We start from the raw sequence: 225,813 nt of genomic DNA, 5'->3' as shown, positions 1-225,813 counted from the left end.
ACGAACTCCACCGTCACCAACACATTCGTCCGCAACACCGGTGACGACGGTCTGGCGATGTGGGCGGAGAACGTACCGAACGTGAAGAACAAGTTCACGTTCAACACCGTGATCCTGCCGATTCTCGCCAACAACATCGTGACGTACGGCGGCAGGGACATCACCCTCTCCGACAACGTCATGTCCGACACGATCACCAACGGAGGCGGACTGCATGTCGCCAATCGCTATCCCGGGGTGAATTCGGGTCAGGGCACGGCGGTCTCCGGTACGACGACCGCTGCCCGCAACACGCTGATCCGCACCGGGAACAACGACTTCAACTGGCGGTTCGGGGTCGGTGCGATCTGGTTCAGCGGACTCAACGAACCCATCAACGCCACCATCAACATCACCGACACCGAAATTCTGGACAGCTCGTACGCCGCGATCCATCTCATCGAGGGCGCGAGCAACGGACTGCACTTCGACCATGTCAGGATCGACGGCGCGGGTACGTACGCGCTGCAGATCCAGGCGCCGGGTACGGCCACGTTCAACGATGTCGTCGCCACGCACATCGCCCAGTCGAACCCGATCCACAACTGTGTCGGCAGCGGCTTCCAGATCACCCGGGTGGGCAGCACGAACTCCGGCTGGTACGCCGATCCGCCGGCCTGCACCGGCACCTGGCCGGACCCGGTGTGGACCAACGGCGGGGTGCCCGGCGGCGGCACGGACCCGACGGACCCGCCGACGGACCCGCCGACCGATCCGCCCACCGATCCCGGCAACCTCGCCCTGGGCCGTCCGGTCACCGAGTCGGGCCACGCCGACGTCTACGGGGCGGGCAACGCCGTGGACGGCAATGCGAACAGCTACTGGGAGAGCGCCAACAACGCCTTCCCGCAGACCCTCACCGTCGACCTGGGTGCCCCCAAGGCCGTCAAACGGCTGGTCCTCAAGCTGCCGCCGGCGGCGGCGTGGGCGACCCGCACGCAGACGCTGAGCGTGTCGGGCAGCGCCGACAACTCCTCGTACAGCTCGCTCAAGGCTTCGGCCGGCTACACCTTCGACCCGGCCTCCGGCAATGCGGTCACGGTCACCCTGCCCGGCACCTCGGCGCGCTATCTGCGGCTGACGTTCACCGCGAACACGGGCTGGCCCGCGGGCCAGCTCTCGGAACTGGAGGCCTACACCACCTGACGAATGCGACGGGTTGCGGGACGGGCCCTGCCCGTCCCGCACCTGCGCGGTCCGACGGCAGCCTCAGCCCTCGGACCGGCCGGATGCCCCGGCACTCGCGTACACGTGGCTCGCAAATTCGGCGATCTGTGCGTCACTCAGGTTCTTCGCGAGATCAGCCTCCGTGATCATGCCGACCAGGCGGTGACCGCTCCGGACGTCGATCACCGGCAGCCGCTTGATCTGATGCTGCTCCATGGTCGTCAGGACCTCGGCGGCATCCGCTTCGGCATCGATCCAGTGCACCTTGGCATTGAGGGATCCGGCCTGTACGGACGCGGGGTCGACGCCCTCCGCGCAGCACTTGACGACGATGTCACGATCGGTGATCAAGCCCGTGAGCCTGTTGTTGTCGCCGCAGATCGGCAGGCAGCCGACGCCCAGATCGCGCATCATCTTCGCCACCTCGAACAGCGACTGATGCGCCCCGACACACTGCACCCCACCGGTCATGATGTCTCGCGCGAGCAGCTTCTCAGCCATGATTGCCTCCCGTCCTGGACCGCGTTGTACCTCCGTCATCGACCACAACACGAATGGCCCGACACCGCTCCCCGGATGTGCCGGCGAGGTCGCGGATCCCTCAGCACGGACGGTCACGGCTCCATGTGGCTGAATCCCACTTCGAAGTGCTCGACCGAGGCGATCCGCTGGCCTTCCCTGTGCGCGACCTCCTCGCGAAGCTGGGTGGCCCGGTCCTCGCTGGCCTGCATGGCCTGCTCGTCGCCCCACAGGGTCAGCGACACAGCTTTCCCGGAGGCCCGATCGACGAGGTAGAACACGCCCCGAAAGCCGGCAGCCTCGTGCATGTCTTGGAGCATCGCTTCCCAGTTCGCGGTCAGGTCTCCCTCCGCAGGAACCGGTGAACCCTGGTAGGTGCTCAGCCTCGCAAACATCGCTGCCACCTTTCCTGACAGACTGCCGGTCGGAAGACAGGCAGCTTCAGGACCAGCGTGCTCCGGCGGGCTGCACGCCGCACGCCGAACAGCCGTTCTCTCCGTCCACCGGGCCGGTGGGGGCCGCTCGCCACGGTACGAGGCGTGCACCGGCCGGCAGCCCGGTGCACGAAGGCGCGCGTCTCGCAAGGCCGGTACCTGCGCCGGGCGCGAGACCGAAATCGGCTCGTGCCCGGCTCGGCCTTCCGCACGGACGCCGCTCGCACCGGGATCGCCCCGGCCCGTGCTCACGACAGGAAGTCGCGCGCGATCCCCTCCGCCACCCGTTCCAGCAGCGGTCCCGCCTGGGCCATGCACACCGCGGGGTCCGGCTCCAGCTCGGTGAGGGCGTACGCGCGCCGGATGCCCGCTCTGCCGAGCGCCTCCGGAGGCAGCGCCAGACGGCCGCAGACCGCCACCACCTCAAGCCCCGCCGCGCGGGCCGCCGCGGCGACGCCCGCCGGGGCCTTGCCGTGCAGGGTCTGTCGGTCGAGGGAGCCCTCGCCCGTGATCACGAGCGTGGCGCGGGCCAGCGCCGGTGCGAAGCCCAGGACGTCGAGCATGACCTCGATGCCGGGGCGGAACCGGGCGCCGAGAGCGACCAGCGCCCCGTAGCCGATGCCGCCCGCCGCACCCGCTCCGGGCAGCGTCGCCTGCTCCGGTCCGAGGAGGGACGCATAGTGCGCGAGTGCCGCGTCGAGGACCGCGATGTCCTCCTCGGTCGCACCCTTCTGCCGCCCGTAGACCTCCGGGGCGCCCTTCGGGCCGGTCAGCGGGTTGTCCACGTCGCTGGCGAGGACGAGGTCCACATCGGCAAGCCGCGGGTCGAGGCCCGACAGGTCCGCCTCGGCCAGATCCACGAGGCCGCCGCCACCGGGGCCGACGGGCTTGCCGTCCGCGTCCAGGAACCGGGCGCCGAGCGCGGTCAGCATGCCCGCGCCCCCATCGGTCGTGGCGCTGCCGCCGACCCCGAACACAAGGGTCCGGGCGCCCGCGTCCAGCGCCGCGGCCAGCAGCTCGCCGGAGCCGTACGTGGTGGCGGTGAGCGGGGCGAAGACCCCGTCGGGGAGGTGCTGGAGGCCCGAGGCCTCGGCCATCTCCACCACCGCGGTGGTGTCGCGCAGCGCGTACGCCGCGGTGACGACCTCCCCGCGCGGCCCCGTCACCTGTGCCTCGCGCCGCTCGAACCCGGCGGCCACCGCCGCCGCCACCGTGCCGTCGCCGCCGTCCGCCACGGGCAAGGTCTCGACCTGCACCCCGGGTACCACGCGCCGCAGCCCGGCCGTCACCCGCTCCGCCACCTGCACCGCGGTGAGCGAGCCCTTGAACTTGTCCGCCGCGACGAGCACTCGGGCGGTCTCCATCACTGCTCCGTCCGTCACCTTGCATCCCTTGCTTTCGAACAGGCAGTCGCGCCGCCCCGACCCTATCCGGAGCACCCGCCCTGTGCCCATGGGTGTCCGGGCCCCGGACGTGCGTTCCGGCCCACGGCCCGGCGCCCCCATTACGCTGCGCACGTGACGACCACTGACTACGCCACGTACATCGCAGGGCTGCCCAGGGTGCTGGCCGCCGCGGCAACCGTCTTCCGGGACGGGGAAGGACGGGTACTGCTCGTCGAGCCCAACTACCGGGACGGCTGGGCGCTGCCCGGCGGTTAGGCAAAGCACCTCTAGATGTCTCAGCGCATCGCCCCGGCAGCTACCTTTTCGCTGGAGAGTCGTTAGCCACATGGTCACCTCGTTGTCTCAGGGAGAGCCATGGACTACTTCTTCACGTCACGCGTCACCGCACGTCGTCACTATCAGGCAGTGCCCGGAGTGGCCCTTGAGGGGGCCACGTATACGAGCCGGAGCAGGGCTCTCAAAGATGGCACTCCCTTCTTCCTCAGCGCGGACATGCGGCCGTTGGAGCCGCACTGCTCTTTCTTCTACGAGCTCGCCAAGACCCTTGAGGCCAAGTCGCTGCGGGACTACACCTACGACTTCCTCGACCTGGACGACTTCCTCGCACGCCTCGATCCCCCGGCCGACCTGCTGTCTGCCACCGAGGACGATCTGATCGCGTACCGCGATTACTGCATCGAGTACCGCGACGAGCCGATGGCGCCGGCTACCTGGAAGCGCCGCAGAGCCACGATCAACAGGTTCTACGACTGGGCCGTCGATGAGGCCCGGCTCCTCGACCGACGCCCGTACTACCGCAAGAAGAACGGCCGCGACATCCTCAACTGGGGAGCGACCAGCGAACTCGATGTACGCCATCTGACGTTTGAGCAGTGGTGGCTCCTTGACCGAGTCGGCCTGCGTGGGCTGCTACCCGACGGCACGGCTGATCCCGCCTTCCGTTCCGGTCATGCTCTGCGGGACAGCTGCGGCGGGAATCTCTCCATCACGACTGGCCTGCGGCTGCGAGAGTTCAGCGCGTTGCTCGACATCGAAGTCGGCTCCCCTCGCCGGGACGGTTCGGCCAAGGAAGTTGAACTGCAGGCGATCGCGAAGTTCGGCCTTCCCAGAACCACCGAGATCCAGGACGCCACGCTGCGCGAACTGGACTGGTACCGACGGACCGAGCGGGCCGGTTTCCTTCGCAAGGCGGCGAAGAACCTGCATCGGCAGCGAGATGAGTTGTTCGTGGTCGACGACATCGACACGCGCGCGATGAAGGTCAGCGGCATCCAGGACGGTCAGCGACGCACGTACAGGATCAAGGCGATGAAGGCGCCACTGCGGCGGATCACGGTCGTCGAGGGCGACCACGGGCTGGAGTCGATGGCTCTGTTCGTCGGTCGCAACGGACGGATGATCAGCAGCCAACGCTGGGAGCAGATCTTCGCCGGCGCACACGCGAGAGCGGTGCGGATCGCGACCGAACACACCCTGCCGCTGGAGATGCCAGGGCAGGTCCGCATCCATGATCTTCGCCATACCTTCGCCGTATACATGCTGGAGCAACTGACCGAGTTGGTCCGCGGCCAGGACGAGGAACAGCAGCGCCTCACCGGCCGCCCGCACGCCTATGCCGCAGATCACGTGGCCCGTAACCCGTTCCTGACCGTCATGCGGCTCCTCGGGCATCGCCGTCCCGAATCGACCATGCGATATCTGACCTACAAGCGGAAGACGAACCTGCTCGTCTCCCGTGCGGTGAAGGAGTGGAACGATCAGGACCGCACGTACGCGGACTTGGCCGCTCGCCAGGCCGCAGGGTGGGTCGCCTGATGCCGCGCCGAGGAGAACGCAGATCCCAGTCCGCCACGCTACCGCCGCGGCTGCCCGCTCCGCGTGCATCCGGCCACGTCGGAGTGAGGGAATTGACTGTGGTGCAGCGGGGGCACACCACGACGAGCCGGATCAATCCGGGAGAGTACCCATGCCGGGCGCTGGTGGCTCAACTGGCGGACGTGTTGATCGAGTATCACCACAAAGCAGCCTTGAAGAACAGCGACAGATATCTCGGAGCTGTTCGCTCGTTCGCGAAGTTCATCGGCCCGTATCTCACGGCTCGGGACCTGGACCCGGCTGATGCCCGTCTCGACACCGACCACATCGATCTCACCGAGGCCGTCTACGCGTGGGAGAACGACCTCCTCGCCCAGTTTCCCGAGAATTCGTCGCAGCCGTGGGCGTTGTCACGCTCACTGCTCGCGTTGGTGCACCACCGGGCCGAGCGCGATGCGCGCGTGCCTGACAAGTTGCGCAGGCGTGCTGCGGCGCCACCCACTCTGCGTAAGGCCACCGGGGAACCGCTGGACGAGTTCTCCAACTCCGAACGTCTCGCGCTCAAAGGAGCCGCCCAGGACGACCTGCGGGCCCTCGAGAAGCGTCTTGCCCAGGGAAGGGAACTCCTGAGGTCCGGTCAAGATCCGCGAGAGTTCGGCTGGGAAGAACTGCCGAATCTGGTCTGGGCTGCCCGTCACCGTCTGCTGACCATGGATGAACTCCGTGTGCACCTCCCTGCGCACGCCAAGCGCTGGCCTCAGGAACTACGGGATGTACGGCCGGCCGACAACGGTGCGCTCGGCGGCTTCTACGGCCTCTTACGGGGAGTGCATGCCTTGCTCTATCCGCAGGAGTTGGACCTGCACCCGTTTCGAGTCCTGTTGCTGCTGGCAATGCTCGACTGCACGACCGAGGAACTACATGCGCTACGGGTTCCTGACCTTGAGTTCAGCAATCAGGGCGTTCGTATTATCCAGACCAAAAACCGCGCGGCCCGCGTCCGCGCCGACTACCACGTGGTCGACCTGCCCTTGGAGGAGGGCGAGGTGCCTGGGGAACGTGCTTACGAGGGCCGTGGCGACTGGGACGTCCCTGGTCTGCTGCGACGCCTTGTCACCGCAACCGCACTGACGCGCGAAGTATTCGGTGGCGTGCCGTGGCTGTTCACCGCGGTTGAGTCTGCGAAGAACCGCAGCATCATGGATGCGCGGTTCGCCCGCTTCGTCGACCCTGGTCGTCGCTTCACGCACTGGATCGCCTCCCATCTCAATGCGGACGGCCGGCCCGCCTTGGCCATCTCCGAACCGCACGCGGCGCCCCGACTACGCAAGACCGCGAAGACCACTCGCGTCGTTGCCCTGGGGGGCACCTTGTCCGACATGGCGGGGGATGATCACAGCATCCAGGTGTTCCAGGGCCACTACGCTCACGGCACCACAGCGCGGGTGCTGGCCGGAGCAGCAATGAACCGAGCCCAACAGCTCGTGTTCGACCGCCTCGCCGACAAGCCGGTTCTGGTCGCACCGGATATACAGTCCCGCCTCGGTGAACCCGAAGTCGCCCACGCGCTGGGGGTGAGTCCTGAACAGGGGGCCGCCCTGAGTGTCGGAGATCTCGACATGGGCGTCACCAACTGCAAGAACCCTCATGACTCGCCGCACAGCACTCCCGGAAAGCTCTGTCATGTCGCCCCGGCCATGTGCATGGTCTGCACCAACGCTGTCGTGTTCGTCTCCCAACTACCGCAGCAGTTGTTGCTGTCCGATCACATCGAGCGGATGCGCCTGACACAGCCACCACCGGTCTGGGATGCGGTGTGGGGACGCCAGGCCAAGGCGCTGGCCGAAGTGATCGAGGAATGCGCTGAGCATATTCCCGCAGCGCGCCGAGCCATCCAGGAGCACGACATCCGACTGAATCTGTCGTTGGGCATGCGAACGGAGTACGACCGATGACCATTCCTGCCGCGATGGACAGGCCGGTCTCTCGGACCTTCGCTGACAATGAACCCGTATACGCCAGTATGCCGGGGCAGCTCCCCGGCGTTCGGGGGCCGGCCTTCGGGCGCATCGATGAGTGGCCCTGTGATTGCCTCCGACGGCCGGCGCACAAGATCCCGGCACAGTGGAAGTGTGTGTTCCCGATCGATCCGGTCTGGAACTTGCGCGTACGGGAAGTGGCATTCAGCATGCTCAACCCCAATCACCAAGCCCTGCGGAACGCGGGAATCTTCCTGCCCAGAAAGAAGTGGGCCACCGCCACGGTCATCAAGGTCTGCTTCAACGTGTCTCAGCTCGGGGCCTGGGCGCGTCGCGAAGGGATGCCGGACAGCTTGCACTTCTGGTCGCTCGAGGACTGGCAGGCCTACGTCGACCACTGTGCGTCAAGCACCAAACCGGAGTCCGTACGCAGTGCGGTGGGAGCCGTACGCCACCTGATCCGCTTCTCCTTCGCCCTCACAGGCACCGCCCCACTCAAAGACCCCTGGCCAGGACGGACAGACAGCGACGTGGCCAATGTCGCCACTGGTGACGAGTTGGCCACCCCCTCGATCGCACCGGAAGTCTGGTGGCCGCTTCTACGCGCCGCATGGGCCTATATCGATCGATATTCCGCGAGCATCCTGGATCAACGCGACCGCGAAGCAGAGCGGGCATCAGCGCCCCGGTTGACCCAAGCCACCCTCAGCGCCGAAGTCATCAACGAACAGCTGGAGTTGTGGCTGACCAACCCGGCCAACCTGGTACCCGTCAGCGACCGCGAGAACAGGGTCAACCCGAAGGGCTCACCCATCTGGAGCTCCTTGAGCCGAGCGGTGACGGCAGGAGCAAGCTCGACAGTCTTCGCCACCAAGAACAACCGGCAAGGCACGGAACGTCGGCAGAAGGTCAGGTGGATGATCGAAAGGACGGGCAGGATCCGGCCTGTCCGTCCCACCGCCGCCAAGCAGTTCGAATCGGACTACGAAGGCTACGCGACACGCCGCCGCTCATCGCAATCCATGGATGCCACGCTCCAGAAATGGCTTGCCAACCCGGGGAATCTCATCCCCGTTCACGCCGAAACGAGTCGGTTCGCTCCCGGAGAGCCGGTGTGGTCGGCGCTGGAATCCCTGCTCTATGACACCTCGGAGCAAGTGGATGTCTTCGGCAACGGCAGCAAACAGGGGCGCCGTCGACGCGATCTGGTGCTGCAAGCCGCAGTCGGCAAGCGCCGGACCGTCTACTCGGGCAAGCAACTGGACAGGGATCTGCGGATGCTTCGGGCATCCTGCTACATCTTCGTGGCAGCGTTGAGTGCGATGCGGGACAGCGAAATCCAGGAGATCCAGCGCGGTGCGCTCACTCAGCACTACGGAGCACCGGCGATCGGCTCCCACAAATCCAAGGGAGATCTTTCAAGGCCGCACGCCAACTGGTGGATCATCGAGCCGGTCGCGCAGGCCTTGGCAGTGGCCGAACGGTTGACCTGGCACGACACGCACATCTTCGCCTCAATGGCGCCTCCCCGCGAGGACGGGACTGCCGGACGAGCGCGCGCCGGGATCTCAGCAGCCGACGACATCGACTTCTTTATCGAGACGGTGAATAGCACCCGGCACCTCACTGGTCTGGAGGAAATCCCTCCTGGGCGGGTACGTCCGCACATGTTCCGCAGGACAATGTCGATCATCGCCAGCCAGCAGCCGGACGGCGACATCGCTCTGGGTATTCAGCTCAAGCACGCCGCGCGCCGGGCGCTGGCCAATCGCCTTACCGGCGCCTACGGCAAGACCGATGCCAAGTGGGCGAAGGAGTTCGACACCGATCTGCAGACCGCAGCGGCCGAGAAGCTGGTCGGACTCCTCAAGGCCCGCCGAAGCGGGGCCAGCATCGCGGTGGGCCCCGGTGCCGCCCGTTTTCACGCCGGGCTCGACAAGGTCAACGCCGCCATCGAAGCGAACTCGACGCTCCGGGCCCAAGTCGCAGACGAGCGACTGGAGATCACCCTCCTGCGGGACGAGTTCGCGAACCTCCACCTGGGCACGGTCAACCACTGCCTGTGGAACGCACCCACCGCGGAGTGCCAGAACCAACTCCCAGCGGCTCAACGCGGCCAGGCCCCGCTGCTGGGCGCCTGCCAACCGTCCCGATGCCGCAATTCCGTCCTCACCTTGTCGCACGAGCGGATCTGGCGCATGGAGGAGGCCGACTTGGTGGAGTTCTTGGAGAAAAGGCTCTCCAAGCCGCTGCGCGAGCAGGCACAGACTCGGCTCGACGAAGTCCGCACCGCCACCGCGCAGATCGACAAGCTGAAGGAGAACCTCTGATGCCGGTGTCCGCAGCCACTGCCGCCAAACTCCGGGAAGCCATGGCCCGGCTCCTTGCCGGAGAGCCTCTGCATAGCGACGGCGCGATGACCAAGGAGAATCTGGCCCGCGAAGCCCAGGTCAGCCACGCCAGCGTCCACCGGGCCGAGGACATCCTCGCCGAGTGGAACGCCCGCATCCCGCAACCAGTCCTCCGGACGCCCGGCGAGGTTCAGCGTGACGAGACCATCGCCGAGTTGAAGGGGAAACTCAGAAGGGCCAACCAGAAGGTCACCGAGCTACAGAGCAAGCTCGATGCCCTGGCCACAGTGACGGCCAACCTCTATCACGAGAACATCGAGCTGAAGAAGAAGCAGAACACTCGGCAGCAGGGTCGCCTCACCGCCCTCGCCAGCGACATCGAGTCTCACCGCTGACCCGATCACGCCTGACAGTCCCCTGGGAGCACCGGCCAGTTGCTCCCAGGACGGGGATGGGGTCGAGATTTACCGGTGGGCGCTCGTATTCAACTGCCGCCGGTTTCTCGCGGAGCGCAGTCAGACAGCCACCCTCAGTGGTCTCGGTCGGCAGTGGGGCGCCCCTGGAGACCATAGCCAGCGCGTGCTCGGATCCGGAACAAATCAATCGCTTGCACGTCGATGCTCCCGTAAGGTACGCGGGTTGTCGTGGCGGAGAGGCGGTTCGGAACGTGGCACCCAGGGCAGTAGCGCGGGAGCAGTTGGCGAGTGCGGCGCGGGCCGCGCTGGGCGGCGGGCGGCGGCTGGAGGCGGTCGAGCGGGTCGCGGGCGGCAGTAAGAAGGGCGTGTACCGCCTGGTGATGGACGACGCGACGACGGCGATCGCCTACCTGTGGGACGACGCCGAGAACTACTGGCCGGCGGCTGAGGGCGACGACGACCTCACCGACCCGTTCTCGCCCGGCCTCGGGCTCGATCTGTTCCAGGCCGCGCACGCGCGTCTGGACGCGCTGGGCGTCCGCGTTCCGGCGATCCGACTCGTCGATCGCGACGGCGCTCACTGCCCGGCCGACCTTGCGATCGTCGAGGACCTCCAAGGGGAGAGCCTTGAGGAGTTGCTCGCGCGCGACCGGCGCGCGGCTGCTCCGGTCATGGCCCGGCTCGCGGAGTCGCTGGAGGCGATGCGGGGTCACCGGGCACCGGCGTACGGCAAGGTGGCCGTGGTAGACGGAGGAGGAACGTCGCGCGGTAGGTCGTGCGAGGAAGTGGTCCTCGACCGCGCGCTGCGGGACCTCGCCGAGGCAGCCTCCCGCGATCCGCGGATCGTGGGCGCCCGCGACCAGCTGGAGGAGCGGCTGCTGGGCCTGGCGGCGGCGGTGCTGCCACGCGCGGAGTACGCGGTCGTACACGGCGAACTGGGGCCCGACCACGTGCTGGTGGACGCGGACGGGAAACCCGTGGCGATCGACATCGAGGGATTGATGTACTTCGATGTCGAGTGGGAGCACGTGTTTCTACAGATCCGCCTGCACGACGCCTACCGGCCGCTGGGGGTGGCCGGGTTGGACGAGGACCGGCTCGCGCTCTACATGCTGGCACAGCGACTCTCGCTGACGGCGGGGCCGCTGCGGCTGCTCGACGGGGACTTCCCCGACCGGGCCTTCATGGCGGGCATTGCCGAGTACAACCTGAAGCAGGCGCTGAAACTGGTCCACGCCTGAATTCCCGGGTGTCTTAATCCTCGGACGTCAGCCCCTCCGCCCCAGGGCCTCGACGCCGTCTGTGCCGGACTCTCCCTCCCCGGGGTTACTTCTCATCTGTTCGCCGCCCGCTACCCGCCGATCCCTGCTTCAGCGATGGGCCGTAGCGCTGCGGGTCCGACCCCGCTCTCCATCCATACGGGGGCCGCAATCGACTGAGTAAGCTGCGACGTCCTGCGGACCGACGAGGCCTTTGACGCTCTGCGGCGCTGAGACACCCAGGCTCACCCGCAGTAGCTGCGAATTCGTTCCTTGGGGCAACGCGATGAGACATCTGGGCTACTGAGACATGCGAACTGTTCATAACGGCGGAACGATCGAGTCCGACGACGGCGAGACCCCGCGCCGGGCCGCGCGGCGCGAGACGGCCGAGGAGATCGGTCTCGACCTGGAGCCGGGGCGCCTGCTCGCGATCGACTGGGTGCGCAGCCCCGTACGGCCTCCGATCGCGGCGTATCTGTACGACGGCGGAGTCCTGGACGACGTGCAGTTGAAGGCGATCCGGCTGCAGGAGGAGGAGCTCGTGTCCTGGAAGCTGGTGGAGCGCGGGGCACTCGACCGGTATCTGCTCGGTTCGCTCGGCCACCGGGTGCGCGCGGCGCTGCAGGTGCTGGACTCCGGGGCGGGCGCGGTGGAGCTGGAGGACGGCAGGCCGGTCGCCCCCTGACTCGGGCGGTCGGGACTCTCTTCGCGTATCCGCCCCGCACCACTGGAGTGTGACAGAGCGTCGGTTCGCGATCCGGCCGACGGCTGCCGGCACGCGTTCGCCTTCGTGCCGGCCCACCCGGTTCTTCCTCGACCTGCGCCCCATGGGCGGCTCGCTCTGCCTGGACCGTGCAACGACCGGATCGAAGACCGTCGTTGAAGCGTCCGGACATCCCGATGCCGGCCCGTTCACACCCGTGGAGCGCAAGCGGTGACCCCCGGCATGGCGTGATCGGGATCGCTGAGGGTGTTTCGCAGGGTGCCGAAGGAGCCGTCCCGTGTCTCTCCCGCGACTCCCGCCCGACGGGCGGGGACCCGGCAACCGCCGGATAACGCCTCGCGGGCTGCCGCGACCGCTGCGTACGCTCGACCGTATGACTCTTGTCGCGATCCTCAGCGGCGCCGGCATCTCCACGGACTCCGGCATTCCCGACTACCGCGGGCCGAACGGTCTCTGGCGGAAGGACCCGGAGGCCGAGAAGCTCGTGACGTACGACTTCTACATGGCCGATCCGGAGATCCGTCGCCGCTCCTGGCAGATGCGCCGCACGAGTGCGGCCTGGGACGCGGAGCCGAACGCCGCCCACCGGGCCGTGGCGGACCTGGAGCGGTCCGGTGTCCCTGTGCGGGTGATCACGCAGAACGTCGACGGGCTGCACCAGCTGGCTGGTGTCTCCGCGCGCAAGGTCCTGGAACTGCACGGCACCGTACGGGAGGTGGTCTGCACCCGCTGCCATGCCCGGTCGCCGATGGCCGAGGCGCTGAAGAGGGTCGAGGCCGGCGAGGAGGACCCGTCGTGCGCGGTCTGCGGCGGCATCCTCAAGTCGGCGACGGTCATGTTCGGCGAGCGGCTCGATCCGGTGGTGCTGGGCGAGGCGATGTCGATCGCGAAGGCGTGCGAGGTGTTCATCGCCGTCGGTACGACGTTGCAGGTGCAGCCCGCCGCATCGCTCGCCGGCATCGCGGCGGAGCACGGTGCGCGGCTGATCGTGGTGAACGCCGAGCCGACGCCGTACGACGAACTGGCCGAGGAGACGATCCGCGAACCCATCGGGACCGCGCTGCCGTCGCTGCTCGCACGCCTGACCGCCGAGGCAGCCGCGCGGGCGCAGGGCTGAGCAGCGGGCGCAGGCTGCCCTTTCGCGGACGCGGAACGGTGGTGGAACTGCCCCCGCCGCGTGGTGCGCCGGCAGGAGGTCGCATCGAACACCAGTTCCCCTCCGCCTCCTGGGACGCCGGGCCGGTGGGGTACAGTGGAGCACGCGAAGGGGAGTAGCCCCGCAAACCGGTCGTCGACACACTGGAACCTCCGGGTTCCCGGTGGCCGGGCTCGTGGATCATCACGGGCGGGCGAGACCTTCGGTCAGGTATGACGTGTCCGCGTACCCGCGGGCGCTGCAGTCATGCCGGGCCGAGTGGTCCTCCGAAAAGCCCGAGTGGCACTTTGCGGAAAGGCCCGGGGCCCGGCTCTCACAGAAAGCCACCCGGATGCATCTCGACCCCCTGGCGATCATCACCGCCTTCGGGCTGATCTTCCTCGCGGAGCTCCCCGACAAGACGATGTTCGCGTCGCTGGCCATGGGCACGCGCATGCGCCCGCTGTACGTCTGGTTCGGCACGTCGTCCGCGTTCCTCGTGCATGTCGCGATCGCCGTCGGTGCGGGCGGCCTGCTCGGGCTGCTGCCCGGCTGGATCGTCAAGCTCGTCTCGGCAGCCCTTTTCGCCTTCGGCGCGTTCATGCTGCTGCGCGGGGGCGACGACGAGGGCGACGACGCGGCGGACACCAAGACCGTGACCGGCTTCTGGCCCGTCTACTCGACCGCGTTCATGGCGGTGTTCATCAGCGAGTGGGGCGACCTCACCCAGATCACCACGGCCAACCTGGCTGCCAGCAACGGCACATGGTCCACGGCCATCGGCTCCCTGGCCGCCCTGATGTCCGTCTCCGCCCTGGCGCTGCTCGCGGGGCGCTTCATCGCGAAGCGGGTGCCGCTCAAGACCGTCCAGCGCATCGGCGGGCTGTGCATGCTGGGGCTGGCGATCTGGTCCGTGGTCGAGATCTTCACGGCCTGAGCCGGTTCCGCCACACGGACACGACGAAGCCCGAGGGACGCGCTGTGCGTCCCTCGGGCTTCGTCGTGTCCGGAACACGTCCTGAGGGCCGGCCCGCCAGGGAGGGCAGGAGAGCCCTCAGAAGAGCGTCGGGGTGTCGTCCCCCGCGCCGTTCTCGAAGGCCAGCAGCCGCTGCTTGCGGTCGAGGCCGCCGCCGTACCCGGTGAGGCTGCCGGACGCTCCGATGACCCGGTGGCACGGGACGATGATCCCCACCGGGTTCTTGCCGTTGGCGAGGCCGACCGCGCGTGAGGCGCCCGGCTTGCCCAGGTTCTCGGCGAGTTCCCCGTACGAGCGTGTCCGGCCGTACGGGATCTGCCGGAGCTGTTCCCACACGCTGCGCTGGAACGGGGTTCCGTCCAGGTGCAGCGGCAGGTCGAACTCTCTGAGTTCGCCGCGGAAGTAGGCGTCCAGCTGACGGATCGCCTCGGTGAACGGGCGCGGATCGGGCTCGCCGAAGTTCTCCTCCGGCGGTCGGTGCCGCTGTCCGGTCATGTAGAGCCCCGAGAGCACGCCGTCGGTGGCGACGAGGGTCAGTGGACCGTACGGGCTGTCGACGACCGTGTGCTGCCTGGTCGTGGTGTGTGTCGAGGTCATGAGAGAACTCCCTCAGGCTGGCAGGTGGTTGATGGGATGGTCGTCGACGGTCCACAGGTACTGGACGGCGTACGCCCGCCAGGGACGCCAGGCCGCCGCGCGCGCGGTGAGCGCCGCGGGCGTCGACGGGAGGCCGAGTTCGGCCGCCGCCCTCCGGATGCCGAGGTCGGTGGGGAGGAAGGCGTCCGGGTCGCCGAGCGCCCGCATGGCGATGACCTCGACGGTCCATGGGCCGAAGCCGGGAAGTGTGGTCAGTTCGGCCCGGGCCTTCGTCCAGTCGGTGTCGGTGCCGAGCCGCAGCGAGCCGTCGGCGAGCGCGCCGACGAGTGTGGTGAGGGTGGTACGGCGGCTGCGGGGCAGGGCGAGCCGCTCCGGGTCGAGACCGGCGAGCGCCTCGGGTACCGGGAAGAGGTGGGTGAGGCCGCCGCCCTCCGGATCGTCGACCGGGACGCCGTGGGCGGTGACCAGGCGGGCCGCGTGGGTGCGGGCGGCGGCCGTGGAGACCTGCTGGCCGAGCACCGCCCGTACGGCGAACTCCGCACCGTCGACCGTACGCGGCACCCGCCGCCCCGGGGCCTTGTCGACGAGCGGGGCGAGCAGCGGGTCGGCCCTCAGCCGGTCGTCCACGGCGACCGGGTCGGCGTCCAGGTCGAGCAGCCAGCGGCAGCGGCTGATGGCGAGGGTGAGGTCGCGCGGATCTGTGAGGAAGAGCCGGCACGCGATGTGGTCGGGGCGCGGGGTGAGGGCGACGATGCCGTGTCCGTGCGGGAGGGTGAGCGTGCGGCGGTAGGCGCCGTCGCGCCACTCCTCGACGCCGGGGACCGCCGTCGCGGCGAGGTGGCCGAAGAGGTTGGAGGGGTTGAGCGGGGCCCGGTACGGCAGCCTCAGCGCGATCACGCCCGGGGTCGCCGGCGGCTTCGCGGACCGGGCGGCGCGGGTGCGCAGTTCGCCGGGCGCGAGGGCGAAGACCTCGCGGACGGTGTCGTTGAAGGTACGCACGGAGGAGAAGCCGGCCGCGAACGCCACGTCGGCCATGGGGAGTCCGGTCGTCTCGATGAGCAGCCGGGCGGTCTGGGCGCGCTGGGCGCGGGCCAGGGCCAAGGGGCCGGCGCCCAGCTCGGCGAGGAGCTGGCGTTCGATCTGCCGGGCGGAGTAGCCGAGCCGGGCGGCCAGCCCCGGCACGCCCTCACGGTCGACGACGCCGTCCCCGATGAGACGCATCGCGCGGGCGACCGAGTCGGCGCGGGCGTTCCACTCCGGGGAGCCGGGGCTGGTGTCCGGCCGGCACCGCTTGCAGGCGCGGAAGCCGGCCTGCTGACAGGCGGCGGCGCTCGGGTAGAAGGTCATGTTCTCGACCTTGGGCGGCACGACGGGGCAGCTCGGACGGCAGTAGATCCGGGTGGTCAGGACTGCCGTGAAGAACCAGCCGTCGAAGCGGGCGTCCTTGGACTGGACGGCCCGTACGCAGCGCTCGGTGTCGGTGTACATGCTTCAAGCATGGGCCACCGGGCGGGCCGGGGCTGGCGAGAATCCGACATCAGCCTTGCGCTGCCAGGACCTCTTCGAACCTCGCGTACGCGTGTGCGTCAAAGAGGACGAACCGCACCTCCTCGACCGGAGCGGCGGCCTCCGCCAGCACCGTGCGGACGGCGATGCGCGCCCCGTCGTCCATGGGCCAGCCGTAGATGCCGGTCGAAATGGCGGGAAAGGCCACGGTACGCGCGCCCAGCTCAGCGGCCACCCGCAGAGACTCGCGGTAGCACGAGGCCAGCAGCGCGGACCGGTCCTCGGCGCCGCTCCAGACCGGTCCGACGGTGTGGATCACCCATCGGGCGTCGAGATTCCCGGCCGTGGTGGCGACGGCCTGCCCGGTCGGCAGCCCCTTTCCGTACTGCGAGGCGCGCAGCTTCCGGCACGCGGCGAGGATCTCCGGGCCGCCACGGCGATGGATCGCGCCGTCCACCCCGCCGCCGCCGAGCAGGGAGGAGTTCGCCGCGTTGACGATGGCATCGACGGACTGCCCTGTGATGTCACCGCGTACCAGGGTGACGGTGACGGCCTCACGTTTGCGCATGCGGCCATGATGCCGTGTTCCCGTCGGCCGGGCGGCCCTTGACGCTCCGGACGGCTGTCAGTGCACCTTGCGCACCGGCAGGATCGCCAGTGCGCCGCCGAGGCACACCAGCGAAGAAGTGATCAGCAGGATCGAGTAGTTGTGGCCGCCGCCGAGGGAGATGAGGAGCGCTCCGAGTGCGGGGGCGAAGATCTGCGGGGCGGACATCGCGATGTTGAAGATGCCGAGGTCCTTGGAGGGGTTCTCCGGGTCCGGCAGCACGTCGATGACCAGGGCGAGGTCGACGCCGAGGTAGGTACCGAAGCCCAGCCCCAGGACGATCTCCGCACAGTAGAACAGGGCGATGGTGTCGGACTGGCTGAGGATCAGCATCCCGACGCCGAACAGCACCGCGGCCATGGCGATGAACGGCTTGCGGCGTCCGAAGCGGTCCGAGAGCCACCCCGCGGCCTGCGCGGAGCCCATCACGCACAGTCCGTAGATGAGGACGCCGGTGGCGAGCGTCTCGGTCGCCTCGGCCGTGGTGAGCCGCATTTCGTGCTGGAGGTAGATGAGACGGAAGGTGGTGAACATCCAATTGGCGAGGGTCAGCAGGAAGCGCGAGAGCCAGGCCCAGGCGAAGTCCGGGTGCTGCTTGGGGCTGACCCAGTACGTGCGCAGGACGGCCTTGAACCCCTCCCGCGGGGGCTTCTGCTCCAGCGGCTTGTCCGGCAGGACCAGGACGTAGCCGATCACCAGGAGGATGCCGATGACGCTGGGGACCAGGAAGAGCAGCAGCATCTGGTCGGTGAAGGACCTGGCGATCCAGGTGCCCGCGGTGGGTGCCAGGTTCTGCATGATGCCGAGCAGCCCGCTGATCTTGCCGCGCTTGTGCTCGGGGACGTTGTCGGCGACGGTCGCGACGAAGGCGGCCAGTGCCGCGTTGGCGGATGCGGAGGCGATGACGAAGCCGACGGTGATGGTGGCGACACCGCTCGCCGTCGCGATGATCACCAGTCCGATGAGCAGGCCCAGCATGCCCAGGACGAGCCATGGCCTGCGGCGGCCGAAACGGCTGGTGGTGCGGTCGCTGAGGCGCCCGAAGAACGGGTTGGCCAGCATCGCCGCCACCGAGCCCGTCGTGGTGATGATGCCGAGCGAGGTGACCTGGTCGTCCTCGGGGACGATCGACTGCACCTTGAGTTGCAGGCTGACCAGAATGGGCGTCAACAGGGCCAGGAACAGGCCGAGTTGACCTGCCGCCATGCCGACGACCAGCCGGGGCCGGGGGTCCGGCACGGCCTGTGCGGTGGCGGCGGACTCGCCGGCCGGGGGCGCGCCGGTGGCGCTGCGGAGGGTGTCCGTGGTCACGGTGAGGGCTGCTTCCTTGTGAGCGGGCAGGACGTGCGCAGCCATGCGGAGGCACGGCGCGAGGCGGGGCTCGACCGTCGTCGGCTGCGGCAGGGGGCTCGCGGCGGGGAGCCCCGCCCGGCCCGTGGGGCCGGGCGGGGGTTCCCGGAAAGCCGTGAGGGTCCGGTCAGGAGTGGGTGAGGTGGCGGTCTGCGCCCACCCGGCGCTGCGGCCCGATGAGTTCGATGTCGGCGCTCAGCCGGATGTCACCGCTGGAGGAGCCGAGCATGAGGCGGATGGTGCCGGGTTCGACGATGCGCTGCCCGTCGCCCGAGGCGTCCTTGGTGTACGAGGTCTGGTCGGCGTGCACCCTGAAGGACACCCGTGCCTGCTCACCGGGCTCGAGGCCGACGGTGTCGAAGGCCACCAACTGCTGGGTGGGGCGGGCGACCTGCGCGACGGGGTCGTCGTAGTACAGCTGGACGGTCTCCCGGCCCGCGCGCTCGCCGGTGTTGCGCACGACACAGGAGACCTCGATGAACCCGTCGGTGGGGACGCGCCCGTCATGGGCGACACGCAGGTCCTCGTAGCCGAACGAGGTGTACGAGATGCCGTGCCCGAAGGGGTACAGGGGCGTGTTGTCGAGGACGCTGATGCCGTCGCTGAAGCGGCCGAGGGGTGGGTTGAGGTAGGTGCCCGGACTGCTTCCGGGGGTGGCCGGGATCTGTACGGGCAGCTTGCCGCTCGGGGTGACCCGGCCCGACAGTACGCCGGCCAGTGCGGGGCCTCCCTCCTCGCCGGGCATGAACGTCTGCACGACGGCCGCACAGCGCTCGGCGAGACCTCCGAGCGCGTAGGGGCGGCCGGAGACGACGAGCAGGACGACCGGGACGCCGGTGGCGAGCACTTCCTCGAGCAACTGCGCCTGCACGCCCGGAAGATCGAGATCGGGTGCGTCGCACCCCTCCCCCGAGGTGCCGTTGCCGAACATTCCGGAGCGGTCACCGACGACGACCAGGGCCAGGTCGGCCGAGGCGGCTGCGCGGGCGGCGGCGGGCAGACCGGAGCGGTCGTCGCCGCTCACCGCACAGCCCTGCTCGTAGGTGAAGGTGACGTCCGGCAGCTCGGCAGTGAGCGCCTCGCGCAGGCTGGGCAGAGCCAGCCCCGCCGGGTGGCCGGGATACTTGGGCAGCACGTGATTGGGGAAGGAGTAGCAGCCCAGGAAGGTGCCGGAGTCGTCGGCGCCCGGACCGATCAGGGCGATGACGGGAGTGCGGGCGCCTTCCAGGGGCAGGGCGGCGCCCTCGTTGGCGAGCAGGACGACGGAGCGTTCGGCGACGGTGCGGGCGAGCGCGCGGTTCGCCGGGGAGTCCAGGTCGACGGGGGTGCCGACGCCGGCGTCCGCCTCCGGGGTGTAGCCGGCATCCAGAAGACCGAGCCGGAGCTTGTGGCGCAGAACCCGTTCGACGGCGCGGTCCAGGAGCCCGGGCGCGACCTGCCCTGCGTCGAGCCGCTGGGCGAGAGGGTCGCCGTAGCAACGGGTGTTGGGCAGTTCGATGTCCATGCCGGCGCTCAACGCGAGGCGGGCCGCGTCGGCCTCGGTGGCGGCGACGCGGTGCATGGTCTGCAGGAACGCGATCGACCCGTAGTCGGAGACGACCGTGCCGGTGAAGCCCCACTGCTCGCGCAGCACGGTCGTCAGGAGGTGCTCGTCGGCGCAGGCGGGGACGCCGTCCTGGTCGGTGTAGGTGTTCATCACCGAGCCCACGGCGCCTTCGCGCACCGCCATCTCGAACGGCGGCAGGATCACGTCGGCCATCTCGCGGGCGCCGATGGAGACGGGCGCGTGGTTGCGGGCCCCTCGTGAGGCGGCGTGCCCGGCGAAGTGCTTGAGGGTGGCGATGACGCCCTGGGACTGCACGCCGCGCACATAGGCGGTGCCGATGAGCCCGGTCAGATAGGGGTCCTCACCGAGGGTCTCCTCGACACGGCCCCAGCGGTAGTCGCGTACGACGTCCAGGACCGGGGCGAGCCCCTGGTGGACGCCCACGGACGCCATGTCGCGGCCGATCGCGGCGCCCATCTCCTCGATCAGTCCGGTGTCGAAGGTCGCGGCCCAGGCCAGGGGCGTGGGGTAGACGGTGGCGCCGAAGGCGGCGAATCCGGTGAGGCACTCCTCGTGGGCGATGGCGGGGATGCCCAGCCGGGTGGTGTCGGTCAGAAGCCTTTGCAGGCGTACGAGTTCGGCGCGGCCCTCTTCGGGGGTGAGGGGGCGGGTGCCGTAGGGACGGGTGAGGTGGCCGATGCCGTGGGCGAGGGCCGTGGACTCGCCCGCACGGGCGGCGAGGGCCTCCTCGATCGGGGCGACCCGGGCGTCTCCGCTGCCGACGTTGGCCTTGGCCCAGTAGCTCCCGAGCTGGGCCAGCTTCTCGGCCTGCGTCATCTCGGCCATGAGGGCCTTGACCCGCTCGTCGTCGCCGAGCGACGTGTCGTTCCAGTGGTTCATGAGGCTCCTGCTCGCGGCCTGTACACCTGGCCTGTACACCTTCGGCGCCGTGTGGAGGGCCGGGTCGGCGCCAGATAAGTTCACGCCATTGACAAAAAGGTGCGTGCAGCATGCACAGGCCTAAAGGGCCAGGTCAAGAGGGTCAGCGCACTTTTCTCAGCTAAACGGAATAGATCATTCCGGGCATGCCGAAGAGCGGCTGGACCCCATCCGGGGACAGAATCCAGCCGCTTCGGGCGTCAGGAACCCGGCTGCTCCGACTGTGGGCATCCGGCCTTTCCGGACTCCGGAACATGGAGGGACGCAGCCGTGAGAAGCACGGCCGTGCGCAGGGAAGCCGCTGTGGGACCCGCGGCGGTCAGTGGCCGAACGACCGGTGCGCCACGCCCTCCAGATGCGCGCGCATCGCCGACTCGCAGGCATCCGCATCCGCTGTCTCGAACGCGCTCAGCACCGCGGCGTGCTCGGCCAGTGCCTCCTGCGTGTCGGTGACGCGGCCACCGGTGAAACGGCGGAAGCGCTGGATGTGGGCGCCCAGCGGGTCGATCGCCGCGGAGAGGAAGCGATTGCCGGCGGCACGGGCGATGGTGGCGTGGAAGGCGGAGTCGGCCTGGAGGTAGGCGCGGAAGTCGTCCGCCGCGCGCTGTGTCGCCGCTGCTTCCATCAGCCGGTGGCTCTCCGCCAGTGCGTGTGCCGTGCCCGCCGCGTCCCGCTCGCATGCCTGGCGGGCGCTGTACGGCTCGATGAGCAGCCGGGCACCCATCAGTTCACGGAACCCGCCGTCGTCCAGAAGCGGGGCGACCGTGTAGCCGCGGTGCGGGACGCGTACGACCAGCCCGGTGTTCTCCAGCTTGGCGAGCGCCTCGCGCAGCGGCGTCGGCGAGACGCCCCAGTCCTTGGCGATGGTGTCGATGCGCAGGGGCGTGCCCGGCGCCAGGCCCTCGTCGAGGATCAGAGCGAGCAGCGCGTCGTACGCCTCGTCCATGAGGACGGTCCGGCCAAGCCCGGCCGGACGCACCTGCCTGCCGACTGGTCCCATCGTTGATTCTCCCTGTGACGTGCCGGATGCTCCCGGCGGACCAGCTTTCAGCCTAGTCGGAGCGGCTGCCCCTCCCCTTCACGGGGCGTGATCAGCGCGCGGTGCGCGGAGAGAGCAGAGTGATCAGCGCCGAGTCGTCCTCGGCGGCCAGTCCCTGGCTGATGGCGAGCTGGTACAGCTGGTCGGCCGCTGCGGCCACCGACGTGGCGACGCCGGCCTTCTTGGCGAGGGACACCACGATGTTCATGTCCTTGCGGATGATGTCCAGGCGGGAGCGCAGCTCGGGCCCGCCGGTGCCGTCCTCCTTCACGTCGTACTGCTGGACCATGCGCGGACCGCGGTCGGCCAGCATGAAGGATGCGGCGGCGCCCTGACCCAGGACGTCGACGGCGCGGTCCAGGTCGATGCCGAGAGCGCGGGCGAGCGCGAGGGACTCGGCGGCGGCCGCGGTGTGGATGCCGCACAGGAGCTGGTTGACGGTCTTCATGATCTGGCCGTCGCCGACGCGGGGACCGACGATGTGCAGGGTGGAGGCGAGCCGGTCGAGGACCGTCCGGGCGTCGGCGAGGGCCGCGTCGTCCGCACCGACCATGATCAGCAGGTCACCGGTGCCGGCGCGCACGGCGCCACCGCTGACGGGGGCGTCGACGAGCCGTACGCCCTGCGCGGCGAGGCGCGCCGCGACGGCCTGGACGCCGTCGACGCCGACGGTCGAGGTGACCACGACGACCGCGCCCTCACGCAGCGACTCGGCGGCGCCGCGCTCGACGATCCCGCCGCCGAACAGGCAGGACTCCAGCTGTTCCTGGTCGCGTACGGCGATGACGACCACATCGGCGCCCTGCGCGGCCTCGGCCGGAGTGACTGCGGGGGTGGCGCCGGCCTGCGCGGCGAGGGTGCGGCGCTCCTCGAAGACGTCGAAGGCCCGGACCGGGAAGACACCGGCGAGGCGGGTGGCCATGGGCAGGCCCATGGCGCCGAGGCCGAGTACGGCGGTGGTGGTGGAGGCGGAGTTCTCAGCGGACATCGGATGCTTCTTCCTTGCGGGATGCGGTCGTGCGGGGCCGCGTGGACAGATTCTCTTACGGGTCCGCGGGTGGGCGGGGCGGTCCCGGTTCCCGTACGGGCTCACGTACGGGAACCGGCGGCCCGCCGGCATCGCGGACGGCGCAGCTGTGACGGACGTCGGACGGGGACCGGCGTCAGACGAAGACCGCGTACATGAGCAGGGACATGGCCAGGCCCATCACGGCGACGATGGTCGAGAGGACCGACCAGGTCCTGATGTTCTGGGAGACGCTCATCCCGAAGTACTCCTTCGCCAGCCAGAAACCGGCGTCGTTGACATGCGAGAAGAAGAGCGATCCCGCACCCACGGCGAGAGCGATCAGGGAGGCCTCCACCGGCGGGGTGCCCGCCACCATCGGAGCCATGATGCCTGCCGCGGCGGTCGTGGCGACCGTGGCCGAGCCGGTGGCCAGCCGGATCAGGACGGCGAGCAGCCAGCCGAGGACGAGCAGCGGCATGTGCGCCTCCGCGGCGAACTTGCCGATGGCGTCGGCGACTCCGGTGTCCACGATGAGCTGCTTGAAGCCGCCGCCGGCGCCGACGACGAGAAGGATGCCGGCGACGGCGGGCAGGCCCGCGGACACCGTCGTACGGACCTCGGCGCGGTTGCGGCCGAGCCGGAAACCGAAGACGACCATGGCGACGAGCACGGCGATGAACATCGCGACGAGCGGCGTACCGAGGAAGTCCAGCAGGTGGTTGTACCAGGCGTCACCGGGGAAGGCGATGTCGACGACCGACTTGGCGAGCATCAGCACGACGGGCAGGGCGACCGCGCCGACGGAGACGGCGAAGCTCGGCAGGCGTCGGTCCGCGCCGCCGTCCCGCGCCCGGTCGGCCTCCTTGACGAGGGAGGCGACGAGCTCGGCCGGGGCCTCGCTGCGCACATGGCGCGCGATGAACTTCCCGTACAGCGGGCCCGCGATGATGACGGTGGGTATCGCCGCGAGCAGGCCCAGGCCGAGCGTGGTGCCGACGTCGGCGTTGAGCGCGCTGACGGCGACCAGCGGACCGGGGTGCGGCGGCACGAAGGCGTGCATGGTGCCCAGGCCCGCGAGAGCGGGCACGGCGAGCAGCACGAGCGGCGTGTTCGTCCGCTTGGCCATGACCACGATGATCGGAACCAGCAGGACGAGACCGACCTCGAAGAACATCGGCAGCCCGATGACCGCGGCGATCAGCGCCATCGACCACGGCAGCAGCCGGGGTCCGGACCGCGAGCCGATGGTCTCGACGATCCGGTCGACGCCTCCGGAGTCGGCGAGGAGCTTGCCGAGGATCGCGCCGAGCGCGATCAGCGCCCCGGTCGAACCGAGCGTGGAGCCCATGCCGGCGCTGAACGAGTCGACGACCTTGGACAGTTCGGTGCCCGAGCCGATGCCGAGGACGACGGAACCGCCGATGAGGGCGACGAACGGATGGAAGTCGAGGATCGCGATCAGCGAGATGATCACGCCGATGGCGATGGCGACCATGACGATGAGCCGGGTGTCGTGCCCGGTCCAGGGCGAGGTCGCCGCGGCCAGGACATCGGCCCGGGGCGGGACGAGCGGAGACATGCGGGTGCATCCTTACGTCGTTGTAAGTCGTGGCAGGGGGTGATGCGACTCGCCGGGGCAGGCGGCGTCGAGGAGGGCGTCAGCAGGCGACGGGCTCGTCCTCGGGACCGGCGGCCCCCACCGTGTCGTAGGCGTCGAGGACGGCCACCTTCTCGCCCGAGGGCGAGGACGCGTCGAAGCGGTAGCCGAGCCACTCGCGCACCAGCCGGCGGGCGAGTTCGAGGCCGATGACGCGCTGGCCCATGGTGAGGACCTGGGCGTTGTTGCTCAGCACCGCGCGCTCGACGGAGAAGCTGTCGTGAGCGGTGACGGCACGGACGCCACGCACCTTGTTGGCGCTGATCGCGACGCCGAGTCCGGTGCCGCACAGCAGCAGGGCCCGGTCGGCCCCTCCGTCGGCGACCACGCGGGCGGCAGCCACGCCGATGTGCGGGTAGGCGGTGTGTTCGCCCTCGGCCACACCGACATCGGTGACGGACGCGACGCGCGGGTCGGCCTCCAGGTCGGCCTTGAGCGCTTCCTTGTACGCGTATCCGGCGTCGTCGCAGCCGATGACGATGCGGAGCGGAGCGGGGTGCTGATTCTGCGTCATGTCGGGTTTCCCGTGGAGTGGTGGGGATCGTCGGGGTCGTTCAGGCCGTGTACGTCACGGCCGCCGTCAGGCGTTGCCGAGCAGCGCCGCGACGGTGCGGGCGCACAGGGCCAGGGAGAGGGCTCCGGCGTCGGGGGTGCCGACGCTGCGTTCGGCCAGCGGCCGGGCGCGGCCCAGGCGCGGGGTGAGTCCGGCAGTGGCGTCGGCTGCCTCGGTGGCCGCGTCGGCGGCCTTCGCGAAGGCCGAGAGGGGGTCCTCGCCACGTGCCACCCCCGCCGTGAAGATGTCGACGAGGGGGGCGAGTGCGTCGACGAGGGTCTTGTCGCCGGGCTTGGCACCGCCGAGCGAGGTGACGGCGTCGAGAGCGGCGCGGGCGCCCGAGGCGGCGCGGACGCCGCCCGCCCGGCCCGTGTCGCCGAGCTCCTGGGCCAGGGCGCGCAGGGCGACTCCCCACAGGACGCCGGAGGTGCCGCCGGCTTCGTCGGCCCAGGCGTCGGCGGCGGCGCTGAGCAGCGAACGGGCGCCCGCCCTGCGTGAGTCGGCTTCCTCAGCAGCCCGTACGGCCGCGTCGACGCCCTTGGTCATGCCGCGCCCGTGGTCGCCGTCGCCCGCGACCGCGTCGATCCGGCCGAGTTCCACGGCGGCGTCGTGCAGCGCGGTGCGCAGCGCGTGCAGAGCGGTCAGGGCGGTGGCAGCGGCGGCGCGCGAGGCGGCGTCCCCCTCGGTGACCGGGGCCCCGGGTATGGCGTCGGGCAGGTCGCGCGGCCGGTCCGAGGCCTTCGGCAGCGGCAGGCGGCTGAAGCCGGGGGCGTCGGCGGAGGCACACCACCAGCGCTCCAGGTCCTCGTCGAGCCACATCAGGGTGAGGGAGCAGGCGGCCATGTCGAGGCTGGTGACGAGTTCACCGACCTCGGGCCGCACCACGCCGAGTCCGGCCTCGGCCAGGGCGTCGCCCACATGCCCCCACAGCAGGAACAGTTCCTCGTACTTGGTGGCGCCCAGGCCGTTGAGGATCGCGGCGACACGCGGGCCCGCCCCTTCCGGGCGCTCGGCGAGGAGCCGCTCCACGAGGGTCCGGGCGATCGTCGGGGCATCGGCCATGTCGGCGTCACGCACGCCGGGTTCGCCGTGGATGCCGAGGCCGATGGCCATCTTCCCCTCGGGAACCGTGAACAGCGGAGTGTCGGCGCCGGGCATGGTGCAGCCGTCGAAGGCGATGCCGAAGGAGTACGTACGGTCGTTGGCGTGGCGGGCGGCGGCTTCGACGCCGTCGAGGTCGAGGCCCTCCTCGGCGGCTGCGCCGGCGACCTTGAAGACGGTGAAGTCGCCTGCGATGCCCCGGCGTTCGTGGCGCCGTTCGGCGGGGGCGCTGGCCACGTCGTCGGTGACCAGGACGGTGCGGGTGTCGATGCCGGCATCGCGCAGGCGGGCCTGGGCCATGCCGAAGTTCATGCGGTCGCCCGCGTAGTTGCCGAAGGAGAAGAGGACGCCGGCGCCTGTGTCGGCGGCCCGCGCCACGGACTCGGCCTGGCGGGCGGAGGGCGAGGTGAAGATGTTGCCGACCACGGCGGCCGCCGCGAGCCCCTCACCCACCAGTCCGCTGAATGCGGGGTAGTGGCCCGAACCTCCGCCGACGACGACGGCCACGCGGTCGGAGCCCTGCGGCCGGGTGCGGACGACACCACCGGGCACCACGGTGACGTGCTCCGGATAGGCCGCGGCGAAGCCTCGCAACTGGTCCTCGCTGAAGCGGTCGGGATCGTCGAAGAGCCGGGTCATGGCGGGTGAGCTCCTTGTCGGAGAGGTACTGACGGGTGCGGGTGCGGGATTGCGTCGTCGCACCGGGGGCGGCCTGTCGGGTAAGGGCCCAACGGCGCGGGCACGCCACGCGAAGGGGCCGGGGAGGCGGCTGCCGGCCCGGTCGCGGCTCATGCGGGCAGGGGCCGGGCGGCGGGGGCCAGCGCGTCGGGCAGGCCCCGCCGCCCTTGATGCGCGGAGCGTGGTGGCCGCGCGTCACGCCGCCGTGTCCCACCGCGGCGTGACGCGCGGAGTGCGGCTCAGGCCTCGGTGCGGCGCGGCAGGATGCGCCTGAGGTAGTCGCGGTTGGAGGCGGCCACGCTCAGGCCGTCGCCGCCGTAGTGCTCGACGCAGAACGCGCCGGTGTAGCCGTGCGCAAGGGCGATCCTGACGGCCTGGCGGTAACTGACGAAGCCGGACTCCATGGGAGCCGGGGAGGTCAGAACGGTCCCCGTGGCGGGGTCCTCGACACGGTAGTAGCTCTTCACGTGCCAGTAGTTGGCGTGCGGCAGCGTCTTGGTGACCATCGACTCCCAGGACTCGATGGGGCGCTGCATCCGGATGAGGTTGCCGAGGTCCGGATTCAGGCCGACGTTGTCGCGGCCGATGTCGGTGAGCAGGGCGACGGAGGAGTCGGCGGTGCCGAGGTAGGTGTCCTCGTACATCTCCAGGGACAGCTCGACGCCCACCGAGGCGGCGTGGTCGGCGAGTTCACGCAGGCGGCTGACGGCCTTGTCCCAGGTCTCGCGATCGCCGACCGGGTCCTTGGGGCCCGGCACGGTCCAGAACCAGAGCACGGCCTGCTGTTCGGGGGTGAGCGGCCGGTGCAGGCCGACCGAGACGAGCGGGACGCCGAGAGCGGCGGCCGCGTCGATGGTGCGGTGCGAGTAGGCGAGGTTGGCGTCGCCGTCGACGGGGTCGATGACGCTGCGGCGGATCGCGGAGATGGCCGGTGCGCTCAGGCCGACCTTGGAGAGCGTGGCCCGCAGTTCCTCGAGGCGGGCGGGGGCGAGGTCGCCGGGGCGCAGCCAGCCGTCCGTGAGGTCGACTTCGGTGAACCCGGCGTCCACGACGTCCTGCAGGCTCTCCGCCCACTGCTCGGCGGTCTGCTCCTGAGTGGAGACGCCGTCGGGCCCGACATTCGGGAACTGCAGCAGGGCGGCGGCGATCGGCCAGGTTTCTGCGGTGTGAGTCATCATCGGCTCCCTTTCTCTATTTCCTATAGGATCTAGAATCCTGGAGCGTGTCAATGTGGTCCATCTCACGCACGGTCAGGCAGCGGGCCCGGGCGACACCGCTTCACACTTGGCCATCACCTTCGACCCGCGACGCTCGCGGGTTCGCGTACGCGCCGCGCACCACGGGTGGAACATCAAGACGCCGCACGTCCGCGGCCGGCCCGACGACCCCGGTCGCCGCAGCCGAATCAAGGCGCGGGGGCGAGCGGGGAAAGCGCCCAGTCGGAGATCTTTCAGCGGTAACTACCCGCCAGACCACGCATATCGGACGCCACCTTCCTGCTTACGGACAAGATCCGGTCAATTTTCTGACGTGGACCTGCCACTCCTCGCCCGTCGGTGCCACTCTCACCGCACACCCCTCACGGAGCTCATGGACCGAGTGAAGGAGAACGAGTGAGAACCACTCTGCGTGCCGCCGCCCTTGCCGCATCCGCCACCATGGCCGTCATCGGCGTACAGGCAGGATCCGCAGACGCGGCCCCGGACCGCCAGGCCGGAGCCACCGCACTGCCGCTCAGCGCATCCCAGCGGGTCACGGCGATCCAGGAGGCACAGGCCGGAGCCGCCGGGGCCGCCGCGAAGATCAAACTCGGCAGCAAGGAGAAGCTCGTCGTCCGCGATGTGATCAAGGATGCCGACGGTACGGTCCACACCCGCTACGAGCGCACCTATGACGGTCTGCCCGTCCTCGGCGGCGACCTGGTCACCCACACAGGGAAGGACGGCACTCTCAAGGGGGTGTCCAAGTCCACGTCCACCACCATCGCCGTGCCGTCGACGACCGGAGCCACCGAGCTCAAGGCCGGTGCCCGGAAGGTGATCTGGGCCGCCACCGGCAAGCCGGCGCTGGCGTACGAGAACGTGGTGAAGGGCGTCCAGGACGACGGGACACCCAGCGAGCGCCACGTCATCACGGACGCCACCACGGGCAAGGAGCTCTACTCGTACGAGGCCATCGACACCGGGTCCGGCACCAGCCAGTACAGCGGAACGGTGTCCCTCGGCACCACCGCCTCGGGATCCTCCTACAACCTCGTCGACGGCGGTCGCGGCGGGCACACCACGTACGACCTGAACGGCGGCACCAACGGCACCGGGACACTCTTCACGGACGCCGATGACGTCTGGGGCAACGGTTTGGTGACGAACCGTCAGACCGCTGCCGTCGACGCCCACTACGGCGCTGCGGTGACCTGGGACTTCTACAAGAACATACTGGGCCGCAACGGCATCGCCGGCAACGGCAAAGCCGCCTACTCCCGAGTCCACTACGGCAACGCGTACGTCAACGCCTTCTGGTCGGACAGCTGCTTCTGCATGACGTACGGAGACGGCTCGGGCAACGTCAAGCCGCTCACTTCGCTGGACGTCGCCGGACACGAAATGAGCCACGGCCTCACCGCCTCCACCGCGGGCCTCAAGTACAGCCGCGAATCGGGCGGTCTCAACGAGGCGACCAGCGACATGTTCGGCACCGCTGTCGAGTTCTACGCCGCCAACAGCAGCGACGCCGGCGACTACCTCATCGGCGAGAAGATCGACATCAACGGCAATGGCACCCCGTTGCGCTACATGGACAAACCGAGCAAGGACGGGGCCTCGGCCGACTCCTGGTCCAGGAATGTGGGCCGGCTCGACGTCCACTACTCGTCCGGGCCTGCCAACCACTTCTTCTACCTGCTGTCCGAGGGCAGCGGCGCGAAGACCATCAACGGGGTCTCGTACAACTCGCCGACCTCCAACGGCTCCACGGTCACCGGGATCGGGCGCGACAAAGCCGTCCAGATCTGGTACAAGGCGCTCACCACCTATATGACCTCGTCCACCGACTACGCCGCGGCACGGGTCGCGACGCTGCAGGCGGCGACCGACCTCTACGGTGCGGGAAGTGCGGAGTCCGCAACCGTCGCCGCCGCCTGGTCCGCGATCAACGTCAGCTGAGCGGGGAGCAGAGCTCGCTCGCTGCACCGTTCGCGATACCGCGGAGCACCCCTGGTGCCGCGTACTTCCTCCCAGCCCACAGGGGGGAAGTACGCGGCGCTCGGCCGATCAGACAGCCTTGCGGCTCATGCCGCCCGCAGCCGCCGCCAGACCGCCTTCGCAGCATGGTGACCGGACATCCCGTGCACCCCGGGCCCGGGAGGCGTGGCCGACGAGCACAGGAAAACGGCCGGGTGCGCCGTCGCGTACGGCACCCGGGCGAGCTTGGGCCGGATCACCGTCTGGAGGCCGGCGAACGCACCGCAGGCGATGTCGCCGCCTACGTAATTGGCGTTGCGCAGGACGAGTTGGGGCGGGCCCGCGACGGCGCGTGCCAGTACCAGATCGCGGAATCCGGGCGCGAACCGCTCGAGCTGCCGCTCGATGACCTCGGTGGCATCGCCCTCCCAGCCCGCCGGGACGTGCCCGTACGCCCAGAAGACATGGCGCCCCTCGGGCGCACGGGACGGGTCGACGAGGCTGGGCTGCGCGGTGATCAGGAACGGCACGCTCGGGTCGCGTCCGGCCACAGCGGCGCGGAGCGCACCGTCGATCTCACCGGCCGTGGGGCCGACATGAACGGTGCCCGCCTTCCGGGCCTCCTTCGCGGTCCAGGGGACGGGGCCCGACAGCGCATAGTCGATCTTGAAACAGGCGGCACCGTAGCGGTAGCCGCGATAGGCGCGGCCGAGTCCGGCGATCCGGGCAAGGGCGGTCGGCGAGGTGTCGAAGACATAGGCGCGCGCGGGCGGCAACTCGTCGAGACGCCTGACCTCCGTTCCGGTACGGATCGTGCCGCCCAGGTCGCGCACGTACGAGGCAAGGGCGTCGGAGATGGACTGCGAGCCGCCGCGCGGCACCGGCCAGCCGTTCTCGTGCGCGGCGAGCGCGAAGAGCAGTGCGACACCACCGGTGGCGATTCCGCTGGTGGGAGCTATGGCGTGAGCAGCGAGCCCGGCGAACAGGCCGCGCGCCTTCGCACCCCGGAAGCGGCGGGAGAGAAGCGTGGCGGGCTGGATCGCATCCAGCCCGAACCGCACCCATCGGTACGGATCGTGCGGCAGACCGTCCCACGGGGTCCGCAGAAAGTCCTCGGCGAGCGTGTCCCAGTGGCCGAGGTAGGGGGCGAGCAGTCTGCGGTACGCCCCCGCGTCCTGCGGGCCCAGCGACATGGCGGTCTCCCCCACCGAACCGGTGAGCACCGCGGCCGAGCCGTCCGGGAAGGGGTGGGCGAGCGACAGCTCGGGCTGGAGCCACTCCAGGCCGTACCGGGCGAGCGGCATCCCGGTGAACGCGGGTGAGCCTATGGCCAGCGGGTGCACGGCGGAACACGGGTCGTGGCGGAAGCCGGGGAGGGTGAGTTCCTCGGTGCGGGCACCGCCCCCGACGGTCTCCTCCGCCTCGAACACCTCCACCGAGAAGCCACGGCGGGCCAGTTCGGCGGCGGCGGTCAGTCCGTTGGGTCCCGCCCCCACGACGACGGCATCGAGCATCGACGGCACCTGCGGACTCCTTTGTCAGCCGACGGCCAAGGACTCAAGGATATTCCGCTGCTTCGACGACCGGGCCGCGGGTAACGTCCCCGCCGATGAACACAGACTGTGCGGTCTTAGCAGAAATCCACGACATGGCGGTGCGGCTGGCGGCAGTGCCCGGCGTCCGGGCCGTCGTCCTCGGCGGCAGCCGCGCGCGTGGCGCCCATCGGCCGGACTCCGACTGGGACCTCGGCGTCTACTACCGCGGTGCTCCCGACCTGGCCGCGCTCACCGCGCTCGCGTCGGACGCGCAGGGCTCCCCCGTGGAGGTGGCGGGTCCCGGCGGCTGGGGGCCCTGGGTCAACGGTGGTGCGTGGCTACGGGTGAAGGACACGCCGGTGGACTGGATCCTGCGCGACCTGGACCGGGTCGAGCGGGTCTGGTCCGACTGCCGCGCGGGCCGATTCGAGGTGGGCATCCAGCCCGGCCATCCGCTGGGATTCTGGTCCCCCTGCTATCCGGGCGAGGTCGCGCTCGGCCACGTACTGACCGATCCGTACCGCGAATTGACGCAACTTCAAAAGGACACCCGCCGCTACCCGGAGCCGCTGCGCACGGCACTTGCCGACGCCGCCTGGGAGGCGGACTTCTCGGTGGCCGCGGCACGCAAGTCGGCCCCTTCCGGCGACACCCTGCATGTCGCACTGTGCCTGTCGAAGGCGTTCGGGATCCTCGCCCAGTCCCTCCACGCCCACCACCGGACCTGGTGCCTGAACGAGAAGGGCGCGCTGGCGGCGGTCGCGCAGCTGCCGGATACTCCGGCGGGCTTCGCCGAGCGGGTGGGTGCGGCGCTGCGGGGGCTGGACGCGGCGGCGGTGCAAACGGCGGCGACCGTGGTGCGGGATGTGCGGGCAGTGCTCGGGCAGGGGACAGCACGCCGGTGAAACGGTGCTCCGGTGAAGGGGGCCGCCCCAGCGGGGGTCTCCGGAGCCGGAGCCCTTAGGATCCCGGCCGTGATCGCCGAACTTCAGTGCGTGGTGCTCGACTGCCCCGATCCCCTACGTCTCGCCGAGTTCTACCGTTCGGTCGTCGGCGGCCGGGTCAACGAGCCGGACCGGCGGTGGGGACTCGACGAGGACTGGGCGACGCTGCACACCGACGCCGGTCTCGTCCTCGCGTTCCAGCGGGCGGCCGGCCACTGCCCGCCGCGGTGGCCGGACCCGGCGCACCCTCAGCAGTTCCATCTGGACTTCGGTGTTCCGGACCTGGACGCGGCGCAGGCGGAGGTCCTCGCGGCGGGCGCGACCGTGCTCGACGACGGGGGCGGGGACGGCGCCGGGAGCGGGGAGACGGACGCGGAGCGGGCCGAGCGGCCGTGGCGTATCTACGCCGATCCGGCGGGGCACCCGTTCTGCCTGGTCCTGCACCGTGTGGGGCGGCCGTAGCCCCGTCCTCGCGGAGCGCCGGCCCGCAGAGGACCCCAGGGGCCGGTCATCCCCCGGTGCGCAGCGCCTCCAGGATCCGGTCGGCCGTCGCCGCGTCGCGGGCGGCCGTGAACGGCAGGGTGTTGCCGCCGGTGATACGGAACGGGGCGCCTGAGAGCGTGACCTGGGTGCCACCCGCCTCGGTGACCAGCAGCAGGCCCGCCGCGTGGTCCCAGGCGTACTCCCAGTTGAAGGCGACCGCGTCCTGCTTGCCGCGGGCGACGGCCAGGTATTCGAGGCCCGCGGAACCGCACGGGTAGGCGTTGATGCCTTCGCTGCGCAGGCCGAGCAGGGCGCGCTTCTGGGCCTCCGAGGTGTAGTCGGGGTGCGACATCGCCACGTCGAGCACGGCGCCGCGCTCGGGCGATCCGGAACGCATCGGAACGCCGTCGATCGTGGCGCCGCGGCCGCGGACCGCGATCGCCATCTCGTCCAGGGCCGCGGCGTACGTCCACGAGGCGAGAAGTTCGCCGCGGTGGGCAAGGGCGACCAAGGTGCAGAAGCCCGGTTCGCCGCGGACGAACTGGCGGGTGCCGTCGACCGGGTCGACGATCCAGACCGGTGCCTCACCGCCCAGGGCGTCGTACACCCTCGGATCGGCGTGGACCGCCTCCTCACCGACGACCACCGAGCCCGGCAGGAGCCGGGTCAGGGACGCGGTGAGGTGTTCCTCGGCCAGGCGGTCGGCGGTGGTGACGAGGTCGTGCGGACCGCTCTTCTCGACTATCTCGTGTGCAGCGAGCTGCCGGAAGCGCGGCATGATCTCGGCGGCGGCCGCTGCGCGGACCGCCCCCTCGATCTCGGTCAGGTCCCCGGCAAGGAAGTCATCGAACATGACCCCAGCTAAGCACGGTCCACCGGGTCCCTGACGACCTGGTCATGACGTGAAGATGGCCGGTCAGCGGCCTACCGCGTACCCCTGCATGCCGCGCGGGTTCGCGGCGGCCGACAGCACTCCGGTCTCCGGGTCGCGGGCGACCGCGCACATCCGGCCTTCGGACCACGGATCGCCGACCGTGACGTCGTGGCCGCGGCGGCGCAGCTCCTCGACGACCTCCGGGTCCATGCGCTCCTCGACGGTGACGCTGCCGGGCCGCATGCCGCGCGGGAAGAACGAGCCGGGGAAGCTGTCGTTGTGCCAGTTCGGGGCGTCGATGGCACCCTGCAGGTCGAGCCCGCCGCGGACCTCGGCACGCAGGGCGACGGCGAGGAAGAAGTGGACCTGCCACTGGTCCTGCTGGTCGCCGCCCGGCGTACCGAACGCCATCACCGGGACGCCGTCGCGCAGCGCGAGCGACGGGGTGAGAGTGGTGCGGGGGGCGCCGGCCGGGGGTGAGCGAGTTCGGCAGGTCCTCGTCGAGCCAGGCCATCTGGAGGCGGGTGCCGAGCGGGAAGCCGAGCTCGGGCACGACCGGGTTGGACTGGAGCCAGCCGCCGCTGGGGGTGGCGGAGATCATGTTGCCCCACCGGTCGACGACGTCGAGGTGGCAGGTGTCGCCGCGGGTCGCGCCGTCCTTCGCGACGGTCGGCTCGCCGGCGCCCGCCGCCGGGATGCCCATGGCGTCGAACCCGGCCTCGCCGGAGGCGACGGCGTGCGCGTGCCCGCTGAGGACGGGGGTGCGGCCGCCGGGGCTGCCGGGCCGCAGCTCGCGCGACGCCGCGTCGGTGATGAGTGCGCGCCGCTCGGCGTTGTACGGCTCCGAGAGCAGCACGTCGAGGGGGACGTCGGCGGCGTCGCCGTACCAGGCCTCACGGTCGGCCATGGCGAGCTTGCAGCCCTCGATGAGCAGGTGCACGTACTCCGCGGAGCCGTACTGCGGGAGTTCGGCGGGGAGCAGGGCGAGCTGCTGGAGGAAGGCGGGGCCCTGGCTCCAGCCGCCGGCCTTGGCGAGCGTCCAGCCGTTCCAGTCGTACGTGGCGGGCGCCTCGTACGACGCGGACCAGCCGGCCAGGTCCTCGGCGGTGAGGGTGCCGGTGTGGCGGCTGCCGCTGGTGTCCATGGTGGGACGGGCGGCCTGGCGGACCAGGGCTTCGGCTATGAAGCCCTCGCTCCATATCTTCCGAGCGGCGTCGATCTGGGCGGTGCGGTCGTCGCCGCCGTTCTTCTCGGCCTCGGCGATCAGGCGGCGCCACGTCGCGGCGAGGACGGGGTTGCGGAAGAGCTCGCCCGGCTTCGGGGACTTGCCGCCGGGGAGGTAGACGTCGGCCGAGGTCTGCCACTCGGTCTCGAAGAGCTCGCGGACGGTCTCGACGGTCTGGCCGATCCGCTCGACGGGTGCGTGGCCGTCCTCCGCGTAGCCGATCGCGTACCGCAGCACCTCGGCGAGGGCCTTGGTGCCGTGGTCGCGCAGCAGCACCATCCAGGCGTCGAACGCACCGGGGACGGCGGCGGCGAGCGGTCCGGTGCCGGGGACGAGCTCGAGACCGAGGGAGCGGTAGTGGGCCACGGTGGCACCGGCGGGGGCAGGGCCCTGACCGCACAGGACCTGCACGTCGCCGTCGCTCGGCGCCAGGATCATCGGCACTTCACCGGCCGGACCGTTGAGGTGCGGTTCGACGACGTGCAGGACGAAACCGGCGGCGACGGCGGCGTCGTAGGCGTTGCCGCCGTCCTCCAGGACGGCCATCGCCGACTGCGAGGCGAGCCAGTGGGTGGAGGACACCATGCCGAAGGTGCCCTGGAGGGTCGGCCGGGTGGTGAACACGGATGCGGCTCCTAGCTGCGACGTGCGGTGCGACGTACTCGGGGTGTGGTTCGAATCGTATGTACGGAAGGTCAGGAGGCCGCGTCCGGGGCGGTCCCGTCCGCTGCGACGAGGTGGCAGGAAACCTGCCGTCCGCCGGGCAGCTCGCGCAGAACCGGCACCTCGGTGCGGCAGCGGTCGGTGGCGAGCGGGCAGCGGGTGTGGAAGCGGCAGCCTGCCGGGGGGTCGAGCGGGCTGGGCAGATCCCCGTGGAGCACGATGCGCTCGCGGGAGCGCTGTTCGACCGGGTCGGGGACGGGGGCCGCGGAGAGCAGCGCCTGGGTGTAGGGGTGCTTCGGGGAGGCGAACAGTTCGGCGGTCGGGGCCTGTTCGACGATCTGCCCGAGGTACATCACGGCGATCCGGTCGGCGAGGAACTCGACGGCGGCCAGGTCGTGGGTGATGAACAGGCAGCCGAAGCCGCGGTCGCGCTGGAGGTCGGCGAGCAGGTTGAGGACGGACGCCTGCACGGAGACGTCGAGCGCGGACGTCGGTTCGTCGGCGACGACCAGATCGGGGTCGCAGGAGAGCGCACGGGCGATGGAGATGCGCTGCCGCTGGCCGCCGGAGAGCTCGTGCGGGTGCCGGTCGGCGTGTTCGGGTCGCAGCCCGACCTGGCCGAGGAGCTGCTCGACCCGGGCGCGTACGGCCTCGCCCCGTGCCTGGCGGTGCAGCTTGATCGGTTCGGCGATGATCTGGCCGATGGTCATGCGGGGGTCGAGCGAGGACGACGGGTCCTGGAAGACCAGGTGGAAGTCCTTGCGCAGGGGGCGCAGCGCGCGGCGGGAGAGGTGGGTGACGTCGGTGCCGTTGATGCGAACGGTGCCACCGGTGGGTTCGTCGAGGCGTACGGCGCAGCGGCCGACGGTCGACTTGCCGCTGCCGGACTCGCCGACGAGGCCGACGACCTCGCCGCGGCCGATGGTGATCGAGACGCCGTCGACGGCACGGACCGCGCCACCGCCGGAGGCGGCGAAGTGCCGTTCCATGGCGGTGATTTCGAGCACCGGTGTGTGCTGTCCGGCGGTTTCGTCGCTGTCGCGGGGTGCGGGGACCGTCTGTGCGGTGGTCACTCTCCGGCCTCCTGGTCAGTTGTGTCGAGTGTGTCGGGTGCGGGGGTGGTGGCCGCGGCGTCGTCCGCACCGTAGGGGTGCCAGCAGGCCACCCGGTGGAGGGCGTCCACGCCCGCCTGAAGGTCGATGGCCTTGAAGCCGGGCCGGCCGCTGGTGCAGGTGTCGTCGGCGCGGCTGCACCGCGGGGCGAAGGTGCAGGCGTCCGGCTGGCTGTCGAGGCTCGGCACCAGGCCGGGGATCTCGGGCAGCCGCCGCTTGCCCTCGCCGCCGGGCCGCAGGACGGCGCCGAGCAGACCTCGGCTGTACGGGTGCCGGGAGGAGCCGAACAGGTCGTGGACCGGGGCCTGTTCGACGGTGCGTCCGGCGTACATCACCAGCACCCGGTCGGCGGCGTCCGCCACCACGCCGAGGTCGTGGGTGACCAGGACGATCGCCGTACCGAGGCGTTCGCGCAGCGACTGGAGGACTTCGAGGATGCCCGCCTGGACGGTGACGTCGAGTGCCGTGGTCGGCTCGTCCGCGATGAGCACGGACGGGTCGCAGGCGACGGCGATGGCGATCATCACGCGCTGCCGCATGCCGCCGGAGAGCTGGTGCGGGTACTCGTCGATGCGGCGTTGCGGGGCGGGGATGCCGACCAGGTCGAGGAGTTCGACGGCCCGCGCCTTCGCCTCCTTCTTGCTCAGCCCCTGGTGCCTGCGCAGCACTTCGCCGATCTGCCGGCCGATGGTGAGGACCGGGTTCAGCGAGGTCATCGGCTCCTGGAAGATCATCGCGATGTCCTTGCCGCGGACCTTCTGGAGCTCCTTCTCGGTGGCGCCGACCAGTTCCCGGCCGCCGAGCCTGATGGAGCCGCCGATGTGCGCGGTGGGCGGGAGCAGGCCCATCACGGCCATCGAGGTGACGGACTTCCCGCACCCGGACTCCCCCACCAGGGCGAGGACTTCGCCGGGTGCGAGGTCGTAGGAGACGCTGTCGACCGCGTGAACGGTCCGGGTGTCGGAGCGGAAGGACACCGACAGGTCGCGGACGCTGAGGACGGGTGCGCGGACCGGCTCCCGTACGGGTTCGAGGACGGTCTCGGTCATCGGGTGCCTCCACGGGGGTCGAGGACGTCACGCAGTCCGTCGCCGAGCAGGTTGAAGGCCAGCGTCGCCGCGACGATCGCGAGGCCGGGGAAGACGGCGAGCCACGGCGCGGGGGCCAGGAACGACTGGGCGCCGGAGAGCATCACGCCGAGCGAGGGGGCCGGCGGCTGGACGCCGAGGCCGAGGAAGCTGAGCAGCGCCTCGCCGATGATCGCGGCGGGGATGCCGACGGTCGCCTGCACGATCAGTGCCGAGGTGGCGTTGGGCAGGATGTGCCGGAAGAGCACGGTGCCGTCGCCGCCGCCGTTGGCGATGGCCGCCCCCACGTAGTCGACGTGCTTGAGCCGCAGGGTCTCGGCGCGGGTGATGCGGATGACGGCGGGGATCTGCGAAATGCCGATGGCGATCGTGGCGTTGCTCAGCGACGGGCCGAGGATCGCGGCCAGGCCGACGGCGAGCACGAGGAACGGGAACGCCAGCATGGTGTCGGTGAGCCGGGAGATGGTGCTGTCCGCGAACCTGCCGTAGTAGCCGCCGACCAGTCCGAGCGGCACGCCGATCACGAAGGCCAGCACGACGGCGACGAGACCGACCTGCATGGAGGCCCGCGCCCCGTACACGATGCGGGAGAGCTGGTCGCGTCCGAGGTCGTCGGTGCCGAGCCAGTGGGACCAGCTCGGTTCGGCGAGTACGTTCCCGAAGTCGGGCTGTGCGGGGTCGTACGGGGCGATCAGCGGGGCGAGCAGTGCGGCGAGGATGAACACGGCGGCGATGATGCCGCCGGTGAGGGCGAGCCGGTTCTTGCGCAGCGCGCGCAGCTTGCCGCCGGCCCGCTTCCTGGCGGCCTGTGGGGTGGTGGGGAGCGCTGTGGTCGCGGTGGTCACCGGGCACCTCCGAGCCGGATGCGCGGGTCGATGACCGAATAGACCACGTCGACCAGCAGATTGATGAGGATGTACGCGGCGGAGGTGCAGAGCACCACGGCCTGGAGCGTCGCGTAGTCGCGGGTGAAGACGGCGTCGATGGTGAGCTTGCCGAAGCCGGGAAGAACGAAGATCTGCTCGGTGACGACGGCGCCGGAGATCAGATGGCCGAGCTGGAGACCGAGGACGGTCACGACGGTGACGAGCGAGTTGCGCAGGGCGTGCCCGCCGACGACGGACCGCTTCGACAGCCCCTTGGCGCGGGCGGTGCGGACGTAGTCGGCGGAGAGCGAGTCCAGCATCGCGGCGCGGGTCTGCCGCATCACGACGGCGGCCAGTCCGGAGCCGAGGACGATCGCGGGCAGCACCATGCGACGCAGGTTGTCGATCGGGTCGGTGCCGAACGGCACGTAGCCGGAAGCGGCGAACACCGGGACGGCGATGGCGAATCCGAGGACCAGCACGATGCCGAGCCAGAAGGTCGGGACGGAGAGGCCGATCAGCGCGATGATGTTGGCGAGCCACTCCTCGGGCTTGCCGCGCCGCACGGCGGCGACGACTCCGGCTCCGATACCGAGGACGACGGCGAGCAGCAGGGAGAGCGCGGCCAGTTCCAGGGTGACGGGCAGAGCCTGGCCGATGGCGTCGGCGACCGGGAGTCCGGTACGCGAGGACGTGCCGAGGTCGCCGGTGAGGGCGTGGCCGATGAACCGCCCGTACTGCACGACGATGTTGTCGTTGAGCCCGTACGCCTCGCGGATCGCCGCCAGCGCCTCGGGGCTGCGTTCCTCGCCGGCCAGGGCGAGCGCCGGGTCGCCGGGCAGCGCCCGGATACCGGCGAAGACCACGACGGAGACGAGGAAGAGCGTGATGAGGGACTGGCGCAGACGCGTCAGCAGGTATTTCGTCATCGGGTGTACCCCGCAGTCTTGACCCGGACCAGGCCGTCGCCGTAGACGCGGATGCCCGCGACGGACTTGGAGGCGACGACGTAGTTCTTCTGCCGGTAGAGGTAGATCATCGTGTGGGCGTCCTGAACGCGCCGGGTCAGCTCGTCGTAGATCTCGGTGCGCCGGGCCGGGTCGGCGACGGCGCGGCCCTCGTCGATCAGCCGGTCGATCTCGGGGTCGCCGAGGCCGTAGGCGTTCATGGCGCCTGCTGTCTTGAGGAAGTTGGAGACGTTGCCGTCCGGGTCGAGCCGTCCGGACCAGCCGCTGGTGAAGACGTCGTAGTCCCCGGCGTCGGTCTCCGAGAGCATGGTGGCGTACTCGGTGGGACGCAGGACGAGGTCGAAGCCGGCCTCCTTGACCATGGCCTGGAGGACCTGTCCGACGCGTCCCGATTCGGGGGTGGTGGAGGTCTTCAGTTCGATCTTCAGCGGGGTCTTCACCCCGGCTTCCTTCAGCAGCTTCTTCGCCTTGGCGACATCGCGCCCGGGGCAGTCCTCCGGCTTGATGCCGGGAGCGATGGCGGACTGCGGGGAGATCGGGCTGCAGGCCGGCTCGTACATGCCCTGGAAGACGACCTTGTTGAGCGTCTCGCGGTCGATGGCGAGCTCGAACGCCTCGCGGACCCGGACGTCACGGGCGATCGGGGTGTCGAGCTTGCCCGGCTTCTTGCCGAGACCGTACACATTGCCGACGTTGAGGCCGATGCCCTGGTAGCCGAGCGACGGCGAGTTGAAGAGCTGGAGCTTGGGCTCGGTCAGCGCGCTCTGCACGTCGATGGGGCCCATCTGGTCGCCGACCTGGAGGTCCCCGGAGCGCAGGTTGGCGAGCCGGACGTTGCCGTCGGGGATCGGCTTGTATATGACGCCGTCGAGGTGGACCTCGGCCGCGTCGTAGTAGTGCGGGTCCTTCTTGAGCACGATCCGGTCGCCGCCGACCCGCTCGACGAAGCGGAACGGACCGACGCAGGACGGGTGGTTGGTGAAGTCCTTCCCGTACTTCTTCAGCGCGGTCGGCGACATCACCATGCCGGACCGGTCGGCCAGCACGCCGGTGAGCGGGACGTACGGGTGGTCGAGCCGCATACGGACGGTGTACGGGCCGGTGGCCTCGACCGTGCGGACCGGGGCGAGTTCGGTGGCACGCGCGGATCCCGGCAGATCCCGGTGGCGCAGCAGCGAGGTGACGACGGCCCTGGCGTCCAGCCGCGTGCCGTCGCTGAAGGTCAGATCGTGGCGCAACCGGACAGTGACCGTGCGGCCGTCGGCCGAGGTGGTGGGCATTGCGGCGGCGAGCTGCGGCACGACTGCGCCGTCCTCGTCAATGTCGTACAGCTTCTCGCACATGCCCGCGAAGACCGTCCGGCCCACCAGGGTCTGGGCCAGGGTGGGGTCGAGCTTGTCCGGGTCGGAGTTGAGAGCAACGGTGAGTGTCCCGCCGTCGCGCACGGACCGTTCATCGGTTTTCCGCACACCGCCGACCGCGGTTGCCGAGGACTGCAGCGACGCGCAGCCCGAGGTGAGGGACACCAATGCAACTGCCACCAGGGCAACCGCTTTTCGGCGCACGAGGGCCTACCTCCCGCCAGAGGGTGATCAAGGAATATCGCAGACCGTATTTCGCATACAGTCCGCAAGGCAAGGGGGCTTCCCACATAGCGGACGGTTTTCACTGACGATCGGATAACGGAAGGGTGTCGGGCGCGCACCGGCCGGGCGGTTCGACCTCGATGTCCCGTTACGACGCCGAGATCGCCCCGCCCGGCCCCCTCCGCCGGTCCGCCGGGCCCGCCCCACCCGGGACCGGACCGGCCCGGGTGCACGCCAGACGCACCGTGACCAGCTCGAACGGGCACAGCAACAGCAGCACGCCCCCCGTCCACCCGCACCGGCCGCCGACGAGAACGACCCCGGCCCGCCCCCTCCAAGTGGACGGATCAGCGGCAGCGGCCCCTGGCGCCAGAAGGTTCACGAGGCGACCGAGCGCGGCTCGTCGCCTCCCCCTACCCCCGGAGGCGTCTCAAAGAATGAGACGAACGAGGGGAACTGCACCGAATGGACCGAGTCGGTGAAGACGTTGTCACACGTCGGAACCAGCTCATGCGCGAGTCGGGCGGATCGGGACGCAGGGCTGTGCACGGCGAGTACAAGGTCCCCGGCGGCGGCCGTCGTCGGGCTCGAGGAAGAAGTCCCCGGCGCCGCGCACACGGCGCAGGGCGCCGGCCTCGACGTCCGGATCGACCACGACGCCCGGCTGATTCGAAAGCATCTTCGCCGCCCGGCGCCGGTTCGTGGGGTGGCTGCGCGGGATGCGCGCCGGGCTGCCGCGCAGAAGCGCGCCCGGCCGGGCGAGGCGGGCGCGATTGGGCGCCTTCCGACGAGCGGTGCATCGGTTTGTGCGAGACCTTGAGGAGGAGCGCGCCCCACCGTGGCGACGCATGTCCAGGGTGACACCCGCACCCAGCGAGGAAGGCGGGATGTGGTGAGTGATTCGGATACGGGCGCCGTGGGGCGGAGCCATGACGAGATGGCCCAACTCTCGGCGATCGAGTTGAACGTCAACGATCAGGTGCGACGGCTTGAGGTGGATCCACGGACCTCGCTGCTCGACGCGCTGCGCGAGCACCTGCGCCTGAGCGGGACCAAGAAGGGGTGTGATCACGGGCAGTGCGGCGCCTGCACGGTGCTGATCAACGGCCGGCGTATCAACTCCTGTCTGACGCTCGCCGTGATGCATGAGGACGACGAGATCGTGACGATCGAAGGCCTGGGCGATCCCGATGGCCTGCACCCCATGCAACGTGCCTTCGTCGAGTGTGACGGCTTCCAATGCGGCTACTGCACTCCCGGCCAGATCTGTTCGGCTGTCGGCATGCTCGCCGAGGTGGAGGCGGGCTGGCCCAGCCACGCCACCGCTGACGTGACCTCGCCGCGGATCGCGTTGACCGATGAGGAGATCCGCGAGCGGATGAGCGGCAACATCTGCCGGTGCGCCGCCTATCCGAACATCGTCGCGGCCATCCGTGGCATCGCGGCGGGAGGCCCGGAATGAGATCGTTCACGTACGAGCGAGCGAGCGACGCACAGGCCGCCGTCGCCGCGGTGTCCAGAACCGGCGCGAAGTTCATCAGCGGCGGCACCAATCTGCTCGACCTGATGAAGCTCGACATCGAGAAGCCCAGCCATCTGGTCGACATCAGTCGGCTTCCGTTGCGGGACATCGAGGAGCTCCCGGACGGCGGACTGCGTATCGGGGCCCAGGCGGCGAATTCCGATGTGGCCGCCGATACCCGAGTACGTACCCGCTACCCGGTGCTGTCGGAGGCACTGGTGGCCGGAGCCTCGGGCCAGCTGCGCAACAAGGCCTCCACCGGGGGAAATCTGTTGCAGCGCACTCGCTGCCCCTACTTCTACGACACGTCTGCGGGCTGCAACAAGCGGGATCCCGGTTCCGGATGCTCGGCGATCGGCGGGTTCAACCGGATTCACGCCCTCCTCGGCGTCAGCGACTCCTGCATCGCCACCCACCCCTCGGACATGGCCGTCGCGATGACCGCTCTGGAGGCGGAGATCGAGCTGCTCGACGCCGACGGGTCGGTACGCCGCGTCGCCATCGCAGACTTCTACCGGCTGCCGGGCGATACGCCGCACATCGAGACCGCGCTGCGTCCTCACGAGATGATCACGAGCGTGATCCTTCCCCCGCCCCCGTCGGGCCGGCAGATCTACCGCAAGGTGCGAGACCGGGCGTCGTACGAGTTCGCGCTGGTCTCCGTGGCAGCGGTCGTCTCGACCGATCAGGGAATGATCAGTGAGGCGCGGGTGGCCTTCGGCGGTGTGGCGCACAGGCCCTGGCGGTCCATCGAGGCGGAAGCCGCGTTGATCGGCCGTCCCGCCACGATGGGCTCCTATCGCGCCGCCGCCGAGGCCGCGATGCGCGACGCCGTGGGGCAGGGGCACAACGACTTCAAGATCGAGCTGGCCAAGCGCACCCTGTGCCGCACGCTGGCGCAAGCGGCCCAGGCGAGCTGAGGAGACGAGATGATCGGGCAAGCTCTGAACCGCGTCGACGGCCCGTTGAAGGTCGCCGGCCGGGCCACATACGCCTACGAGCAGTGGGGGGCCGGCCAGCCTCTCTACGGGTTCATCGTCGGCGCAACGATCGGCAAAGGCCGCATCACCCGGATCGACACCGAGAGCGCCGAACGCGCACCTGGCGTAAAAATGGTGATGACCTATCACAATGCCCCCGCTCAGGGTGTCCGTGATGAGTCCGTTCCGTTCGAATACTGGCGCGCCCAGCCGGTGCTGACCGGCCCCGACATCCACTATTACGGCGAGCCGGTGGCACTCGTCGTCGCCACGGCCCTCGAACAGGCCCGAGCGGCGGCCGATCTGGTCGAAGTCGAATACACCGCCGGGCGGGGACGTTTCAACTTCGACGAGCAGGACGAGGTATACATCCCGAAGGTGGTCAACGCCGGTCTCCCCACCGACACTGCGGTCGGCGATTTCGATGCCGGGTTCGACAGCGCGGCGGTCAAGATCGACCAGCAGTACACGACGCCGTACGAGTTCTCGATGCCGATGGAACCGCACGCTTGTCTGGCGGAACCGCGCGACGAGGACCTGGTCGTCTACGTCAGCTGCCAGATCGTCGACGCGGCGCGGGGCTCGGTCGCCGCCACGCTTCAGATCGACCCGGAGCGGGTTCACATCGTGACCCCCTTCGTCGGCGGGGGATTCGGCTCCAAGCTCGGCATCCATTCCGAGACGATCCTGGCGGCGCTCGCCGCTCGCGAGTTGCGCCGGCCGATCAAGGTCGCGATGACCAGGCAGCAGATCTTCCAGCTCGTCGGCAACCGCCCCACATCCAGCCAGCGGGTTCGACTGGGCGCGGAGCAGGACGGACAGCTGACCGCGATCGCCCATGACGTCACCATGCACACCAACCCCGACGTGGAGTTCGCCGAGCAGACCGCCGCCACGACCCGCAGCCTCTACGCCGCGCCCCACCGGTTGACCAGCCACCGGCTGGCGCCGCTCGATTTGCCGCCCGGGACGGACGTACGCGCGCCGGGCGAGGCGCCGGGCATGCTGGCGGTCGAGTCGGCGATGGACGAGCTGGCCCATGCGCTCGGGATGGACCCGGTCGAGCTGCGAATCCTCAACGAGCCCACCGTCGATCCCGAGCGAGACGTGCCGTACAGCGACCGGCACCTGGTCGGCTGCCTGCGCGAAGGCGCGCGCCGGTTCGGCTGGGAGCACCGCCCCGCCACCCCGGCAAGTGTGCGCGATGGGCGGTGGCTGGTCGGCTACGGCATGTCGGCCGCCATCCGCGGGCACTTCCAGGGGCCGACAGCGGTGCGGGTGCGGTTGGAGGCCGACGGCACCGCCGTCGTCCAGACGGACATGACCGATCTCGGCACGGGCACGTACACCGTCCTGACCCAGGTCGCGGCCGACGGGCTCGGACTGCCGCCCGATCGGGTGCGGATCGAGCTCGGGCGTTCCGATTTTCCCACCAGCTGGGGGTCCGGCGGCTCGTGGGGCGCCGCCAACTCGTGCAATGCGGTGCATGGTGCGTGTGCGGGCCTGCGCGAGCAGCTCCTGGACGCGGCGTGCGGCGACACGCGCTCCCCACTGCACGGCCTGGACCCGGCGGACGCCGTGTTCTCCGACGGCAACGTGGCCATCGGCGGCGCGTCCGAGGCGCTGGGCGGGATCGTCGCACGCAACCATCCGGAAGGTCTCGAGGCGGAGGGCGGTACCCGCTTCATGGGCGACGATCCGCACTACACGGACTACTCGATCAACACCTACGGGGCCCATTTCGCCGAAGTGGGGGTCGACGCGGACACCGCCGAGATCCGTCTGCGGCGGATGCTCGGCGTGTTCTCGGTGGGCCGCGTGCTCAACGCGAAGACGGCTCGTTCACAGCTGATCGGCGGCATGATCTGGGGAACCGGCGCGGCCCTCGAAGAAGAGGCCGTGGTCGACCTGCGGTCCGGCGCCTTCGTCAACCGGGACTTCGCGCAATACCTGGTGCCGGTCCACGCCGACATCCCCGACGTCGACGCGGTCGTCCTCGACGGGTACGACGACAAGGCGAACGCCCTGGGCGCGAAGGGCGTCGGCGAGCTGGGCATCTGCGGGGCCGGTGCGTCGGTCGCGAACGCGGTGTTCAACGCCACCGGCGTGCGCGTGCGCGACTTCCCCATCACCATCGAGAAGGTGCTGCCCGGTCTGCCACTGATGGATGCGTGAATCCGTGACAAAGCGACTCGGCCACCCGTTGACGGATGGCCGAAGTCGAGCGCGGCCCTCACCGGCGGACTATTGCGGCGGCCCGTTCTGCGATGGCCAGCACGGTGGAGTTGGGGTTGGCGCCGGGGACGCTGGGCATCACGGATGCATCCGCAACGCGCAGTCCGGCTGCGCCGTGCACGCGTAACTGGGGGTCGACGACCGTTGCCGAGTCCGTACCGATCGCAGGTACCCACCGCGTGGTAGTACGGGTCGGTACCACGACGCAGATAGTTGCGCAGCTCACTCTCGCCATGCACCCACGCGCGCCCTGGCGGCCTGCGCTCGCCGGTTCGGCTAGGGAGAGGGCGCTGGAGACCAGGAGCTGGGCCGGCCGCCCCGGCAGAAAAAGGCCGCCGCCCGCAAGGGTCTCGTCGGGGCGAATCTGCTCGCCGAATCACGATGGAGGCCCACCGAAGGCAGCCCACGTATCGACGTCAGCCCGCCGCCAGGTCGGGTGCAAGAACGAGGTCGGGGCGGTTGGAGCCACAGGTCGAGCGCGCTGGGCCGGTCCAGGACCGTTCGGGTTACGTCAGCGGTGTGAGGTCATTCGCCGCGGCCGGTAACGAAGTCTCGGACACGATCGACCAGCCCGAGCCCGGGAGAAAGGATCTTGCTGGCCAGCGGGGAGCTCGGGGCGCCGGGGTGGGGGCGAGTGGGAGCAGTCTCCTTCGCCATACGGACCTCCTGTCCCAGGAGATCCAGAACCTCCGGACCACAAACCGTACGGAGCTGAACGAACAGGTTGCCTTCTTCGTCCTGGACGTGGGCGCGGACCTCGGTGCGGAGCTTGACGAACAGGTGGATGAGCTCGGGATCGTCCGCATCCATCCCCTCAAGATCTTTCAGAAGTCGTTCGACACGGCTGTGGTCGTCGATCTCCTTATCGGCCAGCGCATCCCCGCCCGGGACGTGCTCACGCACCACCGGATACAGGTGCTGCTCCTCTGCGACTGCGTGCCGTACCAACTCAATGGTCAGCTGGTCGAGCAGCCGTCTGCGCTCTGAACCTCGCGCCGGAACCGCTTCGATCCGGTCGAAAAGTTCGTCCACCTCACGGTGATCGGACGTCAGCTCTTCGATGACATCGCCGCCATGTCCCATGACGCATACCACCTTCCGGTCCAGATGTGCGGCTGGATCCGAACTCGGACCGCGAAACAGATATCCGCCCGTCTCACGGCCCTGTTGCCGTCATCCGGGATCGTCTCGTCACCCCCGCCATCGGCTGGCCAACCTCCGGGAGAGGACCTGCTCGGCTGACCGTTGGCGGACCGTGCGTTGTTAATGCCCGAGCGCTTTGCGCAGCTCCTCCTTGTTCATCGTTGAGCGGCCCTCGACGTGCTTCTTCTTCGCCTCGTCGTACAGCTGGTCCTTCGTTGGCCCCTGCGCTCCACGATGGGACCGCTCACCACCACGCTGCGAGGCAGACTTCGGGTCACGGGTTGAGGTCTTGCCGGCTGTTTTGGCCTCCTCGGACCGGGCCCGCTCCTTGTTGACCGTGCGCGCGGCAATCTCCTTCGCACGCCCCTCGGAAACGCCACGCTTCTCGGCACTCTCCTTGATGTGCTCGTACTGCCGCTCCCGCTTACGACTCGATCCCGCTGGCATCCCACACTCCATTCCTCGTATTGTCCCGCGTCCGAACCTGCGTGACCCGCAAGGGGTTCTTGCACCGCGCGGCATCTGTTGCCGGACCGCGGCATGTACTCCACGCATACGCCCACCACGCCCCACACGCCACCCGGGATGGCACAGCGGACGGGGTGCGGGGCAAAACGATGCCCTGCAACCGGCACTGATTGCGGGTAGGAGCCCGACCGTTGAACGTCTGGCCGCCCCGTCCGATTGGTGCCGGCCGCCCGGCGCCCAGGTGCTGGGCTGTAGATGGCCGCATGCGCTCACTCCGTGCGCCTGTCCCCAGCGCGCGCTGTGCACGCAGGAGTGCCGGCGTGGTCAGCAGGAGCATCTGCGCCTGGTGTGCTGACGGTCACAGGCAGGACGGGAGTGGGCGGTCATGGCACGTGCGATCTGGACGGGCGTGATCACCTTCGGGCTGGTCAGTGTCCCGGTCGGCCTGTACGCAGCGGTCGGGGACCACACGGTGCACTTCCATCAGCTGCAGCGCGGCAGTGCCGACCGGGTCCGCAACCGACGGCGTCGCCACATTCGTGATGCGCGGCAAGCAGTACCTGACCGCGCTGCGTGCCGAGGACAAGCTCCTGGTGCTGCAGACACTCCCCGAGGCCCTGGTAGACGCCCCGAACGGGAAACCCGGGCTGATGTCCGGGACGAGGTCGGGGACATGATCTCCGGGCCACGGCCGGGTCGGGATTGGAGTCCCGCAGCCCGCAGCGCGAGGCGGAGGATTCGTTGCTTCGGCTCTGCAGCCTGAGGCGCCGCCGTGCGCGTCGGTCCGCGAACAGAGACGGCGGCATGCCTACGCTCGTCGCGGCGGGACAGGGAAGCGGGCAGCCGTGCACGCTCGCGCCCCTGCGGCATTGAATGCACACGTAGTGCCACCAACGCAGGTAGGGATGTCGTAGACATTGCCAGGGAGAGTCTGCTCCGCACGGCAACTCTCCAGCGCAGCATCGATCTCGCCATCCATCCCGAGGACCGCGCCCGCATGCACGCTGCAACGCCATGCGTCCGCGAGGTGCGAACAAGATCGTCGCAGGCTCCGCCAAGACCAAGGCGCCAGGCCCGATCCCGACATCACCAACGCTCAGGCACACCGCAACATGTCCGAAGGCGGATCTGGTCAACACGAGAGTTCGACTGAAGGAGGCACATCTATGAGGGCATTGACTTGGCACGGCAAGCGCGACGTGCGGATCGACACGGTACCGGACCCCGTCATCCAGGACCCGACCGACGTGATCATCAAGGTGACGACCACGGGTCTATGCGGCTCCGACCTGCACCTGTACGAGTTGTTCGGTCCCTTCCTCGGCGTCGGCGACATTCTGGGCCACGAGCCGATGGGCATCGTCGAGGAAGTCGGCGCGGAGGTTACCGGGGTGCGCCCCGGAGACCGGGTCGTTGTCCCGTTCAACGTTTCGTGCGGCACGTGCTTCATGTGTAACCAAGGTTTGCACTCCCAGTGCGAGACCACCCAGGTCAGGGAACATGGCAACGGTGCGGCCCTCTTCGGCTACACCAAGCTCTATGGGCAAGTTCCTGGCGGGCAGGCAGAATTCTTGCGCGTGCCTTTCGGGAACACCCTCCCCATCGCTGTACCTCCCGGCCCTACGGACGAGCGGTTCGTCTACCTGTCCGACGTGTTGCCCACCGCGTGGCAAGCAGTCGAGTATGCGGATGTGCCGCCAGGTGGCACTGTGGCAGTGCTCGGCCTGGGACCCATCGGGGACATGTGCACCCGTATCGCCACCCATCGCGGCGCCGGAAGGGTCATCGGGATCGATCTGGTGCCGGAGAGGCTGCAGCGGGCACACGCCCGCGGTGTTCACACCCTCGACCTCAACGAACACGGCAAAAACATCGGCGAAGCCGTTCGCGACCTCACGGACGGCCGTGGCCCCGACTCCGTCGTCGATGCTGTCGGCATGGAAGCGCACGGCGCACCCGTGGCCAAGGGCATGCAGAACCTGACCACACTTCTTCCGGACGCACTGGCCGCCAAGATCATGCAACGTGCAGGCGTCGACCGACTTTCCGCCCTGTATCTGGCCATTGACCTCGTCCGGCGGGGTGGCACCATCTCGCTGTCCGGCGTATACGGAGGCATGACCGACCCGATGCCCCTCCTGACCATGTTCGACAAGCAGGTGCAACTACGCATGGGTCAGGCCAACGTATGGCGCTGGGTCGACGACCTCCTGCCGCTCCTGACGGACGCAGACCCTCTGGGCGTCGACGACTTCGCCACTCACCGCATGCCGCTGACCCAAGCACCAGAGGCGTACGAGATGTTCCAGAAGAAGCAGGACGGTACAGTCAAGATCCTCTTCACCCCCTAAATGAAGCGCAAGGTCGTCCCTCTCGGCGTCGGTGCGAGATTCGGCGAATCGCCCATGCTGCCAAGGCGAATCCATCCTGTCTGCGGTCCGCTACCTGGTCGCGGGCGAGATCTCCTGGCGGTCCAAGCCCATGGACTTCCCCGACCGAGACCGCGTCTATGCCTTCTTCCGGCGCTGGCGGCAGCACGGACCGATCATCGAGTTCCCAAGCGGGCAGTGAGCCCGAGTAGCGTGGACTGAGGAGCCGTGCCACGGCTGCGGACAGCGACACTCCACGGGTGTGGCGTCAAGGTTGGCTCCCTGCGTAAGCGCTCCCTGGGCACTCGGGCCTCGCCCACGCAGGACGGCCGAGTTCCTCCCAAGCGCTCCCGGGAAGGTGATCACGGATGGCCGGGCGCACCCACCAAGACAAAGCAAAGGACCGCGCAACGGTCAAGGCTCTCCTGGACGCCGAGGGCCACACCTATGCCGAGGACGCGGGCATCAAGATGAAGAACACCCCGCAGCCGCTGTACCAGGCGCTGGTGGCGGCCTGCCTGCTCAGCGCCAGAATCAAGGCGTCCGTTGCCACCGCCGCCGCGCACGAACTCTTCACGGCCGGAATGCGGAGTCCTCGCCGGATGTGCGAGGCGACCTGGCAGCAGCGGGTGGACGCGCTCGGCAAGGGCCACTACCGCCGGTACGACGAACGGACCGCGACGCAACTCGGCGAGGGCGCGCAACTACTGCTCGACCGCTACGGCGGAGACCTGCGGCGACTACGCGACGAGGCGAGCAAGGACCCGGACGAACTGCGCCGGGCCCTGCGCCGGATCCCGGGGCTCGGCCCGGTCGGCGTGGACATCTTCCTGCGCGAGGTGCAGGCGGTCTGGCCGGAGGTGGGTCCGCTGTTCGACCGCAAGGCTCTCGACGGCGCCCGGCGACTCGGGCTGCCCGAAAACCCGAAGGCGCTGGCCGCTCTGGTGCCGCGGGACGCTCACGCTGTCTTCGCGGCGGCACTCGTCAGGGCAGCGCTCGACCGGCAGGTCGTCGACGAGGTCGTGCAGGCGCGGGGCTGAGCGGTGCGCGGTGGTACACGGTCGGGGTCACCGGCCTGGCCCTCAGCCGTCAGTCACAAGGACGGCTGCGGGCCGCGCAGCGGGTCAAGCACCGCTTTCCGGCTGGGGCGGGAAGCGGTCCCAGAGCCGCGGGTACCCAGGAGTTCGGTGACCTGCCGCAGCACGGTCGCCGCGTCGGTACCGATGACGAGTCGGTCACGCAAGCCTCTGGACTGCTGGAGCGATACCAGCACCGCACGACCCGACTGGGCGGCCAACTCGGCCATGTGGTCAAAGAGTTAGCGGGCCGGGCAAGCACCCACCTCTCCTGTGGCCTCGTCGAAAGAGATCGAGCAGGCCGTGCAGCTCGCCGACAGCATGACCATCGACGACATCTCCGGATTCCGCGACGTGTACCGGGACGCCCTGGAAGAGCTCATCGGGGCGAAGAGCGAAGTAAGGAACCACTGCAGCCGGCCGAGGGCGAGGAGCAGCAGCCCGGCCAGGTCGTCGACCTGATGGCAGCCCTGAACGCGTCGGTCGAGCAGGCCGCGGAGGCCCGCGGCGAGTCCGGCGAGCACGCCACCGTCCACGAGATGAAACCCCGGAGGAAGACGACCGCGAAGAAGACAGCGAAGACGCCGCCTGCCAAAAAGACGGCGGCCAAGAAGACCACGACGAAGAAGACGGCGGCGAAGAGTGCCAGCCCGAAACCGAGGAGTGCCTGACTACCCGAGCACGGCTGCGGACCGTGCGTGCGTCCGGTACCGCCCGCCAGCCGTCACTCCGCGCGACGACATCGCTGGCCCTGGCCGTCGGCGTCGCCTGGGGCATTTGTGGAATCGGAGGCGGCTCCCTGCTCGGCCCGATCCTCGTCGGGACGCTTCGGCGAAGGCATGGACCAGCAGCATTACCCTCAGCAGGCCAGGGCTGGGCCGAGGCGGAGCCGGTCGATGAGGTCTGCGTGATGCAGAGCGGCTATCGGCTGCAGCAGCTCTGGGTGGCGCAGTAGGGGTGCAGCCGCCATATCGTGGGCATCCGGTGCGGTCAGGCGCCGGAATTCGACAGGCCCGACGGCAGTGTGCTCGCTGTGGGCGACCGCTTCCACCGCTTCCTTAGCCGCGTTGGGGGCAGCGAGCAGGCAGGCTGCCCAGCTGGCGACGACCTCGTCCACCCAGCTTTCCCAGGCCCGGTCGCAGGTGTCGGATTCGTCGCGCATGTGCGCTCCGGCGATCCAGTCGAGCCGGGCGGATCCACCGGGACCGACCATCGTCACCAAGGCTGCGTCCATAGCTGTCGGGTAACGCAGCCACGCGGCCACAGTGACGGCCTGGCGCGCCTGAGCCTCGGACATTACAGCCGCGAACGCGCCGCCGGAGGCCGGGAAAGCACGCGTCAGCCACTGCGTGGTGGCGGCGATGAGCGGGGAAAGATTTGCAGGCACCAAGAACTCCGATCGAGCGCGGATCGCCTGCGCACGTTACTGCCCGGCTGGGTGGGGATCGTATGACGCAGAGCACGCCCTGACCGTGATGTTCGTCGTGCAGTCCACCTCGCTGCGGGCGCAACCCGGCATCTTGAGCCGGCCGCCCCACCCCACAAGAGCGCATGAGCGCCTCCGCCCGCTGTGGGGGGCTTTGGCGCATCGCGCGCCGGATACTGCCGAGGAGCCCGGCCCTATGGCGGGTTCCGCCGTGCCCCAGATGCGGCGGATGACCTCCTGCGCCACGGTGGAAAGAGCAGTGACCTCACTCCCCCTGGACAGCCATGATCGTCAAGATGTTGCATGCCAAGGGCTTGAAGTCCGAGCACGCCTACTGCGCCGGCTTCCTCTCGATCGGCCTCTCCATCGCTTCGTGGTTCGGGTCGATGAAGGTCGAGCCTCTTGGCGTGGCTCGTGCGGACCGCTGCGGCATCTTCGTCGGCGAGTGGGCACCGACCTTCTTCGCTATAGGCCTGGCCCTCGCGAACTACGAGCACAACCACGAGCGCGAGACGAAACCGCGGATTCGGGCCTGAATGAAGCACGTTGCCGGCCGGGTTGCTCGGAGCCGGACGGGCCCGGCCCCGGATGAGAAATGAACACGCGTCCCCCGACAACGGCACGTGCAACGGACATGGCATCTCAACACAGCGGGCAGGTCGGCGTCCGTACCCGGGATGCCCCAGGCTGCGGCGGGCGGCGCGCCAGCAGCCAACCGGCGACGCCGGGATGATCGCCGTCCCCGCGCGGGAGTGTGTACCCGGGCCTAGCGTGGGAATCCGCAGCAAGGGACGCGACACTTCGAACGGTGGAGGTTCCCATGGCCGTACGGCACCGGTTGATCAGGAAGGCCCCCGGGGACGTCTGGAGGGTCCTGTCCGACGCCGAGCAGTACGGGGACTGGGTAGTCGGCACCTCACAGGTCGAGCTGGACGAAGGACGGTGGCCCGAGCTGGGGGCGGCTCTTCGCTACGAAATCAAGCTCGGGCCGCTGACTCTGCACAACCGGACCGTCGTGCGCCGCAGCGAGCCGACCGCCGTCCTCGAACTGGAGGCGGACAGCGGGCCGCTTGGGACCGCAAGGATCGCGATGGAACTGCGGCCCTGGGGCGAGCACACACTGCTCATCTTCGACGAGCACCCGTTGCGCGGGGCGGGGGGCGCCCTGCACAACGGGCTCCTGGACGCGGCGCAGCAAATGCGGCACCGCGTAATGCTCGGCCGTCTCGCCCGGCTGTGCGAGGGGACCGAAAGCCCGGCCCGCATCACCTCCGAGCAGCCGCGACCACGCAGGGTCTGAATCGGCCCGAGACCTGGAGACAGCCGAGCCACCGGGCGCGGCAGCACCCACCGAGCCGGGAGCAACTGATGCCGGACGCTGTAGTGATCGGGGCGGGCCCCAATGGGCTGGTCGCGGCAAATCTCCTGGCCGACGCGGGCTGGAGCGTGGAGGTCCTGGAGGCCCAGGACGAGCCCGGAGGAGCGGTCCGGCACGATCGGGGGGTCGACCCTGAATTCACCAGCGACCTTTTCAGCGCCTTCTATCCCCTGGCCGCGGCTTCCCCGGTCCTGGCCGGCCTGAATCTGGAGCATGAGGGGCTGGCCTGGAGTCACGCCCCGAAGGTACTCGCCCACCCGTTGCGAGACGGTCGCTGTGCGGTCCTCAGCCGAGACCTGGAGGAGACGGCAGCAAACCTGGAGGCGTTCGCACCTGGAGACGGGGCTGCGTGGAAGGAGCTGCGAGAGGTCTGGGAGACGCTGCGGTCCGACCTCCTCGACGCCCTGTTCACGCCGTTCCCCCCGGTCCGCGCCGGGGTCCGGCTGGCGCTGCGGCTGCGTGCGGCAGGCGGCCTGCGACTGGCCCGAACGATGGTGCTGCCGGTGCGGCGTCTGGGCGAGGAAGAGTTCCGCGGCGAGGGCGGCAGGCTCCTGCTCGCGGGCAACGCCCTGCATGCGGACCTCGAACCGGAGGCGGCAGGCAGCGGCGGCTTCGGCTGGCTCATGTCCATGCTCGGCCAGACCTACGGCTTCCCCGTTCCCACCGGCGGCGCCGGGGCACTCACCGCCGCTCTCGTCCGCCGCCTGGTGCGACGCGGCGGTAAGATCCGCTGCGGGGACCAGGTCACCGAGGTCGTCGTCCGCGGCGGACGGGCCGTCGGCGTCCGCACCGCAGGCGGCGAGGCGGTAGCTGCCCGCAGGGCGGTCCTGGCCGATGTGTCTGCGCCTGCTCTCTACGGTTCCCTGGTGGCCGAACGGCACCTCCCCGGACGGCTGCTCGCCGACCTAAAGCACTTCAAGTGGGACTTCGCCACGTTCAAAGTCGACTGGGCACTGAACGGACAGGTCCCCTGGACCTGCCCGGAGGCCGCGCAAGCAGGAACCGTCCACCTCGCAGAGGGCGTGGACGGCCTCACCCGATTTGCCGCGCAGATCGCCATGGGCCGCGTCCCCGATGAGCCCTTCGCTCTCTTCGGCCAGATGACCACCGCCGACCCCAGCCGCTCGCCCCAGGGCACCGAGTCCGCCTGGGCCTACACGCACGTACCGCACCGGGTGCGGGGCGACGCCGGCGACGACGGGCTGACCGGCTCCTGGGAGACCTGGGAGCAGGAGGCGATGGCGGACCGTGTCGAGGCACAGGTCGAGCGCTATGCCCCCGGTTTCCGCGAACTCATCAGAGCCCGGCGCATCCTTGCCCCGCCCACGCTGGAGAGCATGGACGCCAACCTCCACGGAGGAGCCATCAACGGTGGCACCACGGCCATGTACCAGCAGCTGGTCTTCCGTCCCACGCCTGGTACCGGGCGCCCGGAAACTCCTGTCCGGGGGCTCTACCTCGCTTCGGCCTCCGCGCACCCGGGTGGGGGAGTTCATGGCGCCCCCGGAGCCAATGCCGCCCGGGCAGCTCTGCACCGGCAGCGCACCGGCGCCCTTTCCCACATCCAGAGCCGACTGACCCACCGCGACCGCAAAGGGCAGCGCTGATGGCCCGTCCCTCGTCAACCGGGCGCTCGTCCCGTCTGCGGCCAGGTCACAGCGGTAGGCGACAGCGGTGAACACTCCATTCGCACCGGCGCCTGGCGGCGCTCCCCAGGGCGAGGCCCGCGCTGAAGAAGGCGCTGACGACGCACATCTGCTCCACTTCTTCATCCTCGGCAACGTGCTGGGCGTCGGCGTCTACGTTCTCGTCGGCCAGGTCGCGGAATCGGGCGGCGCAGGTGCCACTGCTCCTCGCCCTGCTGCTGTCGCTCCTGAGGGCTGCCTCATACACCGAAGTCGCCACGAAATACCCGAGATCTGGCCGTGGCGGGATCGCCGTAGGTCCAGCCGCTGCCGGTGGTGGTGCCCGAGCGGACTTTCACCAGGACGAGCGTGGTTGTATCCCACGCCAAGGTGCCGTCTCCTTCGGGCGCGTCGGTGGGCAGGGTGTACGCGGCTGACTGCACCGCGTCCACCGCCCATCCGTCCTCCGGGTCCAAGGTGCGGACCACCATGGTGCAGCTGCCGGCCGTCAACACACCGCAGTTCGACTGGGTCCTCGACCGGCTCCCGCGACGCGCCAGGCCCGTCGCGCCGATCTACCAACCGAAGGTGGCCGCCCGCGCCATCGTGCACGCTGCGGACCACCCGCGGCGCCGGGAGTACTGGGTGGGGTCGAGCACGGCCGCGACACTGATGGCCAACGCGGTGGCCCCCGGTCTGCTCGACCGCTACCTGGCGAGGACGGGTTTCGATTCCCAGCAGTCCACCGAAGAGCGCGATCCCAGTACCCCGGTCAATCTCTGGGCACCCGCGGACAACGGCCCGGAGGGCCACGACTCCGGCGCGCATGGCCGTTTCGATGCACAGGCGCACGAGCGCAGCCCGCAGGCGTGCGCCTCGCGTCATCACACGGTGGTCGGTGCCGCGGCTGTTGCGACGGCCGTTGCTGCGGTCGCCGTGGCCCGAATCACTGGGCGCCGGGGATGACCACGCACGGCACGGGTGGGCGCGGCCGACCGCGCCCACCCCTGCGGCCTCCGTCTGCGAAAGTGCCAGCTTCCGCCAAGGAAGAACAGCGGAATGGGCCAGGCCCAGAATGTGCGTGCCCCCCGCCCGGAACGCAATGGCCTTTTCGAGAGTCCAGCCGGGTACCGCACAGAACCAAGGGCTGTCCCGTAATCCCTGGCGGGCGCACGGCGACAGCTGTGGCACCTCGCTGCGTTGTCGGAACGCCCGAATACGCCCAGTGTGAGGACGCTCCTCCGCCTTGCGATGCACCACATCTGACGCCGCGCGCTGATCCACCAGGGATTACGGGACAGCCCTTAGCTTGATCTTTAACCTTGGGGTCCGAACGACGGTTCGTACTTGATCACTCGGATCGGTAACTGGCGTACGTACGGGCGGCCTTCGGCTGAGCATGTGATCCGACCAAGGAACACACAACGCTCAGCACGAAGGCCGTGGGGATGAGTCTGTCGCATCATGTTGTCCGGCAGGATCCGTTTGCGGAACTGTCACGCTTCCGGGGTGAGTTCTACTCCTGTCTGCCCCGGCGTGCGGATGCGTTGTTCGAGCTGGCCGATGCCGTGTTGTGTGCGGATGGCCCGGTCCGGTCGCTGGTGGAACTGTCGCTGGTGGGCGAACACCGTCGCGGGCACGGTGGGCTCTACGACGCCCTGGCCGCAGGCGAGGTCGATGTCAGCAGGCTGCGGCGGGCCCTGGCTGCGGTGCCTCTGCCGCGGGCGGCGGACGGCCGGCTGGTCCTGGCCGCCGACATCACCTGCTGGCTGCGGCCCAGCGCGCACACCTCACCGCAGCGGATCCTGTGCCATACCTACGGGCGGGGCAAGGATCAGCACATTCCTGTTCCCGGCTGGCCGTACTCGGTGATCTGCGCGCTGGAAACGGGCCGCAGTTCCTGGACGGCGCCGCTTGACGCACTGCGTCTGGCCCCGGGAGATGATGCTGCAACCGTCACGTCCGGGCAGATGCGTGAACTCGTCGAGCGGCTGATGGCAGCCGGGCAGTGGAAAGACGGCGATCCGGACGTTCTGATCGTGGTGGACGCCGGATATGACGTGCCCCGGCTGGCCTTCCTGCTGAAGGATCTGCCGGTGCAGGTGCTGGGCCGGATGCGCTCGGACCGTGTCCTGCGCCGCACAGTCACGCCCCGCGAGCCCGGAACCCGGGGCCGCCCACCCCGCCACGGCGGCGAGTTCGTCTTCGGCGACCCGACCACCTGGGACACCCCCGACGCGCAGACGCTGACCGAGACCCGTCTATACGGCACCGCCACCGCACGGGCCTGGGACCGGCTCCACCCGAGACTGACCCACCGATCCGCCTGGACTGCCCAACTGGGCGCCCTGCCGGTGATCGAAGGCACCGTAATCCGCCTGCAGGTCGAGCACCTGCCCAGCGGCGCGACACCGAAGCCGGTCTGGCTGTGGTGGTCAGGTCTCGACGCCACCGAGACGGAAGTCGATCTGCTCTGGCAGGCGTTCCTGCGGCGCTTCGACATCGAGCACACCTTCCGACTGTTCAAGCAGACCCTGGGCTGGACCTGCCCGAAGATCCGCACCCCCGAAGCCGCCGACCGCTGGACCTGGCTGATCCTCGCCGTATTCACCCAACTCCGGCTCGCCCGCCCACTGGCGGCCGACCTCCGACGGCCATGGGAGAAACCGAGCCCGCCCGACAGGCTCACTCCCGCCCGCGTCCGCCGCGATTTCCGGCACCTCCGCCCCAAGGCGGCCTGTCCTGCCGGAGCACCGAAATCCTCCCGCCCCGGCCCAGGCCGGCCACCCGGCCGCAAGAACACCCGGCCCACTCCACGCTATGACGTGCACACAGTCGGCAAACCGGGCCCCGCAAAACGACGGACGAAGGGGTCAACAATCCCACGTCCACGCCGCACAGGTTAAAGATCAAGTTAGCGTGACCAGGAGTGACGGTACGGGATGCGTAACGACATCCGGGGCAGCAGCCTGAGTGAGAGGCGAGCAGGATTGCCCCGCCACGCTCTCGCGACGAAATGTTTATCGGCGAGCATGACGTGGCCAGCACCGCTGATCGCCTGCCGGATCTCCCACGAGTCACCAGTCCGAGCGCTGAACCACAGAGTCACAGCTACGTGAAGGTGACTGCCGCTTTCCTCGGCCCAAGGAAGCGTGGTCACGCAGTCTCCTGTGACGGGCCAGCGACAAGGAACACGGAGAAGCCATGAGTGAGTCCGAACGCCCCCAGGATCCGACCAGCAGGTACCCGCAACCTGACTTTCCCCAGCAGGACCAGGAGCATCCCGGCTCGACCGCTCCGATGGATCCGCCGCCCGACCACGGCGAGGACTCGTACAGGGGTAGCGGCCTCCTGTCGGATCGCAAGGCGGTCGTCACCGGAGGCGACTCCGGTATCGGCCGCGCCGTTGCTCTGGCCTATGCCAGGGAAGGCGCCGATGTGCTGTTCACCCACTTGACCTCCGAGGAAGGGGAGGCCCGCGAGACCGCCCGACTGGTCGAAGAGGCGGGGCGACGGGCCGTGACCGTGACCTGCGACATCCGGGACGAGAAACAGTGCCGCGCCCTGGTCGAAAAGGCGGTTTCGGAGTTCGGACATATCGACATCCTGGTCAACAACGCCGCTTACCAGATGTCCCAGCCGGACGGGATCACGGCCATCTCTACCGAGCAATTCGATCGCGTCGTACGCACCAACCTGTACGGGATGTTCTGGCTCTGCAAAATGTCCCTGCCCCACATTCCGGCAGGCGGTTCGATCATCAACACGACCTCGGTCCAGGCGTACAAACCCAGCCCACACCTGCTCGACTACGCCATGACAAAGGGTGCGATCGTCACCTTCACCCAGGGTCTCGCTCAAATGCTGGCATCCGAGGGCATTCGTGTCAACGCCGTGGCCCCGGGCCCCGTGTGGACCCCCCTCATTCCCGCCACCATGCCCGACACCAAGGAATTCGGGAAACAAAGCCCGCTCGGCAGGGCTGCGCAACCAGCGGAAATGGCACCCTGCTACGTCTTCCTGGCCTCTGCGTCCGCGAGTTACATCACCGGGGAGATCATGAATGCCACCGGCGGTACACCGCTCCCCTGACCGCCCTGCAGGGAAGATGTGGACATCCTGACCGCGCCCCGCCCCGATACGCCACGCGCCTCCACCGCCGCCTCGACCGATAGGCGTCTTCCAGAAAGCAAAGAGTCGTACTGACGGACACCGTCCCAGACAAGGGCGTGACAAGGGCGTACTCCGGCGATCGGAGAGGGATCGGTTCTGCGCGGTAGAACGCGGGGCCCGAAGCCGGAAAGGAGCTGGTGGTGCCGTCAGTATCGCGGCGCCTCGGCCGTTGAGAAAGGTGTTCGTCGATGAACAGCGCGGAAGCGGCGCGTGCACGGGTTCTGGCGGAGCTGATCGCTGCGAGTCATCTGATGACCTTGGAGCAGCTGCCTGGCACGGTGGCATCACACGCCGCCCCGGTGGGCTGGCCTCAAGTGCTGATCTATCTGGCCGATCTGCAACAGGATCGGCTGTACCTGCTGGCAGGCAACGTTGATGCCGGCCCCGATGACGCCGATGTGCCGGCTGAGTTGTCCGTGGAAGGGGCCGTGGCGGGGCGGGCCTTCCAACTGGGGAAGGCTTTTCCGGCCTCGGCTTCTGCGAAGGGCCACTGGTGGGTCCCGCTGCTGGACGGTACCGAGCGTCTGGGTGTGCTCCGGGTCGGCGTGCCAGGCGCACAGGTCGAGGCGGATGAGGATCTGAACAAGCTCGCCGGATTGGTTGCCCTCCTTGTGGTGAGCAAGCGTGACACGAGCGACTCGTACGCCCGGTTGGTCCGCCGCCGGAGGATGGAAGTAGCGGCAGAGATGGAATGGCAGCTGATGCCGCCGCGGACGTTCGCCACCGACCGTGTCTTGATCAGCGCAATTATGGAACCGGCCTATCAAGTCAGCGGGGATGCCTTCGACTACGCCCTGACCGGGGAGACCGTGCATCTGTCCGTCTTCGACGCCATGGGACACGACATCGCCGCCGGAGTGACCGCGAACCTCGCGTTGGCGGCCGCTCGCAATCATCGCCGCCAGGGCGCTGACCTTCTGCAGACAGCGGAAGGCGTCAGTGAGATCCTGACCGAGCAATTCGGGGGCAGCCGCTACGCCACGGGCATCTTGGCCGACCTTCACCTGGCCACCGGCGTGCTGACCTGGACGAACTACGGTCACCACCCCCCGGTCGTCATCCGCGGCAACCGTACCGTCGTGCACCTGTCCTGCCCGCCCGCTCCCCCCATGGGAACCGGGCTGGACCGGCCCGGCACCCTACGCCGCGACCAGCTGGAACCCAGAGACCGCCTGCTGCTCTACACCGACGGCATCATCGAAGAGCGCAACCGAGAAGGACAGGAATTCGGCCTCAACGGCCTGACCGACTTCCTCGTCCGTCACCACGCCGACGACCTACCCGTCCCAGAGACCCTGCGCCGGCTTATCGGACACCACCTGGAACACCACAGCGGCCGCCTCAACGACGACGCCACGGTGATGCTCGTGGAGTGGCACGGCCCAACTCCCTACCGGCCCAGCCAGCTGCAGGCACTCGCGGGCCTGCCCCCCTCCACCGCTCCGGAGACGATCGCCTCCGCATGGGCCCAGCACCCCGCTGACGACGAAGGAGCCTGACTGACGGCGCCAGTACCCCTCTCCGAGCCCAGCCACCCGCCTCTCTGCCGAGACGAGGTGGACAGTGGTCGGAGGGAGGGAACCGCACTCGACCAACGCGACCGCCGATGGAAGAAGTTGGTGTGAAAGCCGATGAACAGGACCAGAAGTGGATCTTGCCCACGCCGACTCTCGCGGAACACCGTCTCGGCGTGCGTTGTTGCTGACCGGATGGTCAGCCTGCGAACAGCGCTTCAAGGAGGTCACCGACGGCCGGATCGGATCGCCTCGTACACCCACAACTCCCCGCCCGCCACTCGGGACAGCGCGGGAACGCACAGGGCCACCGGACGAGGAGACATGGGTGATGCGGCTGCGGGCACTGCTGACGGTCAACAGGCCAGGCCCAACCGATCGCTCCCAAGGCTGCGCGACAGCCCGACGCCGGCTCAGGCTGGGGCACCGCGCCCGCTGCCAGCGGCCGTGCCATGCCGGGAGGGACATTGCTTCGATGGGGTTCGATGCCGGCAGCGATCGGTGCAGGGTGAGTGGTCATGAGTCGTAAGAAGTCGCTTTACCTACGGCGGGGCGCCAGCCTTGCAGCAACCTCACTGGCCAGCCTCAGCCCGCTACCGGCCCCATTTGCACCGGTGGAGTGATTCACCGGCCACGGAAACCCTCACAGCCGGTGAGTCAGCTGTCGGCGGCGATGATCGGGGGAGCGAATTTCTGGGGCGATGGTCGATGCCTCACGAAGGTGAACGATTGCGGCCGGCCAGGCACAGGGGGTGGCTCCAGCTGTGGAGGATCGTGAGCGGCGGCCTGGCAAGAAGATGGTGGACCGTTCGGAGGGGTTCGGAGAGCGGCTTCTGGGGCTGTTGCTGGACCGGAACGCCCGCGCCATGAATACACACCATGGCCGGTGCTCGCCCAGCACTACGCCAAGCCACCATCGGCCGGCCCCCCTAGCGCCACAGCGAATCTCTGCATAATCCGTCCCTACCGAAATCCACGCCCATCCGCCGCCTCAGGGCCATCTTCTGGGGGCGCAGCGGGAGATCGGCCTGCATGCGGGTGAGCAACTGCCATCGGACGACCACCGGCGAGTACACGTCCCGGAGGAACGCGACGCACGCCCGCCGCACCGGGGCGGAAGTGGCCTTACCGCCCCATCGCCTCTCCCCCGCTGCGCGGGCGAGCTGTCGCAAGCGGTTGAGTGGCTGGGGCGCTGTTGTTCAGTCGGTGGACAGTGCTTCCTGCAGGTCGCCGACCTGCGGATCGGGCAGGGCGCGGGCCACGTCGGCCTGGGCGACCATGCCGACCAGGCGGTGGCCGTCGATGACCGGCAGGCGGCGGACCTTGTGGGCTGCCATGGTGCGCATGATCTCGGTGGCGTCGCCGTCGGCGCCGATCGTTACGGCTTCGCCCTGGGCGAGCTCGCCCGTGTGGGTCGACGCGGGATCCTTGCCCGCTCCCAAGACTTTGATCACAATGTCACGATCGGTGGGGGCGCCCTTGAGCTTGTCCTCGGTGCCGCAGATCGGCAGGGCGCCGACGCCCATCTCGGTCATCTTCCGGGCCGCGAGGAGGACCGGTTCCTCCGCGCCGATACATTCGGCGCCCTCGGTCATGATTTCCCGTGCGGTAGTCATCTTCCGTTCGTATGTCTCCGCCCCTGGTCCAGCCAAGTAAGCCGAACGCGCAAGGGGCTGGTGAGGTGGTCAGCTCTTACCACGCCCGGTCAGCAAATCCCGAGCCCGGTCGACCAGTCCGGTGCCGGGACCGAGCAGCTTGTTGCCGGGCGGGGTGTCCGGAGCGGAGGGGTGCGGCCGAGTGGGAGCCATCTTCTTGGCCATACGGACCTTGTCGCCCAGTGCGTCCAGGGCCTCGGGCGTGCACGCCGCGGCGAGGAGGGGGAACAGCCTTTCCTCTTCATCGCGAATGTGCTCGCTCACCTCGCGTTTCAGCGTCGCTACCAGGTGGTCGAATTGCGGGGCATCCGCCTCGAGGCCCTCCAGGTCCTTGAGATGCTGTTCCACCGCTGCGTGATCGGAGAGTTCCTTGTCCGCGATCCCGTCCCCGCCCTCGACGTGCTTGCGCACCGCCGGGTACAGGTACATCTCCTCAGCCACGGAGTGGCGTACCAGCTCCATGGTCACTTCATCGGCCAACTTCCGTCGCTGCTCGTCGCCGACCGGTTGGGCCTCGATCCTCTCGAACAAATCGTCGACCTCGCGGTGATCGATGGTGAGTTCCGCGATCACATTTCCGCCGTGTCCCATAAGGAAGAATCCCTCCACTTGTATGGCGTGAGCCGACCAGCTCACCGTTCCACACGCGTACCCGCGAACCCCTTCAACACGCGCAGCAGGGGGCACGCCGGGGCGCCTGGCCTAACCCTGCGTCAGACCGGTAGCAGCAGATCTGAGCCCTGACGCACAAAGACAGCCATTCCACCGCCGGAGCGGCAGGACTCCACCGACACCGCAGTCGACGACGTTGCTGGCCTGCGGCGCCTCGTCCGCCGCGGCGATCTCCTGGCCCTCGGCCTTCGCCCGCACCAGCTCCCGCAACTTCTCCCGGTAGGTGTCGTGATATCGGGCCCGATCCCACGGCGCGCCCAGCAGCACGAAGGTGATCACACCTGTCCAGATCGCACGTGCCATGACCGCCCACTCCTGTCCTGGCCGTCACCGCCAGCGCACCAGGCGCAGATGCTCCTGCTGACCACGCTGGCACTATGCATGCACAGCGCGAGTCGGAAACGCGGAGCAGGAGCAAGCAGCCGGGTGCAGACCGGCGATCAACCATCGCCGGACCGGGCGCCGGGCCCTATCTGGCGGGGCCGGTCAGACGTTCCACCTACTGCGCAGCCCCCTGTGCCACTCGTTCGGCCCGGCTCACTGCCTCAGCCGCTGCCTGGCACCGTTCCTCGACTTCCTTCCGTTCGTGCTCGGCCCGCTCAAGCTCCTCGCGTACCTGTCGCAGCTGCTCCTCGGCCGCGGACACCTGCTGACGGGCCTGGCCGTGCCGCTCACATGCCCGTTGCAACGATGCGTCAGCGTCCGCTTGTTCGGCGCGCTGCTCGCAAAGCCGCTGATCGGCCGGCGAGACCGCCTGGCGGGCCTGCGCGAGCTGTTCCTGCCGCTGGCGGCGCCGCTCAGCAAGTTCGTCCTTCGCCCCCGTCCGCGAAGACCGCCGCGTAGTCGGCGCTCGTACCGGTTTGCGCGATGCGTCGACTGGCGCGGTGCTGCCGGACGGAAAGTCCGCCGGCGGAGTGAGGCAGCTCTCCAGTCGGCCGGCGGCCCACCGGTCTGCCGCGTCCTGATCGGCGAGCACAGCGCGCAGGGTGGATGCAACGTCCTGCTGCGCTGCATCCGACAGGCGATGCCCCGCTTCACGGGACAGTACCGCAGACTGCCTGGACAGGGCCGAGACGATACTGCTGCGCTGGTTGGACAGCTCTTTGATCCCGTCGGCATCCAGGGTCCGGTATGCCTCGCGCAGCGCCCGCCCGAGCTCCAGGAACCGCTGGTTCTCTGCCGGTTGCGAGCGCAGCAGCAAATTCGCCGCCCAGGCTCCTTGCACGTGCGCGCCCCCTTCCAGAGGCGTGCTCCCCGCATCCGTGCCACGGGCACCGAATGACAAACACAGCTGTCTGTGCGGCAGTCGTAGAAACGGCCAGCCAGTCCCTACCTGTGCCTGCCGCGTCACACAGCATGGCGCCGCGGCCCATCCGGTGGCGGCCCAGCACTGCGAGCAGGGCCGCCATTCCCGCGGTCAGCGACCATGACGTCCAGCCGGCTGTGAAGAGAGCCGCCAGAGCCAACGGATGGAACTTCACCGAGGCCGGCCACGCAATACCTGTCACGAGTGCACGAGCTGGGAAAGTCCAACAATTGGTGTGCGGCTTGAAGAAGAATCATGCTCCAGCAGGTCCGCGAGATTATGACGGAGGATCGTGTCGTCGCTGATGCCCATAGGGGGACGTTGCCCAGCTGATGCGGACGCTGTTTGCGAACGTGGCACAGGCATGACTGTTGCGGGGCAAGTTGAACGGCGCACCCTCTCCCAGCCCGCACGTCACACTCTCGAGACGCTCAATGAGCACGGGCCGGCGGCCGCTGCTCGGTGTGGCCGGAGCGGGAACGGTCTCTACACCGCTGAGCAGGCAGCGCTGGCGGCCACAGCACTCGTCTCCCAGATCCACACCGCGGTAGCCGAACTGGTCGGACTCGCGGAATACCTCCTGGTACTCCAGGACGCCGATCGGCCATAAGCACGAGGAGCTCGGCTCCCCACACAGTCGCGATCCTGGGACGTTGGCGAAACGCCTGTCCATCGATGTGCCGGGGCAGGGGCCGCGTGGTTGACAAGGCGGCCCTCAGCTTGACTCTGTCGGGGATCTTGGAGTTGCCCGGTGCGCCGGCGTGATCGGTGGGCATGCTCGGGGTGTTCCGAGAGCCCATGCAGTTGTCGAGGTGTCCGTTGTCGCTCCGTCCTCGTTCCGGTGAACAAGTCCCGCCTCTGACCGCGCAGATCGCGCGGGCGAGCAACCCGGGTGGTACGGCGGCGATGTGGGTGAGAGACCGCCTGGACGGGCTGTGGCGTGACGAGGACTTCGCTGACTGGTATCCGCGTGACGGGCGTCCGGGTCTCTCGCCCGCCCAACTGGCCACCGTCTGTGTGCTGCAGTTCGTGCTCGGTCTGTCGGACCGGCAGGCCGCCGAGGCGGTGCGCTGCCGCATCGACTTCAAGTACGCCATGGCCATGGAGCTGGACGATCCCGGCTTTCACCACAGTGTGCTGGCCGACTTCCGCGACCGTCTCACCGAGGGCGACCGCGCCGACCGCCTCCTCGACCTCGCGCTGGCCCGCCTCAAGGAGTACGGCCTGGTGCGCGAGCGCACTACACAGCGCACCGACTCCACCCACGTCCTGGCCGCGGTCCGCGACCTGACCCGGCTGGAGATGGTCACCGAGGCGGTCCGCGCCACGTTGGAGGAAGTCGCAGGCACCACCCCGCACCTGCTGGACGAACTGGTCGACGAGGACTGGGGGCGCCGTTACGGTCGTCCGGTCCGCCTGGGCAAGAACCCCACCAAGCCCAAGACCAGGATTCTCGCCACCGGCAACGACGCTGTCCGGCTCCTGGAACACCTCTACCGGCACGGCGCAGGCCGCGCGTCAGGCCCTCGTGTCCAGGCCCTGCGCCAGATCATGGTGCAGAACTATCACCGCGACGCCGCAGGACACCTGCGCTGGCGCACCGCCGAGACCGAAGACGGACCCGGGCTGCCGCCCTCGTCCAGGGCGATCGTCTCCCCCTACGACACCTCGGCCCGCTATGCCCGTCACGGGCACATCATCAGCTGGAAGGGGTTCTCCGCCCATCTAACGGAGACCTGTGCTCCTGACGGCCCCAACGTGATCACGGACGTGGCCACCACCGCGTCCACCACCCATGACAGCCAGGTCCTGCCCGGCATCCACACCCGCCTGCACCACCGCGGCCTGCTGCCCGACGAACACCTGGTCGACAGCGGCTACACCTCCCTGCCCCATCTGGAACAAGCCGCACGTGACCACCAGGTCACCGTCTCTGGGCCGCTCCGGGGCAACCCCACCCGGCAACACCGTCGAGGCGAGGGCTTCGCCCGGGACGACTTCCACATCGACTACGACCTCCGGCAGGTCACCTGCCCTCAGGGCCAGGTCAGCCAGGGCTGGCACGGCCCCTACCCGACCTCCTCGCCCACTGCGGCCCCGCTGATCGTGGCACGGTTCACCAAGGGCCAGTGCCGGCCCTGCCCGGCCCGCGTCCAGTGCACCGCCTCCCGCGAGAGCACCCGCACCGTCGGCTTTCCCCCACAAGAACTCCGCGACCTGCAACTCCGTGTCCGTGCCGAGCAACAGACTCCCGAGTGGAAGAGCCGCTACGCGGTCCGCTCCGGAGTGGAGGGAACGGTCAACGAGTTCGCCCACGGCCACGGCATGCGCCGCTGCCGCTACCGAGGACAGGGCAAGGTTCACCTCCAGCACGTCCTGACCGCCATCGCCATCAACATCGAGCGCCTCAGCGGTCTCCCACCGACCGAGGAAGCACTCCCTCCCCGCCGACCGACCGCCTTCCAGAACTACCTCGATCAACACGAGATCCCCAGGCCAAAAACCTGGCGCACCCTGGGCACCTGACCTCAACAACTCCAAGATCCCCGACAGAGTCAAGCTAAGGGCTGTCCCGTAATCCCTGGTGGATCAGCGTGCGGCGTCAGATGTGGTGCATCGCAAGGCGGAGGGGCGTCCTCATACTGGACGTATTCGGGCGTTCCGACAACGCGGCGAGGTGCCACAGCTGTCGTCGTGCGCCCGCCAGGGATTACGGGACAGCCCTTAGACCACCCCTGACACACCGTCACTCAGAGGCACTCAAACCCTGGCCCCGACCAGCAGGAATACCAAAGTCCTGCTGGAGTACTGAGCAGAGGTCCTCGGATTCCAACACTGTCAGAGCCCGAGCCGGGCCACCGGCGTGGAGGGGTGGCACCGGCCGGCTACGGGGGAGTCAGGGCCGCTCAGGGGAAGAATCGGTCCGCAACGTCTCCTTTCGGCCGCTGAGGGAACACGTGGTCCATGACCACGCGATCTGAACTACCCGGCATGGCCGAGTCGTACTGGATGGCCACAGCGCCGGGCATCCAGTGGCCAGCTCTGGACACCGACACAACGGCAGACGTCGCCGTGATCGGGGCAGGCATGGCCGGCCTGAGTACCGCTTGGGAACTGACCCGGGCCGGACGGAACGTGGTCGTGCTGGAGGCGGACCGCGTTGCCGCCGGGGTGACCGGGTATACGACGGCGAAGCTCACCGCGGCTCACTCTCTCGTGTATGAGCGGCTGCGCCGCACGCGCGGGCGCGAGGGCGCACGCCAGTACGCTTGTTCCCAACAGACAGCAGTGGAACGGGTCGCATCGGTGGCGGCGGAACTGGGTATCGTCTGCGACTTCGAGCGGTCATCGGCTCTGACCTTCACCACTGACCCGCAAGGGCGTGCCTTGTTCGAGGCCGAGGCCGAAGCGGCGGCGGAAGCGGGACTGGACGCCGACCTCGTGACGGAAACGGACCTGCCGTTCCCCGTGATCGCAGCTGTGCGCATCACGCACCAGGCGCAGTTCCACCCACGCAAGTATCTTCTGGCCCTCGCGGGCGACATCACCGCACGAGGCGGTTCCATCCATGAACGAACGCGGGTGACCGGCCTTACCGAGGGAAGTCCGTGCCAGCTGACCACCGAGCGAGGCATGACGATCACGGCGAAGGACATCGTCGTCGCCACGCACTATCCGGTCTTCGATCGCGCGCTTCACTTCGCGCGCTTGTCACCGCGCCGTGAAGTGGTCGTTGCCGCGCCCCTGCCCACCTCCGAGGCACCGGCTCACATGTACATCACGGACGACATGGGTAAGCGATCCGTACGTACCGCTCCGCTCGACGAGGGCCGGCGGCTGCTCATCGTCACGGGCGAGAATTTCACCCCCGGCACGGGCGACAGCCGCGAGCGGTTCCTGCAACTGGACGCGTGGATGCACAACCATTTCCCGGTCGACGACACGGCATACCGGTGGGCGGCCCAGGACAACGACGTGAGCGACGGCGTGCCGCTGGTCGGCCCTTTCCATCCGGGCGCACGCCATGTGTACGTGGCGACCGGATTCGGCGGCTGGGGCATGAGCGGGGGCGCCATGGCCGGACAGTTGCTGGCGTCTACGCTCACTGGCACGGAACCCGAGTGGGCGGGGCTGTACGACCCGCGTCGGCTGTGGAGCACCATGCGGGAAGGGGTGGCCCTGCTCAAACAGCAGGCAGAGGTCGCCCGGCACTTCGTAGGCGACCGGCTGAGGACCACGCACGTCGATTCCGTCTCCGAGATCGCCCCCAGCTCGGGCTCGGTCGTTCGCGTCGACGGACAGCGCTGCGCCGTCTACCGGGATGAGGAAGGAACCGTCCACGCCGTGTCGGCGCGCTGCACGCATCTCGGTTGCCTGGTCGCCTTCAACGAGGCGGAAACCGCGTGGGAGTGCCCTTGCCACGGTTCGCGGTTCGGCATCGACGGCGAGGTACTTCACGGCCCGGCCGTGCGCCCACTGGCGCCACGCACCGTTTGAGCCAGGGCTATCGGCTCAGCGCGGAACCGGGCGGCCGCCCGAAGAGCCGGCACACGCCTTCGCCGAACCCCCTTCGAGTCGCCGACCGGGCCGGGCAGGCAGGGGCCTTCCAGAACTCATGGCCCAAAACCCCGCATGGACACCCGCGCGGTCCGCAGGCCCTCCTCGGCTATTGGATCGGCTCAACAGGGCGCCCCAGGGCCCGATATGACGCGTGCGTGTCCGACCTCGGCCCGCGCAGCGTTGGGCGCCGGGGATTTCGTGCGGCGGCGGTGGCTGGTGTCGCACCACGGGTGTATGCGGCTGCGGCGGCAGGTGCAGACGGCGGCGACGAACCGGTCGGAGGTGGCGATCGTGCCGTCCTCCTGGAGGATCTCCACGGGTCCATCGATCAAAATCGGGCCGTCGCGCTCAAGGGTCACGCGCCTGGCGTGGTCAGCTTCGTTCGGCACGGATGATCACCAGTTCCTCTGCGTCTTCGTCGGCGCCGATCAGGCCCTGGGCACGCAGCCATGGCTGCCGCTTGATGATCACGGGCCCGAAAGGTACGTAGGCCCGGTCCGTCACCGAGCAGTGCAGGCCGGTCTCGGTCAGCCGTCTCAGCGATTCCTCGACGCCGCAGACTCCGGAGTGCACCATGAGCAGCACGCCGTGCGGTCGGAGCAACTCTCGGGTGTGGGCGCAGATCCGGTCCAGGGCCTGCCGTCCGCACCGACCCGCGTCCCAGGCGACCGCGGTCCTGTGGCTGCGCGTGCGGCGTACGTGGGGCGCGGGCATGTACGGCGGGTTGCTCACCACCACGTCGAAGCGCTGCCCGGCGACCGGCCCGGCGAGGTCGCCGCGCAGCACCCGGACGCGGTGCCCGGCACGCGCGGCATTCATCCGAGCCGTCATCACCGCCCGTCGGGAGATGTCGGTCGCCGACACGCGGGCCCCCATCCGCGCGGCCAGCAGAGCGAGCGCGCCGCTTCCTGTGCAGAGGTCGAGGACGTCCATGCCCACCGTGATCCCTTCGGCGTGGAGCGCCTGTGCAAGCAGGTGGGTATCGGCCTGGGGAGCGTAGACGCCGGGAAGGGTCCACAGGTTCCTGAGGTCGGCGGCCCGTGCGGCAGCAGTCGTCATCTGAAGCCTCCAGGAGGGTACGAGCAGGCCTCTTGTACGTCTCGCCAGCCGCATACCCCATCTCATTCAGATTCGGCGTGCCCGCGGACCGCCGCCACTCGAACGGCGGTCTCCGCCCTCCTGACCTGACTGCTGTCGCATGTGAGGCGCTGGGGGCCATCGCCCATCAGCACCCAGCTGCCCCGGACCGCCGCCCCGCAACGAACGCTTCGCAGACGGCGTGACGAGGGAGCGGTAGGGACGCCTGACCGACGGGCGTCCCATCAATCGGCGTCCACGTCGTGCACAGACACGCGGATGGTGTCGATGTCACTGTCGGCGGCATCGGGAATCAGCATTCCCGCACGTGTCCCGGTCCGCAGGTAATCCACCACGGCTTGGTCGAGCAGTTCACCCGGGAGGGCCGCTGGGATTCCCGGGGGGTAGGGCGTGAGCATCTCGGCGCAGATCCTGCCGACCGCTCGCTCTGCGGGCACCTGCTCGACCTCGCCGAAGAAGGCGTCACGTGGAAGCGTTACCTGCCGGAGCCGCAGGTCGCCCGGGGGCGGGACACAGACATCCGGGACAGGCGGCAGCTCGTGGGCGTGGGCGACAAGGTCGCGCAGGCCGTCAACGAGGTGAGCCGTCGTCACCTCGTCGTCGGCGTGGGTGAGCTGAGCGTTGATGCGCCTGTGGTCGGAGGTGTGCAGGTTGATGCCGTGGTGTCGACGCATCCAATCGGCGGCGTCGTAACCGCTGAACTTGACCCCGCTCAGGTCGATGAAGATCTGGAGGGGGTCCATGTCGAAGGCGCCTGCCTCGCCGCAGAAGTCGTCGCGGTCGTTGACATGCAGGCCGCCGGTGTCCTCGATGGCTGCTCGTACACGCCCGGCCCTGGAAAGTGCCTCGTCCATGAGCTCACGATCGTGCTCCACCATCTGGCGGCGCCATCCGTCGAGGGCTGCGTAGATGAGCACCGAGGGGCTGGTGGTGCCCAGCAGGTCGGCGCGGGAGGCGAGGGTCTGCGCGGTGACCAGATCGCCTTGCAGGTGGAAGACCGAGCCCTGTTCGAGCCCGGAACCCATTTTGTGGACCGACGTTATGCACACGTCGGCGCCGGCATCCATGGCCCAGGCGGGCAGCTCGGGATGGAAGGGCAGGTGGGCACCCCACGCTTCGTCCACGATCAGCGGCACGCCCCGCTCGTGGCACAGCGTCGCGATGGCTCCGATGTCAGCGCCGGTGCCATAGGGCGTGGGGCTGGTGACCAGCGCCCCCCGTGCATCCGGATGGTCCTCGAACGCCGACCGGAAAGCCTCGGGGGCCGGTGGGTGGGAAAGGTGGAGATCGGGGTCCCACTGGGGGTCGATCCACACGGGGCGGATACCCGCAAGGATCAAGCCAGAGACGACTGATTTATGCGCGTCTCGTCCGACCAGCAGCTTCTCGTGGGGCCCGGCGACGGAGAGCATGGCAGCCTTCACCGACAGCGAACTGCCGCAGGTGGAGAAGAACGTGTGCTCGGCGCCCACAGCATCGGCCATCAGCCTTTCTGCCCGCTCCAGGATTTCCTGGGACATGATCCGGTCGTCCAGACCAGACAGCGCCAGCACATCCGCACTGAACAGAGCGTCCCCCAGAACGGCCCGGACCCTCGGGTCGGCTCCCCGGCCCTGCTTGTGACCAGGGGGAGTGAAAGACAGTTGCTCCTGCGCCCTGGTAAGCCGTCAAAGCGTCGAGTATTGGAGCTGTCGAATGGTCCATGGTGTGCGGCTTTCCGGTGCAGGAGGACGAAAACACTTCGAGTGAGCTGCCCGGGGAAGCGGACTGAGGCTCGACGAGCGGTCGGGGCGCCCCGGAGCGAGTCCCCGAAACTCCTGCCGCCTCGCCCGGCATGTGCCCAGGACCGCGCGCATTCTCGTCCCATGTCTGATCGCACCCATAGAGCAGGGATGAAGCGATCCCAGGCGCGGGACCCGAGAAGTCCTGTCACGGCCTGCAGCACGCCGGACGCGGCCTCACCGACCACCATCCCTGCGGAATCCGCGGGCAAGCCGGCTGCCTCCAGAGCATCGGCCCCGCCGCCCCAACTCCGAGCGCCCGTCGCCGACCTTGACGTCGCGGGCGCCGTAGGCATCCGCGATCGGATCCGGCACCCGGCCATCGCATCGAACTCGGTGGACCGGGCGACGGCGAAGGTGCGTTGTTGCACGGACCGGTTCGCCATCCTGGCCCAGCGTGCCGCCGGCCGGAGCAATGACCAGCGCGACCATGCCGACATCAAGGACGGCGACGCGGCGCCTACCCGCGGCCGAGTGCTTCTACAGGGTCGTACGCCGTGGTCGCGGAGTCAGGGATTTTGCGGGTCGACTCCGGTGTATGCTTCCGCGTCCTTACCTCCGCTGGGTCGGCCCGCAGGGCCCTTCCGCCCCATGTCCCGCGTACCCTTCTCGTCGGTTTCGGCGGCTCGCTCCTCGCCCCGACGTGTCTCACTCTTGATCTCGCTCGCCGGCGATACCTTCTCCCGCCCGCCGGTCTCCTTGCTGCGGTCCTTCTTCGGCGCGTAACGCTCGGGATGGAATGACCGCTGCGCACTCTCATTTTCCTGCTGCTCGGTCTGGTCGACATCGGTTGACCAACCGTGCTGCTCGGTTCCCTCGTGCCTGCTGGGGCCCTCGCCCATCTTCGGTTGTGAAGATTTCCGGTGTGAAGATTTCCGGTGTTCAGTCATTTCTGCTCCGTATGTTGCGCAGCGTCTACCAGCCCCGGTAACCATGCCGCGACCGGAAGGAGCGGCGGGGTCGGAAACTCTCGTATCTCCAGGCTGAGCGCCAACGGGCTCATCCGCATCTTCCACCCGGATACGGACCCCGCCCGAACCGTCAGGACAGGGCGAGCACGTTCATCCCAGGTAGATCCGGAGAAGACCACGGCAGGGCGTGTATCGATCTCGGACACAGGAACACAGGCTCGTCAGCGGGGCGCCGTCGGCAGCAGTGCGGACAACGCGGCCTGCGAGCGGTCAGATCTCGTCGAGCTTTGGATCACGACTGGAACGGAGCCACGCAGCCACTCTCACCGCTCGCTCGCGCGGCAAGGGAACAGAAGGGCCGCAGACGTGGCGAAACGCCGCCCTTTGCGAAACGCCCTTCTCCGCGCGCGGTGTTGCTGCCCTGGGACGGTCAGCCGGAAGACAGTACGTCGAGGAGGTCACCGACGGCCGGACCGGGCAGCGCCCGGGCCACATCGGCCTGGGCGACCATGCCGACCAGTGTGTGACCATCCGTGACCGGCAGTCGACGCACCTTGTGTTCGCTCATCGTGCGGAGAACCTCCGACGCGTCGTCGTCCGCGCCGATCGTGACAGCTTCACCCTGCGCCAGCTCGCCCGCCTTGATCCCGGCCGGGTCCTTGTCCGCCGCAAGCACCTTGACCACAATGTCGCGGTCGGTGAGTACGCCCTCGAGCCGTTCGTCCTCTCCGCAGATAGGCAGAGCACCCACGCCCAGCTCGGCCATCTTGTGGGCGGCGAGGAGAGCGGATTCGTTCTCGCCGATGCACTCGGCGTGGGGGGTCATGTTGTCTCGCGCGGTGGTCATCACACACTTCCTTTCCGATGAATTTCGGGTTCGGACTGCGTGATCTTTCCGCGGCCCGTAGATCGCAAGGCGGGCATCACAGGTGCTTTCCCCGCTGATCCATGGGAGCCACTGTCAGGTGCTGAGCAGGCGGTTGAAGAACGAGCGGTAGCGCTGAAGTGCTATGCGCAGATCCTCGGTGAGGACCTCCTCGCCCCGGCCCCACTGGCTTTCGAGCCCATCCTTGCGGGATGCGAACGACCCGGCCAGCGTCTGCATCACGTCGGCGACCAAGGCGTCGGCCGCACGGACGGCATCCTTCGGATCGTCGACGAAGGCGGTCTGGACAGCCGTCCATTTGGACTTGAAGGCCTCGGCCTCCTCGGGCCCGAGAAGCGGCTCGTTCTCCTGGGTGTCCTCCGGCGCCGATGCATGCGGTGCGCCTGCCGCCCGCTCCGGGGACGCCCCGTCCGCAGTGGCATCCGCGGCGTACGGGGGAGAGTCATCCGCTGATGCCGACGGCGTGCCCGGGTCTGCGTCCTGGTCCTGCCGAGGCCGGGCGAGGTCCTCGGTGCTCAGGCCCGTGTCGCCCGCTTCACTGTGTTCGCGCTGCATGCTTGTCCACCTCGTCCGAATCGGTTCAGGGCGAGCCCTCGATCCGTGGCCCGCCGGCCTACGCGGGGTCCTGGTCAGGCGCGTTGCTGTCCCGGCCTGTCGCCGTTGGTGAGCAGGTCGTCGAAGAGCGCGCGGTAGTGCACCATCGCTCCCCGCAGTTCCTCGGTGGTCGTCTGCTGATCGCCACTGCGTGCTTTGACTTCGTGTGCGGCGCGGTAGTGCTCCAGCGTGCGCCCGTGTTCGACCGACAGGTCCTTGAGCTGCTGCTCGTACCCCTCGGTCGGGTAGCCACGTTCCTTCATGAGCCGGGTCACCAACTGGTCCGCCTCACCGACCGCCTCCTGCGGCCGGTCCACGAAGTGCTCCTGCACACCGTTCCAGTCCCGCGCGTACTGCTGACGGGCAGACGAGGCCAGAGGCTTCACATCGAGGTCGTCATGCCGTTCCTCGCGGGCGCGCAGATCTCGCTCCGCCGCCATGCGGCTGTCACCGGCTTCAACTGTGCGCTCATACTCCGGCCCAAAACGATTTCGCAGGTGGCGGCGACGAATTGCCATCCACAAGCCGATCGCGAGGGCGATAAGGACGACCACGGCAATGATCGCAATGACGATTCCTGACGACATCGAGCGCCTCCCTGATGTCGCTGTTCAGATCCCACCAGCGCGGCAGCCCGGGAGGCGATTCCCGCGCCCCGCGCGCCATCCCAAACCGGGCCGCCGCATATATACCAGCCATACGCTCCCAACGCATCGCCCGCCACTGGGGGCAGCACGGAGTGGACCGCGCACCACAGCGCGAGGGCACGAGTAGTCGCACCCTCGAACCGTGCGATTCACGCGATCTGGAGCCCGGTGGCGACGTGCCCATCAGGAAGCCCCCGGGCGTTGGTATCTCAGCCCCCACCTGGCCGAATACGCTCGCGGCCTATCGCACCCGACCGGCCCAGTCACGCCGCAGCGTTTGGCCCCCGGCTTCACAACGGCGACGATGGAGCCGGAAGTGCTGATCTGTCTGCGCACCGAGCACGGCGACTCCCGGCGAGGCCGAGCCGGCACTCAGAGCGGTCCGGTCGCGGCAGCCCCAACGGGCGGAAAGCATGTGCAGACGAGGGCGAGACCCAGGAGCCTGGCCCTGAACGACTGGCGTCGAGGAGTTCCAGTGGCCGCTGACAAGCACGTTCTGCGAGGCCGCACCGCTGTGGTCACCGGCGCTGCCCGAGGAGTGGGCGAAGCCATGGCCAGACGGCTGGCCGAACGCGGTGCCCGAGTGGCCTTGCTCGGACTGGAGAAGGAGGCGCTCGCCGAGGTCGCAGCAGGCCTTCCCACCACATCGCACCACTGGCACGTGGACGTGACGGATGACGTGGCGATGGCGGAGGCTGCCGAGGCAGTCCGTAATCGGCTGGGCCGCGCGTCCGTAGTGGTGGCCAACGCGGGGGTCGCCGAGGGTGGGCCCTTCGCCTACTCCGATTCGGACACCTGGCGTCGCGTCATCGAGGTCAATCTCGTGGGTAGTTCCATCACCGCCCGGGCGTTCCTGCCCGACCTGCTCGTTACCCGCGGCTACTACCTCCAGATCGCCTCCTTGGCGTCTATCGGTGCGGCACCGCTGATGAGTGCGTACTGCGCCTCGAAAGCCGGGGTGGAGTTCTTCGCCCACTCGCTCCGCGCCGAGTTGGCTCCCTGCGGGGTCGGCGTGGGAACGGCCTATCTGGGCTGGACCGACACAGACATGATCCGCGACGCCGACCACCATGCCGTGCTGCGGGAACTACGAGCGCACATGCCCCCTCCGGCCCGGAAGGTCTACCCGGTCCGGCAGGTGGCCGAGGTGTTGGTGAGCGCTGTCGAGCGGCGCGCGCCGACGGTGTACGTCCCCGGGTGGCTGCGGAGCGTGCAGGCGGTGCGCGCGCTCCTGCCGGGGCTGGTCACCCGGCTCTCCCAGCAGGAACTGATGCACTCGGACTTTTCCGCGACCGGACTGCTGGGCCCGGGCGGGCGGGCGGCCGCCACCGGCCAAGACGTCTGACGGACCGGCCGGCGCATGCTCTGCGGCAGAACCGCGGGTACCGCCGTGAACTCGCCGCAGCCGCGAGCGCTCGGACCTCGTCGGAGCATTTCGGCGCCGGGCAGGTTCCGCAACCCGCCTGACACCGCGATCGTGGCCGTCCATTACCAACTCCAAGCAGCCGCAGTCTCACCCCGACTGAGCAACGGTCGGCGGTCAGGCCTGGGGCCGGCGGCCCAGTGGCCGAACGTGCCTGATGCGGCACTAACGGCCACCGCAGCCATTCCCTCGACTGACATACGGCGGGGGCCCGGCCGGGGTGCGAGCTGCTCGCGAAGCACGGTCAGCCTGCACTCGTGAAGGCGCCTTGGCTATGTTGGCAAGCATGCGCAGGTCTTCTCGGCACGTCGGAAGGAGACAGCGCCAGTCGTCACCGGCGCGGATTGGTCGTCGACGGACGAAGCACTCCTTGCAGCCGACTTGTCGAAGCCGCTGGCCCGTCGCCACACCCCCCGGCCGCACATCGCATCGCCTCAAGGCTCCCGGATCCGTCAGCGACGGATGGCCTTGCGCCGAGCCGCCGCGCGGGCACGAGCCCACACCTCGGGGAGCTGCCGCTCCCGGGCGCCGGCTGCGGCTCTCTCCTGACCGTGCAGCAGGCCCCAGGTGAAGCCGGGCTCGCCAGCCGCGTGCGCAGAGACCGCCAGACGACGCAGGGTGCAAGGGCGTCCCCCGGCTGTTCCTGGGGCACGGCGTCGGAGGGACGGTCGGTGTGGAATCCGCAGAACGTCGAAGACGGTGGCAACGTCCTCCTTGGACGCTCCGGTGACAGAAAGGGTGACCATCGGGGTCACTCTCCCTTCTGCTGAGGTACGACGGTGTACTTCGGGTCCTCCGCGGAGGCGATCCCTGCCGCGAAGACGCCGAAGCGGGTGCATACCGAACCCGCGAGCAGTGCGAGCCCACCCACCACGGCGGCCGGCCGGCTGCGGCCGCCGGCCAGTGCCGCGGTCGCGGCTCCCGCAAGGGTCAGGGAGCGGGCGGTACGCATGAGCGCACCCGCGCGGCCTTCGCGCCAGGTCTCCGCAACCATGCCGAGGCGTCGTTCGGCGGCCTCGGTCGCCAGGCTCTCGGCCGTTGCCGCGAGCACCGCTGCGCAACGTGCGGGACCGCTCTCATGCGGTGGCGCGACGATCAGTGCCATCCCCGAGGCGGCGGCGGTCGCAGACGCCGTGAATAGGTAGGGAAGTTCTCGGTGCGCGCCGTGCCAGGCGGGAACGGCGGTGTCGGCGGCGAGGACGGCGGTGTACGAGGCCAGCATCGGCCCGAGCAGCGCGGCCCCCGTGGTCGCTGCGGCGCCCGCCCGGGGCAGCCGTCCCGTGACGGCACTGAGTGCGGCCGCCCCGGTGGCGGGGCCGTACGCGCTGAGCAGCCAGGAGCCCATGCTCATCGGGGAGGTCGGTTTGAACACACGCAGCATGTTGGCGAACCGGCCGGGTCTGCCGAGGTCATGGATCAGGGCTGCGGCGGACAGCGAAACGGCGGCGAGGGACGAGACCTTCATCGCGGTGGCGGTGCGAGGGCGCCCGGTGAGATGGGATCCGGCGGCGAGCACCGAGCCTGCTCCGGCGAGACCGCCGAGGAAGAAGTATCCGGCGATGTCGCGGGGTGCCCAGGACGGGGCGTGGATGATCGGACGCCCGTAGTAGGACTCGAATTCCGCGCGCGGAACCATGACCTGTTCACCACGTCGCTGCCGGGTCCTGGTCATCGTCCCTCCTTGGTTCGACCGGCCAGTACGAATGCGAGCGCGATGCTGCCGGCGAGGGACAGTGCGGCGGCGCCCGCGTGCTTCCACATGGTCGGCAGATCGCGGGTGGTCACGACGGGGTCGGGCGGGAGTCCGTACACCTCTGGCTTGTCGAGGAGCAGGAAGAACGCTCCGTCACCACCGACCCCGTCGTGCGGATCGTGGCCGTACAGGTGTGCCTGTTCCACGCCTTGTTCGTGCAGTTGGTCCACACGCAGGGCGGCGCGTTCGCGCAGCTCGTCCAGTGGTCCGAACTGGATGGATTCGGTCGGGCAGGCCTTCGCGCAGGCCGGTTCCTGTCCCGCGCCGAGGCGGTCGTAGCACATCGTGCACTTGAACGCCCTTCCGTCGTGCTGACGTTGCTCGATCACCCCGTACGGGCAGGCGGGCACGCAGTAGCCGCAGCCGTTGCAGATGTCCTCCTGGACGACGACGGTGCCGAATTCCGTGCGGAACAGTGAGCCGGTGGGGCATACGTCCAGACAGGCCGCGTGTGTGCAGTGCTTGCAGACGTCCGACGACATCAGCCAGCGCATGCCGTCCGGTGCCTGCGGGGGTTGGGGCGCAGTCGGGGTGCCCTCGACGAGCGAGAGCTCGGTGCGCCCGTCCGGCGCAGGCACCTTCTGTTCGATGAAGGCGACATGGCGCCATGTGGAGGCGCCCAGCCCCTGGGTGTTGTCGTAGCTCATGCCGCTCAACGGCATCCCGTCCTCCGGGATCGCGTTCCATTCCTTGCAGGCCACCTCGCAGGCCTTGCAGCCGATGCAGACCGACGTGTCGGTGAAGAATCCGACCCGTTCCGGGGGTTCCGGGTGGCCGGCGTCGCGGGCCGGGTCCGGTTCGGGACCGCTGAACAGGTGCCGGTCCGTCATGTCCGATTCTCCATCCCTGTCGTCTCGGTGACTCCTGCGCGCCGTCGGTACTCCGCGACCAGCTTCGGCAGATCGGGCCCGCGAGGGCGCCGACCGGGGCGGATGTCGGCGGTGAGTGCCTTGTCCTCCTGGATGTGGGCGTTCGGGTCGAGCGCGATGGCCATGAGTTCGTTGGCCGCGTCCCCCGTGGAGATCCCGTTGGGCCCCCAGTGGAAGGGCAGCCCGATCTGGTGGACGGTCCGCCCGTGGACTGTCAGGGGCTTGAGCCGATCAGTGACCATGACGCGCGCCTCGACAGCATTGCGGGCGGTGATGATGGTGGCCCAACCGCCGTGCTCCAGGCCGCGCTCGGCAGCCAGTTGCGGGGAGAGTTCGCAGAAGAACTCGGGCTGGAGTTCAGAGAGTTAGGGGGACCAGCGACTCATGCCACCGGCGGTGAAGTGCTCGGTGAGACGGTGGGTGGTGACGATGTACGGATAGACCTCCGCGCCCGGTTCGTTGCCACTGGGGTGGTAGCGATTGCCCTCGCGCGGAAGCAGCTGCCGTACGGGCGAGCGCGCGGTGGACGGGTAAAGGGCGTTGGGGAAGGGCGAGTCCTGCGGCTCGTAGTGGGTGGGAAGCGGCCCGTCCTCCAGGCCGGCGGGCGCGTACAGCCACCCTTTGCCGTCGGCCTGCATGATGAACGGGTCGTCGCCGCGCAGGGCGTCGGGCCCGGTTGCGCCTTCCGGTGGCACGTAGTCGGGCGCGCGGTCGGGTACGAAGTCGGGGACGTCGCGGCCGGTCCACTTCCCTTCCATGTCGTCCCACCACACGTACGCCTTGCGGTCGCTCCACGGCGTCCCGTCGGGGGCCGCGGAGGCCCGGTTGTAAAGAATGCGGCGGTTGGCAGGCCAGGCCCATGCCCAGTCGGCGGCCACGTAGTCCTGCTCCGTGTGAGGTGTGCGCCGAGCGGCGTGGTTGATGCCGTCGGCGTACACCCCGCAGTAGATCCAGCAGCCGCAGCGGGTGGATCCGTCGTCCTTCAGCTCCGTGTAGGCGGAGAGCGGACCGCCGTCCGGGCCGTGTCCGTTGATCTCGGCCAGGATCGCGTGGGCGACCGGCTCACGCAGCGGCCCTTCGACGGGGTAGTCCCAGGTGAGGTCCCGGACCGGCTGGTCCATGGGCTCGGTCGAACCGGCCAGCTTCTCCTTGATGCGCCGACCCAGGTGGTACATGAACCACAGGTCGCTGCGGGCGTCCCCCTCGGGTTCCACGGCCGCGTGATGCCACTGCAGCCACCGATTGGTGTTGGTGAACGAGCCGGACTTCTCGGTGTGTGCGGCGGCCGGGAAGAAGAAGACCTCGGTACGGATCGATTCGGTGCGCAGTTCACCCGTTTCGATCTCGGGTCCGTCCTGCCACCAGGTCGCGGACTCGATGAGGGAGAAGTCTCGGACGACCAGCCACTCCAGGTTGGCCATTCCCAGCCGTTGGAGGCGAGTGTTGGCGGAGCCGACGGCCGGATTCTCCCCCATCAGGAAGTAGCCCTTGCAGGCGCCGTCGAGCTGCGCCATGACCGTGTTGTAGGTGGAGTGGGTGCCGGTGAGACGCGGCAGGTGATCGAAACAGAAGTCGTTGTCCTCTGTGGCGGCGTCTCCGTAGTACGCCTTGAGCAAACTCACGAAGTAGGCCCGCATGTTGCCCCAGAAGCCCTTCTCGGTGCGGCTGGCCTCGACGAACGCGTCCAGGTTCTCGTGAGCGTGGGCGTGCGGCATCGGCAGGTAGCCGGGCAGAAGGTTGTAGAGGGTCGGGATGTCGCTGGAGCCCTGGATGGAGGCATGGCCCCGCAGGGCCTGGATGCCGCCGCCGGGGCGGCCGATGTTGCCGAGGAGGAGCTGGAGGACGCTGGCGGCGCGGATGTACTGGGAACCGGTGGAGTGCTGGGTCCAGCCGACGGCGTACACGAATGCACTGGTTCGCTCACGACCGGAGTTGGCGGTCAGGGCATCGCAGACGCGCAGAAAGGTCTTGCGCGGGATTCCGCAGGTCTCCTCGACAAGTTCGGGGGTGTAGCGGGCGTAGTGGCGTTTGAGGATTTGGTAGACGCAGCGCGGGTGGTTGAGCGTCTCGTCGCGCGGTGGGCGGGCGCCGGTCCGGGCTCCTCCCGACCCGTGGGTCTCCGCACGGCCCGAGCCCTGTGTCTTCTGCTCGTACTGTTCGTCGACGTCGCCGGAGGGCGCCTGGACCTCCACACCCTCGTACTGCCAGCTGCTGGGGTCGTAGTGGTGCTTGTCCGGGTCGAGTCCCGAGAAGACGCCGTCCAGGTCCTCGGTGTCCTGGAAGTCCTCGCTGACGATCGAGGCGGCGTTGGTGTAGGCGAGAACGTACTCCCGGAAGTCCTTCTCCTCGGTGAGCACATGGTTGATCACTGCGCCGAGGAACGCGATGTCGCTGCCGGCCCGGATCGGAACGTGCAGGTCGGCGAGGGCGCTGGTGCGCGTGAAGCGCGGGTCGACGTGAATGATGCGGGCGCCACGCGCCTTGGCCTCCATGACCCACTGGAACCCGACCGGATGCGCCTCGGCGAAGTTGGAACCCTGGATGACGATGCAGTCGGCATGCTGAAGGTCCTGCATGAACGTGGTGGCGCCGCCGCGGCCGAAAGAGGTGCCCAGGCCCGCGACGGTGGAGCTGTGGCAGACCCGCGCCTGGTTCTCCACCTGTACGACGCCGAGCCCGGTGAACAGCTTCTTGATCAGGTAGTTCTCTTCGTTGTCCAGGGTCGCGCCGCCGAGGCTGGCGATGCCGAGCGTGCGTGCGGTGCGCAGCCCGTCCTTCTCCCATTCCCAGGTGCGGCGCCGCGTCTCGACCACCCGGTCGGCGACCATGTCCATGGCCGTCTCCAGGTCGAGGGGTTCCCACTCGGAGGCATACGGGCGCCGGTGGAGGACCTCATGGCGACGCGCGGAGCCTGTGGTGAGCTGAAGGGTGGCAGATCCTTTCGGGCACAGGCGGCCTCGGCTGATGGGCGAGGCGGGATCGCCCTCGATCTGGACGACCTTGTCGTCCTTGACGTAGATCTGCTGGCCGCAGCCGACCGCGCAGTAAGGGCAGACGGAAGCAACCACCCGTTCGGCGGTGCCGGTGCGCGGTCTGAGCTGCTGCGTGTGTGGGGACATGGCCGCCCGGCCACGCGCCAGCGGGTCGGATCCGGTCAGCTGTCGGTAGACGGGCCAGTCGCTGACCCAGGTGCGCACACCCATTACGTGTCCTCTCGGGCGGCCGGACTCCTGTCGACAGTCGCGGGCGTTCCTCCCAGCGTCACCTGCCGGGGCTTCCGCGGCGCGCGGAGCGTCAGGCGGGCGGTTCGTCGGGCACGGGATACCCCGGACGCCGGTTCCCGGAGTGCGGGGCGCCCCTCCTGCCGGTGCCGACCTCGTCCGTATCGGGAATCTCCGGGTCGGGCTGCTCGTCGGCGGTGGAAGACGTCGAGGCGCCTGGGGCGTCCCAGGGGTCCTCGCCGGCGGTGACCTGCTGATCCGGCAGGTCCCTCGGTATCGGCTTCGGTGTCGGCCCCCCGCTGTTCCCAGGGGGTTCCGGACGGTGCTCGCTCACGGCGTTCTCGCTTCCTCACACTGGGGGTGTGGTGTGGGGCGAGTACCCCGGCGGCCGACGAGTATGCCGTCGATCGGGGTCCCGCGCCGAGGCCGGTCAGCTGCGCAGGGCGTGGAGGAGTTCCCCCTAGGTCGTGCGCGACCGCCTTCGATCCCGCCCCTCTGCACCTCTGCGGGGAGGTGGTCCTCGATGCGCTCCTCCTACGCGTCTGCTTGTCGGCCAGGCGGCGACCGCACCTGTCGGGAAGCCGCCGCACTGTTGGCGGTCCTCGCCGCCTTCACCTCGTGGTGCAGGGCCAGACAGGTCTTTTCATCCCCGATCCGAGGCGTGGGCATGGGCGTTCCTCCGCTTCACTCCGCCTGTAGCTGCTTTGCTTCCGGTTGTTTCCCCTACGGCCGGGGAATGCCTGAAGCCCCACCGGGCACCGGATGAGCACAAGCCATGCACGACGACCACAAGGAGGCACCTTGCGCATCACAGAGTTCCCTGCGGCGGCCCGCCCTCCGGCCCTCGCATGACGGGAAGACGGCTGGGTGGCCTGGTCGCCGAAATCCTCGTGTGGCAAGTGTCTTTGTCGGCGCTGTGGTTGGTGCTCATCAGCAGGATCGAACCGCTGGAGGTGTTCGTCGGTCTGGGATGCGCACTGCTGGGGGCAGTCGCGGCCGTCGCGGCACGCCGGGCTGTGAGCGGCCGGTGAACGCATGGCTCGCGTGCGCATCCGTGCTCCTGGTGGCAGGTCTCTTCCCGGTGGTGTGGGGTGTGGCGACCGGACTGCTCGGGCGCAGGGTCGTCGCCCAGAACTTCGGCACCTCGGTGGTCTGTCTGGTCATGCTGCTGCTTGCCCAGGGTTACGGCCGCCCCGCCTACACCGATCTCGCTCTGGTCCTCGCCGTGCTGGGCCCCGTCGGCACGCTCGTGTACGCACGGCTGCTCGCCGACGAACTGGGCGAGGTCCCGCAAAAGGCACAGCTGCCGACCGTGCTGGCGGCCGCCGCCACCGTGCCGGTCGTGATCGCGTCGTGCGTGGCCGCCGGCCCCGGGCGTGCGGCGGTGAAACTCGCAGTCGTCGGAGTGCTGCTCATCGCCGGAAACGTGATCTCCTCACGGACACTGTCCGGCGCCTACCTCGAGTCGAGCGAGGCCCGACGTGACTGACGGCCTCATCGTGATCTCACTGTTCCTGGTCGCGACCACCGCGACCGCCGCCGTGGCGGTCCGTGACCCGGCCCGTCAGGCTCTGGTTCTCTCGGTGCTCGGTCTGGCGCTCGCGGTGCTGTTCACCGTCCTCCAGGCACCGGACGTCGCCCTGTCACAGCTGGCGGTGGGCTCGGCACTCACCCCCTTGCTGATCCTTCTGTCCGTACGGAAAGTGCGCCGCCGCGGGCAGCGCGACGAAGGCGGCCGATGAGCCGCAGACTACGGATGTGGATCCTGGCCGTGGGCTGCCTGGGCTTCGCCGCCCTGTTCGGAGCGGCCTGCCTGCGGCTGCCGGGCTTCGGCGGTGACAGCCACCCCTACGGTGACCGTGCCGTCCGGGCGGCGCTCGCCCACCGCACCGCCAATGTGATCTCGGCCGTCAATTTCGACCAGCGGGCCTTCGACACCCTGGGCGAGGAGACCATTCTCTTCGCAGCAGTGCTCGGAACCGTTGTGCTGCTCCGACAGACCCGCGAGGAGCGTCAGGTGCCTCCCGCGTCCGTGCATGTTGCGCTCCCCGTGAGGGGGTACGCACTGATCCTGTTGCCCGTCGCCCTCGTCGTCGGCCTCTATGTGGTCGCACACGGCCAGCTCAGCCCGGGCGGCGGGTTCCAGGGCGGGGTCGTCGTGGCGACCGCACTCCACCTGCTCTACATCGGGGCCGACTACCGCGCGCTGGAACGGATCCGCCCGGTCGGCGTGTACGAGGTCGGCGACGCGGTGGGCGAAGCGACGTATCTCGTGCTGGGCCTGGCGGGTCTCATCGCGGGTTCTTCGTTTCTCGCCAACACTCTGATGCCGCACGGAACGTTCAACACGCTCGCCTCGGGCGGATTCGTGCCCTTGTTGAACATGGCCGTCGGCATGGAAGTGGCGTGCGCCGTGGTGGTGCTGCTCGCCCGCTTCCTCGACCAGGCCGTGGAGATCGAGAAGGAAGGCGAGAAATGAGTGGGGGGGACGAGCAGGTCATGATGTCGGTACTGCCGTATCTGGTCGCCGGCTGGATCTTCCTGGCCGGGTGTTACGGCCTCGCCACCAGCCGCCACCTCGTTCATGCGGTGGGCTGCCTGGCGGTCTGCCAGTCCTCCACCTATGTGCTGCTGCTCGCCGTGGGCTATCGCGACGGCGGCACCGCACCCGTCTTCTCCGACCTGAAGCCGGGATCGAGACCGCTCGTCGACCCCGTCGTGCAGGCACTGGCCCTGACCGACGTGGTGGTCGGCGCCACCGTGACCGCTCTGCTGCTGGCCCTGGTGATACAGGTCGCCAAACGACACGGCACGGTGAACCCCGACGAGTTGACCGAGCTGTGCGGATGAGCCATCTGCTGCCTCTGATCGTCGCGCTGCCGCTGATGGGAGCCGCCGTGCTGGTGGCCGCCGGACGGCGTCTGCCGCGTATCGCCGCCGACTCGATCGGCTGCACCGTGGCCATGGCCACCGCGGGCCTGGCCACGGCGCTCCTGCTCAACGCCTCGCCGAATGCTGTCGAATGGGTCGGCGGCTGGCGCCCGAGCGGCGGCGAGGGTGTGGGTATCGTCCTGGTCGGCGACGTGCCCGGGGTGGGTCTGGCGGCACTGGTCTCTGTCCTGGTCGTCGCGGTGCTCATCTACTCCTGGCGCTACTTCGACGAGCCACCGCGTCGGCACGCGGGCTCCTTTCCGGCTCTCGTGCTGCTCTTCCAGGCGGGCATGTGCGGCTTCGCGCTCACGGGTGAGCTCTTCAACGCCTTCGTCTTCTTCGAGCTCATGAGCGTCGTGGCGTACGCCCTGACCGGCTACCGCGTGGAGGAGGCGAAGGCCGTGCAGGGCGCGCTCACGTTCGGGGTGATCAACTCCCTCGGCGCGTACACCACGTTGACCGGAATCGTGCTGCTGTACGCCCGCACCGGCGAGCTCGGAATGCGGCAGATCGGAGAGCGGCTCGACGCAGACGGTGGGCCCGACGCACTGACCCTGTGCGCCTTCGTCCTGGTGCTGACGGGGCTCCTGACCAAGGCGGCCGCCGTCCCGTTCCACTTCTGGCTGCCCGACGCACACGCCGTCGCACCGACTCCGGTCTGCATGCTGCTGTCCGGAGTCATGGTCGAACTCGGCGCGTACGGCGTGTGGCGGGTGTACCACACGATCTTCGCCGGGCCCGGCGGCATCCCCGCACCGGACGCTGAACGCGCCCTGGTGACGCTCGGCGTGCTGACAGCGCTGATCGGCGCGGTGATGTGCTGGCAGCAACGGCATGTGAAGCGGCTCCTCGCCTATTCGACGGTCGCCCACACCGGGCTCTTCCTCATCGGAATCGGCCTCCTGCGCCCCGCGGCAACCAGTGGGATCGCGGTCTACATCCTGGGCCACGCGGGGGCGAAGGCCGCCCTGTTCGCTTGCGTGGGCATCCTCCTCGACCGGTACGGGAGTGTCGACGAACACGAACTGTACGGACGTGCAAAAGAGTTGAGGCGGGTCGGCGTCCTGTTCGCGACCGGTGCGCTGGCTCTGTCCGGAATGCCACCATTTGCCACGGGTCTCGGCAAAGCGGTCACGGAAGAAGCTGCGGGCGCACTCCTCGCCGTGGTGTTCGTGGTCGTGTCCGCAGTCACCGCGGGAGCGGTGCTCCGGGTCGCCGCACGGGTGTTCCTCGGCGCCGGGAAGCGACCCGAGGCCGGTCCGGCACACGAGACGAAGGGCAAGGACGAGGAGCCGGAGACCAAGGGCCGTATTCGCCGGGTGCCCACGACGATGACCGCAGTCCCCACCGCGCTGCTCGTCGGAGCTGTCGCGGCCGGTCTGGCTCCATGGCTTGCCACGTCCGCGGGCGACGCGTTCGGCGCCCATCGTGCACCTCACTGGACTCCGGTTGGGACGCTCCTCGGGATCGTCTCCGCTGCACTCGCCGTGGGCTTGGCCGCAGCGGCCGTACATGGCCCCGCCCGTCAGGAAGCTCACAGCTGGACGACGCCTCTTCGGCGCATGCACTCGGGGCACATCGGCGACTACGTGGTCTGGCTCCTGGCCGGCACCACCCTCATCGGTGCGCTCTCACTGCCCGGCATCCTTACCGGGTGACCCGAATGCTCTGTCCCTGCGAGCACGAGCCCGCTCACGGTGGTTCTTCGCAGGCATATCGGGCATCCAGGGCTCCGTCCGGAAGTGTGCGATCGTCTCCGCTCGCTGCGGTGGCCGGACAGCACGAGCTGTGGTGGCGTCGGTCGTCAGCTCCTTGATGGCATTGCCGACATCGACACGTCCCATGACCCAGCCGCCCTTCCCGATCCAGACGCAGTCGGGGCGCCAGCCCCAGGAGTGCTCGTCGCCGCCTCGAGGCGTATGGCTCCCGGGCATGACCGCACTCGGCCTGACCAACGTCGCCCTGCGCGTTGAAGTGGTGCGGTGCAGGGGCTGCAGGATGCTGGATGTTGTCCGGCTGGTAACGGCCAACCGTTCGTTGTGGCCGACGAGGGACACGAGGGACGGCGGGCAACGACGTTTAGGTGAAGGTGCGTGTGTATGAGCATCATTGCGTGGATCTTGATCGGCTTGCTGGCAGGTGCGATCGCCAAAGCGTTGATGCCGGGCAAGGACCCGGGAGGTTGCCTGATCACCATGCTGATCGGCATCGTCGGCGGTCTGCTGGGCGGCTGGCTGGGAAAGGTCATCTTCGGCGTGCACTCGATCAAGGGCTTCTTCCATCTCTCCACCTGGATCGCCGCCGTAGTCGGATCTGTCATCGTCCTGGCCATCTACCGGCTCATCGCAGGACGACGCACCCACTGAGGCGCCCGCCCAACGGCGTCGCCGCAGACCGCCGACCCGGGATCGAGAACCCCCGGTCGGTGCCTGCTCCCGGCCGGTAGCACCCGACGGCCCAGCCGCGCCGCAGCGACCGGCTGCGAGTGACCCGCCTGGACTCGGTCAGCCACGTTTCCCCTCGCACGGGTGCGGTGGGGGTGTCAAAAAGCGCCGCTGCGCCGTCTGTCGGGACCCGAACGGCACGGTCGAGGCGTATCCGCCCGTTGCACCCGTCTCGGCTGTCTGGTGGCATTCGACGAGGCGGAGACCTCATGGAAGTGTCCCTGTCACGCCTCCCGCTTCGGCGTCGACGGCACGGTCCTACAAGGACCGGCGGTCCGGCCCCTGGAGGAGATGGACGTGCTCGACGGCGAAGAGGTCTGAGGAGGAACGCTCTCCCGAATGTGGCCGCCGGACTGCCGGGTACCCCGGTCTCACCGAGAACGACAGAACCGCATGCGAACCGACGAAAGGCAGGAATGATGCACACGACGGCGGCACCCAGGCCACGACGGCGTCCCGCGCGGGACGGACACCGTCCGGTCGGGCCGGTTGCCCAGGCGGACCTCACCCGGCCTCCGTCCGACCCACAGGCAGGAGACCTCCTCCAAGCGCTGCCCACCGACTGAGAGGGCGGCGACAATGAAGCCGGAAGTGCTGAGCTACGGGCCGTGGAACGCAGTGGAGGGCGCGGCCGTACACCTACGACGAGGCCCGGAAGGGCTGATCTGTCTGCGCACCGAGCACGGCGACTGCGCAACCCTTGCCCCGCTGCTGGAAGAAGCCGCTCGTGGGCGCGCCACCGGCGAACTGGCGCGGCGGCTGCGCCCCGGCGAGGCCGAGCTGGTACTCAGAGCGGTCCGGTCACGGTAGCCCCGACGGGTGCAGAAAAGGGCGAAGAAGAGCTCCCCGGTCCGGCAGGTGGCCGAGGTGCTGGTGAGCGCTGTCGAGCGGCGCGCGCCGACGGTGTACGTACCCAGATAGCTGCAGAGCGTGCAGGCGGTCCATGCGCTCCTTCCGGGGCTGGTCACCCGGCTCTCATGTTCCAAGAGAAGCGGAACGGCACACAGTCACGGTCCTCCCGGATCCGTCAGCGACGGAGGGCCTTGCGGCGAGCCGCCGCGCGGGCACGAGCCCACACCTCGGGGAGCTGCCGCTCCCGGGCGCCGGCTGCGGCCCTCTCCTGACCGTGCAGCAGGCCCCAGGTGAACCCGGGCTCGCCCGCCGCATGCGCAGAGACCGCCAGGCGGCGCAGGCTGTCACAGGTCACCACACTGTCGTGCTGGGCACCGCTCACCCGCTGTACGTCCTTGACGCGCTTGCCGAGACGTCGCGCAGGCTTCCCGAGGGCCGGGCGGGCCGCCTCCGCAGCGTAGCGGAGCCTCTTCGCGGCCTTGCGAGCATGGTGGATCGTGGCGTCACGCTCCGACCCGGAAGGCATGTCGAGCGCACGATCCATGCGCTGAACGAGCCGGTCGTACTCCTTCAAAAGCGCCTTCACCAGGACCTTCTCGGGCTTGCCGGCCGCCTTGGTACGCAGCGGCGGAGCATCGGCCAGCAGCTTCAGCTTCTCCAGCAGGTTCAGGTAGCGGTGCGAGGCGAGTGCATCGAGGGTGCGTCGACGGCCCTCGGCCCGCTGCGCCGCGTCCCAGGCCTGCAGCCGCGCGTTGACGGGGCCGAGGACGAGTTCCCCGGGCAGTTCTCCCACGCCGGAGGTCAGTCGCTCCCGGAGCACTTCGTGGTCGCGTTCCACGCCGAGCTCACCGGCAAGCCACTTCAGATCCCGGCGAATGGGGTCGGTGACCTGACGGTCGAGAACCGAGCGGTAGGAACGCAGGCAGCCGCGCAGGCGGCGGGCTGTGGTCCGCATCCGGTGCACGGCGTCGGGCGTGTCGCGACGGACTGCGGGATCGAGGTCCCTGAGAGCGTCGACCAGTCGGTCCAGGTAGGAGAGCACGTGGTGGCCGGCCGACCCGGGGGTGACCTCGGCGCGCGCATCCGACGTGCGTTCCAGGAAGGGCGTGGTCTCCGCCAGGGCGCGGACCACCTTGGGCACGCTCTGCGCGCGGTCGACGCCATTCTTGCGCAGCACCTTCTCGATCCCGTCAAGGAGCGCGGGGTCACCGTCGGCGAGTTCGACCTCCATCTCCGTCCACATCGCGTGCCCACCGTCGTCATCGAGCAGCGAATCGGCATACACGACGTCCAAGCTCAGCTCGGCCAGGACGTCACCCTCGCCATCGAGGAGATGGCGCAAGAAGCGGGTGGAGCGGATCCGCATCACCGGCCGCAGCGCCGCGCCGCGGGTGCGGGAGAGAGCCAGATCACGCAGTTCCACTGGGACGTTCTCCGACGACAGAGGAGTGCGGATCTCCTCCCGGCTGTCCCCGGGCAGAGGCAGTTTCAGGTGCCACCCGGAATCCGTGCCGCCCGTCCGGCGCCGCAGGGAGGCGCTGGTGCGGGCCAGACGCAAGTCATCGGTGTCGTAGTAGACGGCGTCCAGCTCCTGTATCCCACGCTCTGCGACCGAGGCGACGGGGCCCACACCACTCAGGTCATGCAGCCACGAGATGTCGTCGGCCGCAGGCGCCGCGTACTTGCGTTCCGTCTCTCGTGTGGAATGAGCCATACAGATCCCCCCTTGACGTAATCGGGTTGAAACCTGCATATAAACCACTTTAGGGCCACTCTGAGTGTGTCGACCGGTCGGACGATGTCTCCGAACACCAAGGAAGCGCCTACCGCGGCGCAGACCGCGGGCATCCCGCTCCCGTCGGGGGATCTCCCGTTCGGTGTCCGCGAGCTCGTAGCCGCCGTCAACCGTGCCCGGTCTGGCCAGGTCATCGCCGGTAACGTAGCCACCTACCGAACGGATAACGGCAAGCGCCGAGCCGTCATCAAGCAAGAACTCAAGCCCTTACCGGTGCGCGACGTCAATCAGCCGAGGGCGCTCCACTCGGCCGAGTATGCGGAGATCCAGCCCCGGTTCGGGGAGAGCCTCTCGGATGCCTGAACGCCCTGAAGAGTGTCACCATGGACGTATGGGAAAGACGGCGCTCATCGTGATCGATATGATCAACAATTATGAGCATCCGGATGCAGAGCTACTTATCCCATCGGTGGAGCGCGCGGTTCCCCGGATTGTTCGACTCATAGAGGAAGCTCGGCAACGGAATGTCCCCGTCATCTATGCCAACGACAATTTTGGTGAATGGCGCTCCCATCACGGCGAAATCGTGGAAACAGCCCTTGCAGGTGCACGCGGCGATCTGGTCGAGCCCTTGCGCCCGGACGAGGCATCACTTTTTGTCGTCAAAGCCCGGCACTCGATATTTTACGAGACTCCCCTAGCCTATCTATTCAGCCAGTTGAGCGTCGACCACATTATCCTATGCGGTCAGGTGACGGAGCAGTGCATCCTGTATTCAGCACTGGATGCCCACATCCGGCATTTGAATGTAACAATTCCCAATGATGCAGTCGCACATATTCACTCCGACCTCGCGGACGCGGCGTTGCGCATGATGCAGCGAAATATGAACGCTACCATCAGGCCAGGCGACGCAATCGAACTCTGACAGTTTGTGCGCTCTGCACGGGTGACCGCGGATCAATGCGGGCGGATCAGCCGCACGAGTGAGAGGAGTCCGCGTCCGCGATCGAGCACACCGGAACGAAGAGCGACGTGCCATCGCGCTCCCACCGGAGCGGAATGGTTGCCCCTCACCACCGCCGAACAGCCTGCCCGGCCCGGACCCGGTACGGCTGCTCCTCCGCCCACCGACGAACGATGACCGCCCTACGTCCGCCGGACCAACACCAACCGTTCGCTCAGGCGGCACCACGTCCTGCCGCGACCCGCCCCATCGTCAGCGCCAGACGCCGCACCCGCCGCCAGTCCATCGGCGGGGCACCGTGCGGCACACCGGGCCGGTTCCGGGGCACGCGCACGCGCAGAGCGCCGGCCGCGAGGCGACAGCGCACCGGAGTGGGCAACATCAGCGCCTCGCCGTCGACACCGACCGGGATGACGGGAGCGTCGGCGTCGACAACGACCTCTCGTCGGGCGGTGGCCGTGGTCAGCCCGCGGCCCTGCCGGCCACGCAGCAGGAGCTCTGTCGCTTCGGCGGCGTTGCCGACGCTCACACAAAGCACCCCCAGCTCGCCGGAGTCCAGTCGCTCTCGGCGCCCCAGTCCGGCCGAGTCGCCCCTCTCATAGGGGTTGTTGCTCACCAGTACGGCCTGGGGACCGTCCGTAGTCAGCGAACCGGCACGGACACTCAGCCGCGTGCCGCTGGGGTGTGTCAGCAGATCCGGCAGCATCTCCAGGATCGTGCGGGCCTTGTCGTCGCGATAGGCGGGACTCTGCACGACTTCCGCGTACACGCCGAACGAGGCGTTGTTGATGAAGACGCGCCCCGCGCTCCGGTCCCCAGGCACTCCCGCGTGGAGGTAGCCGAGGTCGATGCGCAGTTCGACGCCGTCGGTCAGTGCCTCCAGACACCTGGAGGGATCCTGCCGGTCCAGGCCCAGATCCTTGGCGAAGTGGTTGCGAGTGCCAGCACTGATCACCATGAAGGGGATGTCGTGCTCTGCAGCCACACCGGCGACCGAGGCCTGCGTACCGTCACCACCTGCGACGCCGAGCAGATCGGCTCCACCCTGGACGGCCCGACACGCGAGCTCGGTCACATCCTGCCGCTGCGCCGGATCCAGCACGACGACCTCGGCACCGAGGGTTCTGGCTCGCTCCGCCAGATGGAACCTCTCGACCTTTCCGCCGCCTGAGAGCGGATTCATGATCAGGAATGGTCGCTTTGCCCGGCTGACGGAGCGCTCCGTCATGCTCGGTGAGGTGTCTTCGACAAGTGCGGCCCTGCCTGCGGAAACGGCCAGCGCCCAGAGACCCAGCGAGGCCACCACGACCCACAGCAGCCCGGCAGCCGCGTACAGAAGCAGAACACCGAGCGGCGCGGCGACCACCAGTAGCGCGGCCAGCACCCTGATCCAGCCGGTGTGGGTGAGCATCCACCACACGCCGGCCGCCGTGAGCGCGAGTCCTGCCCACCCCACCCCCATGAGCACGAGGCTTCCGAGCCCGCCGAAGACCACCAGCACCAGAAGCGCCGCTGCGCCCGCCGCCAAGGCCAGACGCGCAATCCCGCGCCTGCTCATGGGGCACCTCCCGCCGATCCACCGGATGCCGGACAGGAAAAAAGCCCTCGCACCACGGCCCACAGGCCGATTCGCACGCGAACGGCGTTTCAGTGCAGGATCTTCCCCTTGGCGCGCTGGAACTCCTCGTCCGTGAGGTCGCCTCTGGCCTTGATTTCCGAGAGCTTCGCAAGTTCCTCCGCCGCACTCGGCTTGGCGGTGCCGGCGGCCTCGCGGACGTAGCTCTCGAACGCATGCTGCCGGGCTCGGGCCTGATGCGCTTCGCGTTCCCCCATGCCTTTGCCGCGCGCGATCAGGTACACGAACACACCGAGGAAGGGGAGGACGATCGCGAAGATGGACCACCCTGCCTTGGCCCACCCGTTGAGGGAGTCGTCACGGAAAATGTCCGAGAAAATCCGGAAGAGCAGGAAAATCCACATCATCCACAGGAAAATCCACAGCAAGGTCCAGAATGCGCCCAGGAGCGGATAGTCGTAGGCCAAATTCATCTCGGCGGTCATGTGCGTTCTCCTCTTCAGCGCCATCGCTGATCCACGTCAGTGGCGATCGCCTCACAGACGGCATTGCCACGCTCGACGATCAGTCCAGCTCCTCCGCCCTGGCGAGCGAGGATTCACTCAGGACTGGCTCCGGTTATGGGCTCCGGCCTCGGCCATCGCTTCTGCTTCGGACTCGGCTACCTCGATGGCAATGCCGAGTGCCTCGGTGATGTGAGTTGCGGCCGACATGACGCGTGCCGTGCCCACAACCGGGGCGATGGCAACGAGAACGTCCTGTACTTGCTCGATCGTCAAGTCCGCCTTCATGGCGGGGTCGACATGCGCAACGTAGGAGATCGTGGGTGCGTCCATGGCCGCGAGCGCTGCCAAGCGCGTGAGAATGAGTGTGCTGTCGTCCAGCCCACAACGCTCGATCGAGTCCACTGTCATAGCGGAGAGCGTCTCGAGAACGGGGGCTTCTGTGGTCTTGGTCATCTCCGAACCACCTTCCGGTGCTGTGCGGAGCCGATACAGGCCGCCCGCTGCACCGACGCAACATCGGCCCACTCCTCTACGGTAGGAGCCCCGAAGAAAGCACGCCCGCTGGGCTGAGCAGGTATTGATCCATGTCAAGGCTCGTTCACAGCCCTTTCAGTCCCAATCTGCCGAAGCACAGCGGACCACGACCTCACGGCGACAGCCCGTGCTCGCTGGCCAACCAAAGGCGCTCAGTCACGAGCTCCCGGCCACGCCAGATGGCTGACCTGCGGAAAACCGCAGCCGTGACGGGCAGTGGCCGCCGGTGGGCCGGCTTGTCGGTGCCGACGCTCGCGACGGCCCGTGACTGAAGCGACCACACCACCAACAGCCCGCTGCTCGACACACGGACCAGGGCACGATCACGGAGCCGAAGCGTGGGATGTGGGTTCGGATTAATCCCTCACGGTGGCAGCGTTGTAGGTGATCGGAGCCGATTCATCGAGGAGTCGGGCGTCTCTGGAGGCATGGCTGTGCACGGTGAGTACAAGGTCCCCGGCGGCAAGCTCGTCGTGGTCGATCTGGACGTCGAGGGCGGCGCGCTGCGCAACGTGCGGGTCGCCGGGGACTTCTTCCTCGAACCCGACGAAGCCATCCTCGCGATCAACGCCGCGCTGGAAGGCGCCCCGGCCGACACGGACACCGCCGGTCTCGCGACCCGCATCAACGTGGCACTGCCCGCCTCCACGGTGATGCTGGGCCTGACCTCCGAGGGGGTCGCCGTCGCCGTACGCCGGGCGCTTGCGCATGCCACCGAGTGGAGCGACTACGACTGGCAGCTCATCCACGAGGTCCCGCAGTCCCCCGCGCTGCACATGGCACTCGACGAAGTGATCACCGCGGAGGTCGCAGCAGGCCGGCGTCCGCCGACCCTGCGCGTCTGGGAGTGGGCCTCCCCCGCTGTGATCATCGGCAGCTTCCAGTCACTGCGCAACGAGGTCGAGCCGGCGGGCACCGAGCGTCACGGTGTCACGGTCGTGCGCCGCATCTCCGGCGGTGGCGCCATGTTCGTGGAGCCCGGCAACACCATCACGTACTCGCTGTCCGTCCCGGACGCCCTCGTCTCCGGCCTCTCCTTCGCGGACAGTTACGCCTACCTGGACGACTGGGTGCTCGCGGCGCTCGGCGACATGGGCATCAAGGCCTGGTACCAGCCGCTCAACGACATCGCGACAGAGGTCGGCAAGATCGCCGGCGCTGCCCAGAAACGCATGGTCGGCCCGGACGGCGGACCCGGCGCCGTGCTCCACCACGTCACCATGTCCTACGACATCGACGCCGACAAGATGCTCGAGGTCCTCCGCATCGGCAAGGAGAAGATGTCCGACAAGGGCACCACGTCGGCGAAGAAGCGCGTCGACCCGCTGCGCCGCCAAACCGGCCTGCCGCGCGAGGCCGTCATCGACCGCATGGTGGAGTCCTTCCGCAACCGCTACGGACTCGCCCAGGGACGCATCACTCCTGAGGAACTGGCACGAGCGGAAGAACTGGCCGCCGCCAAATACAGCAGTGCGGAGTGGACGGCACGCGTGCCGTAAGCGCGCGGAGACATTCTGCGACGGAGAGTGACCACACCACAGAAGCATCGGTGCCGTCGCCGTTCCGCGCGGCATTCAGAGTCGACGCACCATCCCCTGCACTTGCAGGTCAGTGGGGAACGGCCACCACACCGCCCGCAAGGCGCCGTCCGGCCGGTGTATCAGGGCGTTGCCCGTCCGACGGCCGGCCGGCCCTCACCGAGCCGCGGCCGCCCAGGTGGCTCGCCCTGCGCTCGGGCCCCGTTCACACATGCAGAGCCGCGGGATCCGGTGCACGCTGGCAGTGGAGGAAACGTGCTCCACGGGCGCGTCGGCGTGCACGACGGCCCGTTCGCCCGGCACCGCCCCGCAACGCGGCTGAGAATTCCGGCCCCGGGGCGATGGGTTGCGTGCTGCACACTCACGCATGGGCAGCGGCGTGTCCCTCGCAGTGCCGGCCGAACTGAGCCGCTCGCGGGAGCATCACGCGTCCCGACGACCTGCCGGGCACGGCAGGTAGTCGGCAGGGAGGAAGCGCAATGGAGATCAAAGGATCAGTCGCCCTGGTGACGGGGGCCAATCGGGGCATCGGCCGCGCGTTCGCTCGTGCGCTGATCGACCGCGGAGCAGCCAAGGTCTACGCCGGCGCCCGCGATCCGGCGAGCGTGACCGATGAGGACGTCACTGCGCTGCGGCTGGACGTCACCGAGCCCGAGGAGGTTGCCGCGGCAGCTGCCGCGGCGGGTGACGTCACCATTGTGATCAACAACGCCGGCGTCGGAGGCTTCAGCACCGAGCTCCTGGCAGGTTCCTTCGACGGGGCACGCCAGGCGATGGAGATCAACTACTTCGGCACCTGGGCCGTCTCCCGTGCCTTCGCACCCGTCCTGGCCCGCAACGGCGGTGGCGCACTGGTGAACATGCTGTCGACTGCCTCGTGGACCTCTCGGCCGGACTACCCCGGGTATGCGGCCTCCAAGGCAGCCCAGTGGTCGTTGACGGGTGCGCTGCGGGAAGGCCTGCGCGAGCAGGGGACGCTCGTGGTCGGCGTCCACGCCAGTTTCGTGGAGACGGATCTCAGCTCCTTCACGGACGCGCCGAAGATCAGCGCGGCCGACGTCGCGGAGCAGACCTTGGACGCCCTGGCGAACGACCGGGTCGAGGTCCTCACCGACGAGCGGACCAGGCAGGTCAAGCACGCCCTGTCGCAACCGCTCGAACGGTGAGGAGACGCCGGTCTCGCCTGGCGGAGGCACCCGCTACCCGCGTCTGATCGACTGATTCGTTCCGGAGACCGCAGAGTTGGTGGCTCATTTCAGCAGACACCTGTGTCGCCACGGCAGAGGAGGATTCATGAGTTTTGAGCCATCGGCGGCGCCCGTCCCCCGCGACCCGGCCCTGCTCGGACAGACCCTCGTCGTCATCGGCGGGAGCGCGGGCATCGGTCTGGCGACCGCCAGGCACGCCCGTGCCGAAGGCGCCGCGGTGATTCTCACCGGACGGGACCCCGAACGGCTGCGCACCGCGGCCGCCGAGGTCGGAGCGCTCAGCACCGCCGCCTTCGACGCCGACGACTCGGCGGCGCTGCAGCGGTTCTTCCAGAATCTGCCCAGTCCGGTCGACCACATCATGGTCACCGCTGGACACCCGTCCTACAGGCGCCTCCTGGACATGGACGCCGATCAGGCGCGCCGGGCGATCAGCGGGCACACGGCGCTCGCGCTCGAGGTCGCGCGCCTCGCCGCCGGCACGGTACGGCCGGGCGGCACGCTGCTGCTCCTCGGCGGCACGGGCGCCCGGCGGGTCCGCGCCGGCCTCGGGATCGCGCCCGCGGTCACCGCCGCGCTGCCCGCGCTCACCGCCGGCCTCGCGCTCGAGCTCGCGCCGGTCCGGGTCAACCTGATCGCTGCCGGCTTCGTGGACACGCCGTTGTCGGCCCGGCTTCTCGGTGACGGACTCGACGCCCGTCGGGAGGAACTGCGCGCCGCGCTGCCGATCGGCCGCGTTGTCGTGCCGGCCGACGTCGCGGCGCTCGCCGTCCACATCATGACCAACACGGCACTCACCGGCGCGACCTACGACATCGACGGCGGCCAGCAACTCGTCGGCTGACAGCGGAGGAAGCGGGGTTCGGTCGGCGTGCCACGGCCTCGGGTCCGTACGTGGCTGCGGAAGGAACTCGCCGGATCGGTATCGTCGCCGTATGCCTGAACTGATCGCGCCCACCACCCGTCTGCACTCCGCCTGGCTCGAGGCGCGTGACGAGTGGGGTCCCGGCCTCCACGAGGACGGATTCGGGCTGGGGCCGTCCCACGAGGTCGACTCTCCGGACGGGTTCGCGGCCTGGGTGGCGCTGCTGGCCGACGAGTCGGCTCCGAAAGCCATGGAGACCGGCCGGGGTTGTACGTACCGATGGATCGTCGAGGGCGATCGCGTGCACGGCGGGATCGCTCTGCGGCACGGGCTCGACGACTACGTGCTGCAGTACGGCCACATCGGATACGGGATCCGGCCGTCTTCACGTCGGCGCGGGCTGGCCACGTGGGCCCTGGGCCGGATGCTCGACGAGGCGCGGGGGCTCGGCCTGGACGGGGTGCTGATCGTCTGCGAAGTCGACAACCTCGCCTCGGTGAAGACGATCGAGCACCACGGCGGCGTCCTCGAAGCCGTCCGGGAGACCGAACACGGCCCCGTGCGGCGCTACTGGGTGCGATGAACGTCGTGGGCGGAGTGGAAGCCGCCGCCCGTGTCACGTCGACGAGCGAGCACATGGAGACCGGCCCGCACGAGCTCCGGAATATCCGCACTCCGCCTGCGCATCGGACCATCCGGCGCGGGCTCACCGAGATCCTTTATCATGCACTGCGCCAGCGGGGTGACACGTGCAACCGATGGATGCGCTTCCTGGCCGATCTCGACCGAACCCACCGGGATCCGGCTGACACGGGCGCTCAGCCCCCTCCAGGACCTGCGGTCCACTGAAGCCCTGCCCGACTCGGGTCGGCTCTGCACGCGCCGTGCCGGCACGGCGCAGAAGAAGGAAGGTGAGTGGTGAGAGATAGCGGCGACCCGTCCGGTTGCAACAACACCCGCCCGGAGACGACGCCCGCGACCGGCGAGTCCCGCCCGTCATGCTGTGCCGTTGCGCGTGAAGAGGTGAGCGCTCCGACCATGCTTCCGGTCGCCACCGCATCGGACGAGCGGCGGCGCCAGTTGAGGAAACAATTGGTGTCCTTGCCGGGTGGCCGGTTCCTGATGGGCAGCGAGGAACCGGACGTCAACCCGGGTGACGGTGAGGGGCCGGTGCGGGAGATCGAGGTGAAGGCCTTCCGCGTCTCACCGGTCTCCGTGACGAATGCCCAGTTCGCCGCTTTCGTCAAGTCCACCGGCTACATCACCGAGGCGGAACGTTTCGGCTGGTCGTTCGTCTTCCATATGTTCGTCTCGTCGCGGTTGCGGCGCACCGTGACACAGGTCCCTCAGGCGACACCGTGGTGGCTGCCGATCGCCGGCGCTTTCTGGCGCGCCCCAGAAGGTCCGGGATCCGCCGTCGCCGACCGACCCAACCACCCGGTGGTGCACGTTTCCTGGAATGACGCGCAGGCTTATTGCTCATGGAGTGGAACCGGACTTCCCACGGAACAGGAATGGGAGTACGCCGCTCGCGGCGGGCTGGAACAGGCCCGTTACCCATGGGGGAACGACCTCACTCCGCGGGGGCGATACCGCTGCAACATCTGGCAGGGCACCTTCCCGCACCACAACACCGCAGCCGACGGCTACATCGGCACGGCACCGGTCAAGACATTCCAGCCCAACGGTTACGGCCTCTACCAGATGGTCGGAAACGTATGGGAGTGGTGCGCCGATGACTTCACGGAGCCTGGATCCGCCCCGGATGCACGCGCCATGCGCGGTGGCTCGTATCTGTGTCACGAGTCGTATTGCAACCGATACCGCGTCGCGGCACGGACTTCCAACACACCGGACAGCTCCGCCGGAAACATCGGATTCCGCGTCGTTTCCCGTGAGTCGCCCCACGGGCTTTGATCGCCAACGGTGGCGAGGTCACTGAAAGAGGTCGACAGCATGCGCCCTCGAAATGGATCAAGGCCTGCCGCCTGACAGCAGCTCGCACGCTGACGTCGATCGTCGGTGTGGGCCGTGTCAGGTGGCAGGGGGACGTGCCCGGCGGACCGGCGCGGCGGTCGCTGTTCGGGCACGGTGCCCAGCGGCGTAGCGCCCGGCCCGCACCCGGCTCGCGCCCCGCAGAGCTGGGTGCGGCCGGGCGACAGTGCACGGACCGGCGACACGGAGAGCCGGATGTGGCGATGCAGGGCGGCCGGCCCCGTGCCGTCCTCGCCCGGGCTGCCACCGGGATGCCGCAGGCCGACCCGGTCAGGACCGGGCCGGAGTGCCGGACTGTGTGCCGCGATGGACCGTTCGATGCGACCCGGGCCTGGTGTGGATACGGGCGGGCCGCCCGCGACTCGGCGCTTCAGAACCGTCCGAGCCCTCGGTTCGTCACGACCGCCCGCCGAACTGCCAGGTGTGGACCTCGATGTCGGCGTACCGGCCGGGGGTCAGGACGGCGCGTGCCGTGTCCGGGTCCGGCGCGCGGACCAGCGCCGCTGTACCCAGCCAGGCAGTGCCGTCGTCGGACAACAGCGGCCCGTACGCGATCAGTTCGTCCCGGCCGGGCGGCACGGCAAGGTCGGCGGCCTGCCCGGCGCCGATTCCGAGTACCAGGTATCGGTGGCCACCGGTCCCTCCCCCGGGGAAGTCCCACATGGTGCGCCCCAGAGTGTTGCGCCACCGCCGCAGCAGCACGTCCCGGTAGACGCCGGCTTGGTAGTTGGGCTCGTCGAAGGCGAACGCGCGGGCGGCGGCAGGATCCGGCAGGTCGACGATGTGCACACTGCCGGTAGGTGTGTCGCAGTCGTCGGCGAGGGTCGGTCCGCGGGCGATCATCTCCGTCGCGTACCGGTCCATGTAGGACCAGTGCTCTTCCAGCAGCTCGTCGCGCAGTGCCACGGAGCCGGGCCGATCACGGTGGTAGCAGAAGAACTCCATGCCCTCAGTCTTGACCACCCTGACCGGACCGGGGTCCGACTTCGAAGATCGGGCGGGTGGTGGGTCACCGTGCGGTGCGCCGGCATGAAGCCATCGATGAGGAAGGTGTGTGGCCGGGGCGGCCGGCATGCAGGAGCCGGCGTGCCACGGCCCTGTGCGGGTGGTGGCACGCCGGTGTCGGAGGATCCGCTCCCGGCCGGTCGCCGGGCGAGGGCGGGTCAGCGGCAGTGGGCCCGGGGCGGGTGTTCGCGGTGTGCTCCGGCTGTTCGTCAGCCTGGCAACTGTCCGGCGGATGCGGTGCGTTGCTCCCTGCGTCGGCGCTGCTCGGCGACGTCCGCGACGGGGGCGGACAGCAGCAGGGTGCGGGTGTAGGGGTGGCGCGGTGCGGTGGTGACCTGTTCGGCGTCACCCGTCTCCACGATCTCGCCGCGGTGGATCACGGCGACCCGGTGGCTCATGCAGCGGACCACGGACAGGTCGTGGGAGACGAAGAGGTAGGAGACGCCGGTATCCGCCTGGATCTCCAGCAGGAGGTCGAGGACCGTCCGTTGGGTGGTGAGGTCCAGGGCGGAGACCGGTTCGTCGCAGACGACGAGCCGCGGCCGGAGCGCGAGAGCACGGGCGATGGCGACCCGCTGGCGCTGCCCTCCGGAGAACTCGCGGGGCAGGCGCCCGGCGGCGTCCGCCGGAAGATGGACCCGGTCGAGGAGGTCTCCGACGCGGCTGCGGGCCTCACGGGCGTCGATGCCCTGGCCGAGCAGTGGTTCGGCCAGGATGTCGCCGATGGTCAGGGACGGGTTCAGGGAGGTGTACGGGTCCTGGAAGATTACCTGGAGGTCGCGGCTGAGGGCGCGGCGACGAGCGGTGCTCGCCGTGTCGATGCGTTCGCCGTCGAACGTGATGGTGCCGGATGCCACGGGTACCAGGCCGAGGATCGCGCGGCCGATGGTGGTCTTTCCGGAGCCCGACTCCCCGACCAGGCCGACGGTTTCACCGTGCCTGATGTCGAGGTCGACGCCCTTCAGGACCTCGGTGCGCGCGGCGCGCCAGCCCTTTCCGGGAAACGAGACGTGCAGGTCCCGTACGGTCAACAGGGTCTCTTCCGTGGCCTGTCGGGAAGCGGCGCCTGCCTCGGCGGTGGTCATCATGACGTGATGCTCCTCGCCTCTCGGGGCTGCCAGGGTGAGCGTGCGGGGGCGGCGTCGAGGACGGCGCCGAGCAGGGTGCGGGTGTAGGAGTCCTGCGGGTCGTGGAGTACCTGCTCGGTGCTGCCGGTCTCCACGATGCGGCGAGCAGGACGACCATGTCGGGCAGCGCCATGACGAGGTTGACGACCCAGTTGGCGACGGCGTCGAACTTCCCCGCGTAGTAACCGGCGTAGAGGCCGGACGGTACGCCCAGGACGAGGGCGATGCCGAGCGCGATGAGGGCGCCGCCGAGGGTGTTGCGCCCGCCGTAGAGGATGCGGGAGAGGATGTCGCGCCCGGCCGAGTCCATGCCGAGCGGATGGGCACCACTCGGACCGGCGAACGCGTCGCTCAGTGAGGAGGCGCCCGGGCTCTGGGGTGCGAGCAGCGGTGCGAGGAGCACGGCCGCCACCAGCAGCAGAAGGACCGCGAGGGAGACGGCGCCCAGCGGATTGCATGCCCGCTGCGCGCTCCGGCCGACGGGGCGTCAGGAACCCTCGTAGGTCGGCGGCCGGTGCTCGTACCATCGCTGATCGGCCTCCAGCTGCGCGGCGAGGGAGATCAGCAGCGCCTCGCTGCGGGAGGGGCCCAGCAGTTGGGCGCCCACGGGGAGCCCGTCGGCGGTGAACCCGGCGGGGACGTTGATGCCGGGCCAGCCCAGCACGTTCCAGGGCCAGGCGTACGGGCAGGCTTCGGTGATCGCCACATCGGTGCGCCATGCGCTCAGCCCGTCGAAGGTTCCGATACGGGGTGGTGGCGCGGCGGTCGTCGGGGTCAGCAGCACGTCGTACCCGGCGCTGTCCGGTGAGGTCCGGAAGAACCCGCCGATCCTGCGGTGCTGGCGCACTTCGCGCGCCCTGGCAGCCCGCACCACTCGGCCGCCGAGCCGGGTGCCGGTGCGCAGGGCGCTGCGGGTGCGCGGGTCGAGGAGGGCGGGTTCGGGGTGGAGTGCGGCGAGCTCGGCGATCCCCGCGGTGGCACGGGGGACGAAGCCGAGGCCGATCAGCCCGTAACGGGGCCTGGCTTCCTCGACCAGGTGACCGAGCCGGGCGAGGACCTCGGCCAGCGCGGTGACCGCCCGTCGTACGTCCGGGTGGGGGGTCGTGCCGGTGAGGGTGAGCGGGGGCCGCCAGGCGAGAGCGATCCGCAGCCTGCCCGGGTCGCGTTCCGCGGCGGCCGAGGCGGCGACGGGCGGCGGCCGGTACAGGTCGTCGGGGTGCGGCCCGGCGACCGCGTCGAGCAGCAGTGCGGCGTCGGCGACGGTCCGGCCCAGCGGGCCGTTGACGGTGAGGCCCTGGAACGCGTCGTGGTGGGGGTGTACGGAGATCCGGCCGCGCTGCGGTTTGATGCCGACCAGATGGGTCCAGGCGGCGGGGATCCGGACGGACCCGGCGCCGTCGGAACCGAGCGCGGCAGGAACCAGCCCGGCGGCGACGGCTGCCGCCGAACCGCCTGACGAGCCGCCGGGGGTGTGCCCGGTGTGCCAGGGGTTACGGGTGGCCCCGAAGGCGGGCCCTTCGGTGAAGGGCCACTGGCCGAGCTCGCAGGAGTTGGTCTTCCCGACGATCACGGCACCGGCCGCCCGCAGCCGTCTCACGGCTTCGCTGTCGGCGGTGGCGGCGGGCAGGTCGCCCCCGCAGCCGAAGTAGGTGGGCATGCCTGCGACATCGGTGTCGTCCTTGACGGCGACCGGCACACCGAGCAGCGGCAGCCGCTCCCCCACGGCGAGCCGCCGGTCGGCTTCGGCGGCCTCGGCCAGCGCGGACACGGCACGCAGCTGGCGAAAGGCGTTGAGGGTGCCCTGGCTCGCTTCGATGCGCGCGAGAGCGGCGGACACCTGCTGGGTCGAGGTGGTACGGCCGGCGGCCAGCGCCCGTGCGGTGTCGGCCAGTCCGGCCGGATGGCCCGGTTCGGTCGGCTCGGTGGATTCCACGGCTTCTGCGGAGGACATCGGGTGCCCGCCTCCCGGATATCGGTGCGTGCCCGCACCTGACGGCCCGTACAGACTTACTGGAGGGTAACGAGTGGGGGCGGTCCGCTCAACCGTTCCGCGGGGAGCGGCGCGGCGAGGTCCGGAAAGTGGCAGGCAGGGCGGCTGGACTGTCGGTGCCGGTTGCTACGTTCTCCTGCGAAGGACACCGAGCGGAACGGGGTGGAGGGGGACCGGTGGACACAGTGGTCGAGAGGGCGTTCCGGGGGGAGTTCGAGACGCACCTGACCGTGCGGCTCGGAGCCGACGCCGCCACCGGTGCGCGCCTGGAGCGGTGGGCCGGCCTGAGCGGTCTGAAACTCACCCGTATCGTGCTGGACCGTGGCGCCATGCCCGACCAGCCGATGCTGACCGAACGGGGGCGGGGCACCCTCGCCGAGCAGCGGGCCGTCGCCCGTCTCCGGTCCGCCGAACTGCGGACTGCGGGCTTCTCCGTCGTACGGGTGAAGATCGAGGCGGCTCCATGGAACGAGGAGATACCACGGACAGCGGTCGAAGCGGCCGCGCTGTCGTCGGTCTGCCATTTCGAGCACCACGTCAAGCTGCTGCTTTCGGGGGAGGCGGAGGTGGCCATGGCACGGGTCGTGGCCGAGCGGCACAGCGCGCACCTCTCGCGCAACGCCCGCCGCGCCGCCCGGCAAGGGCGCCACGAACGGTTCGTCACCCAGCGCTGCCGCGGAGTCGGCCGTCCGCAGGCCCGCGTCCGGCTCGACGCCCTCCTCGGCGCGCTGGCCGCTGCCGGCCTCGAAGTGACGGAGACCGAGGAGGAGTTCGTGGTGCACGACGACCATCCTGCGGTGGACGCGGGCTGGATCGACGAGCGGACCGGGGAATGGGGCACGGAGCGGAGCGGCAACGAGGTGACCGCATGAGTGCGAGGGACCGGCCGTTCCCCGGCGAACCGGCGTTCCGAGATCCCTCCCTCGCACCACGCTGGCGGGCCGCCCGGCGCACCGTCCAGGACCATCTGCTCCAGGTCATCACCGAGTCGGCGTGGGGCGACGGGCTGATCCTGCGGGGCAGTCTCCCTCTCCAGGCCTGGGTCGGCGCGGCCGCCCGGGAACCGGGCGATCTGGACTGGATCGTGCTGGAGCCGTCGTCGGACCAGTTCACCGACCGCCTCGACCCCTATCCGTACGTCGCCGGGATCGATGTCGTCCAGCAGTGGCCCGAAGCCGCGGACGGCGCGGCCGCCGCCGAGCTGTGGACGGACGGCGAGTGCCACGCCACCGGCGGCTCCCGGCCCGTGCTCGCGCCCGAGGGGCTGCACTGGATCGACTCCGACGCACGGGAGCCGAGCCCCGCCCCGCAGGACGAGGTCGCCGCGGCGCTGAAGGCTGGTCCGCCACTGCCCCAGGGCATCCGGATCGATCCGGGCGCGGTGACGTCGGACGGCGTGTGGATGTACCGGGAGTACGAGACCCCCGGCGTGCGTGTCGTCGTCCCCTGGCAGGCGGACGGGGTGCCTCCGGGCGAACTGCGCATGGACTTCGCCCAGGACGAGCGGTTGCCGGAAGCCCCCGTGTGGACGGCCTGCCCACGTGTCGGCGGCGGGCCGCCCCTGCCGGTGCGGACGGCGAGTCCCGAGCTCTCGCTCGCCTGGAAGCTGCTCTGGCTCGCCGAGGACCAGCAGGCCGAGGGCCGTTCGGCGGCCAAGGATCTGTACGACGCGGTGCTGCTTGCGGAGCTCCCGCGGACCCGGCTGACGCCGCAGCTGCTGCACACGGTGCTGGGGCCGCACGCATCCGGCTTCAGCCCGGAGGCGGTGCTGGACTGGCTGGTGAACTGGTCGGCGTTCCACGCGGATCACCCGTGGGTGGACGCCGGTCCGGACGCGCTGCGGACGCGACTGGCGCGTGCGCTCGCCGCGCTGCCGGCAGCGGTGCCGGATCGCTGATGGCCCCGTCGTCGGGAGAGCCACCGTGCCGCGGACCGATGTCTGCGGGGGCGTACGGCACTCACTCCCGCAGACATCGACCGCATGGACACACAGCGTGCGCTACGGCTGGACGCTGATCTCGCCGATCCCGGTGCCGAGGCCGGCGCAGTGCGCGGTGGACTGGCCGGACTGCCCCGGATTGAGGGTGACGTGTTCACCGTCCATGTCCGGAGACCAGCCGCAGACCAGGTGCACCCAGAAGGTCTGCGCCGTACTGCCGTTGTTCCGGCACAGCGCGTAGCCGGTGTAGTCGTCGATCTCGTGCTTGCCGGTGTCGCAGGACAGACCCGGCGGCGTCACCCGGGGCGTCACCGCGGTGGACACGGTCGCGGGCACCGCAAGGGCCACGGCTGTTCCCGCGACCACGGCGCCCCGCAGCACGGCTCTGGACACGTTCCCCACGGACACGGGCACGGACCTGAACAGGGGTGTCGGCCTGGACGACTTCATGCTTCGTACTTCCCTTTCGCTGTGACGATCTCGGTGCCCCGACACCGTCCCCCACCGTCCGTGACCAAAAACACCGCATGACCTCACCCTGTGTACGCGGGTGCGGTGCCGACGCGAAATCGCGGCCGTACCCGACCCGGCGTACGCTCAAAAAGTCGGACCGCGGACCGAAGAGTTCCGGTAGCCCCTTTCGAGGGAGGCGACGTGACCGGCACACCCATCGGCAGGCGTTCGGCCGTCTGGACAGCGGCCGTCGTGCTCGGTCTCACGAGCGGCGGATTGACCGGCGCAGGTGCGGCACGGGCCGATGACGACATCGACACGCTGTCCGCCCGGCAGATAGCCGACCGCTCCCGCGAGGCCCTCCTGAGTGCCCACTCCCTGCACCTCAGTACCCGTGGCGATTTCGACGGCCGCGGTACGTCGACCACCGTGGATCTCGTCCTGGACCGGGACGGCAACTGCAACGGGTCGCTGCACCTGGGCAAGGACCGGGGATCCGTCCGGATCGTGAGGCGGGGCGACACCGTCTGGATCAAACCGGACGCCGTCTTCTGGAAGAGGCAGGCCCCCGACCTGGGCGACGCCTCCGCCGCGATTCTCGCCAGCCACTACACGAAGGGCTCGGCCTCGGACCCTCGGCTGCGCAACTTGGCGAGCACCTGCGACCTGGACACGTTCCGGAATGCGATCAGCGGCAACGCGACCAAGGCCAAGGGAACGCTGACGAAGGGAAGGAAGACCACCCTCGGAGGAGCTTCCGTCATCCCGCTGTTCCGGATGGACAAGGGCCGGAAGCTGACGATGTACGTCGCGGCCACCGGCAAGCCGTATCCGCTGCGGATCACGGCGACGGGCGGCTCGCCCAAGGCGAACGCGACCATGAACTTCTCGGCCTTCGACAAACCGGTGCCCACGGCCACGCCGTCACCGGAGGAGACGTTCGACATCGACGAGGCACCGGCCCGCGCGACGTGACGGCCGTCTGCACTCAACTGCCTTGCCGGCCCGAGTCGTTCAGCCAGGCATCCTGGGCAGGGCCAGCAGACTGCCGAGGAGGACGAACAGGACCAGGAACGCTGCGGTGCCCCCGGCATCGACGTCGTTCTCGACCACATGTCCCCCGATGAACGCCCATGCCACCGAACCGCCCAGACCTCGATCGCCCCGCAGGGGCACAACTCGGCGCGCATCCCGGCCACGTCACGCAGCTCCGCAGGCGCGTGGGGATCGAGCAGGATCACGGCCCCGGTGGTCGGATCTTGCCCGAAGAGGCTCGGGGCGTTACCTTGCGCACCGGCCCCTGGCGCAGCAGGCATCCGGCCCGACCGTCACGGTCGGGCCGAGGTCGCCGCTCACCAGGTCTTCGGAAGCGCGCCGAGCGACGGACGCAGTGATGCTGTGCGCCGTTTCGACGGACGGTCAACCGGTGAGGGCCGGGATGACTGTCGCACCGTAGGCGTCGATCGTGGCTTCGCGTGCATCGTGCATGTTGTAGACCGCGAACTGGTCGACGCCCAGGTCGCGCAGCGCCTGGAGTTTCTCGATGTGTGCCTCGGCGGGACCCAGCAGGCAGAACCGGTCGACGATCTCGTCCGGCACGAAGGCGGTATCCGGGTTGCCCGCGCGGCCGTGGTGGCTGTAGTCGTATCCGGACCGTCCGGCGATGTACTCGGTGAGGGCCTCGGGGACCAGTGCGGAGTGTTCGCCGTACCGGGACACCAGGTCCGCGACGTGGTTGCCGACCATCCCGCCGAACCAGCGGCACTGCTCGCGGGCATGGTCGAGATCGTCGCCGACATAGGCGGGGGCGGCGACGCAGATGGTCACCGCGTCCGGGTCGCGGCCCGCCTCGGCCGCCGCCTCCCGTACCGCCTTGATCATCCACTCGGTCAGGTACGGGTCGGCCAGCTGGAGGATGAACCCGTCGGCCTTCTGCCCGGCCAGCGCCAGCGCCTTCGGGCCGTACGCGGCCATCCAGACCGGCAGTCTGCCGTCCTTCACCCAGGGGATCCGGATCTGCTGCCCGTCGACGGTCGCCTCCCGGCCCTCGGCGAGGTCGCGGATGACGTCGATGGCCTCTCCGAGGCGGGCCAGGGTGTTCGGCCTGCGCCCGGCGACACGCATCGCCGAGTCACCCCGGCCGATGCCGCAGACGGTGCGGTTGCCGTACATGTCGTTGAGGGTCGCGAAGGTGGAGGCGGTCACCTCCCAGGTGCGGGTGCCCGGGTTGGTGACCATGGGGCCGACGACGAGGCGTTCGGTGTGTTCCAGGATCCGGCTGTAGATGACGAACGGCTCCTGCCACAGCACGGCCGAGTCGAAAGTCCAGCCGTAGCGGAAGCCGTTGCGTTCGGCTCGGCGCATCAGGCCGACGACGGCGGAGGCGGGCGGGTCGGTCTGGAGAACGAGTCCGAAGTCCATGACGGTGCTCCTGGTCCAGGTACTGGCTGGTGGCGCGAGGGGTGTACATGCCGTGTCCGGCGCGGCCGGTGAACTTCCGCCGGCCGGTGATCACCGGCTCTGGGGGCGTCGGCCCTGAGTGACGTGCTCCGGGAGATCCTTCCACATCGGGCCGCGCCGAACCTTGTGCAACGACCCCTCGAACGCGAGTCGTGGGAACCCTGCGAGAAGGGCGGATGGGCGCGAAGCGCAGTGCCCATGGGGACGGCCGGGCGAGGACTGCGCCTCTCATGCCCGCCTCTTGCCTGCCATCAGGGTCAGATACACGACGAGCGACGCGCCGAGCCCCACGGCCCACCCGTAGTCGGCGAGGGGCTTGAGGAACGGGATCAGACCGTCGACGGGCAACGGCCCCTGTTTGACCCCGTTCTCGTTGACGGTCGAGTACGACCCTCCGACGGCGAGCACTCCGCCCACCACGAAGGCCGCAACGGCCCGCCAGTTCCAGCCGGCCCTGTACCAGTAGCGTCCGCCGGCCACGTAGAGGTCGGCGAGGTACAGCGTGGTGCGGCGGATGATCCAGTAGTCGGCGATCAGAATGCCCGCGACCGTGCCGAGCAGTCCGCCGACCACGCCCAGCCACGTGAAGATGTACAGCTCGGGCGTGGACGTCAGCTTCCACGGCATGATCAGCACGCCCAGCACACCCGTGATGAGGGCGCCCCTGCGAAAGTTGATGACCTTCGGTGCCAGGTTCGCCAGGTCGTACGCGGGTGAGACGACGTTGGCGGCGATGTTCACGGAGATCGTCGCCACGAACACGGTGATGAGCGCGAAGAGCAGACCGAAGACGTTGTCCGTCTTGCCGGCCAGCGCGACCGGGTCCCAGATCGCCGCCCCGTACACCTGCTCCGAACCGGCCGTCACCAGCACCGACATGAGGGCGAAGACCGTCATGGTGGTCGGCAGGCCGAGCGTCTGGCCCCACACCTGGGCACGCTGGCCCTTCCCGAAGCGCGTGAAGTCGGGGATGTTCAGAGACAGCGTGCTCCAGAAACCGATCATGCCCATCAGGCCGGGGAAGAAGACCTTCCAGAAGTCCGCTCCCCAGCCGAGCTTCGACGGCTCGTGCAGCAGCGGACCGAAGCCGCCGGCCTTGTTCGCGATCCAGACGAGCAGCACGACCGCGCCGACGAGCACGAAGGGCGCCGCCCAGTTCTCGAAGCGGCGCAGCGTGTCCATTCCCCGGTAGATGATGGCGAGTTCGAGCACCCAGAAGATGACGAAGCACAACCAGAGGGTCCACGGGTAGCCGCCCACCTCGGACGCGTCCGCCCAGCCTCCGAAGATCTTCCCGAGGAGCACGAAGATGCCCTGGCCGCCGATCCAGGTCTGGATGCCGAACCAGCAGCAGGCGACGGCGGCCCGCACCATGGCCGGCAGGTTCGCCCCGCGGATCCCGAACGAGGCTCGGGCCAGGACCGGGAACGGTATGCCGTACTTGGGTCCGGCGTGCCCGGTCAGGAGCATCGGAAACAGCACGATCACGTTGGCCAGGCCGATGGTGAGAACCGCCTGCCTCCAGTCCATACCCAGCGCGACGAGGCCGGAGGCCAGCGTCCAGGACGGAATGCAGTGGGCCATGCCGATCCACAGGGCCACGAAGTTGTACGTGGTCCAGCGTCGTTCGGCGATGGGGACGGGGCGCAGGTCCTCGTTGGCGTAGCGGCTGCCGGCGGGATAGGCATCCGCGCCGAGCTCCACGGCGGCGGGGCCTGCGACGGGTGACGAGGGTGGGGCGGTGTCGGTCATGGGCAGTCCGTTCGATGAGGGTTCCTGCGGGGGACGGGGAACATGGCCATACGGGTGCCGTGAACTGCTGTGCTCGGTATGGGTGTTGTCGCGTCACGCATGCACCGCGGGGATCACGTCCCGCGCGCAGGTGCCGATCACCTCCTGTTCCGCCTCGCCCGTCGCGCACCCCGCGAACCGGTCGAGGCCCGGCTCCCGCAGCGCTCACACCCCCTCGACGTCCGCCTCGGCCGGCCCGAGCAGGCAGCGGCGGTCGACGATCCCGTCCGGGACGGAAGCCGCCGCCGGGCTTCCGTCCCGGACGTGGTGGGCGTGGTGGCGTGAACGGGCGGCCCGCTAGTCCAGGTACTGACTGGTGGCGCGCGGGGTGTACATGCCGTGCCCGGCACGGCCGGTGAACTTCCGCCGGTCGATGACGACTTCGCCGCGCGAAAGGACGGTGTCGACCTGACCGGTGAGCTGCTTCCCTTCGTACGCCGAGTAGTCGACGTTCATGTGATGGGTCTCGGCAGAGAGGGTCTGCTCGGCATGCGGGTCGTAGATGACGACGTCGGCGTCGGCGCCCGGGGCGATGGTGCCCTTCTTCGGGTAGAGACCGAACATCCGGGCCGGGGAGGCGCAGGCGATCTCGATCCAGCGACGGCGGGAGATGCGGCCCTCCACGACCGCCTGGTGCAACAGGTCCATCCGGTTCTCCACGCCGGGCATGCCGTTCGGGATCTTCGAGAAGTCGCCGCGGCCCATCTCCTTCTGGCCGGAGAAGCAGAACGGGCAGTGGTCGGTGGAGACGACCTGGAGTTCGTTGTTCCGAAGGCCGCGCCAGAGCGCCTCCTGGTGCTCCTTGGGCCGCAGCGGGGTGGAGCAGACGTACTTCGCGCCCTCGAAGTCCGGCTCGGCAAGGTTGTCGGTGGAGAGGAAGAGGTACTGCGGACAGGTCTCGCCGAAGACCGGAAGTCCCTTGTGGCGGGCGGCCGCCAGCTCGGCGACGGCCTCGTCGGCGGAGACATGCACGACATACAGCGGGGATCCGGCGACGCGGGCCAGCTGGATGGCGCGATGGGTGGCCTCGGCCTCCAGCGCCACCTTGCGGACATCGCCGTGATAGCGCGGATCGGTGCGGCCCGCGGCCAGTGCCTGCTCGACGAGGACGTCGATCGCGATGCCGTTCTCGGCGTGCATCATGATCAGCCCGCCGTTGCCGGCGGCCCTCTGCATGGCGCGCAGGATCTGCCCGTCGTCGCTGTAGAAGACCCCGGGGTAGGCCATGAACAGCTTGAAACGTGTGTGGCTGCGCCCTCCGACATCGCGACGTCCGCTCCGCGACGGGCCCGCTGGGGCGGAGCGCCGAGCCGCGGGTCGAAGGTGCCGGTGATGTGGAGATCCGGCAGGCCGTAGCGAGGCGGCACGGAGGTGCCGTCGTAACCGTCTCCAAGTGCGCATATAGCCCTCTCCCAGACCCCGGCCTTCAGATGGTCCAGAGCGCGCTGATAGAGGCTCTGCGGACGCTGCCCCTGTGTGACGTGCTCGGGAAGAGCTTTCCACATGAGGCCATGCCGAACCTTGTACAACGACGCCTCGAACGCGAGTCGCGGGGGCACAATCCTGGACTTCTTCTTCGGGATTGGGAAGAGCGCCTCGATCTTCTCCCACTGCGTGTCGGTGAGTGGCGGGGGGACGAGCCGTCCGCTCCTCTCGAACCAGGTCTCGAACGGGCACCCGGCGCTTCGCAGAGCGCCCGGCACCGTGCTCGTGACTCGGACCTCGATACCGAGAAGGTCGAGAAGGTCACGCTTCTTCTCCGCGGAGAGGTCGTCGAGTCGAGGACGAGCCTGGAGGGCGAGGTCGAGAACCTCTTTGGCTCGGTCTTCCTGCTGCTCGGCTTCAAGAAGCCATTCCATGGTGTCGTCACGCATTTTTCGTAGCTGAAGTTCCTTGTTCTTCAGCTCCGTCTTCACTTCGGCGATTGTTTCCTGGATCTCCTGTTCGGTTTCAGCGTCGTCGCTGTCGTCGGCCGCCATAACTGCCGCGAGGGCGACCAGCTTCTTCTTTCGCATACGCCGGTTGCGTTCTATCTGCTCGTCCAGATCTGCTATACGTTCGCGATATGCGCGGGAACGCTTGGGGACGTCGCCGACCCATTCCTCTGCCAGACTCTTGAGCTTTGACTGATCGCCGAGAGTGGCAGCCACCTCGTCCCACACCACGGTTTCGAGTGGGGCAGCGAGTATTTCCTGGCAACCGCACGGTTCGACCTCTCGGCGGCCGCTGCATCGATAAGTGATCCGGTCGCGCATCTCACGGTAGGTACCGACGTAGTGGTGTCCGCAGAGCGCCTTGGCACGTCCGGACAGCAAATAGTCCTTGTGGCTCTGCTTGCTGAAGGACCGTCGCGCGAGCGCTTTGCGGACCTGCTCGACTCGCTCGGCCGGCAGCGGTGCGGGGACGGGAATCCGGACCGTCCCTCCGTAGAGGGGCAGGCCGTCGGATCCCATACGCACCGAGTTGCCACGGGGGTGATCGGTGTTGCGGTAGAGGATGTAACCGTCGAGTGCGGTCTGCATGAAGACGCGGATGAGGTTGGCCCCGGTCCAGGGAAGACCGCGGGGTGTGCTGTACCCGAGCAGATTGAGTCCACGGGCCGCATCCTCAGCGCTCTTACGCTCATCGGCGATGAGGTGCGCGGCCACTTCCAGAAGCTTGACGCCCGCCTTGCGGAGGCTCGCGGTTTCGTTGGATCCCTTGCCAGGGAGTTGGATCCAGAACGGTGCGACGCCGCCGGGCCAGCCGCCGGCTGCCAGCTTCTTCTCCCGGCCACCCATGGTGCGATCGAGGATCATCGTGTGCTCGAGCTCGGCCATGTAGGCGAGGAGGCTGAGCTGGATGCCGAACATCTCGTCATCGCTGTCGATGCGCCCGTCGGCGGTGGCCACGCGGACTTCCATGTCGGTGGTGTCGTAGACCCACCGGTGGATGTCTTTCATCGTCCGCCCGATGCGATCGAGCTTGCCGAAGATGACGAGGTCGAGCCGGCCGTCCTGAATGTCGGCGTTGAGCGCGTCCAGGTCGGGTCGCTGGGCGAGCTTCCCGGAGACGCCACCATCGGTGTAGATCTCGTAGGTGTACTTTCCCTTGCCGATTTTGAAGTCAAGCCAGGCTATGCACTCCTCGAACTGAACCTGCAGGCCGTATCCCTTGAGCTGCTTGGCAGTGGACACGCGGAGGTAGACGGCAGCCCGGGTTGGTCCTGCGCTGGGCTTTGGGCCACGGGGATCGGAGCGATTGCGCAACTACTTCTCCTTGGATATGAGAAGGCCCCGGCCGGGGAACTCGACCGGGGCTGAGTGGAGTTCGACCTTTCACAGACACTCTATTCGTGATCACTGACAACGCCAGTTACCAGGCGATTCGACTTCCGGCTCCCCTTCTTCTGGATCGACGCACCGAAGAGCAGAGCCGCGAGGCGCTCACGCTCAAACTGGTTGAGCGTGCGAGGCCGCCAATCGAGGGTTACGACTGGTCGGGCAGATTCCTGGTTGGTGCGGTCGAAGCAGGGCGACGTCAACACGGGCTCCTCGCAGATGGGTCGGACAGGTGCTCATCCGTCATCTTGGCGGGCGTCGGCGGTTTGGGCGGGCCGGTAATACTTGATAGAAGGGCTCCGGACTGTGACCCGAGACCGGTCATCTCCGTCGCTCAGATTCTGCCGAGCCGGAGCTTGAAGCCGGGCGAAGCAGCCACCGCTGGCTACCCCGCAGGAAGTCCGCCGCCGATACCGCCGCTGGGTAGAACGCCTCGTCGCCCTGCTCCCCATCTGGGCCCTTCGGAACGCATGCTCGTCGTCCGGCTGACCCTTTGGAACGTCGCGACAGGCGCCTGGCCTCCGGCAAGCACAGACTGGCTGCCACTGCTCTCCCGCGCTGTCCGCGCACTGGACCGACACGATCTCCCCGAGCAGATCGAGCCCCAGGTCGGCAGCCTCGCCGCAGTCGCCGTTGCCGTGCTCCGAAGCCACGCCCCGCGCTACGAAATAACCCCTGAGACCCTCGCCCTCAACGACGCTTCCCAGGCAGTCGGTCATCTGCTTCCCGCTGTGGATTCCGCGTACGTCACGGAATCCACGGCGCTGCTCGACGCGGCCTTCGGCCCGGCCGTCGACCAGGCAACTGTGCTCGATGTCGCGTCAGATGTTGTCCAGGACGATCCCCTCGCCGACGCCATATGGACTCTCTCCGAAAAGGACCGCGACGTACACCGTCACGGACAGCTGTTTCTCCATGTAACCGGCCGCTTCAGCAACCCCGCGCGGGTAGCACTCGAAGCAGTCGGCGCCGCCGAAGACGCGCCTCTGGTCGGAGCCTGGGCCAGCTCGGACTCCGGCGGCGGAGCCTGGGCGTTGATCGTCTGGCGTCGTCCCGACCTCATCGTGGTCGATGCCCGCCGACCAATTCCCCTCTGGGGGCACTACCAGCTCACCGGCCTGGTCGGGCCCAGAGCTCTCGCCGCACAGCGCAGCTTCGAATCCGCCGCCTCCGGACCCCACGGCCCTCGCAACCAGCCCTTCGAACTGGCTCAGCAAGTCCTGTCGGACCTCGGCCTGGCGGGACCCCGACCACCACACTGTGAGCCATAGCCCATTGGCTACTCGGCGTGGTCCAGGAAGGCACCGCGCCACGGCTCCCGGCCGCCGCCCTCGGGATCTAGGGCCTGTGTGATGTCGTGATGAATCGGCTGCTCGCAGGAGTTCTTCGAGCGGCCCTCCCCACTGCGGAGCTGCGGAAGAGCGGTTCCACCAGCGGAGTCAGGGGAGAACACTCAAAGCTGCAGCACGGGCGGACATCAACTACCCTGCCACCGGAAACCGACGGGTTCGCGGATTCCTGACGCACTCTGGCGACGAACCCGAGGGGCAGTGTTCCTGAACAGCCCGTACTGTACGTCGCGTTCATTGTTCAGGGTCAGGTTGATCACGGCGGCCCTGAGGGCAACGGCTCCGGCGACACCGGCCAGAGCCCTGCCCCTCCGGGGGAGCGGACCGCTCCCTGGAGGGGGCGCAGTCGCTAACTACCCGGCCTTGAGGAAAGGCCTGCTGGAGTACCACCTCTACGAAGACAGCGGGTAACCCGCGTCTTCATCCGCTACGAGGCCTGGCGCTCCCAAACCCGATCTCGACGCCCTTCTACCCCTCCCCCACCTGAGGACCCTGCGGGAGCGGCGCATGGACTATCTGCGGTCCCACCTCGATATGCGGCGGTTTCTCACCATGCGCAGCGACTGCCCGCCGCCGAAGAGCACGGTGTGAGGCAGGGGCACCGGCGGGACCACCTCACGCGAGTTCGGCCTGGAGGGGCTGCAAGAGAGGCTTGGGCCTGAGCAGTGCCCGGCTGACCGCGTCGGCGGGGTTCGGATCGAGGCCGGGTCCCGGCGCCATCTCGATCTCCGGCACCGGCACGACACCACCGCAGGCGGGGCATTCACCGTAGGGGCCGAGTCCGGTTCCGCAGGCGGCGTGCCGGAAGGTGCGCAGTTCGGGGCCCGGGATGTGTGCGCTGCCCCAGGCACTGAGCGACCGCACGGTCGGCCACAACTCGACGCCGCGGTTGGTGAGGAGGTACTCGTCGCGAGGCGGCGACTGCTGGTAGCGGCGCTTTTCGAGGATGCCGGCGTCGGTGAGGGTCTGGAGGCGGGCGGCCAGAACGGCCCTCGGGATGCCGAGGTGGGCGAGGAAGTCCTTGTAGCGTCGCACGCCGTAGAACGCGTCGCGGATGACGAGCAGGGTCCACCGCTCACCGACGATTTCCAGCGCGCGGGCCATGGAACACTCCTGCGCCGCATAGTCCTTACCCAGTGCCATGACCCTCACTGTAGCTCCTTTTACCCCTGTTGGTTCAATGACTGAATCTACAAATGCTAGGGTCGAACCGTCAAAGTTCAGTGAACGAACTGACACTTCGCCGAAAGGGTGGCCCATGACCCGGCTCGACCAAAACCCCAACGCGGCCCCGGCCCGGCCAACGGCCCCGTCCGGCACGTCCGCGCCGCCGGGGACACGGCAGTCGCGCAACGCCCGTTCCACCCTGGCCGTGACCAGCGCAGCCACCGCGGTGGCGCTCATGACCTACACGGCGCCGATGGTGACGCTCCCCGAGACCGCCGCCGACCTGCACACCCCCCTTTCCGCGCAGGCCTGGCTGCTGAACGGCACCCCCCTCGGGCTCGCCGCCCTGCTCCTGGTGGCCGGCAGCCTCGCCGACGACTACGGCCGACGCCGGCTGTTCCTGGCCGGCACAGCCGCTCTCGGCCTCACCACGGCGCTGGGCGCGCTGACCACGTCGACCTGGCTGTTCACGGCGGCCAGGATCGCTCAGGGCGCGGCGAGCGCGGCCATCCTGGCCAGCAGCCTGGGGCTGATCGTTCAGGCGTTTCCGACGCCCAGGGGCCGCCTGCACGCGACGGGCGTGTGGGGCGCGTGCGTCAGCGCAGGCATCGCGGTGGGCCCGCTGGTCGCCGGAGCGATGCCCAGTTGGCGTATCGCCTATGCGGTGCTGGGCGCGGCGGCGCTGATCGTCGCGGCGTCCGGCGTCCGTCCGCTGACGGAATCGCGCGCACCCGAGCGCGGTCGCCCCGACATCGCCGGCGCTCTGGTGTTCAGCCTGGCGCTGGTAGCGCTGGTGGCCGCGCTGACGCTCGGCCGTGACGGATGGCTGCGTGCGCCGGTCGGTGTCCTGCTCGCCACGGCAGTGCTGCTCACTGTCGCTTTCGCGGTACTCGAACGCCGTAACCGGACACCGATGATCGACCTCGGCCTGCTGCGGCGCCCCCGATTCCTGGCCTCCTCCGTGGCCGGTCTGTTCACCGGGCTGGCCGTCATCGGCCTGTTCAGCTACCTGCCCTCGCTGCTGCAGAAGGCCCTCGGGATGTCGGCGATCGGCACCGCGTGGCTCCTCATGCTGTGGTCCGGCATCTCCTTCGCGGTGGCGCTGCAGGCCCGGCGACTGGCCGGCCGGATCTCACCGCGCCACCAGCTGGCGCTGGGATTCATCCTGCACGCCGGCGGCGCGCTGGCCCTGCTGGGCTCGATCGCCGCGGACTCCTGGCTGCGGCTAATGCCGGGCCTGGTCGTGGCCGGTATCGGCAGCGGCCTGCTCAACGCCGCTCTCCCGCTGCTGTCCGTCGAGGCGGTACCCCCCGAGCGGGCGGCCATGGGGTCCGGGGCCCAGCAGACCTTCCGCTACATCGGCTCGTGCGCCGGAGTGGCATTGACCATCGCGATCGTGACTTCCGCGGGATCCGCGGCACACGGAGCGGACATCGCCGTGATCGTCTCGGCGGCGCTCGCCGTGCTCGCGGCCGTCGGTGTGGTCGTCCTGCGGGAAAGGGCCTGAGCACACCGGGTCGCCGAGCCGTACGCCGGATCACCTGCGGGGGAAGCCTGGACGTTCTGCCTCTGCCCGTGAAGCGTCATGCGCGCCCACGCCTCGAAGGGCTGGGCGTCGACCGCCGGCATCGGCCGATGGGTTCAGTCGGAGGCGCGGGTCACCTTGGCCGGGGCGGAGGAGCTGTAGAAAACCGACCGGCCCCGCTTCGTCCGCCTGGCCCGGCCCTGCGCCACGAGCGCCTCCAGGGTGGCACGCACCACGGTGGCCTTGACTCGCCGGCCAGGATGAGCCCGGGCGATGTCCGCGGAGACCTCCGCGGCCGAGCGGGGTTCAGACTGACCGGCCAGGTGACCGCAGACCAGGTCCACCAAGGTGAGCTCGGAGACCTTGCGCGCCTGGTGCACCTCCGGGGTTCCCTGTTCGCCCGGAGCACCAGCCTGCCCCCTTGGCACCGTTTCCTCTGACGCTGCGGCCGGCGTGGAGGGTGCCGCCGGATCCGCACCCTGGCCGCCCAGCGCCTGCCTCACACCCAGCAGCACACCGCGATCCCGTTGCAAGGCATCCAGCCGCTGCTGCAGCCCCTCCATCTCCTGTCCGATGCGGTCCTGTTCCTCGGCATTGTGTGTCAGGTCCTGTTCCACCCGGGCGATGTACTGCGACACCAAGCCGTCAGCCTGAACGGCGACATCAGACACGTCCACTTGACCTCTCATCCATCACGTCGCGGCGGCGGCTCGTCCCTTTCGGGAACATGACCCCGCCCGCCGCCGCGCAGCACACCACCTGGTTCCCCTTTGATACAGCGTAGGCGGTAGGCGCAACTGACCTGGTCAGCATAGGTCCCAGCACCGAGCGCGAGCATCGGGGAACGCTCGCGTGCCGTTGTGCTCGCCGCGTGCGCGCCAGGCCTGCCTCGCACGGCGTTCTGTAAGCTGTGGCCGTGCCCCGACCCGCCAACCCCCTGGTCCGCGAGAATCTCCTCAGCGCGGGACTGGCCCTTTTCCATGCCCAGGGGTTCAACGCGGTGGGCATCAAGGAGATCACCGACACGGCGGGCGTGCCCAAGGGCTCGTTCTACAGCTACTACGGCAGCAAGAACGCCTTCGCCGCTGCCGTCCTCGGCCGGTACTGGACCGGCATCGTCCAAGCTCACGGCGCCATACTGAGCGACGCGTCGATGCCCCCGGCGCAACGCGTCATCCGCTTCTTCGAGGCCCTGACTCAGGACCGCGCCGAGCAGGCGTTCGCGCTGGGCTGCCTGATCGGCAACCTCGCCCTCGAATTGTCCGACCAGAACGAAGAGGCGCGCGAGGAGTTGGCCTCCATCATGGCTCGGTGGTCGGCCCTCGTCGCGGGCTGCCTCGCGGAAGCCAGGACCGAGGGTGGAGTGGCCGAAACGCCCGAGGCCGGCGAGTTGGCTTCCATGGTCATCGAGGCGTGGGAGGGCGCAGCCATGCGCGGTCGCGTCGACCGGAGCCGGGCCCCCTACGACCGCTTTCTCACCGTGTCCCTGCCGCGGCTCATCGGCGTCGCGCACGCTCAGGTCTGAGGCGTCGCGCCCCCGTACCTGTAAAGCCCCTCTCGGTGGACGGAGTTGGCTCCGCGCACCTCGTGCGGTTGCAGCGCTCCCCCTTCATACATAGATGACTGGTCATTTATAGCGAGAGGGTTCTCTGCACTCCCGAACTCAACTTCTGCTCGGAGTCCACCATGACCTCACCCAGGACCGACGTATATGCGGAGCCGTCCCGGCCCGCGCTTCCGGGAAGCGGCTTCCGACTCGAACTGGCGCGTACAGCGCTCGTGGTCACAGGCCCTCAGATCGACTTCCTCAGCCCGGACGGTGCCACGTGGGAGATTTTCGGTGCCAGCATCACCGACAATGAGACCGTCCTCCACATCGGCCAACTCCTTCAGGCCGCCAAGGCCGCCGACGTCGCCGTGGCGATCTCGCCCCACTACTACTACCCCTCGGACGACGCCTGGCGGTTCGGCGGCCCGCTGGAGCAGTACATGCACGACGTCAGCATGTTCAGCCGTCGGGGGCCTCTCACTCTCGACGGATTCGAGGGCTCCGGGGCAGACTTCCTGCCCGCCTACCGCGAACACATCCTCGACGGGCGCACCGTCGTCGCCTCACCGCACAAGATCGTGGGGCCCGACTCCAACGACCTCGTCCTCCAACTGCGCAAGCGAGACGTCTCACAGGTGCTTCTGGCCGGGATGGCCGCCAACCTGTGTGTCGAGGGCCACCTGCGTGAACTCGTCGAGCAGGGCTTCGAGGTGGTCGTCGTCCGGGACGCCACGGCCGGCCCCCGGCTCCCCGAAGGCGACGGCTACCTCTCCGCTCTCATCAACTTCCGCTACCTGGCCGCCGCGACGTGGACGACGGCCGAGGCCGTCGAGGCCCTGGCGGGGTCACTGACATCCTCGTCCCCCGTCAAGGACACCGCTTCATGAACAGGACGACCCTGACCGAACAGATCGTTGAGACGAGGATCAGAAAGGGGATCGCATGGGCTGACGTCGCCCGTGAGCTGGGCGCGAGCAAGGAGTGGGTGACCGCCGCCTGTCTCAGCCAGATGACCTTCTCGAAAGACCAGGCGGAAAGGATCGTGTCGATCTTCGAGCTGCCCGTCGAAGCCGTCACCGTCCTGCAGACCCTCCCACCCGCGGGCTGAACGCCACGGCCGTGGCCGGGGATCCGGTGATCCACCGACTCCGTGAGATCGTCGCGGTCTACGGTCCCGCGATCAAGGAGCTGATACACGAGGAGTTCGGTGACGGCATCATGAGCGCCATCGACTTCCGGCTGAGCCTCGACCGCCGCGCGGACCCCGGGGGTGACCGGGTCGAACTCGTTCATGTCGTAGACGCCGAACGGGATCGCGTGCGGGACGTCTGGTCCGGTGAAGAAGAAGCTGTGGTCCTCGACCTCGACCGGGTCGCCTTTGGGTCGCCACTGTCGTCCAGCGTTGGGCAGGTGGCCGAGCTGTTCCTTCTTCTTCGCATCGATGCTGATCACCGGCTGCCTGGCCGCCTGGTGTGCTTTGACCTGCTCGTTGATGTAGCGGAACTGGGTGTCCCGGTCGGGGTGTTGTTTCCCCTCAAGGGTCTTGGTGTTGGCCTGGAGGCTGAAGCCCTGTTCCTTCAGCAGCCTTCCCACGGTCGGCGCGGAGACCCGATGACCCTGGCGGGTCAGTTCCTCTGCCAGGTTTCGCAGCGACTTGGTCGTCCACCGCAGCGGTGACATCGGATCACCGCGCTCATCCGGCTCGACCAGGCCAAGCAGGGCGGGCACCAGGTCCGGGTCCAGCTCTTCGGCAGGCCGCCGTCCTCCGCCGGGCCTTCTGACCCGACCAACCGGCAGGGGATCCTCGCCGGCCTCCAGCTCAAACACCCCGTTGCGGACAGTCGTCTCGCTGACCTGAGACGCCCGTGCCACTGCCCGCACTCCGCCGTGCCCAAACAGCCGGGCCTCCTGGGCAAGCACCAGCCGCTGCTGCCGTTCGTTCAAGTGCGGGAACAGCACCCGGAACCGCAAGACGAGTTGCTCGCGGACCTCGCTTGATATGCCCATGCCGGGTCAACGAGCCGTACCCGGAAGGGCAACACCTTGTTTTCTTACAGCTTCACAAAACCGCAAATGTGCTCGACGCGCTTCCGAAATCCGCCCAGCCCGCGGCCAAGCGCGCGATCCAGGAGATCTACAACGCCGAGGACAAGGAACACGCGGCCAAAGCCGTCCGCGACTTCGAACGGGCCTACGGGGCGAAGTACCCCAAGGTCGCCAAGCGGATCACCGACGACGAGGACGAGCTCCTAGCGTTCTTCGACTTCCCCGCCGAGCACTGGATCCACCTGCGGACCACCAACCCCATCGAGTCGACCTTCGCCACCGTGCGACTTCGGACCAAGGTCACCAAGGGCGCCGGCAGTCGGGCCGCCGCCCTCGCCATGGTCTTCAAGCTCATCGAGTCCGCCCAGGCCCGCTGGCGCGCGGTGAACGCACCCCACCTCGTCGCCCTCGTCCGTGCCGGAGCCCACTTCGAACGCGGCCACCTCGTCGAGCGTCCCAAAGAACTCATAGCATGACAGGCCCGCTGGTCCAGGTCCCCTGCCCGCAGGTTGCAGATCTGGTTCAGGCGTAGCGGTCAAAAAGGGCTTGGAGGTAACCCTCCAGCCGCTTGGTCAGCACGGCGGGGGTCAGATCGGCACGGTCCAATTCACGCCAGGGGACAGCGACCTTCTCGGCGTCCGGAGCGAAGGCCAAGGCGTCCAGCAGCCGCCAGTACAGATGGGCGGCGCGATCTTCGGCCAGCGTGCCTCCCGCCGCAACGTACTCGTCGGAGAAGTGCATGCCCGTGGGAACCCCGTGCAGCAGAGCCAGGGCTGTGGAGCAGTGAGCCACATCCAAGTCGGCCGGCCCCCAGGAGGTCTCGACCCAGTCGACGACGCCGCTGATCTGCAGACCATTGCCGTTGCCCGTGAAGAGGACATTGCCGGGATGGAAGTCCCGGTGCAGGAAGCAGGCCCGGTAGTCCGGGGGCTCGCGGCGAATAACGTCCACGGCCCGTTGCCACAGCTCAGGCTGCTGGGTGTCTTCGGGCGGGCTTACCCGCTCAGGAGAGGTCCACGCCTGATAGGTGCGAGGACGTGCCTTTGCGGCCACCGGCAGCCGGTGGATACGCAGCAATTGACGGGCCAGCAGGTCGGCGCGCTGGTCAGCCCCTTCATCGCCCAGGCGCACGGTCCCGGGCAGCAGGGACATCAGCAAGGAGGGGTGGTCGCAGTACTGCGCCGTTGCGTCCACTGCCACAAACGCGGCCGCGGGCACCTCCGTGTCGCCGAGCAGACGCAGAACGGCTGCCTCGCGGGTCAGCAGGCCCTCCGCGTGTCGAACGAAGAAGGGCTTGACGAAGGACCGCAGGACCAGCGAGCGTCGACCACCCGGCCCGAAGATGCCCAGACGGCGCATCTCCGACGTCCAACCGCCACGCAACCGCGCAACGTCTTCGACGTGCTCTGCCTCGGACAGCCCCTTCTCCACCCAGGCGCGCGTTGCACCCCAACCCTGACCCTCAAGATCGGCACCGATGCGCTCGGCCCCCTCGCCCATAACCATGGAGGCAGGCTATCCACCTCACCGACGGACGCATCCCTTGGCCACCCCACCCACAACTCTTGACAATTTCTCGAGGGCCGGACCGAGTGGGGCGACGAGTAGCCCTGGCAAGTTTTCAGAAGTTCTCATCACCAGTTCCAGGCACAGCCATCCTGCGGGAGTGGCGAAGGAGGAACCCCTGCCGCCGCTCAGCGTGTGCGCGGCTGTGCCGTGATGGCGGTAGGCCGACGTGGCGGCTTTGCGACCGACGGCGACGCCCGGGCGTCTGCGCTCTGATCACCGGCTCAGCCACCCGGCCGTCTGCTCGAGTCAGGCGCTGACGGCCGAAGGAGAAGAGTGCGCAGCGGTCTGCCGCCTGTCGGTGGCCGCAGACCGCTACGCCGTCCATGTCCCGGATGAAACCGTGCGACAGTCCGGCCCGGGCCGACAGCCGCAGGCCGGTAGGCCGAATGACCAATCCGCCTGTCGTTCCGCCCGGCCGATCCGGCCGACGCCCGATCCCCTACTCGGTCATCTGGCCGGGGAGCTTGGCGGCGAGCAGGTTCACCGGAGTGATCGTGGGGAAGGCGCTGAACAGCTCGTCGGCACGAGCCTCGATCTGCTCACGCACCTTGCCCTGCAGGTGCGCCTCGCGGTCCTCCTCGGTCCGGAAGGCGTCGAAGATCCGGAAGGAGCTGGGGCCGAGCCGGAAGGAGAACCAGGCCAGGGTGCCTGGCTCCGCGTCGACCAGTGTCTTGGCGTCGACGAGGAACTGGGCCACGTCGTCCTCCTTGCCCGGCTTGGCTTCGAACTCCACGAAGAATCCGTATGAGGGCATGGTCACTTCTCCTGTCGGTTGAGGAAGTCCAGCACCACACCGCCGAACTCCTCGGGGTGCTGGAAGAGGAAGGCATGGCCGGCGCCGCTGTAGAACACCGTCCTGGCAGTGGGCAGCTTCTGGGCCATGGCGAAGGAGTTGCCGGAGTCCACCATGACGTCATGCGAGCCGTTGGCCACCAGGACCGGCAGCTTCAGCTCCTCGAGCCGGGACCAGGCCGAGCCCGTACCGCTGCTCCAGCGCTGGATGGCCTGGAGCTGGTGGGTCCACTGCTCGGGCGGGACGTCCGCCTTGGAGTGCTGAAGACGGGTTTCGAGCCGGGCGAGCGACTCCTTGCCGAGCCGCACTCCCTCGTCGGTGAGCCCGAAGAAGAGGTACAGGAACGCCTCCTGGGAGGGCACCGGTGAGGTCATGTACTCCACGACGCGCTGCTCCAGCTCCGGCGTGCCGGGCACGCCGCCCGGACCGCTGCCGGCCACGATCAGCTTCCGGACCAGCTCGGGGTGGTCGAGCGTCACAAGCTGCGCCACGAAGCCGCCGACCGACCAGCCGAGCAGGTCGACCTCGTCGAGGCCCAGGGCCGCCAGGAAGTCGAACGCCGACTCCGCCATGCCCTCCATGGTCGTCGGTACCTCGCCGGTGCTCTCGCTGACGCCGGCGTTGTCGAAGATGATGACCCGCCGGTCCTGGGCGAGGACTTCGAGGAAGGCCGGGTCCCAGTGGTCGAGGGTGCCGCGGAAGCGCTGCAGCAGGACCAGCGGGGGTACCGGCGCGGCCTTGCCGAAGTCCCGGTAGGCATACCGGGCCAGACGGCCCTCGACATGAAGGGTTGCCGCCGTGTCGGAGATGTAGACCATGAAGGCCCTCCTGGTGGGTTTTGTTTTGCTATCCACTTCAGTTAAGACCCACCAGCTCTTTTCGTCAAGCCGGTGACCTGCTGAGTAGCATTTGACAACCCAGCAGGGTGTGGCTACCCTCGTCGCGTGAGAAGAGCCAGGACACCAGACCCCCGTGTGTGTTCCATCGACGCGGCGATGCGCATCCTGGGCGAGAAGTGGGCCCTGCTGGCCTTGCGCGAGATCGCCTTCGGCGTCCGCCGCTTCGACGACATCGTCTTCAACACCGGTGCCGCCCGGAACATCCTTGCCAGTCGGCTCAAGTCCCTTGAGGCCGCCGGGGTCATCACCAGACAGCAGTACGAGACCAGCCCCGCCCGCTACGAGTACGGCCTGTCCGAGGCGGGCGACCAGCTGATCATGATCCTGCACACCATCCGCGACTGGGGTGACCGGTATGCCCGGACGGACCCGGAGAACATCGTCGCCTTCCGCCACAGTTGCGGTGCCGTACTGCACCCGGAGACCCACTGCGGCGCGTGTGGTGAGGTTCTGGGTCCCTCGTCCGTCATCACGGCGGACCGCGATGTGCACCAGTCGGATCTCGCCGTGTCGGGCGGGGCCCAGGCCTGACAGCTGCCCCGCCATCCGCCGCCTCATCCTCCCGGCGGCCGACGTCAGCGCCCGTTGAAATCCAGCACCGGGCGCGGCTGTCCGGCCTTGAGGGCGTTCACGGCCGAGGTCAGACCGGCCTTGGCGTCCTCGGTCTCGAACAGGGGCAGGGCTATGTCGAACATCGCCTCGTCGGCCGCAGCGGTTCCGCCCACGCGCCAGGCCCGCAGCAGTGCCTTGTGCGCGGCGTAGGCCCGGGTGGGGCCGCTGGTGAGCCGGTGTGCGAACGCCTTCGCCTCCTTTTCCAGCGCGGAGTCGTCAAGGACCCGGTTCACCACGCCCGCCTCGGCCATGGCCGTGGCCGAGATCTGTTCCGACGTCAGGGCCCACTCGGAGGCGCGGGCCTGCCCCGCGCGCTCGGCGGCCCGGTAGATGCCGCCGAGCAGGGTGACGAGACCGAGCGACTGCTCGGGGTGACCGAACCGCGCGCTCTGGGCGGCGAAGATGACGTCGGCACGCAGTGCGAGTTCGAATCCGCCGCCGGCGCACAGGCCCTGCACGGCGGCGACGACCGGGATGGGCAGCCGTTCGAACTCGTTGAAGACGTTCATGTACCGCTCGAACAGGGTGCGCAGTTCGCGTACGTTCATGTCGGGCCAGTCCATGATGTCGCCGCCGAAGCTGAAGTCCGGCCCGTCGGCGCGCAGGAGGACGGCTCGGGCGTCACTGGATGCTATGGCCGCCAGCGCTTCGGCGAGTTCCTCCACCAGGGGCTTGTCCAGGCGGTTCTGGGGCGGGTTTTGCAGCACCACGGTCGCCAGACGGTCGTCGATCGTGTACGTGAGACGGGGCATGGGGTCCTTCTCGGGGAATGGGCCGGCTGTCGGCGGCCGGGCGTGCGGAGGGGATGCGGAAGCGGAACCAGTCGGTGTGTCAGCCCAGGTGGCGGGTGAACCAGTCGCGGGCGGCGGCGCTCGTCGTGGGGAATTCGGAGAGGTAGGACGCGAAGTGGCCGCCGTCGACGAGCTGCAGTCGCTTGGGTTCGAGGGCGCGCTCGTAGGCGGAGAGCATCAGGTCCGTGAGAGTGATCGGGTCGTTCTTCGCGACGATCAGCAGCAGGGGCGTCGGCGAGATCCGGGAGATCCACGACCCGGGCTCATACATGCGGGCCGCCGCGTTGGACCGGAGAGTGATCTTGTTCTCCCAGCCGTCGGGGGCCGTGCTCAGGTAGAAGTCGACGGCGTCGGGAGCCCGGTAGGAGGCAGGCACCGACGGGTCGGAGCTGACGATCGCCTGGGTGCGGGGCTCCTCGCCGCGGAACTGCGCGCGTTCGTCGGCGGCGAAGACCTCGTTCAGCTGGGCGACGGCGTCCGGAGCCACCCGGCGCAGCCCCTGCTCGTATCCGCTGATGGTGGGCACCTGAGCGACCACGCAGCGCAGGCGCCGGTCGGTGGCGCCCAGGACGAGTGCGTGGCCGCCGGAGTAACTGGTCCCCCACACGCCGATGCGCCGGGGATCGACCTCCGGTCGGCTCTCCAGGTAGGAGACGGCCCGGCGCCAGTCCTTGATCTGCTGCCAGGGGTCGATGTCGTGGCGCGGTGTGCCGTCGCTGGCGCCGAAGTTGCGGTGGTCGTGGACCAGGACGGCGAACCCGGCCTGCGCGAACACCTCGGCGAACTGCGCCAGCCGCTGTTCCTTGACCCCGGCGAAGCCGTGCGCCATCGTGATCGCCGGATGGGGGCCCGGTCCGTCGGGCAGGTAGAACCATCCGCGCAGGGTCAGTCCCGGCTCGGCCTCGAACTCCACGTCTTCGCGTGTGGCCATGGCGTATTTTCCGTTCCGAGGGTCGTCAGTGGGCGTTGTAGAAGTGGCCGGGGTCGACGCTTCCGGCGAGGCGCTCGCCCAGCTCGGCGGAGAATCTCAAAGCCGCCTCCAGGGGCCGGTGATGGATGGCCACATGGCTGATGCGGTCCTCGTCGTCCTTGGTGAGGACCGTGACGCCGAAGATCTCGTGGCCGCCGAAGGCGGTCGCCTCCCACTCCAGGTAGGTGCGCGGCCCGGCAGTGGTCTCCCGGACGAACTCCAGGGACTCGTAGATCCGGCTCGCCGCGCTCATCGTGGCCTTGACCTGGTCGCGTCCTTGGACGGGGATGGCCAGCACGCTCGCCTCCAGGACGATGTCCTCGGCGAACGCGTCGGCGAAGGCGGTGTCGGTCTTGCTGGCGAAGGCGTCCCGCCAGCCCCGGCCGGGCGCCTGCGGCGTGCTGCCGGCCGCCGTGAGAAGGCCGGTGACGAATGCCTCGATCCGGGCGGCGACCTCCGCGGGCGCCTCCACGTGGGCCCAGTGGCCCGCGCCCTGGACCGCGAAGGACTCCGGTGCCCGGAAGCGGGGCAGCACGTGGGCCTTCACCAGCTCGTCGGTGACGAAGCCGTCGGCGGCGCCGCGGCCCACCAGGACGGGTCCCTGGTACTCGCTCGGCGTCTGCCCGAGCGGGTCTCCGTCGTTCCAGCAGTCGACCAGATCACGGACTACGGGTTCCGGGATCCGGGCGCCGGTCACGACCAGCCGGTCGAGTTCCGCCTCCGCCAGAGTGACGGACAGCTGCCGGCGTACCGTGCGCTGGCCGTCGGCGTCGCCGCCCAGCGAGCGGAACTGCTCGGCCGCCTCTGCGGGGAGGCCGACACCGGCCAGCGGCACGGGTGAGAGCAGTACCAGGCCGAGCGCGGGGAAGGAGTGGCCCGCTGCCACCAGTTCGGCGACGAGGGTCCCCATGCTCTGGCCCACGAGGACGAACGGCTTGTTCAGCGCCTCCACGACCGCTCCGACGTCCCGCGAGAAGCGGGTCAGGTCGAACGGCCCGCCGGAGGCGGTGCGGTCCCCGCTGCCGGCGAGATCGAGTTGGACGTACTCGAAGCCGGGTGCGGCCAGCGCGTCGATCACTCCTTCCCAGACGTACTGGTCGTCCAGGAAGCCGTGAACGAACACGAGGGCTGTGTCACCGGTGCCCCGGCGCCTGAAGCGGATGTCGGTGTCCGCCACCCGCTCGGTTCTCGTCAAACCCGCTGTCTGGGTCATGCCTTGGGCCCTTCGGTGATGGTGGAGCCGGACGGAGACCACGCGTCGGTGTCGATGGGCGACCAGTTGGAGGCGTGTTCGTCGAGACGGTGCATGCGTGTCTGCGCATGCCTGGCGACGAGGTCGTCGTCGAGTGGTGTGGTGAAGACGGTGTTCACCAGCGTGTACTCCGCCGCCAGGCGGCCGACGGACGGAATGGCGGCCGTGTCGATGCGCCCGCCCGGCAGGTAGAGGTCGTCGCGGATGTAGAAGCGCACCACTTCGCCCCACACCACGTGGTCGAGGCTGCCCTCGATGGGCAGGATGCGCCGCAGCCGGCACTCGAAGGCGATGGGCGTGTCCTTCACCCGCCGCGGACGTACCTCCTGCGAGGCCTCGGTCTCCAGCTCCAACGCGGTGAACTCGTCGACGTCGCTCTCGAACTCGAAGGCCGAACGGTGCAGATGGCCGGCGAGGGGCAGCGTGGCCGTGTTGACCACGAACTCACCCGTGTCGCGGATGTTGATGAACGTGTCCTTGAGCGTGACGCCGTCCGCCCGGGGCTGCAGGGAGATCGACAGCATGGGCGGCTTGCGGCCCACAGCCGTGAAGAAGGACACCGGTGCGAGGTTTCCCACGCCGTCGACGGATTCCGTGCTCACCCAGGCGATCGCGCGAGGAATGATCCCCCCGATGAGGAGTTTGTAGGCCGACTTGGCGTCCAGATCTGCGGCATCGACGAACATCTGTGCACCTTTCAGGCTGATTTCCGCACGATCCTGACTGCCGCACGGAATCTCCGGGGTGCACGTGGTCCGCGTGCTCAGCCTGCGCGGTGCGGCGGCCGTACCGTCTGCCGACCGCCGCCACAGGGGACTGACGGGGAACTGCGCCGCCACCCACAGAGTGAAATAACTGTATTAGCTATGACTATTTCACGCAAGACTGGATGACGGATGCGCCGGCCATAGGATCGGAGGCCGACGCGACAGGAAGGGGTGGCGCCATGGGCCGGGCGTCACGCGCACAGGCGGCCGAGCACCGGGAGCAGATCGTCGCCACCGCTTCGAGGATGTTCCGGGAACAGGGCTTCCAGGTCGGCCTCGCGGAGCTGACCGGCGCGGCAGGGCTGACGACCGGCGGTTTCTACCGGCAGTTCCGCTCCAAGGACGCCCTCCAGGGCGAGGCCACGGAGCGTGCCTTCGAGGAGCTGCGGGCACTCCTGGCCGGGTTCGAGGCGGCGGGCGACGGCGATCGCGCCGCGGCCCGTGAGGCGCTGATCGACTACTACCTCTCGCCCGAGCACCGCGACAGTGCGGCAACCGGGTGCCCCGCCTCCGCCCTCGGCACGGACGTCGCCCGGCAGCCGCCGGGCTCGCCGGCCAAGGAGCGGTACGTCCACGGAGTCCGCGAGCTGGCCGGCTGGCTCGCAGAGGGGGCGCCGGACACGGCGAACACGGCGGCGCCCCCACACGAGGCCGAGGCCGACGGCTCGGCGGTGCCCGACGAGGCCCTTGCGATGCTCTGCACCATGGTCGGAGCGCTGGTACTGGCCCGCGCGACGGCCGGATCCCCCCTGTCGGAGCAGCTTTTGGACACAGCCCGCACGGCGGTCGCGGCGTCGGACCGCTGACGCCTCCCGCCGGCCGCACCGCAGACCGATCCCCCGCCCCCCGACGCGTCCAAAATAGATGATGTATGTAATCTATTTTTCTCGGCCGTCGGGACGTGCCAGCGCCACGCGTCCCGGCGGCCCACCCGTCGTCATGTGAAGGAGAAGCGCCATGAAGGCCGTCATCGTCAGGCATCCCGGTGAAAAGGACGTCCTGGAGGTCACCGACCTCCAGGATCCGGGCCAGCCCGGACCAGGTGAAGTGCGGGTACGCGTCCACGCGGGCGCCCTGAACTATCACGACACCATCGTCGTGGGCAGCACGGACACCCCGGTCGGCCACGTACCCCTCGCAGACGGAGCAGGAGTGGTCGAGGCCGTGGGCGAGTCAGTCACCGAACTGGCCGTCGGCGACGCGGTCTTCGCGCGCTTCTTCCCCGGATGGCGGGCGGGCAGGGCGGTGATCGACCACTTCGGCACCACTCCCGGCATAGGTGTGCCGGGCTACGCACGCGAGGTCGTCGTCGCGCCCGCCGCCCAGTTCGAGCGGGCCCCGCGCGGCTACTCCCACGCCGAAGCCGCCACCCTGACCGTGGCCGGGCTCACGGCATGGACGGCCCTGCACGAGAACGGCGGCATCAGGCCCGGTGACACGGTCGTGCTCCAGGGCACCGGCGGCGTCTCCGTCTTCGCCCTGCAGCTCGCGAAGCTCTCCGGCGCCACCGCGATCGTCACCTCCTCCTCCGACGAGAAGCTCGAACGCGCAACGGCGCTCGGAGCGGACCATGTCGTCAACTACCGGTCCCAGCCCCAGTGGGGGGACCGGGTCCGCGAACTGACGGACGGCCACGGTGCGGATCTCGTCCTGGACGTGGGCGGTCCGTCCACCCTGCCGCAGTCCATCCAGGCGGTCCGCGTCGGTGGACGCGTCTCCGTGATCGGCGTCCTGAGCGGGCTGTCCGGGGACATCCCGACCGGCGCCATCAACATGAAGCAGATCCGGCTGAACGGCGTCCTCGTCGGCAACCACGAGCAGCAGCGCGACCTGGTCCGAGCGGTCGAGGAATCCGGACTACGGCCCGTGATCGACCGGGCCTTCCCCTTGGCGGAGCTGAGCGAAGCGCTGCGCTACTTCGCCTCCGGCGCACACCTGGGCAAGGTCGCCATCGAGATGTGAACCGCGGTGCGGCGGGGAGCGGCCCCATGCCGGCCGGAGCGGCGGCGAAGTGTGGCGTCCGTCTCCTCGCCGCATATTGCACCGATCGGTCTCATTACCTACTGTTCTCGTCAGGAGGGTCCTCATGGCACGAACCAAGAGCTTCGAACCGGCTTACGCGCTGCGGAAGGCGCTGTTCGAGTTCTGGCAGAACGGTTACGAGCGCACCTCCACCGATGCCCTCGCGGCTGCCATGGGAATCGGCAAGCGCAGCCTGTACGACACTTTCGGCAGCAAACACGACCTCTACCTGCGCACGCTCACGACCTACATCGAGCACGCGGAGGAGTCCCACGCACAAGCGGTCGAGGCCGCACCGCGCGGAGGACTCGTCGGCGTACGCGCGCTGCTTCGCTCACGCGTACGCCTGCCCGGCTGCCCGGCGGGGTGCTTCGCCGTGAACGCGGCGGCGGAGCGCCCGGATGACCCGGCCGTGCACACCGCCGTCTGCGGATATTTCGCTCGTTCCACCGAGCGGATCGCCTGGCTCCTGGGCCAGGAGGAGCGGTGGGCGACCGCCCGGCCGCAGCGGCTCGACCGCGCCGCGCAGGCGGTCCACAACGGCTGGCTCGGTCTGCGCGTGCAGGCGCGCCTGGGGTCGACGGACCCGGAGCTCGACGCGGCTGCGGACGATCTGCTGTCGTCTGTGCGCTGACCCACCGCCCTCAACCGACCCTCACCCCGCTCCCGTCCGTCGCGTCTTTCACACACCCTCATTCCGCACCGATCGGTCTCAAAAGATCGTTTCTCCGAGAAAGGCAACTGTCATGTCCTCACCGCCCTCCGCCTCGCACGGCCGTCCGCGCCCCAGGCATCCGCTGCTACCGGTGGTGGCCATCGCCCTGGGCTCCTTCGCCGTGGTCGTCTCGGAGTTCGTGCCGGTCGGCGCGCTGCCTCAGATCAGCGCCGGGCTGGGCGTCAGCGAAGGCACCGCCGGACTGCTCGTGACCCTGCCCGCCCTCTCCGGCGCGGTCGCCGCACCCGCCGCGACCGTCCTCATGCGACGCCTGGACCGGCGCCTGGCCATCATCGGACTCACGGCACTGATCGCCGTGTCGTGCATCCTGTCCGCCGCGACGACCGGTTTCTCGATGATGCTGGTCTCCCGGCTGATCCTCGGCATCAGCATCGGCGGCGTCTGGGCCACTTCCGTCTCCGCCGCGGCCCGGCTCGTTCCCGCACGGATCGTGCACACCGCGTCGTCGGTCGTCTTCGGTGCCATCGCGGTGGGATCCGTGGTCAGTGTGCCCAGCAGCAGCCTCATCGCCACCCACACCAGCTGGCGGGCGACGTTCGTCGCGGCCGCCGCGGTCGCGGTCGTCGCCGCCCTCGTCCAGGCGCTGGCGATCCCGAAGATACCCACCGCGGACCGCGTGACGATGGCGCACTTCCGTCCGCTCCTGCGCTCGGTGCCCGCGAACGTCATCCTCGCCGTCGTCTTCCTCGTCGTGTTCGCCCAGTTCAGCGCTTACACCTTCGTCGTTCCCTACCTTCACGACGTCACCGGCCTCAGCGCCGGACTGGCCAGCGGGCTGCTGCTGGGGTACGGCGCGCTGACCATCGTCGGCAACTTCGGCGGCGGGGCGCTCCTGGGGCGCAGCATCCGCGGCACCGTGATCGCCACCCTCGTCTTCGGTGCCGGCGGGCTCCTTGCGCTGAGCGCGGGCGGCACGGTGACGGCGTCCGTCTGCGTGGGGCTCGCTCTGTGGGGGCTGGCGTGGGGCAACGCGCCGGTGGCTCTGCAGCACTGGCTCTACACCGACGGACAGGACAGGTTCTCCACCGAGGCCGTCAACGCGACCTTCACGGCCGTGGTGCAGGTGGCCGTTGCGAGCGGCTCGCTGCTGAGCGGCGTCGCGGTCAACGCCGTCGGTGTCCGCAGTTCCGCGGCGCTGGGAACCGTCGCGAGCGCGGTCGCCTGCATCCTCGCTCTGGGATTCATGGCCCTGTCCGCGCGTCGCGCGACGGCGCAGGAAGCGGTCGTCGCGGTCAGCCATGAAGAGGTCCGGGCCGCCGCCCTGGACTGACGCGTGCTGCCGGCCGGCGGCACTCTCTGCCCCGGCCGGCATCCGGCACCACCCCGGCTGTCAGTCCCGGCACCACGGCGTGGCCGGAGCGCACCGCCCGGCGGATCGCTCCGGCCACGCTGTCGCACGCGACCCTCACGGCATCGTCTGCCGCGGCCCGGCCGCTCGTGCCTCACGGCGGTGCGGCGCTTGCCGCTTGCGCCGTCCACCGGTGTGCACGGCGCGGACACGACGAAGGCCCGGCCCGCGATGGGCCGGGCTCTTCAGGGCCCCGTCAGCAGTTCCCGGCGCTCAGTGCTCCTCACGCACACCCGCCGCTCACCCGAGAGCGAACCGCGCCGACCCCCACAACGCCCCGCGGTTGATCCGGTCGGGGTGGATCTTGAGCATCGCTTCGTAGAGCTCCAGGACGGACTCCGCGTCCTGCTCCAGGCGCGCGAAGTCGTGGATGTAGGCCCGCGTTTCCTCGATGGCGACCGCCGTGTCCGGTGCCTGGGGGTCCTTGTGGCCGGCCACGACCAGCCGCGGGTCAAGGGCTTCGATACGGTCGAGCGCCGCGAGCCATTCCTGCCTGCCCTCCTGGGCAGACTCGGCGAGGTAGAGATGGACGTTGTTGTACACGGCGTCCCCGGCCACCACCAGCTGCAGGGAGGGTACGTGCAGACACGTGGTGTCGTCGGTGTCCGTGTGCCCGAGCGGGACGGCTTCGAGCCGGTGTCCCTCGAGCTCGATGAACGGCTCGTCCATGGGCTGGGCCAGCACGAGGTTCTCGGGGATCTGGCCGGGGAAGCGGGCGTTCCAGAAGGACTTCACGAAGTCCGGGTTCGCTTGCGTCCGCATGCGTTCGACCACATGCGGCAGGGCCAGTGCACGGGCCTTCGGGAACTCCTTGAGAATTTTCGCGAGTCCGAACCAGTGGTCGCCGTGTGCGTGAGTGATGTACACCGCCGTGAGCCGCTTGCCCTGGGCCGCCACCCACTCGCTCAGCGCGTCGGCCTGGGCGATCGTCATGAGCGGGTCGACGAGCACGGCGTCCCGTTCTCCCTGGATGAGGGTCGAGGAGATCGGCGACCACATCCGACGGTCCAGGTCGGGCGGCAGATCCGTGACCGTCGTGGGGATCCCCGGGGCGACGAAGACCTCGTACGTCAGTTGGCCGTGCGGCATGAGAGCTCCCTTGTTCGGTCGGAGGCTGGGAAGGAGGCCGGGCAGCAAAGAGCGCCAGACGATCAAGCAAGATCGTAATAGGCAAAAGCCTTTTGCCTATTACTTTGTACTGGTGCGCACGTCTTCACGCAAGGCCAGCCGCCACCGCCGCACCAGAGTGCCGGCGCGGACCGCCGGACGAAGCCGGACGCCACCCCCCGGCGCCCGCACCCCGCCCCGAACGCCACGCAGCCCTCGCAATCTCCAAAGGGCAGGACAATGAGGTAATATGCGATGGCGCTACGCATATTTCCGCCTCACGTTCAGTCGCTGCTGGAGTCGTATTCCTCATGACATGGCCCGCCACCGACCGATACGACATCGAGCCCGCCCCCGACGGGCTGGCCCTGATCCAGGATCTGCTCAACACCTTGTCGGCCGACAAGCCCCGGAAGACAGATCTCCTGCTGGACCGCGACGACGCCCAGGCCTGGCTGAACACGGTCTGGCGCGACCGTAACCCGGCGCAGGACCAGTCGCCGATCCAGCTCGACGGCGACGATGTGCAGCGCCTGCGCGCCTTCCGCGACGGGCTGCGCGACGGGCTCACCAAGGCCGGGGAAAAGCCGGCCGGCGAGCACAGCCCGCTCCCGCAGGTTCCGTTCGACGCGGCCCTCCGGCTCGACCCTGACGGCACCGTCCAGGTGGAGCCGGCCGGCAGCGGCTGGCGGGCGGTGGTCTCACTGATCCTGATCGAGATGCTCCACGCCCAGCGGGCCGACACCTGGCGGCGGCTGAAGGTCTGCCGCAGCGAGCGGTGCCGAGTGACGTTCTTCGACCGGTCACGGAACAACAGCGGCGTCTGGCACGACGTACGCAAGTGCGGTCACCCCACCAATCTTCGCGCCTACCGCGCCCGCCAGCGCACCCCTGAGCAGTCGGACCTCCGGCACTGAGGCGGGCCCCGCCGCTGTGGCAGAAGTCGATTGCACACGGGCCGCCGAGAGGGCCGCACAGCGGGACCGACGGCCCGGCTCGCGACGGCTCAGAGCGGAGCGTTGTCCTGGCCGGGCTGGAGCAAACTGCCGAAGACCACGCGGAAGAACGTGCTGAACGCCTCGTCCGAGCGACCGCACCGCGCGGCGACGAGAGCGCCCTCCCAGGCGCACAGGATGAAGAGAGCGGCCGCCTCGGGATCGAGCCCCGCACGCACCGCTCCGCTGCGCACCGCTTCGGCAAGGACCTCGGTCAGCGCCGCCCGCCATCGCCCCAGACAGTGTTCAACGCCGCCGCGCAGCACCTCACTGTGGTCTGCCATCTCGCTCCCGAAGTTGCCGAAGAGACAGCCACGGGTGAAGTGATGCTCCACCTGTTCGTCACGCAGGAACTCGAAGTACCGACGCAGCCGCTCCAGGGGCGCCACGGCCGGATCGCTCAGCTCCTCCAGCCGGCGCGTCTGGCCGTACTGCTGCAGCACGATGGCCGCCAGCTCCTCCTTGCTCGCGAAGTGGTTGTAGAAAGAGCCTCTGGGGACACCGGCGGCGACAGCGATGTCATTGACGCCGGTCGCGTGGTAGCCCTTGGCGTGGAACCGGTCCACCGCGGCGGTCACGATGACCGTGCGCTGGCTGTGACTGGCCAATTCCCATCTCCTCTTGCCTGAGACGCGCACAGCGTCTCTCGCCGGATTTGCGGTCTCTTGCGGTCGAGCGGGCGTGCGGGTCCATGGCGCGGCGCTCCTGCGCCGGGCGCACCGATCCGCCCGCCGGGACCCGACGGGTGGTCAGCGTTCGCCGGGGAAGGCATCGCCGAACATGGGCAACCCGCTCAGGGATGTCCCACGGGTGGCTTCGTCCTGCAGCACGTCCCAGTGCTCCTGGAGGAGTCCGTTCCCGATACGGAAGATGTCGACAGCCACCGAGGCCGAGGGCTGCTCATTCCCGGAGTAGCGGCTGTGCAGCATGACCAGGTCGCCGTCGGCGCAGATGAATCCCGCTTCGTGCCTCAGCCGCGGAAGTGCCTTGACCAGGTTGAACAATCCGTCCCGGCCGGGCGCGATGATCGCACTGTGCTGGATGTAGTCCGGGGCCCAGAACGTCTCGGCGGCCGCGAAGTCACGTTGGTTGAACAGCACGTCGAGCGCTTCCAGGACCATCGCCTTGTTGGCTTCGTGTCTGCTGGCGGACATCGCTTCTCACTCGCTTCCATGGATGGGGGGGTTGGTCATGCCGGTGGGTATCCGCGGCCGGCCGAGACGCAGCGGTCGGCCGGAGGCTCGCCCACGACGCCTCATACGGCGCGGCTCAGGGCCTCGAACTCGGCATCGGTCAACGTCACCAGAGCCGCGGCGGTGTTCTCCTCCACGTGAGCGACCTTCGAGGTGCCGGGGATCGGCACCATGGCGGGCGATACCCTCAGCAGCCAGGCCAGCGCCAGCTGGGACGGACTGACCCCGTGCTCCTTCGCCATCCCGTCCAGCGGTCCGCCCGGACGCGCGAGCCTCCCGGTGGCGATCGGAAACCACGGGATGAACGCGAGGTTCTCCCGCTCGGCGTACTGCACCACGCCCTCGGCCGAGCGGTTGGCGAGGTTGTAGTGGTTCTGCACGGAGACGACAGGCGCGATGCGCCGAGCCTGCTCGAGCTGTTCGACACTCACCTCCGACAGGCCGATGTGTCGGATCTTTCCCTCCTCCTGAAGCCGCGCGAGCTCCCCGACCTGATCGGCCAACGGCACCTGCGGGTCGACGCGGTGCAGTTGGTAGAGGTCGATGCGTTCGACGCCGAGGTGACGCAGGCTCAGTTCGGCCTGCTGCCGCAGGTACTCGGGACGTCCCAGCGGCCTCCAGCCGTCCGGGCCCGATCGGCTCAGGCCGCTCTTGGTCGCGATGACCAGCCCCTCAGGATAGGGGTGAAGTGCCTTGCGAATCAACTGCTCACTGACGAACGGACCGTAGGAGTCCGCGGTGTCGATGAAGTTGACACCCAGGTCAACGGCTCGACGCAGCACACGGACGGCTTCCTGCGGGTCCGAGGGTTCCCCCCACACGCCGGGGCCGGTCAGCTGCATGGCGCCGAAGCCGAGCCGGTTGACAGGGAGATCCCCTCCGAGTCGGAGGATTCCCGCGGCGTCAGCGGGGTGCGAATCTGCGGATACCATGATCGATTTGCCCTTTCGGAAGAGCCGCCCGCACCGACGGGGGCGGCGTCTGCGGACGGGCCGGGCCACCGCGCCTGCCACCGTCACACTCCGACACCCTAACGGTCTGACTTTTGTTTTGCACAGCCAGATCAGGCATGTACATTGCTGACTACGGGAAACAAAAGTTAGCCAGGGCGCCGGAACGCAGGGACATCTTCACGTCCGGCAGCACCGCACCCCCAGAAGCCGCGGCCGCGTCCCTCGCGGCCGCCCGCTGATGCCCGAGCTCTCGCATCAGGCTTCCGGCTCCCCCACTTCCGCATCCCGCCACGATCGCGAGAGCCAATGGCGCCCAGAAAGGACATCGCAATGACCACCCAGGACGACCGACTCTTCCTCATCACCGGAGCCACCGGTACGACCGGAGCCGAGACCGTGCGACTGCTGCTGGAGCGGGGGCACCGGGTACGTGCCCTCGTGCACCGGGAGGATGACCGCTCCCGCGTGCTCGCGGCCGCGGGCGCCGAGATCGTCGTAGGTGACCTGCTCGGCTTCCACGATGTGAGCGCAGCGATGCGCGGGGTCAGCGGAGCGTACTTCTGCTACCCGATCCACGCCGGCCTCCTGGACGCCACCGTCGTCTTCGCCCAGGCCGCCACCGAGGCCGGCGTCACGTCCGTGGTCAACATGTCCCAGATCTCCGCCCGCCGCGAAGCCGCCAGCAACGCGGCACGCCAGCACTGGCTCGCAGAGCGCCTGCTCGACCGCACCTCGCTGCTCACCACACACCTGCGGCCGACCCTCTTCGCCGAGTGGATCAGCTGGTGGTGGGGGCGGCAGGACAACGAGGGCGTGCTGCGGCTTCCGCTCGGTGCCGGTCGGCACGCCCCCGTCGCCGGCGTGGACCAGGCGCACGTCATCGCCGCCGTCCTCGAGAACCCCGCGCCGCACGACCGGCAGGCCTACCCCCTGCACGGGCCGGTGGAGATGGACCACCACGAGATCGCCGAGGCGATGTCCCGCGCTCTGGGCATTCCGGTCACCTACGAGCCCACCGAGGTGGAGGAGTTCGCGGAGGGACTGGCCTCCCTGGGCAAGCCGGCCCACCTGATCCAGCACCTGAGCAACATCGCGATCGACTACCGCAACGGGATCTTCCAAGGCACGAACAACCTCATCGAGGTCATCGGCAACCGCACTGCCCTGACCGTCGAGGAGTTCGTCACCGGCCGCAAGGACGCCTTCGCGCAGAGCGGTTCGCACTTCGTTCCCGCCAAGAGGAGCTGAACCGGCCACCTTTTCGGGCCTGACCCTCAGGACTTCTTCCAGGCCCGAAATGAGCCCAGCCGGAGACCGGTCCGGGATCAGAGGCCTTCGAATGTGCCCTCCGGTCCCGGCCACCGGTGCGTCGAGATGCCGTGACGCGGAAGAAGCGGCAGCGGTTGCAACAAGCCCCAGCGAATGCGCAGTGTTTCAACCGTGCGCCGGCCCAGGCACTGCACTTGCTGCCGCGAGTGGTGCGACCTGGCCAAGAGCGCGCGAGGCCGGCCCGCTGCCAGCGGATGATGGCCCGCCAAAAGCCCCCCGCCGAAGGGCAGGCCGCACCGAAGGGGCGCCCGGCCGCGAAGGACGGGGACCGTCAAGCGGCACCAGAAGGCGGCCGGCGGCGCCAGGACACCACCCGCAAGTGGGCGGAGTCCGTTGTCCGTGACCATGATGCGGTCGCGGTGGAGGACTTCCGGCCGACGCTCCTGGCTGCAACGGCGACGGGCCGCAAGCACACAGGCCACGCGTCTGGTCCTTTGAACAGACGGGGCATCCAGTGGTGTCCCGCGCCCCTGCGGCCACGGGCCGCTCCGCGCGCCGCAACCGTACGACCTTGCCCAGGGCTTCCGGCCGTCGGATGGTACGAAGCAACGGCCCGGCAGGACCATTGGCAGCATCGAAAGGTGCCGCCCACGGGCCGCTCCCCTCCCTCGGGCAGGGGAACAGTCACATCAAGTGGTCTTCGACGGCCTCGCGCAGGAGCAGTGCGGCATCGGACACGGCCCGCAGTTGCGCAACGTCCAGTTCCGCGATGAGCGCAGATGCGGCGTGTACGTCGTGGGCCAGCCGGTGGAGCAGCTCCGCGACTGCGCGCGCGTCGGTCCAGTCGGGCATGCGGTTACCTTCCAGGGTTCGCATCGGTGCCGCTGCCTTCTGTCTCGATGCCCACGGTGGCCACCACACTGGTGCCGCCGCCGCTCCGCCGCATTCGGACCGTGTCGGCGTACGCCTCGACCAATTGCAGTCCACGGCCGCTCACGGCCTCTTCGGCGGGGCCCGCGTCGCCGGCCGGTCTTTTCCAGGCGCCGTTGTCGCAGACCTCCACTCCCAGCGTCCGGTCATCGGCGAACAGATACACGCTCACCTGCAGGCTTCCGCTGTGCTGGCAGGCGTTCGTCACAAGCTCGGTGACGATGAGCGCAAGGGCTTCCGTCGCCGCCCGCTCTCCGGGGTGCCAGACGTGCACCGTTCTTCTGGTGAACGCACGCAGAGCCGGCACCGCGGCATCGGTGGCGGCCATCACGCAGATGGCTGACGGCGAGCCCGTGTCGGCGGAGGGCCGCGCAAGCAGACGGCTGGTGCTCATGACGTCCCATCTCCTCGGGACTAGGTTCGACGGATTCCTGGCAGTGGCCGAGACGATGGGCACCGCGGGCCCACGCCTGTCAGCAGCTGGGCGGTGGGACGCCGTCGGCGATCGGTCCCCGGCCGACCCGGGGGTGGCCGGCCGGGGCCGATGGTGAGGCACCCGGAGAGCAGCGCCCTTGTGTGGGCGGTCAGACCCTGAATGCCTGTTCTCCGGTCCCGAGTGAAGTCAATCATGTCTCGGTTTGATTTTCAAACCATACGCGTAGCGGCGGGGAGTCGGAGACAACCGGGCAGCTGGTCTGATCCTCAAGGGGCGGAAAAGGTGGTCCACTGCTCGACCGTGCGGAAGCCTATGGACTCGTACAGGCGCAGACCCGCCTCGGTGGCGTGAAGGTATGCGACTCTCGCACCCCTGGCTCGCCCTTCCCGCAGGATCCGCTCGGTCATCACCCGTGCGTAGCCGCGTCCGCGGAAGAGCGGAAGCGTGGAGATGTTGAACAGGCCCACGCAGTCCTGGAACACGGCTGCCGTACCGGTGGCCACCGCGGTCCCTTCGTCCTCGGCCAGGTACGCCGTCATGCCCGCCGCTGCCATCACCACCGGCGAGGCGACCTCGGTGAACACGTGCTGCGGCACCGCGAAACCGGCGGCGAGCGCGGCACTGAACACCTTGTGATCGTCCCCCGAGACCCGCCGCACCTTCACCGAGGCCCTGCGCGACGATGACACCGGCTCGTCGTTGCTGAATGATCTGAGCATGAACGGCTGCTGAGACCTCACGGTCAGCCCATGGCGTTCCGCGACCGATACGATGCCAGCGGTCGGCTCGCCACGTATCTGGATGCTCCACGGGACTGTGGTCAGTTCCCTGGCCGCCAGGGCGGCCAGTTCCTCGATGCCGTCGGCGCGGGGACGAGCAGCCACGTTGAGCACGCCGTTCAGCCCGGCCACAGGGGCCCCGGTGAAGGCCAGTACGGATCCCCCGTCCCCAAGTCGCCAGTGGCCACCGGGCGTGGCAGCAGCCAGCCCGGTCACGGCCTCGGCCCAACTGAGCGCGGCGCGTTCGGCGTCCTCGCCGGCTCCGCACTCCGTGCCTTCCTCTGGTGCGGTTTGCGCAGACATGGTGAGTGCAGGACACCCTTTCAGCTGACTCTGCCGTGTCAGGATTTGGCGAAGAGCCGATAGCGGGAGACCTCCGCGAAACCCATCCGTTCATAGACCGGCAGGCCCAGGCTGCTGGCCTGCAACGTGCCGATACTCAGCCCCTGCTCGTGTCCCGCCTGCAGAGCGGTCGCCGTGAGCTGCGTCCCTATCCCCCGGCCACGGTGTTCCTTGAGCGTGCTGACCACGTAGACACCGGCCACGCCCTGGCTGCTGTAGAGCGCCGCGGTGCCGACGATCCGGCCGTCGAGTCGGGCGGCGAACCGGATCAGCCTGCCAGGATTCTCCGGTCGCGCCGCCTCGATCCGAAGTATCTTCGCGGTCAGGTCGGTGTCCATGCCGAACGCCCAGGTCCAGCAGCGCACCCATTCCGCCAACTCGGCCGCGTCCTCGACGACGTTGACCTCCAGGCCGGGCATGGGGGACGGTCTGCGGACGCGGTCCAGGCGGATCGCCAGGACCGGCATCGAGCCGACCTGCGAGAACCGGTGGGACTCCAGATCCCCGACGACGCCCGGTCGGCTGTCAGGCCCGACCCACCAAAGCCACGGCAGACCGGAGAAGGTGGTTTCCGCCTCTTCCAGGGCACTTTTGAAACTGCCGCCGGAAAAGGTGACGACGCCGTTCAACTGGGCGTCGGCGACGCCGCTTCGGTACATGAAGAGGCCGCTGCGCCGTCTTCCTTCCGCTCCGTAACCGAGCCAGAACTCACGTGCGTTGGCAAGCTGCTGGGCAATGACTTTGGGATGCGTCAGTTCATCCATGGCATCTCTCCGCACCGGATCGATTCGATTACTTCTCTGCCTGCGCCAGCGGGTGAAGAACAGCGAAAACGACCTCACGGAACGAGTCGGGCCCGTCATACCAGTGGCTGCGAGACGCTGGCAGCGATCATCTTCGCGGGCACGCCGTGCTCAATGGAGCCGCGTCCCGTGTCCGGGCGCGGCTCCGCCCTCAGGAGGCGGAAAACCGGCTGATCGGATGCCGCCGCCTGCACCGCTGGACCCGCGGCTGCCGGCAAACTCCTCGCGAAGGCTGCTCGTCCAGACCAGCACGTAGAAACCTGTCAACAACAGCGCAAGGCCACACCGGCGGAAATCAGGGCATACTAGAGTTCGGTTTTCTGCCAGTCACCAGTCGGGCCTTCCTGCGGAAGATTGAGATTTCCGAGAAGAGTGGCCATGTAGCGACGCACGTCATTCCAGCTGTAAAAGGTGCCGACGCCTGTGATATTTACCGGCACCGTGGACGGGTTCTGGGTGACGGAATACCCGAATGCCGAGATCCGTTGCCAGCTGTTCTCGAGACGCTGCTGGAGCACAGGAAGGCCACTGCAGCGAGCGTCCCCGGAGCGCATGATGGCCGAGCCCACCCCGTAAACGTCGACGCACGATCAGAGCTGGCCGGACAGGCCAGGAGTCGATGCGTCGGCGGGTGGAGTCACTCAACGGCAGGCCGACGCGCCAGCGCCGACCTTGCGCGAGCCTGTCAGGCGGGGATCAGCGAGCGGGCGGCCCGGCTGAACGAGGCCACGGCCGTGTCGCCGTCGCCGAGATAGCCGGCCACCATGGCTCCGTCGCGGAGGGCCACCAGCACATCCGCCGCGTGGTCCGGGTCCGGGTGGCCGCCGGTGCGCAGTGCTTCCGCGATGGCGCCGTGGAACCAGGTCCGGTGGGTCAGCACTGCTTGGTGTACCGGGCTCTGCTTGTCCGGATATTCCGCTGCGGCGTTGATGAAGGGGCAGCCGCGGAACCCGGGAGCGCAGATTTCCTGGCCGATGCCGTCGATCAGCAGGCCCATCGCGTCCGCGGGAGCACCGGCGTGCGTCATACCGCTCTTCACCCTGTCCCGGATGCTCTGGTCCTCGGCCTGCAGGTATGAGGAGACCAGGTCCTCCTTGCTCGGGAAGTGGCGGTAGAAGGTGGCCCGCGTCACCTGTGCCTCTTCGATGACCCGGTCGACTCCCACGGCCCGGATCCCCTCGGTGTAGAACAGCCGGGCGGCCGCGGAGAGCAGACGGTCGCGCGCTGCGGACCGCTGGGGGGTTTTCTGGTGATCGCGTTCGGCTGGCACGCTCATATCGTAGGGACCCTCCTTCAGGCTCGGGCGACCGCCAGGTCACCGGCGGCTGTACCCGCCCCGTCACGGCCTCCCGGGGCGCTTGCCCAGGGATGGGCGGCCGGGAGGCTGTGACGGGCCCGGTGATCAGTGGACGGTGGTGTGCGCCGCGTCCTCGATCACGTGGGTGACGGTGCCGGGGTTGGTGAGCAGTACGTCGTGCGGCGCGTCGACCTCGCTCGTGTGGGAGTGGGCGCGCTGGGCCATGAAGCGCTCCGCGGCCGGCGGGATCAGGTGGTCGTCGCCGGCCACGAGGTACCAGGAGGGGATGGTCTTCCACGCCGGAGTCCCGGAGGGCTCGCCGAGCGCCTGGGGGGTGACGGGCCGCTGGGTCGCGGCGAGCACGGCGGCCTCCTGGGTGCTGAGACGGTTGCTGAGGAAGACGTCGCGGAACTTGTCCGGCTTGATGTAGAGGTCGACGTTCGTGGTGCCGTTCTGCGCGAAGGGCACCGGGCTCAGCGCCGTCGGGATGGAGGCGTTCGGGTCGTCGCTGATGTGGCTGCCGGGGAACTTCGCGGTCAGCGCGGAGGCGGTCTCGTCCTTGTCGGGCGCGAAGGCCGCCAGGTAGACGAGGGCGGTGACGTGCGAGTTGCCGGCGGCGGCCTGGGTGATCACCGAGCCGCCGTAGGAGTGGCCGACGAGCACGATCGGGCCGTTGACGGTCTTCAGGTAGTCGGCGAGGTAGGCGGCGTCGCTCGACAGGCCGCGCAGCGGGACCGCGGGAGCGGCGACCGGGTAGCCGTCGTTCTGCAGCCGCTCGGCCACGCCCTTCCAGCTGGAGGCGTCGGCCCAGGCGCCGTGCACGAGGACCACCGTCGGCTTGGGTGTCTGCGGGGTGGTGGCGTCGGCCGTCTGGGTGAGCACCCCGGTGGCCGCAAGGCCCGCTGCCGCAGTCGCGGCCGCCGCGATGGTGAAGGAACGACGGTTCATGACGTGAGTACTTCCTTGTGTGATTGAGGGGAGAGGCCGGGCAACTCCGGCCTCTGTGCTGGGGAACGCCGGGATGTCAGGTGAGCGGCGTTTTAAGGAGCAGTGCGCGGTTGAGGGCCCAGTCCATGGCGTAGTCGGCGACCTCCTGCCAGCCGTCCTGGCCGATCGTGAGGTGGGACCGGCCGGCGAACTCCTGGTAATCGGTGAGCGCCGCGGACTTGCGATACAGGCGGGCGTTGGCCCGGTTCACCTGGGGCGGCACGATGTGGTCCGCGCCGCCCGCGATGAACAGCAGCGGTGCGCGCCTGTCGTTGCGGAAGTCGATCCGGGTGACCGCCCGCGGATTGAAGTTCGCGAAGGCGCCCTGGAAGAGCACCCGGGCCGAACCGGGCACGTGGTAGCGGTCGTAGGCGGCCAGGGACTCCTCTTCGCTGAGGGTGTTGGCGAACGCGTAGTGGAACTGCCGGGGAGAAAGCCCCATCGCCTTGCCCTTGTTGGCCGGACTGCGCAGTACCGGCCAGGTGGAGCGGAGCGTGGACAGCGGCAGGGGCAGCACCCCCTTGACCGGCGCCGAGTCGATGGCCACGCCTGCGGCGCCCAGGCCGCGGTCGAGGAGCAGTTGGACGACGGCCCCGCCGAAGGAATGACCGATCAGGAGGGCGGGCCGGTCCAGGTTGCGCACGATGGCCTCGTAGTGGTTCACCACCTCTTCCAGGCCGATGCCGGCCATGGGCGAGGGGTCCAGCCTCAAGTCCTCGACCTCCCCCTCCACTCCGGGCCAGGCCGGAGCCAGTACCTGGAGCCCCTGGGCGGTGTAGTGCGCGACCCAGTGCTCCCAGCTGCGAGGAGTCACCCACAACCCGTGGATGAGCACCACCGCCGGGGCGTCGTGGGCATCGTTGATCATGTCGACTCCAAGAGGGAGAACGTTCTGTCTACCTAGGACACTAGGCAGGCGCGACGCCCCGAGTCAAGGCGAGTAAGGCAAATCTGGTTTGATTTTCCAACTGACTTCACGGACGGGTGCGTGGCCGAAGCTGTGCCCGCCGCCATGAACACATGAACACGAAGAGGAATCGCGACATGTCCGATCTCCTGGACCACGCACTCCCTGCCCACGGCGGTCTCGACCGCTGGCGCCGAGTCCGGTCGATTCACGTACGGGGCTCCGTGGGCGGGCTCCTGTGGGGCTCGCGCAGGCAGGAAGGGATCTTCGCCACCGCCGACTTCGCCCTCGACGTGCGCCGCCAGCACCTCGTGTACCACGATTTCACCGGACCCGGGCTGCGCGGGGTGTTCACTCCCGGCCGGGTGTGGATCGAGGATCGCGCAGGCAACGTGCTTACGCAGCGCCGTTCCCCACGCATGGCCTTCACCGGACACGGCCCCGACTCGCCGTGGGACGGACTGCACGCCTTGGACTGCACGCCTTGTACTTCGGGGGTTATGCCATGTGGAACTACCTGACCGCCCCCTTTCTGTTGACCATGCCCGGCGTGCAGGTGGAGGAGCTGGAGCCGTGGGAGGAGGCCGGCGAGAGACGGCGCCGGCTGCGCGCGGTGTTCCCCGAGGACATCGCCACGCACAGCAGGGAGCAGGTCTTCCACTTCGACTCCACCGGCCTGCTCCGTCGCCACGACTACGCCGCAGAGGTTCTCGGTGCTTCACCGGCCGCGCACTACAGCGACACCCACAAGGAGGTCTCCGGCCTGGTCTTCCCCACTCGCCGCCGCGTCGTCCCCGTCCGCGAGGACGGCCGCTCCGTACCGACGCCGCTTCTCGTCGCCATCGACCTGACGCAGATCACCGTCCACTGATCAAAGCCGGGACTTCCAGGTCCCCGGGAGTCCACCGAGCAGTCGCGCCGCATAGGCCCTCGGCGCTCGGGCCCTCGTGGCGCGGCGCCACGGGAAGCCGAGCATCCCGGACCGGCCGGCCGACACCTCCGTGGACGTACACCCGGCAGGCCCTGCGGATGCACGGCCTGGGCTGTCGGCCACCCCGCCCGCCCCGGCCGGCGACACCTCGGTCTCCGACCGCACCCTGACCCTCACGGGGCCGGGATCCGCGGTGGACCCGGGGCCGGCGCAGAGGCGTCGCGGAACGCCGGGCCGACAGCCGACCGCGGCGTACCGCCCGGACGGGCCACCATGACTGGGCAACCCGCCTGGCTTCCATGATTGACACTCAGGCCACCCAGGGCTAGCTTTCGCCTTACAAAGCCAGGTAGAAGGCGACACCGTGGGCCGGACCCGCAGGTACGAGCGGGAGGACTCCGCCGTCACGGCCACTGCGGACTTCGCACGGGAGGAGGTGTAGCACAGCCTCGCCGGGCTGGGTGCCGGGCGAGGAGCGCTACACCACGGTCGGCAGTGTGCACGGCGGCGGCTACGCCGCCCTGCCCGACTCGGCGGCCGGTCGCGCCGCCCGGCCGACCACACCGGGCACGGCGTACACGCTGCTCGACCCGGCCGTAAAGCCTCTGCGATCACGGTGGACACGGGCAAGATCCCCGCCCTCGTCAGCGGCGGACACCGAACCGCGCCCACCCGGGCGAAGCCGCACAACGTGGCGGACCGGCTACTCGCCCACGCCACGAGCAGTTGCCTGCCGTTCCCGGCCCCAGCCTCTCCGGGCTGAGACTCGCCGGCTTCCCTCGGCGTCCACGGCAGTCCGCGGCGCACGGCACGAACGGCCGCTTCCGGATCCTGGGGGTCATCCCGGACACAGGGACCGGTCAGTTGCATCGCGCCGCAGCCGAGGCGATGAGCAGGAAGACCGCCCCAAGACTCCCGACGCCTCGGCGGGGGGACTCTCAGGTGCCATGACTGGTGTGCCCTTCGACGTAGTGCCTCTGCTTGGCAGGGCAGGGCCTTGCGGACGCGTCGCGGGGATACTGACCGCACCCGCCCTCTTCTGACTTTAGCCCGCCATAGCCAGATGGCGCACACTGCCGACTACGGGAACACCAAGTACGAGGGGGCCTTTGAGGGGCTGCACGCGCCGACGGCGCCGCAGCTCACCACCGACAGGGGCAACACCGTGACCGCCTCGGGCCACACAGGCCGCGAGAAGAGTCCGGCTGGTCGCCCGCCGGCCGCCGACGGCCGTGCACACAGACCTCCCGCCGAGTCGGCACGCGAGGCGCGATTTGCATACTTGACTTCCAGGTCAGAAATCCTGTTAGGGTCCTCTCCATGGGAAGGCCCAAAGAGTTCGATCCGGACGCAGCCATCGAGCAGGCGATGCAGGTGTTTTGGAGCCAGGGATACGGCGCCACCACGCCTCAGCACCTTGCTGACTCCCTGGGTATCGGCAAGGGCAGTCTCTACAACGCCTTCGGCAGCAAACGCCAGCTGTTCGGCCTGGCGCTGCGCCGTTACCTGGAGATCCAGGCATCGACCGTGAAAGGCCTCTTGGAGGACTCCAGCCCGGTGAAGGAGCGCCTGCGCAGGGCGCTGCACGTCCTCGCCGAGACGGACCTCGCCGACCCCGGGCGCCGCGGCTGCCTGGCTATGAACAGCGCCGCCGAGTTCGGGGTCACGGATGAATCCGTGACGACCCAGATCCGGGGCCTGCTCGACCGCACGGAGGACGCCTTCCAGGCCCTGCTGGAAGAAGGCCAGCGCGCGGGAGAGATCAGCACCGAGCGTGACGCGAAGGCGCTGGCCAGCCTGCTGCTCAACACGGTGACCGGCATGCGGCTCATGGGCCGTGTCGAGCCGGGGCCCGACCGGCTCGCGAGAGTGATCGACACCACCATCGACCTGCTCTGACCACACCCGCGCGACAAGCGGCCGGGACGTGGTGCACCCATACCCACATTTTGTACCTAGAGTTCAAGAAAAGGATGTCCCATGGATCTGAAGCTCGCCTCCAAGACTGCCGTCGTCACCGGCGCCAGCCGCGGCATCGGACTGGCCACGGTCAAGGCACTCATCGCCGAGGGCGTCCGCGTCGTCGGCGCCTCCCGCACGATCACCACCGAACTGAAAGAGACGGGCGCCATCGGGGTGGCCGCCGACCTCTCCACCGCGGAGGGTGCGCACACCCTGGTCGAGCAGGCGCTGGCAGAGCTGGGCGGAATCGATCTGCTCGTCAACAATGTCGGCGGCGGCGACGACCTGGCCGTCCAGGGCTTCCTCGACACCGATGACGAGAAGTGGACGTCCATCCTCGACATCAACCTGCTCAGCACGGTCCGGGTCACCCGGGCCGCCCTGCCCAGCCTCGTGGAGCGCAAGGGCGCCATCGTGAACGTGTCCACGGTGGCCGCTCGTCTGCCGGGCCTCGGCCCGGTGGCCTATGCCGCCGCCAAGGCCGCGGTCACCGCGCTCGGCAAGACCCTCGCGGAGGAGTTCGGCCCGCAGGGCATCCGCGTCAACACCGTCTCCCCCGGCTTCGTCCGCAGCTCCATCTACGACGGCCCGGAGAAGTTCGGCGGCCAGATCGCGGCGGCCTTCGGCATGGACATCCCCACCTTCCTCAAGCAGGCGCCCGGAGCGCTGGGCATCACCACCGGCCGGTTCGTCGAGCCCGAAGAAATCGCGTCCGCCATCGCCTTCCTCCTGTCGGACGCCGCGGCCAGCATCACGGGTGCCGACTACCTGGTCGACGGCGGCCAGCACAAGGCGGTCTGACCGCCGCCCTCGCGGGCGGCCGACACATCGCCACCGTCCGCACGACCGGAAACGGGCGCTTTTGCCAGGAGCGTACGATTGACTTGGAGTCAGTCATTCGGTCGTGCGGACAGGCGCGACGACAGAAGGAGCGCCGATGGGAACCCCCGCCACCGCCAAGAGGAAACGGGTCGCCAAGCCGCCGGAGGAGCGCCGCAAGGACATCCTCGACGCCGCGGCCGAGGTGTTCGCCCGCAAAGGCATCGCCGACGCCAAGATCGAGGAGATCACGACCCTCGCCGAGGTCTCCAAAGGCACGTTCTACCTGTACTTCAAGACCAAGGACGAGGCGGCCGCGGCCCTGTGGGAACGCCACATGGACAACTTCGCCGGCGTCGGCGAGAAGATCCTCGGCGATACGGACGTGCCCCTGGGCAGGAGACTCGTGGACGTCCTGGAATCGCTCTGCCGGTTCGCACTCGACCACGCCGACCTCCACCAGGTCCTGTACGACGGGGCGGGCGCCCAGGAAGTGCACGCGGCCGCCAACGAACGTCTGATCGGCATGATCGCGGCTGCCGCGCAGGAGGGCGTCAAGAGCGGCGAAGTCACCTGCCAACAGCCGGACATGATGGCCCGGGCCCTTTTCCACGGGTTCTGCGGGGCCGTCACGGACGCGATCACCGGCTTCGCGCCCCTCTCCCACGAGGAAGTGGTGACGGCCTCGGGTCACATGACCCGTGCCGTGTTCGGGCTCAGGGAAACCGGGCGCGGATAACCGGGCACCCGGCGCCAGGGATGTAATCGGCTCCTCACTTGCGGGGGCGGCCGGCAGTCGTCTGCCGGCCGCCCCCGCAGGCGTTCGGCACGCCTTGCGCCTGCCGAGCCGTCCGGCTCGCCCACGGCCGGACGAGACCGTGACGTGCATCACGGCACTTTCCAGGATGGCGCGAATGACTGCCGGTCAGTCACTGCTAAGCTGACTTCACAACCTGCAAGTCAGCAGGCGTCGAAGCCGCCCTCTCGTGCGGCCTGTATCCCTGAGGTCACCATGTCCAACGCGAAGTACCCCGCCCCGCCGTTCGACCGCGAGCTCAAGCCCGTCCTCGACGTCGTTCTGCAGTCCTTCAACTCCTCCCTGTACCCCGAGGACATCCCGGCACTGCGGTCCGGCGGCTTCACGCCCGGCGTCGAGGAGCTCATCAAGGACCGCCCGATCGAGCACTTCGAGCGCACGATCCCCGGCCCCGAAGGCGCCCCGGACCTGCTGGTCTCCGTCTTCCGCCGCACCGACCACCGCACCCCCGGCCCGGGCTTCTTCTTCACCCACGTCGGCGGGCTGATCTTCGGCGACCGCTTCGTCGGGATCGCGCCGATCGTCGACTACGTCGAGCAGCTGGATGCCGTCGTCGTCACGGTGGAGTACCGGCTGGCCCCGGAGAACCCGGCTCCCGCCCAGGTCGAGGACTCCTACGCCGCTCTGAAGTGGACCGCGGAGCACGCCGAGGAGCTCGGCTTCGCCGCGGACAAGCTGATCGCGGTCGGCGGCAGCGCGGGCGGTGGCGTGGCGGCCGCCGTCACGCTCCTGGCCCGGGACAAGAACGGCCCTTCCCTGGCCGGCCAGCTGCTCATGTACCCGATGCTCGACGACCGCAACGACACGGTCTCCAGCCATCAGATCGACGGCATCGGCGTCTGGGACCGCAACAGCAACCTCACCGGCTGGAACGCCGTCCTGGGGGACCGCCGCGGCACCGACGACGTCTCCCCCTACGAGTCCCCGAGCCGGGCCACCGACCTCTCCAACCTGCCTCCCGCCTACATCGAGGTCGGCAGCGCGGAGGTCTTCCGTGACGAGAGCGCCGCGTACGCCTCGTCGATCTGGGCGGCCGGTGGTTCGGCCGAACTGCACGTCTGGGCGGGTGGTTTCCACCTCTACGAGCTCGTCGCCGCGGACACGGCCATCGGCGTCGCGTCCCGTGAGGCCCGCACCAACTGGGTGCGCCGCACGCTGGGCCTCTGAGCGGCTTCCGCTCCCTGCCACGGACGGGGAGGTGACGCCCAGGGCTCCAGTACGGCCGACCAGGGGGTCGGACAACGTCCCTTCGTGAACAGCGGACACCAGGTATGCATGCACCCGCTGCTCCAGGGACCGCGGTAGAAACGGAATCCGGGCGGGTTGCCGGGCTCAGCAGAGTCCGGCCACCCGCCCGGATTTCTGCTGCCTGCACAGGCAGCAGAAAGACGGCGGAGCAGGGTCGTCGCGGGGCGGACGGGGCTCCGAGCGATTCAATGCGAGATGTTGCCCGCCGCGCCGACGGCCCCGACCGGCTCCGGTCCGTCGGGACCGCGAGCCTGTAGCGGAAGGCAGACGATCAGTCCGCTGACCAGGCCCACCGCGCCGAACACCCACCACACGTGCTGGAAAGCACCGACAGCCTGTGCCGGCCCGGAATCCCCGACGACGGCGACGAACAGACTGATGCCGAGCACGGCACCCAGTTGCCGGAAACTCTGGCTCACGGCGGAACCCGTCCCGCTCCTGTGGTCGGGTAGTGACGCGACCGCGGCGCCGGCCTGGACGGGCAGCGTCAGGCCGATACCGGCACCGGTCAGCAGCACGGCGGGCAGCCAGTGCGTGGCCCAGTGGGGCGAGGCGCCGACTCCGACCGCGAGAAGCACGGCCCCGGCCATCCAGGTCACACCACCGAGAAGAAGAACGGGCCGGAACCCGATCCGCGCCGCCAGGCCGCTGGTCGGACGGGCGATGAACGCCACGAGCAGCGGCCCCGGAGCGCCGGCCAGAGCAGCCCGCAGAACCGAATACCCCCAGACCTGCTGCAAGAAGATGACGTTGCTCAGCAGCATCCCGAAGAATGACACGGAGAACAGCAGCATCGCCAGGTTCATCAGGCTGAACTGCCGGTCGCGGAACAGCGACAGATCGATCACCGGCTGGGCCGCCGTCGCCGAGCGCCACAGCAGCAGCGGGGTCAGCACGACGGCCCCCACGAACGCGGCGATGACGACGGCCGAACTCCAGCCCCGGGTGGGGCCCTCGATGACGGCGTAGCTCAAAGCAGCGGGAACCGCGGCCACCAGCACCACAGCAACCGGATCGGGGATCCCCCCGGCGTGCGGATCGCGGGACTCGCGCAGGATCCGCTCGCCGAAAACGATCATGACCGCGCAGATCGGCACGTTGACCAGGAAAATCCAGCGCCAGGACGCGTACTGCGTGAGGAGTGCGCCGAGCGTCGGCCCGCAGGCCGCAGCGGCGGCACCCATGGCCCCCCAGGTGCCGACCGCGACATGCCGCCGGGCTCCAGGGAACTCCGGCAGGACCAGGGCCAACGACGTGGGGACGACAAGGGCCTCGAACACCGCCTGAAGCGCCCGTCCGGCGATGAGCACACCGGGCGTGGGGGCGAGCCCGCACAGCGCGCTCATGAGGGCGAACCCGCCGAGACCGATCAGGAAGATCTTCTTGCGGCCGTAGCGGTCCGCCAGACGGCCGGCGGGGACGAGGATCGCCGCGAAGGCCAGGCTGTAGGCGCTGAGGACCCACGCCAGCTTGCTCGCGGTGGTGTCGAAACTGCGGCTGATCGTCTCGAAGGCCACGTTGACGATCGTGGTGTCCAGGAAGACGACGAACACGCCGAAGCTGCTGAGCGCGAGGATGCGCAACGGGCTGTGCCCCCGGCGGGCGCGGACCGCGGCGGATCGCCGTGCCGGGACAGCGAAGTGGCGGGTTCCGGTGCGGACATGTCGTCCCCCTGGGTTCGAAGAACCTACTCCGCGGCCAGGGCTCCGGAGGCGGACCAGATCCGCACCGCCCTGGCGCGCCGTTCGGGGGCCGTGGCCGCAAGCAACAGGCCCAGGCTGGCCGGGGTCAGCGCCGCCGCTCCCACTGACTGCAAGCCCCGGAAGAGGACCAGAGCCCACAGTCCGGGGCTGGCCGCACACGCGGCGCTGGCCGAGGTGAACAACGTCAGGCCCAGCAGCAAGCCGCGCTTGGCGCCGTAGCGGTCGGCCAGGCTGCCCAGCGGCACCAGCAGCGCGGCGTAGGCGATGGCATAGGCGTTCAGGATCCAGCTCATGTCCGCCAGGGAGGCGCCGGGGAAGTCATGGCCGATGTCGTCGAGAGCCACGTTCACGATGAACACGTCCAGGCCTGCCATGAAGCCGGACGCACACAGCACGGTCAGTACGATGCCCGGTCGCTGCCGCGCCGGCCGGGTGTCGGCTCCACGGCCACCTGACTTGAGAATGCCATAGTCAGAACGTTACCTTTCCCGGCTGGCTATGTAAAATTGCAGCCAGAGGAGGTGGTCATGGAATCGACGCACATGACCTTGGTGGGTGAATTGGCCGACCGGACAACGTGGACTGCTGACGACTGCTCCATCGACGGGACGATGCGCGTTCTCGGAACCCGGTCCGCCATGCTCATCATGCGCGAGGCGCACTACGGGACCACCCGGTACGACGACTTCGTACAACGCGTCGGCATCACGGAGGCCGTCGCCGCGGCACGCCTGCGGGAACTGGTGGCCGCGGGGCTTCTGGAGCGCCGCCCCTACCAGGAGCCCGGACAGCGCACCCGGCATGAATACGTGCTGACCCCGGCCGGCGTGGACTTCCAGCCGGTTCTGGTCGCGCTCATGCAGTGGGGGGACCAGCACGTGCCCCGGTCCTCGGGGCCCCCGCTGACTCTGCACCACACGGACTGCGACGAGCCGGTGGCCGCACGGCTGATGTGCGCCGCGGGGCATGAGGTGAAACCCGAGGAGGTCACGGTGCGGTCGACCCGGCTTTAGGGCCCCTCGGGCCCTTCCGACCGGTCTGCCGCGCATCGGCGGCAGATCCGCTGCGCATGGCCGAAAAGGCTCCGGAACGGCATCAGATTCATCGCGGCACGGGGCCGGATCGCGAGCCCCGCCCGGGGCGATGGGGAAGGCCGCCGTACCCGCGCCGGCGGCGCCACCCTCACGCCTCGGCCACCACCTCGTCCAGTCGTCCTCGCATGTCCCAGCCGGGCACCAGCATTTCCTCGGTGAGGTCGGCGTCGTCGACCTTCTCGCCGCAGGCGGAGCAGTGGCTCTCCAGCTCCAGCGGGTGATCGTGGTGGGCCAGGCGCATCGGAGGGGTGGTCACGGCCCACTTGTCGCCCCAGGCGAGCAGTGCCCGCAGGACGTGGCGAAGGTCCTCGCCGGCCTCGGTGAGGTAGTAGCCCTCGTGGCGGGCGCCCTCGCTTACGGGGCGGCGTTCGAGCACCCCCGCCTCGACCAGGTCGCGGAGCCGTGCTGTCAGCCGGTCACGCGGGGCGCCCGTGTTGCGGGCGATCTGGCTGAACTGGTGATTACCGAAGATCACTTCCCGGATCACCAGCATCGACCAGCGGTCGCCGATCAGCTGCACGGACGCCGCGACGGCGCACGGCCGGCCGGCAACGGTCTGGGGATCACGTCGGGCAACCATGCCTCCATACTGCCACGCTATTCGGTTTGGAGGCCAAACTGAAAAGGGTCTGTTTGATCCGCCCATCCTCAGGCTGGGACGATGCGGCGGCTGCCCGCGGTGCTCCGGAAGCGGGCACGGTAGGCCGTCGGTGAGACGCCGAGGGTGTGCTGGAAGACCCGGCGCAGGGACTCCGAGGAACCGAACCCCGCCTGCTGCGCCACTTCTTCCACCGTACCGCTGCCGTTCTCCAGAAGGGCCTGAGCGGCCTCCACCCTGATGGATTCGACGTACTGCCCGGGCGGCATGCCGATCTCGGTGCGGAAGAGCCGTCCCAGATGCCGGGTACTCACCCCACCGACGGCGGCCAGGGAATCGAGGGTGTGCTCGGCCGCAGGGTCGGCGCCCACATGGTCCATCACCCGTCGCACCGCCAGGTGCCGGGGCTGGCCGGGAGCCATGCGGGCGCTGAACTGCGCCTGCCCGCCGGGCCTGGCCATGAAGACGACCAGTTGTCGGGCCACGCTGCGCGCCACCTCGGCCCCCCAGTCCTCCTCGACCAGGGCCAGCGCGAGGTCGATGCCCGCCGTGACGCCGGCCGACGTGACCACGTGGCCGTCCCGGACGAAAACAGGATCGCTTTCCACCCGGACCTGGGGGAAGGCGGCCGCCAGGTCCGGTGCGAGCTCCCAGTGCGTCGCGGCGCGCCGGCCGTCCAGCGTGCCGGTCGCGGCCAGGACGAACGCTCCCGCGCACACGGAGGCGACGCGCGCGGCCCGGCCGGTCAGGTGCGTGATGGAATCGACCAGGTCCGTGTCGCCGACAGCGGCCCGCCAGTCGCTGCGTCCGGGCACCAGCAGAGTGCCGATCCGGCGGGGAAGCGAGGAGAGCGGGCCGTTGACGCCGACCACCAGACCCGAGGAGGTGACAACGTCGGCACCGGTGGGTGAGACGACGCGGACGTCGTAGTGCGCGCCGTAGCGATTGGCGGTCGTGAAGACCTCGACCGGGCCGGTGACGTCGAGGAGCTGGACCGCGTCGAAGACGACGACGGCCACCGTGTGACGGTGGTGGGACACCGGGGGACCTACTCCTTCCACGGGGACTCAAGGATCGTACGAACGAAGTCGCCGCGCTGGAAGCCGGGGACGAAGTGCTCCAGGACGTCCGCCTTAACGTTGCCGAAGGTCGTGTCCGGCTTCGGGCGGATGCCGTCGGTGAACGCCTCCAGGATCCGGCGCTTGAAGTCTGGGCGCGGGTGCAGGGCCACGATCTCGGCCCGGTCGGCCTCCGGGATCGCACCGTAGCCGATGCCCAGGACGTCGTACTCCACCCCGGCGGTGACCAGGGCCACCTCCGGTTCCATGAACTGCGGGATCCCGGGCGTGGTGTGCAGGGCGATCGCCGTCCAGACGCGGCGAATGCTGTCTTCCGGGATCCCGTGCGCCGTGAGGAACCGCTTCGCCTCCTCCGCGCTGTCCACCTCGAAGCGGCGGCCACTGCCGTGGAAGGCCTCGCTGAGGCCCACGTCGTGGAACATGGCGCCGATGTAGAGCAGCTCCGGGTCGAAGCTGAGATCGCGGTTGCGTCCCTGCAGGCTGCCGAAGAAGTACACCCGGCGTGAGTGGTGGTAGATGAGCTCGCTCGTAGTGTCCCGGATCAGCTCCGTCGCCTCGCGGGCCAGTTTCGTCCCCGGCACGTCCACGTCCGCCACCCCGGCGCCATTGATTCCCATGGTGTCAGCCTTCCTGATGTGCGGTCACCGTCCACTCGGCGACGCCACCTTCAGCCTGGCGCCGACGGCCCTCGCCGCGCCATGGCGATATGGACAGCCATCCCATAGATACGGACATGCCGAAGGGGGCCTGTTCGGCGAACGGGCGCTCCAACCCCACCTCCCTGGGACAGCTCTGTGACTCCTCCTCGGCGCGCTGGCCCAAGCGCTTGGCGCCCTTCACCTGGGGCAGACTGTCCGCTGATCGCGTGCCAAACCTGATTCCCACCGCCCTACGGGGCGATGGGGCCATTCTTCTTGTCCGGGTGCGCCGACAGGACGTAGCGGGTGGCGGAAAGGTTGGACAGGCCGAAGAGTTCCATCAGCCGGACTGGGTCGGCGCTGTGGCGCACTTCGTCGTAGATCCGGTCTTTGCGCAGGACGCCGGCAGCCAGGCCGAGCTGGTTGAAGGGCCTTTGGACCACGCCGGCGCTGATGGCCGGGCCGGAGTCGTCGACGGCGGTGTTGCGCGTGACGAAGAGGTGGGGGGTTGGAGCTATCGGGCCAGCGTCGGTGGCGCTCGAGTTCCCACTTTGTGGCCAGCCGAAGTGTGAAGGCGTCGAGGTAGATGAGGTGGTCCATGCGTCCCGGCCGACGTAGGCGCAGCCGGCCCTTGCTGCGGTCGAGGTCGGTCTGCAGGAGGTGGGTAAGTTGTCCCGGGAAGAGAGCGTGGATGGCGACCAGGGCGACCATGAGATGGTCGCGGGGGTCATCGAGTCGGTCAAGGAGACCGGCGACGCGGTCGGAGGGCAGCGAGGCGGGCAGAGATCGGCTGTTGGTGAGAGAGACGCTGCGAGCAGGATCGCGGAAGACGAGGCGTTCGCGTTTGAGGGCTCTGAAAAGCGAGCGTAGCGAGGTGTGCAGGCGGCGGGCCTGATCGCCGCGGAGCGGGTCCAGAGTGTCCTCGATGTGCTTCTTGGTGATCTCGCGGGGATCGGTGAGACCCTCGGCGCTCCACGCTTCGAGGGTGGGCACGACGGCGACCACGTAGTTCTCGACGGTCTTTGGGCTGCGGGCCCGGCTGGGCGTGCTCCCCTGGCCAAGGAGCACGTCGATGAACGTGTGCACCGCGGCTGCGAAGGCCGGGTGCCTGATGGCCGTGACGTGGTGCCGGGCGCTGGCGATGCAGGGGTTGCTGGGCGGTTGGGCTTCGAGGAGGCCGCGCAGACGGAGGTAGTTGATGACGCGGGCGCCTTGAAGGCTGGGGCGCATGGAGGCCAGGGCCCTGATGTCTGTCTCCCGGATGGGGACGGCGGCGCCGAGGTGCCCCGTCACGATGCGCAGGGTGCGTATGCTGCCGCTGAACGAGTCGGTGCTCCATCCGCGGCCCCGCATTGTACGTAGTGAAGTCGGCGACCAAGCCAGCGGCCGCCTCGGTGAGGGCGGGCGGCCTGGTGGTGTCCAGACGGGGCCAGTCCCGGGGCGGGGCCGGAAAGAGCTCCAGCTGGGCCTGGTCGAGGAGATGCTCGGACAGTCGGCGTGCGGACTTGGCCCGGGCGCGGGCGCGTCGGCGCTTGAAGGCGAAGCGACTCCCGCATGGAGCAGCGGAACGAACTCGTCAGCGCTCCAGTTGCCGCATAAGCCCGTGCCCAGGATTCGGGGTCAAGCCCCTCATGGCGGTTGAGCTGGTTCCTGAACGCCCTTCCGCGCCGGTGACCGGGCGAGCCCTCAGACGATTCCGAGATGGTGCTTGAGGGTCGGCCCGTCGTAGTCGTGCCGGAAAAGCCCCGCGCGGCGCAGCGCCTGCACCACGCCCTGGGTCAGCAGCTCCAGCCCCTCGGGCAGGTGGCTGTGCGACAGCACGAAGCCGTCCGCAGCCCTCTCCTGGAAGAGCTCGGCCAGCTCGGCAGCCACCTGCTCGGGCGTACCGGTGAATCCGAGGTGCAGGCTGTTCTGCCGGTGCTTGATCGCCAACTGCCGGACCGTCTGCCCCTGGTGGGTGCGCAGCCATGCCGCGCCCCGCTGGTACTGCTCCTCCCGGAGGGCCTCGGCCTCTTCGACCAGAGTGACGGGGATCGGCTCGTCCAAAGGCAGTTCGGCCAGTCGCAGGTGGGGGCTCACCACCGTCTGGAGGTAGGCGATCGCCTTGCCTACATCGATGCCGTCGACCCATTCCCTCTCCAGCGCCAACGCCTCGGCCTCGGTGGCGCCGAGGACGACGTGGGTGCCAAGCAGGATCTTCAGCGACTCCGGATCGCGGCCCTTGCGCCTGGCCCGGTCCTTCATGTCGGCGTAGAACGCCTGGGCGCTGCTGACGTTGTCGGCGGCGGCGAAGACGACATCGGCGTACGTGGCGGCGAAGTCACGGCCTTCCTCGGAGCGGCCGGCCTGGACCAGCACCGGTCTGCCCTGCGGAGAGCGGTGGATGTTCAACGGCCCGTCGACGCTGAAGTGTTCGCCGCGATGACGGATCGGGCGAATCCTCGCCTCGTCCGCGAAAACGCCGGCCTCGCGGTCGAAGACCAGCGCATCGGGCTCCCAGCTCTCCCAGAGCCCGATGGCGACATCGACGAACTCCCGTGCGCGGGCGTAGCGCGCGGCCTTGGAGGACAGCGGCTGGTCCCCGTAGTTCTCCTCGCCGACCGTTGAGGTCACCATGTTCCACCCCGCACGACCACCGCTGATGTGATCAAGGGTCGCGAACTGGCGGGCCAGGGTGTACGGCGCGTTGAAAGTGGTCGATGCCGTGCCGATGAGGCCGATGTGCTCGGTCCGCGCCGTCAGCGCCGAGAGCACGACCATGGGTTCCAGATAGTGCGGCGGGCCGCTCGCCCGCACCCGTGAGGGATCGAGGCGCATGTTGTCGGCGCGGAACAGTGCGTCGAACTTCGCGTCCTCGGCGGCCCGGGCAACCTCGGACAGCAAGGCGAGCGAGAAGGCCTCCTCGATGCGGCTGTCCTTCCGCCGCCAGAGCTGGCCGGCGGGCCGCCCGACCGACATCGCCAGATGGATCTGGCGTGGCCGTTCGGCAGCCATTACTGGGGCCCGTCGGGCAGCGGCGGATCGATGATCGGCAGAGCTTCGGCGTGCCAGCGCGCGAAGCCGCCTCTGACGTGGGTGACATTGTGGTAGCCGTATTCGTTCAATTTCTCAATGACGGGATCGGAACCGAATTCGGAATTGCAGAAGACCACGATCTCCCCGTCGTCCGGCAAGTCGGAAAGCTGCGATATCAGGCTCGGCGAATCAGGGTCGAGCAGCTCATCGGCGTGCGCCTTGTTCACCTTCACTGCACCTTCGATGTCGCCTTTCGGGGCGTCCGGCCGATTCCGGCGCACATCGATGAAGAGAGCCCCCGCCTGACGCTTCTTCTCGGCGACATCGGGCTCGATCAACTGGTCTGCGTGGTGAATGACTCGGCTCTCCGGGCTGGCCATGTCCGTGATTCCTCCTCGATATTTTATGATCCGACAGAACGGGCGCCACGCTATTGATCCATGATTCGGTGGGCGCCCGTCGTGCCGCCTCGAACTCTATTTCCTCAATGCCGCCGGCACAACCCTGCAACAAACACTACGGGCTTGAATCATAATTTCGGAGGCATTAACTAATGATTCGCACGGCTGCGGGGCGCTCGAAGACCGCTCGGAGGGCAGTTCGAACCGCCCGCTCAGAAGCCGACCGGCCGACGCGGTGTGTACGGACCCTCCAGACGCGCGATCTCGTCCTCGTCGAGCTTGACGTCAATCGCCCCCAGCAGCTCTTCGAGCTGTTCGATCCTGCTCACGCCGACGATCGGCGCACTGACCGCGGGCTTGTGCAGGTTCCATGCCAGCGCTACCTGCGCCCGGGTGAGATCCCGTTCGGCCGCGACCGCGCCCACCTCCTCCACGATGGCGCGATCCGATTCCTGCGCCTGGTTGTAGAAGGTGGAACCCGGCTCGTCCGTCTGGAGCCGGTGAGTCACCGTGCCCCACTCGCGGGCCAGCCGGCCACGGGCCAGCGGGCTCCACGGGAGCACACCGATGCCCTCTTCGAGGCAGAACGGGTGCATCTCGCGCTCTTCCTCGCGCATTAGCAGGCTGTACTGATCCTGCATCGAGACAAAGCGGGTCCAGCCATGCAGGTCCGCCACGTACTGCGCCCGGACGAACTCGCGGGCATGCATCGAGGAGGCCCCGATGTAGCGGACCTTCCCGGAACGCACCAGGTCATCAAGGGTCTGGAGGGTCTCTTCCACCGGTACGGAACGGTCCAGGCGGTGAATCTGGTACAGATCGATGTAGTCCGTGCCGAGGCGTCGCAGACTCGCGTCGACCTGGCTCAGGATGGCGCCGCGCGACAGCCCGCCGCCCTTCGGCCCGGGGCCCATGCGGCCGTTCACTTTGGTCGCGATGACGACCTGCTCGCGTACCCCGAACTCCTGGATGAGGGCGCCGAGGATTTCCTCGCTCGTCCCGTCGGAGTACACGTTCGCCGTATCAAAGCAGGTAATTCCGGCATCCAGCGCCGCACGAACTACGGGTCGCGCTTCATCGATTCCGATGGACCACGGGTGGGGTCCACGGTTCGGGTCGCCGAAGCTCATACACCCGATAATCAACCGGGAGGTGACCAGGCCGGACTTTCCAAGACGTGTGTATTCCATCGAATTCTTCCTGTTTTCATGTCCCGCCGATGAGTAGTCCTGGCGGGAAGGTGATATATGGGATGCCCCGCTTCGCCACAATCGAGACGAGGCCGACCGGAGCCGAGGCGTTTTCATCAGCCCGGCCCGTCACCGCTCATGACGGGACGGGACGAGTCCGAACTCCACTCCGACCACGAACCGGGGTACAGCTTGGCGGAGATGCCGATCATGCTCAGGGTGAGAATGTCGAAGGTGGCACCGATACCACCGCCGCAGTACACACCGACCTCGGTCCCCCTTTTTATGCCGAGCGCGGCGTACTGCTCGCGAAGCTCGTCCTGTCCTTTCAGCCGGCCGTCCGCGCCGAGATTCGCGGCGCTGGGCAGGTTCAGCGCACCAGGAATGTGTCCACCGCCCTTCTCCCCCGTATAGGCGCCGGCCGGGCGGGCGTCGAGCAGCTTGCCGGACCGTGCCAGTCGCGCCGCTCCCTCGGCGTCGAGCGTCGGCAGCGAGCCCGCCGTCACCGTGAACCCGCCGCTCGCCTCCGCCGGTTCCTCGCCGCTGAGCCGGCCGCCTGCGCTGACCCACGCGTCGACGCCCCCGTCCAGGTAGCGGACATCGGGCACACCCGCCCAGGTGAGAATCCACCAGGCCCGCGTGGCCAGGGGCGGGTCCGCGCGGGTGTGGACCACGACGACCGAGCCGTCGTTGATCCCCCATCGCCGCACCTGACGCTGGACCGCCTCCTCGCTCGGCAGCGGGTACGTGCCGGAGCCCGGGTATCGTGCGCCCGCGAGTTCTGTGGGCAGGTCGACGTAGTGGGCGCCCGGCAGACGCTCCGAAGCGGCCAGGAGGTGCGCCGACTCACGCCCGATCTCCAGCAGGACGATGTCGCGGCCACGCTCCAGTTCCTTCAGCAGGTGCTCGGCCGAGATCACGGCCTTCCGGGCGTCGGTACCTGTCATCGCTCTCCTGCCTCGCTGTTCTCGAACAGTTCCGGCAGGTCAGGGCTGTCGCCATGGGGGGAACCACGCCACAGTCCGGCGAGCACCCCGCGGGCCGTGCGGTCCGCTTCGCGCAGCGCCACGGCGTCGCCGCGTGGTGCCGGCGCGGCCAGCGAGGTCACACGGGTGTCGCGCATGAGCACGCCGAGCGCGTAGAGCTGCGACGCGGGACCTTGCTCCTCCGCACCGGCCGGCCCGAGCAGGCGTCCGGTCAGCGGTTCGGCCCGGGGTGCGGCGGTGGGTACCGGCCCGTGTGCCGAGGGCAGGTGGAAGACGTCCGCGAGCCCTCGGCGCCGAAGTCCCCGCAGCAGCGGATCCGTTCCGGTGTGGAGGCTCGGTGCCGGTACGCGTGCTTCGATCACCAGGTCCGCCCGTACGCCGGCACCGGGGACGCTCGGCGAGCTCCACCGTGCGTGGCCGGTGGCATCGGGCCGGCCGTCCGGGGTCGCGCGCGGGCCGAGGAACGTGACCACGCCGGCGTCGTGGAGCGCCAGCAGCTGCCGCAGGCGTACGGGGGGCGGACCGTTGTTGAGACGGAACGCGAGGTCGATGAAGTGCGCGTAGCTCCCGAAGTAGCTTTCGGCGGTGAGTCCGCCGTCCTCCACCGCGGCGACCAGCAGTCCGCGTGCCTTGCCGAAGGAACGGTGTGCCACCTTGAGGCTGCTCCCGGCCCCCTTGGCGGTTTCGGCCAGATCGGCGAGCAGGCGGCCCCGGACCGCGGCCCCGAACGCTGCCGGGCTGTCCCACACCCGCTGTGCGAGCGCCGCATCGCTGTCCAGGTCGAGCCGGTGCTCCGGGTCCGGGACGGCGTCGGCGACGACGTCTTGCCACTCGGCACTGTCGGGCGGCAGCGCGACGAGCGCGTCCAGCAACTGCGGCAGAGGGACGGTGAGCGCTTCCGGATTCGCCCTGGTCAGATGCGTGTAGTAGTCCCAGAGCGTGTCGCGCGCGATCGCCGGGCCCACGCCGTCGAACCGTCCAGGGCGCGGTTGACGAAGCAGCGCCTCGCCGAGGAAGCGGTGCCGGCTGTCCCCGCCCGGCACGGCCGTATTACTCGGACGGCTCCAGTACGGAACGCCATGGCGCGAGGTGGCGTGCAACACGGGTTCAGAGCCTGATGGTTCGTAGCGCAGCCCGTACGGAGTGGCGTCGTCGGGCACGAAACGTCCGCCTCGGCCGACCGTGAGCAGGGTAGCGACGTCGAAGAAGCTCAGCCCCAGGCCTTCGACCACGACGTCCGCACCCGGCTTGGCCTCGGCCAGGTCCTGGTCGCTCGCATTGTCGCCGCGCAGTCGCGGGACCGCCGTGGGCGGGCGGGTGGGTTCGCGGCCACGGGCAGGCGTCGACCAGCCGGTGCACAGGATGACGGCGTCGGCCAGGAGCGGCGTGGCGCCGCCTGCGAGGGAGACGCGGTAGCGTGCCCCGGCCCGCTCGATGTCGGTGACGCGGTCACGTCGCCAATCGTGGCGCACTCCCTCCGGGAGTGAGGCGACCACCGTCTCGTGGCACCACCGCAGGTAATGGCCGAGCAGCACGCGCGGGGTGCAGGAGTCCGGTGTCGCGGCCCTGACCGAAGCCGCCAGCTCGGGCCGCCGGGCCAGATCGGCCGCCAGTTCCCTGGTGACGACGGTACGGCCGGTGTCCGCGAGATGGCGGTCGGTGCCAAGGGCGGTACGGAGGTCGTTGCCACCGGCAGCCTCCGTCCCGGTCAGGACGGCCGCGACCTGCTGCTGCCACTCCCACAGACTCGGTCCCGCCACCTTCGGCCCGTCGGAGCTGACCGATCCGTCGAGCCATACGGTGAAGGCGGACGCCGGAGTGTTCATGAGCAGGGCGGCGCACTGGTCGGTGCGCCAGATGCGGCCCGGTCCGGGCGGGTGTTCGTCGACGGAGACGATCCGAAGCCGCCCGCCGGGCGGCCGGAACTGTCCGGTGTTCGCCGCCAGCCGCTCAAGGACCGACGTCCCCCGGAAGCCGCTGCCGATCACCACGACGACGTGCTCGGACGGCGCTGCAATCGGCGCTTCGGCCTCAGGCATGAGCGGTGGCCTCGGCCCGTCGCGCGGGGCGGCTGAGCCCGTAGTGCCGACGCAGTGTGGTTCCCGCGTAGTCCGCCGGACGCAGGCCCCGCCGTTGCAGTTCGGGGACCAGGTGCTCGACCAGCGCGTATGTGCCCTGGTGCAGCAGCTCCGGCTGCAGGTTGACGCCGTCCAGCGCCCCGGCCCTGAACCATGCCTCCAGTTCGTCGGCCGCCGTGGCGGCGTCACCAACCAGCAGGTTGTCCGCGCCGAGTCCCCCTCCGAGGCCCTGCGCGAACTCCAGGACGGTCCTGGGGCGTTCGCGCTCCACGAAGCGGTGCACCGCCCGCAGGTGTGAACGGTAGGAGTTGGAACTCTCCACCGGGGGCACAGGGGGAAGCGGGGCGTCGAGCGGCAGGTGGCTCAGGTCGTAACCGCTGAACAGGGCCAACTGCCCGAGTACATGTCGGGGATCGGCCAAACGGTTCAACTCGGCTTCGAGCGCCCGCGCTTCGTCCGTCGTACCGGCGACGAGCACGCGGAAGCCCGCGAAGACCCGCACCGAGTCCGGGTCGCGTCCCTCGGCCGCGGCACGGGCGCGCAGGTCCGCGCGGAACGCGATGCCGTCGTCGATCGTACTGACGACCGTGTAGACGGAGTCGGCGTGCCGGGCGGCCAACGTACGGCCGTCGTCCGAGGAGCCGGCCTGCACGATCACCGGCCACCCCTGCGGCGGGCGCGGGGAGTTGAGCGGACCTGCGATCCGGAAGTGATCGCCGGCGTGATCGACCGGGTGAATCTTCTCCGGGTTCACGTACCAGCCCCGGTCGCGGTCCTGGACGATCGCGTCGTCCTCCCAGCTGTCCCAGAGCTTCTTGACGGCCGTCACGAACTCATCCGCCCGGCGGTAGCGATCGCCGTGCTGAGGCAGTTCCTCCTGACCAAAGTTGCGGGCGGCTGCCTGGATGGCACTGGTCACCACGTTCCAGCCGAACCGGCCACGGCTGATCCGGTCCAGCGACGCGGTCTGGCGGGCGACGACGAAGGGATCGGAGTAGGTGGTCGAGATGCTTCCTATCAAGCCGATGCGGCTGGTGCCCACCGCCAGCGCGGACAGCAGGGTGAGCGGTTCGAACGCCGGTGCCAGGGCGGCGGGTTCACGCGAGAAGGTGAGCTTGTCGGCAAGGAACAGGGCGTCGAACCCGCCACGCTCCGCGGTACGGGCGATGTCGAGAAGCGCGTCGATGTCGTTGATCTCCGCCAGGTCCACGGAGGGGTGGCGCCACGCGGCAGGGTGCGAGCCGGCCGGCTTGATGTTCAGGTTCAGGCCGAGCGTCGCTCGCGACGGTCCGGGCACGGTGGTCTCCTTCAGTACATGCCTAGGCATAGAGATCTCGCATCTGCCCGCGCATAGCGCGCCCGATCGCGTCGGCGAGCTGGTCGATCGCCGCCGTGTCGTCCGGCAGTCGAAGCGTGGCGATGCGGAGAAGGCCTGCGGATGGTGGTTTCACGAAACTGCGGCTGCCCGCGCCGACCGAGTAGCCGGCGGTGGCGAGGTCGATGAGGGTGTCGACCTCGCTGTTCACTTCGACCCAGAGAAACTGGGCATTCGGGCCGGAGTGGGTGGTGATACCGCGTCGCAGCAGCGCGTTGGCCAGCGCCGCCTTGCGCTTGGCGTAGACGCCGCGCGCCCGCTTGAGCGTCCGGGCGGTGGCGGAGCTCTCGATGAGGTGGGCGAGCGCGTCCTGCATGATGCGGCTGTTGACGGCCAGCCCGTAGCTGCGGTTGTCGCGGATGCGCTCCACCGCCTCGCGCGGACCGCCGATCACCGACGTACGCAGATCGACCCCGTACGACCGGCAGAACGAGCGCACGCGTACAACCTGGCCCGGCAGAACAGTGCCGAACGTCGGGCCCGCCACGTTGGCGAGCGGACCCACCGCGTCGTCCTCGACCACGATGACGTCATCGAAACCGGCGATGACGTCGGCGAGTTCCCTGACGCGCGCGGCGGTGGCGGGCGGCGTCATGGCGTATGGGCCGGTCGGCTGGAACAGGTAGGCGCGGGCGCCCTGCTTCAGGGCTGAGGCCAGTGCGTCCGGGTCGGCCCCGTTCGCGTCGGCGGGTACTTGGAACACTTCGAGGCCCAGCCGCCGGATGTGATCGAGAAGGCCGGGATTGATCGGGACGTCGATCGCGAGCTTCCCGCTCGGCGTGGCCAAGGTGCCGACGCAGAGCAGCGCGGCCTCCGCGCCGCTGCCGCCCGCGATGTACGCCTCGGCCGCAAACGGCCAGTCCCGCTGGGCGACCGTCCGCAGACGGTCGGTGATGTACTGCCGGACGTTCGAGTGAAGGTTCGGGCTCCGCAGACCGGCGGCCAGGGCGTCGGCCAGGTCCGGCAGCAGTTCTGGGTCGGACGAGGCGTGTGCGAGTTCACCGACCGGGCTCGTCGCCGGCGCATCGGTACCGCCGGGTTCGACGGCGGAGGCCGGCCGGGTGGCGAGGGGATCGGCCACCACGGTGCCGCCCCGTCGGCGCGTCTCGACGAGGCCCTTGCCGCGCAGTACGGCGACGGCGTCGCGGATGTTGCGGAAGCTCACCCCGGACTGCTCACTCAGCGCGCGGATCGTGGGCAGCCGCGTGCCCGGCTGGATCACTCCCTCACGGATCTTGCGTTCGAGCAGCGGTACGACGGACTCGGCGGAACCGGCCGCCGCGATGTGATGGACCAGCCAGTCGTCGTCAAGTTGCTCGACATCAGCGGCGTACGGGGTTTCATTCGCGTGTTCTTTGTCCATCGTTTCGTTCGCCCGCGCAATCCTCGCATCGGTCGGTCTGTGCGCCGGTCGGGCGCCACGACCGGCTGAGCCGGCAGGCGCTGCCCCTCTCTTCGACTCCTCGTGGCAAGGCAGGCGGCGCGTCCGGACCGAGACCGACACGAGCCCCGTCCAGACGCGCCAGGTCACCGCGCCGCCACCTGATATACGTAGCCCTGCGGCGTGAACTTCGTGGCGCCGATGAAGTCCGTCGACCACTCCTCCACGACGGACAGCGGGTCTACGTCCTGGTAGCGGTCAGGGTAGGCGAACGTCGCGAAGAAGAGCGGCGAGATCTGGTTGCCTGCCAGGTCGAAGGCCCACGGGTTGTAGAGGAACAGCTTGCCGTTCCGCACGGCCTTTAGGTTCTTCCAGCCCGGACGGGCGAGCAGCTTGTCGGCGATCGACTTGTACTCCGCGTCGGATCGCCCGCCATAGAGGTTGTCAGTCTCCACCACGATGACGTCCGGGTCTGCGGCCAGCACCGCGGCCGGGTCGGAATCGATGGTGTTGCCCGGGCTGTCGGCGAAGATGCTCTTGATGTTGGCGTCGGCGAACGCCAGCGTCTTGCCGCCCTCCTCGCCGATGGTCTTGCCTGCGTTGTCCTCGTAGTAAGCGGTGGCCTGGGTCTGCACCTGCCCGGCCCGGGCCGTGAACGCGCTGACCTTGTCGGTGAACGCCAGGACCTTGGCGGCCTCCTTGTCGCGCCCCAGCACCTTGCCGAGCAGCTCCACGTTGGTCTTCCAGTCCTGCGATATCCAGGAACTCACGACCAGTACCTCGACGCCCGACGACTTCAGCGAGGACTCCGCCGCCTGCCACGGCTGGTTGCCGTACAACACCACGGCCTGCGCGCCGCTCTGGACGATGCGCTCGTAGTTCAGCGCGTCGGCACTCGCGCCGATAGACAGACTCGACGGGAAGTCGGCGAAGTTCTCCTGGTCGATCGTCTTCTCGTCGATGCCGACGATCTGATCGCGGGCGCCGAGGGCGAGCGCGAGGTCGACGTTGAAGCCGCCGACGATGGCGACCTTGCTGATCGCACCGTTCGGGAAGTCGACCTTGCGCTTCACGCTGTCCGTGACCGTGACGGGGGATGCGCCGGAACTCGATCCCGACCGGCTCGCCGCCCCGCCGGAGCCGCTCTGCGCACTCCCGCTGCACGCTGTCGCGATCAGGGCGGTGACAGTCAGCAGGGCCGCAGCGGCGACCGTGCGCAGCCGGCGAGTGGATGGATGGATCACTTCTCTCCTCATGGGTGAAGGTGACGCGGAGCGTCAGGACACGGCGGGAACGGGCAGCGATTCGATGATGGGATGTACCTGGACAGCACCGTCGCGTTCGAAGAGATCGACCTCAACGCCGTACACGCGCTCCAACACCTGGCTGTCATAGACATCATTGGGTCGGCCGAACGCGACGATCCGGCCGCCCTGGAGGATCGCGACCTTGTCGCAGAAGCGAGCCGCCAGGTTGAGGTCATGGATCGCGATCAGCGAGACGAGGTTCCGACTTCGCGTCAGGTCACGTACATGACGCAGGGTTTCGACCTGGTAGCGCAGATCCAGTGCGCTGGTGGGTTCGTCGAGCAGCAGGATCTCCGGCTCCTGGGCGATGGCACGGGCGATCAGGACCCGCTGCGCCTGGCCGCCGCTCAGATCGCCCACCGAGAGGGCGATCATTTCCGTCAGCCCCATGTGCTCGATCGCGGCGTCGACGATCTCCCAGTCCTGGCGGCGCGGCCGCATCCCGAAGTACGGCGTCCGGCCCAGCAGCACCGACTCGCGTACCGACAGCTGAAAGGTCGCCTCCCCCGACTGCGGCACATAGGCGACCACCTTGGCGTGGTCGCTCATCCGCAAATGGTTGAGGTGCTTGTCCTCGTACCTGATCGACCCGGTCCGCAGCCTGTTGACGCGGGCGATGAGCTTCGTCAGCGTCGACTTGCCCGAGCCGTTCGGACCGAGCAGACCGACGAACTCGCCCTGCCGCACCGCCAGGTTCACGTCGTGCAGCACCGCTCGGTCGCGGGAGTAAGAGAAGGCCACGCCTTCGACGGATAGCGTCATGACTGGGCCAACGTTCCTTTCGAAAGTACGAGGTTGATGAAGAGCGGTGCGCCGATGAGTGCGACGACGATGCCGACCGGGATCACGACCGGGGACAGCACGGCCCGGCCGACCACATCCGCGTAGAGGATGAGCAGACCTCCCGCGATGGCCCCGAACGGCAGCAGGTAGCGGTGGTCCGAGCCCACCACCAGGCGCGCGATGTGCGGACCGACCAGCCCCACGAAGCCGATCACGCCGGTGAAGGACACGACGACCGCGGTCAGGACGACCACCACGATGATGAGGGCCAGGCGGGTACGACGTACGTTGACGCCGAGGCTCGCCGCCGCGTCGTCGCCCGCGAACGCGATGGCGTTGAGCGCCTTGGCGCGTGCGAACAGATACGGCAGCGTGACCGCCAGCAGGATCGAGACGACCAGCACCTGGTGCCAGGTGGCGTCGTTCACCGAGCCGAAGGTCCAGTGGACGATCTCGGCCAGCGTGTTCTCGTCGGCGAAGAACTGTGTGGCCGAGGTGAGCGCCTCGAAGAGCTGGAAGAACGCCATGCCGACCAGAAGCAGCGTGATGGCCTTCATGCGCTTCAGCGATGCCACTCCCAGGACGATCAGCGAGACGACCAGGCTGAAGGCCAGGGCGCTGAAGATCGTCACGACCGAAGACGGCGTGTGCCCGGCCTTGTTGGACAGCACGATGGCCAGCGCCGCTCCGAAGGATGCCGCCGGCGAGAGACCAAGGGTGTAAGGGCTCACCAGTGGATTGCGCAGCAGCCCCTGCATGACGACCCCGGACACCGACAGCACGGCACCGGCCAGGAACGCCAACAGCGCCCGTGGCAGCCTCAGTTCGGCGACGATCATCTCCGTGGGGCGGAAGCTTTCGCTCGATTGAGCCCCGAAGACATGAATGGCGATCGCATGAAAGACGTCGCCCAGGCTAATACCCGCCGTGCCGATGACAACCGACAGCGCGATCGACAGCAGCGACACCACCAGGCTGACGCCGATAATCAACGGCCGGGATGGCCGACCCCACAGCGGTACGGCCTGGAAGGTTCGCGCAAGTGCGTTGGTCATAACACTCCGTGTCACAGGCGGACGCTCCACGCCCGCTGTCAGTCGGCGCGCGCGTCGGCAATGGTTTGGTGAATCAAATGACTGTTCTCGAATATGATCCGGCTCGCTGCCCAGAGGAGGGCGACTGATCGAGAACACGTCGATCCGCTAGATCGAGCGCAGGAATGTGTGCCGGATACAGGCAGGGCCGTGCGCTCAGCGCACCGGCCAAGGGGTCGACGGGGTCGCTAGACCGAAGCGACTTCAACCCAACAACAGCGACAACAACAACTGAGCCGCACCATACTCGCGCACGCGCGATTGGTCTGCGGCAGCACGACGCTCTGCGCCGGGCTCGGGCTTGTGTGGGAGACGGACCGCACCACTACCTCTGCGGGGTTCACGGTCACAGTCCACCTCCCAAGTCCTGATCTCGCGCCGCGGCGAATCTTTTCGTCTGATCCACCGTCACTCAGCGCATCATATGGTGACCGAGGGAAGGAATCAACCCCTGCCCGGATCGTTCTACTCTTCAGCGTACGGGAGTTGGCACGCGCGCTCATGGCTCGGGTCGCCGCCGGCATCCGTCGGCGGCGGACGACCGCCGCCGAGGAGCCCTCGTGGCAGAGCGTGTCGGCAGCCATGACATCGCTGATCCTCAACCCCGAGGAACTCATGAACGACCTCATCGCGCTACGCCTCGGCATCTACCGACAACCCGTGATGGCCGCCGCGATGCCGCGCCTGCTCGCCTTCACACACGGCGGCCAACACCTTGGCCAGGAGGAGTGGGCGCAGATCAAGCAGCCCGTTCTGGTCGTTGCCGCGGTTCGACGTCCCCAACATGTTCCTCGACAACGCCTACGTCATCCATGCCGCGGCTCCGGCCGCCGAGGGCCTTGCGGCGCTTGCCGGGTTCGTGTGGCGACGGTGCTGTGCGCCGTGGCTCCCACGATGCAGCTCTTCCTGGCCGCCCGCACCCTGCAAGGCGTGGCCAACGCCTTCACCACACCGCTGCTGGTCGCCGCCATTTCCGACCTCGTCGGCGCGGCGCGTCTGGGCCGTGCGCTCAGCTGGTTCGCCGCCGCGCAGGCGGCCGGGCAGGGAATGAGCCCGCTGTTCAGCGTGAAGTTTCCCCGTGATCATGGACACATTTTCGTTATGCCGCGAGGGCCTGTTCTTGCTGGTAGCGCATGCGGGTCTCGTGGGGTGTGAGGTAGCCCCAGGTGATGTGTTTGCGGAGCCTGCGGCGGTTGTAGAAGGTCTCGATGAAGTCGAAGATGTCGGCGCGGGCGGTGGCCCTGTCGGGCCAGAAGCGGGTGCCGATTTCCTCTTTGAGGACGGCCCAGAAGCTTTCGGCTGCGGCGTTGTCGTAGCAGATCCCGGTCCGGCCCATGCTCTGCCGGCCGCTCAACTCTCGTATCTTGTCGCGTAGTTGAGTCGAGGTGTATTCGGATCCGCGATCGGAGTGGATCACGCAGCCGGGTTGAAGGCGGCCCAGCTTCGCGGCCATGTCCAAGGCGTCGACGACGAGGTCGGCGCGGTGGTGATCGGCCATCGAGTAGCCGATGACCTCGCGGGTGGCCAGATCGAGCCAGCCGGCGAGGTAGAGCCAGCCCTCGCCGGTGGGGATAAAGGTGATGTCCCCGACGATCTTCTGGCCGGGTGTCTCGGCGTGGAAGTGACGGCCGATCAGGTCGGGGGCCGGGGGCCCTCGATCCGCAAGTCGCCCGCCTGCTGCTGGACGCACTGACCCCCGAGCATGTCCAGCTCGCCCTGGCCGCGGCCGACCAGGTCCACCACCGCCACCAGCGCTCCCACCGAGCGGCCGAACTCGCCGTCGAGCGCGCCCGCTACGAAGCCGACCGCGCGGAGCGCTCCTTCGCCCAGGTCGAACCGGAAAACCGGATGGTCGCCCGGTCACTGGAAACCCGCTGGGAGGCGAAACTCGCCGTCCTCGCCCAGGCCGAGACCGCACTGGCGGACCTGATCGCCGCCGAGCCGGCCGTGCCCGAACCCGGCAGCCTGCAACAACTTGCCCACGACCTCCCGGCCTTGTGGGACGCGCCGACCACCACGGCCAGAGACCGAAAGCGCCTGCTGAGGACCCTGATCGCGGACGTCACCGTGCGACATGTCGACAACGCTCGCGCACACATCGGCGTCCGCTGGCACACCGGCGCCACCGACGAGATCACCTGCGACCGGCGCACCAACCGCAACCCGACGGCTGCCGTGTTGATCGTCCGCGAACTGCTGGACACCCGCAGCGACGCTGCCATCGCCGAGCACCTCAACACACTCGGCTTCACCACCGGCAAGTCCCGTCCCTTCACCGTCGCCTCGATCCGGCACATCCGCCAGCAGCACGCAATGGGCTCCAAACGCAATGACCCCACCGGCCCCGGCGAAATCACGGTGCCGCAGGTCGCCCGCATCCTCCACATCCACGAGTCCGCGGTCTACCCCTGGCTCCGCAACGGCGAGATGACCGCCCACCAGGGACGCCACCGCCGCTGGTGCATCCCATGGAACGACGAGACCGAGGCGTACTGGCGCACTCGCGTCGCAACCTCCGCACACCTCACGCGCACAAACCCCAACTACGAGACAGGACAGGCAGTATGAACCCGACTTCCCAGGTCCCGGCGATCGAGGGGTAGCGCTTGCCCCATTTCTCGTCGAACTCGTCCAGCCGGGCGCGGGCTTCGTCCTCGTTGACGGCGGTGTAGACGGGCTTGAGATCACGGGCGAGGTCGGCCCAGTCACGGCGGGAGGCGTAACGGAGCGACGCCCGGATCAGGTGGACCACGCAGGTCTGCACCACGGTGTCGGGCCAGACGTTGTTGACCGCTTCGGGCAGCGCGGTCAGCCCGTCGCAGACCAGCATGAGCACATCACGCACCCCCCGGTTCTTGATCTCGGTCAGCACGGTCTGCCAGTACTTGGCGCCTTCACCGCCGGTCCCGGCCCACAAACCGAGGATCTCGCGATAGCCCTCGGCGGTGACCGCGATGGCCACATGGATCGGACGGTTGGCGACCTGCCCGTCCCTGATCTTGACGTGCACAGCGTCGATGAAGACCACCGGATAGACCGGGTCGAGCGGGCGGGTGCGCCAGGCCGCCATGGACTCCAGGGCCTTATCGGTGATGGTGGAGATGGTCTCCTTCGTCGTCGACATGCCGTAAGTCTGGGCGAGGTGGGAGACGATCTCGCCGGAGGTCAGCCCCTTCGCCGTCAGCGAGATCACCAGGTCATCCAGCGCTCCGGTGCGACGCGCGTACTTGGGCAGCATCCGGGGCCGGAACGTGCCCAGTCGATCCCGGGGAACCTGCACCGTGACGGTGCCGACCTCCGTTATCACCTTCTTGTTCCGGTAGCCGTTGCGCATGTTGCCGCCCGAACGCGACCCGCGCCCGCCGGCCTGACCGGCCTCCGCGGCCAGGTGCTCTTCCATCTCGGCCTCCAGCGCGGCCTGCATCAGATGCTGAGCCAGCTCGGGCAGCAGCCCGCCCTCGCCCATCAGCTTCAGCCCCTCGCCGCTGCGGACCCTCTCGGTCGCGAGCATCGTCAACTCGTCCAGCAGCGGCAGACTCAGTCCGTTCACCGAGGGCTTCGCGCCCGTCGTCGTCCTCACGTCGGCACCCTGGGCGCTGCCATCGGACGCGGCAAGCGACACGCCGCCGCCGGCCTCGATCAGGTGATCAGTTGTCGTACTCATCAGGTGACTCCTTCGGGGAAGTTCACACCTGATTCCTTACACACCCGACCGGCCTATGCTCCGCCCTTACTTTCGCCACCGACGCCCTCGACCTCTCGAACCGTAACGCCGGAGTCTGACCGAGGACCGCAGAAGGCCGCCCCACGCCGATCAGGCGGGGGCGGCTGGCCTTGTTCATGAGAACAACAGAGGCTGTGCACCACTTCGGGAGGCATTCGGCCGTGCCTGTAATCGAACAGCCTGTGGCGCGTCGGCATACTGTCGACCGCTACTGCGGCGGCTGCGGCGGCTGCGGCTGCGGCTGCGGCTGCGGCTGCGGCTGCGGCGACAGAACGGGATCGCGGCACAGCACGACTCGAAGTGCGCTCAGCTTTCTTCGATCACACCATCGTCGACGGGCATGGGAACAAGCCGGTCGCTGTCTGAGAGGTCGAGCGCTCGGTGGATGCCGCTGATGGGAGGGGAGTCGTTGTCGGTGACGATGATCTGTAGCCGATCAATGTTCTCTGTGGCTGCGCCGAGCAGGGCTGCATACATGTTGCGCAGACGGCGGAGGTCGTGTCCTTCATGGCCGACATTGCTGCTGATGCCGTCGATGATCAGCAGGTTGGGCAAGGGAATGGTCGTGTCTGCCATCGCTACGCGTTGATGGGCCAGTACGTGCGCCACGTTGACGAGGACCTCTACCCCCTGCGATTCGAGGTCAGCGAAGGAGCGGCCGTCGACAACCGGCAGATAGGTCTCGCGGCTGATACGTGATCCTTGGCGATTGTCGAATCGGGGCGCATCGAATTCTCGCAGCGTGGCTTCGAGTGCTCGGTCAAGGCTGGAGAGTCGTTCATGCACGGACGGATTGCTGTGGCGTGCGGCAGCGATGCGTTCGTTGAGGTCGTCTTGTTCCTGCTGGAGTTGTGCCACTCGATCCCCCTGGCCGCGCAACCGGTCGTGCAGGTCCAAGGCGTCGTGGAGTCGGGCAAGGTGTTCCTCCAGGCGGCCTTGCCTGGTTGCCAGTTCACGCACGTGGTCGGTCTGGTCCGTCAGGTAGATGGCTGCGGCTCGCTCGAGTTGGCTGCCCAGGTCAGAGCGCAGCTGCTGCAGCGCGGTGTGCCTCGCCTTGAGGGCTTCGAGTCGGCGTGTGCTGCGTTCTACGAGTTGGTCGGTCTCCGTGACCTGGTCGATAACGCGGTCCTGCTCGGCGGCCAGTGCTGCAGGGGCGGGAGCATCGGGCGGGGTCTGTAGGCACAGGCGGCAGGTGTCCTCGTCCCCGCGCTCGGGGACGTCTGAGCCGCAGCGTGGGCAGGTGTGGAATTCGAAGTCGTTGAGCAGACGCTCCGCGACCAGGGCCCGAGTGAGACGCCGGCTCTGGGCGACGAGTTGACCACGAAGTTCTTGGAGCCGGCCGATGGTTGCCCGCTCCGCAGCTTCCGTGTCACTCAACTGGCCCAGGTCGGCTTCCACCTCGGAAATCTGCCGCCGCAGTCCGACTGTGGTGGGGTCTGCTGTGCGCTCGGTCAATTGGATGTCCTCCAGACGGGCGCTGGCCAACTGCGCTTGGGTCTGGTCTCTTTGGACTTCGAGGTGAGCGCGGGAGGAGTAGTTCGAGCTCTCCAGGATGCGCTCTAGGGTGGCCGCGTCCGCGGTCAGACTCCGCAGCTCGGTGCTCACCTCGCGCAGGCGCTCACGCAGCCCTGCGGCTTCAGGCTCGTAGAGGCCATAGAGGATCTCGAAGACGTACTTGCGCTTGATGTTCTTGTGGTTGTTGTCAGGGGTCCCGAAGACCGAACTGTCGATCTCCTTCTGTCGCAGGATGCAGTACATGAGGTAGTCGCTGATGGTGACGGGGACCAAAGGGCTGGCGTCGTCTGTGGGCGCGCGAGGAACACGCACGGCACGAAGGTGCAGCATGTCCAGCCACCAGTCGCGGAAGGTCTGGTCGTAGCCTTCCTGGAGTTCGCTCGCGGGAAGTCGCCATACCTCCTGCTGTCCGCCGACTTCGGCAATGTCCACTTTGGCAGTGCTGGTGGTGACGAGTTGGCGGACGATTCGGAAACGGCGGTCGCCGACGACGATCAGGCCTGCGATGGTTCTGCCCCGGAGCTCCGGGATCACCTTGACGTCAGCTCCCAGGAGCGCGCGCAGGCAGTTAACGGTGGCGGTCTTGCCGCCGCTCATCGCTCCGACGATCGCGTTCATTCCTGGTTCGAAGCGAACGGCCCGGGTGGTGCCCAGCAGCTGTAGTTCTTCGATGCGCAGTCTCACAACGGGGTCCCCCAGTCCGCCGCGACGATGTCGGGGAACTCTTCGTAGATCATGTTCTTGAGCGTGGTGCCGGTGACGTCGAAGTGCCGGCGCAGCAGAACGGCGCGCTCGCGCACGGGTTTCCAGCTCTGACTGCCTGCCAGTGCCAGGGCGACCTCGTGTCCCTTGTCCGTACTGCGGTAGGTGGCGATGGCGTCGTAGTGCCGCGGTGTAACGAGGCCCTTGCCGGTGAGTGCGCCCAGGAGTGTGTAGTAGGAGGGGTCCCACGGGCCGTAGCGGTAGCGGATCATTTTCTGTTCGATGACGCCGGTCAGCCAGGGATCCTCGCCCACCTCGACGTCGGGACGCCGACGCTGCATCAGGACCTTGAATCGGTCCGGATAGCGTAGGAGGAAATCGAGCTTCGCGAGCTTCATGCGCCCTTCGACGCCCTTGGCCACGCGGGTGGCGGAGAAGACGTCGATCAGCGTCAGAAGTCTGGCCTGTGCATCCGCCGAGGGTGGTCCTCCTCCGGTGGCCGGCAGAGGCAACTCCCGCACGATCACGTCAGGAGGCGTCACGAGCGCTCCCCCAGTCGAACTTGCACTGGTCGGACACGGCGCAGGCGCGGCCCATCAGGAGCACCCCGTCTCGCGCGTAGAGCGGGCGACGGTCCACTTCCTCGGGCCTGTTCTGCAACGACTCCTGCAGGGAGTCGAAAATGGCGTCTGCCGGTCGAGGGTTCTCGTTCTGCGCACGCTTCATCCGCCGGGCTAGGTAGAGCAGCCGCCGATCCAGGTCGGTTTCGACAGCCTCGTCAGGCCACGTCCCTCGAGCCACCTCCGTCAGACGGTGATGGTCAGCATGAGCACGCATCATCTGGGCGTCCTCAATCACGTCACTGGACGCGCCCCCACGGCGCAGCTTGCGGACCAGCTGCGTCTCCTCCATCAGGAGCAGGTCCGCGACCTCTCCGAGCAGAATGTGGTCCGGGCGCAATAGACGTTGGCGAATGTCGTACACAGTCGCCTGCGTGAGCCGCTTGTCCAAGAGAAGGGCAGGCTGCAGATCGAGGGCCAGCAGCCTCGGCCACTGAGGTCCCAGACGCCCCTGAGTCGCGTTTCTGGTGAGGCGCAGGATCTCCGTGTAGAGGGATTCGATCAGCGCAACCGTCGCGCTGGGGCCGCCAAGACTGCTCATGACGCGCAGATTGTGGGCCTCGACGTCCTCGCGCCGGGCCAAGCGGCGCACCCGGACGCGGCTCAGGAAGTCGCCCACCTGGTCTTGCTCTTCGTCAGCCTTCTTCAAGTGCCTGGCCACGCGCGAGAGGCACGCGGCGTTCGCGTGACCGACGCCCCGAGCGAGCGCTGCAAGGGGCTCGTCCGCCAGATCGAGGGGCCCCTCTACTGCTACGGTCAGCTGGTAGGTCAGATGCACCGTCTGAAGGCTCTGGTAGGTGCGCCACAGACTCTTCAACGCGCCCTTGGCGAGCACATCGGTCAACGTCCACGGCTCCACTGCATCGCGCGTCTTGACCTGCTGAAAGTCCCACAGCAGATCACCAGAGGCGCACCGGGGATCACCCTTCCGAGCGATCACAATGTCCTCAATGTGCTCGCACGTGACGTGCTCCACACCGCCGTCCGCCGAGAGCATCTCCAGAACACCCTGCGCCGCGATGTGGACCTGATACTCGTATCGGCGCAAGGTCGTGGAACCGGAGTCATCCGGCGCTTCAACCTCAATTGGATCGTCCATGTGCCCCCGCCTCGTAACTCCCCAGGCACGCAGCGTAAATGGACAACGATCAATCGTCTAGGGATTCGAGATCGAGCCCCGCCCTCGTCAACGCCTCGGGAGCCAAGGCGCTGCGGGGAAGGCCTACCTGAGTCAAGGGACCGCACGGCACGATGCTGCTCATGAGGGCCACGTCCAAGGCGAGGACGATTGCGCTGGGTGTGACTTCCGGGCCGGGCTGGCGAGAGACAGCGCACGCGGCTGACCGCACCTGAACGCCGAGGGCGCCACCTGTACGCCGGTGGCGCCCCTCGGCAATCCATCTATTGCTCGCCTACTCCAGGTAGATGCCGACGAAGACACCGTCGAAACCGAGCGCGGCCAGGCCCGCCTCGGCACTCGGGTAGGTCGTCCCGTGCGAACCGCCGATCAGGGCGTCGAAGTCGGCACGGCTGATCTCGGGCTCGAGCCACTGGTTGCCGCATCGGCAGCGGATCCAGACGTTGCGGCTGTGGTTGATGAGCAGCCAGTCGCGTCGGGCGCGGCAGGCGGAGCACATCACGGGGATGCCTCCGAGGGCGAGTTCGCGTGAGTGGCCGACGCAGCGAATCGCGCCGGGGCTGTCGGCCGGCCGCGTCTCGTACTGGAGCTGGAGCAGGGGATCGGTACCAGCGGGGAGGACGGGCAGTGCGGGTGCCGGCTCCCTGGTGCGGTCGGTGGTTCTGAGCACGAACGTCATCTCCCGGTCGTCGGTCCTGTTGTCATCCCTAACAGCCGGTGGAACCGGCTGTCCATATATTTCGCGGCGTCCGCTCGGTCGGTGACCGACTGCTCTGACGAGCTGGTCAGCGACGTGGTGGGCGGCGGTTCGTGTCTGAAATAGCCCCGATCGTCGCAGCTGGTGTTGGGGTCCGTTCGCTGGTGCGGCTGGTCGACGTGTTGGTCTGGCGGGTGCCGGACTGCGGGCGACGGGCAGCGTCACCCGGGTGTGCCGGGAGCTGGGCGATGCGCCGCAGGCGCCAGACCAGGACGTCGTGCACGTCTTCGGCGCTGTCGAGTTCGCGCATGTCGATGGCCTGTCGTAGGAGAGTTTCGGAGTCGTGGCCTGCCTGCTCGGCCTGGGCGAGGGTGGCGACCAAGGCGTCGGTCCTCGTCGCTGCGCCGCCCGCTCGTACGACCTCCTCCGGCAGGACTGCGCGAAGGGCGGCTTCGTGCGGGCGACGCTGGGCTTCTGGGAGGGCACGGCCTTGGTCGTGCAGCACGCGCATCGGGGTGGCGGCAGCCTGTCGGTAGGCGGTACGCAGATGCGCGGCGGCCTGTCGGGAGGCGTGGGCCTGCTGGGCATGCCCGCGGGCGGAGTGCCAGCGGGCGGCGGCGAGGGTGACCAAGACGAGGGTGGAGACGAGCATGGCGGTGGTGCCGCCGTCCTCGCCCCGGCCGAGCGCGCCGCCGGCCTGGACGATGCCTCGGGCGGCCGAGCGGAGAGCCCGGGTGTCGGCGCGTTCGGCGCGGACGTGGCTGCGGGTCGCCCGCTCGAAGGCGCGGGCGGCGGCGGCGAGCTCGGCGCGGGTGGCGACCGGTGAGGTCTGGGCTACCGCGTCGAGGAGTTCTCCTACGCCCACGAGTTGAGCGGCGGCCTCGCCGTCCTCGTCGCGTTCCAGGAGAGCGGCCGAGTGCTCGGCGATGCTGGTGGCGTTGCGTCGTTCACGGGCGGGCAGGGACCAATCCGTCCGGTCGCTGGTGGCCACGGGCGCGCTCGACTCTGCGGTCCCGTCGGCCAGCCGGAGGCGGATCTTCGGCAAGGAGAGGTCGGGAGCCAGCTTGGAGCCGGGGTACCAGATCGGTTCGCCGTGGCGGTTGCGGTCACCGGGCAGGGCGACGTTGTAACCGATGGTGTCGCCGGACGGAGCGGTCCGCGGTTTCACGCGCAGGCCCGCCTCGCGGAGCCGAGTGAAGAACTCCTCCTCGGTGGCCGCGCCGGCGAGGGCTTGGCGGACGGCTTCGCGGAGCGTCTCACGGGGGGCTTCGGGGCGGCCGGTGCGCTCGGCCTTGAAGCGTTCGGCGCTGGTGGGGGTCTGGGCCGCAGTCCCGTCACCGGGCTTGAGGCGACGCAGGCCCATCTCCCTCTCAATGCGCCGGCACTCTGCCTGGGCCTTCTTGAAGTCGTAGTTCATCCTCGGGCGGCGCAGATCGCCTCGAACCATGGTGGCCAAGATGTGGATGTGGTCATCGGCATGGCGTACGGCGACCCAGCGGCATCCGTCTGGGTCGCCCTCTGGGGCGAGGTTGACGGCGTGGACCAGACGGCGAGCAACGGTGTTCCACTCGGCGTCGCTCAGCATCCGATCGCCGGGGTCGGTGCGGACCGAGCAGTGCCAGACGTGCTGGGCAGGAGCGCTGTCGCCGGCCTGCTTGACTCGGAGGTCCAGCGCGGCGGCGAGGCGGGCGAGAGTGACCTTCGGATCGGGGTCAGGGCTGGTGTCGCGGCCAGGGTCCGGGGCGAAGCCGTCCCAGCTCCCGACGAGATGGGGGTCGACGTGTTCGTCGCGCTTGCCAGGCCCGTACAGGTAGACGAGCAGGCCGTGGGTTCGCGAGCCGCGCCGGATCTTGGGGACCATCAGAGTCGCCTCCCCAACATGGCGTCGGCGGTGTCATCAATGTGGGCCAGGAGGCGGGTCAGGTGGACGAGTGCCTGGTCGAGTTTGCCGAGGCGAGGCTGTCCGCCGGCGTTGTGGACGAAGGCGATCTGGTTGATGTTGTTGCCGATCCGGGCTAGGGCGGTACGGAGCGCAGCGAGTTCGTCAATGGCGGTGTCGAGTCGTTCGTCGGTGTGCAAGGCGGTCGAACCGCGGGCGGCGGCGAGGCCGGCTGCGGCGATGAAGCGGGCGACGGTGATGCTGCGCTGGGCGGCTGCTGCGGCGATCTCGGCATGCTCGGTGTCGGAGAGGCGCGTGGTCGTCTTGCGCGTGCGCTCGCTGGGATTGCGTCGGCGGCGGCGCGGAGTGCGGTCGGGGAATGGGGGCGAGCTGGGGCTCGGCGGGACGCGTTGGTCGTCGCTGTCGGCTTGCCCTCCCTTGACCGGCGCCCCCTGGTGCCGGTTGTCCGACTGGTTCCCGAGCGCCCTCGCTCGGGAACCAGTCGGGCTTCCGCCGCCCTCCTGGGCGGGGGCAAGTGCGTACGACGGGCCGTAGGACCGTCGTACGCGACAACTTGCTCCGCCAGGAGCCGTCGCGGGGTCACGCTGCTGTCCGGGCGTACTGACTGCGGGGTCGTTGGCGGTCACCGGGTCGTTTCCGGGTTCTGCTGCCGGATTTCGCGGACGAGTTCCTCGATCCAGTCCATCGCGAGGACCGGGTGGTGCAGCGTCCAGGGGCGAGTATCCGGGGTTCGTTGCACGGTCCAGGTGTGGTCGGGGCCGTGCTGGGCGTGGTGGAGGTGACCGTGCCGGTGCAGGACGGTCAGCCAGGAGTCGACCTCGGCGGGAGTGGCCGGGCGGGTGCGCATGAGGTGCTCTCCGCTTCGCTACGGGAGGGTGTGGGGGTGCGTGTCCGCGGCGGGTGACCGAGCCGAGGGCGTTCGGGGCGGTCACCCGCTTCGGGTTGTCCGGTCAGTTCCGGGCGGAGGTGACCGGCTGTCCGTGCTGCGCGCGGAGTTGGGCCATCAGGGCGGTCAGCGTGTCGCTGGAGAGCGGGATCTGCTGACCGCGGATCGCCTGGGCGACCACCTTGCGGGTCAGCTTGTCCTCGGCCCTGACCGCTGACCGGGCAATCTTCAGAAGCTCCTCGGTGTCCGGGTCAGACCGCCGGTCACCGGTGGTCCGGGTGCCCCGGTCGGTGCCCGGGCGGTCGGTGACCGGTACGGGGCTGTTCCGGTAACCGGTGACCGGCTCGGTGCCGGTCGGTCGGTCAGTGACCGACTGTGTGGTGTCCGACTGTCCGGGCAGGTCAGCGGCCTGGTGCGGCTGATCGTGGTGACCGGTGACCGGGTCACCGCTGTCCGCCGGGGCGCTGTCCCCGGTCAGTGACCGGGGACTCGGGGTCGACTTGTCCGGGGACGGGCATGGCCGGTCGGTCAAGGCAGTGACCGACTGTCCGGTACTGACCTGACCGATCCGGTCGGCCCGGGTGACCTCGACGCCCTCGGGCCGGTCAGCCTGACCGAGGTAACCGGAGTGACCGGGGTGACCGAGGTCCTCCCGGTCACTGTCTTTGACCTGTCCCCGGGCGATGAGGATGTAGAGGTGGACAGCTCCGGCCAGGGCGAGCGGGGCGATAGTGGACAGCACGGCGACCACCGTGTCCCCGAGCCGCAGACCGGTGACCGAGCCCGCCTCCTGGTTGAGCCTGACCGCGTGCAGCGCGTTGGCCCAGATACTGGCGGCCGTCGCCGTGCCGAACAGCGTCCAGACATAAAGCCGGGCGCGCAGGGGTGCGTCGCGCAGGACGAGCAGGGCCCGTACTCCGTAGGCGATGAACCCGTCGATCACCAGGGGGAAGAGGTAGGTCAGGAAGCCGCGGATGTGGATGGCGACGGCCATCTGCTGGAGGGCGTCGTACGACAGGGCGCAGCCCGCGCCGCCCAGGGCGATGACGACCGTGCGGTCCCAGCCGGTGATGTGCGCCGTCCTTGGTGCGTGCGCGTTGGTCATGCCGCCGTCCCGAAGTCGGCGCGACCCAGGCGCTCACCGTCGGCCGCGGGTGGCGGGACGGTCTTCGTGGCCGGCTCCAGGTCACGGTGTACGAGTGCCCTGCGGGTTTCGCGATACAGCTTCTGGGCGTGTTCCTCGGTGATCTTCAGGAGCCAGGCCAGGCGCTGTTCGGTGAGGCGGTGGCGGTAGGCGACCTGGACGACCGCGCGGCGTTCGGCCTTGGTGAGGTGGACGTCGCGTCCGGCGATAGTGGCGTTGACGCGGCTGTAGTCGAGGCGGTGGGCGAGCTTTTCGTGCAGCGGCCGGCGTTCCTCCTCGGTCCGTCCGCCCCGGATGCCGTCGGTGTCGCTGTTTTCGAGGGCGGCGTCCAGGCAGGCGCGGCGGACCGGGCACTGGCCGCACAGCGTCTTCGCGGCGGTGATCTTGGCGGTCTCGTCGGGCTCGGGGAAGAAGATTTCGGGGTCCACCGGGTTGTACTCGGTGGACTGGCAGACGGCCTGGTCCTGCCAGGTGTGATCGCCCAGGGACCGGTGGTGGGCAGGGCTGATCGTCGTGGTGGTCATGCGGGTTGCTCCGATCGCTCTCCGCGCACAAGGGGTGTCGGCGGAGGGGTGCGCTGGGTCGTGAGGTGCATGGGGCGGCGCGCTGAGGGCGCGGCCCGGCGGGGCGGCCTGCGGTGGGTCAGGCTGCGGCGCGGTGGCGTCTGCGGTCGACCGGTTCGAACTCGACCCGGGTGGTCATCTGGGCGAGGCGGGAGGTGACGCGGTCGCCGAGGTAGGCCTTGAGGTCCTTGATCGCCAGGTTGGTGGTGATCAGGGTCGGGAGCATGTGGTTGTAGCGGTGGTTGATCAGCCGGTACGTCACTTCCTCGACCCACTCGGACGCCTTGGCCGCGCCGAGGTCGTCGATGATCAGCAGCGGCACCCGGCTGTAGGCCGCCAGTTCCCGCTCGCTGTCGACCCCGGGGCGGGGGCGCAGGTCTGCGTACAGGTCGGCGGCGGTGGTCGCGCGCCAACGCACGCCGGCCCCGCTCTGCACCAGGAGTCGGATCGCACCGTATGCCTGGTGGGTTTTGCCGGCGCCGACGACGCCGGCCATCAGCAGGCTGGGGCCGGTGGTGACCTGCCGTCGAGCTCCCGGGCTGGGGGCGACCGCCGCCTGGGCGACGTCGCGCGCCCAGGCCAGGACCTGAGGGTGGTCAGCGATGGCGGCCTGGTACCGCGGAGGCATCCCGGCCGACAGGGCGTCCAGCGGCGAGAAGGGCTCGGGGTCGTCGGCTGTTGCGGCGACGGTGGCCGGGTCGATATGGCGGGCGGCCAGGATCCGGGCAATCCGGTCCAGGGTGCCCTCGCCGGCAAGGGTCTGCGGTTCGCGGGTATGGGTACGCATCACAGCTCCTCGGCGTAGGCGGCGGCAGCGTCGGCCGGGTTGGTCCACGCCTGGTGAGCGGGCACGTTAGGCCAGCTTCCCGGCCGTACCAAACCGCCGGACCTCGCGTTCATGGCCTCGTTGACCATGCTGGTCAGCACGCTCGGGTGCTTGGGGTTGGCCGCAAAGTTCCGCAGCCCGGCCCGGATGTGCTCCGGAGCGATTCCCTCGGCCAGGAGCTTCTTGGTGATCCGACCGAGGTGTCCGATCACGTCGCTGGGCGGACGCTCCCCGCAGGCAGCGATGTACTCGCCGACCAGCTGATTAGCCGAGACGGTGTCTGCGGGCGCTGTGCGCCCCGTAGGGAAAGAAGATCCAGGATCCAAGATCCTAGATCCAGGCGCCGAACCTTCCCCGAGGCTTCGGGGAAGGTTCGGGGAAGGTTCGGCGAATGCGTCCTGACCTGCGCTTTTCGTGCCCGTGTGGTTATGGGTGCCGACCGTGCCGTCGAGTGGGTCCTGCTGGGCGGTGGGAGGCCTGCCTGTGTGGCCGGAAAGCGTCGCGGCGGCCTGGGCGGGCAGATCGAGGCCTCGGGGAGTGTTCGGCGAAGCCTCGGCAAACACTCCGGGAGGAGTAGACGGTGCCTGCGTCCGCTCGGTGCAGGTGCCCTTGCAGGGTGCGCACCGGTGGGCAGCCTGGTGCTGCGGGCAGGAGGGCAGGCGGGACTGACTCGGCTTGTCGATCTTCTGGTGCTCGGACCAGGTCACGATGTGGAGATAGCGGCGGCCGTCACAGCCGGTATACCGGCAGACCAGGCCTGCATTCGCGAGCTGGTGGAGGTCGTCCTCGACGTGGACCGAGGTGTGTTCGGCGCGCAGGGGCCAGAGCAGCCCGGCGATGATCGCGGCGTTGTCGCGGTGGCGGCCGTGGTCGTCGGCTTGGGTGAGCAGTCCGAAGAAGGTCCGCTCGGCCTCGACGCTCACCTCGGCGAGCGACTCGGAGACGAACGCCTCCGGCTTGATGGTTCGTATCCGCGCCATGTCAGCGGCCCCCACCGGCGGCGATCAGGTCGCTGCGGGTGAGGGGCGCGTCGGCGAGGTCGAAGGTGCGCGGCCGTGTCCAGTCCGCCTCCGGCCAGACCCGCAGGATCCAGCGGGCGGCGACCCTGGCGGTCGTCCGGCTCAACGCCACCGTTTCGCCGGCCTCGCCCTTGGCACTGGCGTGCGGGTGCGGCCAGGCCTGGCTCGGGTCGGCCAGGCTGACGCGGATGGTGACCGCGCCCGGGATCATGTCGGTGAGCTGGGCGGCGAGGCGGTGCTGGCGGCCGATCTCCGGGCAGGCCGGGATTCCGCTCGGCGTGGCGAGCATGCGATACTCCGTTGTTCGTAGGAGCGCGGTGCGGTGGTTCTCCTGAAAAAGCCCGCCGCCCGCGAGATGTGAGTCGGCCCCTCTGGGGCGCCGGCCTGGCGCTCCGGGAGTTGGTAGCTCCCGGGCACTGGGCCCCTCTTCCCTCCCTGTCACCTGCCTCTCGTTCGTTGCCGCAGCGCCTACAGGCGATCTGCTGGGACCAGGACCATAGGGTGAGCCTCGTTACAAGTCCACCTCTCGCACCCGCCCTGACCAGGCAATCACCACTCCAGTGGATGAATGAGCGATCAACATACACCGCAATCGCGACGCTCCGTCAACCGCAGTGTCGCCATTCGATACGATCGAACGAGTAGCACCACCGAAGTGGATGGGCTCACCCGCGCAGCGAAGGGATCCGGAATGACCACAGAGCGGCAGTTCGCGGAACTGCTCGACCGGCTCTTCAGAGACATACACCCCAAGGGACGAGGGCCGTACACCTACGCCGAGGTGTCCGCCGGCATCCGGGAGAGCACGGGGACATCCATCTCGGCCAGCGCCATTCAGCAGCTTCGGACCGGCTCCAACCGCAACCCGAAGCTGGAAACGATCAGAGCGTTGGCCACCTTCTTCGGCGTACCTCCGGCGTACTTCTTCGACGCCAAGGAGTCGGAGCAGATCGAAGCCGAGCTGGCCCTCCTGACGACCATGCGGGATGCCGACGTCCGCGCCGTGGCCCTACGCGCCGCCGGCCTGTCGACCGAAACGCTCTCGACGATCAGCGGATTCATCGAGCGGGCGCGCGCACTGGAGGGGCTTCACGACGACCCCGAGAAGCCGAGCGCGTGACGGTCGTCACCATGCCGATTCCACGCCGCAAAGATCGACGCTAAAAAGACGCACTATGCACCATTTTCAAGCTTGATCAACTGACACAAGATCAGTAACGGACGTTCTCTGCATTCACCCCCGCCAATTCGAGCGTGATCACTGTCGTATCGTGATTCGACCGAAGAACGCTTCGGTAAGACATCGAACCGGAGCATTACGTTGAACCTGCGCAGTCACTTCGGTCGGGTGGGCAGCAGCGCGGCGAAATCCCCGAAGCACAAGGACCTCCTCGCCGCGACAGAGATCCCCGACCCGTTTGACGTACAGACCTTCTGCGAGATGCTGTCTGCACAACGCGGACGCCCCGTATACCTTCACAGCACTCCGGGAATCACGTCCAGCGGAGTTCCCTGCGGGGCCTGGATCGCCACGGAGCGGGCCGATCACATTTTCCACGAGGAATCGACTTCCCCGCTTCACCGCACACACATCGTCCTCCACGAAATAAGTCACATGCTGCTGGAACACACTTCGTTGCAGGTTGAACGAATGGCACATCTCTTCAAGCGGGTTGACTCATCAGCCGTGAAAAGTGTGCTCGGGCGGGCCAGTTACAACACGGAGGATGAGCGAGCCGCCGAGCAGCTCGCCGACCTTCTTGCCAGGAAAGCCAACTTGTTCTCCCCGAACGAGACCCGAAGCAACCCCGTCCTGCAGCGCCTCGACGACGCGCTGAGCGACTCCTGATCTGATGGTCTCCCTCATCCCCGCAACCCTCTTGTGGATGGTCACGGTGTGGCGCGCGCCAGCCGCCTGGCGTGTTCCGGCGAAGCGCGCTCTTTGGGTAGCGTTCTTCGCGCTGTCCATAGCCATGACCATCCGTCCGGACGGTGTCTCATCGGTTCTGGATTCCTGGCTGGGGATCCACAACGTGGCGACCCTCTGCAAGCACCTGGCAGGCATCACAGCCGCATACGCCGTACTGACCTTCGTGTATGACGTTGCACAGGAGCAGGCCACCTCGCTCCGCGGATCACGTCCGCGCATCGCCGTCCCTCTTGCCGCAGGAGTCGGTCTGACCCTGCTGTTCTTCGCCGCTCCGCAGCCCGGGGAAGCCACCGATCTTCTCACCGACTTCGCCGACGACGGGCGTATCGCCGTCTACGGCGTCATCTGGTCCAGCTACCTCGGTACGGCTCTCGTCAGTGCCACTCGACTGTGCTGGCGATGGGGCCGCCTTCCGGAAGCCGGCCTCCTGGGGCGCGGGCTTCGGATCACCGGCTTGGGAACGGCGCTGGGTATCGTCTACGCGGGTCACCGCGTACTGGCCTTGACGCTTCGTTACTTCGGTCTGACGCCGCTATCCCCGCGGACTGATGAAAACGTCAGCAGCGCCCTCTTGTTCGGGGCTTTGGTCTTCATCCTCGCCGGAAGCACCTTGCCGGTCGTCCGCCGACTCCACCAATGGGGCCGCGCCCATCTCGCTCTCACGCGGCTCTACCCTCTCTGGCTCGAGCTCACTGCCGCTGTCCCTTCAGTGCGTCTCGATCCACCGCGCAGCGGTCAAGCGGATGCTCTTCTTTTCCGCCACACCCGCCGTCGCCTGTATCGACGGGGGATAGAAATCCGAGACGCGATTCTGGATCTCGGGGATCATGCCTCCCCGACCCTACGGTCGGAGGCCGCACGTTACGTCGCGGAGAAGGGCCTCATAGGCGCCCAGGCCGAGATATACGCCGAGGCGTGCTGGATCGCCAGGGCCAAGGAGGCGCGGGAAAACGGAGATGCCCGCGTGGGTGAGCACACAGCCCCGGCCAGTGGCGGCAAGGACCTTCGCAGCGAAGTCGAAGCCTTGAGGCACCTGGCAACAGCCTACGAATCAGCACTTGTTCGAGAATTCGCCTCCGCCCGGAGTTCAGGATGAAACTCACGTCAACTCGTCTGGCCCGCACAGTCACCGACGCCCTTGCGCCGGCTTACCTCGTGATAGCCATCCTGCTGATCATCGGCTGGCACAGCACGAGAAGCCTCGAAGGGCTGGCTTGGGGGCTTCTCGCCGCATTGTTCTGCGGCGGCATTCCCTTCGCCATCATCCTGTTCGGCGTGAAACGCAGGTCCTGGACGGACAAACACGTCAAGGTCCGGTCCCAGCGTGCCGTCCCACTCACGGCGACCATGGTCTCCGTGCTCGTCGGCATCCTGATCCAGGTCGTCTTCGACGCTCCCCGTGAGCTCTTCGCTCTGGTCATCGCCATGCTCGTCGGCCTGGCGGCCACCATGGTGGTCACCGTCTGGTGGAAAGTGTCGGTCCACACCGCCGTCGCCGGTGGAGTGGCCACGATCCTGGCACTCGCCTTCGGGGCGCCCATGGCCGGCCTCGCCCTTGTCGTCGCCGCCATCGGGTGGTCCCGCGTGCAACTCCGGGACCACACCGTCGCGCAGACCATCGTCGGTGCCCTGCTGGGCGGAGTTGCCGCTGCCGTGACGTTCGGGCTTCTCAGGTAGCGCGGTTTCGGTGAGCGGGCCAGCTCGTACAACTCGACGAGTGCGAGGTGCGGCATCACGCCGCTGGCACAGGGCCGATTCGCCGCCGAGCTGACCCCAGCGGTGCGTCGGCGAACGTCCTGATCAGAGGATTCCCGTCCACGTCCACGGCCGCGGACCGGATCGACCGCGCAGGCAGTCGATCCGGTACTGCGCTTGGCTGATCCATTCTTCGTTGCCGGCCGCATGCTGGACGGCGTACGTCGCCATCCGCAGCTCTCGGGCGCACGCGAGAATGGGATAGCCCTCCCACGCCGTGACGTCGTGCCCGTAGGTCGCGCAGATTCGCGGGCGGCGGGCCTCGCCGGCACCCGGGACAACGTTCATGGACCAGCCGGGCCGGCTGCTGAAACTGGTGTGGGTCGACAGCGCCTACCAGGGCCCGGCGCTGACCTCGGCGTTCGCCCGTCACGGGGTCCGGATCGAGATCGTGCGCCGATCCGATGGGCAACGCGGATTTGTCCTACTGGCCCGCAGGTGGGTGGTGGAACGCACGCTGAGCTGGCTCTCCCGCTCACGCCGCCTCAACCGCGACCACGAACGCCGCCCCGATCACCACCAGCAGATGGTGTGTGAGAGCGGGGGCTTTCCGAAGATCGAGCACGAGTCGCGGATGAGGTGAGTCCGTCCCACCGTGCAGAACGCCGTGCGGTCCAACGCGTACGGACCGCTCCGTCGTACTGATCGAGGAAGCGCTCGGCTCGCGTCAGATCCTCCGGGGTGTCTACCGCTACACCGTCGTCCAGGACAGGGACCATCTGTACGGCGTGGCCGTGTTCGACGAAGCGCAGCATCTCCACTCCTTCGGCACGCTCCAGGGGCCCCTGCTGGAGCTGACGGAAGCGTTGGAGAGCCTGGCCGGTGAAGCCGTAGAGGCCCAGTTGGCGTAGGTACTTCGGGCGGTCGCCTTTGGGATAGGGGATGGGCTGGCGCGAGAACATCAGGGCCTCGCCGCGGGCCGAAACAACGACCTTGACGACGTTGTGGTCGAGGACGGCGCCAGGGTCGTGTAGTTCGGCGTAGGCGTTCACGGCGAGGGTGCCCGGCGGCTTGTATTCCAGGGCCTCGGAGACGTCGTCGATCGCGGTCGGCGAGATGAACGGCTCGTCGCCCTGGACGTTGATGTACGCCTCGGCTGGCAGGCGCTCGGCGACCTCCGCAACGCGATCGGTGCCGGTGAGGTGCTCCCCGGTGCGGATGCACTCGATGCCCAGTTGTCGGCACGCCGCTTCGATGCGCTCGTCGTCGGTCGCAACGATGGCTCCGTCGAGACGTTTCGCCTCCAGGCAGCGCTGGTGGACGTGCCAGAACAGCGGCTTGTCGCCGAGGACGGCCAGTGGTTTGCCGGGGAAACGGGAAGCCCCCCATCGGCAGGGTATGACGGCGATGTGGCGGCGCGGTTTGGCGCCGGTCGGTTGGGCTGTGGTGGCGGCCACGGCGTCCTCCTGGTGGTCGGGGTGGAGTGGGCAGTTCAGGTGGGCAGGGCGAGCTTGGCGCGGACGGTGGGTGAAGCGGCACTTGCGAACGGCCGCCACTCGTAGCCGTCGACCTCCTCTTCTTGGAGCGTCACCGCGTGTTCTGCACCGAGGTGGAAGGCCCAGCGGAAGTCCACGTGGTGGTGGGCTGGCTCGTTCTTCGACGGGTTCGCGTCGATCGTGTGCACGTCGATGTCGAGGGGGACGTCCTCGTAGCCGGCGAGGGGTTCGACGGCGCTGGGCGGGATGCCGGCCTCCTCATGCAGTTCGCGCAGGGCGGCCTCACGCAGGTGCCGGTCGGCCGGTTCGTTGTGCCCGCCGGGCGCCAGCAGTTTCCCGGACGCCTTGTGTGCGATGTGCAACACGAGCCCTTCACCGTTGATGAGGATGGCGCTGCAGGTCACGTGGGCGGGGAAGGTCTTGCGGCTGGTGGGGGCGTCCGTGCTGGCGAGCGCGGCGAACAGCAGGGTGAGGGAGTCGCGTTCGTCCGGGTGGAGGGCGAGGTACGCCTCGGTGACAGAGCGGACGTGGTCGGCTGAGGGAGGCACCGAAGTCACCTTTCGAAGTGGCGGAGCCAGGTTCTGGCGATGGCGTCGCGGTCGGCCGCCGGCATCTCGTGCAGTCCGGGCTGGAAGCGGGCGTGGCTGAGTGCGGCGGTGGCGGCGAGTATCTCGGCCTGGACGAGGTGGATGTAGGCGCCGACGGCGGCGCCGTGCACGAAGTTGACGGCACCCCCGTCGGCGAGAACGTAGAAGTAATGGCCGGTGAGGACCTCGTATCGCGTCAACTGGGCACCGACTGAGTGGCGTTCGTAGAGGTCGTGAAGGCTGCCGAGTTCGAGTTCGTCCTCGGAAGAGGTCACCGATCCGAGGTACGCGCCGTTCCGTAGGGCGGCGAAGTCCTCATGCTGAAGGGCGAGATTGCCGGTGGCGCACAGGACGAGTTCCGCGTCGCGGACGGCCTCGGCGGTGGACGCGCTGGTGCGAAAGCCGAGGGAGTGCGCCTGTACCCGCTTGACCGGATCGCTGTCGTACACGGTGACGCGCAGGTCTTGGGCGCGCAGGGTCTGGGCGATGGCGCGGCCGATCTTGCCGAAGCCGATGACGCAGGCATTGCGGCTCGTGAGGATGTCCCCGCGGGCGCGGACGAGGGCGTCGGTCGAGAACACAATCGACCGGCCGACGAGGTGGTCCTCGCAGTCCTTTAGCGGGGAGCGGGCCACGGACACGACCGGGCACGGCAGGGAGCCGAGGGCCGCGTACCGTTGGTGTCCGTTCTCGGTGTCCTCGACGACGCCGAGGATGCGGCCGGAGAACTTGTTCACGAGGGTGTCGAGGCTCGCCGCGAAGTACCCGCCGATGTCCACCAGGACGACATCCTGGCCGCCGGCCGTGTCCTCCAGGTAGTCCAGGGCCTGTGTCTCGTCGGTGAACCGCTCCCGGGTCAGGTCGTGTACCGGCAGGGCGCGGCGGACCGCGTCGAGGGTCGGGTGGTGGATCGACCGAGGCTTGGGCAGTACGGCGCCGATCGTGGACACCGCGGTCATGGCTCGCAGGAACGCCGGTCTTTCCGGGAGCAGGTGCGTAATGACCAGCGTCGTGATCGTCTCGCCGGCGGGGAACTGCGCGGTGATCCGCCGGAAGAAGGCGTCCAGTCGCGCTCGCTCGGGAGTTTCCATGAGCACTCCTCTCGGGCTCCGAGCCGTAGGGCTACGCGGCCCGGCTGTAGTCCGGAACCTGGGCAGCCAGGGCATGCATGTGGGCGCGCAGTCCGTTGTGGAGGTCGACTCGCGGCTGCCAGCCGAGGACTTCTCGGGCGCGGCTGGGGTCGGCTCGGGTGAGGAGGACGTCACCGTTGCTCGCGTGGTCCTGGAGGAGCTGGATGTCGCGGCCGATGAGGCTGGTGGCGATGTTGATCACGTCCAGCAGCGATGCGTTCGATCCGCCGCCGACGTTGATGGCGCCGTGAGCGGTCGGCACGACGGCGGCGGCGATCGTGGCAGCGACCACGTCGTCGATGTAGGTGAAGTCGCGTCGCTGGTTGCCGTCTCCGTACAGAGGCAGGGGCTGTCCGGTCAGGGCGGCGTGCAGGGCGCGATGGGTGAACATGTCGGCGCGCTGCCGGGGGCCGTAGACGGTGAAGTACCGCAGGGCGACGACGTTGGGGCCGATGGGACGCTCGGCGTAGGCGAGGCAGAGCTGCTCCTCGGCCAGTTTGGTCACGGCGTACGGGGAGGCGGGACTCGGGCGGTCGGACTCGAGGCTCGCGCCACCGTCGGTCGGACCGTAGACGCTGGAGGAGGAGGCGACGACCAGTCGGGGGACACCGATGCGGGTGGAGGCTTCGAGGACGCGGTGGGTGGCCAGCACGTTGGACGTGAGGTAGTCGCCGAACTGCGGTCCCCAGGAGGGCCGTACACCGGGGATTCCGGCGAGGTGGAAGACCGCGTCCGCGTCGATCAGGAGGGGGTCGATCGCGCAGTGGAGGAGGTCGGCCGTGACGTGGTGGTATCCCGGGCGCCCTCGCAGCGCAGCGAGATTGGCTGCAGCCGTGGGGTCGCTGGACGGATCTCGGCGGTCCACGCCGATCACGATGGTGCCAGCCTGGACGAGGGCGTGTGCGAGGTGGGAGCCGATGAATCCGGCGGAGCCGGTCACCACGGCCCGTCGAGGGGCAGCGTTGGTCGGGGGCTGCTCGTGCTGTGGCACGGGGATCTCCAGAGAAGTGTTGTGGAAGGGGGAGGTCAGGCGAGCCGGGACAGGACGGTTCTGCCGTGCGCGCTCAGTGCGGGGTCGTTCTCCTGATGGCCTTTAACCAGGGCCGTGGCCGCCTCGATGGCCCCGAATGACTCCAGGAGGCGTCGCTCGGTGTCGCTCGGCGAACGCCCGTAGCCGTCAAAGAAGGCGAGGCGCAGGTGGGGAGCGGCTTGCCAGCGTCGGAATTCGAGCCGTGCGAAGTCGCGGACGCGGGCGTCATGTCGCATGTGCTCGAAGTCGCAGATGCCGAAGGTGTCGCCTATCAGCCAGTTGCGCGGCTGGTAGTCGAGATGGCATACCGCGCTGTCCATGCGGCTGTTTCCCAGGATTGCCGCGTGGTGCTGCAGCAGGGTTCCCTCGGCCGTGTCGATCAGGTCGGTGCGGACGGCCTGGTCGATCCAGCTTTGGAAGCGCTGGGCGAGCGCCGCGCCGACTGCGCCGCCCTGGGGCATGGAGGTGGCCTGGTGGAGCTTGCCGAGGACGTGGCCGGCCTCGTGGTGGGCCAGTTCCTCCTCAGGTGAGCCGGGGGCCACGGCGTCCGCCCGATCGCCGGTGAGGGCAGTGAGCAGTAGGGTGAGGGTGGCGTCGTCCCGGCCGACCAGTTTCGGCGCGTGGTCGACCAGGTGGGTGCTCAACGCTCCGTAGGCGTGGAGTTCCCGGGCGTACCGGTCTCGCTCCGCATGCTGTTTGGCGACGAAGTGACGCCCGTCGCGGGTGACCAGACGCACGACCCGGGGTGGAAGCGCGGGGTCCGGTGCGATCTCGACTGCACCGATGAAGTGCTGCGCCAGTCGGATCCGGGGGTCGTCCGAGGTCGCGATCAAGGGGTCGGCTCCGGGGTGAGGAGACTGAGGTGCTCGGTGTCGTTGTGCCGGTCGAGCATCCAGCGGGTCTGGCCCAGGCGGTTGCGGCGGTGCTGCCAGCGGGTGATGGAGGCGTGGTTGTGGGTGAAGCCCGCCGGCGAGCCAATTGGGATGCCGAGCAGCAGAGTGTGTGCGGTGATCACCGTCTCCCCGTGGGCCGCGAAGACGATGCGCTTCCCGTGGTTCTCCTTGATGAGCTGGCTCAGGTTCCTGCTGGCGCGCTTCAGGAATCCGTTCCAGGTGTCGGAGCCAGCGGCCCAGGGAGTGTCGGGATGCGCGTGCGGTCCTCCGTCGGCGGCCGTCTTCACCGCGTCCCAGGGCTTGCCGTCGGCATCGCCGTGGACCGGGCCGTCGAGACGGTCGTCGTGGCGCACGGGGATCTGGAGGGTCTGGGCGATGATCTCGCCGGTCTGGACGAGACGGATCCGCGGCCCGGTGTAGACGACGTCGAAGGGCTTCTTCAGGTGCTCGGTCGCCAGGCGGCGCGCGGCCTGTTCGGCCTGGGCGTACCCGAGGTTGGTCAGGCCGGTGCAGGTGCGTGGGCCCCCGACGAGGCCGTCGGCGTTGCACTGGGCCTGGCCGTGTCGTACGAAGACGAGTTCGGTGGTGATCATGAGGCTCCTCGGTGGTGGAAACGGAGGGGCAAGCGGTAGCGGTAGCCGTTGCGGCCGACGTACGGGGCGGTGAGCACGGCGTGCAGGCCCAGGAAGCTGTCGAACTGGCCTCGGTCCGTCGTGCCCAGCCGGGCGTCGTGGCGTACGGCTGCCGCGTTGTACGCGAGCAGGGCAGTGGTGACGGCTTGGTCCGCGAGCGGTCCGTAGGTCAGCTGGAGCGTCGCGACGAGCTTGGCGAGGTCGTAGCCCATCGGGGCCAGGGACAGGTCGTCGGTGTCGACGGCGACGACGTCCTGCGTGCTGGTGATGATGAAGTTCCGCGGGTTGCTGTCCTTATAGAAGGCGCACGGTCCTTTGGCGGTCGCTTCCAGCAGGCCGAGCATCGCGTGCAAGGCCGCCCTGTTCGGCAGGTACCCCTGCTCGTGGCGTCGCCGTAGGGCAAACCTCCGGGGGCCGAGGTAGTCGTCGAACGTCGTGCCGTCCCGGAAGTGGTGCGGCGTGTCCAGCGAGGCGGACCGCAGGTCGCTGGCCCAGGCGGCACCGTGGGCGTGGCCCAGCAGTTCCGCCACGCGCGGGAGATCCTCGGGACGTACGGAGCGGCCCTCGATCCGTTCGAACGTCAGGCTGTCCGGCCCGACGGTGTGGAGCGCCGGCTGCCGCAGAGGCTTTGCGTGCTCGTTGATCCACCTGTAGTGGCGCACAGCCCCCGTCGCGCGCTCCGGAATGGCGTAGTGCTTGGTGAACGGCGTGAGGCTCATGCCGGCTGTCCTTCGATCGGCTGGGCGAGAACGAAGGTGATACGGGACCGGGTAGTCAGCAGCTGGTCGGGAAGGAACTCGTGCAGGTTCGCAGCCAGGGCCCCGGGGTTGCCGTACAGGCCGGGCGCGAGATCGTACTTGGGGTTGGTGGCCAGGTACTGCGCCGTATGGTCGTGGCCGTCGAAGGTGAAGACGTGCTCCTCGTCCAGGACAGCGATCACGTCGAGCGAGGAGGCGGCCAAGTCGGCGAGGTTGCCGCTGTGGGCTGCGGTGTAGAGGCTTTCGTGCTGAGCGGCACGCGGATCGAGGCCGGCGGAGGCGACCAGCCTGTCCATCTCCTGGTAGCTGTCGAGGCCCTTGGTGACGAGCACAGCCAAGCCCCCGGGGGCGAGGACCCTGGCGATCTGCGCGATGACGTCCCTGGGCTGCGGCGAGTGGTAGAGGCAGAACGCGGCGACGACGACGTCGCTCGACCCGGTGGGCAGCGGGAGGTCGTGGAAGTCGCCTTCGACGAAGTCCACCGTGTTGTCGGGCAGCTCCTTGGCGCGCTCGCGGGCCTGGGCGAGCAGGGAAGGCGCGGCGTCCAGGCCGACGACGCGCCGCGGTCGGAGCTGCTCGGCGATGACGAGGCTGCTCGTGCCGCGACCGCAGCCGATGTCGAGCACCACGCCGAGCCGGTCAGGCTGCCCGTGGTGGGTCTGCACCAGGCTGACGATCGTCTCGGGCACGGGTCGACCGGAGATCTTGGCACGCATCAAGGCGCTGGTCCGACCGGCCAACCGCGAGGCATGCCCGTACAGATCCCGCTGCCGGGCAGGGTTTAGAAACGGATTGGGCTCGTTCATGCCGCACCCCCTGACCGAGGGCGCCGGCCGTTCAGGACTGCTGGGCCGCTACCTTCCGCAGCCAGCGGCGCGTCTGGCGCCGGTTGGCCAGCAACACCTGATCGGCGCCGGAGCCGAACTCCTCGATCTTCGCCATCACGCGGGGCCGCATCTTGCGCCGGTACGTGGCGACGTACTTGATCACGCCCCAGTGGATGCGGTTGTGCACCCCGTTGCCCTTGTGCCCGGCCCCGTGGCGGATCTGCCGGGAGAAGATCCCGTACAGCGCCGCCACGGTCGACACGTCCATCAGGACCACCGTGTCGCAGGCTTCGAGCCGTACCTGCAGCGTCGAGTTGTAGTTGCCGTCGATCACCCAGCGCGGCTGCGCGACCAGCTCGCGTTGCACGTCGGTGAACTTGTCCATGGGCAGCGCGTTCCACTCGTCGTCGTAGAACGCGGCGTCCAGGTGCGTCACCGGGGCGTCGAGGATCGTGCCCAGTTCGCAGGCCACGTGGGATTTGCCGCTGCCTCCGCAGCCGACGATGGCGACCTTCTTCATGGTGCTCCAGCGTAGAGAGGGTCGGGTGTCCGGCGGGGCCATCCTCCAGGACACGTACGGATGATCCAGGCGTCAGGGCCTGGGTGGCGGTCGGCATCAGGCAGCTCCCCGCTCGGTCACGGTGACCTGGCCGAGCCCGTGCAGGACGGATTCCAGGGTGTCGACCTGCTTGCTCAGGCCGAACAGGCGCAGGCGGTCCACGCACGCGGCGATCAGGTCGGCGTGCTGCTGTGTGCCGGCGATCTCGCGGAGGTAGGAGAGACGTTCGATCACGTCGCTGCCGGAGCGCACGACCAGCTCCTTGGGGACGAACCGGTCGGCGAAGCGGATGTTTGCCGGGGCCAACGGCAGGCATCCGGCGAGCACGGCCTCGAAGATGCGCTGGGTCATCTGCCCGACGGCGGCGTACCGCTCGGGCAGCATGAGCACCGTGGCCAGGGACCGACCGTAGACGCCAGCGGCTGCCTCGAACGGGATCCGGCCGACGAAGCGGACGTGCGGCCAGCGGTCGGTCTTCTTCCACTTCCCGGCGACCAGGTGATCGGCGCGAGCGGCGGCCGGGGCGAAGAAGCGGTCGAATGACTCGTCGCGGTCGTACTGGTTACCCACGTAGCCGAGGGCCAGGTCCCGCTGCTGAGCTGCGAGAGCGAAGGGATCTGCCTGGGCGAGGAGGTCCTCGGCGACTGGGAAGAGCAGAGAGCGCGCTCCGTGGGTCGGGGCGAGGGCTGCCTCGCAGACACGGGTGTGTGCCGTGCGGCGCCACATGCTTTCGGCTCGCAGGGTGCGGTCCTTGTCCCAGATCACGGTGGGCGTCTGGTGCCGCACGGTGTAGTGGTTGATGAGCTGGGCCTGGCGGTGCAGGTCGCAGGTGTGCCCCTCGCTCCCGCACATGGTGGTGTTGCGGCCGGTGATCGCCCAGCGCCACTCCAGGAACAGGACGTGGATGCCCGGAAGGTCGTCGTCGAAGGTGTACGTGCCGCCGAGGTCCTCGCCCGCTTCGAGGCGGTCGCGGTCGGCCTGCAGGAAGACGATGTCGTGACCGCGGGCGAGGAGGGCGTCGATGAAGGGGCGGCGGTGGCTGCGGCCCCCGTCCGGGGTGTCGGTGACGCCGTTGCCGAGGAAGCCCCAGAAGCTGTATCCGATCTTCATTTGGTGATCCACCGCCCTTCGAGGAGCAGGGCGTCGAGCCCGGAGTTGGCCAGGCAGTCCAGGGCCATCTCCGGTGTCCCGCAGATCGGCTTGCCCTTCACGTTGAGGGAGGTGTTGATCAGTACGGGCACCCCGGTGCGGCTGCCGAAGGCGGTCAGGACCGCGTGCATGAATGGGTTCTGCGACCTGGTGACGGTCTGCAGGCGGGAAGTGCCGTTGGCGTGCACGATGGCCGGCACCTGCTCGCGCGTCTTGTCCGTCACGCCGGAGGCCATGGACATGTACGGCGCCTGCTGGCCGAGGGTGAAGAACTCGTCGGCGCGCTCGGCCAGGACCATCGGGGCGAAGGGCCGGAACGGTTCGCGGAACTTCACGGTGGCATTCAGCCGCTCGACGACACCGGGCTCCAGTGGGGAGGCGAGGATCGAGCGGTTGCCCAGGGCGCGCGGCCCGGCTTCGACGGCACCCTGGAACAGGCCGACGATGGTGCCGTCGGCGAGCTGGTCGGCGAGGAACTCGGCGGTTTCGATGCCGAAGGTCTTCTGGTGGAGGCCGGGCCAGGGCGTGAGGTCAAGGGGCTGGGCCTCGTAGGACGGGCCGAGGTAGCAGGTGCGGGCGATGCCGGCGAGCGGGCGTGGGCTGCGTTCGTTGATGTGCACAGCGAGGGCGGCGCCGATCGCGGTTCCGGCGTCACCGGGCGCGGGCGGCACGAACACCTCGTCGAAGACGCCAGCCTCGATGATCTTCCCGATGCTCACGCAGTTCGTGGCGACACCGCCCCCCACGCACAGGCGCGGGGAGCCGGTGAGCCCCCGGGCTCGGCGGGCCAGGTGCACCATGACCTGTTCGGTCCGCTCCTGGAGGGCCGCCGCAAGGTCCTGGTGGACTTCGGCCAGGGGCTCGCTCGGGTGCCGCTCAGGGCAGGTCTCGGCGACGAAGCGGCCGGACGTCCGGTCGTATCCCGACGTGAGGGTGCGCGTGGGGAAGTAGGCGGGGTTGATGTGGAAGCCGGTCGCGGTCGTGCGGACAGCCTGGGCGAACAGGTGGCGGAAGCGGGCGGGGTCGCCGAGGGCGGCCAGCGCCATGACGGTGCCTTCCTCGTCGCCCCGGCGCCAGCCCAGGTGCTCGGTGACGGCGCCGTACACGTACCCGAGCGAGGCCGGGTCGTTGATCGCTTCCAGGGTCTGCGTCACAGGACGGATCGCGGTGTGTCCGTAGGCGATGGTGGTGGTCTGCCGCTCGCCGAGGCTGTCGACCACGAGCACGGCGGACTCGTCCCAGCCCGAGGCGGCGAAGGCGGTGAGTTGGTGGGCGCGGTGGTGCAGGACCGGGGTGACGCGGGCGGCGGGGAACTGCCGGCCGATCAGCCGTAGGCGGAGCTGGGTGCGCAGAGCCACCTTGGCGAACCCGTGGGCTCGGGCCAGGGCCCGGTCGCGGGTCGCCGGGGAGAGCGCCAGGCGCAGGGCGGCGGGCGACTCAGAGAGGTAGCGGGCAGGCTGGAAGTTGTAGGCGACGGCGTCCACGTCGGCGGCGGTGAGCTTCGCCTGGCCGAGCAGCCATGCGATGGCGCGGCTCGGGTAGAGCTTGGTGTGCTTCTGCTCGGAGAGGCGTTCCTCCTCGACGAAGCCGATCAGTTCGCCGTCCACCAGCAGGGCGGCCGAAGAGTCGTGGGTGTACGAGCACAGGCCGAGGACGACGGAAGGGGTGCGCTTCACGCTGGCCGTCACCTCGCCCCGGCGGTCGCGGCGGGCTTGGAGGAGCGGCGTTCCAGCTCGCCGTACCAGGCGGTGAGGGCCTGGCCGAGGGGACCGTCGATCGCGTCGGCCGCCCGCCACGCCTGCGTGCGCTGTCCGTCCTTCCACAGCCGGTAGCTGCGCAGCGTCTCGGCCATCGTGTCCCAGCAGGGGTGGCCAGTCACGTCGCGGGCCTCGACCTGGTCGAGTAGGCCGTCGAAGCCCTTCCACGGAGTCCGCAGGTCGGGCATGACCGGGCTCGCCGCGAGCGACGTCAGTTCCTCGGCCCGCTCGACGTGTTCCTCGTAGACGTGGAGCGAGCCGACGTGAAGGTGGAACTCGCCCAGCTCCGCGTCGAGCCACCCGGCGACCAGCTCGTGCAGCACGGTGTAGAAGAACACGTCGTACGGCATGCCGATCCACACGTCCTGGCCGCGCATCATGGTCGCCATGTGCAGGCGGCCGGCGCGCAGGTGGAAGCGGAAGCCGAGGGTGCAGGGCACATCCTTGTGCCCGGCGGCGTCCTGGGCCGGGTCGTAGAGCTGGATCAGGGCCCGCCGGGAGTCGGGGTCGGCCTGGAGGATCTCCACAACGCGGGCCAGTTGGTCCACCTTGCCGGCCCAGTTCCGCATCCTGGGTCCGTACGCCCCCAGGAGGACGCCGTCGTCGGCGAACTGCCGCAGCCGGTTGTTGTAGTCGAAGATCCACGAGGCGTCGGATCCGGACAGGTGCCAGACCGTCTCGGCGACCGCGAAGGCCGGGTTCACGATCCGGACCGGGGGCGCGTAGAGCAGGCGGGCGCGCGGCTGCGTGAGGAGCAGGTGCACGTCGCGGACTTCGCGGGTGGCCATGCCCCGGGGGCTGACCTTCTCGCCGGACTTGGCCAGCGTGACGGCGCCGGAGAACAGCTCGGCCATGCTGTCGGCGGTGAGGTGTGTCATCGGACGGATGCTCCTTCGTCCTGGGGCGACGCAGAGGCGCCCGCATCTTGGTGTGTGAAATTGCCGGGCCTTGTGCAGGATGCGGCGCGGTCGGTGATGAGGCGAGCGATCCGAGCCGCACTGTCGCCGCGCCACCGGCACACCGCATCCAGGGACTTCTGCGGGATCGGCGTACGAGGCTCGCGCAGTGCGGAAAGCACTTCGGCGATGCCACCGGCGTCGTGGCACCGAGTCGCAAGACCGTGACCGGTCAGGTCCAGGGTGTGTTCGCCCGGCGGGCCGATTTCGAGCACGGGGACGCCGAGCAGCGCGGCTTCGATACCGCACGTCGAGTACGCGCTCGCCAGGGCGTCAGCGCCGGCGAGGCAGCCTCGTGCACCGACCCGGGAATCGGCCACGGCAACGAGGGGCCCGTCGTCCCGCTCCACCAGAGAGGCGTAGGCGTCGGCGCCCTGGGCTGGGTGTGGAGCGACGACGAGACCCCAGTCGCCGTCCGCCTTTGCGAGTCCGTCCAGGAGAAGGTTCGCGTGGGACGCGAGGTGATCGGGGCTGAACGGCTGGCAGGCCCACACCGCGATCCGGGCGGGCGCGCGGCGGCCAGCCGGAGCCAGTAGCTTCTCCAGGTACCGTCGCTGCGCTTCGCGGCCGAGGCCAGCGAGTACGTCGAAGCGGGGCTGTCCGAGTACGTGCACCTCGGCATCGGGGTGACGCACCCACGCTCGTCCCAGAGCGAGGTCCCGGTCGCCCATGACAATGATGTCGCGGCTGTGCAGGGCCGGCCAGGCGACCGATCCCGCCGTCCACGCCCCATGCTGGACGTGAACCGAGTTCGCACCGTGTCGCTCGGCGGCGCGAGCGGCCAGCACGCCCAGGGGGCTGGTGTCGTTGCTCAGAAGAACGGTGTGCGGCCTGGTAGTCGACAGCATGTCGTCGAGCCAGCTCTCCGCCCGCACCAGGGTCCGCCACGACGGCTGGGTGCAGCCCCCACTGGTTTCGAGCAGCACGGACAAGAGCCTTACAAGCCTGGCGAGTTGAACACCGTGGCCTTCTATGATGACGGCTTGCTCGTCGTCGGGCAGGTGTAGGCCCTCGGCGGTGCCGGAGAGGGTGAAGAGGTCGCTCGGAGCCGAGCGCAGCTCGATGCCCGTCACCGATCCCGCGCTGCACAGCTCCGCGGGATCGGTGGCGAGATCGAGCAGGAGACTCTTCTGGCCGTCGCGCGCCAGTTCGGCGAGAACCGGGGTCAGCGTGGCAGCGTGGCGGGAGGTCCACGACAGCGCCAGAACGTCCTGTCGTCCGAGGTTCGAGGGGAGTGGACTCGGTTCCGTGTTCGCCGTACTTGTCCGGGCGCGGTTGCGTAGCTGGGCGGAGCGGGTCGGGTTGTGCGGTGCCGCAGCCCCGAGCAGGTACGCGATGCCGGACCAGGTCACGGTGTAGGCCAGATACTCACGCGAACTGCTCGAACGCAGCCCCACGAGTCCCTCGTACGGGGCCAGGGCCAGGGGCCCTGGGGCCGAGGCGAACGGCGCCCATGCTTTCAGGGCCAGGAGTTTGCGCACGATCTCGGCGACGAAGCGCCGCACGGGAACGTGCAGGACATGGAGCCAGCCGGCTCCGCCCAGGGTGGAGGCCAGCGAGGCGCTGTGGCGGTCGAGGGCAGCCATGACGTCTTCAACGCCGGCGCGCAGTACATGCTTGTCGACGGCCGTCGCTTCCAGTTCCGCGGTGTGGACGTGGTCGGTTCGCGCGTGCGCCAGCGCGCCGCTTCCGACGAGAGCCCATCTCGGCTTCCCGGCGAAGGAGGAGCGGACCAGGCCCAGGCCACCAGTCGTGCGGGGACTCACACCTTGCTCCCCTCGACGAGCTGCTTGGCGGGGAGGAGAAGGCGCAGCAGTTCCCTGGGCGAAGCGGCCGTCTCGGGGGCGGGAGCCGTCGGCTGCCCGTAACCCCATCCAGCGTGCACATAGGCGACCCCGGCGCGTGCGGCGGACTCCTGGTCGACCGCCATGTCCCCCACGTAGACGGCAGCGGCGGGGTCGACTTTCAGATCGACCAGGGCCAGGAGGAGCGGATCCGGGGCCGGCTTCGTCCGGCCCGCTCCCGCAGGCGTGCGGATGGTCGCGAAGGGGCACCCGAGGCGCGCGAGGAGCGGGGCCGCACGGTCGACGTGCTTGGACGTAACCACACCCAGCCGCCAGTCGGCGGCCACGAAGGCGTGGAGCATCTCGACGATGCCGGTGAACTGCTGCGCGAGGTGCGCGGTGGCCACGGATTCCGCTTCGTACGTTCGGCGGACTGCCTCGGCGTCGGTCACGCCCAGTCGCTGCATGATGTCGCCGAACTCGCGGCCCAGATGGCGCTCGTAGTCGTTGAACGGGAGCGTGACGCCATGGATCTCTTGGACCCTCCGCCACGCCTTCCGCATCACCGGACGCGTGTCGAGCAGGACGCCGTCGAGGTCGAGGAGAAGAGCGCGCGACGTGTGGTCGCTCGGCGCGGCCGGAGCTGGTGGCGATTCGTGAGCGGGAACAGTCATGATCTTCCTCTCGTCAGGGGTGGCCGTTGCGCCTCAGAGGGCCGAAGCCGGTTCAAGTTCCGACTCGGGGTACTGGGCCGGGCCGCCGGCCTCCTCGAAGGCTGCGTTGAGCAACGCCACGTGCGTGCGGTCGCGCCGGCCTCGGGACTGCAGAGCACGCCCGTGGCGGGACAGCGCCCACGCCTTGAGGGCCGTCGGGTCTTGCATGAAGTTCTTCGCGTTCTGCCGCAGCACGGCGGGTGTGAACACACCGAGGTTGAGGCCGGTACGCCAGAACTCAAGCCACCACTGACACATCAGAAGGGGACCCGATTCGTCGTCCTTGACGTGATCGGGATGGTTGCGCACCCATTTCGGATCCAAGTCCGGGTGCCTCGTCGCGACTTCGAGCATGCGGCCGTGGGCCTGGTGCACCGCCAGCTCCAGGAACTGGCGGTGCTGCAGGTGCCGCTGGGCGGTGTGTACCGCGGATGCGAGGGCGATGGTGGCGGCCAGAGCGAGAACGGGACGGTTCATCTGCAACCTTTGCTCGCGGATGGATGGGGTGGTGCAGGGCGACTGGCGACGGGCAGGGGTGACGGCTTCGGGGCAGCAGCGTTCGCCGTCGCGCTCGCTTGAGGGAAGTCAGGCTGCGTCCGGCGGTCCGTCAGTCGAAGACGAGACCGCTCCGTTCGGCGCGACCGGCAGGCGAGAGAGCCGGTGAAAGCGATAGAGGTCGAAGCCACCCCCCTGCACCTCGCCGGCGGGCACGGCGAAGAGGTCGAGTCCCACTTCGCTGGGCGCCTTCGGGGTGGCCGCCCGGATGGCGAGGAGCGCTTCGCCCTGCTCGCGGTGAGGCAGGAGGCGCGGCGCCCGATCGGTGTGTCCCTCGAAAGTCATGGTCAGCCCTCGGTCAGGTGTATTTGAAGGTGATGGCGAGCGCGGCGCTCACGGTGGTGACGAGGAGGACCTGGGCGCTGATCTGCCTCCAGCCCCAGCCCTTCCTGTCCATCCAGCGCAGTGGACGCCTTCAAGTCGGCGCGATGGGCTCCTCGGAGATCACGAGGTGGAGAAACGCCCGGCAGTGCTCGCCCAGGCGCATGATCACGGAGTGGTACTCGTCGTCATCGGAGCTGATGTTGTGCCGGTCGAGGACGATCACACCCTCCGCCAAGCCGTCTCGGAGCTGCCGCTCGGCTTCCCGCCAACCAGGGCGCTGCCACGGGGGCGTGTAGACGCCCCGGCTCACACGGGAGGCGGAGAAGTACGTCGTGGTCACTGGGACGGCCACATCGTGGAGCCGAGCGCCGATCGCGTAACCGTACTGCTCGGCCTCAGCCTGTAGCGTGCCCCAGTCCTCGTCGGGTCGGGCCCTCGGACTCAGTACCAAGCTGTACGCCAGCACGCGCAGCGGCTGATCGTCCTTCCTGAGATCCTGCGTGTCGACGACCTGTCGGAAGAAGTGCTGGCGGAGTGCTCGGAGTTGGCCAGCCCGGGACTGGCGCTTCGCAGGGAGTGAGGTGCGGGACCACCTCGGACGGTCCTTGCTGGCAACCGGCGACCCGCCGGCCGTCTGCTTCTCACGACCCCGGCCGAGGGCAACGGGGCTCAACACGTCGGGTCCGAGCTTGACTGCGTCGTGCGGCGACATGGGGGTGCCTCCGTAAGAGTGGGGATGACGGCGTAGGTAGTTCGGCCGCCGTCCGCGACGCCCCACCGAAGCGACAAGCGGGCGACGAGGTGCAGCCCTCGACCACCGAGATCACCGGCACCCGCACGTCGTCGCCTGGCCGGGGCGGTGCTGTCGTCGGTGACCCGGATCCGAAGCTCGTGGTCGTCGTGCCGCAGTCGCAGGCGGACATCCCCAGAGCCGTGGGTGATCGCGTTGGACACCAACTCCGAGACGACGAGCCGGGCGTCTTCTGCCAGAGCGTCCGACAACGACCACTGCCTCAGCACGGTGGCTGTGGTTCGTCGTGCCTGAGCGACGTGTACACCCACCGGCTCCATGGCCATCTCGAAGATGCGAGAGGTCAGCGGACACCCAGTGGGTGCGTTGCCGGCGATGCGGGCGCCACCGCCATCACCCCCAGGTCGGGGTGACGTTGCTGTCCGGTGCGTGGTCATGTGCCCATCGCACCGTGGCTTCGTGATCCGGAACAGGGGAAACCGGAGGGGGAAATCTTTGTCAAGGGGGGAAAACAGGGGGAAGTTGAGGGGAGGATTGGAGTTCGCCCACCGATAGAGGTCAGACTCATGGCAGTGGATCCATTTGCCGAGCTACTCCGTCACCTGCGGCGTAACGCGAATCGGACGCAGGACGAGCAGGCCGCTGCGATCAACGCCGCTTCCGGCCGGGCAACGATGACCCGCCGAGAGGTCAATCGGTACGAAAAGGGTGCCAACGTTCCCACGGACCACACCCTGGGGAACATCGCTTTGGCCTGCGGCGTCCCGCTGGAGCCACTGCTGCGCGAGGCGAAAGCCTCCCGCGCCAGGCGGCGAGAGAACAAGGCCGAAGCGGAGGATTTGGAAGACGTGAAGCGCCGAACGTTGCTGGGAGGCGCCGTCGTCGGTGCGGCTGCGGCTGCTGAGCCGTGGGGCCGGCTCGCCTATGCACTCAGCAAGGGTTCCAAGATCGACCCTGAGTCGGCGGGCGTACTCATTGATCACGCTGCTCGGTTGCACGTAGACGAGCTGAGCGAGAGCGCGCTTAGTCTGCAGGCTCGGGTCGAGGCGCACCTGGACGCGATCACCGCAGCCCTTCCCCGCGCCGGAACCCATGAGCGAGCGCTGACCATCGCGGCGGGAGAGACCGCAGCTCTTGCCGGGTGGGTTGCCTGGGATCTTAGTGAGCACGACAAGGCCGCCTCCTATTACGGAGTGACCTCGGAGTGCGCGAAGAAGGCTGGGCACCCCCCTCTGCGCGCCCTGGCGCTGGGCTACGCAAGCTACGGCGCCGCCAGCCCTGCGAAGGCGCTGGAGATGCTGTCGCAGGCAGCTCAGGACGTGCGCGGGCGTGGCAACGCAACCGCCGCAGCGTGGGCCCTGGGCCGGTACGCGGAGGAAGCCGCTCAGTCCGGCGATGACGCCGGCGCTCTCCGAGCGCTGGAACAGGCGAAGTTCGCCTATGACTTCGCCGACCATACGAGTGAGCAGGCGTGGGTCCGCTTCGTGACGCCGTACCGAATGGACTCCTTAACGCTCTCTGTCTACGGCGAACTCAAGCGTCAGGAGCTGACTGCCACCGCCGACTCCGCAGTCGAGCGCCTCGGCGGGCAACTACCCGAGTCCGGCGTGGTCGTCCTCGGGGACCTTGCGTCGGCACTTCTGCGGGGCGGCGACGTAGACCGCGGGGCCTACGTCGCGCACCAGTTCGCAGCGGCAGCGGAGTCGAAGCCCAACACCATGGGCCGTCAACGGGCGCAGGCCATCGCTGCCGGACTTCCCGACACGGAGCATGATCTGGTCGACCACCTGCTGACGTTCGCGACGTTGTGAACCATCCCAGCGTGCAGGCTCGGCAAGAGCGAGGCGCTGAATCGCGTGCCCTTACTGCGGGCGCGTCTCGTCGACGACCCAGGACAGGTACGCCTCCGAGCCTCCCGTCACGGGCAGCGTGACCCACTGAGGGACGTCATACGGGTGCCTCTCGTGCAGCCACGCCTCCAGCGCGGGGAGGCGATCCGACGACGTCATGTAGGAGATCCGCCACTCCTGAGCCGTTTCGACCTTCCCCTGCCACCAGTAGAAGGCGGTGATGGGCGCATCGATGTGGACGCCCGCTGCCAGCTTGCTCTCAACAGCGCCTCGGGCGAGAGCCTTCGCCTGATCTTCGTCGTCACTGGTCGTCTGCGCGATCACGATGTCGTGGTCCATGCGGCTACCTCTCCAGCTCGGGTACCACGACCCTATCCATGTGTCCGACGCAGGCCGGCAGGTGGTAGTTGCCGGGAGGGCTTGGCGAACTCATCTTCCGCGCTGCCCCCCTGCAGCACCCTGTGATTTGGTGTCAGGAGCGCGCTTCGGCATATCGGTGAAGTACTCTTTCCCGCAGATGCGAGGGGAGCGTCCTTCGCATCGGTCTTGACCTCTCCGCGATAGGTGCCCGACGCGCGGTGGACCGCCAGGCCGGTGAGGTAGGCCATGGGCTGGTTGTGGTTGAGCAGCAGGCCGCTCAGCAGCGCGGCACCGCCGTGGTTGATGTCCACAGCCCACAGCACGTCCTGGTCGATGTCCAGGACGTCGCCGATCAGATCCAGTAGGGCCGCTTCGTCGTTCAGGACCCGCCGGGAGAGCAGACGCTCGCCCCGATCGTTGAGCACCACGCAATGGTGATGTTCCTTGCCGATGTCCATTCCGGCCCAGATCCGGGGCACGGCCACCTCCGTCAGCTCGTCGTTGCCGATCGATCCCGCAGACGACCTCGCCGACGTAGTCCTACAGAGCGATCAAGTCGCACATCCCAATTGGCGGTCGAGTCGTCTCGGGGCCCCGGGCGACCATGTTCTCTGAGCCATCCGATCGGCTCCTCCATGACAGCCATACCCAGGACCCCTGGGCCGACCGATCTTACGAGTGACCAGTTCGAACCCTCTTGAAAGGTAGGACTCCATGATCACGGACACTCGTGCCTGTTCCGTATCCGGCCCCCGCCAACCCGACGCTCCATCACCAACCGGACGTCAGCGCACTACGCCGAAGCCCTGGGGTGCCGAGCGTCTCGGATCCGCTGAAGTTCGCCTGCTTTGCGGGATTTCGGAATGAATTCCCGAGAAAGGGTCCCCGACAGGTGTTGACGCGACCCGGGGGTATTCACATAAGGTCGATCAGCCGGGACAATCCAGGGGGAACGATGGTCCGGAACACTATATCCGCACCTTGTTCCTGTTGTCCTGAATTGGCGTGTTGTTGTCCCGCCGCCCGCTTCTCTAGCTGCTGAGGGCCCCAGAAACAGGGTTCCCCTGTTCCGCTTCGCCCAGTCGGTCGACGTAATTCCCATGCGTTCCTGCGGTGTCGCCGCCGGTTTCGCCATGCCATTTTCCTGATATCCGTTGGGGCTGCGCGGCTCGTGTTTTACGTGCGTTCACATTCCGTTTATTGCCCAGTATGGCGCAGACATTGCACACGCATGTCCGGTGCATGAAATTACGTATAGAGATGGTTCCGAATGACCCAGTCCACTACCCCGGAGAGCAGCGCGGCCCCGGTCGATGTGCGGTCAGTCGTCGCCAATGTCCTGGATACGGACATCCCCGGTGATGGGTCGTTCGTCGCTCATGGCGGCGACTCGTTCCACGCCGTTCTGATCGTCGCCCGGATCGAGGAAATATGGGGCGTCGAGGTGGACTTCCTGGATGTCCTGCAGTCCACTCCGGATCGCCTCGTCGAGCTGGTCGCCGAGGCCCTCCCGTCATGAGCCTCTCCCTCTCTGCCGGCTCCCCCGTCGGTGTCCCGGCCGGCGCGACCGCCCACGGTGGGGTGCTGGAGTGGGCGGTCCGTACACCCGAAGCACCCGCGTTCAGGGCGAACGGACGGACCGTCACCTACCGCCGGCTGGTCGGCAGGGCCCAGGCGGTGCGGACCACGCTGCTCTCGCGTGGGATGCAGCCGGGCGCAGTGGTCCACGCGAGCCGCCATCCGGCCACCGCGGTGGCTCTGCTGGGCGTGCTGCGCTCCGGAGCCGCCTTCGCGGTCCTCGCCGCGGACCGGCCCGCCGAGGAGACCGCACTGCGAGCCGCGGAACTGGCCCCGCGGGCCTGGCTCGCGGCGGCGCCCGGCCGTCGGCCCGATGGCTTCGCCGACGGGCCGGCGCTGGACGTCGGCGCCGTCCTGGCCGGTGCGCTCCCGGACGATGCCGGGACGGGAAGCGGTACCGGCACCACGCCCGGGCCCGACGAGCCCGCCTATGTGGCGTTCACCTCGGGCACCACCGGGCGCCCGCGGCGGATCATCGGCACCCACGCCCCGCTGATCCACTTCCTCGACTGGTACGCCCGGGAGTTCGGGCTCACCCCGGCGGACCGGTTCTCGGTGCTGTCCGGGCTCGGCCACGACCCGTTCCTGCGGGACGTGCTGGCCCCGCTCTGGGTCGGTGCGGCGGCCGTCTTCCCCGACGCCGACGTACACGACGCCGAGGCCCTCGCCGATGAACTCCGCAGCCGCGAAGTCACCGTGACCCACCTGACGCCCGCGCTCGCGGACTCGCTGGCCGCCGTCGCCGGGCCGGGCTGGCCGCAGCTGCGGCTGGCCGGTTTCGGCGGAGACGTGCTGACCTGGCGGACCGTCCAGGAGTGGACCGCGCTGGCCCCCGGTGCCGACCTGCTCAACCTGCACGGCGCGACGGAGACACCGCAGGCGGTGTCGGTGCACCTCGCCCGAGCGGCCGGGAGCCCGGCACCGCCCGGTCGCGGCCGTGTCCCGCTCGGATCGGGCATCGACGGCGTCCAGCTGCTGGTGCTCAACGGGGAACGGCAGACCGGCATCGGGGAACTTGGCGAGGTCGTCGTCCGCACACCCCATCTGGCGCGCTACGCCCACGAACGGCCGGAGACCACCGACCGGCCGGAAGGCCGCGAACGGCGCACGGGCTTCGCCGAGAGCCCCTTCGCGAAGGGGGGACCCGACGCGGTCTGCCGCACCGGCGACCGGGCCCGGCTGCGACCGGACGGACTCCTGGACCATGTGGGCCGGGCCGACCAGCAGGTGAAGGTGCGCGGGTTCCGGGTGGAGCCCGCCGAGATCGAGACGGCGCTGCTGGCCCTGCCCTCCGTACGTGCGGCGGCGATGCTGGCCGTGCCGGAACCCGGCGCGGGGCACCGGATGGCCGGCTACCTGGCGACCGGCGGTGAGCGGCCCGACCTTGCGGCGGTGCGCCGGTCGCTGGCCGCCCGGCTCGCCGACCACAAGGTCCCGGGCAGCTTCGTCGTCGTCGATACGTTCCCGTTGACCGCGAACGGGATGCCGGACCGGGCGGGGCTGGCGTCCCTGGGCCCCGAGGAGTCCGCAGTCGCGGCGGACGTGCCGCCCGCCGCCGGTGTCGAGACGGAGCTGGCCTCGATCTGGGCCGAGGTGCTGGGCCGCGAGCGGATCGGGGCGACCGACGACTTCTTCGCACTCGGCGGCCACTCCCTGCTGCTCAGTCAGGTGCTGGTACGGGTGCGCCGCGAGCTGGGTACGGAACTGACACTGCGGGACCTCTTCGAGCACCCCACGGTCGCCCAACTTGCCCAGTTGGTCGGCACCACCGCAGGCACGGCACTCGCAGCAGACACCGTCGCCGCCGCAACGCACGCGCTGCCGGTCCCGAGATCCACCGTCCCGGGACCCGGCCCGCTCTCGTGGACCCAGGAGAGCCTCTGGTTCGAGGAGCAGCTGCGCCCTGGCGGCGCGGCCTACAACATGCCGGTGTTACTCCGGATCAGCGGTCCGCTGGACACCGGTGTGCTCCAGCGCGCGGTGGACTCGGTCGTGGCACGGCACGCGGTGCTGCGCTCGCGCTTCTCGCTCGTGGACGGCGCCCCGGTGCAGACCACGGCGCCCGGGGCACGGGTCGTGGTGCGGGAGGCCGACCTGAGCGCGGTGTCCGAGGCGTCCGCCCTGGAGTCCGCGATGCAGGAGACCAAGCGGCCGTTCGATCTCGCCGAGGGGCCGCTGCTGAGGGTCGCGGTGCTCCGGTCCGGCGGGGACACCGCCCTGCTCGTACTGACGGTTTATCACATCGTGTTCGACGGCTGGTCCTTCGGTCTCCTGCTGGACGCTCTCGGGGAGGCGTACCGGGCCGACGCCGGGGAGCCGACGCCGTCGGAGCGGCCGGACGGCCTCCAGGTCGCCGACGTGGCCCGCTGGGAGCGCGGGGAGCTGGCCGGCCGGCGGCTGGACGAGCTGCTGTCCTGGTGGGGCGAGTACCTCGGCGACACCCCCGCCCTGCTCCAGTTGCCCACCGGTCGTCCGCGCCCACCGGTCCAGGCGCACCGAGGCGCCCGGCACCGCTTCGCCATTGACGCGGCGACCGCCGAAGGGCTGCGCACGCTGGGGCGGGAGGCCGGCGCCACCCTGTTCATGACGCTGCTCTCCGCCTTCGGCGTGGTGCTGTCCCGCTACACCGACCAGGAGCAGCTCCTGGTCGGCACCCCGGTGGCGAACCGGTCCAGGCCCGAGTTCGAGGACCTGGTCGGCTGCTTCGTCAACACCGTCCCTGTCCGGGTCGACCTGCGGGGCGAACCGGTTTTCACGGAGCTGCTCGGCCGGGTCAGGGACAGCGCGCTGGCTGCCTTCGAGCACCAGCAGGTGCCGTTCAGCAAGCTGGTCGGCGCCCACGTCCCGGAACGGGACCTCTCCCGTAACCCCCTGGTGCAGGTGCTGTTCGCGCTCCAGAACGTCAGGCTCGGCTCCTTCGATGCCCCGGAACTGAGCTCCGAACTCGTCGAAGCCACTGCGGCCAACAGCCAGTTCGACCTCAATCTGCGGATGCTGGACGACGGCAGGGAGATCCTGGGCTGGCTCGACTACGACTCCGACCTGTTCGACGAGGCGACCGTTCAGCGGCCGGTGGAGCACCTCAGCAACGTCACGGCAGCCGTCGTGGCGCAGCGGCAGGCTTCGGTCGCCACCGTGGAACTGCTCGGCAGTGCGGAGCGCGAGCGCCTGCTGACCACGTGGAACGACACCGCCGAGTCGTGGTCCCCCGAGCCGACCCTGACCTCGCTGTTCGAGGAGCAGAGCCGGCGCACCCCCGGTGCTGTCGCCGTCCGCTTCAGCGGCCGACAGCTCGACTACGCCGAGCTGCACCGGCGTGCCGACCGGCTGGCCCGGCGGCTGCGCGGGCTGGGGGTGGGCCCGGACGTGGTGGTGGGCGTCCGCCTGGAGCGGTCGCTGGAGCTGATGATCGGCTTGCTCGCGGTGCTGAAGGCCGGGGGCGTCTATTTGCCGCTCGACCCGGGATACCCGGCGGAGCGACTGGAGTTCACGCTCGCCGACTCCGGGGCGGCGGTGCTTCTGACCGGGCCGGGGAGCGGCGGGGTGGTGGCCGAGGGCGTCACCGTGCTGACCCTCGGGCCGGGCGACGCGGCGGACGACACCGGGGCCGGAGCGCAGCACGACGCACCGGCCGACGCGCTGCGCGACGTGCCTGGTGGCGGAGTCCCTGCCCGAGTACATGGTGCCGAGCGCGTTCGTGCTGAGGGCGGCACCGTGGAGCGGATCGCCGAGATCATCGACGGCAGCCGGGCAGCGGCGGCCGCCACTGTGGTCACCCTGCGCTCCACCGGGACCAAGCCGCCGCTGTTCTTCGTGCACCCGCTCGGCGGAAGTGTCTCCTGCTACTCCAACCTGGTCGAGGTGCTCGACCCGGACCAGCCGTTCTACGCGGTCCAGGCGCCCGAGTACGCGGGTCCCGAGACGCCCCGGCCCGAGAGCATCGAGGAGATCGCGGCGCTGTACCTCTCGGAACTGCGCACCGTCCAGCCGGAGGGTCCGTACCACCTGGGCGGCTGGTGCATGGGCGGCATGATCTCGTACGGGATGGCCCGTCAGCTCCAGGCAGGCGGCATGGAGGTGGCCACGCTCACCATCGTCAGCGCCAGCGTCGACGACCCGGTTCCGCCGCGCTACGCCATCTCCGAGGCTGCCGCGATCATCGGTGCGTTCGGGCACCGGCTGCCCACCACCGAGGAGGAACTGGAGCAGCTGGACGACGAGGCCCGGATCCGGCATGTGCTCCAGCTGACCCGGGGCACCGACGACGAGCGGGCCGACACGTCCATAGCACTGGACCTGCGCCGGCTGGTCCGGCTCTACCAGCGGCACGCCCGGGCCCTGCTGACCTACCGCGACACGCCCCGCGAGCCGTTCCGCGGGGACGCCCTGCTGATCCGGGCCGAGACCGAGCTGTTCACCGGCTGGGACTTCGGCTGGCGCGAGCGCGTCGACGGAACGCTGCTGATCGACGAGCCGCCCGGCACCCACTTCACGATGCTCGAGCAGCCGAACGTCAAGGAAGTGGCCTCCAGGATCGAGGCCGCCGCCACAGGCGAGCCCCAGGGCTCACCGGTCCGCTGAGCCGGGCGACACCTGTCCCGGTCGCTCCGGAGCCCCACTCCCATCCCATCCCGTCCCGTCCCCCACAAGGAGCAGTACATGTCCAGCGTCACCACCGAGCAGGAGACCGGTCCCGCGCCGCGTCGAAGCCTGTGGCGTAACCCCGACTTCACCAAGCTCTGGGTCGGCCAGACGGCCTCACTGTTCGCTGCGCAGATCAGCACACTGGCCATTCCGCTGACCGCGGTCCTCGCCCTGTCCGCGACGTCGCAGCAGGTCGGTCTGCTGACCTCGGTGATCAACCTCCCCTATCTGCTGGTGTCGTTGTTCGCCGGGGTGCTGGTCGACCGGATCCGCCGTCGCAGCCTCATGATCAGCGCCGACCTGGGCCGCGCCGTGGTCCTGGCGGTGGTGCCGGTCCTGTTCTGGCTGCACTGGCTGGGTATCGGCTGGCTCTACGTGCTGGGGTTCCTGGCGGGCTGCTGCACCGTCCTGTTCGACGTGGCCGGGCAGGCCTATCTGCCCCGGCTGGTCGACCGTGAGGACCTGAGCGCCGGGAACTCGCTGCTCGGCAGCAGCCAGTCGGCCGCGACGATCGGCGGACCGGCGCTGGGCGGTGTTCTGATCCAGTGGTTGAGCGCACCCGTCGCGGTCTGCGCCGCCTCGGTGTCGTACCTGGTCTCGGCACTGAACATATGGCTGATCCGGCACCGTGAGACCACCACCGAGGCGTCCGGGGCGACGAGGGCCGGCGGCACGCTGCGCCAGGTGAAGGACGGCCTGCGGGTGGTGTTCGGCAATGAGCAGCTGCGTGCCATGAGCCTGATGGCCTGTGTCTTCAACCTGTCGTTCACCGCCTTCGAGGTCGCCTACCTCCAGTACATGCCGCGCACCCTGGGGCTGTCGGCCTCCTCGATCGGTTTTGTGCTGGCCGGGCTCGGCCCCGGCTTCCTGGTGGGGGCGCTCTTCGCGGGCAAGCTGCCCAAGCGGCTCGGCTACGGCCGCGCGCTGCTGCTGACCGGTGCCGTCGCCAACCTGGTGATGCCCGTCATCGCCCTGGTGCAGGGCAACGGCGTGGTCACCGTGGGCATCCTCGTCCTGGTCAACTTCCTCTTCGCCTCCTTCGGCACGGCCAACAACATCACGATGCTGACGATCCGTCAGGTCATTACCCCGGACAACCTGCAGGGTCGCGTCGCCGCGACCAACCGGTTCGTGGCCATGGGCGTGGCGCCGATCGGCGCGCTGATCGGCGGGGCGCTCGGCGCAACCCTGGGGCTGCGGAGCACCGTCCTGGTCACCACGATCGGCCTGTGCCTGGCCCTCGTCCCGCTGGCTCTCTCCTCGCTGGCGCGGATCAAGCACGAACTGCCTGCACCGATCACCGTGGAACCGGTCGACAAGCCGGATCCCGCGGCGTCCTGAGCACTCCCCCACCCGTCTCCGCACACATAGAAGGGCGCCCGTCCCATGTCCGATCAGAAGGACCAGCCGGTACACACCGTTGTCGTCAACGAGCAGGAGCAGTACTCGGTCTGGCCCGACCTGGTGGCCGTGCCGCAGGGCTGGCGGGAGACCGGCCGGCGCGGCACCCACGCCGAGTGCCTGGAGCACATCGAGTCGGTCTGGACCGGCCTCCGCCCCCTCAGCATCCGATAACCGAGGCAACGACCCATGGAATTCTCACTGTTCTACTTCGCGGACGGCGCGGCCGTCGCACCGGGCGCAGGACGCTACGACCTGCTTCTCGAAGGAGCCCGCTTCGCCGACGAGCACGGCTTCGCCGCCGTCTGGACTCCCGAACGCCACTTCCACGAGTTCGGTGGTCTCTATCCGAACCCCGCAGTGACGGGGGCCGCCGTCGCCGCGGTCACCCGCAGGGTCGGGATCAGGGCCGGCAGCGTCGTGGTACCCCTGCACCACCCGGCGCGGATCGCCCTACCCGCCGGCGGACTTCACGATGATCGATATCGCCAGCGGCTACAGCCTCCAGCTCCACGCCTGCCCGGCTTCCCGCACGCCAACCCGGCTGCACCCGCGGCCCGGGTCGCCGACCGTGCACGACAGCTCCGTCGGCGGGCCGCTTCTCTGGCCAGCCGACGAGCCGTGGCCGTACTGCGACGGCGAGCACGTGTGGGACAAGCGGACCCCGGCGCTCTCATCGGAGGACATTCGGCAGTTGCGGCGCACCCGGGCAGCGGCCGAGACCCGGCGTCGCCGGGATCCCGAGGGGCCCATGTCCACACCCGAGGAGGCGGCGGCCGAGCAGCGGCACAACGTGGGCCGCCCGCAGCCCGAGGGCCCGATCCCCATGCTCCCCGTTGCCCAGTTGTATGCCCGCGACGTTCCGGTGCCGGCCCCGCCCGGGGCCGATCTCCTCCAGGTCCTGTGGTGCCCTTCGACCACCCGGCGCACCCGCGGACCGCGCTCTTCTGGCGCTCCGCCGCCGACGTGCTCAAGGCACCGTCCGAACCGTCCGCGGTCCAGCTGATCTGTTACCTGCCGGAGCCGCCGTGCGTACTCGCGCCGGAGCAGGTCACGGAGTACCCCCATCCCATGGAGCTGAGCCAGGACCTCCAGCGGCAACTGGACGACGTGGACCGGTGGGAGGCGGGCGGACCGGTCTGGGACGACTCGTACGCGTTCGCCCCCACGAGTTCTACCGGGATGAGCTCTCCTACGCCCCCGGCTGGAAGGCCGGCGGCTGGTCCACCTGAGGCCTCACCGACCCCATGCCCCGCCGCTGCCCGGAATGCGACACCGAGGCGCTCCCGCTCCTCACCATCGCCACCACCGAATGGAACGGCGGCAGCGAGAGCTGGGCCCCGGAGGAGGAGCGCACCGACCCCACGCCTCTTCCATCGGGCTACCCGACAGCGAACTTCACGATGCTCGATATCGCCAGCGGCTACAATCTCCAGCTCCACGCCTGCCCGGCCTCCTCGGAGCATCCCCACATCGAGCTGGTCCCGTGAGCGGAACGTCAGGCGCCGGCGACGGAGAAACAGGGATGGAACCGGACGTGAAACCCATGTCATGGGACTGGGCGAAGGCATGGATGCGCGTCACCTTCACCCGGGGCCTCGGCCCCGAGGAGGTCCTCACCCGCTATGGCGCCGACCCGGCGCAGGCCCGTCAGCTCGACTGGGACGCGGCCTCGGACCTGCCCGCGGGTGATCTGGACGGCGGGATGGTTTCGCTGCTCCGCTCGGGGAGCCTGGGCGACTGGGCTCTCTGCGTCAAAGGAGAGGGCGGTATCGGCCTGGAAGACGAGGTGCTCGCGGCACTGTCCCGGGGTACCGAGACGTACTGCGTGGCGACCGCGGACGGGATGGACGTCTTCCAGTACTGGCGCGACGGCGAGTGCGTCGAACACTTCGAGCCCGGCATGGAGTACTCGCGCACCGAACGTACGACCCCTGGTGGGACCGCGTCGAAGCGGCCCTGGCCGCCCACGAGAACGACGGTGACGGGATGGCCCCTGTGGTGGCACTCGTCCTCGGTCATCTCGGTGTCTCCCTGGACGACGACGTCCTCGCCGGCCCTTGGCCCAGCCTGACGCTCGGGGAGAGCGGCAACTGATCCCATCCAGTTCGACCTGTCCGGAGCCAGAATGAGTTTCACGACCCCGCCGCGGCCGCTCGACGTGACCGCGCTCTTCCCCCAACTGGCCCCGCTGGCACGCACGGCGACCCGGCTGCATCCCCGCCCCGGGTCTCCGTCACCACACGACAGTTCCGTCGGCGGGCCGCTTCTCTGGCCAGCCGACGAGCCGTGGCCGCACTGCGAAGGGCCGCACGTGAGGAGCAGCCTGGCGAATGTAGTCCTCTCCCCGGAGGACGTACGACAGTTGCGGCGCATCCGGGCCGCAGTAGCGAGCCGGCGGAGCCCCGGCCGCCAGGCATCCCGGCCCACGCCTGAGGAACTGGCGACCGAGAAGCGGATCTATGAAAGCCGCCCGTGGCCCGAAGGTCCGGTCGCCATGCTGCCCGTGGCCCAGCTGTACGCACGTGACATTCCCGACCTGCGCCCGCCCGGGCAGCCAGAGGCCGACCTGCTCCAGATCCTGTGGTGCCCCTTCAACCACCCGATCATGCCCAGGACCGCGCTGTTCTGGCGATCTGCCGCCGCGGTGACCGACAGCCTCACCACACCTCCGGAACCGTCCGCCGTACAGTCCGCCGATCATGTACTCGAGCCATGCCTCCTCACCCCAGAGCAGATCACCGAGTTCCCCAATCCCATGGAACTGAGCAACGAGCTGCGCGATTCACTTGGGGACTGGAACAAGTGGCAGGCCGCCGACGCCGGTGCAGACAGTTCCTACGCGTCTGCCCCGGAGAGGTTCTACCGCAACAGCCTGTCCGTTGCGCCCGGTTGGAAAGTCGGCGGGTGGCCATTCTGGGGCCCCACCGACCCCACGCCCCGAGAGTGCCCCGCATGCAGCACTGAAATGGACCCGCTGCTCACCATCGCCACCTTCGAATGGGACGACGACACCCGCAGCTGGAGCCCAGACTCAGAGCAAGCGCGTGCCAGGCCCTCGACCACGAAGACCGGCCCGGAAGCCCAGGCCGTGATCGACTTCTTCCGGGCCCAAGGCATTGCTGTGCACGATCGAGGTCGCGTCGGCCGACCCCGCGCCGCGCAGCCCAACAGCGACCTGGCCCCGCGGCAACCGACCGCGGTCCAGATCGGCCGTGGCGGCCGACAGCAGCTCTACATTTGCCCGCTGTCGTCGGAGCATCACCATATTGAGCTGATGCAGTAACCAGTCGGCATCCGACGCACGCAGGCAAACGTGCGACGCCCGGCGGCCCGCATCCCGGGGACGAACGCCTGGGCGAAGAACAGGATCGGCTCCACGTTGACCGCCTACACCGTGCGCCACAGCTCGAGCGTCACATGGTCGAGGTCGGTGAAGGGGGAAGACGCCGGCGTTGTTGACTAGGATGTCGCAGCGTTCGTACCGGTCGAGGACCGTGCGGGCCACGGCGTCGACCTGCGACGGATCGCTGATGTCGCTCACCAGCCCCAACTTGTCGCCACCGCCCATCAGTTCCTTCACGCTGCCGGTCGGGTCGTCGACATCGACGGCGACCACGTTCGCGCCGTCCGCGGCGAGCCGCCGGCAGTACGCGAGGCCGATCCCGCGCGCCGCCCCGGTCACCACCGCGGTCTTCCCGTCAAGCACCACGGGTGAACTCCAGCCCGATCTGGGTGGCGATGCCGAAGTAGTCCTCCACGTGCCAGGTCCGCACGATCCGGCCCCCGGCCAGCCGGTGGAAGTCCGACGCCCGGAACTCGACCTCGCGGCCGGTGCCTTCGACACCGAGCAGCGGCCCGGCGTGTACCCCGCGGCCGACCGAACGCACGGCCACCAGGTCACCGGACTCGACGACGTGCTCGATCGTGACGGTCAGGCCGGCGAAGACGCCGCGCAGGTGATCGATACTCTCCTTTCAGCCGTCCGCGCCGGGCCCGGTGCGCATGGCCGGGACGGCCTCCCAGTCGGGGGCGAGGGCCTCGTCGACCAACGTGGTGTCTCCGGTGGCAAGGGCCTCATAGAAGCGCCGCACCGCGATCTCGTTCTCAGTAGCCATGCCCTTCACGCTAGGGACCCGCTCGCCGGGTGATCAAAGACCTGTTCCGCACCACGTCATACGGTTGAGGTATGAAGGACCTCGACCTGCGGCTGGTGCGCTACTTCGTCACTGTCGCGTCACACCTGCACTACGGACGGGCCGCGGCCGAACTGCGCATCGCGCAACCCTCGTTGAGCCGGCAGATCAACCGGCTCGAGGCCAGGTGGGCGCGCGGCTCCTGGACCGTACGCGGCAGGGCACGCGGCTCACCGCGGCGGGCGAGGCGTTCCTCCCCCACGCGCAGGGCTTGTTGCGTGCCTTCCGAGCAGGCCGCGGCCGCCGCCCGGGCCGCCGCAGAGCCCACCCGGCTCACCGTCGGCTACACCGTCGGCCTCGATGATGCCGGTTCCCTCGCGTCCGAGCCGGGCGTGCGGCAGCCGGATCGGCATCGGGGCCGTGGCGGTGACAACGCCATTACTGGCCCAGAACCCTCGATCCCGCGGCGGTTCGGCGCATAGCGGCGTTCCTCTTCGCCAGCCTGCGCAGCGGCGCGCGTGTTCCTCGCGGAGAAGTTCGATCGCGCGCCGGCCGGTTTCCCGACATGACTGCCAACGGCACCTACGCGCGCCCATCAGCATGCACCGCTACATGAGCTTCGAGCACGCGGCCGAAGCATGCGCCACGGGCTTGACCTGTCCACTTCTGAGGCGCGCCCTCCGGGGGAAGTGTCGCCAGGAACAGTCGGTCCGGTCATCCTTGACCCCGGAGGGCCGGAGGACTGAGCCCCGATCGGCGCGGCGGCGCTGTGGGCCGCCTACTCCACCGCCTACGGAGCGCTCGTCGAGCCCACGTCACCTACCGCAGCGAACCGGAGCTCCAGGTCCGCTTCGGCCGCACGCCGCAGGGCACGGAAGATCCCTGGAACGGCGCCGGTTCCAGGTCGAGTCCTACCTCGACCACCACGCCGCCAAGCTCGTGCGCCGCTTCGACGCGGGCAGCTACGTCACACTGGCAGAGGCCATGAACAGTCACGACATCGGTCGCGGCCGGGGCGGTATGCGCGCCGCCCTGAGCCGTGTGACGGCCAGGACCCTCGTTGCGGGTGTCGACTCGGACCGCCTCTATCCGCTGTGCCAGCAAGCGGAGTTGGCGGCCGGGATCTCCACAGCGGATCACGTCCGGGTGGTCGAATCCCCGTACGGTCACGACGGCTTCCTCATCGAAGTGGAACAAGTCGCCGAACTCGTGAGCGAACTCGTCGACCAGACGGCGCGGGGTGGCCGTGGCCTCGCCCTCCGTTCCTCGCTGTCGGCGCGGTGACGCTGCGCGGCGAAGCGGTGGTCCTGGGCGTGGCCATGAATCTCCTCGCGTCGGGACCGACCAGCTTCCTGCTCCAAACGGCCTTCGGCGTCCAGAGCACCTTCGACGACCCGAGCCTCGCCGGGGTACCGGTCCGGCCACGGCCCCGGGTTCCCTGTCGTCCGCGCTGGGGGTCGGCACTCACCGTGTTTTCAGGTTGATACGACCATCGTTGAAGGAGCTTTCCGCAGGCACCGATTGCCGCTGTTACGGACCACTGGCGGTGAGCGCCGCTTCAAGCCGCCTGGCCCAGTGAAATTCCCCACTATCCCTACTGATTTAGTAGAGAAGCGTTGACGCCGACGTTGCGCTCACCCAACATGGGGCCATGTCCCGCGCGCAGCAACCCCTCGTACGCCGCCGGCACGTCGACTTCCGTCGAGTGGCCAGCGCCGTCTGCCGACGCGGCTAGAAAGAGACCGAGGCTCTGCGGCACATCTGGTCGCCCGTCTCTCCTTCTCTCTTTTTGACTCGCAGGTCCGACACACGGCTGAGCCATCGCCGCACCGGGTCTTCAGCGACCTCCTATCGAACAGTCGCCCCGTCTCGTCCGGATTTCTGCCCCTCTGACCCGACGCATCGACCTGCCCCCAATACAACTCCCTCACACAGGGAAGGGACTACAGCCATGACTTCGGCACCCCCGTCTCACGCCACTCTGCTCCACGCCCCGCCGACCGCCCCTCGTCGCCTGCACCTTGTGCACGAAGACCCGCAAGAGGAGGAAGGGGTCCGCACACCGCCCGACGACGGGTCACCGCTCGTCGGCTATCTGGTGCTGCTTCCCAAGGGTGTCGACCCGGCCGCGCTCTTCGCCGACGCAGGACTGCGGCCACAGATCCACCCGGTCACCCCCGACGCCATACCGCTCCCGACGCGCACGCCGGACCAGTCGGTCCTGGCCGGTGACCCGATCCGTATCGATGCCGAGCGCCATGTCGCCGAGCTGGAGGGAGAGGAACTCGTCCTCACTTACCTGGAGTTCGCCCTGCTGGTCCGGCTCGTGGCTCATCCGCACCGAGTCCACACACGCGAACAGTTGGTCGAGCACGTGTGGGGTCACACCCATATGGGGGATGGACGCACCGTCGACGTGCACGTCGCACGTCTGCGCCGCAAGCTGGGCTCGGCACACCGGCAGCGGATCGTCACCGTGCGTCGCGTGGGGTACAAGTACGTACCCGCCCCCTGAGACGGCCGTCCGGGGCGGTTCCGCGACCATGACGACCAGTCAGTGGTACGTCATCCAGTCCACGATCTGTACCGCCGCCCCGGCCGTCTCCATGGCCCGGCAGCGGGCGGGGTGCCTGCCGGGCGATGCCGTCCAGGTCAAGGTGGGAGGCAAAGGCGGGGTGTGCCGCCAGCCCCCGTGCGCACGCCCACAGATGGGGGTGCTCGGTGATGCGGTGCACCGCGGCGGCGTCCAGGTGGCGGCGGTGCACGGTGTCCAGCTGCACGAGCGTCACCCACAACACGGCCTGTCTGCTGCGTCACCTGGACGCCCGGCTCGCAGCCCAGGGACACGACGTGATCCCCCTCGATGTCCGCACCCTTCCGGCCGAAGCCCTGCTGCACGCGGACATCGGACACCCGGAGACAGTCCACGCCATCGAGCGCTTCCGTAGCGCCGACGGCGTAGTCATCGGCATCCCGGCCTACCAGGCCGCGCACTCCGGGCAGCTGAAGTCGTTGCTCGAGCTGCTGCCGCAGTACGCACTGGAGGACAAGACCGTGCTACCGCTGGCGACCGGCGGGAGCACGGCACACGTCCTGGCGATCGACTACGGACTGCGCCCGGTGCTCACCTCCGTGGCCCCCGCGCACATCACGCCCGGCTGGTTCGTGCAGGACAAGCACATCGATGCATAGGAAGACGGCGGGGCCGTCGTGGAGGCCGCCGCACGGGAGGCACTCGAGCGGGTCACCGATCAGTTCTCCGCCGCACTCGGCGGACATGTGGGCCTGGAGACACCAGCGTGAGAAATCCGGATCGCCTGGGAAAACCGCTGACACGCTGGGCCAATCGCCACTGATCCCGAGCATTGAGATAGTCGCGTCCATCATGTGAACGGCCTCTTGGGGTGGGTGCCACCTTCTGTCACGATCCCTAGCAGCCAGGTAGGAAAACTAGGGATCAGGGGGCGGCCGTGGGAGCGCTCAGCTGCGCAGACCGGGTGCTGCCCGTGCTGACCTCGCGTCGTCACATCGACTTCGGCCGTACGTCCAGCGCTATCTGTCGGCCGGTCTGAGACCTCAGCACGCCGTCCCACACCCTCTTTGATCACCCCTCCCTCCCTGAGAGGACACCTCCGTGTCTGCCGCAAGACCGCTCACCACCCTGCGCACCCTCGCCGTCATAGCCGCGCTCCCCCTCCTGCTCACCGCCTGCGGCTACGGCTCCAATTCCACCGATGACGGCAAGCAGACCCCGGCGGCCGCGGCGGGCGCCAAGAAGCTCTCTGCCGACGAAGTGAAGATCGGCTACTTCCCCAACCTCACGCACGCCACCGCTCTGGTGGGTGTCCAGGAGGGCCTGTTCCAGAAGGAGCTCGGCGGCACCACTATCAAGGCCTCGACCTTCAACGCCGGCCCCTCCGAGATCGAAGCGCTGAACGCCGGGTCCATCGACATCGGCTGGATCGGCCCCTCCCCCTCCATCAATGGCTACACCAAGTCGAACGGCAAGAACCTGCGCATCATCGGCGGTTCCGCCTCCGGCGGCGTGAAGCTCGTCGTCAACCCGAAGAAGATCAAGTCCCTGAAGGACGTCAAGGGCAAGAAGATCGCCACCCCGCAGCTCGGCAACACCCAGGACGTCGGGTTCCTCAACTGGATCGCGGACCAGGGCTGGAAGGTCGACGCCGACAGCGGCAAGGGCGACGTATCCGTCGTCCGCACCGACAACAAGATCACCCCGGACGCCTACAAGTCCGGCTCCATCGACGGCGCCTGGGTGCCGGAGCCGACCGCGTCCAAGCTGGTCGCCGAGGGCGCCAAGGTGCTGCTCGATGAGTCGACGCTGTGGCCCGACAAGAAGTTCGTGATCACGAACATCATCGTGTCGCAGAAGTTCCTCAAAGAGCACCCGGACGTCGTCGAGGCCGTGCTGCGCGGTTCGGTGAAGACCAACGCGTGGATCAACGCCAACCCGGACGAGGCGAAGGCCTCCGCCAACAAGGCGCTGGAAAAGCTGTCGGGCAAGGCGCTTCCCTCCGATGTCATCGACCCCGCCTGGCAGTCCATCCAGTTCACCGACGACCCACTGGCCTCCACTCTCAACACCGAGGCGGAGCACGCGGTCAAGGCCGGTCTGCTGGAGAAGCCCGACCTGAAGGGCATCTACGACCTCACGCTCCTCAACAAGGTCCTCAAGGCCGACGGCAAGAGCGAGGTCGACGACGCCGGTCTCGGCGCCGAGTGACCAGGAACCGGACCCGATGAGTCCCCAGGAGGTGACGACCATGGCCACCACAGTTGCCAAGGCTGCCGAGGACGCCACGGCGGTGACGTACGCCGCCCGTATCGAGCACGTCTCGAAGTCCTTCCCCGCACCGGGCACACCCGGCGGACGGCAGCTCGTGCTGGACGACATCACGCTCGACGTCGCACCGGGCGAGTTCGTCACCCTCCTGGGAGCCTCCGGCTGCGGCAAGTCCACACTGCTCAACCTGGTCGCGGCACTGGACCAGCCGTCCACGGGCACGATCGCCACGGACGGCCGGCCCGCCCTGATGTTCCAGGAACACGCCCTCTTCCCATGGCTGACCGCGGGCAAGAACATCGAACTCGCCCTGAAGCTGCGCGGAGTCGCCAAGCAGGAGCGCCGCGCCGAGGCGGAACGGCTGCTGGAACTCGTACGACTGCAGGACGCCTACCGCAAGCGGGTGCATGAGCTGTCGGGCGGTATGCGCCAGCGGGTCGCGCTGGCCCGGACGCTGGCCCAGGACAGCCGACTGCTACTGATGGACGAGCCGTTCGCCGCACTGGACGCCATCACCCGTGACGTACTGCACGACGAGCTAACCCGCATCTGGAGTGAGACGGGACTGTCGGTGCTGTTCGTGACGCACAACGTGCGCGAGGCGGTGCGGCTGGCCCAGCGGGTGGTGCTGCTGTCCTCCCGCCCGGGCCGCATCGCCCGGGAGTGGACCGTCAGCATTCCGCAGCCACGCCGCATCGAGGACAGCGCGGTCGCCGAGTTGTCCATCGACATCACCGAAGAACTGCGTGGGGAGATCCGCCGCCATGGCCAGCACTGACACCGGCGTCGACGCCGAGAAGGATGGCTCCACGGTGGCCGAGCAGACCCGGGACGCTTACGGTCTGGCGGGACTGGAAGCCGGCCTCGACGCCCTGGACTCGGTGCAGTCCGGCCGTACGCCGCTGCGCGAGACCCTGTTGCGCAAGGTCCTGCCCCCCGTCACCGCCGTGGCGCTGGTGCTGGTGGTCTGGCAGCTGCTGGTGTGGGCGAACGTCGCCCCCGACTACAAGCTGCCCGCGCCCTCCGATGTGTGGGGCGAGGTGCGCGATGCCTGGGTCCAGGGCACCCTGCTCGCCTACATCTGGACCAGCGTCTCCCGCGGTCTGCTCGGCTTCCTGCTGGCGCTCGCCATCGGTACGCCGCTCGGCCTGCTCGTCGCCCGGGTGGCCTTCGTCCGGGCGGCCATCGGCCCCATCCTGTCCGGCCTGCAGTCGCTGCCGTCCGTGGCCTGGGTGCCGCCCGCCGTGATCTGGCTGGGCCTGAACGACAAGATGATGTACGCCGTGATCCTGCTCGGCGCGGTCCCTTCCATCGCCAACGGCCTCGTCGCGGGCATCGACCAGATTCCGCCGCTGTTCCTGCGGGCCGGCCGGACGATGGGCGCGACCGGCCTGCGCGGGGCCTGGCACATCGTGATGCCGGGGGCGCTACCCGGTTATCTTGCGGGTCTCAAGCAGGGTTGGGCGTTCTCCTGGCGTTCGCTGATGGCCGCCGAGATCATCGCTTCCTCGCCCGATCTGGGCGTCGGCCTGGGCCAGTTGCTGGAGAACGGGCGAAACAACTCCAGCATGCCGCAGGTGTTCCTGGCCATCTTCCTGATCCTGCTCGTCGGCATCGCCATCGATCTGCTGACCTTCAGCCCGCTGGAGCGGTGGGTGCTGCGCAGCCGCGGCCTGCTGGTCACGCGCTGAAGGAGGCGTCCACGAGGGCACGGTCAGGGATTCGTCCAGGCCTCGGGGTCCTCCGCGAGGCTCAGGACCTCGTCGGGCAGCTTGGCCGCGGCCACGTGGGCCAGGGTGACCTCGCCGAGAATCTTGCGAACATTGGCGCGTACGGCGATCCAAAGCGGCAGCAGGGACTCCGCAGGACCACCATAGGAGAGCTCAGGTGGGCGCACCCCCCGCACCGACACCAGGGGGCCGTCCGCCACACGGATGACGTCCGCGATGGCGATCGAGTCCGCCGGTCGGGCGAGCCGGTAGCCGCCCTTGCCGCCCCGCTGACTGACCACGAGACCGCCCCGGCGCAGGTCGCCGAGGATGCCCTCCAGGAATTTGTGCGGGATGCCCTGCGCCGCGGCGATCGCCTCGGCCTTGAGCGAGGCCTCGTCCCCTGCCGCGGCCAGCTCCAATGCCGCCCGCACCGCATAGTCCGCCCGCGCCGAAATCCGCATGCCGCGATTATCCATCACTGCCGTGTCCGCCCGTCACCGGCTGCGCCGTCAGGCAGGAAGGGTGAAGGGCGGGTGCGCACCGTTGAGGAAGTAGTCCCCGATCTCGCGCAGTCTGTGGGCGGCTGGTTCGCGCAGGGTGTGGGTCCGGGCGTTGCGCCAGAAGCGGTCGAAGCCGTGCCGCGTGGAAGCGGCGTCGACGCCGACGACGTCCAGGGCACGGGTGGTGATCTCCTGCGCGGCACGGGAGGCCGCGGCTTCGGCCACGCTCGCGAGGACGGCGATCTCCGCGCACTCGTCGTCGTCGAGATCCTCGCCCTGCGCGAGGCCGCGCAACAGGGCATCCACCGCCTGGTCGGCGAGGGCGGACGCGGCACGTGCGACGACGGCGAGCTCGCCGTACGTGGTCAGCGCGTGCGGATCCTGCGGGGGGCTGCCCGGCCAGGGCTGGGGGGAGAAGGGCTGCCAGGGCGACCGCACGGCCCTTCCGTGCTCGTGGACCTCAGCCAGCAGTCCCTCGGCGATGCCGAGACAGAACTGGGCGGAGACCAGGCGCGCGGTCGGCACGGCAAGAGAGGCGAAGGGTGACAGGACGCCCTCGTCCGGCGAGAGCGACCCGAACACGTCGTCCGCCGTGACCGGCACGGAGTCGAACTCCACGGCGCCACCGGCTGCCAGCCGCTGGCCGATGGTGTCCCCGCTGCTGCCGCTCACGACACCGGGGTGGGCGGGGTCGACGAGGACGGCCAGCGGCTCACCGGTGCCGTACCTGGCGGCTCGGACCACCAGCCGGTCGGCGATCCCGACGCCGGTGGCGTACGTCTGGTAGCCGTTCAGCAGATAGCCGTTCGCCTTGGGGGTCAGGATGA

Annotated in this window: 203 protein-coding genes and 24 pseudogenes (2 of these 227 only partly in view); 92 read left to right on the top strand and 135 right to left on the bottom strand. The window is 69.0% G+C overall.

The features are described from left to right. Window positions 1-1,185 carry the 3' portion of a discoidin domain-containing protein gene (locus LRD69_RS28940; RefSeq protein WP_277329466.1) on the top strand. The gene continues 1,170 nt to the left of window position 1, outside the view, so only the last 1,185 of its 2,355 coding nucleotides appear in the window; its start codon lies off the left edge, out of view; its stop codon occupies window positions 1,183-1,185. A gap of 63 nt (window positions 1,186-1,248) precedes the next feature. Here LRD69_RS28940 and LRD69_RS28935 read toward each other — a convergent pair whose 3' ends face one another. From LRD69_RS28935 to LRD69_RS28925, 3 genes are all read right to left on the bottom strand, one after another. After that, window positions 1,249-1,707 carry a CBS domain-containing protein gene (locus LRD69_RS28935; protein WP_277329913.1) on the bottom strand — a complete coding sequence of 153 codons (459 nt, stop codon included), beginning with the start codon at window positions 1,705-1,707 and terminating at the stop codon, window positions 1,249-1,251. 113 nt (window positions 1,708-1,820) lie between these two features. Next, window positions 1,821-2,120, bottom strand: coding sequence for a hypothetical protein (locus LRD69_RS28930; RefSeq protein ID WP_277329465.1), 300 nt, complete (start codon window positions 2,118-2,120; stop codon window positions 1,821-1,823). A gap of 287 nt (window positions 2,121-2,407) precedes the next feature. Continuing rightward, a complete protein-coding gene (locus tag LRD69_RS28925) occupies window positions 2,408-3,523 on the bottom strand; it encodes a glycerate kinase (protein WP_277329912.1) in 1,116 nt (371 codons plus the stop codon). 153 nt (window positions 3,524-3,676) lie between these two features. Between LRD69_RS28925 and LRD69_RS28920 the strand changes: the two are divergent. From LRD69_RS28920 to LRD69_RS28880, 9 genes and pseudogenes are all read left to right on the top strand, one after another. After that, a pseudogene (locus tag LRD69_RS28920) lies at window positions 3,677-3,817 on the top strand (NUDIX hydrolase); the annotation flags it as partial. A 240-nt stretch (window positions 3,818-4,057) separates the two neighbouring features. Then, the gene (locus LRD69_RS28915) at window positions 4,058-5,380 is read left to right on the top strand and encodes a site-specific integrase (RefSeq protein ID WP_277329464.1); all 1,323 of its coding nucleotides are present in this window, start codon (window positions 4,058-4,060) and stop codon (window positions 5,378-5,380) included. Between the two features lie 92 nt (window positions 5,381-5,472). After that, window positions 5,473-7,335 carry a hypothetical protein gene (locus tag LRD69_RS28910; protein ID WP_277329463.1) on the top strand — a complete coding sequence of 621 codons (1,863 nt, stop codon included), beginning with the start codon at window positions 5,473-5,475 and terminating at the stop codon, window positions 7,333-7,335. A gap of 179 nt (window positions 7,336-7,514) precedes the next feature. Then, window positions 7,515-9,689, top strand: coding sequence for a hypothetical protein (locus tag LRD69_RS28905; protein ID WP_277329462.1), 2,175 nt, complete (start codon window positions 7,515-7,517; stop codon window positions 9,687-9,689). Further along, on the top strand, window positions 9,689-10,105 hold the full coding sequence (locus tag LRD69_RS28900; RefSeq protein ID WP_277329461.1) for a hypothetical protein: 417 nt from the start codon (window positions 9,689-9,691) through the stop codon (window positions 10,103-10,105). Before LRD69_RS28905 ends, LRD69_RS28900 begins: the two co-directional genes overlap by 1 nt. Before the next feature lie 272 nt (window positions 10,106-10,377). Further along, window positions 10,378-11,367, top strand: coding sequence for a phosphotransferase (locus tag LRD69_RS28895; protein WP_277329460.1), 990 nt, complete (start codon window positions 10,378-10,380; stop codon window positions 11,365-11,367). Between the two features lie 346 nt (window positions 11,368-11,713). After that, window positions 11,714-12,073, top strand: a pseudogene (locus LRD69_RS28890) (NUDIX domain-containing protein); the annotation flags it as partial. Window positions 12,074-12,485: 412 nt separating this feature from the next. Then, window positions 12,486-13,229: a Sir2 family NAD-dependent protein deacetylase gene (locus tag LRD69_RS28885; RefSeq protein ID WP_277329459.1), complete on the top strand. Its 744-nt coding sequence runs from the start codon at window positions 12,486-12,488 to the stop codon at window positions 13,227-13,229. 370 nt (window positions 13,230-13,599) lie between these two features. Beyond that, window positions 13,600-14,184, top strand: a complete 585-nt coding sequence (locus tag LRD69_RS28880; protein ID WP_277329458.1) for a TMEM165/GDT1 family protein — start codon at window positions 13,600-13,602, stop codon at window positions 14,182-14,184. Window positions 14,185-14,301: 117 nt separating this feature from the next. Here LRD69_RS28880 and LRD69_RS28875 read toward each other — a convergent pair whose 3' ends face one another. The 11 genes from LRD69_RS28875 to LRD69_RS28825 form a co-directional block, all read right to left on the bottom strand. Then, entirely contained in the window at window positions 14,302-14,820 is a 519-nt protein-coding gene (locus tag LRD69_RS28875; RefSeq protein ID WP_277329457.1) for a methylated-DNA--[protein]-cysteine S-methyltransferase, read from the bottom strand. Window positions 14,821-14,832: 12 nt separating this feature from the next. Continuing rightward, window positions 14,833-16,308 carry an AlkA N-terminal domain-containing protein gene (locus tag LRD69_RS28870; protein ID WP_277329456.1) on the bottom strand — a complete coding sequence of 492 codons (1,476 nt, stop codon included), beginning with the start codon at window positions 16,306-16,308 and terminating at the stop codon, window positions 14,833-14,835. 49 nt (window positions 16,309-16,357) lie between these two features. Next, window positions 16,358-16,894 (bottom strand): O-acetyl-ADP-ribose deacetylase, encoded by a 537-nt coding sequence (locus tag LRD69_RS28865; protein WP_277329455.1) that lies wholly within the window; start codon window positions 16,892-16,894, stop codon window positions 16,358-16,360. Between the two features lie 57 nt (window positions 16,895-16,951). Next, window positions 16,952-18,289: an MFS transporter gene (locus tag LRD69_RS28860; protein ID WP_277329454.1), complete on the bottom strand. Its 1,338-nt coding sequence runs from the start codon at window positions 18,287-18,289 to the stop codon at window positions 16,952-16,954. A 121-nt stretch (window positions 18,290-18,410) separates the two neighbouring features. Further along, window positions 18,411-20,729 carry a glycoside hydrolase family 3 N-terminal domain-containing protein gene (locus LRD69_RS28855; RefSeq protein ID WP_277329453.1) on the bottom strand — a complete coding sequence of 773 codons (2,319 nt, stop codon included), beginning with the start codon at window positions 20,727-20,729 and terminating at the stop codon, window positions 18,411-18,413. 358 nt (window positions 20,730-21,087) lie between these two features. After that, window positions 21,088-21,768, bottom strand: coding sequence for a GntR family transcriptional regulator (locus LRD69_RS28850; RefSeq protein ID WP_277329452.1), 681 nt, complete (start codon window positions 21,766-21,768; stop codon window positions 21,088-21,090). A 91-nt stretch (window positions 21,769-21,859) separates the two neighbouring features. Then, the gene (locus LRD69_RS28845) at window positions 21,860-22,795 is read right to left on the bottom strand and encodes an NAD(P)-dependent oxidoreductase (protein WP_277329451.1); all 936 of its coding nucleotides are present in this window, start codon (window positions 22,793-22,795) and stop codon (window positions 21,860-21,862) included. A 175-nt stretch (window positions 22,796-22,970) separates the two neighbouring features. Continuing rightward, a complete protein-coding gene (locus LRD69_RS28840) occupies window positions 22,971-24,395 on the bottom strand; it encodes a gluconate:H+ symporter (RefSeq protein WP_277329450.1) in 1,425 nt (474 codons plus the stop codon). Window positions 24,396-24,474: 79 nt separating this feature from the next. Beyond that, entirely contained in the window at window positions 24,475-24,987 is a 513-nt protein-coding gene (locus LRD69_RS28835) for a ribose-5-phosphate isomerase (RefSeq protein ID WP_277329449.1), read from the bottom strand. Window positions 24,988-25,053: 66 nt separating this feature from the next. Beyond that, a complete protein-coding gene (locus tag LRD69_RS28830; RefSeq protein ID WP_277329448.1) occupies window positions 25,054-26,766 on the bottom strand; it encodes a dihydroxyacetone kinase family protein in 1,713 nt (570 codons plus the stop codon). 278 nt (window positions 26,767-27,044) lie between these two features. Next, the gene (locus LRD69_RS28825; RefSeq protein WP_277329447.1) at window positions 27,045-27,980 is read right to left on the bottom strand and encodes a sugar phosphate isomerase/epimerase family protein; all 936 of its coding nucleotides are present in this window, start codon (window positions 27,978-27,980) and stop codon (window positions 27,045-27,047) included. A 483-nt stretch (window positions 27,981-28,463) separates the two neighbouring features. Here LRD69_RS28825 and LRD69_RS28820 point away from each other — a divergent pair, with 483 nt between their 5' ends. Then, window positions 28,464-29,966, top strand: a complete 1,503-nt coding sequence (locus tag LRD69_RS28820) for a M4 family metallopeptidase (protein WP_277329911.1) — start codon at window positions 28,464-28,466, stop codon at window positions 29,964-29,966. A 125-nt stretch (window positions 29,967-30,091) separates the two neighbouring features. Here LRD69_RS28820 and LRD69_RS28815 read toward each other — a convergent pair whose 3' ends face one another. After that, window positions 30,092-31,507, bottom strand: a complete 1,416-nt coding sequence (locus tag LRD69_RS28815; RefSeq protein WP_277329446.1) for an NAD(P)/FAD-dependent oxidoreductase — start codon at window positions 31,505-31,507, stop codon at window positions 30,092-30,094. 86 nt (window positions 31,508-31,593) lie between these two features. Between LRD69_RS28815 and LRD69_RS28810 the strand changes: the two genes are divergently transcribed. Both LRD69_RS28810 and LRD69_RS28805 read left to right on the top strand, forming a co-directional pair. After that, window positions 31,594-32,424: a nucleotidyltransferase domain-containing protein gene (locus LRD69_RS28810; protein ID WP_277329445.1), complete on the top strand. Its 831-nt coding sequence runs from the start codon at window positions 31,594-31,596 to the stop codon at window positions 32,422-32,424. Between the two features lie 69 nt (window positions 32,425-32,493). Then, window positions 32,494-32,925 carry a VOC family protein gene (locus LRD69_RS28805; protein ID WP_277329444.1) on the top strand — a complete coding sequence of 144 codons (432 nt, stop codon included), beginning with the start codon at window positions 32,494-32,496 and terminating at the stop codon, window positions 32,923-32,925. A 46-nt stretch (window positions 32,926-32,971) separates the two neighbouring features. Here the strand turns inward: LRD69_RS28805 and LRD69_RS28800 are convergent, their stop codons facing one another. The 7 genes and pseudogenes from LRD69_RS28800 to LRD69_RS28770 form a co-directional block, all read right to left on the bottom strand. Next, complete coding sequence (locus LRD69_RS28800; RefSeq protein ID WP_277329443.1) at window positions 32,972-33,799, bottom strand: inositol monophosphatase family protein; 828 nt, start codon at window positions 33,797-33,799, stop codon at window positions 32,972-32,974. 63 nt (window positions 33,800-33,862) lie between these two features. Next, window positions 33,863-35,669, bottom strand: a pseudogene (locus tag LRD69_RS28795) (gamma-glutamyltransferase). Window positions 35,670-35,740: 71 nt separating this feature from the next. Then, window positions 35,741-36,697, bottom strand: a complete 957-nt coding sequence (locus LRD69_RS28790) for an oligopeptide/dipeptide ABC transporter ATP-binding protein (RefSeq protein ID WP_346771942.1) — start codon at window positions 36,695-36,697, stop codon at window positions 35,741-35,743. Window positions 36,698-36,777: 80 nt separating this feature from the next. Then, window positions 36,778-37,869, bottom strand: a complete 1,092-nt coding sequence (locus tag LRD69_RS28785; RefSeq protein WP_277329441.1) for an ABC transporter ATP-binding protein — start codon at window positions 37,867-37,869, stop codon at window positions 36,778-36,780. After that, complete coding sequence (locus tag LRD69_RS28780; protein WP_277329910.1) at window positions 37,866-38,687, bottom strand: ABC transporter permease; 822 nt, start codon at window positions 38,685-38,687, stop codon at window positions 37,866-37,868. Before LRD69_RS28780 ends, LRD69_RS28785 begins: the two co-directional genes overlap by 4 nt. Before the next feature lie 62 nt (window positions 38,688-38,749). After that, the gene (locus LRD69_RS28775; RefSeq protein ID WP_277329440.1) at window positions 38,750-39,703 is read right to left on the bottom strand and encodes an ABC transporter permease; all 954 of its coding nucleotides are present in this window, start codon (window positions 39,701-39,703) and stop codon (window positions 38,750-38,752) included. Further along, window positions 39,700-41,283: an ABC transporter substrate-binding protein gene (locus tag LRD69_RS28770; protein WP_277329439.1), complete on the bottom strand. Its 1,584-nt coding sequence runs from the start codon at window positions 41,281-41,283 to the stop codon at window positions 39,700-39,702. The genes LRD69_RS28775 and LRD69_RS28770 overlap by 4 nt, the downstream gene beginning before the upstream one ends. A 982-nt stretch (window positions 41,284-42,265) precedes the next feature. On the opposite strand from LRD69_RS28770, the gene LRD69_RS28765 reads away from it, so the two are divergent. The 3 genes from LRD69_RS28765 to LRD69_RS28755 are packed head-to-tail and all read left to right on the top strand — an operon-like array spanning window position 42,266 to window position 46,005. Then, the gene (locus tag LRD69_RS28765) at window positions 42,266-42,790 is read left to right on the top strand and encodes a 2Fe-2S iron-sulfur cluster-binding protein (RefSeq protein WP_277329909.1); all 525 of its coding nucleotides are present in this window, start codon (window positions 42,266-42,268) and stop codon (window positions 42,788-42,790) included. Further along, on the top strand, window positions 42,787-43,770 hold the full coding sequence (locus LRD69_RS28760; RefSeq protein WP_277329438.1) for a xanthine dehydrogenase family protein subunit M: 984 nt from the start codon (window positions 42,787-42,789) through the stop codon (window positions 43,768-43,770). Before LRD69_RS28765 ends, LRD69_RS28760 begins: the two co-directional genes overlap by 4 nt. Window positions 43,771-43,779: 9 nt before the next feature. Next, window positions 43,780-46,005, top strand: a complete 2,226-nt coding sequence (locus tag LRD69_RS28755) for a xanthine dehydrogenase family protein molybdopterin-binding subunit (protein ID WP_277329437.1) — start codon at window positions 43,780-43,782, stop codon at window positions 46,003-46,005. A gap of 58 nt (window positions 46,006-46,063) precedes the next feature. Here LRD69_RS28755 and LRD69_RS28750 read toward each other — a convergent pair whose 3' ends face one another. From LRD69_RS28750 to LRD69_RS28740, 3 genes are all read right to left on the bottom strand, one after another. Then, the gene (locus tag LRD69_RS28750; protein WP_277329436.1) at window positions 46,064-46,300 is read right to left on the bottom strand and encodes a GMC oxidoreductase; all 237 of its coding nucleotides are present in this window, start codon (window positions 46,298-46,300) and stop codon (window positions 46,064-46,066) included. A gap of 290 nt (window positions 46,301-46,590) precedes the next feature. Then, window positions 46,591-47,148: a hemerythrin domain-containing protein gene (locus tag LRD69_RS28745; protein WP_277329435.1), complete on the bottom strand. Its 558-nt coding sequence runs from the start codon at window positions 47,146-47,148 to the stop codon at window positions 46,591-46,593. Window positions 47,149-47,328: 180 nt separating this feature from the next. Next, window positions 47,329-47,655, bottom strand: a complete 327-nt coding sequence (locus tag LRD69_RS28740) for a plasmid stabilization protein (RefSeq protein WP_277329434.1) — start codon at window positions 47,653-47,655, stop codon at window positions 47,329-47,331. Window positions 47,656-48,061: 406 nt separating this feature from the next. Here LRD69_RS28740 and LRD69_RS28735 point away from each other — a divergent pair. The 5 genes and pseudogenes from LRD69_RS28735 to LRD69_RS28715 form a co-directional block, all read left to right on the top strand. After that, window positions 48,062-48,202: pseudogene (locus LRD69_RS28735) on the top strand (Ku protein); the annotation flags it as partial. Beyond that, complete coding sequence (locus LRD69_RS28730) at window positions 48,177-48,353, top strand: hypothetical protein (RefSeq protein WP_277329929.1); 177 nt, start codon at window positions 48,177-48,179, stop codon at window positions 48,351-48,353. The pseudogene LRD69_RS28735 and the gene LRD69_RS28730, both read left to right, overlap by 26 nt. A gap of 489 nt (window positions 48,354-48,842) precedes the next feature. Beyond that, window positions 48,843-50,027 carry a zinc-dependent alcohol dehydrogenase gene (locus LRD69_RS28725; RefSeq protein ID WP_277329433.1) on the top strand — a complete coding sequence of 395 codons (1,185 nt, stop codon included), beginning with the start codon at window positions 48,843-48,845 and terminating at the stop codon, window positions 50,025-50,027. 386 nt (window positions 50,028-50,413) lie between these two features. Then, the gene (locus tag LRD69_RS28720) at window positions 50,414-51,085 is read left to right on the top strand and encodes an endonuclease (RefSeq protein WP_277329432.1); all 672 of its coding nucleotides are present in this window, start codon (window positions 50,414-50,416) and stop codon (window positions 51,083-51,085) included. 324 nt (window positions 51,086-51,409) lie between these two features. Then, a pseudogene (locus LRD69_RS28715) lies at window positions 51,410-51,792 on the top strand (Ku protein); the annotation flags it as partial. A 188-nt stretch (window positions 51,793-51,980) separates the two neighbouring features. Here the strand turns inward: LRD69_RS28715 and LRD69_RS28710 are convergent. Further along, window positions 51,981-52,508 (bottom strand): hypothetical protein, encoded by a 528-nt coding sequence (locus LRD69_RS28710; RefSeq protein ID WP_277329431.1) that lies wholly within the window; start codon window positions 52,506-52,508, stop codon window positions 51,981-51,983. 323 nt (window positions 52,509-52,831) lie between these two features. Between LRD69_RS28710 and LRD69_RS28705 the strand changes: the two genes are divergently transcribed. From LRD69_RS28705 to LRD69_RS28695, 3 genes are all read left to right on the top strand, one after another. Next, the gene (locus tag LRD69_RS28705) at window positions 52,832-53,083 is read left to right on the top strand and encodes a hypothetical protein (RefSeq protein WP_277329430.1); all 252 of its coding nucleotides are present in this window, start codon (window positions 52,832-52,834) and stop codon (window positions 53,081-53,083) included. A 284-nt stretch (window positions 53,084-53,367) separates the two neighbouring features. Continuing rightward, window positions 53,368-53,847 carry an SRPBCC family protein gene (locus LRD69_RS28700; protein WP_277329429.1) on the top strand — a complete coding sequence of 160 codons (480 nt, stop codon included), beginning with the start codon at window positions 53,368-53,370 and terminating at the stop codon, window positions 53,845-53,847. A gap of 68 nt (window positions 53,848-53,915) precedes the next feature. Beyond that, complete coding sequence (locus tag LRD69_RS28695; RefSeq protein ID WP_277329428.1) at window positions 53,916-55,532, top strand: NAD(P)/FAD-dependent oxidoreductase; 1,617 nt, start codon at window positions 53,916-53,918, stop codon at window positions 55,530-55,532. 329 nt (window positions 55,533-55,861) lie between these two features. On the opposite strand, the pseudogene LRD69_RS28690 reads toward LRD69_RS28695, so the two are convergent. Then, window positions 55,862-56,041: pseudogene (locus LRD69_RS28690) on the bottom strand (hypothetical protein); the annotation flags it as partial. Here LRD69_RS28690 and LRD69_RS28685 point away from each other — a divergent pair. The 4 genes and pseudogenes from LRD69_RS28685 to LRD69_RS28670 form a co-directional block, all read left to right on the top strand. Next, window positions 56,016-56,516 (top strand): annotated as a pseudogene (locus LRD69_RS28685) (short-chain dehydrogenase); the annotation flags it as partial. The pseudogenes LRD69_RS28690 and LRD69_RS28685 sit on opposite strands and share 26 nt — an antisense overlap. Window positions 56,517-56,998: 482 nt before the next feature. Continuing rightward, a complete protein-coding gene (locus tag LRD69_RS28680; protein ID WP_277329427.1) occupies window positions 56,999-58,456 on the top strand; it encodes an NF041680 family putative transposase in 1,458 nt (485 codons plus the stop codon). A 298-nt stretch (window positions 58,457-58,754) separates the two neighbouring features. Next, the gene (locus tag LRD69_RS28675; protein WP_277329426.1) at window positions 58,755-59,642 is read left to right on the top strand and encodes an SDR family oxidoreductase; all 888 of its coding nucleotides are present in this window, start codon (window positions 58,755-58,757) and stop codon (window positions 59,640-59,642) included. A 269-nt stretch (window positions 59,643-59,911) separates the two neighbouring features. Continuing rightward, the gene (locus tag LRD69_RS28670) at window positions 59,912-61,222 is read left to right on the top strand and encodes a PP2C family protein-serine/threonine phosphatase (RefSeq protein WP_277329425.1); all 1,311 of its coding nucleotides are present in this window, start codon (window positions 59,912-59,914) and stop codon (window positions 61,220-61,222) included. Window positions 61,223-62,436: 1,214 nt separating this feature from the next. Here LRD69_RS28670 and LRD69_RS28665 read toward each other — a convergent pair. The 4 genes from LRD69_RS28665 to LRD69_RS28650 all read right to left on the bottom strand — a co-directional run bounded on the left by LRD69_RS28665 (window position 62,437) and on the right by LRD69_RS28650 (window position 64,765). Beyond that, window positions 62,437-62,853, bottom strand: coding sequence for a CBS domain-containing protein (locus LRD69_RS28665; protein WP_277329424.1), 417 nt, complete (start codon window positions 62,851-62,853; stop codon window positions 62,437-62,439). 69 nt (window positions 62,854-62,922) lie between these two features. Then, window positions 62,923-63,483 (bottom strand): hemerythrin domain-containing protein, encoded by a 561-nt coding sequence (locus tag LRD69_RS28660; protein ID WP_277329423.1) that lies wholly within the window; start codon window positions 63,481-63,483, stop codon window positions 62,923-62,925. 111 nt (window positions 63,484-63,594) lie between these two features. Next, window positions 63,595-63,867: a hypothetical protein gene (locus tag LRD69_RS28655; protein ID WP_277329422.1), complete on the bottom strand. Its 273-nt coding sequence runs from the start codon at window positions 63,865-63,867 to the stop codon at window positions 63,595-63,597. Between the two features lie 196 nt (window positions 63,868-64,063). Next, window positions 64,064-64,765: a hypothetical protein gene (locus tag LRD69_RS28650; RefSeq protein ID WP_277329421.1), complete on the bottom strand. Its 702-nt coding sequence runs from the start codon at window positions 64,763-64,765 to the stop codon at window positions 64,064-64,066. Window positions 64,766-65,776: 1,011 nt separating this feature from the next. Between LRD69_RS28650 and LRD69_RS28645 the strand changes: the two genes are divergently transcribed. Continuing rightward, window positions 65,777-67,396, top strand: a complete 1,620-nt coding sequence (locus LRD69_RS28645) for an IS1182 family transposase (protein ID WP_277329908.1) — start codon at window positions 65,777-65,779, stop codon at window positions 67,394-67,396. A gap of 438 nt (window positions 67,397-67,834) precedes the next feature. After that, complete coding sequence (locus LRD69_RS28640; RefSeq protein ID WP_277329420.1) at window positions 67,835-69,367, top strand: FAD-dependent oxidoreductase; 1,533 nt, start codon at window positions 67,835-67,837, stop codon at window positions 69,365-69,367. A gap of 182 nt (window positions 69,368-69,549) precedes the next feature. On the opposite strand, the gene LRD69_RS28635 is transcribed toward LRD69_RS28640, so the two are convergent. From LRD69_RS28635 to LRD69_RS28605, 7 genes and pseudogenes are all read right to left on the bottom strand, one after another. After that, window positions 69,550-69,747 carry a CDGSH iron-sulfur domain-containing protein gene (locus tag LRD69_RS28635; RefSeq protein WP_277329907.1) on the bottom strand — a complete coding sequence of 66 codons (198 nt, stop codon included), beginning with the start codon at window positions 69,745-69,747 and terminating at the stop codon, window positions 69,550-69,552. Between the two features lie 55 nt (window positions 69,748-69,802). After that, on the bottom strand, window positions 69,803-70,489 hold the full coding sequence (locus LRD69_RS28630; RefSeq protein WP_277329419.1) for a HemK2/MTQ2 family protein methyltransferase: 687 nt from the start codon (window positions 70,487-70,489) through the stop codon (window positions 69,803-69,805). A 263-nt stretch (window positions 70,490-70,752) separates the two neighbouring features. Then, a pseudogene (locus tag LRD69_RS28625) lies at window positions 70,753-72,232 on the bottom strand (aminoacid decarboxylase). A gap of 586 nt (window positions 72,233-72,818) precedes the next feature. Next, window positions 72,819-73,199 carry a hypothetical protein gene (locus tag LRD69_RS28620; RefSeq protein ID WP_277329418.1) on the bottom strand — a complete coding sequence of 127 codons (381 nt, stop codon included), beginning with the start codon at window positions 73,197-73,199 and terminating at the stop codon, window positions 72,819-72,821. Between the two features lie 451 nt (window positions 73,200-73,650). Then, window positions 73,651-74,067, bottom strand: a complete 417-nt coding sequence (locus tag LRD69_RS28615) for a CBS domain-containing protein (RefSeq protein WP_277329417.1) — start codon at window positions 74,065-74,067, stop codon at window positions 73,651-73,653. Between the two features lie 114 nt (window positions 74,068-74,181). Continuing rightward, the gene (locus tag LRD69_RS28610) at window positions 74,182-74,661 is read right to left on the bottom strand and encodes a hypothetical protein (protein ID WP_277329416.1); all 480 of its coding nucleotides are present in this window, start codon (window positions 74,659-74,661) and stop codon (window positions 74,182-74,184) included. 74 nt (window positions 74,662-74,735) lie between these two features. Continuing rightward, complete coding sequence (locus LRD69_RS28605) at window positions 74,736-75,287, bottom strand: hypothetical protein (RefSeq protein WP_277329415.1); 552 nt, start codon at window positions 75,285-75,287, stop codon at window positions 74,736-74,738. 535 nt (window positions 75,288-75,822) lie between these two features. On the opposite strand from LRD69_RS28605, the gene LRD69_RS28600 reads away from it, so the two are divergent. After that, a complete protein-coding gene (locus LRD69_RS28600; RefSeq protein WP_277329414.1) occupies window positions 75,823-76,692 on the top strand; it encodes an SDR family oxidoreductase in 870 nt (289 codons plus the stop codon). 530 nt (window positions 76,693-77,222) lie between these two features. On the opposite strand, the pseudogene LRD69_RS28595 reads toward LRD69_RS28600, so the two are convergent. From LRD69_RS28595 to LRD69_RS28575, 5 genes and pseudogenes are all read right to left on the bottom strand, one after another. Beyond that, window positions 77,223-77,387: pseudogene (locus LRD69_RS28595) on the bottom strand (metal-binding protein); the annotation flags it as partial. 134 nt (window positions 77,388-77,521) lie between these two features. After that, window positions 77,522-78,442, bottom strand: a complete 921-nt coding sequence (gene nrfD, locus LRD69_RS28590) for an NrfD/PsrC family molybdoenzyme membrane anchor subunit (RefSeq protein ID WP_277329413.1) — start codon at window positions 78,440-78,442, stop codon at window positions 77,522-77,524. Then, on the bottom strand, window positions 78,439-79,353 hold the full coding sequence (locus LRD69_RS28585; RefSeq protein ID WP_277329412.1) for a 4Fe-4S dicluster domain-containing protein: 915 nt from the start codon (window positions 79,351-79,353) through the stop codon (window positions 78,439-78,441). The genes nrfD and LRD69_RS28585 overlap by 4 nt, the downstream gene beginning before the upstream one ends. Next, window positions 79,350-82,595 (bottom strand): annotated as a pseudogene (gene fdh / locus LRD69_RS28580) (formate dehydrogenase). Before fdh ends, LRD69_RS28585 begins: the two are co-directional and overlap by 4 nt. 91 nt (window positions 82,596-82,686) lie before the next feature. Then, a complete protein-coding gene (locus LRD69_RS28575) occupies window positions 82,687-82,947 on the bottom strand; it encodes a hypothetical protein (protein ID WP_277329411.1) in 261 nt (86 codons plus the stop codon). A 693-nt stretch (window positions 82,948-83,640) separates the two neighbouring features. Between LRD69_RS28575 and LRD69_RS28565 the strand changes: the two genes are divergently transcribed. From LRD69_RS28565 to LRD69_RS28530, 8 genes and pseudogenes are all read left to right on the top strand, one after another. After that, the gene (locus LRD69_RS28565) at window positions 83,641-84,102 is read left to right on the top strand and encodes an MrpF/PhaF family protein (RefSeq protein ID WP_277329409.1); all 462 of its coding nucleotides are present in this window, start codon (window positions 83,641-83,643) and stop codon (window positions 84,100-84,102) included. Further along, window positions 84,095-84,355 (top strand): DUF4040 domain-containing protein, encoded by a 261-nt coding sequence (locus LRD69_RS28560; protein ID WP_093771008.1) that lies wholly within the window; start codon window positions 84,095-84,097, stop codon window positions 84,353-84,355. Before LRD69_RS28565 ends, LRD69_RS28560 begins: the two co-directional genes overlap by 8 nt. Next, on the top strand, window positions 84,352-85,092 hold the full coding sequence (locus tag LRD69_RS28555) for an MnhB domain-containing protein (RefSeq protein ID WP_277329408.1): 741 nt from the start codon (window positions 84,352-84,354) through the stop codon (window positions 85,090-85,092). Before LRD69_RS28560 ends, LRD69_RS28555 begins: the two co-directional genes overlap by 4 nt. A gap of 20 nt (window positions 85,093-85,112) precedes the next feature. After that, window positions 85,113-85,463 (top strand): sodium:proton antiporter, encoded by a 351-nt coding sequence (locus LRD69_RS28550; RefSeq protein WP_277329906.1) that lies wholly within the window; start codon window positions 85,113-85,115, stop codon window positions 85,461-85,463. After that, the gene (locus tag LRD69_RS28545) at window positions 85,460-87,202 is read left to right on the top strand and encodes a complex I subunit 5 family protein (RefSeq protein ID WP_277329407.1); all 1,743 of its coding nucleotides are present in this window, start codon (window positions 85,460-85,462) and stop codon (window positions 87,200-87,202) included. The genes LRD69_RS28550 and LRD69_RS28545 overlap by 4 nt, the downstream gene beginning before the upstream one ends. A 441-nt stretch (window positions 87,203-87,643) precedes the next feature. Beyond that, the gene (locus tag LRD69_RS28540; protein ID WP_277329406.1) at window positions 87,644-87,910 is read left to right on the top strand and encodes a GlsB/YeaQ/YmgE family stress response membrane protein; all 267 of its coding nucleotides are present in this window, start codon (window positions 87,644-87,646) and stop codon (window positions 87,908-87,910) included. 107 nt (window positions 87,911-88,017) lie between these two features. Then, a pseudogene (locus tag LRD69_RS28535) lies at window positions 88,018-88,309 on the top strand (Rieske 2Fe-2S domain-containing protein); the annotation flags it as partial. Window positions 88,310-88,567: 258 nt separating this feature from the next. Then, window positions 88,568-88,798, top strand: coding sequence for a hypothetical protein (locus tag LRD69_RS28530; RefSeq protein WP_277329405.1), 231 nt, complete (start codon window positions 88,568-88,570; stop codon window positions 88,796-88,798). Window positions 88,799-89,015: 217 nt separating this feature from the next. Here LRD69_RS28530 and LRD69_RS28525 read toward each other — a convergent pair whose 3' ends face one another. Beyond that, window positions 89,016-90,554 (bottom strand): CYTH and CHAD domain-containing protein, encoded by a 1,539-nt coding sequence (locus LRD69_RS28525; RefSeq protein ID WP_277329404.1) that lies wholly within the window; start codon window positions 90,552-90,554, stop codon window positions 89,016-89,018. An 84-nt stretch (window positions 90,555-90,638) separates the two neighbouring features. Here LRD69_RS28525 and LRD69_RS28520 point away from each other — a divergent pair, with 84 nt between their 5' ends. After that, the gene (locus LRD69_RS28520; RefSeq protein WP_277329403.1) at window positions 90,639-90,938 is read left to right on the top strand and encodes a hypothetical protein; all 300 of its coding nucleotides are present in this window, start codon (window positions 90,639-90,641) and stop codon (window positions 90,936-90,938) included. A 28-nt stretch (window positions 90,939-90,966) separates the two neighbouring features. Then, window positions 90,967-91,503: an isochorismatase family cysteine hydrolase gene (locus tag LRD69_RS28515; protein WP_277329402.1), complete on the top strand. Its 537-nt coding sequence runs from the start codon at window positions 90,967-90,969 to the stop codon at window positions 91,501-91,503. 253 nt (window positions 91,504-91,756) lie between these two features. Here LRD69_RS28515 and LRD69_RS28510 read toward each other — a convergent pair whose 3' ends face one another. The 3 genes from LRD69_RS28510 to LRD69_RS28500 all read right to left on the bottom strand — a co-directional run bounded on the left by LRD69_RS28510 (window position 91,757) and on the right by LRD69_RS28500 (window position 94,077). Further along, a complete protein-coding gene (locus LRD69_RS28510) occupies window positions 91,757-93,100 on the bottom strand; it encodes a diacylglycerol kinase family protein (protein ID WP_277329401.1) in 1,344 nt (447 codons plus the stop codon). 89 nt (window positions 93,101-93,189) lie between these two features. Next, entirely contained in the window at window positions 93,190-93,603 is a 414-nt protein-coding gene (locus LRD69_RS28505) for an SHOCT domain-containing protein (RefSeq protein WP_277329400.1), read from the bottom strand. Window positions 93,604-93,720: 117 nt separating this feature from the next. After that, window positions 93,721-94,077 carry a carboxymuconolactone decarboxylase family protein gene (locus LRD69_RS28500; protein ID WP_277329399.1) on the bottom strand — a complete coding sequence of 119 codons (357 nt, stop codon included), beginning with the start codon at window positions 94,075-94,077 and terminating at the stop codon, window positions 93,721-93,723. Between the two features lie 515 nt (window positions 94,078-94,592). Here LRD69_RS28500 and LRD69_RS28495 point away from each other — a divergent pair. The 5 genes from LRD69_RS28495 (at window position 94,593) to LRD69_RS28475 (ending at window position 99,686) form a co-directional block, all read left to right on the top strand. Then, complete coding sequence (locus LRD69_RS28495; RefSeq protein WP_277329905.1) at window positions 94,593-95,657, top strand: lipoate--protein ligase family protein; 1,065 nt, start codon at window positions 94,593-94,595, stop codon at window positions 95,655-95,657. A 518-nt stretch (window positions 95,658-96,175) separates the two neighbouring features. After that, entirely contained in the window at window positions 96,176-96,862 is a 687-nt protein-coding gene (locus LRD69_RS28490; RefSeq protein WP_277329398.1) for an SDR family oxidoreductase, read from the top strand. A 127-nt stretch (window positions 96,863-96,989) separates the two neighbouring features. Then, entirely contained in the window at window positions 96,990-97,748 is a 759-nt protein-coding gene (locus LRD69_RS28485; protein WP_277329397.1) for an SDR family oxidoreductase, read from the top strand. Between the two features lie 91 nt (window positions 97,749-97,839). Then, window positions 97,840-98,352 (top strand): GNAT family N-acetyltransferase, encoded by a 513-nt coding sequence (locus LRD69_RS28480; protein ID WP_277329396.1) that lies wholly within the window; start codon window positions 97,840-97,842, stop codon window positions 98,350-98,352. A gap of 455 nt (window positions 98,353-98,807) precedes the next feature. Then, on the top strand, window positions 98,808-99,686 hold the full coding sequence (locus LRD69_RS28475; protein ID WP_277329395.1) for a formylglycine-generating enzyme family protein: 879 nt from the start codon (window positions 98,808-98,810) through the stop codon (window positions 99,684-99,686). A gap of 474 nt (window positions 99,687-100,160) precedes the next feature. On the opposite strand, the gene LRD69_RS28470 is transcribed toward LRD69_RS28475, so the two are convergent. From LRD69_RS28470 to LRD69_RS28455, 5 genes and pseudogenes are all read right to left on the bottom strand, one after another. Next, window positions 100,161-100,709 carry a YciI family protein gene (locus LRD69_RS28470; protein WP_277329394.1) on the bottom strand — a complete coding sequence of 183 codons (549 nt, stop codon included), beginning with the start codon at window positions 100,707-100,709 and terminating at the stop codon, window positions 100,161-100,163. Between the two features lie 269 nt (window positions 100,710-100,978). Next, a complete protein-coding gene (locus tag LRD69_RS28465; protein WP_277329904.1) occupies window positions 100,979-101,854 on the bottom strand; it encodes an ATP-binding cassette domain-containing protein in 876 nt (291 codons plus the stop codon). Then, window positions 101,854-101,991 (bottom strand): hypothetical protein, encoded by a 138-nt coding sequence (locus LRD69_RS28460; protein WP_277329393.1) that lies wholly within the window; start codon window positions 101,989-101,991, stop codon window positions 101,854-101,856. Before LRD69_RS28460 ends, LRD69_RS28465 begins: the two co-directional genes overlap by 1 nt. 248 nt (window positions 101,992-102,239) lie before the next feature. Further along, window positions 102,240-102,344 (bottom strand): annotated as a pseudogene (locus LRD69_RS31115) (hypothetical protein); the annotation flags it as partial. A gap of 39 nt (window positions 102,345-102,383) precedes the next feature. Continuing rightward, a complete protein-coding gene (locus LRD69_RS28455) occupies window positions 102,384-103,847 on the bottom strand; it encodes an amidase (RefSeq protein WP_277329392.1) in 1,464 nt (487 codons plus the stop codon). A 215-nt stretch (window positions 103,848-104,062) separates the two neighbouring features. On the opposite strand from LRD69_RS28455, the gene LRD69_RS28450 reads away from it, so the two are divergent. Both LRD69_RS28450 and LRD69_RS28445 read left to right on the top strand, forming a co-directional pair. Further along, on the top strand, window positions 104,063-104,758 hold the full coding sequence (locus LRD69_RS28450; RefSeq protein WP_277329391.1) for a hypothetical protein: 696 nt from the start codon (window positions 104,063-104,065) through the stop codon (window positions 104,756-104,758). Then, window positions 104,755-105,783, top strand: a complete 1,029-nt coding sequence (locus LRD69_RS28445; RefSeq protein WP_277329390.1) for a nucleotidyl transferase AbiEii/AbiGii toxin family protein — start codon at window positions 104,755-104,757, stop codon at window positions 105,781-105,783. Before LRD69_RS28450 ends, LRD69_RS28445 begins: the two co-directional genes overlap by 4 nt. Window positions 105,784-105,885: 102 nt before the next feature. On the opposite strand, the gene LRD69_RS28440 is transcribed toward LRD69_RS28445, so the two are convergent. Beyond that, a complete protein-coding gene (locus LRD69_RS28440) occupies window positions 105,886-106,275 on the bottom strand; it encodes a hypothetical protein (protein ID WP_277329389.1) in 390 nt (129 codons plus the stop codon). 204 nt (window positions 106,276-106,479) lie between these two features. Here LRD69_RS28440 and LRD69_RS28435 point away from each other — a divergent pair, with 204 nt between their 5' ends. Then, window positions 106,480-107,253: a hypothetical protein gene (locus tag LRD69_RS28435; protein WP_277329388.1), complete on the top strand. Its 774-nt coding sequence runs from the start codon at window positions 106,480-106,482 to the stop codon at window positions 107,251-107,253. 39 nt (window positions 107,254-107,292) lie between these two features. Here LRD69_RS28435 and LRD69_RS28430 read toward each other — a convergent pair whose 3' ends face one another. From LRD69_RS28430 to LRD69_RS28420, 3 genes are all read right to left on the bottom strand, one after another. Further along, window positions 107,293-107,418: a hypothetical protein gene (locus LRD69_RS28430; protein ID WP_277329387.1), complete on the bottom strand. Its 126-nt coding sequence runs from the start codon at window positions 107,416-107,418 to the stop codon at window positions 107,293-107,295. A 279-nt stretch (window positions 107,419-107,697) separates the two neighbouring features. Continuing rightward, on the bottom strand, window positions 107,698-108,699 hold the full coding sequence (locus LRD69_RS28425) for a TIGR03842 family LLM class F420-dependent oxidoreductase (protein ID WP_277329386.1): 1,002 nt from the start codon (window positions 108,697-108,699) through the stop codon (window positions 107,698-107,700). A gap of 267 nt (window positions 108,700-108,966) precedes the next feature. Beyond that, window positions 108,967-110,490 carry an NCS1 family nucleobase:cation symporter-1 gene (locus tag LRD69_RS28420; RefSeq protein WP_277329385.1) on the bottom strand — a complete coding sequence of 508 codons (1,524 nt, stop codon included), beginning with the start codon at window positions 110,488-110,490 and terminating at the stop codon, window positions 108,967-108,969. A gap of 78 nt (window positions 110,491-110,568) precedes the next feature. Here LRD69_RS28420 and LRD69_RS28415 point away from each other — a divergent pair, with 78 nt between their 5' ends. Next, window positions 110,569-110,814, top strand: a complete 246-nt coding sequence (locus LRD69_RS28415; protein ID WP_277329384.1) for a hypothetical protein — start codon at window positions 110,569-110,571, stop codon at window positions 110,812-110,814. Window positions 110,815-110,826: 12 nt separating this feature from the next. Here LRD69_RS28415 and LRD69_RS28410 read toward each other — a convergent pair. Continuing rightward, window positions 110,827-111,768, bottom strand: a pseudogene (locus LRD69_RS28410) (amidohydrolase family protein); the annotation flags it as partial. Continuing rightward, on the bottom strand, window positions 111,675-113,777 hold the full coding sequence (locus LRD69_RS28405; protein WP_277329383.1) for a recombinase family protein: 2,103 nt from the start codon (window positions 113,775-113,777) through the stop codon (window positions 111,675-111,677). The gene LRD69_RS28405 and the pseudogene LRD69_RS28410, both read right to left, overlap by 94 nt. Window positions 113,778-114,319: 542 nt before the next feature. Between LRD69_RS28405 and LRD69_RS28400 the strand changes: the two genes are divergently transcribed. Beyond that, window positions 114,320-115,120 (top strand): hypothetical protein, encoded by an 801-nt coding sequence (locus tag LRD69_RS28400; RefSeq protein WP_277329382.1) that lies wholly within the window; start codon window positions 114,320-114,322, stop codon window positions 115,118-115,120. Between the two features lie 693 nt (window positions 115,121-115,813). Here LRD69_RS28400 and LRD69_RS28395 read toward each other — a convergent pair. Beyond that, a complete protein-coding gene (locus LRD69_RS28395) occupies window positions 115,814-116,341 on the bottom strand; it encodes a helix-turn-helix domain-containing protein (protein ID WP_277329381.1) in 528 nt (175 codons plus the stop codon). Window positions 116,342-116,456: 115 nt separating this feature from the next. On the opposite strand from LRD69_RS28395, the gene LRD69_RS28390 reads away from it, so the two are divergent. Continuing rightward, window positions 116,457-117,872 carry an MFS transporter gene (locus LRD69_RS28390; protein ID WP_277329380.1) on the top strand — a complete coding sequence of 472 codons (1,416 nt, stop codon included), beginning with the start codon at window positions 116,457-116,459 and terminating at the stop codon, window positions 117,870-117,872. Between the two features lie 134 nt (window positions 117,873-118,006). On the opposite strand, the gene LRD69_RS28385 is transcribed toward LRD69_RS28390, so the two are convergent. Next, window positions 118,007-118,567 (bottom strand): hypothetical protein, encoded by a 561-nt coding sequence (locus LRD69_RS28385; RefSeq protein ID WP_277329379.1) that lies wholly within the window; start codon window positions 118,565-118,567, stop codon window positions 118,007-118,009. A 239-nt stretch (window positions 118,568-118,806) separates the two neighbouring features. On the opposite strand from LRD69_RS28385, the gene LRD69_RS28380 reads away from it, so the two are divergent. Next, window positions 118,807-119,415, top strand: a complete 609-nt coding sequence (locus LRD69_RS28380) for a TetR/AcrR family transcriptional regulator (protein ID WP_277329378.1) — start codon at window positions 118,807-118,809, stop codon at window positions 119,413-119,415. Window positions 119,416-119,576: 161 nt separating this feature from the next. Beyond that, entirely contained in the window at window positions 119,577-120,326 is a 750-nt protein-coding gene (locus LRD69_RS28375) for an isochorismatase family protein (protein ID WP_277329377.1), read from the top strand. A 403-nt stretch (window positions 120,327-120,729) separates the two neighbouring features. On the opposite strand, the pseudogene LRD69_RS28370 reads toward LRD69_RS28375, so the two are convergent. Beyond that, window positions 120,730-121,446 (bottom strand): annotated as a pseudogene (locus LRD69_RS28370) (ISAzo13 family transposase); the annotation flags it as partial. Window positions 121,447-121,499: 53 nt separating this feature from the next. Between LRD69_RS28370 and LRD69_RS28365 the strand changes: the two are divergent. After that, window positions 121,500-121,961: pseudogene (locus tag LRD69_RS28365) on the top strand (transposase); the annotation flags it as partial. A gap of 46 nt (window positions 121,962-122,007) precedes the next feature. Here the strand turns inward: LRD69_RS28365 and LRD69_RS28360 are convergent. From LRD69_RS28360 to LRD69_RS28350, 3 genes are all read right to left on the bottom strand, one after another. Continuing rightward, a complete protein-coding gene (locus LRD69_RS28360) occupies window positions 122,008-122,991 on the bottom strand; it encodes an aminoglycoside phosphotransferase family protein (RefSeq protein WP_277329376.1) in 984 nt (327 codons plus the stop codon). 502 nt (window positions 122,992-123,493) lie between these two features. After that, on the bottom strand, window positions 123,494-123,808 hold the full coding sequence (locus tag LRD69_RS28355) for an antibiotic biosynthesis monooxygenase (RefSeq protein WP_277329375.1): 315 nt from the start codon (window positions 123,806-123,808) through the stop codon (window positions 123,494-123,496). 2 nt (window positions 123,809-123,810) lie between these two features. Beyond that, complete coding sequence (locus LRD69_RS28350) at window positions 123,811-124,665, bottom strand: alpha/beta hydrolase (protein ID WP_277329374.1); 855 nt, start codon at window positions 124,663-124,665, stop codon at window positions 123,811-123,813. A gap of 126 nt (window positions 124,666-124,791) precedes the next feature. Between LRD69_RS28350 and LRD69_RS28345 the strand changes: the two genes are divergently transcribed. Continuing rightward, on the top strand, window positions 124,792-125,277 hold the full coding sequence (locus tag LRD69_RS28345) for a helix-turn-helix domain-containing protein (protein WP_277329373.1): 486 nt from the start codon (window positions 124,792-124,794) through the stop codon (window positions 125,275-125,277). Between the two features lie 44 nt (window positions 125,278-125,321). Here LRD69_RS28345 and LRD69_RS28340 read toward each other — a convergent pair whose 3' ends face one another. The 4 genes from LRD69_RS28340 to LRD69_RS28325 form a co-directional block, all read right to left on the bottom strand. Beyond that, window positions 125,322-126,110, bottom strand: a complete 789-nt coding sequence (locus tag LRD69_RS28340) for an enoyl-CoA hydratase/isomerase family protein (protein WP_277329372.1) — start codon at window positions 126,108-126,110, stop codon at window positions 125,322-125,324. 79 nt (window positions 126,111-126,189) lie between these two features. Next, window positions 126,190-127,080 (bottom strand): alpha/beta hydrolase, encoded by an 891-nt coding sequence (locus LRD69_RS28335; protein ID WP_277329371.1) that lies wholly within the window; start codon window positions 127,078-127,080, stop codon window positions 126,190-126,192. A gap of 25 nt (window positions 127,081-127,105) precedes the next feature. Continuing rightward, entirely contained in the window at window positions 127,106-128,332 is a 1,227-nt protein-coding gene (locus tag LRD69_RS28330; protein WP_277329370.1) for an alpha/beta hydrolase, read from the bottom strand. Further along, complete coding sequence (locus tag LRD69_RS28325; RefSeq protein WP_277329369.1) at window positions 128,329-129,057, bottom strand: flavin reductase family protein; 729 nt, start codon at window positions 129,055-129,057, stop codon at window positions 128,329-128,331. Before LRD69_RS28325 ends, LRD69_RS28330 begins: the two co-directional genes overlap by 4 nt. 203 nt (window positions 129,058-129,260) lie before the next feature. Here LRD69_RS28325 and LRD69_RS28320 point away from each other — a divergent pair, with 203 nt between their 5' ends. The 4 genes from LRD69_RS28320 to LRD69_RS28305 all read left to right on the top strand — a co-directional run bounded on the left by LRD69_RS28320 (window position 129,261) and on the right by LRD69_RS28305 (window position 133,166). Continuing rightward, window positions 129,261-129,944: a TetR/AcrR family transcriptional regulator gene (locus tag LRD69_RS28320; RefSeq protein WP_346771926.1), complete on the top strand. Its 684-nt coding sequence runs from the start codon at window positions 129,261-129,263 to the stop codon at window positions 129,942-129,944. 151 nt (window positions 129,945-130,095) lie between these two features. Next, the gene (locus LRD69_RS28315; protein WP_277329368.1) at window positions 130,096-131,100 is read left to right on the top strand and encodes an NAD(P)-dependent alcohol dehydrogenase; all 1,005 of its coding nucleotides are present in this window, start codon (window positions 130,096-130,098) and stop codon (window positions 131,098-131,100) included. A 124-nt stretch (window positions 131,101-131,224) separates the two neighbouring features. Continuing rightward, window positions 131,225-131,794, top strand: a complete 570-nt coding sequence (locus LRD69_RS28310; RefSeq protein ID WP_277329367.1) for a TetR/AcrR family transcriptional regulator — start codon at window positions 131,225-131,227, stop codon at window positions 131,792-131,794. Between the two features lie 112 nt (window positions 131,795-131,906). Then, on the top strand, window positions 131,907-133,166 hold the full coding sequence (locus LRD69_RS28305; protein ID WP_277329366.1) for an MFS transporter: 1,260 nt from the start codon (window positions 131,907-131,909) through the stop codon (window positions 133,164-133,166). A 318-nt stretch (window positions 133,167-133,484) separates the two neighbouring features. Here the strand turns inward: LRD69_RS28305 and LRD69_RS28300 are convergent, their stop codons facing one another. Further along, complete coding sequence (locus tag LRD69_RS28300; protein ID WP_277329365.1) at window positions 133,485-134,333, bottom strand: MBL fold metallo-hydrolase; 849 nt, start codon at window positions 134,331-134,333, stop codon at window positions 133,485-133,487. Between the two features lie 329 nt (window positions 134,334-134,662). Between LRD69_RS28300 and LRD69_RS28295 the strand changes: the two genes are divergently transcribed. Beyond that, window positions 134,663-135,268, top strand: a complete 606-nt coding sequence (locus LRD69_RS28295; protein ID WP_277329364.1) for a CGNR zinc finger domain-containing protein — start codon at window positions 134,663-134,665, stop codon at window positions 135,266-135,268. Between the two features lie 89 nt (window positions 135,269-135,357). On the opposite strand, the gene LRD69_RS28290 is transcribed toward LRD69_RS28295, so the two are convergent. The 3 genes from LRD69_RS28290 to LRD69_RS28280 all read right to left on the bottom strand — a co-directional run bounded on the left by LRD69_RS28290 (window position 135,358) and on the right by LRD69_RS28280 (window position 137,471). Beyond that, complete coding sequence (locus LRD69_RS28290) at window positions 135,358-135,954, bottom strand: TetR/AcrR family transcriptional regulator (RefSeq protein ID WP_277329363.1); 597 nt, start codon at window positions 135,952-135,954, stop codon at window positions 135,358-135,360. Between the two features lie 141 nt (window positions 135,955-136,095). Next, the gene (locus LRD69_RS28285) at window positions 136,096-136,500 is read right to left on the bottom strand and encodes a nuclear transport factor 2 family protein (RefSeq protein ID WP_277329362.1); all 405 of its coding nucleotides are present in this window, start codon (window positions 136,498-136,500) and stop codon (window positions 136,096-136,098) included. A gap of 101 nt (window positions 136,501-136,601) precedes the next feature. Next, window positions 136,602-137,471 carry an aldo/keto reductase gene (locus LRD69_RS28280; RefSeq protein WP_277329902.1) on the bottom strand — a complete coding sequence of 290 codons (870 nt, stop codon included), beginning with the start codon at window positions 137,469-137,471 and terminating at the stop codon, window positions 136,602-136,604. A 351-nt stretch (window positions 137,472-137,822) separates the two neighbouring features. Here LRD69_RS28280 and LRD69_RS28275 point away from each other — a divergent pair, with 351 nt between their 5' ends. Next, window positions 137,823-138,740, top strand: coding sequence for an NAD(P)H-binding protein (locus LRD69_RS28275; RefSeq protein ID WP_277329361.1), 918 nt, complete (start codon window positions 137,823-137,825; stop codon window positions 138,738-138,740). A gap of 705 nt (window positions 138,741-139,445) precedes the next feature. Here LRD69_RS28275 and LRD69_RS28265 read toward each other — a convergent pair. The 8 genes from LRD69_RS28265 to LRD69_RS28230 form a co-directional block, all read right to left on the bottom strand. After that, window positions 139,446-139,613, bottom strand: a complete 168-nt coding sequence (locus LRD69_RS28265; protein ID WP_277329928.1) for a hypothetical protein — start codon at window positions 139,611-139,613, stop codon at window positions 139,446-139,448. A gap of 4 nt (window positions 139,614-139,617) precedes the next feature. After that, on the bottom strand, window positions 139,618-140,085 hold the full coding sequence (locus LRD69_RS28260) for an ATP-binding protein (RefSeq protein WP_277329360.1): 468 nt from the start codon (window positions 140,083-140,085) through the stop codon (window positions 139,618-139,620). 308 nt (window positions 140,086-140,393) lie between these two features. Next, window positions 140,394-141,209 carry a GNAT family N-acetyltransferase gene (locus LRD69_RS28255; protein ID WP_277329359.1) on the bottom strand — a complete coding sequence of 272 codons (816 nt, stop codon included), beginning with the start codon at window positions 141,207-141,209 and terminating at the stop codon, window positions 140,394-140,396. Between the two features lie 38 nt (window positions 141,210-141,247). Then, the gene (locus LRD69_RS28250; protein ID WP_277329358.1) at window positions 141,248-142,012 is read right to left on the bottom strand and encodes a GNAT family N-acetyltransferase; all 765 of its coding nucleotides are present in this window, start codon (window positions 142,010-142,012) and stop codon (window positions 141,248-141,250) included. Between the two features lie 344 nt (window positions 142,013-142,356). Next, the gene (locus LRD69_RS28245; RefSeq protein ID WP_277329357.1) at window positions 142,357-142,620 is read right to left on the bottom strand and encodes a hypothetical protein; all 264 of its coding nucleotides are present in this window, start codon (window positions 142,618-142,620) and stop codon (window positions 142,357-142,359) included. A gap of 116 nt (window positions 142,621-142,736) precedes the next feature. Beyond that, window positions 142,737-143,327 (bottom strand): TetR/AcrR family transcriptional regulator, encoded by a 591-nt coding sequence (locus tag LRD69_RS28240; protein ID WP_277329356.1) that lies wholly within the window; start codon window positions 143,325-143,327, stop codon window positions 142,737-142,739. A 126-nt stretch (window positions 143,328-143,453) separates the two neighbouring features. Then, a complete protein-coding gene (locus LRD69_RS28235) occupies window positions 143,454-144,296 on the bottom strand; it encodes an alpha/beta hydrolase (RefSeq protein ID WP_277329355.1) in 843 nt (280 codons plus the stop codon). Window positions 144,297-144,372: 76 nt separating this feature from the next. Further along, the gene (locus LRD69_RS28230; protein ID WP_277329354.1) at window positions 144,373-145,203 is read right to left on the bottom strand and encodes an alpha/beta hydrolase; all 831 of its coding nucleotides are present in this window, start codon (window positions 145,201-145,203) and stop codon (window positions 144,373-144,375) included. 544 nt (window positions 145,204-145,747) lie between these two features. Here LRD69_RS28230 and LRD69_RS28225 point away from each other — a divergent pair. The 5 genes from LRD69_RS28225 (at window position 145,748) to LRD69_RS28205 (ending at window position 150,938) form a co-directional block, all read left to right on the top strand. Next, complete coding sequence (locus tag LRD69_RS28225; protein ID WP_277329353.1) at window positions 145,748-146,113, top strand: hypothetical protein; 366 nt, start codon at window positions 145,748-145,750, stop codon at window positions 146,111-146,113. Window positions 146,114-147,493: 1,380 nt separating this feature from the next. Beyond that, window positions 147,494-148,072, top strand: a complete 579-nt coding sequence (locus tag LRD69_RS28220; protein WP_277329352.1) for a TetR/AcrR family transcriptional regulator — start codon at window positions 147,494-147,496, stop codon at window positions 148,070-148,072. An 81-nt stretch (window positions 148,073-148,153) separates the two neighbouring features. After that, window positions 148,154-148,936, top strand: coding sequence for an oxidoreductase (locus LRD69_RS28215; RefSeq protein WP_277329351.1), 783 nt, complete (start codon window positions 148,154-148,156; stop codon window positions 148,934-148,936). Between the two features lie 136 nt (window positions 148,937-149,072). Continuing rightward, the gene (locus tag LRD69_RS28210) at window positions 149,073-149,693 is read left to right on the top strand and encodes a TetR/AcrR family transcriptional regulator (protein WP_277329350.1); all 621 of its coding nucleotides are present in this window, start codon (window positions 149,073-149,075) and stop codon (window positions 149,691-149,693) included. A 273-nt stretch (window positions 149,694-149,966) separates the two neighbouring features. Then, window positions 149,967-150,938 carry an alpha/beta hydrolase fold domain-containing protein gene (locus tag LRD69_RS28205; protein WP_277329349.1) on the top strand — a complete coding sequence of 324 codons (972 nt, stop codon included), beginning with the start codon at window positions 149,967-149,969 and terminating at the stop codon, window positions 150,936-150,938. A gap of 266 nt (window positions 150,939-151,204) precedes the next feature. Here LRD69_RS28205 and LRD69_RS28200 read toward each other — a convergent pair whose 3' ends face one another. Continuing rightward, entirely contained in the window at window positions 151,205-152,602 is a 1,398-nt protein-coding gene (locus LRD69_RS28200) for an MFS transporter (RefSeq protein ID WP_277329348.1), read from the bottom strand. A 104-nt stretch (window positions 152,603-152,706) separates the two neighbouring features. Next, window positions 152,707-153,117, bottom strand: a complete 411-nt coding sequence (locus LRD69_RS28195; protein WP_277329347.1) for an MFS transporter — start codon at window positions 153,115-153,117, stop codon at window positions 152,707-152,709. Between the two features lie 132 nt (window positions 153,118-153,249). On the opposite strand from LRD69_RS28195, the gene LRD69_RS28190 reads away from it, so the two are divergent. Further along, window positions 153,250-153,735 (top strand): helix-turn-helix domain-containing protein, encoded by a 486-nt coding sequence (locus LRD69_RS28190; RefSeq protein ID WP_277329346.1) that lies wholly within the window; start codon window positions 153,250-153,252, stop codon window positions 153,733-153,735. A gap of 169 nt (window positions 153,736-153,904) precedes the next feature. On the opposite strand, the gene LRD69_RS28185 is transcribed toward LRD69_RS28190, so the two are convergent. The 14 genes from LRD69_RS28185 to LRD69_RS28120 all read right to left on the bottom strand — a co-directional run bounded on the left by LRD69_RS28185 (window position 153,905) and on the right by LRD69_RS28120 (window position 169,840). Continuing rightward, entirely contained in the window at window positions 153,905-154,396 is a 492-nt protein-coding gene (locus LRD69_RS28185) for a helix-turn-helix domain-containing protein (RefSeq protein WP_277329345.1), read from the bottom strand. Between the two features lie 68 nt (window positions 154,397-154,464). After that, window positions 154,465-155,454 (bottom strand): GlxA family transcriptional regulator, encoded by a 990-nt coding sequence (locus LRD69_RS28180; RefSeq protein ID WP_277329344.1) that lies wholly within the window; start codon window positions 155,452-155,454, stop codon window positions 154,465-154,467. A gap of 8 nt (window positions 155,455-155,462) precedes the next feature. Further along, window positions 155,463-156,110 carry an HD domain-containing protein gene (locus tag LRD69_RS28175; protein ID WP_277329343.1) on the bottom strand — a complete coding sequence of 216 codons (648 nt, stop codon included), beginning with the start codon at window positions 156,108-156,110 and terminating at the stop codon, window positions 155,463-155,465. A gap of 272 nt (window positions 156,111-156,382) precedes the next feature. Beyond that, a complete protein-coding gene (locus LRD69_RS28170) occupies window positions 156,383-156,574 on the bottom strand; it encodes a hypothetical protein (RefSeq protein ID WP_277329342.1) in 192 nt (63 codons plus the stop codon). A gap of 1,243 nt (window positions 156,575-157,817) precedes the next feature. Beyond that, window positions 157,818-159,125 carry an NtaA/DmoA family FMN-dependent monooxygenase gene (locus tag LRD69_RS28165; protein WP_277329341.1) on the bottom strand — a complete coding sequence of 436 codons (1,308 nt, stop codon included), beginning with the start codon at window positions 159,123-159,125 and terminating at the stop codon, window positions 157,818-157,820. Continuing rightward, window positions 159,125-159,526 (bottom strand): rhodanese-like domain-containing protein, encoded by a 402-nt coding sequence (locus LRD69_RS28160; protein WP_277329340.1) that lies wholly within the window; start codon window positions 159,524-159,526, stop codon window positions 159,125-159,127. Before LRD69_RS28160 ends, LRD69_RS28165 begins: the two co-directional genes overlap by 1 nt. 233 nt (window positions 159,527-159,759) lie before the next feature. Next, on the bottom strand, window positions 159,760-160,737 hold the full coding sequence (locus tag LRD69_RS28155) for an aldo/keto reductase (RefSeq protein ID WP_277329339.1): 978 nt from the start codon (window positions 160,735-160,737) through the stop codon (window positions 159,760-159,762). 116 nt (window positions 160,738-160,853) lie between these two features. Next, entirely contained in the window at window positions 160,854-161,684 is an 831-nt protein-coding gene (locus LRD69_RS28150; RefSeq protein ID WP_277329338.1) for a rhodanese-like domain-containing protein, read from the bottom strand. Further along, the gene (locus LRD69_RS28145; protein ID WP_277329337.1) at window positions 161,681-163,762 is read right to left on the bottom strand and encodes an FAD/NAD(P)-binding protein; all 2,082 of its coding nucleotides are present in this window, start codon (window positions 163,760-163,762) and stop codon (window positions 161,681-161,683) included. The genes LRD69_RS28150 and LRD69_RS28145 overlap by 4 nt, the downstream gene beginning before the upstream one ends. Continuing rightward, window positions 163,755-165,098, bottom strand: a complete 1,344-nt coding sequence (locus LRD69_RS28140; RefSeq protein ID WP_277329336.1) for an NtaA/DmoA family FMN-dependent monooxygenase — start codon at window positions 165,096-165,098, stop codon at window positions 163,755-163,757. Before LRD69_RS28140 ends, LRD69_RS28145 begins: the two co-directional genes overlap by 8 nt. Before the next feature lie 22 nt (window positions 165,099-165,120). Continuing rightward, entirely contained in the window at window positions 165,121-166,539 is a 1,419-nt protein-coding gene (locus LRD69_RS28135) for a PLP-dependent aminotransferase family protein (RefSeq protein WP_277329335.1), read from the bottom strand. 164 nt (window positions 166,540-166,703) lie between these two features. Next, window positions 166,704-167,801: an ABC transporter substrate-binding protein gene (locus LRD69_RS28130; RefSeq protein ID WP_277329334.1), complete on the bottom strand. Its 1,098-nt coding sequence runs from the start codon at window positions 167,799-167,801 to the stop codon at window positions 166,704-166,706. Window positions 167,802-167,834: 33 nt separating this feature from the next. Next, window positions 167,835-168,626 carry an ABC transporter ATP-binding protein gene (locus LRD69_RS28125; RefSeq protein WP_277329333.1) on the bottom strand — a complete coding sequence of 264 codons (792 nt, stop codon included), beginning with the start codon at window positions 168,624-168,626 and terminating at the stop codon, window positions 167,835-167,837. After that, window positions 168,623-169,840: an iron ABC transporter permease gene (locus LRD69_RS28120; protein WP_277329332.1), complete on the bottom strand. Its 1,218-nt coding sequence runs from the start codon at window positions 169,838-169,840 to the stop codon at window positions 168,623-168,625. Before LRD69_RS28120 ends, LRD69_RS28125 begins: the two co-directional genes overlap by 4 nt. A gap of 387 nt (window positions 169,841-170,227) precedes the next feature. On the opposite strand from LRD69_RS28120, the gene LRD69_RS28115 reads away from it, so the two are divergent. Next, window positions 170,228-170,896, top strand: coding sequence for an MFS transporter (locus LRD69_RS28115; RefSeq protein ID WP_277329331.1), 669 nt, complete (start codon window positions 170,228-170,230; stop codon window positions 170,894-170,896). On the opposite strand, the gene LRD69_RS28110 is transcribed toward LRD69_RS28115, so the two are convergent. Then, window positions 170,841-171,431 carry an IS3 family transposase gene (locus LRD69_RS28110; protein ID WP_277329330.1) on the bottom strand — a complete coding sequence of 197 codons (591 nt, stop codon included), beginning with the start codon at window positions 171,429-171,431 and terminating at the stop codon, window positions 170,841-170,843. The two genes, LRD69_RS28115 and LRD69_RS28110, sit on opposite strands and share 56 nt — an antisense overlap. On the opposite strand from LRD69_RS28110, the gene LRD69_RS28105 reads away from it, so the two are divergent. Then, entirely contained in the window at window positions 171,347-172,309 is a 963-nt protein-coding gene (locus LRD69_RS28105; protein WP_277329329.1) for a hypothetical protein, read from the top strand. The two genes, LRD69_RS28110 and LRD69_RS28105, sit on opposite strands and share 85 nt — an antisense overlap. Here the strand turns inward: LRD69_RS28105 and LRD69_RS28100 are convergent. The 13 genes from LRD69_RS28100 to LRD69_RS28040 form a co-directional block, all read right to left on the bottom strand. Then, window positions 172,266-173,405, bottom strand: coding sequence for an IS256 family transposase (locus LRD69_RS28100; RefSeq protein ID WP_277329328.1), 1,140 nt, complete (start codon window positions 173,403-173,405; stop codon window positions 172,266-172,268). The two genes, LRD69_RS28105 and LRD69_RS28100, sit on opposite strands and share 44 nt — an antisense overlap. 366 nt (window positions 173,406-173,771) lie before the next feature. Next, window positions 173,772-175,664 (bottom strand): hypothetical protein, encoded by a 1,893-nt coding sequence (locus LRD69_RS28095; RefSeq protein ID WP_277329327.1) that lies wholly within the window; start codon window positions 175,662-175,664, stop codon window positions 173,772-173,774. Then, window positions 175,661-176,224 carry a hypothetical protein gene (locus LRD69_RS28090; RefSeq protein ID WP_277329326.1) on the bottom strand — a complete coding sequence of 188 codons (564 nt, stop codon included), beginning with the start codon at window positions 176,222-176,224 and terminating at the stop codon, window positions 175,661-175,663. The genes LRD69_RS28095 and LRD69_RS28090 overlap by 4 nt, the downstream gene beginning before the upstream one ends. Then, window positions 176,211-177,401: a dsDNA nuclease domain-containing protein gene (locus LRD69_RS28085; protein WP_277329325.1), complete on the bottom strand. Its 1,191-nt coding sequence runs from the start codon at window positions 177,399-177,401 to the stop codon at window positions 176,211-176,213. Before LRD69_RS28085 ends, LRD69_RS28090 begins: the two co-directional genes overlap by 14 nt. A gap of 313 nt (window positions 177,402-177,714) precedes the next feature. Continuing rightward, window positions 177,715-178,119, bottom strand: a complete 405-nt coding sequence (locus LRD69_RS28080; RefSeq protein ID WP_277329324.1) for a hypothetical protein — start codon at window positions 178,117-178,119, stop codon at window positions 177,715-177,717. Between the two features lie 106 nt (window positions 178,120-178,225). Then, window positions 178,226-179,998, bottom strand: coding sequence for a mobilization protein (locus LRD69_RS28075; protein ID WP_277329323.1), 1,773 nt, complete (start codon window positions 179,996-179,998; stop codon window positions 178,226-178,228). Continuing rightward, window positions 179,998-180,663: a plasmid mobilization relaxosome protein MobC gene (gene mobC / locus LRD69_RS28070; RefSeq protein WP_277329322.1), complete on the bottom strand. Its 666-nt coding sequence runs from the start codon at window positions 180,661-180,663 to the stop codon at window positions 179,998-180,000. Before mobC ends, LRD69_RS28075 begins: the two co-directional genes overlap by 1 nt. After that, the gene (locus LRD69_RS28065; RefSeq protein WP_277329321.1) at window positions 180,660-180,884 is read right to left on the bottom strand and encodes a hypothetical protein; all 225 of its coding nucleotides are present in this window, start codon (window positions 180,882-180,884) and stop codon (window positions 180,660-180,662) included. Before LRD69_RS28065 ends, mobC begins: the two co-directional genes overlap by 4 nt. Window positions 180,885-180,987: 103 nt before the next feature. Further along, window positions 180,988-182,028, bottom strand: coding sequence for a DUF2637 domain-containing protein (locus LRD69_RS28060; protein WP_277329320.1), 1,041 nt, complete (start codon window positions 182,026-182,028; stop codon window positions 180,988-180,990). Next, window positions 182,025-182,591 carry a WhiB family transcriptional regulator gene (locus LRD69_RS28055; RefSeq protein ID WP_277329319.1) on the bottom strand — a complete coding sequence of 189 codons (567 nt, stop codon included), beginning with the start codon at window positions 182,589-182,591 and terminating at the stop codon, window positions 182,025-182,027. Before LRD69_RS28055 ends, LRD69_RS28060 begins: the two co-directional genes overlap by 4 nt. Before the next feature lie 118 nt (window positions 182,592-182,709). Then, a complete protein-coding gene (locus LRD69_RS28050) occupies window positions 182,710-183,417 on the bottom strand; it encodes an ATP-binding protein (RefSeq protein ID WP_277329318.1) in 708 nt (235 codons plus the stop codon). Then, window positions 183,417-184,436 carry a hypothetical protein gene (locus LRD69_RS28045; protein WP_277329317.1) on the bottom strand — a complete coding sequence of 340 codons (1,020 nt, stop codon included), beginning with the start codon at window positions 184,434-184,436 and terminating at the stop codon, window positions 183,417-183,419. Before LRD69_RS28045 ends, LRD69_RS28050 begins: the two co-directional genes overlap by 1 nt. Window position 184,437: 1 nt before the next feature. Beyond that, complete coding sequence (locus LRD69_RS28040; protein ID WP_277329316.1) at window positions 184,438-184,764, bottom strand: transcriptional regulator; 327 nt, start codon at window positions 184,762-184,764, stop codon at window positions 184,438-184,440. Window positions 184,765-185,166: 402 nt separating this feature from the next. On the opposite strand from LRD69_RS28040, the gene LRD69_RS28035 reads away from it, so the two are divergent. The 5 genes and pseudogenes from LRD69_RS28035 to LRD69_RS28015 all read left to right on the top strand — a co-directional run. Beyond that, the gene (locus tag LRD69_RS28035; protein WP_277329315.1) at window positions 185,167-185,595 is read left to right on the top strand and encodes a helix-turn-helix transcriptional regulator; all 429 of its coding nucleotides are present in this window, start codon (window positions 185,167-185,169) and stop codon (window positions 185,593-185,595) included. Between the two features lie 201 nt (window positions 185,596-185,796). Further along, entirely contained in the window at window positions 185,797-186,324 is a 528-nt protein-coding gene (locus LRD69_RS28030; RefSeq protein WP_277329314.1) for a hypothetical protein, read from the top strand. 4 nt (window positions 186,325-186,328) lie between these two features. Next, entirely contained in the window at window positions 186,329-187,501 is a 1,173-nt protein-coding gene (locus LRD69_RS28025; protein ID WP_346771925.1) for an MAB_1171c family putative transporter, read from the top strand. Further along, window positions 187,498-188,082 carry a hypothetical protein gene (locus LRD69_RS28020; RefSeq protein WP_277329312.1) on the top strand — a complete coding sequence of 195 codons (585 nt, stop codon included), beginning with the start codon at window positions 187,498-187,500 and terminating at the stop codon, window positions 188,080-188,082. The genes LRD69_RS28025 and LRD69_RS28020 overlap by 4 nt, the downstream gene beginning before the upstream one ends. Before the next feature lie 334 nt (window positions 188,083-188,416). Continuing rightward, window positions 188,417-188,743, top strand: a pseudogene (locus LRD69_RS28015) (transposase); the annotation flags it as partial. On the opposite strand, the gene LRD69_RS28010 reads toward LRD69_RS28015, so the two are convergent. From LRD69_RS28010 to LRD69_RS27925, 18 genes are all read right to left on the bottom strand, one after another. Next, window positions 188,646-189,557 carry a 3-deoxy-manno-octulosonate cytidylyltransferase gene (locus tag LRD69_RS28010; RefSeq protein WP_277329311.1) on the bottom strand — a complete coding sequence of 304 codons (912 nt, stop codon included), beginning with the start codon at window positions 189,555-189,557 and terminating at the stop codon, window positions 188,646-188,648. The pseudogene LRD69_RS28015 and the gene LRD69_RS28010 sit on opposite strands and share 98 nt — an antisense overlap. Before the next feature lie 35 nt (window positions 189,558-189,592). Beyond that, window positions 189,593-190,144, bottom strand: a complete 552-nt coding sequence (locus tag LRD69_RS28005; RefSeq protein ID WP_277329310.1) for an NUDIX domain-containing protein — start codon at window positions 190,142-190,144, stop codon at window positions 189,593-189,595. Between the two features lie 5 nt (window positions 190,145-190,149). Then, window positions 190,150-191,274, bottom strand: a complete 1,125-nt coding sequence (locus LRD69_RS28000; protein ID WP_277329309.1) for an adenosylhomocysteinase — start codon at window positions 191,272-191,274, stop codon at window positions 190,150-190,152. Between the two features lie 31 nt (window positions 191,275-191,305). Continuing rightward, window positions 191,306-192,304 carry an NAD-dependent epimerase/dehydratase family protein gene (locus LRD69_RS27995; protein WP_277329308.1) on the bottom strand — a complete coding sequence of 333 codons (999 nt, stop codon included), beginning with the start codon at window positions 192,302-192,304 and terminating at the stop codon, window positions 191,306-191,308. 35 nt (window positions 192,305-192,339) lie between these two features. After that, the gene (locus LRD69_RS27990) at window positions 192,340-193,176 is read right to left on the bottom strand and encodes an aminoglycoside phosphotransferase (RefSeq protein ID WP_277329307.1); all 837 of its coding nucleotides are present in this window, start codon (window positions 193,174-193,176) and stop codon (window positions 192,340-192,342) included. Next, window positions 193,173-193,829, bottom strand: a complete 657-nt coding sequence (locus LRD69_RS27985) for a histidine phosphatase family protein (RefSeq protein WP_277329305.1) — start codon at window positions 193,827-193,829, stop codon at window positions 193,173-193,175. The genes LRD69_RS27990 and LRD69_RS27985 overlap by 4 nt, the downstream gene beginning before the upstream one ends. After that, a complete protein-coding gene (locus tag LRD69_RS27980) occupies window positions 193,826-194,587 on the bottom strand; it encodes a phosphotransferase (RefSeq protein WP_277329304.1) in 762 nt (253 codons plus the stop codon). The genes LRD69_RS27985 and LRD69_RS27980 overlap by 4 nt, the downstream gene beginning before the upstream one ends. Next, a complete protein-coding gene (locus LRD69_RS27975; RefSeq protein WP_277329303.1) occupies window positions 194,584-195,315 on the bottom strand; it encodes a class I SAM-dependent methyltransferase in 732 nt (243 codons plus the stop codon). The genes LRD69_RS27980 and LRD69_RS27975 overlap by 4 nt, the downstream gene beginning before the upstream one ends. A gap of 148 nt (window positions 195,316-195,463) precedes the next feature. After that, window positions 195,464-195,973 (bottom strand): topology modulation protein, encoded by a 510-nt coding sequence (locus LRD69_RS27970; RefSeq protein ID WP_277329302.1) that lies wholly within the window; start codon window positions 195,971-195,973, stop codon window positions 195,464-195,466. A gap of 96 nt (window positions 195,974-196,069) precedes the next feature. After that, complete coding sequence (locus LRD69_RS27965; RefSeq protein ID WP_277329301.1) at window positions 196,070-197,122, bottom strand: hypothetical protein; 1,053 nt, start codon at window positions 197,120-197,122, stop codon at window positions 196,070-196,072. Next, window positions 197,119-198,837 carry a carbamoyltransferase C-terminal domain-containing protein gene (locus LRD69_RS27960; RefSeq protein WP_277329300.1) on the bottom strand — a complete coding sequence of 573 codons (1,719 nt, stop codon included), beginning with the start codon at window positions 198,835-198,837 and terminating at the stop codon, window positions 197,119-197,121. Before LRD69_RS27960 ends, LRD69_RS27965 begins: the two co-directional genes overlap by 4 nt. Before the next feature lie 8 nt (window positions 198,838-198,845). Further along, on the bottom strand, window positions 198,846-199,796 hold the full coding sequence (locus LRD69_RS27955; RefSeq protein ID WP_277329299.1) for a thymidylate synthase: 951 nt from the start codon (window positions 199,794-199,796) through the stop codon (window positions 198,846-198,848). After that, a complete protein-coding gene (locus LRD69_RS27950) occupies window positions 199,793-201,640 on the bottom strand; it encodes a hypothetical protein (RefSeq protein ID WP_277329298.1) in 1,848 nt (615 codons plus the stop codon). The genes LRD69_RS27955 and LRD69_RS27950 overlap by 4 nt, the downstream gene beginning before the upstream one ends. Continuing rightward, window positions 201,637-202,332, bottom strand: a complete 696-nt coding sequence (locus LRD69_RS27945; RefSeq protein WP_277329297.1) for an HAD-IA family hydrolase — start codon at window positions 202,330-202,332, stop codon at window positions 201,637-201,639. Before LRD69_RS27945 ends, LRD69_RS27950 begins: the two co-directional genes overlap by 4 nt. Window positions 202,333-202,365: 33 nt before the next feature. Next, complete coding sequence (locus LRD69_RS27940) at window positions 202,366-202,848, bottom strand: DUF6082 family protein (protein WP_277329296.1); 483 nt, start codon at window positions 202,846-202,848, stop codon at window positions 202,366-202,368. A 108-nt stretch (window positions 202,849-202,956) separates the two neighbouring features. Further along, the gene (locus LRD69_RS27935; RefSeq protein WP_277329295.1) at window positions 202,957-203,211 is read right to left on the bottom strand and encodes a hypothetical protein; all 255 of its coding nucleotides are present in this window, start codon (window positions 203,209-203,211) and stop codon (window positions 202,957-202,959) included. 130 nt (window positions 203,212-203,341) lie between these two features. After that, a complete protein-coding gene (locus LRD69_RS27930; protein WP_277329294.1) occupies window positions 203,342-203,962 on the bottom strand; it encodes a hypothetical protein in 621 nt (206 codons plus the stop codon). Continuing rightward, entirely contained in the window at window positions 203,920-204,321 is a 402-nt protein-coding gene (locus LRD69_RS27925; protein ID WP_277329901.1) for an ATP-binding protein, read from the bottom strand. Before LRD69_RS27925 ends, LRD69_RS27930 begins: the two co-directional genes overlap by 43 nt. A gap of 246 nt (window positions 204,322-204,567) precedes the next feature. On the opposite strand from LRD69_RS27925, the gene LRD69_RS27920 reads away from it, so the two are divergent. After that, window positions 204,568-205,812, top strand: coding sequence for a helix-turn-helix transcriptional regulator (locus LRD69_RS27920; RefSeq protein WP_277329293.1), 1,245 nt, complete (start codon window positions 204,568-204,570; stop codon window positions 205,810-205,812). 51 nt (window positions 205,813-205,863) lie between these two features. Here LRD69_RS27920 and cutA read toward each other — a convergent pair whose 3' ends face one another. Further along, window positions 205,864-206,190 (bottom strand): divalent-cation tolerance protein CutA, encoded by a 327-nt coding sequence (cutA, locus tag LRD69_RS27915; protein ID WP_277329292.1) that lies wholly within the window; start codon window positions 206,188-206,190, stop codon window positions 205,864-205,866. A 188-nt stretch (window positions 206,191-206,378) separates the two neighbouring features. Then, window positions 206,379-206,690: pseudogene (locus tag LRD69_RS27910) on the bottom strand (transposase); the annotation flags it as partial. A gap of 791 nt (window positions 206,691-207,481) precedes the next feature. On the opposite strand from LRD69_RS27910, the gene LRD69_RS27905 reads away from it, so the two are divergent. From LRD69_RS27905 to LRD69_RS27870, 8 genes and pseudogenes are all read left to right on the top strand, one after another. Further along, window positions 207,482-207,730 (top strand): acyl carrier protein, encoded by a 249-nt coding sequence (locus LRD69_RS27905; RefSeq protein WP_277329291.1) that lies wholly within the window; start codon window positions 207,482-207,484, stop codon window positions 207,728-207,730. Continuing rightward, the gene (locus tag LRD69_RS27900) at window positions 207,727-212,370 is read left to right on the top strand and encodes a non-ribosomal peptide synthetase (protein ID WP_277329290.1); all 4,644 of its coding nucleotides are present in this window, start codon (window positions 207,727-207,729) and stop codon (window positions 212,368-212,370) included. Before LRD69_RS27905 ends, LRD69_RS27900 begins: the two co-directional genes overlap by 4 nt. A gap of 78 nt (window positions 212,371-212,448) precedes the next feature. Further along, a complete protein-coding gene (locus LRD69_RS27895; RefSeq protein ID WP_277329289.1) occupies window positions 212,449-213,774 on the top strand; it encodes an MFS transporter in 1,326 nt (441 codons plus the stop codon). Window positions 213,775-213,819: 45 nt separating this feature from the next. Continuing rightward, window positions 213,820-214,008 (top strand): MbtH family NRPS accessory protein, encoded by a 189-nt coding sequence (locus LRD69_RS27890; protein WP_277329288.1) that lies wholly within the window; start codon window positions 213,820-213,822, stop codon window positions 214,006-214,008. A gap of 15 nt (window positions 214,009-214,023) precedes the next feature. After that, window positions 214,024-214,245, top strand: a pseudogene (locus LRD69_RS27885) (LLM class flavin-dependent oxidoreductase); the annotation flags it as partial. A gap of 64 nt (window positions 214,246-214,309) precedes the next feature. Beyond that, window positions 214,310-215,324, top strand: a pseudogene (locus tag LRD69_RS27880) (hypothetical protein). Between the two features lie 56 nt (window positions 215,325-215,380). Continuing rightward, window positions 215,381-215,908, top strand: coding sequence for a DUF6461 domain-containing protein (locus LRD69_RS27875; RefSeq protein ID WP_277329900.1), 528 nt, complete (start codon window positions 215,381-215,383; stop codon window positions 215,906-215,908). Window positions 215,909-216,331: 423 nt separating this feature from the next. After that, window positions 216,332-217,120, top strand: coding sequence for a hypothetical protein (locus LRD69_RS27870; protein WP_277329287.1), 789 nt, complete (start codon window positions 216,332-216,334; stop codon window positions 217,118-217,120). Between the two features lie 415 nt (window positions 217,121-217,535). Here LRD69_RS27870 and LRD69_RS27865 read toward each other — a convergent pair whose 3' ends face one another. Further along, window positions 217,536-217,793, bottom strand: coding sequence for an ester cyclase (locus LRD69_RS27865; RefSeq protein ID WP_277329899.1), 258 nt, complete (start codon window positions 217,791-217,793; stop codon window positions 217,536-217,538). Window positions 217,794-217,811: 18 nt separating this feature from the next. Further along, entirely contained in the window at window positions 217,812-217,952 is a 141-nt protein-coding gene (locus LRD69_RS27860) for a hypothetical protein (protein ID WP_277329286.1), read from the bottom strand. Between the two features lie 71 nt (window positions 217,953-218,023). On the opposite strand from LRD69_RS27860, the pseudogene LRD69_RS27855 reads away from it, so the two are divergent. The 4 genes and pseudogenes from LRD69_RS27855 to LRD69_RS27840 form a co-directional block, all read left to right on the top strand. Then, a pseudogene (locus LRD69_RS27855) lies at window positions 218,024-218,320 on the top strand (LysR family transcriptional regulator); the annotation flags it as partial. A gap of 446 nt (window positions 218,321-218,766) precedes the next feature. Then, window positions 218,767-219,194: pseudogene (locus LRD69_RS27850) on the top strand (homoserine O-acetyltransferase); the annotation flags it as partial. A gap of 16 nt (window positions 219,195-219,210) precedes the next feature. Continuing rightward, window positions 219,211-219,388: pseudogene (locus LRD69_RS27845) on the top strand (ABC transporter permease); the annotation flags it as partial. A 533-nt stretch (window positions 219,389-219,921) separates the two neighbouring features. Then, the gene (locus LRD69_RS27840; RefSeq protein WP_277329285.1) at window positions 219,922-220,485 is read left to right on the top strand and encodes a winged helix-turn-helix domain-containing protein; all 564 of its coding nucleotides are present in this window, start codon (window positions 219,922-219,924) and stop codon (window positions 220,483-220,485) included. Between the two features lie 39 nt (window positions 220,486-220,524). Here the strand turns inward: LRD69_RS27840 and LRD69_RS27835 are convergent. After that, window positions 220,525-220,765 (bottom strand): annotated as a pseudogene (locus LRD69_RS27835) (glutathione S-transferase family protein); the annotation flags it as partial. Here LRD69_RS27835 and ssuE point away from each other — a divergent pair. The 4 genes and pseudogenes from ssuE to LRD69_RS27815 all read left to right on the top strand — a co-directional run bounded on the left by ssuE (window position 220,737) and on the right by LRD69_RS27815 (window position 224,465). Beyond that, window positions 220,737-221,273, top strand: a pseudogene (gene ssuE, locus LRD69_RS27830) (NADPH-dependent FMN reductase). The pseudogenes LRD69_RS27835 and ssuE overlap by 29 nt on opposite strands. A 331-nt stretch (window positions 221,274-221,604) precedes the next feature. Continuing rightward, window positions 221,605-222,714: an aliphatic sulfonate ABC transporter substrate-binding protein gene (locus tag LRD69_RS27825; RefSeq protein WP_277329284.1), complete on the top strand. Its 1,110-nt coding sequence runs from the start codon at window positions 221,605-221,607 to the stop codon at window positions 222,712-222,714. A gap of 40 nt (window positions 222,715-222,754) precedes the next feature. Next, entirely contained in the window at window positions 222,755-223,552 is a 798-nt protein-coding gene (locus LRD69_RS27820; protein WP_277329283.1) for an ABC transporter ATP-binding protein, read from the top strand. After that, on the top strand, window positions 223,539-224,465 hold the full coding sequence (locus LRD69_RS27815) for an ABC transporter permease (RefSeq protein ID WP_277329282.1): 927 nt from the start codon (window positions 223,539-223,541) through the stop codon (window positions 224,463-224,465). The genes LRD69_RS27820 and LRD69_RS27815 overlap by 14 nt, the downstream gene beginning before the upstream one ends. A gap of 23 nt (window positions 224,466-224,488) precedes the next feature. On the opposite strand, the gene LRD69_RS27810 is transcribed toward LRD69_RS27815, so the two are convergent. Together LRD69_RS27810 and LRD69_RS27805 are read right to left on the bottom strand one after the other, a co-directional pair. Beyond that, entirely contained in the window at window positions 224,489-224,947 is a 459-nt protein-coding gene (locus LRD69_RS27810) for an Rrf2 family transcriptional regulator (protein WP_277329281.1), read from the bottom strand. Between the two features lie 48 nt (window positions 224,948-224,995). After that, on the bottom strand, window positions 224,996-225,813 hold the 3' portion of the coding sequence (locus LRD69_RS27805; protein ID WP_277329280.1) for an acyl-CoA dehydrogenase family protein. Its footprint extends 403 nt past the window's final position; 818 of the gene's 1,221 nt are visible here — the last part of the coding sequence; its start codon lies off the right edge, out of view; it ends in the stop codon at window positions 224,996-224,998.

The sequence above is a fragment of the Streptomyces sp. JH14 genome, from assembly GCF_029428675.1.
Classification (GTDB): Bacteria; Actinomycetota; Actinomycetes; order Streptomycetales; family Streptomycetaceae; genus Streptomyces.
This window is presented reverse-complemented; position numbering and strand designations above follow the sequence as displayed.

What these genes read in the sequence shown, in the direction of transcription:
- LRD69_RS28670 (WP_277329425.1), top strand. Translation starts at nt 59,912, where the DNA reads ATGAACAGCGCGGAAGCGGCGCGTGCACGGGTTCTGGCGGAGCTGATC.
- LRD69_RS28295 (WP_277329364.1), top strand. Translation starts at nt 134,663, where the DNA reads ATGACATGGCCCGCCACCGACCGATACGACATCGAGCCCGCCCCCGAC.
- LRD69_RS28830 (WP_277329448.1), bottom strand. Translation starts at nt 26,766, where the DNA reads ATGACCCGGCTCTTCGACGATCCCGACCGCTTCAGCGAGGACCAGTTG.
- LRD69_RS28250 (WP_277329358.1), bottom strand. Translation starts at nt 142,012, where the DNA reads ATGGATGAACTGACGCATCCCAAAGTCATTGCCCAGCAGCTTGCCAAC.
- LRD69_RS27895 (WP_277329289.1), top strand. Translation starts at nt 212,449, where the DNA reads ATGTCCAGCGTCACCACCGAGCAGGAGACCGGTCCCGCGCCGCGTCGA.
- LRD69_RS28785 (WP_277329441.1), bottom strand. Translation starts at nt 37,869, where the DNA reads ATGACCGAGACCGTCCTCGAACCCGTACGGGAGCCGGTCCGCGCACCC.
- LRD69_RS28400 (WP_277329382.1), top strand. Translation starts at nt 114,320, where the DNA reads ATGCTCGTCGTCCGGCTGACCCTTTGGAACGTCGCGACAGGCGCCTGG.
- LRD69_RS28585 (WP_277329412.1), bottom strand. Translation starts at nt 79,353, where the DNA reads ATGACGGACCGGCACCTGTTCAGCGGTCCCGAACCGGACCCGGCCCGC.
- LRD69_RS28375 (WP_277329377.1), top strand. Translation starts at nt 119,577, where the DNA reads ATGACCTCACCCAGGACCGACGTATATGCGGAGCCGTCCCGGCCCGCG.
- LRD69_RS28555 (WP_277329408.1), top strand. Translation starts at nt 84,352, where the DNA reads ATGAGCCGCAGACTACGGATGTGGATCCTGGCCGTGGGCTGCCTGGGC.
- LRD69_RS28835 (WP_277329449.1), bottom strand. Translation starts at nt 24,987, where the DNA reads ATGACGCAGAATCAGCACCCCGCTCCGCTCCGCATCGTCATCGGCTGC.
- LRD69_RS28825 (WP_277329447.1), bottom strand. Translation starts at nt 27,980, where the DNA reads ATGACTCACACCGCAGAAACCTGGCCGATCGCCGCCGCCCTGCTGCAG.
- LRD69_RS28655 (WP_277329422.1), bottom strand. Translation starts at nt 63,867, where the DNA reads ATGGCACGTGCGATCTGGACAGGTGTGATCACCTTCGTGCTGCTGGGC.
- LRD69_RS28775 (WP_277329440.1), bottom strand. Translation starts at nt 39,703, where the DNA reads ATGACGAAATACCTGCTGACGCGTCTGCGCCAGTCCCTCATCACGCTC.
- LRD69_RS28165 (WP_277329341.1), bottom strand. Translation starts at nt 159,125, where the DNA reads ATGGCTGCCGAACGGCCACGCCAGATCCATCTGGCGATGTCGGTCGGG.
- LRD69_RS28395 (WP_277329381.1), bottom strand. Translation starts at nt 116,341, where the DNA reads ATGGCACTGGGTAAGGACTATGCGGCGCAGGAGTGTTCCATGGCCCGC.
- LRD69_RS28150 (WP_277329338.1), bottom strand. Translation starts at nt 161,684, where the DNA reads ATGACAGGTACCGACGCCCGGAAGGCCGTGATCTCGGCCGAGCACCTG.
- LRD69_RS28415 (WP_277329384.1), top strand. Translation starts at nt 110,569, where the DNA reads ATGGGTGTTGTCGCGTCACGCATGCACCGCGGGGATCACGTCCCGCGC.
- LRD69_RS28240 (WP_277329356.1), bottom strand. Translation starts at nt 143,327, where the DNA reads ATGAGCGTGCCAGCCGAACGCGATCACCAGAAAACCCCCCAGCGGTCC.
- LRD69_RS28000 (WP_277329309.1), bottom strand. Translation starts at nt 191,274, where the DNA reads ATGGAAACTCCCGAGCGAGCGCGACTGGACGCCTTCTTCCGGCGGATC.
- LRD69_RS28900 (WP_277329461.1), top strand. Translation starts at nt 9,689, where the DNA reads ATGCCGGTGTCCGCAGCCACTGCCGCCAAACTCCGGGAAGCCATGGCC.
- LRD69_RS27815 (WP_277329282.1), top strand. Translation starts at nt 223,539, where the DNA reads ATGGCCAGCACTGACACCGGCGTCGACGCCGAGAAGGATGGCTCCACG.
- LRD69_RS28705 (WP_277329430.1), top strand. Translation starts at nt 52,832, where the DNA reads ATGATCGTCAAGATGTTGCATGCCAAGGGCTTGAAGTCCGAGCACGCC.
- LRD69_RS28645 (WP_277329908.1), top strand. Translation starts at nt 65,777, where the DNA reads ATGTGGGTGAGAGACCGCCTGGACGGGCTGTGGCGTGACGAGGACTTC.
- LRD69_RS28390 (WP_277329380.1), top strand. Translation starts at nt 116,457, where the DNA reads ATGACCCGGCTCGACCAAAACCCCAACGCGGCCCCGGCCCGGCCAACG.
- LRD69_RS28470 (WP_277329394.1), bottom strand. Translation starts at nt 100,709, where the DNA reads ATGGAGTTCTTCTGCTACCACCGTGATCGGCCCGGCTCCGTGGCACTG.
- LRD69_RS28615 (WP_277329417.1), bottom strand. Translation starts at nt 74,067, where the DNA reads ATGACCACCGCGCGAGACAACATGACCCCCCACGCCGAGTGCATCGGC.
- LRD69_RS27955 (WP_277329299.1), bottom strand. Translation starts at nt 199,796, where the DNA reads ATGACACACCTCACCGCCGACAGCATGGCCGAGCTGTTCTCCGGCGCC.
- LRD69_RS28930 (WP_277329465.1), bottom strand. Translation starts at nt 2,120, where the DNA reads ATGTTTGCGAGGCTGAGCACCTACCAGGGTTCACCGGTTCCTGCGGAG.
- LRD69_RS27985 (WP_277329305.1), bottom strand. Translation starts at nt 193,829, where the DNA reads ATGATCACCACCGAACTCGTCTTCGTACGACACGGCCAGGCCCAGTGC.
- LRD69_RS28260 (WP_277329360.1), bottom strand. Translation starts at nt 140,085, where the DNA reads ATGAGCACCAGCCGTCTGCTTGCGCGGCCCTCCGCCGACACGGGCTCG.
- LRD69_RS28300 (WP_277329365.1), bottom strand. Translation starts at nt 134,333, where the DNA reads ATGCCGCACGGCCAACTGACGTACGAGGTCTTCGTCGCCCCGGGGATC.
- LRD69_RS28190 (WP_277329346.1), top strand. Translation starts at nt 153,250, where the DNA reads ATGGAATCGACGCACATGACCTTGGTGGGTGAATTGGCCGACCGGACA.
- LRD69_RS28045 (WP_277329317.1), bottom strand. Translation starts at nt 184,436, where the DNA reads ATGGCGCGGATACGAACCATCAAGCCGGAGGCGTTCGTCTCCGAGTCG.
- LRD69_RS28360 (WP_277329376.1), bottom strand. Translation starts at nt 122,991, where the DNA reads ATGGTTATGGGCGAGGGGGCCGAGCGCATCGGTGCCGATCTTGAGGGT.
- LRD69_RS28305 (WP_277329366.1), top strand. Translation starts at nt 131,907, where the DNA reads ATGTCCTCACCGCCCTCCGCCTCGCACGGCCGTCCGCGCCCCAGGCAT.
- cutA (WP_277329292.1), bottom strand. Translation starts at nt 206,190, where the DNA reads ATGGACCACGACATCGTGATCGCGCAGACGACCAGTGACGACGAAGAT.
- LRD69_RS28725 (WP_277329433.1), top strand. Translation starts at nt 48,843, where the DNA reads ATGAGGGCATTGACTTGGCACGGCAAGCGCGACGTGCGGATCGACACG.
- LRD69_RS28135 (WP_277329335.1), bottom strand. Translation starts at nt 166,539, where the DNA reads ATGGACAAAGAACACGCGAATGAAACCCCGTACGCCGCTGATGTCGAG.
- LRD69_RS27860 (WP_277329286.1), bottom strand. Translation starts at nt 217,952, where the DNA reads ATGGCTACTGAGAACGAGATCGCGGTGCGGCGCTTCTATGAGGCCCTT.
- LRD69_RS28865 (WP_277329455.1), bottom strand. Translation starts at nt 16,894, where the DNA reads ATGCGCAAACGTGAGGCCGTCACCGTCACCCTGGTACGCGGTGACATC.
- LRD69_RS28465 (WP_277329904.1), bottom strand. Translation starts at nt 101,854, where the DNA reads ATGACCACCGCCGAGGCAGGCGCCGCTTCCCGACAGGCCACGGAAGAG.
- LRD69_RS28215 (WP_277329351.1), top strand. Translation starts at nt 148,154, where the DNA reads ATGGATCTGAAGCTCGCCTCCAAGACTGCCGTCGTCACCGGCGCCAGC.
- LRD69_RS28820 (WP_277329911.1), top strand. Translation starts at nt 28,464, where the DNA reads ATGGCCGTCATCGGCGTACAGGCAGGATCCGCAGACGCGGCCCCGGAC.
- LRD69_RS28025 (WP_346771925.1), top strand. Translation starts at nt 186,329, where the DNA reads ATGGTCTCCCTCATCCCCGCAACCCTCTTGTGGATGGTCACGGTGTGG.
- LRD69_RS28310 (WP_277329367.1), top strand. Translation starts at nt 131,225, where the DNA reads ATGGCACGAACCAAGAGCTTCGAACCGGCTTACGCGCTGCGGAAGGCG.
- LRD69_RS28340 (WP_277329372.1), bottom strand. Translation starts at nt 126,110, where the DNA reads ATGCCCCGTCTCACGTACACGATCGACGACCGTCTGGCGACCGTGGTG.
- LRD69_RS28320 (WP_346771926.1), top strand. Translation starts at nt 129,261, where the DNA reads ATGACGGATGCGCCGGCCATAGGATCGGAGGCCGACGCGACAGGAAGG.
- LRD69_RS28490 (WP_277329398.1), top strand. Translation starts at nt 96,176, where the DNA reads ATGGAGATCAAAGGATCAGTCGCCCTGGTGACGGGGGCCAATCGGGGC.
- nrfD (WP_277329413.1), bottom strand. Translation starts at nt 78,442, where the DNA reads ATGACCAGGACCCGGCAGCGACGTGGTGAACAGGTCATGGTTCCGCGC.
- LRD69_RS27980 (WP_277329304.1), bottom strand. Translation starts at nt 194,587, where the DNA reads ATGAGCCTCACGCCGTTCACCAAGCACTACGCCATTCCGGAGCGCGCG.
- LRD69_RS28675 (WP_277329426.1), top strand. Translation starts at nt 58,755, where the DNA reads ATGAGTGAGTCCGAACGCCCCCAGGATCCGACCAGCAGGTACCCGCAA.
- LRD69_RS27935 (WP_277329295.1), bottom strand. Translation starts at nt 203,211, where the DNA reads ATGACTTTCGAGGGACACACCGATCGGGCGCCGCGCCTCCTGCCTCAC.
- LRD69_RS28185 (WP_277329345.1), bottom strand. Translation starts at nt 154,396, where the DNA reads ATGGTTGCCCGACGTGATCCCCAGACCGTTGCCGGCCGGCCGTGCGCC.
- LRD69_RS27965 (WP_277329301.1), bottom strand. Translation starts at nt 197,122, where the DNA reads ATGAAGATCGGATACAGCTTCTGGGGCTTCCTCGGCAACGGCGTCACC.
- LRD69_RS28315 (WP_277329368.1), top strand. Translation starts at nt 130,096, where the DNA reads ATGAAGGCCGTCATCGTCAGGCATCCCGGTGAAAAGGACGTCCTGGAG.
- LRD69_RS28660 (WP_277329423.1), bottom strand. Translation starts at nt 63,483, where the DNA reads ATGGGACACGGCGGAAATGTGATCGCGGAACTCACCATCGATCACCGC.
- LRD69_RS28935 (WP_277329913.1), bottom strand. Translation starts at nt 1,707, where the DNA reads ATGGCTGAGAAGCTGCTCGCGCGAGACATCATGACCGGTGGGGTGCAG.
- LRD69_RS28230 (WP_277329354.1), bottom strand. Translation starts at nt 145,203, where the DNA reads ATGATCAACGATGCCCACGACGCCCCGGCGGTGGTGCTCATCCACGGG.
- LRD69_RS28455 (WP_277329392.1), bottom strand. Translation starts at nt 103,847, where the DNA reads ATGTCCTCCGCAGAAGCCGTGGAATCCACCGAGCCGACCGAACCGGGC.
- LRD69_RS28265 (WP_277329928.1), bottom strand. Translation starts at nt 139,613, where the DNA reads ATGCCCGACTGGACCGACGCGCGCGCAGTCGCGGAGCTGCTCCACCGG.
- LRD69_RS28100 (WP_277329328.1), bottom strand. Translation starts at nt 173,405, where the DNA reads ATGAGTACGACAACTGATCACCTGATCGAGGCCGGCGGCGGCGTGTCG.
- LRD69_RS28440 (WP_277329389.1), bottom strand. Translation starts at nt 106,275, where the DNA reads ATGAAGTCGTCCAGGCCGACACCCCTGTTCAGGTCCGTGCCCGTGTCC.
- LRD69_RS28850 (WP_277329452.1), bottom strand. Translation starts at nt 21,768, where the DNA reads ATGGGACCAGTCGGCAGGCAGGTGCGTCCGGCCGGGCTTGGCCGGACC.
- LRD69_RS28640 (WP_277329420.1), top strand. Translation starts at nt 67,835, where the DNA reads ATGACCACGCGATCTGAACTACCCGGCATGGCCGAGTCGTACTGGATG.
- LRD69_RS28885 (WP_277329459.1), top strand. Translation starts at nt 12,486, where the DNA reads ATGACTCTTGTCGCGATCCTCAGCGGCGCCGGCATCTCCACGGACTCC.
- LRD69_RS27820 (WP_277329283.1), top strand. Translation starts at nt 222,755, where the DNA reads ATGGCCACCACAGTTGCCAAGGCTGCCGAGGACGCCACGGCGGTGACG.
- LRD69_RS28620 (WP_277329418.1), bottom strand. Translation starts at nt 73,199, where the DNA reads ATGACTGAACACCGGAAATCTTCACACCGGAAATCTTCACAACCGAAG.
- LRD69_RS28545 (WP_277329407.1), top strand. Translation starts at nt 85,460, where the DNA reads ATGAGCCATCTGCTGCCTCTGATCGTCGCGCTGCCGCTGATGGGAGCC.
- LRD69_RS28505 (WP_277329400.1), bottom strand. Translation starts at nt 93,603, where the DNA reads ATGACCGCCGAGATGAATTTGGCCTACGACTATCCGCTCCTGGGCGCA.
- LRD69_RS28915 (WP_277329464.1), top strand. Translation starts at nt 4,058, where the DNA reads ATGCGGCCGTTGGAGCCGCACTGCTCTTTCTTCTACGAGCTCGCCAAG.
- LRD69_RS28275 (WP_277329361.1), top strand. Translation starts at nt 137,823, where the DNA reads ATGACCACCCAGGACGACCGACTCTTCCTCATCACCGGAGCCACCGGT.
- LRD69_RS27810 (WP_277329281.1), bottom strand. Translation starts at nt 224,947, where the DNA reads ATGCGGATTTCGGCGCGGGCGGACTATGCGGTGCGGGCGGCATTGGAG.
- LRD69_RS28280 (WP_277329902.1), bottom strand. Translation starts at nt 137,471, where the DNA reads ATGGTATCCGCAGATTCGCACCCCGCTGACGCCGCGGGAATCCTCCGA.
- LRD69_RS27890 (WP_277329288.1), top strand. Translation starts at nt 213,820, where the DNA reads ATGTCCGATCAGAAGGACCAGCCGGTACACACCGTTGTCGTCAACGAG.
- LRD69_RS28355 (WP_277329375.1), bottom strand. Translation starts at nt 123,808, where the DNA reads ATGCCCTCATACGGATTCTTCGTGGAGTTCGAAGCCAAGCCGGGCAAG.
- LRD69_RS28155 (WP_277329339.1), bottom strand. Translation starts at nt 160,737, where the DNA reads ATGGAATACACACGTCTTGGAAAGTCCGGCCTGGTCACCTCCCGGTTG.
- LRD69_RS28760 (WP_277329438.1), top strand. Translation starts at nt 42,787, where the DNA reads ATGAGATCGTTCACGTACGAGCGAGCGAGCGACGCACAGGCCGCCGTC.
- LRD69_RS28855 (WP_277329453.1), bottom strand. Translation starts at nt 20,729, where the DNA reads ATGAACCACTGGAACGACACGTCGCTCGGCGACGACGAGCGGGTCAAG.
- LRD69_RS28205 (WP_277329349.1), top strand. Translation starts at nt 149,967, where the DNA reads ATGTCCAACGCGAAGTACCCCGCCCCGCCGTTCGACCGCGAGCTCAAG.
- LRD69_RS28745 (WP_277329435.1), bottom strand. Translation starts at nt 47,148, where the DNA reads ATGGGACATGGCGGCGATGTCATCGAAGAGCTGACGTCCGATCACCGT.
- LRD69_RS28225 (WP_277329353.1), top strand. Translation starts at nt 145,748, where the DNA reads ATGTGGAACTACCTGACCGCCCCCTTTCTGTTGACCATGCCCGGCGTG.
- LRD69_RS28790 (WP_346771942.1), bottom strand. Translation starts at nt 36,697, where the DNA reads ATGGAACGGCACTTCGCCGCCTCCGGCGGTGGCGCGGTCCGTGCCGTC.
- LRD69_RS28845 (WP_277329451.1), bottom strand. Translation starts at nt 22,795, where the DNA reads ATGTCCGCTGAGAACTCCGCCTCCACCACCACCGCCGTACTCGGCCTC.
- LRD69_RS28040 (WP_277329316.1), bottom strand. Translation starts at nt 184,764, where the DNA reads ATGCTCGCCACGCCGAGCGGAATCCCGGCCTGCCCGGAGATCGGCCGC.
- LRD69_RS28740 (WP_277329434.1), bottom strand. Translation starts at nt 47,655, where the DNA reads ATGCCAGCGGGATCGAGTCGTAAGCGGGAGCGGCAGTACGAGCACATC.
- LRD69_RS27875 (WP_277329900.1), top strand. Translation starts at nt 215,381, where the DNA reads ATGTCATGGGACTGGGCGAAGGCATGGATGCGCGTCACCTTCACCCGG.
- LRD69_RS28420 (WP_277329385.1), bottom strand. Translation starts at nt 110,490, where the DNA reads ATGACCGACACCGCCCCACCCTCGTCACCCGTCGCAGGCCCCGCCGCC.
- LRD69_RS28285 (WP_277329362.1), bottom strand. Translation starts at nt 136,500, where the DNA reads ATGTCCGCCAGCAGACACGAAGCCAACAAGGCGATGGTCCTGGAAGCG.
- LRD69_RS27930 (WP_277329294.1), bottom strand. Translation starts at nt 203,962, where the DNA reads ATGTCGCCGCACGACGCAGTCAAGCTCGGACCCGACGTGTTGAGCCCC.
- LRD69_RS28605 (WP_277329415.1), bottom strand. Translation starts at nt 75,287, where the DNA reads ATGTCGTCAGGAATCGTCATTGCGATCATTGCCGTGGTCGTCCTTATC.
- LRD69_RS28475 (WP_277329395.1), top strand. Translation starts at nt 98,808, where the DNA reads ATGCTTCCGGTCGCCACCGCATCGGACGAGCGGCGGCGCCAGTTGAGG.
- LRD69_RS28925 (WP_277329912.1), bottom strand. Translation starts at nt 3,523, where the DNA reads ATGGAGACCGCCCGAGTGCTCGTCGCGGCGGACAAGTTCAAGGGCTCG.
- LRD69_RS28160 (WP_277329340.1), bottom strand. Translation starts at nt 159,526, where the DNA reads ATGGCCAGCCCGGAGAGCCGAGTCATTCACCACGCAGACCAGTTGATC.
- LRD69_RS28810 (WP_277329445.1), top strand. Translation starts at nt 31,594, where the DNA reads ATGAACACAGACTGTGCGGTCTTAGCAGAAATCCACGACATGGCGGTG.
- LRD69_RS28255 (WP_277329359.1), bottom strand. Translation starts at nt 141,209, where the DNA reads ATGTCTGCGCAAACCGCACCAGAGGAAGGCACGGAGTGCGGAGCCGGC.
- LRD69_RS27905 (WP_277329291.1), top strand. Translation starts at nt 207,482, where the DNA reads ATGACCCAGTCCACTACCCCGGAGAGCAGCGCGGCCCCGGTCGATGTG.
- LRD69_RS27925 (WP_277329901.1), bottom strand. Translation starts at nt 204,321, where the DNA reads ATGGAGCCGGTGGGTGTACACGTCGCTCAGGCACGACGAACCACAGCC.
- LRD69_RS28750 (WP_277329436.1), bottom strand. Translation starts at nt 46,300, where the DNA reads ATGGCGAGAGTGAGCTGCGCAACTATCTGCGTCGTGGTACCGACCCGT.
- LRD69_RS28235 (WP_277329355.1), bottom strand. Translation starts at nt 144,296, where the DNA reads ATGAACCGTCGTTCCTTCACCATCGCGGCGGCCGCGACTGCGGCAGCG.
- LRD69_RS28550 (WP_277329906.1), top strand. Translation starts at nt 85,113, where the DNA reads ATGATGTCGGTACTGCCGTATCTGGTCGCCGGCTGGATCTTCCTGGCC.
- LRD69_RS27870 (WP_277329287.1), top strand. Translation starts at nt 216,332, where the DNA reads ATGCTGCCCGTGGCCCAGCTGTACGCACGTGACATTCCCGACCTGCGC.
- LRD69_RS28525 (WP_277329404.1), bottom strand. Translation starts at nt 90,554, where the DNA reads ATGGCTCATTCCACACGAGAGACGGAACGCAAGTACGCGGCGCCTGCG.
- LRD69_RS28210 (WP_277329350.1), top strand. Translation starts at nt 149,073, where the DNA reads ATGGGAACCCCCGCCACCGCCAAGAGGAAACGGGTCGCCAAGCCGCCG.
- LRD69_RS28145 (WP_277329337.1), bottom strand. Translation starts at nt 163,762, where the DNA reads ATGCCTGAGGCCGAAGCGCCGATTGCAGCGCCGTCCGAGCACGTCGTC.
- LRD69_RS28870 (WP_277329456.1), bottom strand. Translation starts at nt 16,308, where the DNA reads ATGTACACCGACACCGAGCGCTGCGTACGGGCCGTCCAGTCCAAGGAC.
- LRD69_RS28510 (WP_277329401.1), bottom strand. Translation starts at nt 93,100, where the DNA reads ATGAGCAGGCGCGGGATTGCGCGTCTGGCCTTGGCGGCGGGCGCAGCG.
- LRD69_RS28445 (WP_277329390.1), top strand. Translation starts at nt 104,755, where the DNA reads ATGAGTGCGAGGGACCGGCCGTTCCCCGGCGAACCGGCGTTCCGAGAT.
- LRD69_RS28840 (WP_277329450.1), bottom strand. Translation starts at nt 24,395, where the DNA reads ATGTCTCCGCTCGTCCCGCCCCGGGCCGATGTCCTGGCCGCGGCGACC.
- LRD69_RS27970 (WP_277329302.1), bottom strand. Translation starts at nt 195,973, where the DNA reads ATGAAGAAGGTCGCCATCGTCGGCTGCGGAGGCAGCGGCAAATCCCAC.
- LRD69_RS27920 (WP_277329293.1), top strand. Translation starts at nt 204,568, where the DNA reads ATGGCAGTGGATCCATTTGCCGAGCTACTCCGTCACCTGCGGCGTAAC.
- LRD69_RS28695 (WP_277329428.1), top strand. Translation starts at nt 53,916, where the DNA reads ATGCCGGACGCTGTAGTGATCGGGGCGGGCCCCAATGGGCTGGTCGCG.
- LRD69_RS28765 (WP_277329909.1), top strand. Translation starts at nt 42,266, where the DNA reads ATGGCCCAACTCTCGGCGATCGAGTTGAACGTCAACGATCAGGTGCGA.
- LRD69_RS27900 (WP_277329290.1), top strand. Translation starts at nt 207,727, where the DNA reads ATGAGCCTCTCCCTCTCTGCCGGCTCCCCCGTCGGTGTCCCGGCCGGC.
- LRD69_RS27840 (WP_277329285.1), top strand. Translation starts at nt 219,922, where the DNA reads ATGACTTCGGCACCCCCGTCTCACGCCACTCTGCTCCACGCCCCGCCG.
- LRD69_RS28880 (WP_277329458.1), top strand. Translation starts at nt 13,600, where the DNA reads ATGCATCTCGACCCCCTGGCGATCATCACCGCCTTCGGGCTGATCTTC.
- LRD69_RS28665 (WP_277329424.1), bottom strand. Translation starts at nt 62,853, where the DNA reads ATGACTACCGCACGGGAAATCATGACCGAGGGCGCCGAATGTATCGGC.
- LRD69_RS28860 (WP_277329454.1), bottom strand. Translation starts at nt 18,289, where the DNA reads ATGGCTGCGCACGTCCTGCCCGCTCACAAGGAAGCAGCCCTCACCGTG.
- LRD69_RS28480 (WP_277329396.1), top strand. Translation starts at nt 97,840, where the DNA reads ATGCCTGAACTGATCGCGCCCACCACCCGTCTGCACTCCGCCTGGCTC.
- LRD69_RS28035 (WP_277329315.1), top strand. Translation starts at nt 185,167, where the DNA reads ATGACCACAGAGCGGCAGTTCGCGGAACTGCTCGACCGGCTCTTCAGA.
- LRD69_RS28085 (WP_277329325.1), bottom strand. Translation starts at nt 177,401, where the DNA reads ATGGACGATCCAATTGAGGTTGAAGCGCCGGATGACTCCGGTTCCACG.
- LRD69_RS28065 (WP_277329321.1), bottom strand. Translation starts at nt 180,884, where the DNA reads ATGCGCACCCGCCCGGCCACTCCCGCCGAGGTCGACTCCTGGCTGACC.
- LRD69_RS28330 (WP_277329370.1), bottom strand. Translation starts at nt 128,332, where the DNA reads ATGACCCAGACAGCGGGTTTGACGAGAACCGAGCGGGTGGCGGACACC.
- LRD69_RS28500 (WP_277329399.1), bottom strand. Translation starts at nt 94,077, where the DNA reads ATGACCAAGACCACAGAAGCCCCCGTTCTCGAGACGCTCTCCGCTATG.
- LRD69_RS28060 (WP_277329320.1), bottom strand. Translation starts at nt 182,028, where the DNA reads ATGACCAACGCGCACGCACCAAGGACGGCGCACATCACCGGCTGGGAC.
- LRD69_RS28875 (WP_277329457.1), bottom strand. Translation starts at nt 14,820, where the DNA reads ATGACCTCGACACACACCACGACCAGGCAGCACACGGTCGTCGACAGC.
- LRD69_RS28220 (WP_277329352.1), top strand. Translation starts at nt 147,494, where the DNA reads ATGGGAAGGCCCAAAGAGTTCGATCCGGACGCAGCCATCGAGCAGGCG.
- LRD69_RS28530 (WP_277329405.1), top strand. Translation starts at nt 88,568, where the DNA reads ATGAAGCCGGAAGTGCTGAGCTACGGGCCGTGGAACGCAGTGGAGGGC.
- LRD69_RS28175 (WP_277329343.1), bottom strand. Translation starts at nt 156,110, where the DNA reads ATGGGAATCAATGGCGCCGGGGTGGCGGACGTGGACGTGCCGGGGACG.
- LRD69_RS28755 (WP_277329437.1), top strand. Translation starts at nt 43,780, where the DNA reads ATGATCGGGCAAGCTCTGAACCGCGTCGACGGCCCGTTGAAGGTCGCC.
- LRD69_RS28020 (WP_277329312.1), top strand. Translation starts at nt 187,498, where the DNA reads ATGAAACTCACGTCAACTCGTCTGGCCCGCACAGTCACCGACGCCCTT.
- LRD69_RS28515 (WP_277329402.1), top strand. Translation starts at nt 90,967, where the DNA reads ATGGGAAAGACGGCGCTCATCGTGATCGATATGATCAACAATTATGAG.
- LRD69_RS28055 (WP_277329319.1), bottom strand. Translation starts at nt 182,591, where the DNA reads ATGACCACCACGACGATCAGCCCTGCCCACCACCGGTCCCTGGGCGAT.
- LRD69_RS28325 (WP_277329369.1), bottom strand. Translation starts at nt 129,057, where the DNA reads ATGTTCGTCGATGCCGCAGATCTGGACGCCAAGTCGGCCTACAAACTC.
- LRD69_RS28800 (WP_277329443.1), bottom strand. Translation starts at nt 33,799, where the DNA reads ATGTTCGATGACTTCCTTGCCGGGGACCTGACCGAGATCGAGGGGGCG.
- LRD69_RS27945 (WP_277329297.1), bottom strand. Translation starts at nt 202,332, where the DNA reads ATGACTGTTCCCGCTCACGAATCGCCACCAGCTCCGGCCGCGCCGAGC.
- LRD69_RS28125 (WP_277329333.1), bottom strand. Translation starts at nt 168,626, where the DNA reads ATGACGCTATCCGTCGAAGGCGTGGCCTTCTCTTACTCCCGCGACCGA.
- LRD69_RS28680 (WP_277329427.1), top strand. Translation starts at nt 56,999, where the DNA reads ATGAGTCTGTCGCATCATGTTGTCCGGCAGGATCCGTTTGCGGAACTG.
- LRD69_RS28350 (WP_277329374.1), bottom strand. Translation starts at nt 124,665, where the DNA reads ATGGTCTACATCTCCGACACGGCGGCAACCCTTCATGTCGAGGGCCGT.
- LRD69_RS28520 (WP_277329403.1), top strand. Translation starts at nt 90,639, where the DNA reads ATGTCTCCGAACACCAAGGAAGCGCCTACCGCGGCGCAGACCGCGGGC.
- LRD69_RS28720 (WP_277329432.1), top strand. Translation starts at nt 50,414, where the DNA reads ATGGCCGGGCGCACCCACCAAGACAAAGCAAAGGACCGCGCAACGGTC.
- LRD69_RS28540 (WP_277329406.1), top strand. Translation starts at nt 87,644, where the DNA reads ATGAGCATCATTGCGTGGATCTTGATCGGCTTGCTGGCAGGTGCGATC.
- LRD69_RS28630 (WP_277329419.1), bottom strand. Translation starts at nt 70,489, where the DNA reads ATGACGACTGCTGCCGCACGGGCCGCCGACCTCAGGAACCTGTGGACC.
- LRD69_RS28425 (WP_277329386.1), bottom strand. Translation starts at nt 108,699, where the DNA reads ATGGACTTCGGACTCGTTCTCCAGACCGACCCGCCCGCCTCCGCCGTC.
- LRD69_RS28700 (WP_277329429.1), top strand. Translation starts at nt 53,368, where the DNA reads ATGGCCGTACGGCACCGGTTGATCAGGAAGGCCCCCGGGGACGTCTGG.
- LRD69_RS28050 (WP_277329318.1), bottom strand. Translation starts at nt 183,417, where the DNA reads ATGCGTACCCATACCCGCGAACCGCAGACCCTTGCCGGCGAGGGCACC.
- LRD69_RS28485 (WP_277329397.1), top strand. Translation starts at nt 96,990, where the DNA reads ATGAGTTTTGAGCCATCGGCGGCGCCCGTCCCCCGCGACCCGGCCCTG.
- LRD69_RS28075 (WP_277329323.1), bottom strand. Translation starts at nt 179,998, where the DNA reads ATGGTCCCCAAGATCCGGCGCGGCTCGCGAACCCACGGCCTGCTCGTC.
- LRD69_RS28335 (WP_277329371.1), bottom strand. Translation starts at nt 127,080, where the DNA reads ATGGCCACACGCGAAGACGTGGAGTTCGAGGCCGAGCCGGGACTGACC.
- LRD69_RS28080 (WP_277329324.1), bottom strand. Translation starts at nt 178,119, where the DNA reads ATGACGTTCGTGCTCAGAACCACCGACCGCACCAGGGAGCCGGCACCC.
- LRD69_RS27940 (WP_277329296.1), bottom strand. Translation starts at nt 202,848, where the DNA reads ATGAACCGTCCCGTTCTCGCTCTGGCCGCCACCATCGCCCTCGCATCC.
- LRD69_RS28610 (WP_277329416.1), bottom strand. Translation starts at nt 74,661, where the DNA reads ATGCAGCGCGAACACAGTGAAGCGGGCGACACGGGCCTGAGCACCGAG.